Source organism: Blastocatellia bacterium (genome assembly GCA_016713405.1).
Lineage (GTDB): Bacteria > Acidobacteriota > Blastocatellia > Chloracidobacteriales > JADJPF01 > JADJPF01.
Map to the genome: position 1 here is coordinate 57,672 of JADJPF010000006.1, position 230,686 is coordinate 288,357.

Genomic DNA, 230,686 nt, shown 5'->3' on the forward strand with positions numbered 1-230,686 from the left:
AGCCGTTCAGCAATGATGCAGCAATATTCTGCTCCAACAACTACTAGCACTAGATCAACTACTTCAACTACCAATCGAGCAAATACTAAACCTTCTGCTAAAGTTCCTGTAAAACAATTACCAATACTATGGAAGTTTGATAGTGGAGCTAGTGCTTTAGGTATTTTTATAGATGAATCGTTATGCTGGGTAGGAAATGAGCAAGGAAATATTATTGCTTTAGACCATTCTTTAGAAGTTCGAGCAAGATTTAAGCTGCCTGATGGAGTTAAAAGCATAGTTGCTGATGATGATTGGCTTTATGCTGGTTGTGATGACGGAAATGTCTATGATTTAAGTGGAAATTCTCCCCGTTTAGCTTATGAAATAGCTGAAAATATTGATATTTACTGGATTGATATTAAAGACGGCATATTAGCAGTATCAGACTCAGAAGGTCGTATCACCATTATTAATCATGAAGATGAATCACAATGGTCAAAGAAAAGCCGAGGTGATAAGGCTTGGATGGTACGATGTGATGAAATAGGTGTTTATCATGGTCATTCTAAAGGAGTAACAATGTATGATTGGGAAGATGGCCGAGAAATTTGGTCACAACCAACAGATGGTTGGATAGGGTTTGGCTGGCAAGAAGAATCTACAGTTTATGCTGCAACTTCTAATGCTAAAGTTTATAGTTTTACCAAAAAAGGAGAGTTAGAAACTATTTATAAATGTGATAACTTTTTATGCTCTTGTGCTACAGCAGAAAATGGTAAGTATGTTTTTGCTGGTGATTCTCAAGGCAATATTTATTGTTTTAACCAAAAAGGGGATCGTCTTTGGAAACTTAACTCAGGTTGTGGAGCAGCACAATCTATGCAATTTTTCCAGGATAAACTTTATATTGTTACTAATTATAATTTTTTAGCCTGTATTGATGTAAGCGAAGCAGCTATTAATTTAGCTCAAACGGGTGTAGTTCCTGAAGCTAAAGCACCAAATCTAACAACTACAACCGTTATTGAAACAACTATTACTACTAGATTAGAAACAACTAGTGATACAACTAAAGGAATTTTAGTTGAGTGCTTTAAGGAAGCTAGCAATTTACGTGTGCGTGTTATCTCACCAGGCTATAATCAAGACTGGAATTGTCAATTTCCTAAAGACATTAGAGAAGAAAACGCTAAGTACTTAGTTGATGAAGTGCGCGAGTCTGCAAGAGGCGGGTTTTATCGCGTATTAGGCAACATTAAGAAAATCTCTAGCTAAAATGGCTAGCGTAATTAATTAGTTAAATATTACTATTATGTAGTATCTAATTAAAATTCTTATAGGGTTAAGTAGTAGATCAACTACTTAACCCTATACTAACATTAACTCATAACATTTTTAAGATTAATTTATATATATTTTATAAAATACTTTATTATTATTTAGTTTATATTAAGGAAATACTAATGTTCACTAAAAAATTATTATTTAGCCTCACATTATTATTATTTAGTTTCTCACTTTCCTTTGGTCAATCAACTAGTGGAACAATTACTGGCCGGATTACCGACGAACAAGGAGCAGCACTTTTAGGAGCAAATGTAACAGTTTATAGCCCTGATCTTGAGTTAACACGTCAAATTACTACAGACAATCAAGGTTACTATCGTATTACTGGCCTGCCTTTTGGACGTTATCAAGTAAAAGCGGAACAAACTGGCTTTATGACAGAATTAAAAATTAATATTGCTGTTAGCGTAGCCCAAGAGAGCATTGTAGACCTTAGTTTACCTATTGGAGAAGTCACAGAAATATTGACTATTCAATCTGATACTTCTGTAATTGAGCGTAATAATTCAACCTTAAGTGGTTTAGTAAATGAAAAAACTATTCGTAGTCTTCCGCTAAATGGTAGAGATATAAGCCAACTGGTACTACTCCAACCAGGTGTTGTGGCTAGTCGTTCTAGTGTAACATCGGCTAATAACGGACGTGGGACACAATTTTCTGTTTCAGGTTCACGGCCAAATCAAAATTTATTTGTTTTAGACGGCACAACAATTAATGACGCGCTAAACACTACTCCAGGAAATGCTCAAGGGCTACTTTTAGGAGTAGAAACCATCAAAGAATTTCGTGTATTAACAAACACTTATGGGGCTGAATATGGCCGTTCTAGTGGTGGGGTGTTTGTTGCTGCAACTAAATCTGGAAGCAACCAATTTCACGGCTCAATATTTAATTTTTTACGTAATGACACGCTAGATGCACGCAATTTTTTTGATAAAGAAAAACCTGAGTTTCGCCGTAATCAATTTGGGGCTACTGTAGGCGGAGCAATTATTAAAAATAGGACATTTTTCTTTGGTAGTTATGAAGGTCTACGTGAATTTAAGGGCATTAGCCGTGTTTCAATTGTTCCTGATGATCAAGCGCGTTTGGGTGTTTTACCTGGTCAGTCAGTAATTAAGGTTGATAGCCGTAGCCAACCGCTAATTAATCTTTTTCCTAGAGCAAATGGAAACAACCTTGGTGATGGCACAGCAGAATTTACTGGGACAACAAACCGAGTTGCTCGAAATGATTTTTTTACTATTCGTTTTGACCATAATTTATCAAAAAGCGATGTTTTTGACTGCACGCTATTTATTTGACGACTCTGATCAGGTTTTACCAAGAAATTTCCCAGAATTTTTTAATCAAGCTGTAAATCGTAAACAAACCTTTACCATTTCTGAACGAAAGATTTTTTCACCAAATATAGTAAATGAACTACGTTTTGGCTTTAACCGTGCTACTCCAGCCGAGTTAGTACCACAAACTAATTCCTCTGTCCAATTAATTGCAGGCCGACAACTAGGAGAAATAACAGTTTCAGGCTTAACTGAAGTAGGAACGGATCGAACTAATCCAAAGCTATTTTTCCTTAATGATTTTCAGCTTTCCAATGATTTATCTATAGCCTTTGGTAAGCATCTCTTAAAGGTAGGCGGACTTTTTGAACGCTTTCACTACAACGGTAATTCAGAGACTCGAACTCGCGGACAATTACGGTTTAGCTCACTAGAAGATTTACTTAAATTTAAGGTTCAAGACCTACAAGGCGCGTCAACTGAATCTGATTTTATTCGGGGTTTTCGTCAATCATTATTTGCTCTCTATGTTCAAGATGATTTTCGCTTTAACTCTAGGTTAACTTTCAATGTGGGCTTGCGTTATGAAACCGCCACAGACCCAACAGAAGTAAATGATAAAATTTCTAACTTAAATAATATTTTTGATGAAGAAGTTACTTTGTCAAAAACCTTATTTGACAGTCCAAAAGTAAATTTTGCTCCTCGTGTAGGTTTTGCGTTAGACGTTTTTGGTAATGGTAAAACTGCGGTTAGAGGCGGTTTTGGTGTATTTTTTGACCAACCACTTTTTCATATTTACCGAACACCTGTTTTTAGATCACTTCCATTTGTTAATCGAGGTCGCTTAAGAGCAGCAGATTTTTCTACACTTCCAGTAGACCCAAATCTTTTTAAGGGTATTGAAAAGGCTACAGAAGCACTTCCAAGCAGGTTTCGTCCTACTTATTTAATGCAATATAACTTAAATATTCAACAAGAAATCCTACCTCAAACAATACTAACTATTGCTTATGTTGGTTCACGAGGAGTTAATTTAGTAGGTGCAGGCGATATTAACACAGCAATTCCACAAATACTGCCTAATGGACTAGAGTTTTTTGCTGAAGGAAGTCCACGAAGAAATCCAAAGTTTGATGCTGTTAGATCAATTTTACAAGGCTTTAACTCTTATTATAATTCTCTTACAGTTGGATTAAATAGACGTTTTAGCCAAGGTTTGCAGTTACAAGCTTCTTATACTTTAGGAAAATCCATTGATGAGGCTTCTGCTAATGGAGGTCGTCAAACGTTTTCTAATGGTCAAGGTCGTACTTTTGACCCATATAACCGCCAACTAGATCGAGGTCTATCTAATTTTGATATTAGAAATAATTTTGTTCTTAATGCTAGTTATGATTTGCCTTTTGGAAAAAGCTTAACAGGTCTATCCAAACAGCTTTTAGCCAACTGGCAAATTAACACAATTATTTCTCTTTCTTCTGGAGTTGCTTTTACACCTTTTGTTAGTGGTGATCCTGACCGTGATGGAACGGATGAAAACACTTCTAGACCTGATCTTGTTCCTGGAGTTAGCTTAACTCCGATGGGAGGAAGTAGCGTTAATCTTTGGTTTAATCCTGCTGCATTTGCACCACCACAAATAGGTTTTCGTGGAACATTAGGAAGAAATACTTTAAGAGGGCCTAATTTTAAGAGTGTTGAGCTTTCTTTAGTTAAAAACCTTGAAATAAATGAACGTTTCCAAGTGCAATTTCGCGCTGAGGCTTTTAATTTATTTAATCGTGCTAATTTTGACTTACCAAGTAATGCTGAAGATGGTCAAGAGGTTTTTCGCTATATTGCTCCATCGGGTAACAGACCAGCAAGCTTTCAAGCTTCAAATAGTATTGGAAAAATATTTGGGACAATTGGAGAATCACGGGAATTTCAATTTGGATTAAAATTTACTTTTTAATACATAAATTAATATAGCCTAGGGTGTGTGGCCCCATAAGCGCGAGCTTAAGAAATAAGTTATTTATAATTAATAAATAGCTCAAGTCTTAGCTCCGAAGGAGTGTAAGATACATTTCCTAAGGTTTCAACCCTAGGAAATTATAGTTAAGGCTTCTTAAGCCCTGAAAGGGCGTAAGAGTCTTTAAGAAAAGGCTCTTACGCCCCGTTGGGGCTTTATATGATATATTACTTAAACCCAGAGCTTACGCTCTGGGCTACATATCTTTCGCCCCGTTGGGGCTTAAGATTTAACACCTTACTTTTCTATTAGTTGTTCCTAAGTTCGTGCTTATGGGGCTGAAACCCTAGGCTATTAAAAAGCTAAATTCTTTAATTAATTAAAGTTGTAAGGATTTAACTTCTAAATATTCCTCAAAACCAAATTTTCCTAATTCCCTACCATTACCAGATTGTTTATAACCACCAAATGGAGCTTGGGGATTAAAATCACCACCATTAATGTCTACCTGGCCGGTACGCATACGGCGAGCAACCGCTTTAGCTCGCTCTACATTTTGTGACCAAACTGCTCCGCCTAAACCATAAATGGTATCATTGGCAATTCTAACTGCATCATTTTCATCTTCATAAGGAATAATTGATAGAACTGGGCCAAAGATTTCTTCTTGAGCAATAGTCATTTTGTTGTCTACATTAGCAAAAACTGTTGGACGGATAAAGTAGCCTTTTTCTAAGCCTTCAGGTTGCTCTGCTCCACCAGCAACAAGGGTTGCACCTTCTTCAATACCTTTTTTGATATAACTGCGAACACGCTCTTGTTGTGTTTTAGAAACTAGTGGCCCTAGCTCTGCTTGACCTAATGGATCACCAACAATAAATTTTTCGGCTGTCTTTTTAGCAATTGCTACTGCTTCATCATGACGGGATTTTGGAACAAGCATTCTTGTCCAAGCTGAACAGGTTTGACCAGAATTAAAATAGCAATTATTTACACCTGTACGAACGGCTTTTTCAAATTTAGCATCATCCAAAATAACATTTGCAGACTTACCGCCTAATTCTAGGGCAACACGTTTAACTGTTTGTGCAGCAACTTGGCTAACACGTTTTCCAGCACCTGTTGAACCTGTAAAGGAAACCATATCTACATCGGGGTGTGCTGCAATTGCTTCACCAACTACCGGGCCTAGTCCACAAACTAAGTTAAATACGCCAGCAGGCAACCCAACTTCATCAAAAACTTCTGCCATTATAAAAGCTGTTATTGGAGCAACTTCACTAGGTTTAAGAACTACAGTACAACCAGCGGCTAAAGCAGGCGCAACTTTTGCAACTACTTGATGTAAAGGATAATTCCAAGGAGTAATACAACCTACTACGCCAACAGGCTCACGAACTACTAAAGAATTGCCAACCTCTTCTTCAAACTGATATTCACTTAGTAAATCAGCATAATATCCCATATTCATTATTGGCATTCCTACTTGAACCATTGAGGAAAGCTGCAAGGGCATTCCTACTTCTTTAGAAATAATTTCTGCCATTTCATCAGCTTTACTACTTAATTTTTCTACTGCTGCTCTTAAGTAATTCGCTCTTTCTTCTTTTGGGGTATTTGCCCAAAGGTCAAAAGCAGCTTTAGCTGCTGCTACAGCCGCTTGAACATCTTCAACCGTCCCATTAGGAACTTGTGCAATTACTTCCTCAGTAGCAGAATTAGTAACATCCAAAAAGTCTGTTCCTTTAGATGCTACCCATTTACCGTTAATATAAACTTTGTCATAAAGCTTGGCACTTAGTTTTCTTGAAGCTTCCATTACATCCTCCAACTAATAAAAATTAATAATGTTAAGTAAATTAATACAGATATTAAGATTTGTAGTATCCTGCTTATACAACTGCACTGTCAATCTTTCTACTACAATATATTGGATAATAGAAAATTTCTTTTCTGTGAAAAATAGTAGCTTGAAATTTAAGTTTTAGGTTGCAAAATGAGAGCTATTTTAAGAAACAACTTTATGTAAAAACTACCTTAGTAAACAATTATTATATCCTACAAAACTAATAATAAAATAATAGAAAATTAATAGAAAATTAACGAAAATACTACTTATTACCTATAGCTAATGGTTAATACTTCATAGTATACTGCCGCAGAAGTCGTTATTTTACAGCTTTTAGCATTATTACTATCAAAAAATACTAATCAAAAAATACTACGTCATATTTTGATATAAAAATGCATTATAAATGTATAATTTGCAAAACATTTTATAAGGCATTAACTGAAGAATTGTTGTTAATTTTGTTAATTTTATTCTAAATACTCTAACTAATTTTTAACTCGTTATTTTACTTACTGTTACATAAGCATTTTAATCATTTGCTATTGACTATGCCTAATAAAAATTAACTAGTATATCTGTGGGAGATAGTTCTTATGATAAAAAAACTAAAAAGTTGTCTCTTGCTTACTACCATTATTTGCTGTATTTGTGTATCACAAGTTTTTTCTTTAGTGGTTCAAGACACAAATATAAGTGGAGTTGTAAGAAACCAACAAAATGCTGCTGTTGGCAATGCAACAGTTTCCGTTTTTGATGACCAACAAAACTTAATTATAAAAACTGTAACTAATGAACAAGGGTATTTTCAAGTAGATAATCTAAAGTTAGGAAATTATAAACTTGTGATTCAACACCCTAGCTATTCAACTTATAGTGATGGTTTAGCGTTTTCAGAGGAGAAAAAAGACAATTTAGAGATTGTTTTAACTTCTAGTGAACTTTCCGAGGGAGTTTCTATTACAGCAGTTCTTGACTCTAATCAAGAAGCCTTTGATGCCTCACAGCAAACTGAAATAGCTTCTAAAGGTGAATTAAAAACTAGACCTGGGGTACTACTTCAACAACTATTACAAGAAGAAGTAGGTATTAAATCAGTTCAAGGTGGTAGTTTTTATGGGCAAGTTGTAGTAAGAGGTCTTACAGGTCAACGAGTAGCAACATTAGTTGATAATATTCGCTTTAATACTGGTACTTTTACAACTGCCCTTGAGTCAACTATTGGATTAATAGATACTAATACCATTCGTCAAGTAGAATTTGTATATGGCCCAGGTTCAGCCCTTTATGGTAGTGATGCTTTAGGTGGAAGTATTAATGTTGTTAGTGATAATCCAATTTTTTATAAAAATGGTTGGGAGTTTCATGGAAATATAAACTCTTTCTTTAGTAGTGCTAATGCTGCATCAGGAGGAAACTTAAAATTAACTATTGGTAATAGTAAATTAAGTTTATTATTTAGTGGTTTTGGGCAAAGAATAAATGATCTTCGAGCAGGAAAAGGTATTGACTCACATTCAATAGCTACACGTCTTTTTGGACTTTCCTCAGATATACTTAAAACCAATAGATTACAAGATACCGGCTATTTAAACGCTGGAGGCACTACAAAAGCTGTTTATAAAATAGACGATGACCAACAATTATCATTTTTCTATCAACATACAACCCAACGAAACACACGTGTTTATTTTTTAACTAATGGCGGCTCAGGTCTTTTTGAAACTGATTTTAGTCCACAAACTCTTGATTTCTTTTACACTAGATATAAAAGAAATCAAACAGGATTTTTAGATTCTCTTACAGGTACTTTTTCACTTAACCGCCAAAGACAACAATTTGGCGTGCAAGGTGTTATCTCAGCACCAAAGCTTGAAGAATTTAGATTGTCCAGAGTATTAGGCTATAGTTTACAAGCTACTACTCATATTGGTAGCTATCAATTTATAACTTTTGGTGGTGAAATTTATAATGAAACTATAGGAAATAGACGTTTCATTGTTAATCCAGTAACTGACGTAAAAACACGTATTAATGGTACTGTACCAAATGATACTAAATTTTCTAATTATGGAGCATATCTTCAAGATACTGTTGAGCTAATACCAAATAGACTACGTCTTAATGGTGGTGTACGTTATAGCGCATTTTTCTATAAAACAGATAGTGATAAGAATGTCTTGGACGCATCTGGTAGACCTGCTGTACCAAATCTTTCTATCCGTAATGATGATGTCACTTTTAACTTAGAAGGCATAGTTTTCATTAACCAAAAACTAGATTTAATAGGTAATGTTACTAGTGGTTTTCGCTCACCTAATATTATAGATTTAGGTTCAGTTGGGGGTTTACCATCTGGTTTTGAAGTCCTTATAACTGAAGCACAAGCACTAGGCGGTTTTGTTGGCAATACAACTGATGCAACGGCTGTTTCTACAGGTAAGAAAGTAGTTCCTCTTACACCAGAAAACTTATTAAATTATGAGTTAGGAGCAAAATACCAAGATAAGTATCTTAGATTTAGTGCTACAGTATTTACAGGAGTTGTTAAGGATTTTATTAACCAAAGAACTTTAATTTTGCCTCAAGGAGCAGTTGGAAAAACTATTGGAGGCTTACCAATTATTGCACAAGATCCTATTACAGGATCCGTTATCACTCCAGCCAGCCTACGACCAGTTATAGTTAAAGCTAATAGTGCAGATATTCGTCTTTCTGGTGTTGAATTAACTAGCCAAATTAATTTTTCTAGATCTTTAAGTCTATCTGGTAATTTCTCTTATATAAGAGGTACAGACAAAAACCCTGTCCCATTACGTCAAATTACCCCATCTGACATGGTAGTTAAAAAATCAGCAGATATTCCTGAAATTGAAGGCGGTCTGCCTCCAGCAACTGGTTTTATTAGTTTACGTTACCAATCCTTGAAAAAACATTTCTGGGTAGAAGCTTATTCTAATATGGCTTCATTTCAAGATCGCCTTTCTACACAAGATTTAACAGATATTCGTATAGGTGCTACTCGTGGGCCTGGTGATATTGCTTTCTTCTTTTCTAATAGAGCGCGAATTTTAGGGCTTATAGGAAATGGCCCAGATGGTCGGGCAGGAACACCCGATGATGTTTTGTTAGCAACAGGTGAAACATTGCCACAAATTCAAGATAGAGTTTTAGGTCGTGGTGTAATTAGATCATCCTTTTTTACCTCTACTCCGGGCTATGCAACCCTTAATTTAAGAGGCGGTTTTGATCTTAATGAAAATAGCAATGTAACAATAATTCTAGAAAATATCTTGGATAAAAATTATAGAATACACGGGTCTGGGCTAGATGCTCCTGGTATAAACTTAGTTGTTCGTTATACTTGGCGATTTTAGTTATTTAGAATAATGTTAAATAACTTAACTGATTAACCTATAATTTTGAGAATAGAAAGAATTTGGAGAAAATAAAATGAGAAAAGCTTTTGTAGCAGTTTTATTAACTGCACTACTAGCAATCAACATTGTTGTAGTAAAAGCATTTGAGCTTGGGCCTAATTTAGAAGCTAAAGCTGTGAAAAAAATACCTCCTCTTTATCCACCATTAGCTAAACGTAAAAGGGTTGAAGGTAAAGTAACAATACGCTTGGAAATTGGCTCAGAAGGAACTGTTTCAAATGCAGAATTTGTAGAAGGAAATTCCCTATTTAAGCCTTCTTCTTTAGATGCAGCTAAACAATGGACATTTGCTAAATCTATGGCAGGAACTACAGGTCATATTGTTTTTAAGTTTCAACTAGAAGAAAAAGAATGATTTTAAAGGTTCTGTGAAAACTATGGAAATTATGAAAATGTGGGCTAACTTATCACTAAAATACAAAACCATCTTCTCCAGCACAATTTTAGTAGTTTTGTTAATAACAATTGGTATTATTACTTCTTATGGAATAGATTATGTACAAACAGGTTATGAACAAGCCATAAGTAAAGAATATAAACAAGCAGTTACTATCCTACAACTTCAACTAGCAACAACTAGACAACAATATGCCATTGTTAAATCTATAACATTTGGAACAAAAGTTGATAATGAAGAATATGCTCTTTCAGGTAATGAGATTAAAGAAAAGCTACTTACTTTAGAAAATTAAGAGGTTTGGATAGCAATATCCAAACCATTAAAGAAAATTCTGATAAATTTCAAACAACCGCCTTATTAGCTAGCAAAGCTTTAGATGAAAATAAAGCAGAAGAAGCTCTTGATATTTTAGGAGGACAATTAAATGATATAAGTGTCTCACAAACAACATTGCTTACTAGTTTATCAACTCAAGCAATAAAAAATTCTGAAACTAGTATTGAACAGGTAAAATTAAGTGCTAGTAAAACCTCAAGCTTAATTTACTTACTTTTACTTTTTGCCATACTATCTACAATAATTATGGCTATGCTTGCAGTTTATACTTTTGTACAACCTCTTAAGCAAATAGCTAATATAACTGATTCTCTTACAGCCGGAGATTTAAATATTGATCTAAAAAGCAAAGAAGGATATACAGAAATAGCTTTATTACTTAATTCTGTCCATCGATTAGTTGAGCAACTACGTAAATTCTCCTCTTCCATAGAACAAATAGCAAAAGGAAACCTAAATGTTAAAATCGAACCTCGTAGTAATAGAGATACTTTTGGATTAGCATTAAATAATATGGTAAATTCGCTATATTCTATTGTTTCTAGCGTTCGTAGCAGTGCAGAAGAAGTAAAAACTATTAATCTTTCAACGGATCTTATAGGTTCAGGTCAGCAGCTTGAAAAAGATAGTGAAAATGTAGCTAAGTCAGCAGAAAATATGGCTTCAGTCCTTGAAGAACTTTCAACAAATATTCAAGCAATTGCTGAAAATGTAGAAACTCAATCCTCTAGCGTTACTCAAACTGATAGAGCAATTAAAGGTATGGTTGAAAGACTAAAAAATATTGCTAATGATACTCAAGATCTTACAAATTCTGTTAATAAAGCTCATAATGCAGTAAATGAAGGTCGTAATTTTGTACATCAAGCTTCAAAAGGGATGAATGAAATTAATAGTTCCATAAATACAACTTCTAAAACTATTCAAGAACTTAGTGCTAATGTAACAACAATAGGTAAAATTACAGAAGTTATTAATAATATTTCAGATCAAACAAACCTTTTAGCCTTAAATGCTTCTATAGAAGCAGCGCGTGCTGGTTCACATGGTTTAGGTTTTGGTGTTGTTGCTCAAGAAGTTCGTAAACTGTCAGAAAGAACGGCTCAATCTGCTGAAGAAATAGCACAACTAATCAATAGCGTCCAAAAAAGCGTCCAACAAGTTGAAAAACAAATGGGTAAAACTGTCCAATTAGTAGAGGAAGGACTAGATCAATCTTCAAAAGTAGTCAATTCCCTCTCTCAAATTGAAACTGTTGTAAATACTGTATCTAAAACTTCAGTAAATATAGATAATATTACTAAGGAACAATTAGTAGGTGCTGAAGAAGTTTCTAATGCTATCCAAAACTTAACTCTAGTCACCTATGAAATTCAAGCCGCTAGCCAAGAACAAGCTGTTTCAACAGGGGAAATAGTTAAATCTGTAGTGCAATTACGTGACACAATTGAGAGAAATAACAAATTATCTCAACATTTATCTTCAGCAGGTGATTCTGTTCTTTCACAGCTAAATCAATTAGAAGAAGCGGTTAAGGTTTTTCGTTTACCTGATAATAAAAAAGATTTTGTATCACTTCAAACTATATAATACTTTTACCAATTAACTAACTTTTCTTTTGTGCAATAGTCAATTTTTAGTTCTGCTGGTTGTGAAGTGAGCTTTTCTTGAGTAAAGTTATTAATAAAATTGTTGGTAATTTTTTCTAGTATGGCTAAATCCTTTTCTTCTAGTAAATTAACAGCAATCACTATTTGACAAGTGGTTTGCTGTTTTTTTATTTGGGTATAAGGTCTTAGGTCTATATTAAGTTCTTGTTCTAAATTAAGTATCAAACCAAAAATATTACCTTCCAACCAACCAGCACAAAGCTCTAAATCATTGCTGTTTTTAGCTTTCATAGTTAGTAAAAGAATTTTTTCAAAATCTTTTTGTATATCAACTTTAGCAAGTAAGTTTTCCCAAGTTAAATTGCCAAGTTTAATTTTTCAAATATTTGTCTTGCTTGCAGAATTTCTTGTTTTACAACCTTTGCAGTAGAACGAGAAATATTTCTAGCTGTATTTTGATTAGGTTTTATTGAAGTAATTATTGGCAACCAATCTTTAGGCAATGTTACCTGATAATTTCGCCCTGATTCAGTTAAAGCAATTGCTTGTTGCCAATTATGTTTAGAAAGTAGTTCAAAAAAGTTTTCTAATAACTTTTCTAAGCTTAGGTTTTCTTTATTATCTAACTTAGTACAACTCCAGGCTGCCAACACTGTCCAAGAAAAGCTTGGAGGAAATCCCCAAGCATTACCTAAAATAGCTCTTTGCTTTACCCAAGTCTTAACTGCTTTTAATAATTGACGAAATAGTTCTAAATCAATATGTTGGCTAACTATTTCTAGTAAAATTTCTATCTCCAAAACCCCTACTATAGTCTGCCAGCTAGTTGGGTCAAAATATTTTTGTGACGCGCTAGTCAGTGGAGCTAAAAACGGAAATTTTGTGCTATGTGCATAAAGTAAATCTATTTGAATACCATCGATTTCCATCTTAATAATAGGTACTTGAGCATTACCAACTATCCTAGCTTTTTGATAAATACCTGCAAGTTTTTCTTTAACTTGTAGAAGAAAATCTTGACCAGTTATGCTAGTTGGAATAATACAAATTATGTCCACATCACTAGCTTGTGTTTGTACTCCTAAATGAGCAGAGCCAATTAAATAAAGCAAAACTGCATCGCCTAAACATTCTTCACAAGCCTGTTTAATTATTGATAATACAGATTCTTGCCGCTGTTTGTGTTCTAAAGTTAAACTAGGATTTAGTTTCTCAATTAATGTTATCAGACTAGTGTTTTTAGATTCAGTTTGAATATTATTTTGTCCAAGTGTAGCTTCACAAATAACTTCAAAAGGCTGATTACCTTGGCGATGAATTAAAGCAACTCTATCAACTAAAAAGTCTACTTCTTGCCAGGTAGGGAGTTTTTTCATTGCTGTAGCAGGATTATCAAATTGGCCTACGCTTAAATGAGGTGTAAAACCATTAGACTTTTTGCTTTGCTCATCGCATTGAGGAAAAAGTTTAGCTAGAAGTGATTGTAATTTATGTAAAGCATTTGCAGGCTCGCTAACAGGTTCAAGCCAAGCTGTAGAGTTATTGCGATGGCTAAAAGTGCCATACTTAGTTAAAGTTACTTTAAATGGAGATAATTCTTTAAGAGTTTGAGAAATAACTTGTGCGGCTAAAGCAAAATGCTCTACAGGCAAAAATCCATAAATTAAAGTAATATGAGGCATCCAACGGTCAACTTTTTTATCATAAAGCTTGCGAATAGGTTGTATTTTTTCCCAAAGCTCTTTTGGTGGAATAATTACAATTGCACTTTGATAAATTGGAGCAACGCTTCTTAATAACTCAATAGCATTATTTTTTAACTTTGCTAACACTCCAAAATGATCTGAAGCAAAAAGTCTTTCCCCTTTTGCGCTAATTGTTGGTTCATAAGCAAATAAATTAATGTTTTCTGCTTTCCAATTATTCTGTTTGCTACGTAATAATACTCTATCAAATCTTGCTAATCTACCTGATGAACTCATTATTTTAGCTAGTGGGTTAAGTTCTGGATTAAATGTATAACCTAATTCTTTAGGGTGTAATTCTTGCCAAAGATCCTTAAAGCTATAAAAAAGAAAATCTTGTTCATGTTCATCTGCTACTAAATTAAAGTCGCCTGCAATTACCACATCACCCGCCATTGAGTCTAAATAATTTAATAATGTGTCCAACTGTTTAGCGCGAATTTGTTCAGAGTTATTAGTATGGCTACTAGTTAAATGTACTGCGGCCAAATGCAAGGGGTTGTTGTTAACTTGCCAACTAGCTAATAAGACTCTTTTATAGTTAGAAAACCAATGGTCAGTTAAAGTAAAAGGAATACTCGCAAATATAACTAAGCCTTGTGATTGCAAGCTTAGGGCTGTTGGAGGTTCAGAACAATAATATTTTTCTAACCAAGGTTCTTTAAGCAATGCTTGAAAAAGCGTTTGTGTAACTTCTTGAAGTACAATAATATCTGCTTTTAATTCAGCTAAATATTTAATAATAAGTGGGATACGTTCAGCAGTATAAATTTTATCAGCCTCATATAAATCTGCTAAGACATTAAAAGTAACTATTTTTAGTTCTTTTGCTAAAACATTTGGTTGTATTTGTTCAAAGCTTTGCCAAGAATTTAATTGGTAATAATAAGTTGGTTGAGGTGAGAAAGTAGCTAAAGTTTTTTCTATTGTTTGATTAGTGTTTATTATTTCCTGCCAGGCATCTTTTGGAAGTTCTCCACTAGAAAAAAGGTCTATATGCTCGTCGCGGCTCCAAACCATAGTATTTAAGCAGCGAATATAGCGGACTCGATGCCAAGGAATATCACCGTTAGCATCCCAATCTACAAGCTTTTTTTCCCGAATGCCTGAACTAGATAAGCGATCTTGATAACCAATAATAAAAACCGTTGGATCTAATCGCTTATCCCAAATTATTCGGTGATAAATTTCATGACTAGGTAGCATATTTTATTCCCAGCCCCGAAAGGCTGGGTAATTACAAGGTTTAATTACTGCAAGCTTAATTCATAAAGGCGAGAAGATAAAACATCAATTCGATCATTTCCTATAAGTTGGAAGATCCAACGTTCAGAAATTGCTGAACGACCAAATTTTGCTCCTAAAAACGCCCCTGTTAATGCTCCAACAGCATCGGGAGACTCTCCACCTAAAGTAGCAACTTGCATTAAGCCACTTTCTAAAGATTTACTGTTAACTAAAAACCAAAGTGCAGCTTGAAGTGTTGTAGGAGCATAACCAGAAGTGTCTAAATCCTCAAATTTTAATTGATCTACTTTGCTTATTGCTTCTAAAAGTCGCTCATCTTTATCACGAGCAAAATCTTTTACTTTGGATAATGGGTTTGTCTCACCCTTAAGTAATAAACTAACAGTGTAATTAACTATGACTGAACCATGTGTGCAGCGTTCATCCCAATGAGTTATGCGAGAACAAGTTATAGAATCTGCAATTAATTGATCTGGTTTTTGCCAGCGTAACATTCCTAGAGGGATACCATAAATAAGGCTTGCACTACCAGCAACTTGTAAAGTAGTGTCATAGGCCGCGCCTTCGCTAGCTTCCTGCCAACGTTCGCCCTCAAGCATTCTTTCTAAAACATGACGAGTAAAACGACCCATATCTTTTGGATGACTTTTTAACCAACCTACAAAACGATAGGCGATATTATCGGGTTTGAAGGCTCTTTGAGTACAAATTGATTCTAGAACAGAAACCATCATTTGCCCTTCGTCGGTATATTCGCCAGGATCCAGGTTTAATTTTCCTCCTCCTCGTGGGCCATCAATTTGGCCGTATTTCTGTGCAATAGCTTCTCGTGTTTCTCCAATACCAATTGCTGCCATTGCATCCCCAAGAGCTAATCCTAGTAAACAGCCTTCAAATCTACTACGCATTAATATCACTCCTTTCAAATTTTTCTATTTTTTAGTTTCTCGCTATTCTACTTACTAAAACCTTTTGTCTCAAGCAGCTATCACCAAGAAAAACAAATGGCAGCAAGGATTATATTTTCCCTGCTGCCAATCAAAAAGCTACTTCTTCTAAACTTACGCATTATCACCAAAACCGTCGGTATAAAAACCATTTTCGATTTGGTGAATGTCATATAATTTGGCTTCTAAATTGTTGATTGATTTACCACTTGTTATTGATTGTAAGGTAGCCATTCCGCTTTTTGCCATATTATGCCAGTAAATTAATTCTGTGCTACCAATTACATCTAAATTCTTTTCATCTTTATTTTTAGGTAAAACTCTCATTTCATCAGCATAATTATTAGATTTACAAGCGTAAAAAGCCCAAATTTGGTAACGATCTTTATCAAATTGTGTTTGTTCTAACTGATTGCCTGAAGCTTTCAAAATATCATTCATATGTGCATCATAACCAGCTTTTGCTTTGCCTGAAGTATGAGCAGAAGAGTTTGAACCAATTACGTAATTTCCTGCGGCAGATTCTTTAGTGTCAAAGTCTGGGCCTGTACCATAACGAGCATGTCCCATATAAATTGTCATATCACTATTAACTAAACCTTGTTCAAACTTTTTAACTGCTTCTGGTGTGTTTGGATTAACAAGTTGGACAAGACTTTCAATAGTTTTTCCTTTATAGGTAAATTGCTTGTTATAGAATGCTACACCTTCAGGTAAATTTGCTGTGTCATAACCAGCACGTTTTAACAGTTCAGCATCAGCAGATTTGTTTACATCTAATGAGCGATAACCATCTTTGGAAAGCTCTGTGCGGAGTTTACCAAGCTCAGTGTTATGCCAATCTGCTTCATCAAAACCAACAGCAAAAGTTGTTGTTAGAAAACCATCTGAAAATAGGCGTTCATATTCTGGGAATTTTTCTAATTGTTGGCCTGGTGCAGGGCTTAAGCGATCCATTTCACGTAGTGTTGCACGGTCTAAAACTCCAGTAACAGGAAGGTTTTGAGCGCGTTGGAAAGATTTTAATAAGCGAGCAGTTTCGCCACCTAATGCACCATCTACCCCATAAACAGGAGCGTTATAGCCCATATCTTTTAGAGCTTGTTGGACTTTTTTAACTATATCGCCATTATCAGCACGATTAAGTGTTTTGCCACCCATTAAAATTTCTTGAAGTCTTGTATCACCTGCAAAACGAGTATTTTGCAGTGTAGCAGTTTGTCCAGCAGCTGGAGCAGCTTTATCTAAAGCTAGTAATGTTGCTAAATCTATTTGACCTGTAACAGCTAAATTTTGTTCACGTTGAAATTGTTGAATTGCTGAACGTGTACCTAAGCCATAAACGCCATCCGCACCACCTTTAACAACAAAGCCTAAATCAACTAAAGTTTGTTGGACTTGTTTAACGCCTTCGCTTTTCTTTGCTACAACTCCACCTTGTAAAATAGTTTGCAAGCTTGGTTCGCTAGCAAAACGGCTATTTGTTAATTGTGGCACTGTAGGAGCAGCAACGTTATCTGTTGCAAAAATATTTTCCCGTTTTTGGCTTGCTTGCATAGCATTAGCGATTTGATCACGAGCTTGAAAACTATCTAATGTATTAACTGCTCGATTTCCCATTTGTGGAGCGCGTAAAGTGCGATTTTGTGAGCTTACTTGATTTACTTGATTTGTTGGTAAACTTTGAACTTCTTCATTTACTTGAGCATTATTAACTTGATTAATATTATTATTGTCAACTACGTTAGTTAAATTATTTTGTCTATCTATCTTCATATTACTCCCGAATTATTTATTAATTATTAGATTTTTAATTTTTGTAAATTGGTTATACCACTGAATATACATTCACTTTTTTTCTAACGCAAGAAAAATTTTTAATTTTTATAAAAATTTTTTGTCCCATTGGTCTAAGATTAAGCGGTTAGTTTTCATCAACCTATAAGCAATTGAAATTTTATTATTTAACCCGCTAGACTTTTTTAACAAGTCTTTAAGCTTTCTATTAGTTAGCTTGCAGTCATGTAAAACAATAATATAAGATAGTGCCAAAATCGGAAGTCAGGAGAGTTTATTTAATGGCAATTAGTAAAGATCTGTTAGATATGTTAGTTTGTCCTGTTTGTAAAGTTAAAGTGCGACTTAAGACAGATGACAGCGGTTTTAATTGTCAAAAATGCCATCGTACTTATCCAATAATTGACGATATTCCTAAAATGCTTGCTGATGAAGCAGTTATTGAAGAACTTCCTGAAACAAGCCTGAAGTAAGTATATTTAATGAGTATATTAGATAAACCTTTGCACCGTGTTTTATTAATTAGACTAAGATCTATTGGTGATACGGTGTTGATGACTCCTTGCCTAACAGCATTAAAAAATTGGAATCCCTCTTTAGAAATAGATGTTTTATTAGAATCTTTGTCCGCACCTGTTTTAAGTAATCACCCTCAAGTATCTAAGCTATTTGTTTTACCCAAAGTTTCAGGTGAATTAGCAAAAATTCGCGCTCGTTGGCAAATAATTAAAAGCCTTCGCGCCCAATCTTATGATTTAGCTGTAAATTTACATGGAGGAACTACGGGGTTATTTTTAGCAAAATTATCTGGAGCAAAAAAAACTTTGGGCTATAAAGCCAGCAGATATTCATCTTTGCTATCACTTGCAGCACCCAACCCGGAAATCATTTGGCAAAAAGATCAAATTCATTGCGTAGAGCAACAATTAGGCTTACTTAAATGGGCAGGTGTAGAGGTAAATATTCCTTCAGCCTTAAGCCTAGCAACAGATCCGCTAGCTAAACAAACTATAGAAACAAAATTAGTTGGAATTAAAAAACCTTTTTTATTAATTCATCCTGCGGCAGCATTTCAGTCTAAGCAATGGGAAGCTAAAAACTTTGCCGCAGTTATTGAGCATATTTTCAATCGTTACAAAATACCTGCTATTTTGGCTGTAGCTAAAAATGAAGCGCAGGTAGCAGAAAAAATAAAATCTTTTACCAAAGTACCATTAACTAGCTTTGTAGACTTAAACTTATCTGAATTAATGGCTTTAATAGAGCAATCCAGCCTATTTTTAGGAAATGATAGCGGCCCGGCTCATATTGCTGCTGCATTTCAAAAACCTATTGTAGTAATTTTTGGCTCATCAAACTCAAAGGTTTGGCATCCTTGGCTAACAGACTATAAATTACTTAAGGCAGATCTTCCTTGTATTCCCTGTTCTGGCTATAGCTGCTCAGAATTTCCTGAACCAGAATGTATCAAGAAAATTACTGTAGAGAGTGTAATTAATGCGTTAGAAGAACTTTTAGCAAACTCTCTACAATCATTTTTAGTTTAGTTATTAACTTATTGATAAATTACTACTTTATCTGTCTTACTTCTACCAAAAGTTTCTGGATGATACATTTCTTCTGCTTTTGTTGGTGGCACTACAAAAGAACCAATTGTTGTAGCACGTGCAACATAGCTATAAGTATAAACACCGTCCCAAAGTAGCTGTGTAAAAGCTTCTATTCTCTCATCTCTAAAATTTTCGATGTTGATACCAAGTCCCATACCACCAGAACCTTCCAGATCGTCTTAATTCTGCTTCTTCACCTTCTCTAGCCAATTCATTTTTTGGAATACTGCCAGTTGTTGCAAGTGCTGGATTTAAGGCTTCTAGCCCTGCGGGTAGAGGATCGACTAGCGCGACATGATAGCGTCTGCTTTGTGCAACCATACTTAATTTAACTCTTACTCTTGCACCTGCTTTAATTCGCCATGTGCCGTCTTTATCTAAGGTTACATCCGTAGGGTTATCAACTGCTTCATATTTTCTTTCTACAGTAAAACCATATTCTGCTGCCGCTAAATCCAAGCTTTTTGGAGCGTAGCGCATACCAGCACGGTAATAAATACGTCCTACGCCTTCTTTGCTTAAAATCAAGTTTTGTTCTGTATCGCCTAAGTATTTCATTGGAATATTAACTTGATGTTTTTCCGTAGTTCTACCCTTAAATTCATGTTCGCCTGCAAACTTATCCCCTAGCCAAATACGAGCAACAAAATTAGGTGTGACTTTTTCATAAGTTGCAAAATAACGGTCTAAAGCAAGCAATACAAACACATTTTCTTGTGTGCTTTCCCAACGGCCTGCTTTACGATGATCTAGCAAGCCTCTAACTAGCTTAGGTATTAAATCATTATTTGGTTGATCTCTAAGTAAAGCATCTAGCAATATTGCATCTGTTCGATAGTCTGACGCTAAGAGCAAGTAAGCATAATCTTTATAATTTGTTACAAAATGTGCTGTTGCAGCAGTTTCAGTAGCCCTATTGTTAACAAATTGTCTAATTTCTTCTAACTCTTGTTTTGCGCTTGGCTCAGTCGCTAAAACTGACCATAGCCAACCAATGGTTTCTAGCGACAAGTTTTCTAGCTTACGGTTATAAATTATTTCTTTAGCTTTATTTATATCCTTGTCGCCCATTAACTTTCTTACATACAAGGAATAAGCAGTTATTGCATCTCTAGCTTGCTGTGAATAATAATCAGGTATTAAATAGCTTTCTATATTTCTTAAGTAGTTTTGAGCCATTGACAGATTATATTCAGGTACAGCATAGCCTTTTTCTTTTGCTCTTATCATTGCATGTGCTACGTGAACTGTGACATAAGGATCAGACTTTTCACCTTTTCGCCAATAATCAAAGCCTCCATCATTATTTTGCAAGGATTTAAGCTTTGTCATATCAGCAGCAATTCTAGCTTCTATCTCTTCTGCTTTTGGCAAACCTTCAGCCTTAAATGCTCCTAAAACATCTTTTAGCGCGGCAATAGTTAAAACTCTGGATGAAACTTGCTCAGAACATTCATAAGGATAAGAAACTATGTAAAGCACCGCATCGGTTAATTCTTGTAGCTGAGTTGATGAAGTAGAAACCTCTAAACCTCCAAATTGCTTATAAATATCAGCAGGTGCTTTAACAGGCTGAATTATTGCGTCCTCTTCAAAAGTTCCATAAGTTGCAAAAGCTTCTGTAGTTGCAGGAGTCCAAACAGGTAAAGAAACCTGTGCTGCATCTGTCCATTTACCTGACACCGCGCCAATTTGAAAACGAGCTTTGCCAGCCATTTCAGCCGAAACAGGCAGACGAACTTCTACACGTTCATTAGCTGGAACGGTCAAGCGACGGCCTGCGCTACCTGTAATGGTGGCATTTGTAGCCCTCATTGCTACATCAACGCTTAACGGTGTGTCGGTTTGATTTTGTAGCACAATTGGAAACTCAAATTTATCGCCAAAATTAAGAAAACGTGGTGCCGAAGGTCTAACCATTAGCGGCATTCGTGCAGTAAGCGAAGATTCGCCCATACCAAATTTATTTTCCCCTGCTACAGCAATGGCTATAATACGATAGCGCGTCAAGCTATCAGGAAGTTTAACTTTAACTTGTGCATGTCCATTGTTATCAGTAGATAGCGCGGCTTCAAACACTGCTAGCGCGTTAAAATCTTCTCTAACTCTAATAGGTTTTCCATCATTTGGCTGTGGTGCTTTTTTTAGGCATAAAGCTTTCAGAACGAAGTTCTTTTTTAGCTTCTATCCCATTAGCAACACGTGATCGCGCTGGAGCTTCTGCGGCTGGAGGTGGTGGAGGTGGCGGAGGCGTCACTGCACCTATCAGCATCCCCAGCAACACCAGTCATTGACTTCCTACTTTATTTGTTGAAATCTCCATCTCTTGATTGATCCTTCTAATTCTCCTTCTCCACCACCACCTCCAGCGGGAACTTTATTTTGTGCTAGTTCAAGTGCAATATCATCAGCATTAGCTAGCACAATTGAGCTTCTTAAATGTTGGTCAGAGGTTGACGAGCCACGTTGACCATAAAACAAATCTATGGGATTTGGCATTGTATAATTTGATAATGCTAGAATCGCCTCATCCACAAGAAATAAAGCTACTTCGCCATTTTGAACAGGTTTATTAGCTGAATCTAGCAAGTTTAAGTCAATAATGGTTTCGCCACCTGGCTCAATCGCGCTTTTTTGTGGTTTAGCGTTTACGGTTAAAGTTCTACTAATTGGAGGGATGGACAAGTTTAATTGTCCAACTGCAAAAGCTGGTCGTTTAGGTAGCATTGCATCAGGATTGCCATCTGTTGGCTTTGCTCGCTCGGCTTCGCCTACTAAATCAACTTGCAAGTGGACATTTGGTAAATAGCCTTCTTCAATAGGTACTTTGATAATGTAACTTGGTGAATCTATTGTAAATCTTTCACTTTTTACAATTCCTAGTTGACGCAAAGTTAAAAGTCCTTCTGCGGGATAAAAAGGAGCTTGGACAAGGATTTGTGCTGTTTCGCCTACTTTATAATCTTTTTTATCTGGAATTAGCTGGATTTGTTCTTGTTTTAAGTCTCTTTCTGGCAAGGTTTTCCCACCTGAAACCCAAAGCGTCATTTCTGTTTCATTTGGTCGGCCTTTTTCATCGGTAATTTTAGCTGTAAGTTTGTAGCTACCACCTTCTTTTGGTAAAAACTTAACTTCTACAGCGTCGCTAGCAGATTTTATTGACTCAACTTGTGAGTCTACTTCTTTAGACTTGTAGCGACCAAAATCATCATAGTCATATTCAATTCTTGCTAGCCTTAAGTCTATGTTTACATTAGGGATAATTTTGCCGTCTATATCAGTAACAATTGATTTAATGATAAATGGCTCATCTTTACCAACAAAAGTTTTTTCACTTCGCAAGCCTACATAAAGATTAGCAGGATGTACCAGCAAAGTTGAAGACGATGACCAGGCTTGACGGTTAACATCCATCACACTAGCTTGAACATTTAGGCTTGTTGGTTGAGCAGGATTAACTGAGTCAAAATCTATTCTTAAATTGTGTGTTCCATTAGGGCTAGTTTTGCCTTGAAAGCCTTCTGTAACGCTATTTGACTCTTCTGCACCGCCATAATAACGACCAAAGCCATGATGACCATCAGAAATCCACCAAGGAGTCCATTTACCAAAAGTGTAATCACCGCGATTAGGCGGAGTGTAATTTGTTGGTGTTGCAGTAGCTTCCCAATTTACTTCAGCATTATTTAATGTACCTCCAGCATAGTAACTAGCAGTTACAGTTACATTTGCATGTCCACCTATGATATTAGTATTTTCACTAGCAGCAGTTGAAACTTCAAACTCAGGTCGTCTAAATTCCTGCACTTGAAAATTATGTGAGTGTTGCAAGCCTTCATAATTTGTTTTTGGTAAAGCGTCAAAGCTTAAATTAGCATTGCCTAAATTCATAGTTGCAGGTAAATCAAGCGTTAAATTAAAACCGCCTAGAGGGTTAACTTCGGCTATGCCGTTAGTAATTTTGTTACCTTGAGAATCGTTTAAGCTGTAATTTACAGTTTTTATCTCACCAGCTAGTTTTATATCTCCACCTTTTTTATTTTCAAAAAGTCTTACCCATCCCTTTATTGTTACTTTTTCACCTGGTCGATAAGTCTTTCTATCATCAACAACATACCAAGATAAATAGTTTGTTTGTTCTGAGCGTGTCCAAGCTTGAGGATCATAACTAGAAGGAGGTAAAATTGCAGTATCTTTGCCTAATTTTGCTATTAAACAACTAACATCTTTTAAAGAAGGAGAAGCGTTTTCTAGCTTAATTCGAGCAATTCCGTCTGCTCCTGTAGTAGCAGAAATAGTTCTTAAATTAATTTCTACACCTGCTAGCGGTTTACCGGTTTTTAGAGAATTTGCCCAAACCAAAAGTTCTTCATTATCAAAAGTTGCATCAAGCCCAATGTTAGTAAATTGCACCCATTTTCTAATATATTGGCGTAAATAGATCTCTTTTGGCTGTTCTGTAGGCTCAATTAAAACAAAAACCTGTCCTGCTCCCGCTTGAATTGCCGCGCTAAGGTCAATAGCTGTTTCAATTTGTTCACCATCAACTGATTTTAATTTAACAACTTCAGAAGAAATTAAGCGTCCAACAGGCTCTTTATAAGTTTCTTTTTTATAATTGTAATCTTCACTAATTTTACGTCTAATTTGTACAAAACTTGCCCAATCTGTTGGTTGAGCAGCATATAGACTTACTTTTAACTCTTTATGGTTTGTAGTAAATACAGGTAGTTTTGTAGGGCCAAACGGGTCTAAAACTAGAAATTCCCCTCCTAAAGAAGTTAGTTCTTTAGGGCTAGCACCCATATAAAAATTAAGTGTGGTTGGAGTTTCTAAAGCTTGTCCAAAATTATCTTTAACAAAACCTGGCTCTAACTTTAACTTATAGACTCTATTGCCTTTAAATTTTCCTTTGATGTTCATGTTATAAGCATAAAGTTGTATTGTTAAACCTTCTACTTTGGGTGAAAATTCAGCCTTAGTAAGATCTAAGGATTTTGGATCAAGGAAATTGTTAAAACGAACATTTACATAGCGTGTTGGAGGACAAGGATATTTTTGCTCATTACAAGTATTGTCTTCTACTCGCAAAGGTCTATAAGTTGTAAAACTAAAATCTTGTTTGGCAACAGTTTTCAAAGGCCCTTCGACTGATGATGCACCAGCTTCAATACTAACATTTATAGTTGTATTTTTTGGAAGTGGAGCAATTAATTTATCAGCTAGCCCATTGTCTATTTTTAGTGCTACCCAATATTTTTCTTTAGCTGATTTAGTTAAGCTAAAAGTTGGACTAGAAGCTATTTCTTCTTGTGTAGCTAACCTAGTTTTATAAACTACTCCTTTATCAGACTTAACCCTAATACTTTGTAAAATTGCTGTTTTATTTATTTCTTGGTCAAACTCTAAAAAAATTACAGGATTTGTATCTATTCCGCCACCTTCAGGAAACTGGCGTTTTAAGGTTAAAGTAGGTGTCTTGAACTGCCAATTTACAGCCGTTTGCAAGCTTTGACCTGTAGCGGATTTTGTTCCTGCTGGCACTTCAATAGAATATAAAGTTGACATTGGAAAACGAACTTTAGGTTCAAAAACTAGGGTTTTTGTCCCTAACCAACGCCATTGTCCAGCAACTTGAGGACTAAGCTTAACAGGAACATTTTGCGCGGCTTCTGATTGGGAATTTAAGATAACCATTGGCTGGGAAAATGTAATGCTAAGGTTAGCTGCTATTGGTACTTCACCTTTAGGGGAATATCTAAGGACTTCTAAAGATCCAGATGAGGTCACTTCATTAGACTTAATATTTTTATCAGGTGGAAATTTTGTGTTAATTACTTGTCCGGTTTTAGGTGGAGGAAGCGAACTTTCACGTAAGGCAAATTCTGTTTGGTCGGTTGGTCAGTTTTTATAGGTTCTAGTCGGCTTAATATGCTTTCTACATCAGCAGTTGCAAGCTCTTTAGCATCAACTATTGGGACACGCTTTGGAAGTTGTGCTTCACCTTCGCTTAGGCGAAACTGCAATCCTTTTTTATTTTTAGAGGAAACTTCTTTTTTAATAGGGCTTGGTTGTGGCTTTTGTCTTTGTTTATAGTAATACCAATTACCTACAACAGTTATAACGACCAAAAGAAAAATACCTATAGCTTGTTTAGCTTTACCCATAAAACCCACCTTAATTTTATTGGAATGGATATATTTAAAGTATCATCAAATGCTCTTTTAGTCGCCTAAGTTATTAAATTTGTTCCCATTTATCTGGCACTTTTATTTATTTTTTTGTCTATAAAAAAATTAACCCAACAATCTTATGTTGGGTTAATTAAAAAATTAAATAAATTGTTTTATTGCTAAAACTGTTTATTGATGATATTCAACAATTTTTCCAGCAATAGCCGAAGCAGCAACCGTATATGGGCTAGCTAAATACATTTGACCTGGGCCGCTACGACCAGGAAAATTACGATTAATTGCGCTAATAGTTATTTGAGGTTTTAAGGTGCTAATGCCTGGCCCGGCATTTATACAAGCACCGCAGCTAGGTTCAATAATATGTGCGCCTATTTTCTCAAATACATCTACATAGCCTTTGGATAAGCAATATTCCCGTACTTCTTGAGAACCAAATTGTATAAAACAATGGACTTGTGGATGAATTTTTTCACCAGCATTTAGCGCGTCTTGGAAAACTTTTGCATACATGTCCATATCTTCGGCTTTTCCGCCTGTGCAAGAACCGCCATAAGCGATATCAATTTTTACTTCTTCGCCAAGTTCATCAACAAATATTCCATTGCCTGGGTCGCCTGGTAGCGCGATCATTGGACGTAGCGAACTTGCATCAATTTCAATTGTGTGAACATATTCTGCATCTGGGTCAGAATAAAGCCCTTCACAATATTTTTCTGCTTCTTGCTGGCTCATACCACGTTGAGCAACTAGAAATTCTGCTGCCTTTTTATCTGGTGCAATAATTCCAGTAAATGCTCCAACTTCGGCGGCCATATTGGTCATAGTTGCGCGTTCATCAATGTTTAACGCCTCTACAGCCTCGCCACAATACTCAACGATTTTACCTATTGCCTCACCATTTTTAACATAAGGATCACGTAAAATTGCTAACATAAAGTCTTTTGCTGTGATGTTATCGCCTTTTTGCCTTTAACAATTACCTCGCATTGATTCAGGAACTTTGACGCGAACATCTTTTGTAATCCAGGAATTAAAAATGTCTGTTGTGCCAACTCCAAAGGCAACACAGCCAATTGCGCCGGAATGAGGAGTATGCGAATCTGAACCGATAATTAGCTGACCTGGCAAGGCATAAGACTGTAAAATTTTGCTATGACAAATAGCTTCAGAGCCTTTACGATCAGTTAATTCGCCATGTAGAGTGATGCCTTGCTCACGAGCAAAATTTTCCTGTTTAAATTTTAGTTGATTAGCAACATCTAGTAGTCCCATAGCTTTACGCTCTGGAGACATTACATCATCAAGGAAGGTTAAATGGTCACGGAAGAAATAAATTGATTCAGGATCTTTAACTTTTTCTTGTTCGCCAACATATTTTTGGAAAAATATAGCTGACATCGGCGTAACGTATTCGTGCGAAAATCTAATGTCTGTTTGAACAAAACCAGAATCACCTGGTTTTACTGCTTCAACGCCTATTTTATCAGTCGCTAAATCAACAACATAATGACGAGCAAAAATCTTTTCTGCTAAAGTCATTGGACGAGGCTTTGTATTAATTTCTGGAACGTATGCTTTGCCTTGTAAACGAGCAATATTAAAGTTAAATAACCCACCATATTCAATAATTTGGCGAGTAATTTCATCTGTTCCAGCAGTAAACTCGCTTAATTGAATTTCTTCACCACGTTGTAATTTTTCAACCAAAGCAAAGTTTGTAGAGGTAAGTAGCCCAAGGTTTTGACAATTTTGGTTATAAATTCGCTCAATATTTTCGGCAATTACAACTTGGATACCTGCACACATTTCTGCATATGGTGATTGCTCACGACTTGAACCTTTGCCACGACGCTTTCCAGACACACAAGCAACAAAATTCCCTTTTTTGACGCTACCACGAACAAGCGGAAATTCTTCTCCAGCTTTTAAGCCAAGATAAGGAAATTCTCCTAAAGTATCATCAAAGTAGTAACAAATATAAGCCGGTGTGATCTCGTCCGTGCTGATGTTATCACGTAGCTTTATAGAACTATCCCAAGTTAAATCTTCCCCTGCTAGTTGACGTTTGATTAGCTCTGGATCTTCGGTTAAAAAAAGCACACGCCCAGAAAACTTTACTGTTTCCGAGCGTTTTTGCACATCACGAGTCAGTAGGCTGTTAGACATAATAGTTATGCTCCTAAGAAAAAATTAATGCAAATTAGGTAAATAACTATTTTCTATTCTTTTTTGTTTTTTGGTCAACCTTTGCAGGAAGTTTTGCGAGCGCAGTTGTCTCGCTTGTATGTTTTCAAAACATAGCAACTGCGGATGAAAACATCTGCGCTCGTTGTAGGTTAAGTATTTATTGTGCAGTAAAATATTTAGGCTCGTTGCCTGTTTTCCATTTAATGTTGCAGCCAAGACTAGCTCTTTGATTTTCACTAACTTCTTGACCATTTAACGCGGCTTCAATAGCTGCTCTTAAGTCTTTTCCTGTAATAGGAATTTCTGTCTTTGGACGGCTATCATCTAGCTGACCTCTATAAACAAGCTCTCGATTTCCATCAAACAAGTAAAAATCAGGTGTACAAGCAGCTTCATAAGCTTTAGCAACAGCTTGATCGCCATCATAGCAGTAAGGAAAAGTAAAGCCTAATTCTACAGCCATTTCTCTTAAGCTTTCTGGAGAATCATCTGGATAAGTTTCTGCATCATTGGAACTAATAGCAACAATGCCAAGGGCAGAATTTTGATAATCTTTTCCTAGTTTGGCTAGTTCGTGCTGTATGTGTTTTACATAAGGACAATGACGGCAAATAAACATCACTAGCAATGCTTTTTTATCTGCAAATGTTTGTAAAGAAATGCTTTCACCAGAAACAACATCCGTTAAATTAAATTCAGGGGCTTTTGTTCCTAGGTCTAACATTGTGGATAGAGTTCTTACCATTTAGCAATATCTCCTTTTATTTTTAATTTATTCTGAGATTTTACTAGCAACTAGGCTTTTTCCCAATGCTACTAGCCCATTATTTACCTAAGTTAAAAAATTGCTCTGCATTGTTGGTTGTGATTTGAGCAATTTCTATTGGTGATTTACCTAGTAGTTTTGCAATAGAGTTAGATATATGAAGTAAAAAGCTAGGTTCATTTCGGTTATCTTTAGGCTTAGGGTTTAAGTCTCGTGGAGTTAAAAAAGGTGCGTCAGTTTCTAACATTAATTTATCTAACGGGATTTTCTTAACTAAATCTTGGAGGTGTTTTCCTCGTCGCTCATCACAAATCCAACCAGTAATGCCAATATAAAAACCTAGGTCTAAATAAGCTTTTAATTCATGGGCGTTACCAGTAAAACAATGAACTACAACTTTATCTAGTTGATTTTGATAGGAGTTAAGAATTTCTACAAAGCGTTGATGTGCATCTCTTTCATGCAAAAATAGCGGCTTTTTTAGTTCACAAGCTAGCTGAATTTGAGCTTCAAACCATTTATCTTGCACTGGGCGGGGTGAAAAATCCCTATTGTAATCTAAACCACATTCGCCAACAGCTACTACTTCTTTTTTCTGTAATAAACTTCGCAAATTACTTAAAGTTTGTTCATTACATTCTCGTGCATTATGAGGATGAATTCCTGCTGTAGAATAAAGTACACTAGGATATTGACTAGCTAATTTTTGTGCTTTATGGCTAGCAGCAATATTAGTTCCAGTAATTATCATTACTGAAACACCCGAATTAACAGCACGACTAATTAAATCTGCTCGATCTGCGTCAAAAGAGCGATGTACTAAATTAACTCCAATATCTACTAGTTTTATAGCCATTTTTTAAGCAGCCTTTTGTTTTATGATCTTTAAAAACTTTTCTTCTTTTCATTGGAAAGCTTTGTTAAATTAGATTTTATGTAGTTACGAACTTGAATTGATACTTGAGGATCATTAGATAAATCTCGTAAGTCTTTTGCTATCATTCCTTGTAAAAAATTTAGTGCTAAACCTAGGGTAAGATGTCTAGTCCTAAGTAGAGCATAGCGAATATCATAACGACAAGACCATTTACCATTAGTAGCTAATAATTCAATTAGATGCGGTTTTACTGTAGCCTTACGAATAGCTGTACAAATAATTCTTTCTTTTAGGAATGGATTCATTAAAACAGAAGAAACAACTTCCTTGCTACCATCATCTAGCAATAAAGTTAGTAAGCGTTCGCCATTAGTTCTTTTTGCTAAAGTAAGTTTTTCACCTAAAGATAATTGAGTTAATTTGCGACAAAGTTGTTCTTCACCTGCTACTTTGACTTCAGGAGGGACAAAGGGAACAAGCATTATTGAGACAACATCAAAAGTAAATAGTTGTCCAATATATTTTAAGGAAATAGAGGCTGGAGTTTTAGGATTAAGTAGGAGTGATTTTTTTAACCCATAGCTAGAAAGTATGCGATTGTCACCACCTAAGCGATGTATTATCTCTACGCTCAAATCTTTTCTATCTATTAATATTTCTAGCTCTTGTTCAGATAAATTTTCATTGTCTAGCAGAGCATTTAAGACTTCCTCAGCTTTATCAAAAAGCAATGCTTTACGTTCTTCAATATCTGCTTGACGGGCTTTAATTACTCTATGATATAAATCTAGTAAGTCATGATCGCTCATAAAAAACCTCTAATCAATTAATCAGCCACTGCACCAGCTTTCTTGCGTTCTAGTTTTAGCTCTAAGGCTCTAGCTAACGCGCTACGAGGGTTAACAATTCCCCATCCTTGACGCTCAAAAGCGACGTGTGGCAAACGTTGTGCTGTTTTAATTAGTATTTGTTTAATTTCTTGAGGTGTCAATGCTGGATTAGCTTCTAACATTTGCGCAACTATGGAAGAAACTATTGGGGCAGCAAAAGAAGTTCCATCAACGTGTTTATAATGCTGGGAAATTACATTATTAGAACTAATTTTGATTTGTACCAAATGACGAATCAAATAAATATCTAAGGAAATTGCAGCATCTAGCTCAGGGTCTATGCCCTTATGTTCAGCAATTATTTTACGGATATCTTTATCATGAGTTTTTTCTAATTTTTCTAACAGCATTGCTTGTGATGCTGTAGGTGTGCCGGGCAAAATTGGTGCTGCTACCCAAATACCAGGAGCTACAATTTCTGGTTTTTGTAGTCCATCAATTGTTGGCCCATAACTAGAATGATACATATCATCCGTATTTGGATCTAAGGTATTTTTATCATCTAATCCCCCAACAGCAATAACCGAAGGCGAGCTAGCTGGAGGGATTACACCATGATTTTGATGATGACCTGCATTACCAGCAGCAGCAATTACCACAATTCCTTGTCTGACAGCTTCTTCGGCTGTTTGGCAAAGGCTATCGTGAAGGTAAGAAATTTCATAGTCGCCACCACAAGAAATATTTACAACCTTAATATCATATTTGCGACGGTTTTTTATTACCCATTCTAACCCACGAGTAATATCATCATGTTTTATTCTTTGAGAAGTACCAACTTTTACTAAAACCAACCGGGCTTTTGAAGCTATTGCGCGATAAATCCCACCTGATAAATGCCCATTCCCCGCCGCAACAACAGAAGTCATCATCCCATGCCAACTAGAAGCATCTCGTGACATTAATTCTTTAATGCTAGATCGCTGTGCAGCAATATTTTTATAACCAACAATTCTAATTTCTGGACGAGTTAGATCTGGGTGCCAAAAAAAACCAGAATCCAGAAAAGCTATTGTTACACCTTCGCCAGTAAAGCGAGTACTAGCACCAAGTCTTAATGGTGTTGGAAGAATTTTTAATTCCTCTGCTGACTCTTTAGGTAAATAGCTATCTAATTCAGCTTGTCCTGAAATAAATCTCTCTACACATTGATTACAAACAAAATTTTTGCTTGTCCAGCGAGGAATATTAGCTTGTAAAATTGTTTGTACATACTCTCCTAAATCTCCACCATAACGAGAATGTTTGTCATCAACTTCATAAAGACATACTGAACAAATACGTTTTTTCATTTACTTGAAACTCCTTAAGATTTAGCCAATGGTGACATCAACAAATTCTTAATTATGAAATAATTTAGGAAAGTATTGAGGCATTAGAGATAAAAGGTTTTTTATTATACAAAAAAATAAATTATTTCTTGAATTAGGAAAACTAACCAGGTACTATCTCTCTTGATTAAAAGCCATCCAACCATTTATAATTGTAGTGGCTCTAACAACTTTATTTATATAATATTTATAACCTTACTCGTTGTTTTCTTTAACAGTGTTTTTATTAATTGAAAGGATTGATTGTGATTAAAGAGTCTGCTAGATCAAGGAAGCAAATTGAAGCCGCAGAAAACAGCGAACGCGCTGCTAGCGTTTTTATGCAACTGCTTGCACTACTACCAACTGAAGAACAAGACATAATGTTAGCTTTAATAATGGATGAAAAACGCTTGGAAGAGCCAGAAAAATTTCATGAGCTTTTTTTTAATTCATTAAAAGTCTTAGATTTAACACTTAATAGAGAAGAAATTGTAAGACTTTTATTAGAGCTTATTCCTGTAGAAAAGCTAGTTCCTACAATTTATGAAAAATATCGTCCAATGATTGTAGATGCAGCTAATGTAATACTTAGCCATTTAAACCCAGAAAGATTACGTACTAAGTTAGTAGAGCAAATGCTACTACCATTTGAAGCATCTTTACCAGAACGATTGCTTTGCTTAATTGCTAAAATGCCTACAATGCAAAAGTTAGGTCAAATCATTGCACGTAACCGAAACCTTGATCCTAAGTTTCGTAAATTGTTGCAAAAACTAGAAAATGGGATCAAAGATGCTACTTATGAATCAATTTTAGACAAAGTAAATCAAGAGTTAAAACACCAGATCAAGACTTATAAAATCCGTCTTGGAAGTCGTTTTCTAGCAGAAGCAAGCGTTTGTGCAGTTGTGCCATTTACCTGGCATAGCCCTAATGATGGCGCACGCCGTCGAGGAGTTTTTAAGGTCTTAAAACCTTTTGTTAGCCGTTATTGGGCAGAAGAATTAAAAATTTTAGAATCCCTAGCCACTTATTTAGATGAAAATCGTCATCGATATAATTTACCAACAATAGGCTTTCGTGAAATCCTTAATGAAGTAAGAGAATTACTTAAGAAAGAAGTAAAACTGCCTATTGAGCAAGAACGACTAATTCAAGCAAGGGATTTTTATTCTAAAGATCAAGATGTTCGTATCCCTCATTTGTTACCAATGAATACTTCTTCAGTAACAGGGATGGAATTCTTAAATGGTCTAAAAGTCACTCAAGCAGCAAATCGCTATCCTGAACGCCGCCGCCGTATGGCAGAGCTAGTTTTAGATAAATTAATTGTTTCTGTGCTTTTTAATATGCACAATGAATCATTATTTCATGCTGATCCACACGCAGGAAATGTTTTTTATAGTTATGAAGACGATGAATTAGCATTATTAGATTGGGGATTAAGCTGTACTCTAAAACGCTCTAGCCGTCGTGAGATCGTCCAATTAATTCTTGGCTTTATCCTTAATGACCAAAAAAGAGCTATTCAAGCTGCCTGCAATTTAACAGAAGGTAAGCTAAATAAAGGCCAAATAACAATAATTGAGCGTAAAGTTTTAGGTATTTTTACATCTTTACCTAAGTTTCCTTTAGTACGTCTTGAACCATTAACTAAGCTACTAGATGAGCTAATTTTAGAAGGTATTCGCTTCCCTGCTGAACTTTTAATGTTTCGCAAAAGCTTATTTACGCTTATTGGCGTGTTACACGACATTGACCCAACATTTAATATTGACTGGCATTTAACACGCTCATTGTTTGGTCACATTTTGCAAGAAATTCCGTCTAGGCTTACTCATATGCCTTGGTCGCGCGAATTTCCAACCCAAATAACTACTTGGGAATTGCGCGGCGTACTATTTAGACTTTCTCAAATTACATTGCAACTAGGTTTAGAGCTAACTCAACTTCTAGCACAATTTGGTTTAGATAAAGCGGCTGAAGCCCTTTATGAATCAGGATTTCCTTATACACCACAACCTTCAGAAGAAAAAGCTTAGTGAAAGTTACTAAAATTAGGGGAAGGTAAAATATCTTTCCCTAATTAGCTTAACCTACCAAAACTTAAAAACTTTACTAGTTTAGTCAAATGCAGCAAGCTGATAAGTTATCAGACATACTTAAAAAAGTTATTCAAGTTAATCCCTATCCATTAAATTATTGGGAAACAACAGCAATAGTTGAATCTTTAGGCTATACAGATAAATTAGTCCAACAAGATTTAGGTTTTGAAAACTGTCTAGCCCTTGGTCAAGAACTTTATAATCAATTATCTAATCAACCAATTCCAATAACTAAAACATTACAAGGTAGTGGGCAAAAAGTTATTAAAAATGAAATCTTTTGTTTTTTAGAGCAATTTTCCTATAGTTTTGTTTATGCAATTCCTTGGCTGGTAATGTTTATTTTAGAAAATAGTAAATTTGGTAAATTTGAATTTATCTTACCTCCAGATTTAGCCGCGCCTTTAAGTTTAGCTTTAATGGCTAGCTTGATTACTAGTGGTGGATTTATCCAAATAATTGTTAGGAGAGGTCAGCTTTACCTTAATTTAGGAGAAATTGCCCTAGCTAGAAAAATTTGCTTACAATTTCTTTTTCTAGCAATTTCTATAACCATAATACTAGCTTTTATTGGCTTAGTTTTAGGATTCTATCGTAATTTATTTCCAGATAAATATTTAATTATGGCAGCTATTTATTATTTAATACTTAGCTTATTATGGTTACTTTGTGCAATTATTTCTTTAAGAAAACCTGTTTGGCATATTCCTAGTATTTTTATTATTGCAAGCATAATTTTTATCTTACTTAGCTATTTAGGTTTTAACGTTTTGTTTGTCCAATTTGCTAGCATAGGGTTTAGTTTAATTGTCGCTATTGGGTTGGTAATTTTTAAGCTTCCTAGTAATAAAACAAATGAAAAAATGGAAATGCCCCGCGCACCTGTTTTGATTTATTCGCTTGCACCTTATTTTTGTTATGGTCTTTGTTATTTTAGCTTTCTTTTTGCTGATCGCCTTACAGCAGGCTCAACCGTGTCTGTAGCGGCAGGACTAAGTTTTGCGCTAAATTTAGATTATAAAAAAGGAATGGACATAGCACTTTTAATATTTTTAATATTAGTTGCCGTTACTGAGTATTTACACTATAAATTTATGCACTTTTGGTATGACCAAGCCAAAAATTTTGTTATTACTACCAGAGATAATCTTTCTGGGTTACTTATTAAGTACTATCTATTATTACTTTTTGCAATTTTTGTAATGTATTTAATAATGGGCAGTTTAGTAATTTACTGTCTAAATGCTGATATAACAGAAAATATAATGAAAGTTTCAATAATAGGAATAGTTGGATATGCTATTTTTACTGTAGGACTATTAAATAGCATGATTTTATTTAGCCTATCTCGTCCTATTTTGCTATTAAGATCCATAATACCTGGGTTATTGGCTAATTTTGTTCTAGGTTATTTGCTAAGTCATTTTTTTGCTACTCATTATGCGGCAATAGGTTTTTTACTAGGGGCAAGCATTTTTTCCTTACACTCAACCAAAGCTATATTAGCAATTTTGCGCTATCCTGATTACGCTTATTATGCTTCTTAAGCCAATAGTTTAGTCCCCAAAACATAATTATTTAATCTTCTATCTTGCTTTACCTAGTAATTATCTCTATTATAGATTTGTTTTTGATCTGCCCTACCAAGGTTTTATCATGCAAAACACTAAAGTTTTAATTGTTGATGACCATAATCTTTTTCGTAAGGGTTTGAGAAAATTACTAGAAAATATGGAAAATGTAGCTGTTGTTGGTGAGGCTCAAAATGGAGTGGAAGCCATAAAACAAGTATCAAACTTAGCCCCTGACGTGATATTGATGGATATTGCTATGCCGGAAATGAACGGACTAGAAGCTACTAGCGAAATTCATCGCTCTTTTCCAAATATAGCTATTATTTTACTAACAATGTATGATAATGAAGAATACTTAAAACAAGCTCTACAGTATGGTGCTATTGGATATTTGCTAAAAGATATTTCCACAAATGAGCTTTTTTTAGCACTTCAAGCAGCAATTAAGGGAGAACCTCATTTTTCTCCGGCAATTTCTCGCAAAATTATTAATAGATTTACTGATGGACGTAGTGCTAGCTTACTTCCACAAAGCTTATACACTAATTTATCTACACGAGAAATCGAAATTTTAAGACTACTCACAGCCGGTAAATCTAACAAAATAATAGCTGATCGTCTTTGCATTAGCATCAAAACTGTAGAAAAACATCGTAATAATATTATGCAGAAACTAGATATTCATAACATTGTGGATTTAGTAAAATATGCTCTAAAAAATGGTTTAGCACATTTATAAATAATTATTTTACCCAAATTTTATTTGAAAAAACTCTGCTACTACTGCATCATTAAAGGTTATTTTTTATTGAGGTGTTAATTTATGAAAATAGCTGTAGCAATGAGCGGTGGTGTAGATAGTTCTGCGGTAGCAGCAATCTTAAAAAATCAAGGCCATGAAATTGTTGGTCTAGCAATGCAGCTTTGGAACCAACGTCGTATCAATGTAGGTGCGGACGGCGAGCCTTTGCCCTCTCGCTGTTGTTCGCTAGACGATATTTATGATGCTCGTACTGTAGCTAACCGCTTAGGTTTTCCTTTTTATGTAGTAAATTTTGAAGAAAATTTTGAAGAAAATGTTGTCACTCCATTTGTTGAGGCTTATTTAGAAGGTCGTACCCCTAGCCCTTGTGTTAGCTGTAACAGTCATTTGAAATTTGCAAAACTAGTTGAGCTTGCCGAAGCTGCTGGTAGCGAATATGTAGCAACTGGTCATTATGCCCGTGTGGAATACGATAAAACACATAACCGTTTTTTACTTCTCAAAGGCTTAGATGAGCGTAAAGATCAATCTTATTTTCTTTTTGAACTTACTCAAAGCCAGTTGGCTAAAGCTATTTTTCCTTTAGGTGCAATGACTAAGGGAGAAGTTCGAGAAATTGCTCGACAAAATAAGCTTTCTGTAGCTGAAAAAGGCGAAAGCCAAGAAATTTGTTTTGTACCAGATGGAGATTATGCCCGTTTTATTGAAAATTACTTAAAAGAAAACAAAATAGACGCTCCTGCTTTAACACAAAAATTACATCAACTTTCTGCACGTCGTACTAAAGCAGGAAATATTGTTAATAAAAAAGGAAAAATACTAGGTCAACATGATGGGATCCATCATTATACAATCGGCCAACGTCGTGGCCTTGGTATTGCGTGGCCTGAACCACTTTATGTAATTGCTATTAACCCAGAACTTAACCAAGTAGTTGTAGGAACTAAAGACGAGCTACCTGGCTATAGTTTTATTGCGTATAAAACAAATTGGATTATGTTTGATGAGCCTAAAGAGCCTTTTAAGACTCTGGCTAGAATTCGATACCGCCACCAAGAAGCACCTGCTTTTGTTATTCCGTTATCAGATGGACGCGTAAAAGTAGAATTTAGTGAACCACAAAAAGCAATAACACCTGGTCAAGCCGTAGTTTTCTATGATGGTGATTATGTGGTAGGTGGTGGATGGATTGAAAGTATTTAATAAATTAATTTTATGATTGGGATTTGGAAAGCATATTCGATACAGTATTTATATGTAGTAATCTTTGGAACAGTAGCTTTTTTTGGATTGCCAATGCTTATTAGCCCGATTAGATGGGCAAAAGTTTTAGGTTGGGAAATTCCTCTTAAAACAGATTTGGTAGTTTATTTTGGCCGGTGTTTAGGTGGGGTAACTTGTGTAATTACCTATTTTGGCATTAGAGCCATTGAAAATAAAATTACTACACAATATTACTTTGATTTTATTTTATGTAATTTTGTGATGATGGTTTTTATACATATTTATGGCTGGATCAAGCAGATCCAACCATTTAGCGAAACTCTGGAAATTTCATATTGGAGTGGGATGATTATTTTGACTTTATTATTCTATCCAGTTTAATTAATAAAAGTTACGAAATTTATTCTGTAGCTTCTTGGCTTTCAAATTCAGCAGTTTCTGAATATTCTTCTCCTGCCATTTGGCTTTCAAGTTGCGCTTGTGTCGTGTTTGTTTCAGTATTAGCAAAAAACTTAAAAACATTAGTATTTTTTATAAGGCTATTAAAACTATTTTCTATATTTTCTTTACCTGTAGTATCTATAAGTTTTATATCATAGCTATATAATGTAGCTTTATTTTCATTGACTATAAAAGTAAACTTTTCTTCTGCTGCGGCATTAGAAAAACTTGTTTGATAAACCATTTCTATTACAGTTGTACCAGACTTTTTGCTTACATCTACTTTATTTCTAGTAGAATTTTTTACTTTACCAAGTTTTTCTGTAAATTCTGCAAATATTTCTACAAATTCTTCTTCTGTCAATCTTTCTTTTACTTCGCCAGAGGCTTTGTAAAGTTCGCTATACTCTTCCCTATTGTATGAAGCGTGAAATTCATTAACAAAGTTATCTAATGGAGCAATCGTCTTTTCAAATTCTTGGCTTTTTTCTTTGGCTATTTCAAAAAAATTATTGAAAGTGCTTACCGCTATAACGCCAACTGTTGTCCCCCAAACAGCAACACCTACTACTACTTTATTAACACAAGAGCCAAAAATTGCCACAAGGCTAAGTACAATAATTAAAACAACATTTCTGATATTCATAACATTTTCTCCTAAATAATTTTTGATTTAATTTGATTTGTAACTTTTCTATTTTCAAAACTTGTGCCAGGAGAAAATGTTATAAATAACAAATTCTAATTATTTGATTTATTTGTGGATAAAGAAATCCATAAGATTTTAAAAAACTTGTTAGAAGCTTTTTTACGTCGTTTTTGGCATTGGCTATTGATGTCACTTTTGGCAAGATTGCCGTTTTTGGCAAGATTTTTAGTTAAGCGTTAATATTTACATCTACTAATATTGCCGCTATATTCAAATTATTGAAAATCAAATTACAATTAAAAAATTTTTATGTTAGGAAGGGTTTTTATTGTGAAAAAAGTAGTATTTTTTCTAGTTTTATTTATATTCTTATATTTACCTGCTAGCTCATTTGCTCAACAAGTTTTTGTGCCAGAATATTATATTCCTTATCGAGTTTATGACACTCAAGCTAAACAATGGATTGACCTTGAGACAATGCTATCTAATGTAACTAAAGGGGAAGTTCTATTTATTGGTGAGCAACATAATGACAACGATGGGCATAAATTAGAGCTTGCAATTGTTCAAGGTGTAGCGCGTCGCCGGGCTAATAGTCTTATAGCAATGGAAATGTTTGAGCGAGATGCCCAAATTGCTTTAGACGACTATTTAACAGGTAGAATTAATGAAACCGAATTTCTTTCCCGTTCTCGTCCCTGGTCTAACTATATGACAGATTATCGCCCAATAGTTGAATTTGCCCGCCGTCAAAAATGGCAAGTCATTGGTAGCAACGCCCCTCAAAGACTTGCTCGCGCCGTTGCTAATAATGGTTTAACTATTGTAGATAGATTTTCTGAAGTAGATCGCACTTTAGTTGCTCAACAAATTGAATGCCCTAGCGATAGTTATCGCGAGCGATTTACTGAAACTATGACAGCTATGATGGTTCCGGCTGCAAGCGCAGCCAATCCTCAAGCTAACCCTCATGCCAATCCACACGCTGTAGCACCCGATCCAGCGGCAATTAATGAAAGGATTGAGCGATTTTATTTTGCTCAATGTATTAAAGATGAAACTATGGGCGAGTCTGTCGCCAAAATGATTAAAGGCAAAGAGTCTAAGCCCTTTATTATCCACATTAACGGGGCTTTCCACTCTGATTATGGCGAAGGAACAATGTCACGCGCTCGCCGTCGTTTACCTGATAGCAAAATTAGTAATGTTAGTATTGTCCCTGTAAGAAATATTGATCAAATTGTTGTAGATCAATACTTAAAACAAGCTGATTATCTAATTTTTACTGTAAAACCTGTTGAAGAACCTGAAGGTAACTAACCTAATATGTCAGACAGTCAATCACTCTCAGAAGATATTAACAAACAAGCTGCAAATTCCCGTGATGAACGGGAATTGCGGCTTTTTCTAGCTTTAGATAAAGAAAATCGCGGTTTTACAACTCCCCAAGAAATAAAACGCAGCATTAGCCATACAGGAATTTCTTTAAGTGATCTACGATTAAAAGAGTCTATTAAAGCCTTACAAGCTTATTCAGACACAGATAAAATTTCTTACCCTGAATTTTGTCAAATTATCCGACCCAACATTGCTTTAATTGAACAAACCCTACAAGCTAATTTAATTATTCCAGAGTTCTCTGCTACTAGGCGAATAATTGAGCAAATTTTTGAAAACACTAAAACAATTACTGAAGGAACTGTAGCTAGTTATATTCCTCAACTTGCCCGTGTAAACCCTGAGCAGTACGCTGTTTCACTTTGCACAATTGACGGACAACAAGCATATTTTGGCGATTACCAAACAGATTTTTGTATCCAATCTTGCTCTAAACCTATTAATTATTGCCTAGCTTTAGAAGAGCAAGGAGAAAATATAGTTCACAAATATGTAGGACGTGAGCCAAGCGGACGAGGATTTAATGAACTAACGCTAAATTATGAAAATAAGCCACATAACCCAATGATCAATTCTGGTGCGATTATGTGTTGTTCGCTTATCAAACCACAAATAAATATTGCAGATCGTTTTGATTATGTTATGGAGCAATGGAAAGCTATTTGTGGTGGGGCTAAAGTAGGCTTTAGTAATGCAGTTTATCTTTCTGAACGCGCTACAGCAGACCGTAATTTTGCTATAGGCTATTTTATAAGGGAAAACAAAGCTTTTCCTGAAAATACGGACTTAATTGCTACGCTAGAGTTTTATTTTCAATGTTGTTCTATTGAAGTAAATGCCCAGCAAATGTCTGTAGTAGCAGCAACATTAGCTAACGGTGGAGTTTGTCCAATTACCGGAAATAGAATTTTCACTCCTAAAACTGTCCAACATTGTTTGTCTTTGATGTCCTCTTGTGGACTTTATGATTTTTCAGGCGAATTTGCTTTTACAGTCGGACTCCCAGCTAAAAGCGGTGTTTCTGGTGCAATAATGATTGTTGTCCCAAATGTAATGGGTCTTTGCACCTGGTCGCCAAGAGTAGACCGACAAGGCAATAGCGTCCGAGGTTTAGCTTTTTGTAAAAAACTAGTAGAAGTTTTTAATTTTCATAACTATGACAATCTAACAGGTGTATCTGAAAAAATAGATCCGCGTCGCAACCGCCTTGATATAGAGACAGATAGAGTAATCGCTTTAATTTGGGCAGCTAGCAAAGGCGATCTTACTGCGATACAAAGACTTGTTGCTAGAGGCGTAGACATCAACGGTGCTGATTATGATGGTCGTACTCCGCTACACTTAGCCGCTTCAGAAGGTCACGCTCATATTGTTAAATATTTACTTGGCTATGGTGCTAATACTCAATTAAAAGATCGTTGGGGAAATACTGCCATAGACGACGCAGCAAATAACCAACATCAAGAAATCATTTCTCTTTTAAAACAATAAAAGGTCAGAAGTTGACCTTTTATTTTAATTCTATAAACTAAAACTTCTATTACTTTAAGCTACGAAGTGAAACCAGCATATTCTTAAAGTTAGCTGTAGCGTCTATTACTGCCGTAGGTTCATAGCCACAATGTACCATACAATCAGCACATTTTTTGTTTCCGCTTTTACGCCCGTAATTTTCCCATTTTGTATCTTCTATTAATTCTTTGAAAGTTTGTACATAGCCTTCATTAAGTAAATAACAAGGCTTTTGCCAGCCAAACACATTGTAATTAGGGTTGCCCCAAGGGGTGCATTCATAGTCACGCTGGCCTGTTAGAAAATCTATAAAGAAAGAAGAATGATTAAATTGCCAACGTTTGCCGCGTTTGGTAGCAAGTGGAGCAAAAATTTCTCTAAATAAAGCTTTAGTTTGTTCGCGTTTTAAGAAATGATCTTGGTCAGGTGCTAAAGCATAGCTATAGCCAGGTGAAATCATCATCCCATCAATTCCTAAGTCTGCTAGAAAATCAAACATTTCATGTAAATGTTCTGGTATTTCGCCATCAAAAACAGTTGTGTTAGTAGTAACACGAAAACCTGCTTCTTTAGCTAGTTTTATTGCCTTAACTGCTTCATCAAAAACACCTTTACGACAAACTAACTCATCGTGTCGGGCTTTCATTCCATCTAAATGGACGCTAAAAGTTAGGTAAGGTGAAGGCTTAAATTTACTTAAATGACGTTCTAGCAAAAGCGCGTTAGTACAAAGATAAACAAATTTCTTTCTTGCTACTAGCCCTTCGGTTATTTCAGCTATTTGAGGATGAATTAAAGGTTCACCACCAGCAATTGTTACTACAGGTGCGCCACATTCATCAGATACTCTAAAACATTCTTCTGGGGAAAGATTTTTACGTAAAATTTCTTCTGGGTATTGGATTTTGCCACAACCAGCACAAGCCAAATTACAACGAAAAAGTGGTTCTAACATTAACACTAAAGGATATCTTTTTTCTCCTAATATCCTCTTTTTCATTACATACCCACCAACTTTAACGGCTTGGCGCAGTGATATACCCATAAGTAAAGCTCTCCTAAATAACAGCAGAAAAATTTTTTTGATTTATTTTATTTTGTTTAATAAAAGTTCCTTGGCAATTTATCACAAAAATAAATGCTGGGTGAAGAAGTTACGGCGATTTTCCCCATAAAACAAAAATATATATTGGCAGTATTAACAAAAAGTAAAATTTACTTAATCTGTAAATTTTCTAAAAATATTTTATTTCTTTCTCTACAGGTCTAGTTTAGAATAGCGGCTATAGCTTACCTAAAACAATGTGCATCCCAAGATGGCGGAGCAAATCTTATGAATACTCTAGTTGCAAATCCAACTACAAATCTATTACCTATCCCAGGCTCACCCGAAGAGTTAATAGAGTTTCAACGGCTACAAAAAAGAATGCCAATGCTTTTTGACAAAGTGGCAAATAATCGACTTTCTGAACATACTAGCGTAATTGTCCCTTCAATGACTTTACATAGAGAAGAATTACTGAAACTTAAAGGAGCTTCGTTTTATGAAGAACGCCTTTTATATTTATTAATGCTTCTTCGTAGACCTAGAACACGCTTAGTTTTTATCACCTCCCAACGTATTAACCCTTCAGTTATAGACTATTATTTACATCTATTAACAGGTGTTCCGGCGGCTCATGCTCGTCGTCGTCTAGTTTTAGTGGAAACTAGCGATACTTCAAACATTCCACTAACTCAAAAATTACTTAATCGACCAATCTTAATGGAACGTATAAGACGTGCTATTGGAGATAAGGACAACGCCCATCTAGTTTGCTTTAACACTACGCCACTTGAAAGAACCTTAGCTGTACAACTAGGGATTCCTCTTTATGGTTTAGACCCTGGTTTATTGCACCTAGGTACTAAAAGCGGTTGTCGTGAAATTTTTCGTGAAGCAGATATTCCAATGCCAGCAGGTAGGGAAAATTTGCACACACCAGACGACATTACCGAAGCCATAATAGATTTATGGGAAGAACGTCCAGAAATGCGACGAGTAGTAGTAAAACTTAATGATGGTTTTTCAGGTGAAGGAAATGCTATTTTACGCCTTAACCCTATTTTGGATGTTCAAAATGCTTCCCGCACTACACGTAGAGCAGCCATTTCTGCTCATTTAGAAACTTCTTTACAATATGTCGCTCCAATAGAAAATTGGGAATCTTTCTCTGATAAATTTAATTTTATGGGAGGAATTGTAGAAGAATTTATTGAAGGCGAAGAAAAACGCTCTCCTAGCGTCCAATGTCGAGTAAATGCTATTGGTGAACCTCAAGTAATATCTACACATGATCAATTATTAGGTGGTCTTTCTGGTCAAGTTTATTTAGGTTGTACTTTTCCAGCAGATGATGAGTATCGCAAAATGATTCAAGTTTATGGGGAAAAAATTGCTCATGTGCTATCAACAAAAGGAGTTATAGGACGTTTTGCTATAGATTTTGTTGTAGTTAAAAATGGTAATACTTGGGATTGTCATGCAATTGAAATCAATTTGCGTAAAGGTGGCACAACTCACCCATTCTTAATGATGAAGTTTTTAACCGATGGAGGTTATGACCCATCTACAGGATTGTTTATTACTTCTAGTGGACGGCCTAAGTATTATTTAGCATCTGACAATTTAAGTTCACCTCATTACAAAGGAATTACACCTGATGAGCTTATAGATATTGCCGTTTATCATGATTTACATTTTCATGCTGCTACTGAACGTGGAGTAGTATTTCATTTAATTGGTGCAATGAGTCAATTTGGAAAAATAGGTGTAACTTGTATTGGTAATTCTCCAGAAGAAGCACAAGAGCTTTATCAAAGTACATTAAGAGTTTTAGATCAGGAATTAAAAGATAGCAAATGGCGAGATAGACTAGATTATTTATCTATTTGATAATTGATAGTTTGTTAAAAATACCCTCCAAAATATTCTTAAGCCTTGTAAGGGCTTTTGGCAATAGCCCAGTCGTTTACGGCTGGGCTAAGTTTTTTGGATAATTTTTGTATAGTCCCAATTTATTGAAGCTTAGTAGTTAAGCATGTTAAAGTTACACACATTTTAAAAATTATCGAAAACCCAACTAAAAATTATGAGAAAGTACAATCACAAAGAAATAGAACCTAAATGGCAAGATAAATGGGAAGCAGATGAGCTTTACCGTCTTGACCTTAATTCAGATAAACCTAAGTGGTATTTTTTAACTATGTTTCCTTATCCTAGTGGCCGTTTACATATTGGTCACTGGTTTATGTATGCTCCACCTGATGCTAAGGCTCGTTATTTAAGAATGAAAGGGATGAACGTTTTTTTCCCAACAGGCTTTGACTCTTTTGGGCTACCAGCAGAAAACGCAGCTATAAAAAATAAAGTAGATCCGAAAAAATGGACTTATAACAATATGGACTATATGCGGAAAGAGTTCCGCACTATGGGAGCAAGCTATCATCGCTCACATCATGAAGTAGTCACTAGCGACCCTGATTATTACCGTTGGACTCAATGGTTATTCATCCAATTTTTAACAATGGTTTAGCTTATCGTAAAAAAAGCACCTGTTGATTGGTGTCCAACCTGTAACACTTCGCTTGCTCGTGAGCAAGTAAAGGGAGATGAGCGACAATGTGACCGTTGCCAAACTCAAGTAACTAAAAAAGATTTAGACCAATGGCTATTTCGTATCACCAAATATGCTGAAGAATTACTGGATTTCTCCCAAATTCAATGGCCTGAGCGAGTTCAAACACTCCAAACTGAATGGATAGGACGTAGCGAAGGTGCAGAAATTAAGTTTCAAATAGAAAATTCAGACGAGTTTATTACTGTCTTTACAACTCGCCCTGATACGGTTTTTGGTGCAACTACATTAGTTTTAGCACCTGAACATGCTTTAGTTGCTAAACTTACAACTTCAGAGCAAAAAGCAGCCGTTGAAGAATATATTTTTCAAACCAAACGAGCATCAGACATTGAACGCCTTGCAACTACAAGGGAAAAAACAGGTCTTTGGACAGGTGCTTATGCTGTACATCCTTTTACTAAAGAACGTGTTCCTATTTGGATTGCAGATTATGTTTTAATGACTTATGGAACTGGGGCAATAATGTCTGTTCCTGCACATGATGAGCGAGATTTTATTTTTGCTAAAAAATATAATTTACCAATTCCAGTTGTAATTAAGCCTGCTAATTGGGATGGTCAAGCGTTGGCTAGTGCTTATTCTGAAGCAGGCGAAATGGTCAACTCTGGTCAATTTAATGGGATGTCCAATGAGGAAGGCAAAAAAGCTATCACAGATGCTTTAGTAGCGATGAATCAAGGCAAAGCAGCCATTAATTACCGAATACGTGACTGGCTAATTAGCCGTCAACGTTATTGGGGTGCGCCAATTCCAATTATTCATTGCCCAAGTTGTGGAATGCAGCCTGTTCCAGATGAACAATTGCCAGTTATTCTTCCTGATGGTGTAGAGTTTTTGCCTACAGGAGAATCCCCGTTAAAACTAAATGCTGAGTTTAAGAATACAACCTGTCCAAAATGCCAAGGTGCGGCAGAGCGCGACACTGACACAATGGACACATTTGTTGATTCTAGCTGGTATTGGTTTAGATATTTAAACCCAAATATAGCTGATAAATTTATGGATGAGTCTGTAAAACATTGGCTACCAGTAGATGAATATGCTGGAGGAATTGAACATGCAACAATGCACTTGATGTATGCTCGATTTTTTACTAAAGCATTAAATGATATGGGTTTAGTAGACCATAGAGAACCCTTTAAGCGGCTCTTTAACCAAGGTTTAATCCTAGGTGAAGATAACTCAAAAATGAGTAAATCACGTGGTAATGTTATTGACCCTGATGAGCTTGTAAAAGAATATGGAGCCGACACCATACGCACTTACTTAATGTTTATTGGCCCTTGGGAGGCAGGCGGCCCTTGGTCAAGCAAAGGTATTGAAGGCATTGTTCGTTTTTATCGTAAGGTCTGGAACTTAGTCTTAGAACCAGCCCCAACAGCAACAGGCGATGCTTCTGTAACAGAAATAAAGGACTTACAGCGAATACTTCATAAAACTATCCGTAAAGTTGGAAATGACATAGAAAACTTCCAATTTAACACGGCTGTAGCAAGTATGATGGAACTACTTAACTATCTAGCTAAGGCTAAAGAAACAGCTATTAGCAATACTAGCCACTGGCAAGAAGCATTAAGGACATTTGTTTTGTTAATTGCTCCAATTGCTCCACACATTAGCGAAGAGCTTTGGTCAGAACTTGGTGAAGCTTATAGCATCCACAAACAAAGCTGGCCTAAATATGATGCAAGTCTAGCGGCTGATGAGGTTTTTACTTTAATAGTACAAATTAATGGAAAACTTAGAGAACGAATTGAAGGCGTTTCATTAACGGCTAGCGAACAAGAAGCTAAAGATTTAGCTCTATCTCATCCAAATATTGCCCCCAAATAGCTGGTAAAGAGCTAAAAACTATTATTTATGTTCCTAAACGACTTGTTAACATCGTTGTCAAATAATCTACACTTCCAAGGGTTAATTTTTAATTAGCCCTTGGTCATCTATAAATATATGAAAAAATTTATCTTAGCGTTGTCAATTATTATGTCATTATTTGTTATTTCTGCTGATTCTCAAGTCCCATTTAATAATATTAGATTTTCTACTGAAGCTAAATACTTATCAGATATTCCTAAACCAGAAGATGTTATTGGTCATAAAATCGGTGAGTATTTTACCCATTATAGCGAGTTAACCGCTTATTATCGGCGTTTGGCGGAAGTTTCACCAAAATTAAAATTAATTGAATATGGGCAAACAAACGAAAGGCGCAAGCTTCATTTACTTGTAATTAGTAGCCCTGAAAACTTAGCTAATTTAGACAAAATAAAAAAAGATACTGCTCGTTTAAGCGATCCTCGCTAATTATCCGAGTCAGACATGGACAAATTAACAGCAAGTCTTCCTGCAACAGCTTGGCTAAATTACAATGTGCATGGCGATGAATCTTGCTCGGCAGAAACAGCAATGGAAGTTGTTTATCATTTGCTAGCCGACCAAAGCGAAGAAACCGCTAAATTATTAAAAGATTTAATTATTGTTATTGACCCGCTAGTTAACCCTGATGGACGAGAGCGTTATGTAACATTTTATGAGCAGGCTCAAGGAAAACATCCAAAGCTTGATAAAAATTCTTTTGAGCATAACCAACCTTGGCCCGGTGGAAGATTTAATCATTATTTATTTGACTTAAACCGAGATTGGGCTTGGCAAACTCAAATAGAATCAAAATCGCGTGTAAAATTTTATCAAGAATTTTTGCCACAAGTTTTTGTAGATTTTCATGAAATGGGTGTTGATGCTACTTACTTCTTCCCTCCTTCGGCTAAACCGCAAAATGCTAATATTCCAGAGCTTACCAACAACTGGCTAAAGATCTATGGTCAGGGTAATGCTGCAATGTTTGATAAATATGGCTTAAGCTTTTACACTAGCGAAGATTTTGACCTCCATTATCCTAGCTATGGAGATTCTTGGCCTTCGCTAAATGGTGCAATAGGAATGACTTATGAGCAAGCTGGCAGCGGTCGTGCTGGTCTTAGCATAAGGTTAGATAATAGAGAAAAAGTTTTAACCCTACGTGAAAGAGCTTGGCATCATTTTCTTAGCTCAATAGCTACTCTTAAAACTACTTCAGATAACCGCCAAGCAAAATTACGTGATTATTATAAATTCCGCCTTCAGGCAATTGAGGCAGGAAAAAAAGAGTCGATGAAATCCTTTGTTTTGTTGCCTGGCAATGACCCTAGCCGAACAGCTAAACTTGTTAATTTGCTGCTAGCTCAAGGAATTGAAGTAGCTAAAGCTAAATCTAGTTTTAAGATAAAAAAAGCACATGGCTATTTTGGTGAAATTATTGAGGAAAAAGATTTTCCCACAGGTGCTTATATTATTAATCTAAACCAACCAACAGGCTTTTTAGCTCGTGCATTACTTGAACCTGAAGCAGCATTAAAAGACCTTTATTTTTATGATATTACAGGCTGGTCACTTCCATTAGCTTACAATATTGAAACCTATTGGTTAGAAGACTTAATTACTAACAACTTAGAGAGTTTATCTAGCCAAGTTAATTTAAGTGGTCAAGTTATAGGTGGAAAAGCTGGTTATGGTTATGTTTTTAGTTATCAGACTAATGCGGCTGCAAAAACTTTAGCTGAGTTATTAAAAGAAAATTATGAAGCATTTTTAGTATTAAAGCCTGTAACAATTAATGGTCAGGATTTCCCTGTTGGAGCAGTTGTAGTTCCTGTTGAAACAAATAAAGCAACGTTGCATGAAAAAATTGCAGAGTTAGCAAAAATTAACGGTCATGACGTGGTAGCTAGCAACAGCGCACGAACACAAAACGGGATTGATTTAGGTTCAAATCGTGTTCGTCATATTCGTAAGCCTAAAGTTGTAGTAGTAATGGGGCCGGGTGTAAGCGTGACTAATTATGGTTCACTTTGGTATTTGCTAGACGAAGTTTATTCAATTCCCTTTACTGCTGTTTCCACACAACAATTAGGAGGTTTGGACTTACGCGACTATAACACAATTATTTTTCCAGATGATGATTCTTCAGGTAAAAATTACTTAGGGTTAGTTGGAAAAGGGACTATTGAAAAACTTTCTCGTTGGGTACGTGATGGAGGCGTATTTATTGGGCTTAAAGGTGGTGCGGTATTTGCAACAGCTAAAATGTCGGCTATGACTTCTGTCACCTATAGATTATTAGACAAAGCCGAGGAAGAAGAACGAATTGAACGAGAAAAACAACAAGAAAAACAGGATAAAGATGCGGCTCAACAAACAGTTTCTACATTGCCAGCACTTACAGCTAAAACGCCTGAAGAAGAACTAGCAGAAAAGCTTATTCCCTACGAAGAAAAAGAGCGTAAACGGATGATGCAATCTATTCCTGGTACGCTTATGAAATTAAAACTAGATAAAACTCACCCATTAGGAATGGGCTATGAGAAAGATTTAGTAATATTAAATAATTCTAGTCCAACGCTAAGTTTAACAACTAAAGGGGATAATGTAGTTTTTTATCCAAAAGAGCAATTTAAGATTAGTGGTTTTTTAACCCCAGAAAATGAAAAGAAGGTTGCTCTTTCCTCCTATTTACTAAGGGAAAAATCTGGCCGAGGAAGCTTTATTTTGTATGCTGATGACCCTAATTTCCGGTCATTTTGGGAAAGCACTACTAGACTGTTTTTAAATAGTATTTTCTTTGGAAATATTTCAGATCCAAATGTAGAGTAATCATTTATTTTGTTGCATTTAACTTGGCTCTATGAAACCAAGCTAAATGCAACAAATGATTAGCTAAACTATCTTAGACCTGTTGTAACGAGTAAAGTATTATCATTAGTAAAAATAACTTTAGGATAACGGTCTAAGTGTTCAGGATCCCCATACCAAATTTTACTAGTAATTACCTTTCCATTTCTTCCAGCAAAAAACTTAATTGCTCCATTAGGCAGCATTTTCATTGATATAGAGCGTTTTTCTTGTGGTGCTAGTCGATCATTTGGAGCAAAATTTTCCCCATCTATAAAAATGTGTACATTGTCTGTAGATTTATTTTCAACAATAGCAGTAACTTGCAAACCAGTTTTAATTGGTGGATCAGGTTTGTTTATAGGATCTGTTGGTTTGTTAGTTGGCTTATCAATTGGTTTATCTACAGGAATATTTGTTGAATTAAAAGCTCTTCCTATCAGAGCAATATCTTTAGCTCCAAACCAACCATTACCAGAAAGTTCCATACGAAAAGTTTTTGCAACAATAGGAGGTGTTAAAACTTTTCGGTAAGATGGAATAGAATTTCCAATTCCACCAAAAGAAAGTTCTCGCAAATTTATGTTAGTTTCTTTAAGTTCATCAACTACTACCCATTGACCATTAGCTAGTTGAAGTTTTATCACTATACGACTATTTTTTGTTGTGACATCTGTTCCAGCTTGACCTATACGAATTTCTCTAATTTCATAAAGCCCTGATAAATCTCGCTCTATCCAGTCAGATTGATTACGAGAATTACACCAACTACCACCAGTAAAGACATCTCCTTTGCAATTAGGAGCATAACTAGTGCCTGTGCTTGTGTAACCTGCTGTAATACGATCTCCAACTACAACAGGCTTATCTATTGGTTTGTCTGTTGGTTTAGAGGGGTCAGTTTTTCCAGTGCTAGTTACTTTTGTTAAAGAAAAGTCTGAAAAACTAGCTTGGAAAGTGCTGTTGCTATGTTGATGAATTAAAGTTAATCCAGCAGCAATATTAGCAGGAAAATTAGCTGTAATTGTTCCTACTTTTTGCCAATCTCGGCCATTAGCACTTGCCCAACCAGTGAAGTTGTTAGCTCTTCGTTCAAGTTTAAGGTAGAAATCATTAGCAGAAAACGCTATATGAGATCGTCCAACTTCACGACCTTCAGCAAAAGCAAAAATTACTATATGATGCCCACCAATCGCACCATCTAAACCACGTTCAAAACGAATAACAGAAGTTTTACCAACATTTACTGCCAAGCCTGCGCCGTTATAACCATCGCTGCGCCATTGTGAATTTACTCTTACTTGTAAGTTAAAATCACCTGTAACTTGTTTAGTTAAACGAGGAGCATCAAAGTTAAAAGCAGGCCATAAATCATTACCATTTGGAGCGCGAATTATTATTGTATTGCCAGACAAGTTATAACTAGCATCTGCTTTAGGATCAAACCAATCCCAACGTGTGCCAGAAAGGTCTATTGTCCCAGTTTCACCTTTTTTCCCTGTGTCACTGCCTTGATTATTTATTTTGTTTAGCTTGTCTTGTAAAACTTTAATGTGTGCCGCTAAATTAGCATCCGGCAAAATAGCAAGGCTTTGTTGGTATTTATCAATTGCTCCTTTTAAGTCACCAGCATTTTCTAGCTTTTGACCTTCAGCACGAAGTTTTTTAGCTTGGTCTAATTTAGAATTTTCTTTTGTTATCCTATTGAGCTTATTTAAGATGCTATCTCGATAACGTTTTGCATTAACATTATTAGGTTGTAGTTGTATTAGCTCATCAGCATCTCTTAAAGCTTGTTGCAAAACATTAACAGGCGTATCTAGGCTAGGATTTTCTGCTATTGGGCGAACTGTAGAAAGTAGCTCATTAACACGTCTATTTTTAATAAACGCTTCCTCTCGCAGCTTGATATATTTAGCTGTTTCTGGATCTCGATTATTCCAGTAATTATTAAAGTTAACAAAACCTTGGTCAAAATCTCTTAATGCTCCAGCATAATCATATTGTCTAAGCTTATTTTCTCCAGCTTGCAAAATACGGCGAATATTTTCTTTTTCAGCCAACATCTTACGCGACCAGTTTTCTTGATTAGTAAGCTGTTCTTGAGCATATCGATCTAGCTTCATAGTGCTACGGATTTGGTTAATCATATCTATGGCTTTTTGGAAATCTCTCTCTTCATTGGCTTTGCGTACTTCATTAAGTATTGTTTGAATTTTATTGTTGTACTCATTCCAACTTGTAGAAAGTTCTTGCGCCATATCTACAACAGGTTGATATTTAGGATGTAGGTTTTGAGCAATAACTAATGCTGCTTGTGCTTCTGCAAATCTAGCTTCATTAATTAACTGTTGAGTAATGTTAAGTTGTGACATTACTTTGTTTCGTTCTGTTTTTAGCTTTTGCTCATATTGAATAGCTTGAGAATTTTCTGGATCTTGTCTAACAGCTTGTTCCATAACTAGAATAGCTTCATCAAGTTTACCTAATTGAACTAAGTTTTCAGCTTCTTTTATTTTTGCTGATAGATCTATTCCAAGCACTTCAATATCAATAGTTTGTGAAGCAGTCTTACCGCGTAAGTCTGTAACTGTAACTGTAACGCTAAATTTACCTTTTTGACCTGCTCTGACTTTAACAACTTCTCGTCGGTCTTCAACTAGTGGCCCTCGCCAAACATAACTAAATGGAGCAACACCGTTTTTAATTTCTACCTTAATGTCAGTTACTTCATTAGTGTTAAGCTTAGTTTTAGTTGCTAAGAGTTTTACGGTCATAGGAGCAGCCTTTTCGCCAGATTCTAAAACTGTAAAACTAGTTTTTGCTGTCCCAAGAAAAACCCCATCATTATCTTTAGCAACTACAATTGCTTCTGCTGTGCCTGGTTCATGGCGTGAAATGGTTGGAGTTTGAGAAATGTTATTGCCAATTGTTGTGCCAGAATTAACTGCCCAATCCCAGCGCACGCCGTTTGGTTGAGGCTCGCCAATTACCTCAGCTTTTACTGTCACCATTTGATCAGTAATGTAAGTTCCTTTTGGAACAGGCACTAGAGTTTGTTTAACAGGATCCCAAACAGTAGGAGTTGGGCCAGAATAAGTTGCTCCAACTACTTCAGCCTTAACTTGATAAGCTGTTGCTGTGTAATTTGCTTTAATTTCTGCTAGTTCATCGCCTAAAGTAGGAATTTTAGCTATAGCAAGTAATTCAAAAGGCTTAGTCTCTCGTAACTTAAAGCCTATTTCGTTGCTATTATTGCTATATTCCATTCGGTTGCTAGATATTGGACTACTCCAAACATAATTGACTAAATTGCTATCAATTTCAGGAATGGTTGTAATAGTCACCTTGATTTCTTGTCCTACTTTTGCACCACTTGGAGGGTCAAAAACAACTTGAAATTTAGGTGGAACTACATTTATTACTTGTTGTTTAGCTTCGCCAATGGTGGCCCCATTTTTATCTAAAACTTGCGCCCAAATAGCTACTTCCCCAATTCGGTCCAAAAATTATGTCTGTACTACCATTAGCACTTTCTACAGGGCTAAAGTTAAGATTTTGTGAGGCTTGCCAGTAGACACGAAAACCTCCTGGCGTAATATTTAGCTTACGTTTTGTCCCGTAAACAATTTGTCCTTCTAAACCTGTGATTTTAACTTCTAATTTTTCAACTTTGATTTCAATAGAGGCTGAAGCCGTTTGTTTATCGCTACTTGTTACTGTAACAGTTAGTTTTTCTAGCCCAGGTTTAGAGCTAACAAAGTCTATTTTTCCGCCTTTACCGCCATGTTGACCTGTCCATTGATAATTGTAAGGAGGCTTTCCGCCTGTAACATTTGCTGTAATGGTTATAGGTTGTTGACCCGGACGATAAACTTTATTAGTTGCTGTAAGGTTAACAGCTAGTTTGGCTGCAAAATCAGAGCCATCAAGTTTTGGCCCGGTATAAGGAGTTTTAGCAAATTTTGGATCTGGGCCTATTCTAAGCCCTGTTACAATTGCTTTTGCCTCTGCTGAAACAGATTGTGTAAGAGGCTCTAACCAAGGACGATCTTCATTGTCATGTGAACCCCCACCAGAGCCAAAATAATGCACACCAATAATTACTTGTCCTTTAATTAAGTAACCAATACTAGAACCAGCATAAGTTGAACAACCTACGTAACCAGTCATCCAACCGCCATAACCAGCACTAAAAGAGAGTTTTTTCTCTAGTGCGTACCCCTTAAAATCAGCTATTGAAATTGGAACTAATTCTTGTTCCTTGCTAGCAGCTTCTTTTAAGTGTTTAGCTATATCTTCTGTATTTTTAAAGCTATAGCGGTCTGTCCAATAAGCTAAAGCTTCACCCCAAACAGATGCAGTGCTAACATAAGAAGGATCACCTTCAGCACTATATTGCAACCGAGGCCCATTTTTTATTGGCTTACGTTTTAAGCTTAAACTTAAGCCTGTGTTGCCTTCCCAAATTTCGCTCGCGCTACCTTGAAAATAAACAGGTTTAACAATTATTTCTGCAAAACCTTGGTCTAGCTCACGACGATTTTCATCATAAAGTACTATTCCTATTTTCTTTTTACTTACTATAGGTTGATTAGTTTTTTGATCTTTATCCAAATAACCATTGGAATATTGCATTTTAATTTCACTACCTTCTTGACCAGAAGGTTTATCTGAAAGCAATATTCCTCCATACCAATAAACACTTTTTACTTTTCCAGCTAATTCTTTAGGTATTTCTGCTTTAACATCAAAAATATCTGTTGCATTAACTTCTTTTGGAGCAGTAACTAACAAGCGAGTAGGAATTGTGATGTTATGAATTGCCTCGCCTATTTTTTGTTCTTTTTTGTTAATTGTTGCAAATACTTCACACTTAAGAGCAGTTAAACCAGGTTCTTTAGCTTCAAATGAAATGCTAGAACTAGTGCCTTCTCCATGACTCCAAGCATAACGCAAGGAATAATTATAAACAGGCTTTTGATTAATTGTTCCATCAACCGAAGCGGAATAATATTCTGTTTGACCTAGTTTTAAGAGTGCAGCACCATTAATTTTTACTTTTACGCTAGATTGTAGAGCTTTTTCTTTTCCAACCGTTACAGTATGAATAGGAGAGTCTAGCAATTTTTGGCTTCCAGTGCTGCTACTATAAAATTCAACTCTAATTTTATGACTACCTTCTTTTTCTAGTGGTAGAGCAAAGGAAAAACCTTCTCCTAACTTGGTTGTGTCGTTATACCAAACTAACTTAATATTTTTAAGCTGTTTTAATGGAGCATTTAGCTCGGTAGTTAAATTTACTGTAGTGTTTAACTCGCCCTTGCTATCACCAACAATTTTTAACTCAGCGTGTTGTAAACATTTATTGTCCGTAAGTTTTGCCCGTAAAATGGTGATTTCATAAGCAGTTCGGTTTTCCATAAAAGCAATAAACAAGTTATGTTTTTGCTTATCGTTTTCTACCAATACACAACCAGCAAGCTTTTCTTGAAAAGCTATATCATCAGTAAAACTAACCCAACTACTTAAAAGCTTTTCTAAATTGCTTTTAGTTAACTGTTCACCCACAGCAGCTTTAATGTGAATTAGTGCGTCAGCAATATCAATTAATTTATCATTTACACGTCGTGTTATTGCTGTGCCATCTAGCTCATAAGTTGAGTCTGAAAACCAACCATCATTTATTTGAAACTTATTAGTTTTATTTTTTAATGAGCTAATTATACCAGCTAAGTCCTCATTGGTAAGTAAATAGAGGGTTTCCCCTGTGCTAGTAGCTAAAATGGTTTGTAGAGCCGTAAAATTAGAACAAACCGTAGCTAATTGCTTATAAAGTGAATCATCTAGCTTAATAGGAATTTGGTTTGTATCTGGAACAAAGTAGTAAATATTTGTATTTTCTATATGGAAAACACGTAAGCCAGACTTTTCAAATTCTTTAGCAATTTCTACTAACCCAGTATGATTTTCTGCAAAATAACGACCTGCTGTAGAATGTTGTAGTCCACCAATTAAATCTATTCCAATACCGTCGCCACGCGCCTTTAACATAGCACGCATTTTTGTGTCAATTCCTTCGCCAGCTTTAAGAGCGTCTGCATAAAACTTAAAAAATTGACCAACAGTTTCCGCCATAATTGGAGGAAAATATCCAACTACTCTGTCTATAGCATCTCCAACAGCAGACATTCCAGCAATTAAATTTGCAGTTGTAGTTGTGCGAGTTGAATCAGAATTAAGTAAGTTTTGGTAGTTGCTTAAATGTCCATGAAAAACTTTAATTACCCTCCAAGCCGTTTGAATACGCTTTAAGACTTTTTCTGATTGTTCAAAAGTCTTTTTAACTCTATCTATTTTTTGTAAAGAGTTATTTTTCTCAGCTAGGTTTTTTACTAAATTATCTTGGACTTTTTTAAGTTGTGGGGTATGAAAATCTGTTGCTAAAAATAGTCCAAGTGTGTTTTTAGTGTCCTTAATTTCTTTAGATTGATAGTCTTTGATAAAACCATTGATGGCTTTAACTGCATCTAACGCACCATCAAGATAAGCACCTTCAGAAATGCTTTTAATCGCGCTAAGTGTTCCTTGCCCTAGCTCTAAGCGTTTGCTAACTTCTTTAAGCTGTTTTTCATCATAAACAATTTCTGCCAGCTTTGAACCTATATCAACAGCATTTCCAGCACCATCTAAAAACTCTCCTTTTTGGATATTGTAATAAATATCATAAGCCTTAAACGCGCTAGATAAGCCATTTTGAGCTATTTGCATTTTTTGTTGTAAGTCTTTTACTGTATCAAGTTGCTCAGTAATTTCTCTTTTACGCGCCGCGGCTTCTTTACGTAGATTTTCTATTATTTTTTCTTGTTGTGGGTTAAAAGGCAGATTAGCCTTGTCTAGCGTTAAGATAACGCCTTGAGCGTCTTTAGTTTGTTCTAACCAATCAGTATAAAAAGCTTCCTCTTGTTTTAGATTATCAGTTATTGCAGTTAAATAAGTTTCGGAAGCACCATTAACTACAGTAGATTCACGTAAATAGCTAACTATTTCTCGTAAACCTTCTTTTTCTTTTTCTTCCTTAGCAACCTGTTCTGCTACTTCTGCACGTTCCATAGCAAGTTTAGCTGCTAGGTGATTTCGCCTTTCCAAATCTTCAAAAAAATTTAATGGCAAAATTGCTCTTGGGTTGTCCTCCATTATTTTTAGCCATTGAGATGTTTTTGTGTTTAGAGCATAAAATTCCTTTTCTAAACTTCCAATGTCTTGTTGAGTAGTTGGTAAAAATATAGTTTCTAAGTTATTAATTGCTGCTTGTTCTACTACTAATGGAAGAAAAGAGGCAAATACCAACAAAATAATAATTAGGAAAATAAAACAGCGTTTAATTATTTCTGAAAATTTGTTTTTTTTTGCTGCTTCTTTAGAGCTATTTGCAGTGTAAGTTTGCTGATTACGTATTTTGCTAGCTTCAGCCAATTGTTGTTCAGATTTTGCAGTGAGTTGAAGGAAATTAGCTGAAGACTGTTTGGTCTGATTACGAAAACGGGGCTTAGTCCAAAATGATTTTATTGACATTTTAGTCCACCTCCTTTCAAAAAGATGAACCCCTCTACTAACCCACGCAAAATTTATTCCTAGCCAATAAAGTATAATTTAATTCCTCTAATTAATTATTAAATATAGTGCTTACTAAATTATTAAAAATAAAATTTGAGCAATTTTCCTCATTAAAATTATTAAAAATACTCAAAAATTAAATATTGCTAAATTATTGGAAAAATTGAAAAATTTTCTTTTTCTCTTAGCAACAATCTGTTACTAAAAGCCGATATTCTGAGTGAATCATCATTCAGTCATTAAAAATCCAAACAAAGTTTCTGGGGGAAGCAACTGTGAAAGTAAATAACAATACTGGTGTCAATGAAATAGCTAGAGTTAATGAATCAAATAACACTAATCAAACACAAGCAACACAAGCAACACAAACAGATTTAACCCACCAAGCAACAAATAGCACAGATTCACAGCACCTTAACCGTTTATCAGGGCAATTTGTTCAAGCTCGTACAACAATGGAAACACAACGAGTTTCTGATCAAATAAATAGCTCTATTAATCGTATGACTGGAGGTTGGCGCAGCGTTGGAACATTAGGAAGCCGTGCAGAAAATAGACAAACACAAAGTAATTTAGTTGCTCGTCCTGGTAATAAACCTGAAGGTTTTGTTGACCGTCCTGGTCGTCGTCCTGGCACAAATACTTTTACCGCAGTAACACCTCAAGCAATAACAGATGCTATTGCTGCTCGTGCAAATGAGCCTGTTGTTATTACTGGAACCGCTAGCCCCAATTCAGCCGTCAAAGATTTAGCTACTACTACCTCAAAAATTAACATTGACCAAGATATTGATATTGAAAACTTAAACTTAAACCTAGATTTACAACACACTTACCGAGGTGATTTAGTTGTAAAATTAACTTCTCCATCAGGAAAAACTGTCACCATATCAGACCGTCAAGGTGGTTCAGCCGACAATATTAAAGGTAATTTTGACCTTTCACAATTTGCTGGTGAAAAAACTAAAGGTGAATGGACACTTACAATAGAAGATAAAGCTAGAGTTGATGAAGGAGTATTAAAAAACTGGAGTTTAGAAATTAAAGGTAAAGCTCCAAGTGGCCCAGTTGACACTACAAAACCTCCAACCAAACCAACTGGCGATCCTATAGTTGTAGTGCTTGATGGTGGTGTAGATTATCGTCACTCTGATTTAGATGGTTCAATGTGGGTTAACCAACGTGAAATAGCTGGCGATGGAATTGACAATGACAATAACGGTGTAGTTGATGATGTTCATGGCTTTAGCGTAGGCTTTAATAGTGGTGATCCACTTAAAGGAGATGGTGCCGACCATGGAACACATGTAGCGGGTATTATTGCGGCTGAAAACAACGGCGTTGGTAATACAGGTCTTGCAGCAGGTAAAGCAAAAATTATGTCCATTGGTGGACTTTATGATGGTAATGACTTATTAGTTAACTTTGAACGTAGTGTTGATTATATGGTTAATATGAAAAACCGAGGTGAAAATGTTCGTGTAGTCAATGCTAGTTTTGGTGATGAATATCGCAACCCTGCTGATCAAGCTCGCTGGCTAGCTGCTGTTAAAAAATTAGCTGATGCAGATATTTTATTAGTTGCTGCAACTGCAAATGGTAATGGTTCAAATATGAATAATGTTGCAGACTTCCCAGCTAACGTTGATCTACCTAATGTTATTACAGTAGCTTCAATGGATCGTAACAATAACAGATTAGCAAGTTTTTCATCTTTTGGTGACAAAGTTGTAGAGCTAGCCGCAGTAGGTGACAACGTTCTTAGCACCGTTCCAGGTGGTAGACATGAAAGAATGAGTGGTACATCAATGGCTACTCCAATGGTTGCAGCAACAGCAGCATTAATGATTGCTAAAAATCCAAATTTAACAGCACCTCAAATAAGAGAAATTATTTTAGCAACTGTTGATATTGACTCAGATTTAAGAGGCAAAGTTAGCACAGGCGGTAAGTTAAACACTGCTGCCGCAGTTGCTCAAGCATAAAGCTTAAAAGATTATTTGTTCCATGTTATAAAACTAATGCGGGTCTTTAAGTTAGAACTCAAAGACCCGCAATTTTCTTTTTAGACTTAAATTTTACAAATAGTCGATTAAAGAAAAAATTTATAGACGTTCAATTATCGTAGCAATACCTTGACCGCCACCAATACACATTATTATAAGCGCAGTTTGTTTATTGCTACGTTCAAGCTCATCAAGTGCAGTACCAAATAACATTGCTCCAGTTGCTCCTAATGGATGACCAAGTGCAATTGCCCCACCATTAACATTTACTCGCGCAGGATCAACATTTAAGGCTCTCATAGTTTGTAATGTAACAACTGCAAAAGCCTCGTTGATTTCCCATAAGTCTATGTCTGATGCTTTCATACCAGCCATGCGCAATGCTTTTTCGCTAGCTGGAGCAGGTGCAGTAAGCATTATTACAGGCTCGCTTCCTACAGTTGCCATTGCACGAATATAAGCCCTTGGTTTTATATTTTTTTCCTTGATATAACGCTCTGATGCAAGTACAACAGCCCCAGCACCATCAACTATACCACTTGAGTTTCCAGCAGTATGAAAATGTTGGATAGCTTTTACTTGTGGATATCTTTGGAGTGCCATTTGGTTTAGTGTTTCACCATTTGGGCCTACTGCTTTTTGACCAAATTCAATAAATGAAGCGGTTAAGCTAGCAAGTCCTTCGGCTGTAGTTTCTGGTCGGGGAAATTCATCTTGTGTAAGTGCAACTGCACCTGTAAAAGGATCTTTTACAGCAAATAAAGATTTAGCAAAGCGTTTTTCTTCAATGGCTTGTGCTGCATTCTTTTGAGATCTTAGAGCTATTTCATCAAGTTGTTCACGTGAAAACCCTTCAAGAGTAGCGATTAAATCAGCACTAATTCCTTGTGGTACTTGGAAAATACGATTGCGTAAGTGAAGATTGTTACCATCTGCCCCACCACCATCTGATCCCATAGGGACACGTGACATACTTTCTACACCACCAGCAACAACAAGATCCATTGCTCCAGAAGCAACACCCATTGCACCAAAATTAATTGATTGCAACCCAGAACCACAAAAACGATTAAGTATCACTGCTGATATTTTTTCAGGCCATCCGGCTGAAAGCACAGCGTTACGAGATAAATTAGCTCCCTGCTCTCCTGCTTGAGAAACACATCCAACAATTACATCATCAACATCCTCTACATCAAAACTAGCTCTATCACGAAGAGCATTTAACACTTGAGCAAAAAGTTCTTGAGGGTGAATAGCAGAAAGCGCACCTTTACCCGCTCTACCACGTCCTCTAGGTGTGCGTGCCGCGTCAATTACATATGCCTTATTCATAAAAAATATTCCCTTCTAATAATTCTTTCTATTTTATTTAGTTCTACTAGAATTTACCCGCCTACTACTTCAAAATCAACTTGAACATTACCACGAGTTGCGTGTGAATAAGGGCAAATTTTTTCATGTGCTTCTTTGACAAAAGCTTCCAAGTCGGTTTGAGAGAGCGACTTATCTTCAATTTGCATTTTTACAGCTAAACCAAATCCTCCTCCTTCACGTTCACCAATTGTTACATCAGCAGTGATTTTAGCTTTGCTAGCATTTTTTTTATGTTGTTTAGAAACATAATCTAAAGCTCCCCCAAAACAAGCTGAATACCCAGCAGCAAAAAGATGCTCTGGTGTAGTTGTTCCAGCTTTACCCAATCCGCCTAATTCTTTTGGGACTGACAAATCAGCTTTTACCGAACCATCACTAGCTTCTGTGTGTCCGTTGCGACCACCAACAGTAGTTGCTGTTGCTGTAAATAAAGGTTTAATTTTGTCCATAATTTTATTTTCCTTATTGAATACATTGATTAACTAAAAGCTATAAAGTTTTTAACTTTCTTTTTTGAGAAAGTCGAGTAATCTTAGAATGCTAGGGTCGTTTTATGAACAAAAATTACTAAAATTTTCAATTAATAATAAAATATAATTAAATGTTTAATATGTAGAATAATGTATAAGTAGGAGAAAAACATGGAAGAAATAAAATGTTCATTCTGCGGTAAAAGTAGTAGAGAAGTTATCAAAGTAATAGAAGCAAAACCTGCATATATATGTAATGAGTGTATAGATTTATGTAATGAGATACTAGAAAACAAAGTGATAAGTAAATGTAAATGTCCCCTGCTTGAGTATTTAGCTAAGGAACCTGATGCACCTGTTGAAATAAAGGAAAATACAGGGCAATATTACTTAGTCTGTCAGAATAACACAGTTTTTGTATTTAAGCATTGCCCAAATTGTGGTGGGACAGTGTGATTTAACAGCCACATAATTTGCAAACTATGTGACTGTTAAAAATTTAATCTACTAGCAAATGAAAAAGAATTAATCACTTTTCATTTTTTGGTTGCCACCGTAAAACAGGATTACGGGCTGCGGCAACTTCATCAAAACGCCCTACACGTGTAGAGTAAGGTGCGTGTTTTAGCAGTTCTGGATTTTCCTGTGCTTCTTCATTTATTGATTTCATTGCATCAATAAACAAATCTATTTCTTGACGGCCTTCGCTTTCTGTAGGTTCAACCATTAAAGCACCAGGCACAATTAGCGGAAAAGACATTGTAGGTGGATGAAAGCCATAATCTATAAGCCTTTTAGCTATATCACCATTAGTTACACCAAATTTCCTTTGGCGTTTATCTGAAAAAATTACTTCATGCATTAGCTTGCCAGGATAGGGAATCTCATAAGTATCCCGTAAGTGATGTGCTATGTAATTAGCATTTAAGACAGCGGTTTCTGTATTTTCCCGTAGTCCTTCAGACCCTAAAGCTAACATATAGCAAACTGCTCGAAGCACTACACCAAAATTTCCATGAAAAGCTCGAACACGACCTATAGAGCTTGGACGGTTAAAATCAAGTGCAAACCGATCATCAACTTTTATAACAGTAGGTGAAGGAAGATAAGGAGCTAATTCTTTAGTTACGGCTACAGGCCCGGCACCCGGGCCGCCTCCACCGTGTGGAGTAGACATAGTTTTATGTAAATTCATGTGCATTACATCTACGCCCATATCCCCAGGACGAGCAACAGCACAAAGCGCGTTCATATTTGCACCGTCCATATAGACTAGTCCGCCACGCTCATGCATTAATTTACAAATTTTCTCAATGTCTTCTTCAAATAGCCCAACTGTATTTGGATTAGTAAGCATCAGTGCTGCTACTGTGTCATCCATTCGTTTTTCTAGCTCGGCTAAATCCGTCAAACCTTGACTATTAGAACGAACACCTTCAACACTATAGCCACACATTGCCGCCGTTGCTGGATTAGTACCATGTGCTGAGTCTGGAATTAAAACTTTTTTCCGCGCATCGCCACGATCTTTTAGTAAGGCACGAATCATCATAATTCCAGTCATTTCACCATGTGCGCCTGCTGCTGGTTGCAAAGTAACAGCAGCCATTCCAGTAATTTCTGCTAAAAGTTGTTCTGCCAGATAAATAACTTCTAAACAACCTTGAACGGCTAATTCTGGCGCGAGTGGATGAGCAGCAGCAAAACTTTCTAGGCGTGCAACAAATTCATTTATTTTAGGGTTATATTTCATTGTGCAAGAACCTAGAGGAAACATTCCTGTATCCGTGCCATAGTTCCAAGTAGAAAGCCTTGTAAAATGCCGGACAATATCAGGTTCAGCAACTTCTGGCATATATGCTAAATTATCTGTACGTAAGAAATTTGGGTCTATCAATTCACTAATTTCTGTGTCAGGAACATCTATGTTTGGCAATTTATAAGCAACAGAACCCGGACGGGAACGCTCAAAAAGCAAAGGTTCATTTTGACTAACATGAGTACGAACTTTTTTAATACGATTTTTTATTGTAGACATTTTTCCCTTCTCCTATTTTACTTAAGTGCTGCCACTAGTTGATCAATATCTGCTTTGGTATTTTGCTCAGTAACGCAAACTAACAAAGCATGCGTCATATCAGGGTAATAATTAGATAGTGGTAGACCAGCAATTATGTTTTGAGATAGGAGTTTTCCATTATTTCTGTAGCTGGTTTTGGTGTTTTTACTACAAACTCATTAAAGCGTGGTGCTGAAAATAATAAAGAATAGCCATCCAACTCAGAAATAGCTTTAGCAGCATAAGCAGACTTTTGTAGATTTTGCTTTGCAACTTCTTGGAGTCCTTGTTTGCCCATTGTGGCAAGATAAACCGTTGCCATAAGCATAAAAAGACCTTGATTAGTACAAATATTAGAGCTAGCTTTTTCTCGGCGAATATGTTGTTCACGAGTAGCAAGAGTTATAACAAAACCTCGATTGCCATCTGCGTCAAAAGCTTCACCAATAAGGCGGCCTGGCATTTGGCGTTGGTATTGAGCGCGGCTAGCAAAAATACCTAAATATGGGCCTCCATAGCTAGGAGCAATTCCAAATGATTGACCTTCGGCTACAACAATATCTGCTCCACAATCGCCGGGGCTACGTAGTAATCCCCAAGAAATAGGCTCTGTTGTAACGCTAATAAAAAGTGCGCCTGCTTGGTGTGCTTTTTCTGCTACAGCCGCCATATCTTCTATACAGCCAAAAAAGTTTGGTGATTGAACAATTACTGCGGCAACTTCGCTATCAAGATTTATGCTATCTAGCGCAGTTTGTCCGCTAGCACTAAAAGCAACCGTTTCTGAAACTAAACCTGTGCTTTTTAGATAGGTATCTAGCACGGCTCTATATTCTGGATGAACAGCTTGAGAAACCAGGATTTTTTTGCGCCGTGTAATACGATTTGCCATCAATGCAGCCTCAGCCATTGCTGTAGAGCCATCATACATTGAGGCATTAGCTACTTCCATTCCAGTTAATAAGCAAATCATGCTTTGAAATTCAAAGATAGCTTGTAAAGTGCCTTGAGCAATTTCTGGCTGGTATGGAGTGTAAGTGGTATAAAACTCAGAACGAGAAATTAAAGTATCAATTACTATTGGTCGAAAGTGGTTATAAGCACCTGCTCCCAAAAAAGAAATAGTGTTATTTGGATCGGTATTGCGTGCAGCTAATTTCTTGAAGAATTTTATCAACTCAGATTCAGCGTATGCTGGAGGGAGATTAAGCGGTTTTTCTAACCGTAAATGTGCTGGAATACTGGTAAAAAAGTCTTCTATCGATTGCACGCCCATTTCCGCGAGCATTTTTGCTCGTTCCTCAGCGGAATTTGGGATGTAACGCATGGATAGTCCCTTTCTCTAAATTATAATGGCAGCCAATTTTGGAGGTAGTTGGCTGCCTAAGACATCAATGTTTGCTTTCATTAAGAAAATCTTCATATTCAGCAGCAGACATTAGAGCGTCAAGTTCAGAAGCTTTTTCTATTTTGACTACTAACATCCAACCTTCCCCATAAGGGTCATTATTAACTAACTCTGGGGAGTCAGCTAAATTTGAGTTAGTTTTTTCTATTGTGCCGGAAATAGGCATAAAGACTTCGCTAACAGCCTTAACAGATTCAACAGAGCCAAAAGGCTCGTGCTGATTTAACTGCTCACCTGCCTTTGGCAGTTCAACATAAACAATGTCACCTAGTTCTGCTTGAGCAAAATGAGTAATTCCAACAGTACCTTGATCACCTTCTACACGTACCCATTCATGATCTTTTGTATAAAGTAGATTATCTGGATAATTAGCCATCTTTTTTATCTCCGCTAGTAATAGTTATTTACTTCTTTTGTAAAATGGTGTTTCAACTACACGGGCAGCAATTTCACGCCCACGAACTTCTATAGCAAATTCAAACCCAAGATGCGCTTTATCTATAGGTAGATAAGCTAGGCCAATATTTTTCTTTAAGAAAGGTGCTGGGCTACCAGAAGTTACTTGACTAAATTGTTGACCATCAATAATAACTGGATAGCCATCCCGTACAGGGGCGCGATCTAGCACTTCAAAGCCAACTATTTTTCGGCTTAAACCTGTTTGTTTTTGGTTTACTAGTACATCTCGCCCTAAAAAATCACCTTTAGCTAGCTTTAGAATCCAACCTAAATCAGCTTCTAGTACACTAGTAGTATCATCTATGTCATGCCCATAAAGCATCATTTTAGCTTCTAAACGCAGGGTGTTACGAGCAGCTAAACCTGTTGGAAGTAGTCCTAAAGGTTTGCCGACCTCTATAAGTTTATTCCAAATATTTACAGCTTCATCTGGTATACCATAAATTTCAAAACCATCTTCACCAGTATATCCAGTTCTAGTAACTAAAACAGGTACACCATTTAGCTTGCCTTCCCTAAACCAATAATATTTAATGGTACTTAGATCAATATCTACAAGGGGTTGTAATATTTCCACGCTACGAGGGCCTTGTAAGGCAATTTGAAAGTATTTATCGCTAGTATTTTTAACTTCTACATCCATACCTTGGGCATGAGTGTTAATCCAGTCAAAATCCTTTTCTATGTTAGAAGCATTAACACAAAGGAAAAAATACTCTGAATGAAAACGATGTACTAGCAAATCATCTACAAAAGTACCTTGTGGAGTCATTAAACCTGAATAATGAATTTGACCGTCTGCAAGTTTACTAGCATCATTACAAGTTACTAATTGCACTAGTTTTAGAGCGTCAACACCGCGAACTTCTATTTCTCCCATATGGCTAACATCAAATAGCCCAGCCATATTTCTTACATTTAGATGCTCTGGTAATGTACCTGAATATTGAACAGGCATATCCCAACCGGCAAATTCTACCATTTTCGCGCCTAAAGCCCTGTGAGCTTCATTAAGGGGGGTACGCTTGATTTGTATCAAAGGGTATGTCTCCTAAAGGTATAGGATAAATTACAAGATCATAAAAGCTTAAAGAAAGCTCAAGCTAACATAATGGTTTTAGTTGCGTCAAGGCAGGAAAGAAGCCATAAAGTTAAATCCAAAAAGTAATTAAAATAGAGTGAATTAGCAGCAAGTTTTCCTTGATTAAAAAACTATTTAAAGTTATTTCCTAATAAACCGACAAGTTGCAACCTAAAAGAAAACTTATAGCATCCAAAAACCGATTTTTAACCCGCTATTTATTTAAAGTCAAAGAGAAATCATAAGAAAATTTTTTGGAGGAAAACATGATAGATCAATTTGTAAGGAAGATTGCAGGGATATTTTTAGTAGTAGCTATAATGATTAGCTCTATTACACTAGCTTTTGCACTAGATCCAAAAGGGCGGCCTAAAGGCATGGGGCCAACGGCTGCAAGTGGTTTTTATATTTGGCAAGATGACAAAGGATGGCATTTAAGAGCCGTTGCTGGTAGCCAAAAACATAAATTTGAAGGTGAAATTACTTGCGAAGGTGGTTCATTAAACGAAGTTAAACAATATCGTGATGAAGCAGTTAAATGGTTTACTGTAGAAGGAAATAAAGTAAAAATAGAATTAGATTCAGACAAAAACATTGATGGATTAGATTTTCAAGTAAGCGGTGGTAGTCTTACTTTTGATTTACGAGTAGATGATCGTGCTGAAGCTTCAGCCATCAAAGTGGGCGCAAACAGCGAAAATCCTTCTGGCATTCCTTTTACAATACAAGTTAAATAAATCTAGCAATACTGCTTAATTAAAAGGCTATTTTTTTAGGAATCACTATAAAAATAGCCTTTTAATTTTCACAAAGTAAAAAACCCGGGAAAAAGCGTTGACTCTAGCTCTAAAGTCCCGCTATTATTTCGCTTCCTTAGCGGGAAAACACAAGAAATATTCCTCAGTAGCTCAATGGCAGAGCATTCGGCTGTTAACCGAAGGGTTGTAGGTTCGAGTCCTACCTGAGGAGTTAGAAAAAGCTACTCATTATCTGAGTAGCTTTTTTAGTTTTAAAGCTCTAAATCCCAGGCTCTATCATCCCACCAGTCTTTAGATAAAATATGTTCTATTTCATAATCCAAATAGCTTTTATTTATTGGAAAATTTAACTTTTTAGCAAAAAGCTCATCATAATCTCTAAACATAGCCTTAATTTCATCGCTTACACTTGGTGGGTAAATTTCAAAACAAACAAGCTTATTATCTTCGGAAATAGCAACCAATTGACGGGCTAGGACTTTTCCTTTTTTGTTGCGTGCATAAAGAACTTGTTTATTTATGTCCAAAAGTATTGCAACCGCTGAGTAAGTAAACCCTCCTCCTAATTCTAAACAGCTACCAGAATAAACTCCAAGTTTTAAGACTTCTAAAGGATCTTTTTTCTAAATCAATAGTGATAAGTCCATATTTTTCAGATTCTTGGCTAAATTCTATTCCTGTTTGCCATAAATTTATATTTAACTCTTTGTGGTTTTTTAGCCATTTTTGCGATTCAGAATGATTTAGCAAATAATTTTGATCACCATTTAAGTAAGCTCTAAGAAATCTTTTTAGTGGGCGTTGATTTGAATCTGTATAATAACTAACTTTTAGGGCGTATTCTAAATTTTTATCTATAGTTTTTACTTTATAATTATGACTTAATTTATCAAAAATTAAGTTTTCTAATACATCAAGTTGAGTTCTTAGAAGTTGTTGAAAAAATTGTTGTTTATAATATTCAAATTGTTGCTGTTTTATTTGAGATTGACCATTAAGAAAATCTTTTAACTGTTTTGGAATAGAATTAAAAATTTTTTCATTATTTTTAGTTATGTCTTCAATTATCAAAAAAGCTTCTGCCAAAGCTAAATTAGCAAAATCAGTACTCATTATCTGATGCTGCATAAAACTTTTTATTAAGGAAATTCTTATTTCACCATTAAAGCTACCTAATAATTTAGCTACTTTTAATAGTTTTGTAGAAAAATAACTAAAGCATTTTACTATCCATTCCGGCAACCTTTTCATTAAAGAATAAATACTTAATTGTATTAGAAAGCTAGTATTTTTTGAGTAACAAATTTTTTCTAAGTTTTGAAAACTGGAATTAGGAGCATCAGCAAACATTTTCCTACTATTATCAGAACCAAAATAAATAAAGTATTTAATTATTTGAGCAGTAAAGTAGCTAACATTTTGGCTAAAAGGAGGTCGGCATAAACGGTTAAATAATATATAACTGATTGGTAAAGCTTGGTTTAGTGTTTTTATATCATTTTCATTATCATCCCAAGAATAAAAAGCTTTTAAGTAAGTAATAAATTTTTCCTGATATTTTTCACTTATAGCATACAAAATACTAGTAATTTTACTAGATTCTTGTTTAACAAATTGCCAGTTATCATTTATTTCTTTGTGGTTTTCTAAATAGACTATTTCTAAGTAAAATCTTAAGTATTTTATTGCTATTTCTTTAGATAAATTTTTCCACTTAATTTCTATAAACGTTTCAATAAGACCTTGCATTTCACCGCAAGCACGCCAAATAAGCAAAGGAAATGATTGGTAGTAAATTTCTGTTGATTTGATGTAGTTGGATAATTTTTCAATAAAATTACTAGAAATTTTACTAGTATATTGAGGAAATATTAAAAATTTGTAATCTTTTTCATATTTATTTGCTAGCTTAAACCCTGTCAAAACATAATCTAGGCAAAGATTTTTCTTTATAGCTAAAAGCAAGAAAAACAGTCGTTGGACATATTGTTTGCTATAAGTTAATTTATTAAATTCATCAAAAGTTTCTTTTATTTGTTCATTAACATCTATCCAAAGAACGCCTGTTTTAATAAGTAAAGTAGCAAAAGTGCTTTGGTGTTTTTGACGTTGTTTAGCTACTATTTGACACCACTGTAAAACATTCTCAAAATTTTGACTTAAAACTAATAATCTTACTATAACCATCAATAAATTATTCTTTTTATCTAGTCTTAAATCCCAAAAAATGGTTAGGAATTTTAGTATTTGCTTAAGGTCAGCATTTTTATTAAAGGTAAAATATACTTAATAAATAAAGATGGAAATTTATAATTAGTTTCAATTAGTTTTGGATGAGCAATAATATTAGGATCTATTTTAAACCATATATTTTTATCTATTTTTAATAATTTTTCGCTATGATAGTTAATTTTTATTAATTCCTCTAAAACTTCTGTTTTAAACTTCTCTAATTTCCTTAAAATCAGATAAATATTTTTTTCATCAGACAAATAAGGACATAGATTTATTTCTAGTGTTTGCTTAGCTTTAGGAGGTTTATATTTTGTTCCTTTATAAGCTCTAGGATGTGCAGCAGTAGGTTTAATTATAAGTTCTTCAAAATCCAAATTTAAGATCTCTAATTTATTATTTACTTGGCAAGGATCTATTTGTGTTTCTAATAATATTATTAATATTTGTTTTAAGGTTTCTTTATTTATTATTTTAATATTTTGCAGATAATTCCAAGCATAAATAATATTATTTTTATTTGGTAATAATTTAATACTTATTGACTCTATAGGTGACTCTATAGAGTCATAATAGTTAGTTAATTGGTAAATTATTTCTTTACTTAGATTTTCTAAATTAGGTACAAAATTGTATCTAGTGCGACTTACTAGAACAACTAAATCATTACTTTTTCTGATAATTGTAACTATTTTATCCATAAAAATTCTTCTAACAATCTTATAAAGCTAAAGTTTAAGGTCAAAGTTAGTGCAAAAAAACAGTTTTTAAGCTAAACTAGCTGAAGCATTTTTGACTCATAATAATTAACAATAGCGTTTGTTAGAAATACAACCATCTATATATCTTACAAAAGCCAGTAAACTTGGGGGCAATGCTTATGATAAAAAGAAAAAAACTCATAAGTCTTTCTTTATCGGTAATCTCTTTAGCCATAATATTTTATCTAATAAATGTATTTTCTTTTACAGGTACATTTACTTCTGCTAATTCCTTACTTAAAGCTAACGAATTATTAAAAATTGGGTATTTTAATACAACAAAAGCAAATAATAATTTGTTATTTGTACTTTCTATAAGTCCTGCAACGTTACCAAATGCTACTGTTGGTACGTCTTATAGCCAAATTCTAATAGCTAATGATGGCATGCCTCCTTATGCCTATAGTGTAACTAATGGATCATTACCTAATGGATTAAGTTTAGATCCTGTGTCTGGTGAGATTTCAGGTATACCCACTTCCCCAGGTTTATTTAGTTTTACTGTTCAAGCAAATGATGGTCTTTCAGACACTGGAACAGCAAATTATACTATTAATGTTTTAGATGCAGGCTCTTGTCCACGAATAACAATCAATCCTCCAAGCTTACCTGATGGTTCGGTCGGAACATTTTATAGCCAAAGTTTTACAGCTAGTGGTGGACTTGATCCTTATACATTTTCAATAACTTCTGGAGCATTACCAAATGGTCTTACTTTAGACACTGATGGAAACCTTCTTGGAACCCCTCAAGAATCAGGCTTTTTTAGTTTTACTGTTTTAGCAGAAGATTCTAACGTTCCAGCTATTGCTCCTAAGAGAAACTTCAAGAAAACCAGCAAAATAGGGCCTTTAGCTACTGGTGGTTGTCCAGGTTCACAAAACTATAGCCTTTTTATTAATGAAGCTGGTTGTGGAACAATAACTCTATCACCTACTTCTTTACCCAATGCACCTGTTGGAACGTTTTATAATCAAACTATTACAGCAAGTGGTGGAATAGATCCTTATGACTTTTCTATTGTTGATGGGTTGTTACCTAATGGATTAATATTAGATACTAATGGAAACTTATTTGGTACACCTTTTCAGTTAGGCGTTTTTAACTTTACTGTACAAGCACAAGATTCCAATGTAGGAATACCAGCTATTGCCCCTAATGTATCTAAAAAGAAAAACAAAAAGAATAAGAAAACCACAGATATTGGGCCTTTAGCTGCTGGTGGTTGCATTGGAAGACAAAACTACACTTTAGTTGTAACAGGCGATGCTCTTTGCACAGACCCAAGTTTTTCTGCACCGCAAGTTTTTGATCCAGGTGGCTTAAATCCTCGTGCTGTTGTAGCTGCTGATTTTGATGGAAATGAACTACCTGATTTAGCTGTCATCAATAATAGCAATAGCACTGTTGGTTTATTACTTAGTAATGGTATAGGTTCTTTTAGTCCTGTAACTACATTCCCAACAGGTGGCACAGGAGTAAGAGGATTAGCTGTTGGGAACTTTGATAATGATGGTAGACTAGACCTTGTTGTAGCTAACAATAGTTCTAACAACGTTGGAGTTTTAATAAACAATGGTTTTGGTAGTTTTAATTCGCCATTAACGTTTTCATCTGGTGGTATAGGCCCTGTTTCGGTGGCAACAGCAGATTTTAATGGTGATGAAGTAAGTGACATAGTTGTATCTAACATTACAGACAGCACAATCGGTATTTTGATAGCTAATACTGAAGTAGGGGGTTTTGATGATCCAATAGTAATAAGTTCTGGTGGTAGTACTCCTGTCTCAGTAGTTACATTTGATGTTGATGGAGACCAAGATACAGACATCATAGTTGCTAACCGTAATAGTAATAATTTGGCTTTAATAGAAAACAATGGTGAAGGTTTTAATACACCTGTAGTATTTTCTTCTGGTGGTAATGGCCCTAATTCTGTATCCATTGGTAATTTTAACAGCGATTCTTCTCTAGACTTAGCTGTTGCCAATCAAACTAGTAACAATGTCACTGTGTTATTAAATAATAGTGTTGGTAGCTTTAACGTAGCAACAACATTATCTTCTGGTGGTAGTACAGCTACAGCAGTTGCAGCAGGTGATTTTAATGGAGATTTTATTGATGATTTAGCAGTAACAAACTCTGTTTCTAATACTGTTGGAGTGCTGTTTAATACTGGTATGGGTTCATTTAATCCACCTAGTGTATTTACATCTGGCGGCCTTGGCCCCTCATTTCTTGCAACAGAAGATTTTAACTTAGATTCAAAATTAGACATTACTCTTGTCAACACCTTGATTGATAGCAATTTTAATGGCAGTAATGTAGCGATTCTACTTAATCTTTGTGGTCTTAATTGTACTCCTTTTAGCTTTGATCCTCTAAGTTTACCTAATGGTCAGATTGGCTCATTTTACAACCAGATAATTAGTGTGGATGGTGGTTCATCTCCTTATCAATTTAGTATAAATCCAGGTAATTTACCTCCAGGACTAAACTTTACACCGCTTGATCCTAAACAATTTGGATTTGATGGAATTTTGATTTCTGGAACTCCAACAACTAACGGCGTTTTCAATTTCACTTTACAGGCTACAGATAGCAATTTCTGCACCTCAACACAAAAGTATACAATAGTAATTGGTGATAACTGTCCACCTATCAGTATTTCACCGCTAACTTTACCAAATCCATTACTTAATGTTAATTACTCGCAGCAATTAACTGCAACACCAACAGGAAGTTATGCTTTTTCACTTGTTTCTGGAACTCTTCCAACAGGTTTATCATTAAGTAGTAGTGGGCTTATTTCAGGTATACCTATCACTTCGGGAACTTCTATGTTTACAGTCCAGGCTAGTCTTGATGATAGTAGTTGTATTGGTACACGTAGTTATGTATTAAATGTAGGTGCTGGAGCCGGAAGAATAGGATTTTCAGTAAATAGTTTTACAGTAACAGAAGGAAGTATAGCAACAATAACAGTAGTAAGAACAAATGGAGGAGTAGGAACAGTATCAGTAAATTACTCTACTGTAAATGGAACAGCTAGGTCAGGAGTTGATTATGTAAATTCTGCTGGAACAATAACTTTTGGCAATGGTGATATGTCACCTAAGACTTTTACTGTGCAAACACTTCCAGATAATGTTTCAGAAAGTAATAAAACTATTCTGCTTTCTCTTGGCAATCCTACAGGAGGAGCAGAGCTAAATTTAACGACAGCTACATTAAACGTTATAGAAAGAGATGCACCGCGTCCAGGAAGATTTGCTTTTTCTCAAACTGCATACTCAGTGAATGAAACTGGAGGTGCTGTCACCATTAATGTCAACCGCTTGGATGGCGGCAATATTTCTGCTTCTGTTAATTTTTCTACCTCTGCTGGTGCTAATGCTCGTGCTGGTTCTAATTATATGGAAACTAGCGGCACTTTAACCTTTGCTCCTGGTTCAGTTAGCCAATCCTTTAATATTCCTATCTTTAATGATCGTCAGCCGGGCCAAGATAAAATTGTTAATCTTCGTCTCTCTGAAGCTACTAATGGTGCCATTATTAGCGGTGGTACTGCTAGTCTTACCATTATTGAGTCTACTCCTCCTGTTCCTCCTGCTGTCTTGCAAACTGTTAATAGAGTTGAGTTTGACTCTGTTAATATTGGTGAAATGGCTACACGTACTATTACTATTCGTAATGTTGGAGGTCAAGATTTAACCTTTAATAATCCTGATATTAGCGGTAATGATATTACTTTGCTTACTCCTCCTCGTACTACTAGACTTGGTGCTAATGAATCTACTAGCTTTGAAGTTCAATTTAGCCCTAAGCCTGGTAGTTTAGGTGATGTTACTGGAAATATAACTATTAGTAGTAATGCAGGTATAACACGAATTCCAGTTACAGCACGTAGCATAGATATGATTGCCCCTAGTGTTAAGTTTACGGCTCCTATGGGAGGAGAACTGCTTAGAGCAGGAGGACAATTAAGAATCCGCTATGATGCAGAAGATAATGATGCACTAAGTGATTTTACTGTATCTTTTATTGCAACAACTAGCAGTACTTCTAAATCTATTAACCCAAATGCAACTGGTGCAAGTAGTGGAGATATTGGAAGGTTGGATAACACTTTTAGAGAAGTAATCTGGAATATACCGGGTGACTTAAGCTCTTCTACAGTAAGAATAATGATTAGAGCAAGAGATAGAGCAGGAAATATAGTAAATGTAGGAAGTGGACAATTTAGCGTACAACGACCAAGTACACCAACCCCAGTGCTACAAACAATAGTAAGATTTACCCCAGTTCCAGATGGAGTAATAGCTCCACCAATGAATGTAACAGCAGATGCAACAGAGATTAAAGATGGGACAATAACAAGACCACCAGACCCAGTATTGCTTGTAAATGTTACATTTGACCCACCACCAGTTAATCAACTTTTACCACCTCAAAATGTGAGGGTAAAAGCAGGAGAGTTAACAACAAATGGAATAGGTCAAATAGCAAATATAAAGCGTGGAATAATGCCAAAAGCAGAAGGGGATTTAGTATTAGCAGGATTTAATGTTTATAGAGTACCACAACCAGAAGATGGAACAATGCCAAATGTAGATTTAATAGTAGATCCTGAAAATTTAGTAGCAACATTGCCAGCAGATGCAACAGGATTTATGGATATGGTGCCAACAGGAGAAAGTAATAATTTTAGTTACAGCGTAACAAGTTTCTTTGGAAATGGACAAATGAGCGGAGGCTCTCAACCAATGGGGACAAACTTACCAGTAATTAAAAACCCAATATTTACAACAGGAACGGTATTTTTAGAGGCAGCAGGCTCATTTATAAAACCAGGAGCAATGTTAATAATAAATGATACTGATACATTTGTACTGCAATTTGATAATGAGGCAACACGCTTTACAGTACCTAAAAAACAAAGAAGTAATGGAAGAAGTTTAACAATAAAGAGAATAATAACAAAAACAGCGATAGTTAAACTAATAGTTAAAAATACAGATGGAAATACATCTGTAGGGGTAATGTTTAATAGAAAAGGTATAGTACAAAGTAGGAAAGCAGATAGAAGTGATGATAGGCAAATAAAGCCACAAGCAGACACTCCAATGTTAGTAGGGTATAATATCTATAGAACATTACAACCAACAGATGGAAGAATGTTAAGCCCAGAAGAGATAATAAAGCCAGAAAACTTGGTTGGATCAATACCAGGAAATATGAATAGCTTTACAGATACACCATCAACAGGACAAGGAGGAAACTTTAGCTATAGTGTAACAAGCTTCTTTGGAAACGGGCAAATGAGCGGAGGTTCACAACCAGCAAATACAGATTTACCAATAATAAAAAGCCCAAGATTTGATGGAAAGTTATTCTTTATAGATGCAGCTGGTTCATTTATCAAACCAAAAGCAACTTTAATCATTAACGATACAGAAAGCTATCCTTTAGAGTTTGACACAGAAGCTACACGTTTTACTACTAATGATAAAAAGGGTGATCCTTCTAATCTAGCTATTGATAAGTTTATCAAGAAGGGTGACACTGTTCGTCTTATTGTTAGAAATCCTGATGGTAAAATTTCTGTTGGCGTTACTTTTACTAGAAGGTAATAAGCTTTTAATTAAAATAAAAATAGCCAAGTGAATGTTCACTTGGCTATTTTTATTTTAAGCAAAAAACAAAGCCCAAAAACAAGTGTTTTTGGGCTTTAGCTTTACAAAAAGATTTACTAAATTTAGTTAGTTACACCATCTAAACAAGCTTTAGCAACTCTGAATTTCACTACAGTTTTGGCAGGGATAAGCTTCTTTTGTCTATTTTGAGGATTGATACCCATTCTTTCAGAACGGACAGCCTTCAAAAATTTACCAACATTAGGAAGAACAAATCCACCACTGTTCTTGATTTCAGAAACAATCAAGTTAGAAAGTTCATCTAGCATTTCTTGTGCATTTTTACGAGTGACATTAAATTTAGTGGCAAAATGACCAACAAGTTGTTCTTTAGTCATTAATTTAAGTTTTGGAGCAGGGGCTTTGGCATCTTTTGCAGCTTTAGCAGCAGGTGCTTTGGTTGCTTTGCTTTTAGCTGTAGTTTTACTTGCTTTAGTCTCTGCTGCTTTAGTTGTTTTTTGCGGCAGGTTTTGGATCTGAAGTTGCTTTTGATTTGCTTGCCATTGATTTTCTCCATTGCAGGATTTAGATTTTGGATAAGTATTATGGTTTCTGGAATTTACCACAAAACTTATAATAGTAAAATAAATCTTTTAGGCTTGATCTGCCTTTTAATAAAGGGGTTTCCTATAACTACTAGTAAAATAAGTAGTTATATTTTTTTATTTTTATAATATTTTTTTATTTTTATTCATTAAAACCATATTTTTGATCAGATCAAGAAGCGTCAACTAGCCTATACACTAGGCTAAGAATAGTTTTACACTACTAATTGAGGTGAAAAATTATAGTAGCACAAGCTTAATAATCTTACTATATATAGTATCTTTGTAAGATTAAGTTTTATTAACTACATCTATTGCTAAATAAAAAATCAGCAAATAAAAACAATAGCAAAATTTTTATCAAGTTTTTTTTCTTAATTAAAGAAAAGAAGAAATTTTTATAAGAAAAATCAAATATTTTTTCTTGTCCAAAGTGTTAAAATAGGAAAACCAAAAAATAGCTTAAAAGTTCTTAGCAGGTATTAAAATCAATGAATCAGTTAGCACTTCTTATTCCTGAAAATGCAGCTATCAAGAAATTTTCTCGTCCAATCCGAGTTTTAGGTATTGACCTTGGAACAACTAATTCTGCTGTAGCAGAAATTATTTGGGATAGTAGCGAACATAGCCCAATAAATATTCGCTGCTTAGATGTTATACAAAATACACCTGAAGGTGATTATTCACATGTTTTAGTACCATCAATGGTTACATTTTATGAGGGTCAAGTAATTGTAGGCGAAGGAGCTAAACGACTCCGTGCAAGAGCTTCTGAGCTAAACTTAAAACAAAATCAAAATCTTTTTTATGAATGTAAAAATGATATTGGTATTATGAGAACCTATCATATGGCCCCAGAAGGTTTTCGCTCTGCCGCCGAAATTGGAGGACATGTCTTAGATTTTTTACACGCAGCAGCATTAGAAGAAAACGATGCGAATGTTAGTCGGGTAGTAGTAACAGTGCCTGCATCTTTTCAGGCTGCACAACGTCATGACACACTACTTGCAGCAGAACTTGCAAATTTACAATTAACTGGTGGAGATCTTTTAGACGAGCCTATTGCTGCATTTCTTGACTATTTAATCACCTATCGAGAAACTTTTATTAAAGATTCTACAGAAGCCAAAAGCTTAATAGTTTTTGACTTTGGTGGTGGAACTTGTGATGTAGCTATTTTTCGGTTGCAAATGCCAAATCGTAGTCGTAGATTGCAAATCTCTCCGCTAGCAGTTTCCCGCTACCATCGCTTAGGAGGCGGAGATATTGATGCTGCAATTGTCTATGATGTGTTAATCCCTCAATTGATTAAAGAAAACAACTTGTCTCAGTTTGATTTAAGTTTTGAAGATAAGAAAAAATTTTTAGAGCCTGCTCTATTAGGTGTAGCTGAATCACTAAAAATAGGTCTTTGTCAAGAAATTGTTCAATTACAACAATTTGGCAAATATGATTCCTCTAATAAAACTCAAATTCTTAAACAACAACCAGGTCTTTTTACTTTTAAGGTAAAAAATCGAACTCTTAATTTACAATCTCCAAAACTAACAGCTAGCCAATTAGAAGAAATCCTAAAGCCTTTTTAGACCAAGACTTACTTTATGCTCGTGAAACTGAATATAGAATGTCTTGTTCTATATTTGCTCCCTTACAAGATGCTCTAGACCGTAGTAACTTAACGTCTAAACAAGTGGACTACTGTTTACTTGTTGGTGGCAGTAGTTTAATCCCTCAAGTTGTACAGGCTGTAGGGAAATACTTTCCAAAAGCTAAATTAATGACTTATTCAGATAATAATCAGGTACAAACAGCTATTGCCCGTGGAGCGGCTTTTCATGCACTAGTATTAACACTTTATGGTAAGCCATTAATCCAGCCAGTATGTCATGATGCTATTTCTATTCGTGCAGAGTCTGGACTAGTTGAATTAATTCCCAAAGGGGCAGAACTTCCCTATCCATCGGATACAAACTATGCCCGTTGCTATTCGCTAGCAGTACCAGAAACGACATCTTTTTCCTCAGTAGATTTAAGAGTAGAAATTGTTGGAGGGGATGACGAAAGAAAACTATTTAGCCAAATTTGGCAAATTCCTGGCCCAGTTAAAAAAGGTGATCCACTCTGTTTAGAATATCGCTTTGATGAAAACCAAGTTTTAGACTTACGTATGAAACTAGCCAATAGTGATGACTACACAGAGCCTTTTACTGCCAAAATAGAAAACCCTCTTACAAATGTAGTAAATCCTCAAAGCAGACGACTTAAAATTGATGAAATAGAAGAAGATCTTCGCAATAAAAAATACCCTGCTTCACGTGTCCCAGAAAAATTAGTCGAGTTGGCAGAAAACTATGTTGAACTTGGTCAAAGAGAAAAAGCAATTGATTACTTAAAGAAAGCTCTACAAGGAAAACATGGTGTAGACGCTAGTATTTTAAATAAAATGGGAATCTATTTTGGAGAGCTAGGAGATTATGATAGAGAAGAAAAGTTTTATAAAGAAGCTACAGCAGCATCTCCATTTTGGAGTACACCTTGGTTTAACCTAGCACTAGCTCAAAAGAAGCGTAAACGATACTCAGAAGCTATTGAATCACTAGAAAAAGCTTTTTCTATTCGTCGCGAAGGCCCCTACCTTATACTTGCGGCCCAGGTAGCGGATGCTTGTCATAAGGTTTCTGACCGTGATAAATACTTAAAAGAAGCTTTTGATTCTTTTGCCTCTGTAGCTACCCTAGATGATTGGGAATTAGGCTGGATTTTAGCTGGAGCAAGATTAGCAAACAAAACTGAACTTATAGAAGAAATTCAAGCCGAGCAAAAACGACGTAAAGAACGTAGAGAATTAGTAATAGAAAGAGGAGTGTTACCTATTATTACTCCTGGACTACAAAAGGTTTCTGAATGACAACAGTATTAGTAGCTAAATCTGAGCTTACTCCAGCACAACAAAGAGTAATAGAAATGAGTGCCACAGAAAACCGTGTGGTTTTTGGTGTTGTAGGCACAGGTAAAACTCAATTATTGCTTCACCGGGCCCGCTACCTTTCTGATAGTCTAAAAGTGCCTTCTAATCGCTACCATATCTTTGTCCAAAATAATATTATGAAAGGTTACTTACGTTCTGCTCTTTCATTGCTAAATATTCCTGATACCTCACTTTCTGCTTTTAATTCCTGGTGTTTAAGCTTTTACCGCTATCATATAAATACAATAATTCCTCAAAAAGAAGATTCTAGCCCTAATTTTGAGTTAATTCATAAGAATATACTAAGTAAAATTCGATATGATAACAATTCCTCCTTTTTTGATAATATTTTCCAATCTATTTGGGGAATGGTTAAAAATAGCACTATTAATGTACCAATATATGATTTTATTTTAGTTGATGATGGTAGCGAGCTAGATAATGTTTCATTAGATATTATTTGTGCTATTTCTAAACATGTCACTGTAGTTGCAGATGATAAGCATCAAGTAAGAGAAAACGGTTTAACTAGTACAGAAATGCTAATTAAACTACGTCAACGCTATTCCTTACACTTAAATGGTGCTTTTCGATGTTCTCCTTATATTATCAATCTAGCAGCACAATTTATTGATGATGTTGAACTACGTAAAGCTTATTTACAAGAAGCAAAAACACCTGAAAGAGAAAAAGAAAAACCTGTGCTTTATTATGCAGCTAATCCACAAGATGAAAAAAATAAACTAATAGAAGTAATTCGCTCCCGGTTAATAAAGGGAGAAAGCATTGCTATATTACTTTATCATCAAAAACAGCTACCTCATTTTGCTGAACTGCTTAAAGATCCTCGGATAGAAACAAAAGTAATTTTATCAGACATTCGCACTGATGGAAGTCAAAATAAGCAAGATTTTAGTAATGATTGTCCTAAGTTAATTAGCTTTCAAGATGCACAAGGGACGACTTTTGACACAATAATAATTCCACAATTAGTAACAGAAGCTTTTCCAAATATTAGCCAAGTTCAGTTACAAAAAATACTTTTTTCAGCTATTACTAGGGCAACCAAATGGGTATTTCTTAGTACCCTCAATGTTGAGCCTTTACCCTTACTAAAAAGAATAGCTCCATTAAAAGAGGAAGGGTTATTAAATATACAAACCTTTACTCCTCGTCGAATGGTAAAGAAATTTTCGCCTCCTACTATTGCAGTAGGTGAAACAGATGACTTAATAGATTTGTTATAAAAAGCTTAAAATTTATGAAACAACCTAAAGAACCTTTAGATAAAAAACTAGTAAAATGGTTTGGTTATGTACCTATTTGTATTATTAGTGGAGCTATTTTAGCACTTCTAATTAAACTAATTATTTACATAGTATCTTATACAGATACATCAGTTGACATAATTACACAGCTAGATCTTAATTATGAGTTTTTTAAGGCACATATAAAATTAGCTGCTAATTCAACTATACTTTCAGGAGTTATAGTAGGTTTAGCTATAAGTTTAATAACTCCTAAAATTAAACCAGCTTTTTTACGTGTACTTATAAATATTGCCATTGGAGCAATTCTAGCATTAGTCTCAGAACTTGTTTATAAAGCAATAATGCAAGCTAGTTTTAGTAATGCGTTAGATTATTTGAAATTTTTCTATCAACAAATAGTAATAACTGGTATTCTTGTAGGATTATTAATCTCTTCCCTCTCATTGCCTGAAACTAAGAATTAATCTACTAAGGAGTCATTTTATGGATCGAAGAAAATTTATTAAAAGTACTGTACTAGCAGGGGCAGCTAGTATGATAGGTTGTAGTCAAGATAAAGCAGTAGATGATGCAAAAATTTTTGCTCCTCCAGCAGAAAGTATTCCTACAAATACCCTAACAGGAAAGGTAGTTCCAACAGCAGTCTTAGGTAAAACAGGAGTTACTGTACCTATTCTTTCGCATGGTGGTGGTTATGAATTAAACAATGTTATGGTAGCACGTGCTTTTGAACTAGGAATTAATTATTTTGATGTTGCAGATTGTTATCTTAATGGTCAAAGCGAAGTTATTTTAGGTAAAGTTTTAGAAAAACAAGGTAAACGTAAAGATGCTTTTATTGTTACTAAAAACCATCCAAAACAACCCAAAGATTTGTTAGTGATGGTTGATCAAAGATTAGAATCTCTCAGAACAGATTATTTAGACCTTTATTTTATGCACCAATTAGGTGATGGCGAATATCCTAAAGAATGTGTTGACTGGCCTAAGAGCCAAGAATTAAAAGAAGTTGTAGAAACACTAAAAAAACAAAAGAAAATAAAATTCTTTGGATTTTCTTGTCATGCTGGAATTTTACCTCAAGCAATGGAAGCAGCCGCAGAAGGTGGTTTTGTTGATGCAATCATGCTTCGTTATAACTTCCGTACAGTTAATAGTGATGAACTTAACCGAGCAATTGATAAAGCTAAAAAAGCCAATATTGGGTTAATTGCAATGAAAACTCAAGGTGGACGTGTTTCTTTTGAAGATAAAGCTAATCCATTCCAAGAAAAAGGTTTTACTAAAGAACAGTCAACTTTGAAAGCTGTTTGGTCAGATGGAAGAATGGATACAATTGTTTCTGCAATGCCTTCCATTCAACTTGTCCAAACAAATGCAATGGCTGCAATAGAAAACAAAATTAGTGCTGTAGAACGCCAACTTTTAGATGAATATGCTAAAGCTACTAATCACTTAGTTTGTCATGGTTGTGATCATCTTTGCTCTTCACAAGTTAATAGTCCTGTTCGTATCGGCGATACACTACGCTATTTAATGTATCATGACAATTATGGGGAAGCTCAAAGAGCAAGAGATTTATACTCTCAATTACCTCCAATGGCAAGAGAAGCTATTTTTAATACTGACTATAAACAAGCTGAGGCTATTTGCCCTCATAATTTAGAAATTGGTAAAATGATGCTTCAAGCAGCCAAAAAGCTAGCTTAAAAATTTTTGCAAAATCTCCGCTAACTATTTAGATAGTGAGCCTGCAACAAAAGAAAAGCCCCAAATTTGGGGCTTTTCTTTATATAAATTAACAATTTAAGTTTTGTTTTAAGCAGCATCAGTAAGTTTTTCAGCTTTAGTTACTTTTTTACTTTTCTTTGGTGTAACTACTTCAATGAATTTTCCGAAAGTGCCATCAGCACTACGTTCAATTAAATATTTACGACCACGACGGATCATATATGTTTTTTTAGACTTGCTTGCCATTTTGGTGACTCCTTAATTTGGTAAATTATGTAAACATAGATGGATATTTAATTTATTAAGTTGCACCAAATAAGCAAGCAAATTACAAATCATTAAATTACTAGACTTTAGGCTCTATTACCCGCATATATTTTTTATAAAATAGATCTCTTTTGCTTTTACAATAGCAAATAAAAATAGCTTAAAAACTTCTCTTCTTACAATTTGTTACTAACTCCATTTCTAAAACTGCTTCTGTAGCATGTAAATCTGCTTTTACTTCATTTATTTGATCTTCTAAGATAGTTACCTGTTTTTGTAACCGTAAATTCCGCTCTTTAAGGATTGAAATACAGGCCCAAGCGTTATGCCCATTAGGATTACTAGTAAAACTGCCACAATTAGGACAAAGCATTTTTCTTCTCCTAAAAAGTTAATATTCTTTTTTCTTAAAAGGTATAATTTTTAATTTGTTAAATAAATTGCTAATTGTTTCAATACTAGCAGCATTGTTAATATCAAAAAACCAAAATTTTTCTAAATCCCCTCTATTCATACCCATTTGAGACGTACCTTGTGACTTATGTTCTGCTAACAGCCAATTAGAAATAATCTTATAGTTTAAGTTATCTTTATAGCCAAATTTTTGTGTTCTATCAAAAACAAAAATAGGTGCGTCCTTTTTAATTTTTGTTATTGGATAATCTGTAAGTCCTACATAATCCTTTAATAAATCGCTGTCTTTATCCATTAATGATGCACCTAAAACTACAGGCTTCTTTTTTATATCCAGACTTTTTACTACCTCTAAAGTTAAAATTGTTGCCCCTTTATGATGTCCATGTGTATCAATTGTAGGAAGTACAGTAAAAATATAGTCATATTCTCCATTAGTAATAATTTCTGCTAAACGTTTTTTAATTAACTCTATATCCCAAATACCTTGAAATACTTCTTTAACATCTTGAGTATATTTATGATCTTTTTGTTCTAAAAAATAATAATTTCTTAAACCAATAACTTTTCCTGCATTTATCATTTCTTTTTTTCTTATTGTAGGTAAATATTCCCGTCCTATTTTTTCTTCTGTAAGCTCTACACCATAAATTTCTTCTGCTAAAGTAGAGTATTTATAACCACCTTCCCCATTAGTAACAATAGCAATATCAACTTTTCCTTTTAAGTCATGAGTAATTTTATAAATTGTTACGGCAAAAATACTTTCATCATCAGGATGAGCAGTAACAATTAGGGCTTTAATGTTATTTTCTGTTTGTTGGGCAAAGCTTAAGCTTGGAAAAAAACTGATTAATAGAAAAACTACTAGTAGCACCAAAGAAAATTTAATTTTATTTAACATATTTTTAACCTAATACTAATTAATTACGTTACTTATTTGATATATAAATTAGATTTAGCAAGTCAAAGTAAATCAAGATTATTTACTATTTAGCTAGCTTTTTACCAGTAGTTTTTGGATAAGATGCCTTAGAAAAAATATCTTTTAAGACTAATCAAACCAATACTTGTGTTAAAACAGTTGTTGCTAGATAATGTCAAGACTAATCGATAATTTAGCCAAAGAAGTTTATTTATGCTATTAGAAAAAGCTATTAATGCACATAGAGGGAAAGTTATATGGGAAAATATTTCTTATATAACTGCTAATCTTCGCATTAAAGGTAATATTTTGGCTACTCGCTTTAAGTCTCCTGTAATTCGTAATTTAACAGTAAAAATAAATTGTAAACAAGTACATACAGAAATAACCCCTTTTCCTAAAACAGGGTTTAAAGGTGTATTTACTAGCAAATATGTGCAGATAGAAGATTTAGAACAAAATATTAAAGAAAAACAATCTCTTAACCAGCTTTTTAATGGTAAAACCAAATTACCTGTAATTTGGAATGATCTACATGTTTTATATTTTTTTGGTTATGCGTTTTGGAATTATCTAATGACCCCTTATTTATTTCTTTGGCCTGGCTTTAGTCATCAAGAAATAGGTATTTGGCAAGAAAAAAATGGTAGTATCTGGCATAAACTTTTAGTTAATTTTCCTGATAATATTCCTACACATTCAAAACAGCAAGTTTTTTATTTTGATGAATCTGCTTTGCTACAACGCTTAGACTATACAGCAGAAATATTTGGTTCTTTTACAAAAGGCGCACATTATTGTTTTGAACATAAAGAATTTGATGGACTAAGTTTTCCTACTTATCGAAAAGTATTTACTAGGCTGCCTAATAATCAGCCATTAAAACTTTTTGGTGTTATGGAAGGGTGGATAGATAAAATTACAGCAGATTTTGATAATCAACTTATCTTAAAAAATTATAAGTAGGAAAATTACAGAGGATTTACAAAAAAGAAGGGTTATAGCCATAGATAAATGGCAAAGCTATAAAAGACAAGTATTTATTACCGTTTTGGCAAGTGGGCAAAGTGCTTATCCTTAACTAGAGAAAAATCCCTTTGAGAGAAAAGAGCATTTTGGAGCAAAAAACCCTGCTCCAGAAGTCCTTTTTCCCAAAAGTAGTAGCTATTTTAGCCACTACCTTTCTTTAATTCCACTAGCACTTGTTTAGCAACAGCTTTTAGTGTGTCAAAAACGCCTACCCCTTTATAAGCTACTGCCTCAAAAACCGGCTCGCCTTTGCGCATTAGCTCACGCTTCAACTCATCCATTGATATTACATTAGGTAAATCACGTTTATTAAGTTGAAGTACATAAGGTATTTTCATTAAATCATACCCTTGGGCCTAAGGTTATTTTCTAAGTTCCAAAGAGATTCAATATTAGCGTCCATACGTTCCATTTGACTATCAGCCACAAAAACTACTCCATCAACGCCTTTTAGGATTAACTTACGAGAAGCATCATAGAAGACTTGTCCAGGTACAGTATAGAGATGGAAGCGAGTCTTAAAACCTCGTACTGTTCCTAGTTCTAATGGGAGAAAGTCAAAAAAGAGTGTCCGATCAGTTTCGGTTGCCAAACTGATAAGTTTACCTTTAGCCTGTGGTGCAGTAGTATCATAGATATACTGCAAATTGGTAGTTTTGCCACCTAGACCAGGGCCATAATAGACGATTTTACAATTAATTTCCCGAGAAGCGTAGTTTATGAATGTCAAGTTTAGAAACCCTTACTTAAAGATTAGTTTATGGTTTATTGTTATTATGACAGAGCCGCCTTAAGATTATTCACGGAAAAGATTATCAATATCCTCATCCGTAATTTCAGCAAAGGGCGAATCTAGTTCTACACCCTGCTCTTTTTGTTGCTCAACTTTACGTACAATAGACTCAAATACATCTGTTAATTCATTAGAAGCTCTTTTTACACGTAAACGCACTAGTCCTAAACTAGAGCGTTCATCAAAGATTACCACTAAAATAACACGTTGGGCAACAATAGAGATATGTATATTGTCTTTCTCACCTTCGTGTGAAAGTACAGGAAATTCTTTTTCTCCAATCAACCGAGCTAACCCATCTGTAGCAGCAACATTACCCGCTGTTAAAGAAGCTAGAGAAGTAGTATCAATATTACCTATTTCTCCATGTGAAGCTATTTGTTGACCATTCTTATCTACGAGGAAAACCATCTTAGCGTTGGCATCATCACAAAGTTTTGCAATGACGGATTTAATTTGTTGATACTCTGCCTCATACATTACCACAGAATTAGACATTCTAATTTAACCTCAAGATTGAAATGGCAAACAACTTGGCTCAACTTATGAAAAAAAATTATTTGCTAAATTTTTGGTTAGCTTTGGGCTAACTGATTATTTTTGAAAAATTTTATGTTGAAAAACTTTTTCTTAGGTGACGTGAATATATATCACACGCTAAAGCAACCTTTCAAGCCTTTTCTATAAATGCAATCTTGTAATTTCCTGTAAAAGTGTCACCGAAAAGCGGCTAGTTTCTCAAAACCTACCTGTATATAATAACCGTTATATTGGTTATTTGGATAGAGGAAAAAGTCTTATAATTTTAATAATAATCATAACTTGTTAAAATACTTACAAGTCCCATTTAGGAGGCAATAATGGGTTATACAGATAAGTTTGAGGAATGGCGACGTAAAGCACAGGAAAAAGCTAAGGAACTAGAAGAAAAATATAAAATTAAAGATCGCCTTGATGACAGTCTTAAAAATGCTACTGATGCTATGCGTAACAGCGTTGAGACAGTAGAAAACGTTGCTCGCGCTAGTTATGATGCTGTTTCTAACACAGCACAAGCTGCACAGAAAGAAATTGAACGCTTAGATCAAGAACATAAAATTACAGAAAACCTAAAAGATAACCTTAAACAAGCTCGTGAAAGTGCGGAAAATACTTTGCGAGACGGGGCCGAAGTTGCTAGTGAAGTTGTTAAATCCAGTACTGGTACGGCAGAAGAAGTAATTAAAACTGGTACAGAAAAAGCTAGTTCTGTGGCTAGCGATCTAGGTCAAAAAGCTAGTTCTATTGCCGATGAATTAAAAGAAAAAGCTGGTGATAGAGCCAAAGAGTATGGGGAAAAAATTCGTGAAGTTGCTAGTGATTTAGGAGAAAAAGCTAGCTCTGTAGCTGGTGAATATGGAGAAAAAGCTAAAGAAACGGCTAAGGAGTATGGGGAAAAAGCTTGGGAAAAGGCCAAAGATTACCAAGAAAAAGCCAAAGATTATTACCAACACACTAAAGATGCTTATAGCTTTGCTCAGTCTGCTAACCGTGCAGCAGCCTCTATTATGGACACAGTAAATTCAGCAATTAAATGGGCAAAAGAAAACCCTGGCAAAGCTGCATTAACAGGCTTTTCCTTGGTCTTAGGGGCTGGTGTAGGTAGTCAGTTCGCTAAATTTAATGTGATCATACTTGGTCAAAAAGGCCATTGGTTTTTCCGCTCTGCTTTGCTAGCTTATGGCACACGTAAACTATCAGAAAAATACCTTGATTATCTTAGCTCACAAGAAAACTTAATTAAATCTGGTCATTTATCTGAAGCAGAACGTCAACGTGTTGAATTTCAACGAGATGTAACTAAATATGTAGGTGCGCCGCTTTTAGGAACTTTTAATATTGCAGCCGGTGTAGCAATTTGGGCAGAAATCCTTTCTCCAGATCGCATTGTTGGTTTCCCTATTGATATTCTCTTAGGTGGCAACCCTGTTTTAGAAACAGTTTGGCTTTTTTCTAATGGTTTGATCTGCATACATAACGGCTATGAATTTATTATGATGGCTGTTGCAGATGAAAAGGTAGTCCAACAAGTAGTTCGTGATATTAAAGGCTTATTGCCAGGTGAAACCTCTACTACTTAACAAACATGCAAAATTATTAACGAGTAATCTTATAGAGTAATCTACTAGTCTGATTACTCTATATTTTTGCTATAATTCCAAGAATGTTAATAGATTTTAATTTTTTAAGCTCTAAACACGCTATCTTAATTAATTGTATCTAGCTATCTTATCCTAATTGTTGCCAAGATGTTTTTGCTCAAGAGCCTATAATTTTGCTAAAATTGAGCCGCCAAAGTCAACTCCTTGACAAAATTTCGTTTGATCTCTATTAAAAAATTTTATAAAAAAGGAAAAATCCATGAAAGTTTATCTTAAATATACTTTTTGCCTACTATTAGTCTTTGTTTTAGGTTCGTTAACTCTTGTAAGTAATGAAACTTATGCACAAGCTAAATCACGTAAAGCTTCAAGTGCTGGCTCTTCTTGTCTACTATCTTCTTCTAAAGTTTTAGTTTCTCGTAATGGCAAAGATAATGCTGGGGAAGTAGGTGTTTTTAACAACACTTTAGATTCAAATCTAGGTAAAGTTATGGTAGGAAATAACGAAGGCATTGCTCTTGATAGCCGTGGCAATCTTTATCAATGTGGTGATGGAAGTAATGGCCCTGGTGTCCGTATCTTTGCTCGTTTCAGTCAACGTGCAGATAAAACTGGTGTTGAGTTTGATGCAAAACGTGACCGAGAAATCAAAGGCGATAATACAACCTTAAAAAACCCTAAAGGACTTGATATTGATGATGAACACGGACTACTTTTTGTTGCTGAAAATGGTAATGGTACAGTATTAGTATTTAGTGCTGAAGCATCTGGTGATGTTGCTCCTCTAGCAACAATTACTACTTCCGCTAAACCCTGGGATGTTGAATATGATGAAGCATCAGACACTCTTTATGTCGCACTAGTTAATGGTGAAGTAGCTGTCTACAATAGCTTCTATTCTTCAGGCTTTGATACTAATTTAGATCGCACAATTAAACCTGATGGCAGCGTTAATTTACATGGTATTGTTTACGTTCCTGGTAAGGATTTATTGCTACTTTCTGATGTTGGAGATGCAAAAAGCAATAGTGATGGCAAGCTCTTTGTTATCAGACGTGCTTCTAAAGCTAATGGAATTGTTAAAGCTGCTAGAACAATTGAAGGAGATGCAACTAAATTAGGTAATCCTGTAGATATTATTTATGATGGCCGTGACCTTTATGTTGCTGAAAAAGCTAATGATGTGTTGTTAGTTTATAGAAATATTGCTATTGGTGGTAGTGGTAATATTCCAGCTAATGTAACAATCTCTGATACAAAACCAGAAGCTTTAGTTATCTTAAGGTAAATTAATTAGTAATTATTAGTAGTAGCATCAAGCTACTACTACTAATTAACAACCAAATAATTCAATTCTAAATTCTTCTTGAATAATATTTATTTTTGGTTCGCGTCCGCTGCTACGATAAGCTAGCAACCGAATTGCGGGAAGCCCTCCAGAAAAGGTCTTCATTCCATAAGCTGATGACTTAAAAACAGACTTTAGACGAAAATTACTTATATTTGCTGTTCCATAAATTTCTAATCCTTTGCGTATCAACCCGTTAGTAATACAAGGATTGGTAATTTCTATGCGGTTATTATAGATATTTACTTTAATAAATTGTTCCCGTATACAATAATCACGATGAATTAAAGCATTTGTTAAAGCTTCTAAAACAACATTTTTGTTATAGTTAGCACGTCCTTCTATTGGATCACTATTCTTATGTTTACGTAAATTAATACTATCCCATAAATCTACATAACGGCTAATAAAACTTTGGCTTCTTTCATAAAGTGAAGCTAAATTTCCGCTAAATATAACTTTTTCTATTACTGGATCACTTGAACTATCACCAGAGAATCTTTGCAACTGTACACCACTACGAGGGAAAACTTGTGTTAATTGATTGCTATAGCCAAAAAGTAACATTCCGGCCACTGTAGGTATTATTTTGTCAGCGTGTTCTATGGCTAATTGCATATCGCGCATTACTTGAGCCGTTGGATAATTACCGCTTTTATTAAAAAGCTCTCCTTGTAGTTCACGAACATAAGACCAAAGAAAAGCTTCATCTATATGGTCAATTTGAGCATTAAAAAGCGGGATAGACTCATAAGATGTAGGCTTAAAGCGAGCAAAAAGCTGTGTTACTTCTTCGGCACGTGCTTCACGGATAGTAGCACCTTCTCTTAAATAATAGCGATGGTCAAAAGCATAATGTGGAGCGCGTTTATCATTTAATTCTAGGACTATTATTCGTCGGCCATTATCAAAAGCAATTTTATCAATATAGGGCCAGACCTGTGGGGTAATTTGAGTACGACAAATAGTTCTAAGTTCTTCTTCAACCTCTTCTGGATCGTCTAAACCTTCAACATAACGATTATCATTAACACCAAAAATTATTGCTCCACCACCAGAATTAGCTAAAGCTATAATTTCTAAAACTATTTTTTCATTATTAGTAAGTCTAACTTTTAGTTCTAAATAACTATCCTCACCTCCACGAATTAAATTAAGTAAATCTAACTGCTCAAGCCGTGGATAGTCTTCAGTAAAAAGTTTTTCATAAAAAGCCCTTTCGGAAGTAACTTCCCGACGAGAGCGAGGAGACTTAAACTTTTTCCTTGTCATAAAATAAATTTTTATGTCAGATAGCAACCAAATTTCTTAAAGTGTATAAACTTTGCCAAATCTAGTTACTAGTTTTCTAGCAACTCTCCTAATATTTTCATCTACATCAGTAAAAGCATCTCTAAAATCATCTAAGTCGTCATCTTGATAATTACTATTTTGTAGCCAAAGTGTTAGTAGTTCAGCAGCAAATAAACGTAGTAAAGACTTAGAATTGCTAAAAATATTTTTTAAGTTTTCTATAGCACTAGTGCTTAATTCTAATGTATTATTAGTAAGACTAAGCATTAAACCTTTATCCAGTGCTTTTTGATAAGCGGATTTATTACAAATCACATAAAGTTTACTATCATCACCTGGCCAAATTACACCTAATGTTAATTTTGGGTTTGTATTTTCAATAGCTTCCTTAAGCAACTCTTCAAAATTATTATCTATAAGCTCATCTTCTTGTTTCCAGCTACGAGAATATTTATTTCCTTTAACTTTAATTGTTAGAGTAACTTGCTTTGATTTAGTCCATTTTTCATCAATTTTATCTGGTAGAAAAGCTTTTTCATATGTTTTTACTAATTCTTCAACCAAAATCTTATATATGCCCGGGCCCTCGATACAATCTAAATACTGATAAACCCCTGGCAAGCAAAGATCTGGGCGGTTATAATCATCATCAATAATTTCTTCTTCAATAATTTCTTTAATTGCTTTGGGTAAAGCTTCAAACCAACCTACAGATTCTAAATGACTTAGATATTCTTTTGCGGTCTGCATTCGTAGTTTTAGGATTTTAGAATCCTTAAAACGAGAATATCCATCTTCTGGCATAAACCTAACTCGTTTACTTCCAGTATGTTGCCCTTGTTGATTATCTTCAATTGCTTGCCCGTATTTTTCAATAAACGAGGTTGCTAGAGTTTTAATTTCTTTATTTCTATCTTTAAGGGCAGATTGAAAAGCTTTGGCACATTCAAAATCAAACCAACCAAAATCAAACCATAAACGTAAAAGTAGCCCTGCTTGCAAGCGCAAAAGAGATTTTTTATTTTGAAATCGATTAAGTAAATTTGTTAGTGCTTCACCAGAAAAATTTGTGTCTTGATAGCTAGATAAAAATAAGCCTTGATTTAAACCTTTTAAGTAAGCCTCTTTATTACAAACTAAATAAAGTATCTGTTGCTCATTTAGCCAAATAGTCCCTAAAGTTAATTTTGGATTAACTCTTTCTATTACTTCTCTAACTAGATAATCAAAATTTTCATCAATATAGTGACCTCTAGCCATCCATTCATGGGCATATTCTTTACCACCAATAGCAATTGATACTTCTATTAGAGTCCCATCTGGTAGGTCTACCCATTTTTCTGCTACTGATGCTGGCTTAAATAATCCAAAAGAACTTTTTGATAATTCTAAAATTATCTCTCTATGTACTCCTTCGTAATTAGCAGATTCTAAATCTACAATTAAACCAAGCAAATAAAGATCTGGGCGGGATTTTTGATCTTTTTCTATATTTTTTAGTGTCATTTCCTTTGTTTCTGGAGGAAATCCTATAAACCAACCAAGAGATTCCAAATAATTAGTGTATTCTACTGCTATTTTTTTTGCTTGAGTTGATTTTCTTACCATAAAGTCAAAAAAGCCCCCACTTATAAAATTATGAAATATTGAGACTATATTTCTTGGAAAAAGATTGTTGAGTAATTTTTAAATAGATGGGAATAATAACCCAAAACCTACCTTTTAAGCGAAAAACTTTTTCCAGTCTTTATGGAATAAAATTACTCTTCATATTATTTAACATAATAAACACATTAACACAGAATAATTAGCCAATTTGGTAAGTATAAAAATAATTTAGATACTAAAAATTTATGGACGAATCTTCTTTATTACTAACAGAAGAACAATTAAAGCAATTTGAAAATCTAGCTTTGGTTCATACCAAAACCTTACTACGTAGTGCTGTTCGGATGTGTGGTAGCTCAACAGAAGCAGATGATATTGTGCAAGAAACCTTATTAAGAGCTTGGAAATATTGGCATACATTTGAACTAGGAAGCAACTGCCGAGCCTGGCTTTTTCGCATTATGATTAATTTAATTCATCGTCGCCGAGAATCTTTAGCAAACAATTCAGAGCATTTTTCTGTTGATGAGCCTGCTATTTCAAATATTTTGCGTTTTGAACCCAAATTAGATATGGATGAACAAGGAGCTTTAGCCGCTGTTTATCGTCTACCATCAGAATATCGAGATATTATTTTATTAGTTTTGGTAGAAGAGTTTTCCTATAAAGAAACAGCAACAATGTTAAATGTCCCTATGGGAACAGTTATGTCAAGGCTTCATAGAGCGCGTCAAATGGTTAAAAAATTACTTTGTCCAGATACAAAAGAAGATATTGCTACAGCATAAAAATTTTAATTTGTTTATAAAGGGAAATAGTATGATTGAGTTAAGCTGCTATAAAATCAATAATTTGTTATCTGCTTATTTGGAAAATCAACTAGATACAGCTACCACATTAACTGTAGCAAATCATTTGGAAAACTGTCCTAGTTGTGAAAAAGAATTAAATCAGTTAACAAAAATTTCTTCTCTTCTAAAAACTGCTATTCAACAGGCAAATGAAAGCGACCTGACCTTGGCAACAAGAGCAAATGCTATTAATGATCGTGTCAAAGAGCAAATAGCTTTAACAATTGCTCAAACAAAACAACCTACAAATAATGTAATTTCAATCCAAAAACCTATAAAAACATCTTGGATAAAGAAAGTTATTTTATCGCTGGCTGCTAGTATTCTAATTGCAATGCTAAGCGTTTTTTCCCTCACCTATTATGCAACGGCAACAGGGCCTTTATTAATTGGTGCTGCACGTAACCATCAATTTTGTAGTGCTATTGAGCTTTCAAATATTGGACTACATAAAGGCCATTCTAAAACAGAACTTTCTAAGCAATTTAATACTAAATTCCCAGAATTAGACACTTTAGGGATAAAATTTGCAGATTTACATCCTTGTGAAGTTTATCAGACTTCTTTTTTACATTTAATGTATCTTAAAGGAGATAATCAAGTCTCTGTTTATTATGGTTTAGCAAATGCTCTAGATAAATTTAAGGAAACCCAAACTCAAATCAACCCAGAACAACTTTATTTGGAAACTTCTGGTTCATTGCAAGTTGGAGCAGTTAGTACAAAAGAAAATACCCTTTGGTTAATTGCAGGTGAATTATCACAAGAAGAAATAAAGGCTATTAGCTCTAACTTACTTAAAACAAGAGCTTTTGAGGAAAAACAAGCAGAATTATTTCACTAAAACCTTATTTATTAAAAAGAAAATACCCTATTAAAAATAATGCCATTATTAGCGGAACAAGACCAACTACTAATAATATTGGGTTTTCTTTTAATAAATTAAAAGTAGATGTATTAACAATTTTATTTTTTTCTTTATCAGCATTATTTTTATTAACTTCTAAAGCATTATTAAGTTTATTTTCTTGATTAATACTACTTTTTGATTCAGCAATTGAATCTCTAACGGTTGGAAGATTTGTTTCATCTTCAAGTGGAATATTTTTTAATTGTGTTGCTACAGTTTGTTTAATAATTTGTTGGGTGCTAATTTTGCTTATAGACTTCTTAAAAGCATTAGCAAACTCTACTGCACTGCTAATTCGTTTATCTCGATTTTTTTCTAGAGCTAAGGCTAAGACTTGATCTATCTCTATTGGTAAATTTGGGTTAATGCTAGTAATTGGCTTTGGTTCGTTAAATAAATGTCCTGAAATAATATTTTGTACTGAACCAGCAAAAGGTATTTTACCGCTAATCATTTCATAAAGAATAATTCCTAAAGCATAAATATCTGTGCGATGGTCTGCCGCTTCGCCGTCATAAACTTCTGGAGCCATATATTGAGGTGTTCCCATAAACTCACCTGTTTTAGTTAATTTCTGGGAAGCGTCTGTATTGGTGACAAGTTTAGCAAGCCCAAAATCTACTACTTTTATTACTATTTCTTCTCCAATTTCTTTAAGCATAATATTTTCAGGCTTTAAGTCTCGATGGATAATTCCTCGTTGGTGGGCTGCTTCTATTACTTCGCAAATTGGCATAAACCAAGCTAAGGTTTGTTTTAAGGATAAAGCCCCATGTTTACTTAGATATTTTCTTAAGCTTTGACCACTAATATATTCCATTACAATAAAAGCTCCACCATTTGAGGTAGAACCAAAATCATGAATGGTGACAGCATTAGCATGGTCAAGTTTAGCAGCAGTTTTAGCTTCACGAATAAAGCGGGCTACAGCAGTTTCATCAGAAACCGTATCAGCATTCATAACCTTAACAGCAATTGCTCGGCCTAATTGGACGTGTTTTCCAGCGTAAACAGACCCCATGCCACCAGTTCCAATTAGTTTTTCTAAAAGATATTTTTCAGCAATAGTTTTACCTATCCAAGGATATTCTTTAGTTTTTACTCTATCCATAAAATTTAATTAATCTCTTGGTTGAAATGTAGCAGGGGTATTTTGATTGTTTGCTGTTGCTTCCTGATTTTGCAAACGTAAATAAGCCAACATCTTTATTACTACAAACAAAGGCCAAATTAAAATATCAAAAAATATTAGTATAAAGTATGAAAAACCTGAAAAACTTATACTAGAACCATAAAGATTGTTACTAAGAATTTCATTTAAGGCTTCTGTAACTGCATATGGTGTAATAAAACCAGTTAAGCCTAAGAGCAACAAAAAAATAGGAATACGCATTCCTAAACGATGGCTAGCCTTAAATGCTGCCATATTATAAACTTCTTCTGTTATTGCTATTTCTGAAGCAAAAGCCCCACTAGGGTAAGTGTATAAAACTCCTAGCCAACAAAACGCAATACCTACTAATTGGTAAACTCTTCCAATCAAAGAAGTAAACAGATATTTAATACCTCGACTAAATACATTATGATAAGCAGAAAAAATTGTAATACCTTCGCCTCTGTGACGCTTAAGAATTGCTAAATCCAAAGCACCTATGACAAATGAATATAAAATAAAAGGTACTATGTTACAGATAAATATACGTAAGTCTGCATCTTTGATGCCAAAATAATAGCGAACAATATCTTCTTGAAGCAAACAAAGAGGTACTAAACTAACAGCGGTAATACTTATTAATAATAAAAAATTTTGTCTGTAAAATTGAAATGAGTTTTGGATAACCTGCAAAAGCTCCCTAGTACTTAAAGATGCCCTATTAGCATTACCTAAATTAACCATCCAGTCTTGAAAGTGGCTATTTGGCGTTTGTGGAAGTAGATTGGCAACTACCAAACTTTGACAACGAAGGCAAGTTTCTGTAGCCTCATCAAATTGATCAGTTTGATGACAAATTTCACAACGTGTTGACTTAGTTTTAGTTTTGACCTGAAATTTCATAGCTTAACAATAATTAAAAATCTTCCAGAGTCAATTTTATTTATTTTCTTTTAACAAATTATTTTTAGTTGGAGTTTCCAATTGTACTAAATAAATACCTATTAGCACTAGCGCACCCCCGATAAATGTTTGTAAAGAAGGCACTTCTCCAAAAATTAACCAGGCTAGCAACGATGCTCCTAAAGGCTCACCTAAAAAAGCAATAGAAATTAAAGTAGCACTAACATTTTTTAGTAGCAAATTAAAAATTGTATGTCCGCCTAAAGTTGGAACAACGGCTAAACCTAGTAAAATCAAGTAATCTGATGATGTAAAAATATTTGGGCTAGCTCCTGATATTAACGCTACTGGTAAAAGTAGCATAGCACAAACGCTATAAACCAAAGTAGCATAGCTAGAAACGGTCATATCGGCCCGGAGTTTTTTTCCAATAATAATATAGCCTACTATAGTAATTGCACCTGTTAATGCTAACAAATCACCAATCAAAGAGCCTTTTAAGCTAGCTAAATTTAGTAAAGACTCAAGCAAAATAACAACTATACCACTAAAGGCAACTAATATTGCTAGTAAATTACGTAAGGAAAATTTTTCTTTTAGAAAAATTCTACTAGCTAAAGCGGTAAAAATTGGATGACAAGTTACAAGTAAAACCGAGCGAGCAACAGGAATATAAGCAATTGAAAGTGTCCAGGTGCCAAAATGTAGAGCTAAAAACAAACCTGCAAGAATTAAGGCTTTTATTTGGGAGGAATTTATTTTTGCTAACTCTTTTTTTTGTAAAGCTAAAGTAGGTATAGATATAAGCAAAGCAGCTAGTAGCATACGATAACAAGCTACGCCTAATAATGGTAACTGACGTATTTCCAAGGTTTTAACTAATATACCTGAAGAAGAAATACAAATAATTCCAAAAGCTAAAGCTAAATAAATTTGTTTTTTTGACATTTAAGAAAATTAATTTTTCTATTTAAAGTTTTTCTATATTACATAAACAAGCTTTATTTTCAGCAATTTGCACATTAGGTTCTAATGCGTCTAGTGTTAAAGCATTAATAGCATTTCCGCAACTCATTCCCAAACTGCCCCAGTGCATTGGGGCCCAAAGCGTTTCTACTGGTTTATCATTAATCATTAAAGTTTGTATTCTGCCTGTAACAATGGCTCTTGCTTGTGCATAACCTCGTTGGGTTGTTAACTTAACATGGTCGCCTGCTTTTATACCTAATTTTGCAGCTAACTGTTTGCTCATTTCTACAAATGGTTCTGGCACTAATTCTACTAACTTAGGCATTCTACGAGTCATTGCCCCACCGCCCCACATTTCATGAATAAAGCCTGTACATAAAACATAAGGAAATTCTCCTGCGGCTTGCTCAACTGTAGCAGGATTTGATCCACGATGTTTTACTAACGGGTTATTTTGGACTTTATGATAAATATTTATGGTTGGGCTTTCGATAGGTTCATAATAAACCGGAAGCGGCCCATCGACTAAAACAGGTGATTTATCACGAGCAAGCCCGCTTTCTAAGTCTTTATCTGTGTAAGGAGCAGCAAAAAGCCTGGCTCGTCCTTCGGCTAAAAAGCGAAAAGCGTTACGCCCTACTTCTGTTTCTGGGCGAGCTAAAATATTTGTAACATCAGGTATATCAACACCTTGCCAAGATTTTTCGTTTTCATCCCACCAAATTAGCGGTTTAGCATTGTCTCTTGGTTTTCCTTCTAAATCACAAGAAGCCCGATTATAAAGGATACGAATATTGCCCGGCCAAGACCAAGCCCAATTGGGATGTAGCCCTATTTCACTAGGATCATTAGGATCTCGACGTGCTGTACAATTAACTATTTGTCCGTTTTCTTCACCTACTGCACCACAATAAAGCCAGCAACCTGCACTAGTTGACCCATCTGCTTGCAGGGCTTGAACGTGTGGCACTTGATGAGCAGTTTTTAAGCTTACTTCTTTATTAGCAATAGTTATGGTCTTATCTTGCCAAACTTTACCGCTAATTTCCTTTAGCACCTCTAAATAACTAGGCTGCTCTCCATAATCCCAAGTAGCGTTAAGTATTGCTCTATCTTTTGGATCTGTAGAATTAGCATAAAGTAGGCGAACTTGCTTAAAGATTTGATCTAGTATTTCTAAATCCGTGCGAGCATTTCCTGGCGCGTCAACGCATTTATCTCGCCATTGTAACCATCGTCCACTATGAGTAATACAACCAGATTTTTCCAAAAAACTAGCCGCAGGTAAGGCCAAAACATCTGTTGCAACTTTGGAAGTCTTAAAATTTGGATCACGCCAAAAACTAGCTGTTTCAGTCTCAAAAATGTCTACCACAACTAATAAATCTAGCTTGGTTAGACCTTCTAAAGTTACATTGTGATTAGCATTAGATACAGCAGGATTTTGACCTATGTTAATTAACATCTTAATTTTTCCTGCTGCCATAGCTTCAAACATCTTAAAAGCAGAATAATTTACCTTAGTGTTTTGCTTAGGTAGCCAATCATAGCAAAAATCATTTTCTGCTTGTGCTGCATCTCCAAATATTGCTTTAAGATAGCTAATCAAATGCTTAGCGCGAGAAGTCCCATTTTTTTCTATCCAGCTTTTTAATGTTGGTGTGTCGGTTGATGGTGCAGTTAGATAACCTGGTAATTTATCCCAGGCTACTCCTAAATCCGTTGCACCTTGAACATTTGATTCGCCTCTGTTAGCTGCTACACCTCCGCCAGCTTTTCCAATATTTCCTAAAAGTAGCTGAATTATTGGATAACAGCGAATGTGCTGAGTCCCATAAGTATGTTGAGTTGCTCCTAAAGCATAAAGAATTGTTCCTGGACGATTATTTATAAAAGTATCTGCTATTAATTTTTGTTTTTTAACTGAAATTCCTGTAACTTTAGCTGCTTTTTCAAAACTATAATCTGCAAAATGTCTCTTTAAGAGCGAAAAAACTGTGTTTTCATCTGTTAAACTATTAGTTACTCTGGGTTTACCAACACTATCAAGTTGATATGCCCATTTACTAGTATCATAACTAGCTGTAACCTCATCAAAACCAACAAATAAGCCTTCTTCAAATTTATATTCTGGATTTATTAAATAATAGGCATTAGTAAAATCTTTTAGATATTGTGCATCATAATAATTATTAGTAATAATATAATTAATCATTGCTCCTAAAAAAGCAATGTCGCTACCGGGTCGAATTTGAGCATAAATATCTGCTATTGCTGAAGTTCGGGTAAAACGAGGGTCAACATGAATCACTTTTGCACCCTGCATTTTAGCTTCCATAATCCAAGGCATCGCCATAGGATGATTTTCCGCCGTATTATTGCCTTCAATCAAAAAACAGCGAGAATTTTTAAAGTCAATATAATGATTAGTTGAAGCACCTCGACCAAAGCTTGTCCCTAGACTAGGAACCGTGGGGCTATGTCAAAGCCGGGCCTGATGTTCAATATAGCTTGTTCCTAAAAGTAGGGCCATTTTCTTTTCTAAGTAAGTTTCTTCATTAGTACAAACAGCCGAACCAAAAAAAGCTACTGCATCCATTCGGTTAACAGTTATTTTCTCACCTGTTGGAAGCGTTTCTTCACTCTCCCAATTAGCTTCCCGAATTTCATAGATTTTTTTAGCAATTAAAGAAAAAGCAAACTCCCAGCTAACTTCTTCCCATTTATCTGCATAGCTTTTACGGTAAAGAGGTTGTGTTAGCCGATCAGAGATCTATGTAATTCTGCTGCTGCTGCACCTTTACTACAAAGCGCGCCTTGATTAATTGGGTGTTCCGGGTCGCCTTCTAACCCAATTAGCTTTCCATTCTTAACAGATGCAATCATTCCACAACCACAAGAGCAAAAACAACAAATGGTATTAAGTTTTTTGGCATTATCAGTTTTTAACGCTTCTTGCCAATTATCCATAAAATATAGACCTTATCTAAGTTAAACATTTTCCTTCTTTAAGCAATGATAGATGTTAGCCAAACTAACTAGCAAACTGCCAAAGCATTAGTTTGGATAAATTAAACTGAAAACCTAGCAAATTGCTGTACAATTGGTGGGAAAATTTTTTGTTAACCTTTAAAATTTTGGGAGATATAAAAAATTATGTTTAATAAATTACTAATTCTTTCAGCTTCAGCCGGAGCAGGTCATATTCGCGCTGCCCAAGCAATTGAAAAAGCAGCAACCCAACTAAATGCAGCTAAAGAAGTTATACATATAGACACATTAGAATATACTAATAAAGTATTTCGTAATCTCTACTCAAAAGCTTATATTGAAATGGTTAACAAGACCCCTGACTTACTTGGTTGGATTTATGACAAGTTAGATACGCCTTGGGAAAAAGAACGCCGCCGCTTGATGGTAGATAAGCTAAATACACGTCCATTTGTAAAGTTTATTAAAAAATATCAACCAGACGCTATTATTTGTACTCATTTTCTACCAGCAGAAATTGTTTCTTGGATGAAAGCTAAAGAAAAATTAACTTGTCCTCAAGGTATTGTAATTACAGACTTTGACGTTCATGCTCTTTGGCTTTGTCATAACTATGAACACTATTTTGTTGCTATTGATGAAGCATCTGTTCACTTAAATAAATTAGGTATTTGGCCGGATAAAATTTCTATTACTGGTATTCCTATAGATCCAGTTTTTTCTGAACAAAAAGATAAACAAGCCATGAGACTGAAATATGGTCTTGACCCTAACAAAACAACTATACTAATCTCTGCTGGGGGTTTTGGAGTTGGCCCAGTAGAACTACTATTAAAAGCCTTACTACATTCAAAAAATCCCTTACAAATAATTGCTATTTGTGGAAAAAGTGCAGAATTAAAACAACGTGTTGATACTTTAGCAGCAACTCTAGCAAATAATAGCTTAGTTACTATTAAACCTATTGGTTATACTAAAGATATGGATGAGTATATGTCTGCTTCTGATATTCTGCTTGGTAAACCAGGAGGCTTAACAACCTCTGAAGCTTTGGCAAAAGGTCTTGTATTTGTAATTTTTAACCCTATTCCAGGACAAGAAGAAAGAAATTCAGATCATTTACTTGAACAAGGTGTAGCAATTCGCTGTAATAATCTACCTACTTTGGCCTATAAAATAGATTCTTTGCTAGATAATAAGAGCGTTTTACAAATATGCAAAATAATGTAAAAAAATTAGCTCGTCCTCAGGCAGCTATAGATGTAGTAAAAAAAATGTTATCTTTACAAAAAATTTAGATAAATCCATCAAAATGGTAAATTTAAGTTGGAAAAACTAAAGTTTATGGTTAAAATTGGCAACTATAATTTGTTAATCTCTAATAATGAAAATTAGTAAGATTCCTATTACAACCCTTTATAACTCTTACTAATAAAATAATACTTAACTCTTGCCAGGGTGTTGAGGATAAAGCAAAAATAAGCTAAAACTTGTTTTTGTCTAAACCTTTTAGCTTTACCAAAGCTAAAATTTTTAATAATTTTTTCGATATCTTTATGTTAATCAGCTAAAAACATAAATATTAGTGTTGCTTATGTTAAAGCTAGAAGTATTTTTATTTATTTTTGCTGATTAGTTTATGTTAATAACTTTTTATGTTAGTTTAACGAAAAATTTTCATAACTAACATACCGCAGTAAAACTTATATAGTTTTAGAGGAGGATTTGGGATGAAAACCCCCATGCGCTCGAAGATTCATAGGCTTGCTGGTTTTTGTGCAACTCTTAGTTTATTAATGGCTCTTTTTAATATTGCACCTTTAACCAGTAGTGCCAAAATTAGACCTTTCTTTCAAATGACAACAGTTCCTAGCGAACTTATGTTTGGTCTTACTACTACTAATCAATTAGTTAGTTTCAGAAGTAATACACCAGGCACAATACTTAGCACTGTAAACATCACCGGTTTACAACCAAGCGAAGATTTATTAGGAATAGATTTTCGTCCTGCTACTAGTGAACTTTATGGCCTAGGTAGCACAGGTCGTGCTTATGTGATTAATGCTGTTACAGGTGTAGCTAGTACAATTACAACTACACCAACTCCATTAACTGGTGTTTCTTTTGGGTTTGATTTTAACCCAATGCCAGATCGTATTCGCGTAGTCAGTGACTCAAATTTGAATCTGCGATTAAATCCACTAAATGGTAATAGAGCAGATGTACCAACTAATGATGGCCCATTAGCTTATGCAGCAGGTGATGTTAATGCTGGTGCAGATCCTAATGTTGTTGCAGTTGGTTATACAAACGCAGCTTTTGATCCTATTTTTGCTGCTTCTACAATGCTTTTTGATATTGACTCAAATTTAAATATCCTAGCATTCCAAAACCCACCTAATGCTGGAACACTTAATACTATTGGTTCATTAGGTGTTGATACCACTGATATTGCTGGTTTCGATATTTCTGGTGCTAGTGGTGTAGCTTATGCGTCCTTAAATTTAATGGGTACAACAAGTTCTACTTTGTACACAGTAAATTTAACTACTGGTGCAGCTACAATGGTTGGAACAATCGGCACTGGAACTCTTTTATTAGAAAGCGTTACTGTTTCAGACATTCGTAGTGAAGTTATGTTTGGTCTTACCAATAGTAATAGACTAATCACCTTTAACAGTAATGATCCTGGTAGAGTGCTTAAGAATGTATTAATCACAGGTTTACAAACAGGTGAAATGTTAAGAGGTATTGATTTTCGCCCTGTTAACGGCCAATTATATGGCTTAGGTTCTACAGGTAGAACTTACATAATCAATACTGCAACTGGTGTTGCAACCTCAGTAACTAGTACACCAGCAACATTAAGCGGTACAAACTTTGGTGTTGACTTCAACCCAGTTCCAGACCGTATTCGTGTAGTTAGTGATGCTCGTCAAAATATTAGACTAAACCCACTAAATGGTAATAGAGCAGATGCACCAACACCTGATGGTATGTTGACTTATGCTACTGGTGACGTTAACGCCGCTGCTACACCTATGGTTGTTGCTGCTGGTTATACAAATGCTACTTTTGGCCCTGCTCCAGGTACAACAATGTTATTTGACATTGATGCAGGTTTAGATGTTTTAGCATTCCAAAACCCACCAAATTCTGGAACACTTAATACCATTGGTTCATTAGGTGTTGACACTACATCTGCTGCTGGATTTGACATTTCTGGTCGTAGTGGTATTGCTTATGCTTCCTTAAATGTTTCACCTGCTACTACTTCTAGCCTTTATAGTGTTAGCTTAACCACTGGTGCAGCTACCCTTATTGGTACAATTGGCGGTGGTGAAATTGTTAATAGTGTCGCAGTTGGTGAAGAAAGAATATTTGCTCTTGATGCCAACAATAACTTAATGTCTTTTGTTAGCTCAAATCCAAGTCAATTACTTAGCGGCCCAACTCCAATAACTGGCCTGCAAATTGGTGAGTTTGTACAAGGTATGGATTTCCGTCCTGCTACTGCTCAGCTTTATGCTTTAGGTAGCACTGGACGTACCTATATCATTAACCCAATGAATGGTGTTGCTACTCAAGTTGGTACTGCTGTAGTAACTCTTAGTGGTACAAATTTTGGTTTTGATTTTAACCCAGTTCCAGACCGTATTCGTGTAGTTAGTGATGCCCGTCAAGACCTACGATTAAATCCAAACAATGGAACTTTGGTATCAACAGACGGAATTATCACTTATGCTACTGGTGATCTTAATGCTGCTCGTATTCCTGTAGTAACTGCTGTTGGTTACACTAATAGCTTCTCTGGTACAACAACAACAACCCTTTATGACATTGATGCTGCTACCAATACTCCTGGAGTATCATCTATCTTATCAATTCAAAATCCACCAAATAATGGTACTTTAATGACCCAAGGTAACTTAAATGTTACTGTAGGTGGTTCTTTAGCTGGTTTTGATATTGCAGCTAATTCCAATTCAGCATTTGCAGCACTTAGCATTAACAATGGTCTTTACAGCGTTAATCTTAGTTCTGGTTTAGTAGAATCTGGTCGTGTCACCTTTATTGGTAACATTGGAACTAATGTTCCAGTTCGTGATATTGCTATCGTCCCTGCTACTTCTGTTGTTACTGGTTTAGGATTAGAAAATCCATTCTTAATTGCTGCTGATACACTTAATAACCGTATTCAAGTAGCTGTTGATGATTCTGGTAATCAAGCTTTAACAACTTGGAGATCTATTTGTGGCCCAGGTACTGCATTAGGTACATTTAATGGCCCACGTGGTGTAGCTGCTGACTTTACTGGTCTAAATATTTTTGTTGCAGACACACTTAATAACCGTGTCCAACGCTCTACAGATGGTGGCTTAAGCTGGACATTAGTAGCTGGCCCAGGCACTGCTGTTGGTACTGTAAATAGACCTGAAGGAGTTGCTTATAACTCTTCAACTAATACACTCTACATTGCTGATACTGGTAATAACCGTATTCAAGTAGTCACTAATGCAACCACTGCTGCTACTGGTTCTGCTCTAGTATTTGCTGGTGCAACTGCTGGTACTGCTTTAGGTAAATTCAATCAACCTACTTCTGTAGCTGTAGATATTATTGGCCGTGTATATGTTGCTGATACTGCTAATAATCGCCTTCAATTTAATGTTGATGGTTCACTTACTGGTTGGCAAGTATTTGCAGGTGCAACTGCTGGTACTGCTCTTGGCACTGTAAATCAACCTCGTGGTATCTTTGTTGATTCACAAAATCGTGTATATGTTGCTGATACTGCTAACAATCGTGTAATGATGAATGTTGGCGGACTTCCCACTGGTTGGACATTAGTAGCTGGCCCAGGTACTGCACTTGGAACAGTTAATGCTCCTCGTGGTGTAGTTCTTTCCTCTTTAGGCAACCTCTTTATTGGTGACACAGCCAATAACCGCATTCAACGTAGAACTTCTGCTGGTGTATTTAGTGCTGTAGGCGTTCCAGGCCCAGCACCTACTCCAGGCCAATTTAATCAACCAAGTGGTGTAAACTAATCACCAAACTTTTTGGTACTAAAAAAAGCGGGCTGAATAGCCCGCTTTTTTATTTAATTTTAGGAGTTAAATAAATGTTTAAGTTAATAAGTTCAATTTTTTTCTTATTATTATCAGCCTCTTTATTTTCTGTTTTTGCTGTTCCTACTATGAGAGTAGATTACTATCATACAGGTAATATAAAAGAAGAATTATTTAGTTTAGATCGTGTAGTAATTGAGCCTTTGCCCTGGCCTGGTAATCCACAAAAACCTATTGATGATACTAATTTAGGAAAATATTTTTTTGAAGTTATTGACCGTAACACTAATAAAGTTATTTATTCACGTGGCTTTGCTTCAATTTATGGAGAATGGGAAACAACTGACGAAGCTAAAAGTATAAATCGCACTTTTCATGAATCTTTGCGCTTTCCTGCTCCTTCAAATTCAGTTCAAGTAGTACTAAAAAAAACGTGACAGTAACAATGCTTTTCAACAAATTTGGTCTTTACTTATTGAGCCTAAAGATATTTTTATTGATCGAGCTAAAGTTAATCCTCCAGCAACACTTATAGAAATTCTGAAAAATGGTAATCCTGAAAATAAAGTAGATTTGCTTATTTTGGGCGACGGCTACACCTCTAACGAACAAGCCAAGTTTGAGCGTGATGCCCGTCGTATGACAGAAATTCTTTTTGCTACCCCACCTTTTAAGGAGCGTAAACAAGATTTTAATGTTTGGGGACTTTGCCCAGCGTCATCAGAAACAGGAATTTCTCGCCCTTCAACAGGTCTTTACCGTTCTTCTCCGCTTGGTTGTAGCTATGATGCTTTTGGCTCAGAACGCTATATTTTAACCTATGATAACCGTGCGTTTCGTACTATTGCTTCATTTGCACCTTATGATTTTGTTGAGATTTTAGTTAACAACCGTACTTATGGCGGCGGCGGAATTTTTAATCTTTATGGAACGGTTTCAGCCGATAGCACTTGGGCCCCTTATATTTTTGTTCATGAATTTGGACATCATTTTGCAGGTTTAGCCGATGAATATTATACATCTTCTGTTGCTTACAGTTCACCTACAGCTAAGCTTGAACCCTGGGAACCAAACGTAACAGCACTATTAGATCCTGATAATCTAAAATGGAAACACCTTATTGATAAAACTACTCCACTGCCTACACCTTGGGAAAAAGAAGCTTATGAAAAATACTCTATAGAGTATCAAAAAAAACGTAGTCGTATACGACAAGAAAACCGTCCTGAAGAGGAAATGGAAGCATTATTTCAAGAAAATAAAGAAAATGACTTGAAAACTTTATCCAAAGAAAAGTATTTTAGTAAGGTTGGAGCTTTTGAAGGCGCAATGTATGAGGCTAAAGGTTACTATCGCCCAGAAGTTGATTGTATTATGTTTACCCGTAGTGAGGCTTTTTGCACAGTCTGTAAAATTGCTATTGAAAGAGTAATTGATCTTTACAAATAATTAAGAACAACAATTTTTTCTTAATTATTTACTTCTTTGCCACGTCAGTGGCACTTGCTAATAGCCCAGTCATAAATGACTGGGCTTTATGACTGGGCTATTTTTAATGTTCGGTTTTGGGAATAAGATGTTTCAAAACTATAACAATTTTTACTTGTCAAAGATTTTTATCTCCAATTATTTCAATAGCTTACTAATATGGCTTAATACTTGCTTGAAAGCTTTTAGGAGGTTTTTATGAGCATAGCTGTTAAAAATCAAACGCTTCCAACACGTTGCGAAATTTGTCATCAATCAGATTATTTTGATCCAAATCATAATTATTGCCAACGTTGTAGCGAGATGGAAAAAAAAGCTCTTAATTTTACTCCTATTAACCTTACTCAAGAAAATAGCAGTAGTTTATCCTTATTACTTTGCCGAATAGGGTTTCATAAATGGTATAACTCCCGTTGGGAGCGTTGTTGCCTACGTTGTCATACAATACAACACGTTTGGCGAATTATTGACCGTTCTATTGAATGGCGAACAACAAACGAACTATCTAACCAATACACAGAAGAAGAGCTTTTTAAGGCTTTAGAAACTACACCTCTACCCCTAAAAAAATGGCAATGCTGGCATTGTAATCAAGCTGTTATTAGAATTCATCCGCCTGGAATTTTTGAGTCTTGTCTTTATTGTGGAACATCCAATTATGTTTTAAGAGAAAAATAACCAAACTAATCTCCTATAAATAAACTGCTATAATCAAAAATACTTTATCAATTATTAAGATTTAAGGTTATAGAGTTTAATTAATAGGCCAAACTGTTGTCTTATCCAAGACTTGCAACCCTATTCTTGCCATATCACAATCATAGTCCCATTCCCAATCTGCTACTTCAGCACAAGCAATAGTGTCATTATCTCTAACAATTTTTACTTGAGTTCCAACAGGTAAAGGAAAATAAGTTAATATCGCCACGCCTTCATCACTAATATCTTTAGTAAGTGCTAAAATGCTTTCATTCTCTTCATCATCTATAACTTGCAAGCGAATAAATTGTTGGGCTGCAAAACGGGGTTTTTGTCGGTGTTCACAATTATTTATAGGTTTTGCCATTGTAACCATAACTGCCTCCTAAATTTTTAATGTTTGATTTTCTAACTGCTTTGCTTATTCTTTTTGCATATTCTGTTCCAAAAAGATTTATTAAAATAATATTTTTTATAAGCCTTTTATTTACTTTGGATTAGAAATTAAAGCAAAGTTTTTATGCTAATTCTTGAGGATTTCTACACATAAAATTTAATAAGCAAAGATTGAAGAGAGAAATTTTTCTCATTAAGCAATTTCTGTTTATTAATTATTAAAAAGATTTTAGGTCTGGTAATTTATTGAAAAATCAATATGATATTGTTATATTTAGGTTATATTTATAAAAATAAACCCTTGCCTGCATTTATAAACAAAAATGGTCTAAGCCTTGCCTTAAAGATATAAAACTTAAAGGAGAGAGCAATATGAAAGAAATCCTACGTAAATCTGCATTTTTTCCTAGACCAACAATTATTACTCCAGAAGAAGATACAAATCACTACCTTAGACTAGCATCTATTTTTGATGCTACTACAGATCTAGTAGCAACTTTTGACCTTAATGGGAAAATAACTCACCTTAACCGCGCAGGACAAAAATTACTAGGAATTAATCCAATTAATGAAAATTCTCCTTTTCCTCTAATAAATATTTATCCAGAACAACAACGGAATTTAATTTTACTAGAAGCTATACCTATGGCAATGAGTGAAGGCGTTTGGAGTGGAGAAACTACTATCATTTCTTATCATACTCAAATAGAAGTAGCTGTCTCACAAGTAATTATTGCTCATAAAGATAAGGAAGAAAAAATAGAATTTTTTTCTACTATTGTTCGGGATATTTCTGACATAAAACAGGCAGAGAAAACACTAGAGATATTTGCTAAAGTTTTTCAATGTACACAAGAAGCTATTTTAATTTCAGATTCTAATAATATTATTCAAAAAATAAATCCAGCATTTACAACCATTACTGGCTACACAGAAGAAGAAGTAGTAGGAAAAAATCCTCGTTTTCTACAATCTGGCCGTCATGATACTTCTTTTTATAATAATCTTTGGCAATCAATTAATGTTAAAGGAGAATGGCAAGGAGAAATCTGGAACCGTAGAAAAAATGGTGAAATCTACCCAGAATGGCTAACCATTAGCACAATTAAAGATGAAAAAGGACGTGTTACTAATTATGTAGCTATTTTTTCAGATATCACAACTGTTAAGTTAGCAGAACGTCATTTAATTTATATGGCTCATCATGATGCACTAACTGGATTACCTAATAGAATTTTACTTAAAGACCGGCTTAAACAAGCTTTACTAAAAGGAAACCGTAATGAATCTTTAGTTGCAGTAGTTTTTATTGATTTAGATCGCTTTAAGCCTGTAAACGATTTATGGGCATAAAATAGGAGATTTACTTCTTCAAGCTGTAGCAGAACGTCTTAAAGGTTGTGTACGTGAGGAAGATACTGTAGCCAGAATAGGTGGAGATGAATTTATTATAATTTTAGAGGATATTTTCTCTTTAGAAGATGCAGCTAAAGTGGCCCAAAAAGTCGTTAACACTTTATCAACAGCTTTTGCAATTGAAGGAAAAAAGCTATTAATTGGTGCAAGTATTGGAATTAGTATTTTTCCTTTTCATGGACATGACCCAGAAATATTAATTAAAAATGCAGATAAGGCAATGTATGAAATTAAGGAAGCTGGAAAGAATGGTTTTGGCTTTTATAAGTAAATTTATAATTCTTTAGGAGCAACAAAAGTCATATCAAAAGGCTTACCAGCAATACTAAAACTTGGTCGTCCCAAAGCTTGATAAGGAAAGCGTTGTGACCATTCGTTTATCTCCCTACCAGCACGCCCTAAATTAGTTTTAATACTGCCTAAAGTAAAAAGCCATCGCTCATCTAAATGTCTAAAACTAGGTACAGGTAGCCCAATTGCTGGAAATCGACTCTTTTCTTGATCAACGCTTATACTAGCAATTACACCTAATTCATCGCTAACTTGAACTATATTTCTATTCCAAGAAAAGTTAGCCATCTCTTTATTAAGTCCCCAAATTTTACGCCCACCCCACATAGAAGAAATATCATCAACCCAAATATGATGAACATATAAACCTATTCGCCAACCATAACGAGCTACTGAGCCTATAATCATTTCATCATAAGTAAGAGTGCCATATAAATAACGAATAATTGCTACAACTAGGTAATGAGGATTAATCAATGGTTTAAGAGGAATAGGAACATTAGCTGCACCAGGCGACTTAAACATACCTACCCAGGACTCTCCCCCTAGTTGCCAAGGAGGTCGTGGATAAGGAATTTCTGCTAATGAGCCTGTTTGATTTATCATAATTTATTGAAAATAACGTATTTAGTTTTTATAAACAACCTTTTGATTGTGCAATATCTGCTATTTTTCTAGCTTGAAGATTTTGTTCTTTATTTGGTCGCACTTTATCTACGATACAAATACTGCTACTAGTAATTTTTGCTACTGTTAAAAACGATGTGGATTTATTATACTCTTCTGGGTTTTCGATCAGGTCAAAGCGCACTATTAACGCTACAGGAATTATTTGATTACCTTGTTTTTTTTACTCGCCACTCTGCTTTTTTGACCAATATTGCTAAAACCTGCACCCATAACTTCTTGCATTTTTAATTCATACTCTTTGCCTTTTGGATCTACAACATTAATTGTAACCCTCAAATCTCCTTCAATAACTCTAAGTTTATAACCTGCCACACCTGGACAAATCTGCTCAGAATATGATGACTCTTCATCAAATTTTATAGTCTTACATTTATCAGATGCAGTATCAGTGTAAATGCTATCAATTGGTTCTTGTCCAACAATTGGAAGAAACAAAGTTAGTGTAAGGATTAAAGAAAATATAAATTTCATAAAACCTTCTATTTATTCAGACTTAGATCTTGATGAAGTACGACCGGCCCAAAGATCGCCAGTAGCTTTATGATCTGTTTTTACTTGATAATTTTTACCATCAGAAATCACAGTAATTTCACCTTGAAGGTCAGTTCTATAAACTTTAACTTTAGCTTTTTTAAATTTTTCTAATGTGGGTGGTGAGGGATGACCATAATTATTATCTTCACCACAAGAAATAAGCGCGACTTCTGGAGAGACTTTTTCTAAAAATTCATCGCTTGAAGCATATTGTGAACCATGATGAGCGACTTTTAGAACTTGGGCTTTTAGGTCAAAATCCTTTTCTAGCAATCTTTCTTCTGTTTCATCTTCGCTATCACCAGTAAAAATCATACGGAAATCCCCGTAAGTGAGCAACATAATTACAGAATTAGCATTTTCAACACTACCGCTTACTTTTTCTAAAAGTGGTTTGGATGGGCCTAGGATTTTTATTTTAATGCCTGAATCTAACTCAAAATTTTGTCCAGCACGAGCAACCGTTAATTTACCAACTTCTTCTTTTACTGTAGTAAGTAATTTTTCATAAGTCGCTGTAGGATGTTCTTGTCCACTATCAAGAAAAGCTTTTACAGGAACAGCTTTTAACACTTTAGGCATTCCTCCAATATGGTCAGCATGTGGATGAGTTGCAACCATTAAGTCAATTTGTGAAATACCATATTTTTCTAGTGTTTCAATAACTTTATCGCCTGCTTTGACTAGTCCTGCATCAACAAGTATAGCCTTTTTTTCTGGAGTAACAATTAATATGCTGTCACCTTGACCAATATCTAGCATATGAACTTTTAGCTGTTTATCGCCTAAAGTATTTTTACCTGTATCATCATTTTTTGGTTTATCGGTTTTATCTTTAGTTGGCTTGTCTATTGGTTCTATCTTACAAGCAGTAAAGAATTGTGTAGTTAATAGTAGGACTAATGAAAACAGTATTACAAAGATACGAGAGGACAATCTATCTTTCTTTATTATCATAAAGTTACACCATATTTTAGCCCAGTCCTTTAGGGTTGGACTATTATCAGTAGCCCTTAACAGGGCTAAAAAATTTTACTGTATTTACTCCAGAACTATCTTAATTACTTACTAACTGCTAATACATTTTTATTAATGTCAACAACTGAGCAAATTTGTTTACTAGACGCTGTAACTTCTATTGGGTATTTATTTGTATAACAAGCAGTGCAAAATACTGGTTTTGCTGTTTCTTCTCCACAAGCAGCCAACAAGCCTTCAATACTTAAATATCCAAGGCTATCTGCTCCAATAAACTGGCAAATTTCCTTAACACTTTGATGTGCCGCAATTAACTCTTCTCGGCTAGGAGTATCAACGCCATAGTAACAAGGTGCAATGGTTGGAGGGCAACTAATACGCATATGAACTTCTTTTGCGCCAACTTGACGTAGCATTGCAACAATTTTTTGGCTAGTTGTTCCTCGTACAATAGAATCATCAATTAAAACTACTCGTCGTCCTTCTATTAAATCTCGCACAGGATTAAGTTTAACTCTTACTCCAAAATTTCTAATAGATTGTTGAGGCTGTATAAAAGTACGTCCAATATAATGATTACGTACTAGCCCAAATCTAAAAGAAATCCCTGCTTGAGCAGCAAAACCAATTGCTGCTGCTGTACCTGAATCAGGGATTGGAACAACAATATCTGCTGTTACAGGATGTTCTATAGCTAGTTGACGACCCATTTTATGACGGCTTTTATTAACACTTTGACCAAAAACTATGCTATCTGGACGGGAAAAATAAACATGCTCAAAAATACACATTGCCGAAGGTTTTTGAGGAAAAGGAAAAAAACTATTTAGTCCATTTTCATTAATTACAACTATTTCCCCTGGTGCTATATCTCTAATGTGTTCTGCTCCAATTAAGTCAAAAGCACAGGTTTCTGAAGCAATCACATAACTACTAGCTAATTTGCCTAATGATAACGGTCTAAAACCTCTTGGATCACGAATAGCTATTAAGCTATCTGTAGTAAGAAATAGCATTGAATAAGCACCTTCAATAGTTGAAAAAGTATCAACTATTGCTTCATAAAGGTTGCTTGAACGTGAACGAGCAATTCCATGTAAAACTACTTCTGTATCACTAGTTGAAGAAAATATTGCTCCTTGTGCTTCTAATTCTTCTCTTAAACTATTGGCAAAAGGTAAGTTACCATTATGACAAACGGCTAATTGACCACGATGATAATTAATTAGTAGGGGTTGTGCTTCACGAATTGAAACTTCACCTGCTGTTGAGTAGCGAACATGTCCAATACTAGCTTGACCAGGTAAATGACTCATTTGAGTCTCTTTAAATACCTCATTGACATACCCCATGCCTTTTTCAGCACGTAGTAAATTACCATCTGAAGCAACAATACCAGCGGATTCTTGACCACGATGTTGGAGAGCATAAAGCCCTAAGTAGGTCAAATGAGCAGCATCTGGATGATTCCAGATACCAAAAACACCACATTCTTCATGAAGTTTGTCTAACATGTTAGTATCTTGCTTGATTTTACTCTTTGATTCAAGCAAACTTTACCTTTCATATAGTAAAGCAAATTATTGCTATTTACCTGATTATTATAAAGATATATTTTTTTATTGGAGTATTAATATAATGTGTAAGCTGCTAGGTTCAATTAATAAATTACTCGGATTATTACTTATAATAATTATAATTTCTAGCTCTGCAATAATAACTCTTGCACACCCATTAGGAAATTTTACTGTTAATCATTTTGCTAAAATTGAAGTCACCTCAGAAATTATCTCCTTACGCTATGTAGTTGATATGGCTGAAATTCCAGCACTTCAAGAAATACAACTACTTGATACAAATGGAGATCGTACACCTGATCAAAAAGAATTAGAAATTTATTTAGAAAAAATTGCTTTAGAATATAAAGAAAAATTAAGTTTAAGAATAAATCAAACTCCTTTAGAGCTAAAATTAATTCAAAAAAATATCTCCCTTCCTACTGGTGCAGGCGGGCTTTCAACATTACGGGTAGAGTGTGATTTTGAAGCTACACTAAATTCATTAGCAATTAATCAGCCCTATCAACTAGATTTTACAGACACTAATCATCAAGATCGTCAAGGATGGCATGAAATTTTTGTTAAACCAGCGTCAGGAGTAAGTATTTTTAATAGTACTATTTTTGGCAATTCTATAACAGATGAGCTTAAAGCCTACCCTGAAAATATGTTACTTGCTCCTCTTAATGAGCGCAGTGCAACTTTATCTTTTATTAAAGGTCTCAGCCCTGCTAATTCTTCACCTCTTCTTACTCGTGAAGGCCGCCCTAGTGCGCAAACTTCAGACCCTTTAACAGAGCTAATTGCCGTTCCAAAACTAACTTTAGGCACTGCAATTTTAGGCTTATTTATTGCTTTAGCTTTAGGCGGTTTTCATGCTCTTTCTCCAGGTCATGGTAAAACCATTGTTGGAGCATATTTAATTGGTTCACGAGGAACAATTAACCATGCACTTTTCCTTGGTTTAATAGTTACAATTACCCATACATTAGGGGTATTTATCTTAGGCTTAATTACTCTTTTTGCAGCAAAATATATTGTTCCAGAAAAAATCTTTCCTATACTTAGTTTTACTTCAGGAATAATTGTTATTGCTATTGGTTTAAGCTTATTTATAAACCGGCTTTCTGCTGTTTTAGGTCTACAACTTCCAGTTCATTCACATGAAGGAGAAGAAAATAATAAAAGTCTTTCACATTCGCATGATGGGGTAAAACATTCCCATTTACCTATAAATAAAGATGGTTCGGAAATAACTTGGAAAAATTTGCTAGCTCTAGGGGTTTCTGGGGGTCTTCTACCCTGTCCATCTGCTTTAGTCGTCTTACTTGCAGCTATATCCTTAAATCGTATAGGCTATGGTTTATTACTAGTAGTTTCTTTTAGTATTGGTTTAGCTAGTGTTTTAAGTCTTATTGGACTACTTTTTATTTATGCAAAACGTTTTATTGACCGCCCAACATTTTCTAACCAACGCTTAGTAAATGTTTTACCTGTTATTAGTGCTTTTATTATTACTGGTCTTGGTGTAGGTATTTGCTTTCAATCTTTAAGTCAAAATAGCTTAACCAATTTCTCACTCTCGCCTGCTGATATAAAGACTGCTTGGCTTTCATTTGTTCCAATAATCAGCCTAGGTTTTATCTTAGGTCTTAAACATGCGATTGAAGCCGACCATGTTGCGGCTGTATCAGCAATTGTTAGTGAGTATAAAAACTTATTTAAGTCCTCTCTTGTTGGCGTTTTATGGGGTGCTGGTCATACGGTTTCACTTTTATTAGCTGGGTTATTAGTTATTTTACTAAAAGTTGAAATACCAGAAAGAGTTGCTCTTGGACTAGAGTTTGGTGTAGCGATAATGCTTGTAGTTTTAGGAGTAAATTCTATTTACAAACTATTAAATGATAGAAAATCTTTTTCAAGTGAGGAGTTATCAAACTCTACTTCATCGCTAAAGAAAAAATCTACCTTTAATTCACGACCAATAGTAGTAGGTATGATACATGGTTTAGCTGGAAGTGCTGCACTTATGGTTTTAGTTGTTGGAACAACTAAATCAGCATTAGTTGGTTTAGCTTATATTGTAATTTTTGGTATTGGTTCAATAGGTGGAATGCTGCTGATGAGTATACTAATTAGTTTACCAATTCATTTTACTACTAATCGTTTTACTCAAATAAATCTAGTAGTAAGAGCTTTAGCTGGCTTATTTAGCTTTAGTTGTGGGCTATTTATGGCTTATGAAATAGGTTTTGTTGAAGGACTATTTCGCTAAAGCTCTTATCTACAAAATCAGTAAAACCAATGTTTTACAAAGCTAGCTCATTAAGAGTTTTCTTTACTATTTCAGATTGTAATAAATCAAACCTAGGGTTAAGTTCTAGGACACGTTTTAGATAATCTTGAGCAGCTTTTTTATCACCATTAGCTTTAGCAATCATTGCTGCATGGTAGAAAAGTTTTGCATCCTTTGTACCAAGTTTTAGAGCTTCTTTTATTGCAGTTTGAGCCTCAGCTAATTTTCCAGCCTTTAATGCAGTCCAGGCAACTGCATCAGCACCATAGATGTCTTTTCTTACCTCATATTCTTTTAAGGCTAAGCTATAAGCTTCTTCAGCTTTTAGATCATGGTCTGCATAAAAAATAGCAAGTTGTCGATTGTAAATTAAACCATTCAAAGCATTTAACCGTGCTATTTGTTCCACTAATTCATATTGTGAGGAAGCTTCCTTTTCACGTCCTTCTAGCTTATAAAGATCTCCTAGTGCAGCTATAAAAATTGGATCAGGAACTAATTTGACGGCCTTCTCATATTGTTCAATCGCGTTTTTAAGCTCACCTTTTGCTGCAAGAACTTTGCCTAGAGAGCCAACAGCACGAAAGTAATTAGGATATGTTACTAGAGCATCCCTATAGTGTTTTTCAGCTTCTTCATATTTGCCCATTGAAAAGGCTGTTTCTCCCAAATACCAACGTAGCCAAGCAACATTTTCAGTATCGGGATTTGTTTCATCCAACAAAAAAGCTAGTGCTATTGAAATATGTTTTTTAGCATCTTCAAGCTTTCCATATAAAGAAGAAATGCGGGCATACCGAATTTCAATGCTAGGTACATTAAATGGATTTGTGTAGTTACGTTTTCCTGTTTGTTGGTAAATTTTTATAGCTTCTTCATAATCACCTAATTCTAATGTTGAATCTGCATAGAGTTGATAAGCCCCAAGCATTGTTGGATCCATTTTCATTAACAACTTTGCATTATCACGGGCAGCAATAAATTCATGTGTTGTAAATTCAATGTCAGCTAAAGCACTTAATGCAGCTTTATTAAATTCTTTTGGTGCTATAGCTAGGGAAGCTTTTACAGCACGAGAAGCAAGTTCTAGATAATTCATATTTGCGGTTTGTCGCATACGTGTTAGGTATCTGGAAGCTAGCATATTGTAAGCAAAAAAATCATTGGGATTCTTTTTAACTTTATCCTCAAGAAATCTTATTGCTGATTCTATAGCTTCATCCTCTGATGGCAAGGGTGTAGCAGGCGGTAGTACTGGAGTAGAGGTTTCAGATTTAGTTGGAAATCCTCCACAAGCAGCACTAAAAATAAGACAAAATAATAAGATAAATAGAAAATTTTTATTCATAGATAAACCAAAGCCCTGACAAACAAAGTAATCAGGGCTTTTTAGTAAGGAGTTAGAAATTTTTATAATTAGTTTTGAGTGTTATCTACACTTCCTCTAGGCAATGGTTGATGTGGAAGAGCTACCCAAGGAAAATTATCAAGAAATAGTAGGTCATTTTTATCAACATTGTCTGGTCTAGGTTGACTGTTACTGACTAAACTAACAATTGGATCAGTGACATCATCCAAAAGCCGACGACCATTTGGAAAACCAGCCCCTGCATTATTACCACCTTCAGGGCCAGTATTAGGTATTGAAGTATCTATTCGTAAATAATCGCCTTTTTCAACAGCTAATTTTGCAAATAGTCCTATATTAGCATCATTTGTTTGTAAAAGTTTTAGTTGACCAACAATGTCATTAGCAAATGTTGATGAGTTTGGGCCTTTAGTATTGAAATCATCTTTACGATCAAAAGGAACAAATACAATATTTACAGCAGGAATTCCCATACTATCAATTTGAACAAAATCACCTTTTCCTGTAGTTGTAGCATTAGAATTAATAGTAATTTTCTTTCTAATTTGTGTAGCAGCACTTATACCAAGTACATCGCCAGCACGACCTTTTAACAAGCTTATTGGAATACTATAAACAATAGCATTCATATTATAGCCAGCAAAAGTATCTCGGCCACGAGTAAAAAATGATATATCTCCACCAGGAGTTCCAGCTTCAAGAGAGGCTCTATAACGAAGTTCTGAAGGTACATCAAAGAAAAACGCATCATCAGCAAGACCTGCAAAAAATCTAATTCCTGTGTTGGAATCTGCTGTTATATTTCGGTTAGGTGCAACTGTTGCAGTACTACTTGAAAGTGTTGCAGGCGCAGTAAATGTTCTAAGTGTTGATCTGGTATCGGATAAAGTAATTGTGGCTGTTTGTGGGGTGGTGCGGCCTATTTGCTTAGAAAATACCGCATCTAAAAACAAATCTGGAACACCATCACCTGTATTTTCAATATTAAATCTATAGCGTAAGTCCCCATCAAAAATACCAAAGTTTGAGTTTTCGCCTGGTACAATAAAGCCTCTTGATCCAAAAATAAGCTCTAACCTTGTATTATCATTTGGATCAAGAAATACCCAAAAATCTGTAATATCGGCTGTTGCTCTTAGAGATGCAAAAGGTGCGTCACCATGATCGGCAGCATCGATTGACGGCGGGGGAGTCATAAGAGAAATAAGAGCTACTGTCAAAATAAGCACTATAATAGAAGCTTTTTTAATTTGTCTAAACATAACGTTTGTCCTTTCGTTACTCGATTTGTATTGCAAATCGATGTAATCACTTTGCTCTTTTATTGTTATTTCAAAGATTTTAAGTTATCGATTTTTAAATCCATAATACTAATGAAGTACTTGAAAAGCGGGTAATTTATGTGATGAAATCTGTTCTAATTTCATAATACACACTTAAATTTGCTGTAGAGGAAAGTAACCGCGAACATTTAAAAATTTTCCGCGGTTACTTTTTTGTTTAATGAAAGGTTCTGATGTAAAGACACAGAACGATATTTTTATAACTCTTTTAAGAACTAGAGGTTAATTCTGTGTAGTATCTTGCTCACCTGTTTTTAAAGGCATAAACGGTTGAGCTACCCAGGGGAATACATTTAGGAACTTTTTATCATTAGCTTGAATACCATCTGGTAATTCATTTCTATTGTTGATTAAGCTAACAACTACATCTGTTACATCATCAAGTAGACGGCGGCCATTTGGAAAAGCTGCTTCTGCATTGTTACCACCTTCTGGCCCTGTATTGGGTTTAGATAAATCAATACGAATATAATCGCCTTTATCTACTATAAGCCCCTTAAGTAGATTTATACTAGTTTCATCTGTTCCTATAGATCTAAGCGATCCAATTACATTTTGTCCAAGTGCTGAAACATCAGGGCCTATAATGTTGTAACGATCCTTAAGGTTAAAATCTAAAAGCACTACATTTACAACTGGAATTCCAGCAGAATCAACTTGGACTAAGCTACCTTTATAAGAAATTGTACCATCAGTATTTCTAATAGCTTTTTTAGGAATTAGTGTAGATGCGCTTACTCCTACGATATTTCCAGCAGGGCCTTTGACCTCACTTAATGGAATACTAAGAACTATGGTCATAACATTATAGCCAGCAAAAGTATCTCTAGCACGACTAAAGAAGCTTGTATCACGAGAGCCTACAAGCAGTGCGCGTCTAAATTGAACTTCAGCAGGAACATCAAAAAAGAAAGGATCATCAGCTAAACCAGCAAAAAATTTAGTGTTAGAACCTGGATTAACTGTATTAACTCTATTAGGAGGATTAACAGGTTCTCCTAGAGCAATTGTAGTAGGTGCGGTAAATGTTCTTCCGCTTGGAAGTTTAACTGTAGCTGTTTGTGGAGTATCTCGGCCAGTTTGTTTTTAAAAAGTTATATCTAAAAATTTATCAGGTTTTGCATCTCCAGTATTTTCTATATTAAATCTATATACAACAGCAGGATCAAATAATCCTCTACTTTCATTTTCTGATGGAATAATAAAGGGGTTAACCGCCATAATAAGTTCTAATCGTTCGTTATCATTAGGATCTAGAAATACCCAAAAATCAGAAATGTCAGCAAAAGGTTGTGCTTGAGTGCTTATATCCTTACCGCCATCAAGATGATCAGCAGCATCAATAGATGGTGGGGGTGTTAGCAGTAAAATAGAAACCAACAGTGTCGCTATTAATAATGCAGCTTTCCTAGCAAACATATTTTTTCTCCTTAAGCATTTGTTGGTTATGACGTGATTATCAATCAACTTTTCAATTAACCACCCAAATTTTTGTTATTTTTTATTTGGATTATTAGTTATTTAATAATAAGCAGTTTAACTGCTTGCTTCTTAAAATTATTTCTTAAAAATTAATGGTTTATGGTAGTAATATTTTCTTACAATCTACCAACCCATTCAAAAAACAATAAAGTATGCCAAAGCGCTCTGTCAAGGCTGAAACCCAAAATGCTCTAAGAAATATTCCTTTCTTGGTAGGATTTAAGTAGATTTTATTTTATTAAAAATTTTGTCAGTAAAAATTCCAAAGCATAGTTAAGGGATATTTTTTCAATAAAATTAAAGTAATAAGCAATATATAAAACTAAATAATGCTGATGAAAAAAAGTTTTTATCTTTTTAAAAATATGTATTCTTTTTACATATTTTTACCAGAGTTAAAATTTATTGCATCAAAATTATTATCACTACTATTACACCAAGTAAAATTACTCCTATTACTCCTAATAGTACCCAATTGGGCCCACTAGCTGGTTGATTAGGTATTTCTGGAGACTCTTTTATTGGAATAGAAATTTTTTGTGATGCGGCTTTATCCTTAGAAACTATTTTTTGTGATGTAGCTTTGTTGTTAACAGTACTTATGGAAGGTGAAGTAGAAGATTTTTGTGGAGATGATTCTACTTCTTTGCTATCAATAACAGCTTGTTCTTTATTACTTAGTTTATTTGGTACATCAGGTAATTCATTAGTTATTTTTCCTGATGTTACTGATTGGAAATTAGGATCAAATTCTTTTAGTGCATCAGCAAAAGCTTCTAATAGTTCGCCTGCTGATTGATATCTATCTGTAACAGTACGGCTTAAAGCTTTTTTTAGAATAGGGTCAAAAATAGGGGAAACAAAGGGAAAAGTTTTAGAAATAGGAGCAACATCTTGGCTAATTTTAAGGATTAAAAGTTGTTGAGCTTTAGAATGCTCTAAAGGTAATTTACCGCTAAGCATTTGATAAAGCATTACTCCAATACTATAAACATCTGTTGTAGGTTTTAATTTCTGAGCTAAAACTTGTTCTGGTGACATATAATGGGGTGTGCCAAAAATTTCACCTTCAACCGTTAGCATTTGGTCTTTTGTTTTGCTTAAATCAGTGCGTTTGGCAATTCCAAAGTCTGCTAATTTTAAGACTTCTTCCCCTTTGGAATTTCTTGTCATTAAAATATTTTCTGGTTTTAAGTCTCGATGCAATACATTATGTTTATGAGCAAAATCCAAAGCCCCACAAAGTTGAGTTAAAAGTTCTAAAGTTCTGTTAGGTGAACAAGGAGCAGATGTATTTAAGTAACTTTTTAATGTATCTCCAGCAACAAATTCCATTGCTATAAAAAATAAGCCTTCAGTTGCTCCAAATTCTTCAACCCTAACTATATTGGGATGATTAAGTAATTTCCCTAGCTCGCCTTCTCTCTCAAAGCGTTTAATAAATTTCTCATCATTAGCTAGATCTGGAGAAATAACTTTTATAGCTATTATTTCGCTACTATGTAAATCTGTAGCACGAAAGACTGCACCCATTGCCCCAGAACCAATTTTTGTTTCTAATTTGTATCGATTATTGATTTCTCGACCAATTAAACTATCAAAATAACTTTGTTGAGCCGCTTGGCCCATAAAATTTGCTCCTAAAAATTATTAAACTAAATTACTTTAACAAAAATTTTTGGTTCTAAATATAACCTAAAACCCTAAATAATTAATAGCAAAACTCCTTGCTATTCTAGCTTTTCTTACCGTTAATTGATTGATACTATGATAAATAATAAATATCTATATTTGCTTACGTGATAATAATGTATTAGCACTAATTATAGCAAGATTTAAGCTTAAACTTTTTATCAAAAATGCCTTTTAATTTTATCAATTAATTTTACTTAAGCATATAGTTAAGTCTAAATTTTTATATTATTGAAATATTGTTACTTAAAATAGCGATCAATTAAACAAAACAAAAAACAGATTGGTTTTATTTCTAATTTTCAAAACCAAAAAAGCAACTAAAATTAGTTTTTAATAACCTATGTAATTAAAACCATTCTATTTATTTAATATTAGGAGGCTAGCTGTGAGAAAACTTCAAAAAGCTATTTCTGTAATTATACTAGTAACTTTGCTACTTTCTTCATCGCTTTTAGCACAAACTAAGATTGTTGCACCTAAAAACCCCTATAAAATTTCTGATGATGTTAAATTAGGTCAAGAAGCAGCTAGCGAAGCAGAACGTAAATTGCCAATAATCCGTGACCGGCAATTAGAAAGCTATCTAGTTAATGTTGGTCAACGACTAGTTGAAGCCATTCCCCCACAATACCAACAAAATGAATTTCGTTACTCTTTTAAGCTAGTGGATGCAAAGGAAATAAATGCTTTTGCTTTGCCTGGGGGATTTACTTATGTAAATCGTGGTTTAATTGAAGTGGCTAAAACAGAGGGCGAGCTAGCAGGAGTAATGGCACATGAAATTAGCCATGTTGCACTACGTCATGGAACAGCACAGGCAGCTAAAGCACAAAAATATGCTATTGGAGCAACAGCAGGTCAAATCTTAGGAGCAATCGTTGGTGGTGGGCTAGGTAGTGTTATTGCTGGTGGTAGCCAATTAGGTATTGGTGCTTATTTCTTAAAATTTAGCCGTGAATATGAAACCCAATCTGACTTACTTGGTGCGCAAATTATGGCACAGGCTGGTTATGACCCAAGGGATTTAGGAAATATGTTTCGCACTATTGAAAAAGCTTCTGGCGGCAAAGGTGGGCCAGAATGGTTAAGTAGCCACCCAAACCCAGGTAATCGTTATGAAGCTATTAATCGTGAGGCTGAACTCTTAAATGTACGCAAGTCTAACCGTAGTGACCAGGAATTTAGCCGTGTTCAAGCACGATTAAGAGAATTACCAAATGCAACGCCTAGAGATAATAAAAATGATAATGCTGGTAATAATACTGGTAATAATACTGGTAATAACCGTCCAACTTCAGGTGGCACTATAAATAGTCGTGTAGCTTTACCTTCAACACGCTATAAAAGTTATAGTGATAGGTCTTTTGAATTTAAGGTTCCAGAAAATTGGCGAGAGCTAAAAGACCAAAACAGCGTAACTTTTGCTCCAGAAGGTGCTTATGGTGAAGTATCCCAACGCTTTATCTTTACCCATGGAGTTTTAGCAGGTATAACACGTACTAATGGAGAAGTAAATTTTAAGCAAGCTAGCAGTGAGTTTATCCAAGCATTACAACAAAATAATCCAAATTTACGACAACAAGGACAACTACAACGCACTACAGTAAATGGGCGCAGAGGTTTTATTGCTAACTTCACTAATGTTTCAGATGTTACTGGAAAGACCGAAAGTGTAACGATTATTACTGCTCGACTTAATAACGGCGATATGTTTTATTTAATCCCTGTTTCACCTCAAGCAGAATCACGAAATTATCAAAGAGCTTTTCAACAAATAATCTCGTCTATTCAGCTTTCTGATTAATTACTTAAAAAGTAGCTCAAGACTTTGAGCTACTTTTTTAATAATCTTTTTAATTTATGAATAAACAAAAAAAATCTAACAAAACCATTAAAAGCAATAAAAAGCAACAAAGTAAAGCATCTACAACTAGCAAAAAAATTGTTGATGATTTTTTAGGGAAATTTATCAAAATTCCTCCAGGTGAATTTTCTATGGGAACTGAAAACGGTCATTTAGATGAAAAACCTGTCCATAAAGTAATAATCTCTAAAGCTTTTGAAATTTGTGCTACAGAAGTTACACAAGCACAATGGCAAATGATTATGGACAATAACCCTAGCTCATTTAAGGGTGCTAAGTTACCTGTAGAAAATGTTTCTTGGGAAGAAACACAGCAATTTATTGAGTTAATCAATATGCTTAGTCCAACCTACATTTACCGTCTACCTACAGAAGCAGAATGGGAATATGCTGCTAAAGCAGGTAGTAATGAGGATTATGCAGGAGAGCTTGAAAGGCTAGCTTGGTATGAAGCTAATTCTGGTGGAAAAACCCATCCTGTAGGTAGAAAACAGCCTAATGCATGGGGTCTTTATGACGTGCATGGCAATGTTCAGGAATGGTGCCAGGATTGGTATGATAGTTATTCTGGTGAAACAGTAACAGATCCTACAGGCCCTAAAAGTGGCTCAGAAAAGGTTATTAAAGGTGGTGGCTGGCATAGTTTAGCTGCTTCCTGTCGTTGTGCTAGTCGAGTAATTGGATTACCAATAAATCATTACTTTTATGTAGGTTTGCGCCTGGTAAGAACTCCTAAAGAACCTAATTAAAAGTAATAATTTGTAGTTGTTAGAAAAATGTCCTACCAATAAGAAAAGTTTTATCTAACTTGGTTATAATAGTTTATCTAGTTATAATAAACTCCTCTTCTAAAACTTTTCTAGCTGGAGGCAACTACAATTTTATGAATCAATTAGTTAAAGCTTTACTTTTAGCAAGTGGCGGTGTGTTAGCTTACACTTTAGTAAAAAAATACAATACCCCTAGCTTACCAGATTATTATCATAATAAAGCAGCGATTGTTACAGGTGGAGCAAATGGTATTGGTAAAGCTATTGTCTCTCAACTAATTGGCCTAGGGGCCCAAGTCCTAGCAGTTGATTATAACCAAGAAGCTTTAGAAATCTTACAAACAGAACTTCCCACAGTAGAAATTTTAGCTATAGATTTAACAGAAGAAGACGCACCAGAACAAATTTTAGATTATGCCCGTGATTTATTTGGCAATATAGATATTTTATTTAACAATGCTGGCATTATTGTTTTAGGGCCTTTTTGGGATATGTCCTCAACACAAATTCAGCGTCTAATAGATGTTAATTTAGTCGCCCAAATTCGTATGACCCGCACTTTTTTAGATTACTTCTTAGCTCATCGTTCTGGAGTTATTGCTTATACTGGTTCATTAAGTGCGCATGTTTATTCACCTTCTCATAGTGTTTATACTGGAACTAAAGGAGGATTAAATAATTTTGTAGCAGCCCTTAGACGCGAACTACCTATTAATAGCGGAGTACAGCTAACAATTATTCATCCTAATGTAACGGTTACTAATTTAGCAGATAGCAAGCTTTTTGATACAGTAAAACATTTTATTAGCCTAGAAAGTGCTGATGAAGTAGCTTCAGCATTATTAAATGGAATTGTTAGCAGAAAGAAAGAAGTTTATGTTCGCATTAGAGATGAAGCTTATAAATGGATTGAACGCCTTGCACCAGATTATGTTGATGAAAGATTTCGTCAACTCTTAGCCATTGACCCAACTAGAAAAAAATCTGCTCAATTAAAACTTTTGGCAAATGAAACTGAATAATCAAAATTTGGTGAGAATATGCAAGAAATACAAATAGGTACAACTTTGGGCCGCTATACAATTAAATCCCAACTTGGCCGGGGTGGTATGGCTATAGTCTACAGTGCAAGCATAACGAATATTACTATATTGCAATGGAATTAATCCCTGGCCAAACTCTAAGAGAAAAGTTAAATGAAGCTAAATTAGATCCTTATGAAGTGATAGATATTGCTTCTCAAACGGCTGAGGGCTTAGGGGCAGCGCATAATTTAGGTATTATCCATAGAGATGTTAAGCCAGAAAATTTAATGATTCGCCCAGATGGTTATGTTAAGGTGCTAGATTTTGGACTAGCTAAAATTTGTCCAGGTAGCCTTATTGATGAAGCAAAGGGAAAAAGCACACTTGGACGTGTAGGACAACTTAACACCCAAAGAATAATGCAAGGCACAGTTGCTTATATGTCCCCTGAACAAGTTCGAGGTGAAGATGTTGATGTAAGAAGCGATTTATTTTCACTAGGCATTGTTATTTATGAAATGCTAACTGGGCAACTGCCTTTTGAAGCTAAAACCTTAGCAGATAAAATGTTAGCAATTCTTAGACATGAAGTAATCCCACCTAGTCATATTAACAAGGCTTTAACACCAGAATTTGATGTTTTTATTGCTAAAGCTTTGGCTAAACGTAAAGAAGATCGTTTTCAAAATGCTTTAGCCCTGGCTAGAGCATTACGCTTAATTGAACCAGGAAAAAGTACTAATGCTAATACAACTTGGTCACTAGTCCAACCTATAGGCCAACATGCTCAAACCGTTGCAGCAGCAGTAGAAAATATAGAGGAAGATTTTGCAGCTAATCAAGGCTTTGTAGGTCGCGCTAAAGAGCTAGAGCAATTTCAAAACCGCTTTCAACTTGCCTTAAAAGGTAAACCACAGTTAGTTTTAGTTACTGGCGAGTCTGGAATGGGAAAAAGTGTTTTAGTTAGTCAATTTCATACTCAAATTAAAAATAATGCAGCTTTTCTTTCTGGCCGTTTTTATGAAAATATTTGTGGACTGCCATTTGTTACTTTTTTAGATGCTCTTAGCGATTTTTGGACTAGTTCTCTTTTAGATAATCCTACAAATTTATTAGGTAATATCTTTGCTGAACGAACTGAACAAATAGAAGAAGCCTTAAAAAAGCGTGATACCGTTCGTGCTTCTTATATGTTGCTACAAATGCAAGGCGGGGCTGAACAAGCAATGCGAAGTTTTGAAGCTATACGCCGTTGCCTTAAAGCTTTAGCATCACATAAACCTATAGTATTTTTTCTAGATAATTTACAATGGGCTGATGATGCTAGTTTGCTAGCTTTTGCTTATTTGGCTAAAACCCTAGCTAATGTACCTATTTTACTTGTTGCTACAATTCGCACAGGAGAATTAATTGAAGGTAGCACCTTAAAAACCTGGGCCCAACAACTACATCAAAGAGAAAATGTACAAGTTTGTCATTTAATACCTTTTAACCTTCAAGAAGTAGGACATTTTGTTTCTCGACTCTGCCCAGGAATAGAAAATACAGATGAACTAGCAAACGCACTTTATCAAGAAACAGATGGAAATCCTTATTTTGTTAAGGAAATGGTAATGCTTTGGCTAGAAAATGGCACTTTATCTAAACAAAAAAATGGGCAATGGAAATTTTCTGATTTGGAAAATTAGAATTACCAAAATCTATTTCAGATTTAATAGAACTAAAATTAAAACAATTAGACAAACCTATTTTAGATGTACTTAGCCAAGCCTCTGTAATTGGCAATGAATTTGGGTTTATTTTTCTACAAACCGTTACCCAATTAGATGAAGAAGAGCTTATTTATATTTTAGAAACAGCCATTAGACGTAGCCTTATCGATGAAATAGGTGGACAAACTGAAGATCGCTATATTTTCCATCATAATACTATCCAACAAATACTTTATCAAAATCTAAGTAAGCGAAGAAAACGCCAGTTACATGAAAAAGGAGCTGAAGCCCTACAAAAATGTTTTTCAGGGATGATAGAAAAAGTAACGCCACAAATTGCTTATCATTACCGTAATGCTGGAGTAGCAGAAAAAACTTTTGAATATTCTGTTCGTGCTGCTGAACAAGAAAGACAAGCAGGCTCAGCAAGTGAGCAATCCAATTATTTGGAATGGGCTAAAGACGCTTTAGCTGATATGCCAACAGATATTCATTACAGAAAATTTTTACGTCTTCTTAGCACTTATCGACTTGGGTTAGGCTCGCTAGCCTCGTTACGTGGTAGAGCAGATGTAGCCTTAAGCCATTTAGAAGAAGCCTTAATGATTAGTCAAAAAGTAGCAGAGCCACAACTACATGGAAGTGTGCTAAAAGAAATGGGTATGCTACAACTCCTCTTAACTGATTATCCTCAAGCACAAAAACATTTTACAGAAGCAATAGCAATATTTGAGCGTAGTGGCGATACAGTTCAAAGACTAGCAGCTTTATCAGGCTTTACTTTATCTAAGTCCTTTAATCCAAAAGAATTAGAAGGTGCTGCTCGTTGGCTAATGGCCGTTGCTGGCAGTTCATCACAAGCTAAAGGTTTTGCCTACACTGCTTTAGCATTAGCTGATATGCAGGTTGGCCTTCTTGGTCAAGCTATAAAACACTATCAACGCGCTCTAGAACACTTAGAAATTGCTGGTGAAACTTCTCAATACACCAGAACACTTGGTTTACTTGGCACAACTTACGCCCAATGTAGACAATTTGACTTAGCAGAAGATTGTTGTCATCGAGGTTTAGAACAATCTACTAATATTAATTTATTTGCTCAGTTAATTGCCCGTAGCACAATGATTCCTATATTTTTATATCGTAAAGAGTTTTCTTTAGCAGAAGAAACAGCCAATCAAGTCTTACAGTTAAGTAAAAAATCTAGTAATAGATTACATGTTAGTCGCGCTCATGCTGAACTAGCAGAAATATATCAGTATGTTGGAAAATTTACTGAAGCAATTACAAATTATGAACAAGCCATAGAGTTTTTTGCTTCGTTAAATTATCATTACCGTCTAGCAGAAGCTTTAGCTAAAATTAGTCTTTGTTACTTTAGCTCTAATCAAATAGACAAAGCTTTAGAAGCTTGCCGACAAGCAAGAAAAATATCTCGTGAACATCAATTTCGCTATACACTTATGATTGCTTCTAGCACAATGGGAAGATGTTTTGTTGCTCAAAATAGGGTAGCTGAAGCAAAAACTTATTTACGTGAAGCTAGACATGCATTAGAAGAAATGTCAGCTAATTTACCAGAAGATTTTGTAGATGTTTTTTTATCTGATAAATCCGATATATTGGATTTATGCAATCAATATATTAATCGATAAGTTTACTGTTATTAATCCTAAGCAATATACTTAATTATTAAGGAACGGCTTTATGTCTACATTACTAGAAACTTTAAGTAGTTATGTACCTACTTTAGTTGTAGAACAAGCCACACAAGATCCTAATTACTTTACTAAACCAACCAAAAAAAAACTTTCTTGTGTTGTGCTTTTTGCTGATATTTCTGGTTTTACAACCTTAACCGAACGTTTAGCAAAGCGTGGGCCATCTGGCGCAGAAGAACTAACAAACTTACTTAATAATTATTTAGGCAAATTAATAGACCTAATTACAAGCTATGGTGGTGATATTGTTAAATTTGCTGGAGATGCTCTATTAGTTTTATTTACAGAAGAATTTATTAAAGAAGACTTAAATAAATTAACTGAACGTGTAGCAGATTGTTGTTTAAGAGTACAAAAAGAGCTACATAATTACCAAGTAGCTAGTGATGTAGAGTTAGCTATTAAGCTAATTATCAATATAGGCGAAGTTTCTATCCAAACTTTAGGAGGTATTTTTGGGCGTTGGGAACTTTTAGTAACTGGTGATCCACTAGATCAAATAGCTTTAGCTAATTCATTAGCCAAAGCAGGCGAAATTTTACTTTCTTCTCAAGCTTGGGAACTAATTAAAGAAAAAGTGGAAGTCATTAATAAAAATGACAAGATTTTATTAGTCAATTTAAGAACTAACTCATATTTCCCTGAAATAGCCAAAGTACAACCTAAAGCTACGGCAACAACAGCAATAAGAGCTTTTATTCCTGGAGCTATTCGTAGTCGTATTGATAGCGGACAAACAGATTGGCTTGCAGAATTACGTAGAATTACAGTTTTATTTATCAACCTTCCAGATCTTAATCATGAAAGTTTAGAAAAAGCACAAGAAGCTATGTGTGCTTTACAAATTAGCTTGTATCGGTATGAAGGAAGCATTAATAAGATAAGTGTTGATGATAAAGGAGTTTCACTAGTAGCAGCAATGGGACTACCTCCATTAGCTCATGAAGATGACCCAGCAAGGGGTGTACGTGCAGCAATAGCAATGCAGGAGGAATTAAAAAAACTTGGCCTACAAAGTTCTATTGGAATTACTACAGGACAAACCTTTTGCGGTTCTGTTGGAAGTAGCGTTAGGCGGGAATATACAATTATAGGGGATACTGTAAATTTAGCTTCTAGATTAATGCAAGTTGCACAAGGAAGTATTTTAACGGATAAAACCACAGCTAAAGTAGCCTCTAATCGATTAAATTTTACACCACTAGAACCAGTTACAATAAAAGGTAAACAACAACCAATAACAATTTACCAACCTTCACTACTAACAGCTAAAAAATCAAAAACCCCCTCTAACCCTAAAACACCTATTGTAGGACGTATTAACGAAATTGCTTTCCTAAAAGAAAAATTACTTTTGTCAAAACAAACCTGTAAATGTAGTTCTATAATCATTGAAGGAGAAGCGGGAATTGGTAAATCTCGCTTAACAGAGCAGTTAATTACACAAGCACAAGAACTAGAACTTCTTACCTTAACTAGTGAAGGTGATTCAATTGAAAGCTCTACTCCCTATTTTGCTTGGCGAAATGTGGTTAATCAACTTTTTCAACTAGAAAATTTATCTGACGCGGATAAAACAGAACAACAAACTCATATTTTGCGACAATTGCCTAATGATGCTAAGACTTTACAATCTGCGCCTCTTTTAGATGTATTTTTACCCTGGGATTGGGTAGACAATGAATATACAGCAGAATTAATAGGTAAAACTCGTGCTGATGCTGTGCATGAGTTACTAATTAATCTACTAAAGCAGGCTAGCAAAAACCCTTTAATTTTAGTTATGGAAGATGCTCATTGGTTGGATTCTGGCTCTTGGGCGTTGCTGCTGCTAGTATGTCAGCAAATAGAAAATTTAATTACCGTAATAGTAACTAGACCAATTGCAGAGCCAATTCCACTTGAATATAAAGAAATACAGGTTTTGAGCAAGACAGAAAAAATAGTACTTAATAATTTATCTGTTGCTGACACTCTAAGTTTAGTTTGTCATCGCTTAGGAGTAAATTCTTTACCAAAACAAGTAGAAGATTTAATAATTGAAAAAAGTGAAGGTAATCCTTTTTTTAGCGAAGAATTAGCTTATGTAATGCGTGATCTAGGCTTTATTGAAATTATTAATGGAGAATGTCGGCTATCTAATAAATCTAATGAGCTAAAAACTACAAAGCTTCCAAACACTATACAGGGACTAATAACTAGCCGTGTAGATCGTCTTACACCTGCCCAACAACTAACAATTAAAGTAGCAAGTGTGATAGGACGAGTTTTTTCTTTCCGTACCCTTCAAGATATTTATCCAATAAATGAAGATAAAGCACGTATTGCAGAACATTTTAAGGTTTTAGAAGGTCTTGATTTAACACCTTTAGAGCGTCCTGACCCAGATTTAGCTTATATTTTTAAGCATATTATTACCCGTGATGTAGTTTATAACCTAATGTTATTTTCCCAACGCCGTCAACTACATCGAGCCGTAGCTGAATGGTATGAAAAGACTTATGCAAATGATCTAGCTCCTTATTTTTCCTATCTAGCTTATCATTGGTGTAAAGTGGTTGTAGATAGCGCAATTGATCCAAAATTAGTTTGGAAAGCTGTTGATTACCTGCAAAAGGCTGGTAATCAAGCAGTTCAACGTTATGTTAATCAAGAAGCCATTGGATTTTTTGCTGAAGCTTTAGAGCTATTAAAAACTCTTCCAAACAGCATAGAACGCACAGAACGGCAAATAGAATTACAATTAGCTATTGGTGCGCCAATTATTGCTACAAAAGGCTATGCAGCCGTAGAAGTGCTAAATGCTTACACACAAGCACAAGAACTATGTAAAAAGCTTGGCGACAAGGCTAAATTATTTCCAGCATTAAGAGGTTTATGGGCGTTTTATATTGGCCGTGCAGATTATAAAACAGCAGCAAATTTAGCTAAACAACTCCTTGAACTAGCTCAAGAAGAAAAAGACTCAGCAATTTTACTAGAAGCTCATAGAGCAATGGGAAATACAATTTTTTGGTCTGGGGATTTGATTAGCTCTCAACACCATATGCAGGAAGGCATAGAGCTTTATACACCTGATAAACACCACACCTTAGCTTTTCTTTATGGTCAAGATCCAGATGTTGCTAATCGTGGAATGCAGGCCTGGCCGCTTAGTTTAATGGGCTATCCTGAACAAGCTATTAAACGAGGAAAAGAAGCTATTAGTCAAGCTCTAGAACTTTCTCATCCTTATAGCCTGGGCTATGCTTTAATTCATGATTGTTGTTGCCAACAATACCTTTTAAGAGTTGATCAAGCTCTTCAACAATCAGAAAAAGCTATTAAATTATCTCAAGAAAAAGGCTTTCCTAACTGGATGCTAGCTGGGATGGTAGTTCATGGATGGGCTTTAGTACAAAAAGCAGACTTGTCAGGTCTTCAAGAAATAGAGCAAGCTGTAAATTTCTGGCGTTCTTCAGGCTCAGAACTTGTTGTTCCTTACTTTATGACGCTGTTGGCTGAATGTTATAGCAAAACAGATAAGCTTAGCCTTGCATTAGATACCTTAAAAGAAGCTATCAATATTGCAGAAAAAAACAATGATCATTGGTATGATGCTGAAATGTATCGCCTAAAAGGTGAAATTTTACTACTCTTAGACAATGATTTGGCTCAAGCAGAAAACTGTTTTCTTAAAGCCATAAACATTGCAAAACATCAACAAGCTAAACTACTACAACTTCGTGCAAGTATTAGTTTAGCTAAACTATGGCAACTTTCAGAAAACAAAGAAAAAGCCCAAGAAATGCTAAAAGAAATCTATAGTTGGTTTAATGAAGGTTTCCAAATGCCAGATTTACAAGCAGCAAGAAAAATTTTAGCTAAATAACCCTCACTTTTAAGGAGTAGTTCATGGGAGCAGATAATGATAAAAATTTACCAGATGAAATAAACCCTGTAGTTGAAGAAACACCTGTTTTAGAACTAGTAACCCCTCCATCTGATTCTCCCGCTACAGAAGTTGCTGTTGAAGTTGGAGAAATCCCTGATCCAAGCGATACAAAACAAAATAGCTTCACTGAATTCTTACGTTTAATAACCTCTGATGACCAACGTGTAGCTCTAGCTAATCTTTATATAGATTTTGAGCTAATTTTACTACTGCAAAGCAATGTTGATAGCTATGATGAAACTGACCCCTTAGGACGACAAACTCCTGAAAATTCAGCTAAAAAAACTTTATTACTACTTAATACAGTAACACAGGTACTAAATAGCATTACTTTGGTCAAACCCGAAGTTCATTATATAAAAGAAACTCATCGCTTACGCAAAAATACTCCTTTACCAGTTGAACAATATTATAGAAATAAATCTCCAGAAGTAGATTTAATTAAAGCTTATACAAATTTAGAGCAGCTTAAATCTTTACTCAGCAATAGTTTACATGGTAAGCAACTATTTGATACTTTAGACTCAATGTCTGACCGAGTAATACCACAATATAAAGATTTCTTAAAAGGAATTAGAAAACGTGAAGCAACTTTAATTACAGAATTTATAAATGAAGAAAGTAGTCCGTCTGCCAATCGTCAACAAACAGATGATAAAGAAGCTTTGTCAGTATTGAGAAAAAGTATTATTTCTCTAACAAATAGTTTTGCTAAAAAGCAAATTAATGACGAGAAAGTTTCTAATATAGTATTACCTGATTCAATATTTCTGTTAGATTTTATTGAGTATTTAACCCATATATCTAAAGCTTTAGACAGCTTTTTTGAGCAACAGCCATCAGCACGCCTAGAAGATGCCTATTTTCGTCACTTAGAGTTAATTAGGCATACTTTTAAGCATCTTCGCTCAACAATGAGAGAGGAACATTTCCAAGAAAAACCCCAACTACCTTTCTTAAACCTAAAAGGTTTTGTTTATTTTGCAGTCAAAGTAATTAAAGATTTAAATTATTTTAATCCTATATTGCATCGTAAGTATCGCTACTATTTAGAACGTACTGTTATAGATAAGCGGCTTCAAGAGGCTTTTAAGAATATTCCAGAAGATAACCGCCGGGAACGCCGTTATGTTATTCCTTTGCTTTTAGAATTAAGCCGTTTAATTAGAATGGTTTCCAGAGTTAGCCCTAGTAAAGATGATTTAACAGATTATCAACTTACTTTTTACTGGTTTAAGTTAATAGAGATTAACTTTAGACAATTAATTCATTTTCTTAAGTCCTATCCAGTCAATGAACCTCTAGGAACTCGTTTTGATAGCATGTCTTTTACTTTGGAAATGGAAGCAGAGCGCGTTTTTGGTAAACGTGGACATTTAATTAACTTAAATGAAATTAGCTCTTTAGAAGAATATATCAAACGTGTAGAAGATAGTTTAGGTATTCTAAGACATGTTTTACAGGAAAATTACTTAGAGTTAGCACAAACCTATTTACCAAACTTAACTAGAGAAGACCTTTATAAAGATTACCGTGAGCGACTTATTGGAACTATGCTACTACGTGAGCATACCCTGGTGTATTTGGCAAATTTGCTCACGCGCCGAGCGACAATTAAAAGATTATATTGAACGAAAAATTTTACTTGAGTTAAATCCTTTTCTTACTTCACTTATGCGACAAATTCAAGTTTATTTAATGAAATTTCTACCAAAAGTTTTTTATTCTGATAGGGTAGAACTTAAGCGAACAGTTAACGATCTTTTCACTTGTGCCAATATGCTAGCTAATCGTAAAGGTACAATTAGCGATCAACACTTAATTCAATTAAGTGAACGCATTCATGTATTAACTACATTATTTGGCAGCCTTGCAGAAAACATCCGTAAACGTTCTATTTTAGAGAATCGCCCCTTTGATGAAGATTCAGCTAAACGCACCTTAAAGAAATACTTACAAGCAGGCGAAAAATCTTCTTAAGCTATCTCAAAGATAAAAAATAGTAATGGTAAGCTTTGATTAACTCAAAACTTATCATTATTATTTTTAATAATCTACTATTAACGTAAGGAAATTTTATCTAGTAACATCAATAGAAATAAAATAGGCAAATAAATTACAGATGATTGTAAAAGTCGCCTAGCTTGTTGCCATGAACGCTCTTTAGCTGTTAGAAAGCTACAGTAAAGATACCAGGAGCTTAATAATAAAGCTCCTACAAAATAAATTTTTCCTGTTATTCCAATCATTGTTGGTAAAAGGCTAATAGGCAAAAGAACTAAGGCATAAAGTAAGATTTGTCGGCCTGTTGTAAAGCCCTCTGGTTCAACAATTGGCAACATACGGATTCCTGCGCGAGCATAATCTTCTTTATACATCCAAGCAATAGCTAGAAAATGAGGAAATTGCCAGAAAAACATAATTAAAAATAACACTAACCCTGATAGATCAATTTGGTTAGTTACTGCGGCCCAACCAATTAATGGAGGTGTAGCACCTGGAAAAGCTCCTATTACGGTACTTAGAGGCGTGCGACGTTTTAGCGGAGTGTAACAAAAAATATAGCTAAGTATTGTAAATAAACCTATTAGACCTGTGATTAAGTTAACAAAATATGATAAATATAAGACTCCAGCTAAAGCCGTAAGGCTACCAAATAAAACAGCTTTTCTAGCAGTAATTCTACTTGTTGGTAAAGGACGTTGCTTAGTGCGCCACATTTCTGCATCACTTGAGCGTTCCCACCATTGATTAAGTGTTCCTGTTGCAGCACCAATTAATGAAACACCCAAACTTAAATGTAGTAGCAAAAGGCTACGCCAATTCTCTGTTGCCATACCAAAACCAGCAATAGCAATTAATAGTAAGAGTATTAAAATGCGTGGTTTAACTAACTCAAGGTAGGTAGACAACAGCTTAGTGTTTGGTTGTTCATTTGTTTGTGCCGCCAAGGATTCAGATAATACTTCTGCCTTTGTTGGTACAATGCTTGATTCGGTACTCATCCAATAAACCCTAACAATCCTTTGAAAACCTATTGTTTATGTTGTTGTTTTTAACAATAACATTTGTCATTGTTAGTGAAAACGATTGATAGCAGATAAAAATCCATATCTCCTATTTATACTTATAAATAACTAATAACATTAATGCAAAAAATATTACTGCTGGGACAAATAAAAATAATACTGCCAAACCAAGCGAATTAACTGCGCTAGAATTAATTGCTTGTTCTGTTGTAGTTTTGCACATTGCACAATGAGCAAATATAGTAGCGGTATTTAAGTAGAAGAAAATACTTAATAAAAAAATTATTTCCAAACAAAAAGTAATACAAAAAGAACGATCCATAAAACATCCATAAAATGCCAGTACCCAGTAGCAACATCAACTGCTGCTCGTTTTTCAGCCGTAAATCTATAGTATATTGCCCCAAGCAATATATATGATAGGCCAAGCAAACCTCCAAGCAAATGTAATGCGTGAACTCCTGTTAAAATATAGAAAAATGTAGCATGTGGGTTTGTAGCTTCCATATAAACGCCTTTAGCCATAAGTTGCTTCCATGCAACTAGTTGGCTAGTAAAAAAAGCTATTCCTAAGACAGTAGAAATCATTACCCAACGCTTAAATTTTTCTAACAGCTTATTTTTCAAAGCACTACGAGCAATTTCTAATGTAAAACTGCTAATAATTAAGACTAGAGTGCTAGAAACAACTGCTGATGGCATAGAGATAGGTTTCCAAGCCTTACCCATTTCACGAACAATATAAACAAAAATAATCGCGCCAAAAAACATTATAATAGGAATTATGGCAAATAATAAAAAAAGCATTGGACTAGATTTTTTTTCTTTTGGCTGGGTTTTATTCTTGTCGTTACTATCATCTCCGCCACCGCCACCGCCGCGAAAGTTATCTAAATTGTTATTTCCTCCACCGCCAGTAGTAACATCATTAGATTTTTCTTTTATATCAACTGATGTCATAATTACTCCTTAAAAATGCCTAAGAATTATCTAAAGAATTATTAGGCAAATCCTCTGTTTGCATAAAATAATCTTTATTTGCTCCCGGCAGGCTAAAATCATATGCTCCTCGGTAAACAATAGTAGTAGCATTATCTTTGGAGGGTGGAGAGCTACTAGTCCATTCCAGAGTTGTTGCTTTCCAAGGATTTTCCTTAACCTTTTTACCAGCAAAAATACTAGTAATTAAGTTAATTAAAAATAGTAGTTGGACATTAACAGTCACCAACATAGCAATTGTGATAAATTTATGTAAGGGCTGCAACTCGTTTAGATAAAGAAACTCGCTAATTTCGGCATAACGTCTTGGATTTCCAGCTATTCCTAAAAAGTGCATAGGAAGAAATATTGCATAAACTCCTAAAAAAGTAATAAAAAAATGCACTTTTCCTAGATCTTCATTCATTTGTCTGCCCACAATTTGAGGAAACCAAAATGCAGTTGCAGCAAAAATTGCAAAGATAGCCGATGACCCCATAATTAAATGAAAATGTCCTACAACAAAATAAGTGTCATGTAAGTAAATATCCAGGCTACTTTGCCCTAAAAAGATCCCTCCTAAACCTCCAGTTATAAATAAAGAAATAAACCCTAGGGAATATAACATTGGTGTAGTAAGTTGGATTTTTCCACCCCAAATTGTACCAAACCAATTTAAGGTTTTTATAGCTGAAGGCACAGCTATTGTTAAAGTAAGTAAAGAAAATGTCATTGATAAATAAGGGCTTATTCCAGCAATAAACATATGGTGTCCCCAAACTAAAAATCCAAGTAGAGCAATAGCTAGGGTAGCAAAAACCATAGAGCGATAGCCAAAAACAGGTTTGCGGGAAAAAGTCGCTAAAAAATGAGAAACAAAGCCCATAGCAGGCAAAATTGCAATGTAAACTTCAGGATGTCCAAAAAACCAAAATAAATGTTGCCAAAGCAGTGGTAAACCATCGGTTAGACTAATAACTTTACCGTCAATAAGCAGCCCTGAAGGAAGAAAAAAGGCTGTCCCTAAAGTTCTATCAAATAGAAGTAATAAACCTGCTGCTAGTAGCACAGGAAAAGCTAGCAGCGAAACCATAGCCGTAGCCAACCAGCCCCAACAAGTCAACGGCAAGCGCATTAAGCTCATGCCTGTAGTTCGTTTTGTAATAACTGTGATAAGAAAATTTATTGAATTTAATATTGTTGCTAAAGAAAAAATTGACAAACTAACCAACCAAAGATCCATCCCTCTAGCTTGACCTGGTTGACTGCTAACAATACTGCTTAAAGGAGGGTAAGCCGTCCAACCCGTCAAGGGTGCGCCACCTGTAACAAAAAAAGCACTTAGCAAAACACAAAAAGACAAAAATGTTAGCCAAAAAGAAATTAGCCCCAATTTAGGATAAGCCATTTCTTTAGCACCTATTTGCAAAGGCAAAAAGTAATTACCAAAAGCTGCTTGTGGTGCCAGTGTTAGCACAAAAAAAACCATTATTGTACCGTGCATTGTCATTAATGAAAGGTAAAACTCTGGTGTCATTTGACCAGTTTCGTTAAATGCTGTTGGAAGCAGTTTTGACATTATAAACCAAACATCACTAGGCCAAGTTAACCTAAGACGCATTATTACAGAAAAAGTAATAGATACAAAAACTGCTAATAGTGCAAGCAAATAATATTGTAGCCCTATAATTTTATGATCTTGGCTAAATAAATATTTGCGCAAACAAATAATCCTCCTAATTAATTCTTATCATTTTTGGTATTATTTCTTAACCAGACAGCAAAGTCTTCTTTACTAACAACTTTTAGCTTTGCTTTCATTCGGTAATGTCCTAAGCCACAAAGTTCAGCACAAGCAATTTCATATTCCCCTATTTTGGTAGCTTGAAAATGTAATTTCATTAGCATTCCTGGCATAACATCTTGTTTAACTCTTAAGTTAGGAACAAAAAAGCTATGAATTACATCTTGAGATCGTAAATAAAGCCTTATGGACTCTCCAAGAGGAACTACAAGTTCGCTACCTGTTAAAATATCATCATTTCCATCAGGGTCATTTTTATCTAAACCTAAGGGGTTATTATCCTTTTCTATTTGAGTTAAATCAATTCTACCAAATTTGTTATCCGACCCATGATAGCGAAATTGCCATTCAAACTGTTTAGCAACAGCTTCAATTTCTAAGGGATTTTTAGGAGTGGAAGAATAAATTTTATTCCATATATTTTGGCTAGTGGCAGCAAGTGTAATAAATATAACAATAAGCAATGAAGCATAAGCTATTTCTAAGCGAAGATTACCTAAATGATACTTTGCTATAGATGATTTTTTTTCCTGATATTTAAGAATAAAGTAGCCAAGTAGAAGGTGAGACAGTAAAAAAGCAATGCCCGTAATGATTAGGGTTAAGGAAAATTGATTATCTATTTGAGAAAAATTTGAAGCTAAGGCAGGAAAAGACGAGCCAAAGAAAAAAAGAGCAGTAATAGTTATTGCTAAAAGCCAAATCAAAATAGCAATAGCTAAAGCCATACTAAAAGAGCCACCACAAACCAACTAATGCAAGTAAAGGAATTATTGTCCAAATACTTTCCCAAGTTTTTACTTCTGTAACATCTTGATTTTGCGTAAATGTTTTTACTTGTAAAATAAGAATAATTAAGACACCAACAATAGCCAAATAAAGTGTAAAGTTAAAAACCATTCCCACCCAATCATTAGCAGGTGTTTTTATTTGTAGAAGAAAACTATTTATTTGTCTTAATTCTAAAACAGTTTTTGTAAAGAAAAGATTGTTTAAGATTTCCATAAAACTAAAAGCTTAAGTTTATAAAACTAAACTTAATACCACGATAATAAAAGTTATTTCATTAAGTATTAGCATCATTCCTGAAGGCATAAAAGCACGAGTTTTTGACCAGCGCATAAAAAAAACAACGGATAGAGCTAAGCTTACTACTAAAGCTAAATAAGTACCTAGTTTAGCACCCTGAAGCATTATTATTCCACTTGCTAAAATAACAACTCCAGAAATTGAACCAGCAATTAAAGATGCCTTACTTTTTGCCTGTGTAAAGCCAATTACACCACCAGCAATAAGCAAAAACCCATAAACTAATACAAAATAAGTAGCAATTTTTTCCATATACGGTTTAGCTTACACCAAATAGCAATAATTTAACAAACCCTTGGCACCTTGGTTAAAGCGTATTGAGTTAAATTTTATATTTTTTAAGCTTAAACTTTTTCTAAGAGTGGTTAAAAAGTAAATTAGAAATATGTTTAAATTCCTCTTTAAGTTGATTAAGTAAGTCAACTAATTTGGACTGTTCAATTGATTTTTCCACACAAAGCTGTTCAAGTGCAATACAAAATGAAGCAAATTTCATTATACCTAAAGTAGTACTACTACCTTTTAAGCTATGGGTTATTATTTGTAATCTTTCCAGATCTAGAGAGGCTATTGATTGTTCTAGCTCAATTAGTTTTTGTTGGGCTTCTTCTCGATAAGTAAAAAGTATTTCAAGAAATAAGTCAGAATTGTTAGTTTGATCCAAATATTGCTGTAAGTCATTTAAGATAAGATAGTTTAAAGATGGGGCTGTAGGAGACTCAAATTTACTTTTAGCTTGAAGCATTTCATTGTTGAAATTAAATTTTATTGCTAAATCGTCTTTTGTCGTTAAACCAAAATCATAATTGTCCATATTATTAACCTCTTAAGCTTTTTAGTGTTTTATTTCTTGCTTAGTTTCACTAGCATATTCTAAAGCTAGCTTAACTTTTGATTGGGCAATTATTGTTCCTTTATTAACATGTACTAAAAATTTATTTATCTTATTGTATTAATTACTAGTTAATTACTAGTTAAATAAAATATAAGTAACTTTTATTTAACTTTTTACATTATAAGGAAAATAGCCCTGGGGAAAATCTGAACAAATGAGGATTTTTGCCTACTTTAGAAAACTAAACTGTTTAATCTTCTAACAAAAGCTTATGATGATCTGCTATTTAAGATTGTCAGAACTTTTTAGTTGTTTTATGCTAGTCGCTTTCGGTGTTAAAAATAAAACTATTGAGTGCCTAGTGATCATACCTAATAACATCAATCAATAATTTTCAATCTACTACCAAAAAGGAGAATGTAACCCTTGGATTCTATTATTTCTACTAAATTAAAACGACCAGAAAAAGTTGTTTGTGACGAATCAACTTTATCTGAACGTTATGGTAAATTTTTTGCTGAACCTTTTGAAAAAGGTTTTGGTAATGTAATTGGTAATAGCTTAAGAAGATCCTTGCTTTCCTCTATTGAAGGAGGAGCAATTACAGCAGTTCGTATTGAAGGAATAATGCACGAGTTCTCGCCAGTCTCTGGTGTGGTAGAAGATGCGACAGATATAATACTTAACCTTAAGCGAATTCCATTAAAAATGTATAGTGTAAACCCATGCACTTTAACAATTTCTGTTGCTGGCCCTAAAGTAGTCTACTCTAGAGACATTGAAACAGATGGAACTGTTGAAATTTTAAGACCTGATATCTATATTGCAACAGTTTCCGAAGGTGGCTATTTAGAAATTGAATTAAGAGTTAAACGTGGTCGCCGCTATGTTTCTGCTGATCGAAATTACGATCCAGATCTACCAATAGGTTTTATTACTGTAGACTCTGCTCATACTCCTATTGAAAAAGTTAATTTTCAAGTTGAACCTGTAAGACTAGAAGACAGTACTGAGTATGAACGCTTAGTTATAGAAATTTGGACTAATGGAAGCATCACGCCTGATCTATCACTTGGACTAGCAGCCAAGCTAATTAAAGATCATATGAGGATCTTTACTGGCGAAGAAGAAAAATTGCTGCTGAAATTAAAGACGATTTTCCAAGTGAAGCTAAATTGGAAGAAGATCTTGATATGCCAATTGAACATTTAGAGCTTTCTGTAAGAGCTTATAATTGTTTACGTAATGCTGATGTTAAAACACTTCGTGAACTACTTCAAAAATCTGAACGTGAACTACTAATGACCCGCAATTTTGGCCGTAAATCCCTAAATGAAATTAAAGAAATTCTAAGTGCTATGGGTCTACAACTTCGTCAAGATATTTAATAAAGTAACTAAAATTAACCACTTAATAGCCCAAGAACAAAATCTTGGGCTATTTTTATTTTAGGAAAATTTTCCAGATAAATAGCTTGACAATTTATTGTTGGCAGGAGTAAAATTTTGCTACTTGAAAAGGATTTTCATTTTCCCTTACAAATGAGGTTGCAACGGTGAAAGCCACAGACAGATTAATTGGAATTTTAGATTCAGACCAAGAAAACCAACGTCTTGAACTAGTTATAGAAACAGAACAAACACCTAAACTAGCATTAAGGCTATCAACTTACTCTAAAGGTTTAGGCTGGCATACACAAAAAACTATTTATATTGAAAATAATCAAGCTGAAGATTTGCAATTTTTATTAGGTGGTGCGCGTTCGCTACTTAAACAAGCTTTCCGTAACACAGAAAATGCTGTTACAAATGAGCTAGATAGAAAAGATATTGTTGTAGATAAAGAAGTTAATAAGATCAAGCATTTTAATTTTGCAGAAAGAAAATCAGCATAAAATTAGTAAGAATCAAAAAGATAAAAGCCCAGCAATTGCTGGGCTTTTGTTATTTTGTTATGAAGTTAGATATTTTGTATTAGCTTGCACGATGTAACTTAATTTCTTTTTCTCCATCTGATACTGCTACGCTATTTTTACTAGTCATTTTCTCCATATCTTCAACATGATTTTGTTCATCCTGGATAATGGACTCTAACATAAATTTTAAGGTTGGATTTCTATCAGACATTTCCCAAGCAGTCATATAAGCGGCTAAAGCATCTCGTTCAAGTTGTAAGTCTTGCTCTAACATGTCTTGTAAATCTGTGGTTTGATGAATAGTTGCAGGTTCAACGGTTGGAACACCACCTAGAGCAACAATTTTATCTCCAATAATGCTTGCGTGTTTTAAGGCTCCTTTGCTTTGTTCACGGAAAAAATCAGCATAAACAATTCTTTGATGACCGCTGACCAAAAAGCTATGTTGCATATATTGTACAACTCCAGCATACTCCAGGCTTAAAATTTTGTTAAGTTGCTCGATAATTTGTTCATTAGTGTAAGTATTTGACATTTTTTGCCTCTTTTCTATTTTCCTAATTTTTTAAGTTTTTCTTTGCGCCCGGCAGGAGGGCTTGGTTGTTTGCTGAAGAAAGATTAATAAAAAGATTTTCTTTGTCAAGCTAAATATCTGATAAATAAGCACTTAGCATTGAAATTCGTTTTCAGTTTCACCCCTTAAAATTCAAAAGTAAGTTGCCCTTGGCTTTGAAGTTTAATCATATTAGGATGTCCAAAAATTTCTTCGCAAGTTTGTCCAACTTGTTCAAATTTATTTTCATACTTGCGGTCAAGGCAGACAAAAAACCGCCATAAATAGCGGTGTTTATCTGTTAGGGTTTTTATTTCTGCATTTTGAAAATCTTTTAAGGATCTTGGGGCTTGATCATCAATTTTGACTAGGACTGAGGCTTCTTTTAAGGCCATACTAGCCGAAGGACAATAAATTATTACTGAGCCTTCTGTTAGCCCTAGTCGGTCAGTTATTTCTTGTTCTGCTTTAGTTCTAGCTAGATCTTCGTTGTAATAAAACTTTTTCACTAAAACTTTTTGTTCATCTGCTGTAATACCTGTTTTTGATTCATTTTGCTTTAAGGTCAATAAATAGACTCGTTTATAAAGTTGTCTATTTTCAATAGCTGTTACAAGTTTAGTAACAGCACGATTATGAGTTTTAGTTTTTAGAAAGTATAAAAAGCTGTCATCTCTTAGCTCATATAAATCTTCTAATTTGATCTTTTGGTTTTCTAGCGCAAGCTCTAAAGCCTTAGAAATCATTGCTCCAGCTACAGCCTTAGCATGATGATAATAAACTCGCTCGGTTAGAGTGTAACGAATCCTAAGCAAATTTATTAGCTCTGATAGTGCATCATGACGAAACAGACCTCGCTTTTGCAATTCAATAACAAATTGACCATCAATTATAGAAAAATAGCGAAAAATTCTTTCGTCATAACCCTGTGCAACACCACAAAAAAAGGCATCACGTTTTAAGTAGTCCAACAAATCAGCGCAAATTGTTCCAGCAACAATTTGATAATGAAAGGGTGCTGAGAGTTTTTCTTTATCACCAGCTAAAATATCAAAAACATCATAGTAAATACCACTAGACATTAAAGCTGACCGAATAGGTTTACTATCCAGAAAATAGCTTAATCTTTGCTTATTTTTATCATGTCGTTCAAAAATTCGCCGTTCATCCTCAAAAGTATGACCATAAGGAATATGGGTAATATCATGAAGTAGTGCCGCGCTAACAATTACTTTTTCACTATATGAATCAAAAGGAAATTCTCGTCCAGAGCTAATATGATTTTGGGCGATTGCTTCCTAACATTTTTCTAGCTAACCAGGCTGTTCCTAAAGAATGCTCAAAACGACTATGAACCGCTCCAGGATAGACTAGCAACGATGTGCCAAGCTGCTTTATTCCTCTCATTCGCTGCATTTGTGGTGTGTCAATTAAAGCAACTTCTTCCCTACTAAAAAGCATGTCTCCATGAACAGGATCACGAAAAATTTTACTTGCCATCCATCTACCTTTAATTACCTAAGTTTATGAAGTTAAATCCTTCATTGTGTCTTCAAAAGCGTTTAAGACTTCTGTTAGCAGATCTTTAGAAATATTAAGTGCTGGTTCAATTCTTATAACTTTAGAATTAAGCAATGTTCCTGCTACTAAAACACCTCGTCGAAATAATCCAGCAGCAACAGCATAGCCAAATTCATTATCAACAAACTCTAATCCAATTAATAAACCTTTACCTCTAACATCAATTAAGTATTCTTTATAGCGTGATTGAATATCACGAAAACTTTTTAGCAAGAATTCTCCAGACACCGCAGCTTGTCCAGCTAAATCTTCTTCTAAAGTAACATTAATTGCAGAAATTCCAGCAGCACAAGCTAGAGGGTTGCCACCAAAAGTTGATGAATGGATAAAGGGATTTTCTTCTAAAACGCCCCAAATTTCTGGGGTAGAAATAAAGGCTGAAAGCGGCATGACTCCACCACCTAAAGCTTTACCTAAGCACATAATATCTGGAACAACATTCCAGTGATCTACTGCAAACATTTTACCTGTCCGCCCCATTCCAGTTTGCACTTCATCAGCAATTAGCAAGACTTGGAATTTGTCGCAAATTTCTCGTAATCTAGGAAAATAATCATCTGGTGGGACAATTGCGCCTGCTTCACCTTGTACAGGCTCAACAACAACGGCTGCAATGCCCATTCCTACGGCTTCAGCCTTTTGTAGTTCCCATTCAACTTCTTCTGCATCTCCAAAAGGTACAAAGAAAACATCTTGCAGCAATGGTTCAAAAGGTACTCGATAAGCCGCTTTACCCATTAAACTTAAGCTGCCATAGGATTTTCCATGAAAGCCTTTTATACAGCTAATAAAACCTGGTTTTTTTGTATAAAGTCGGGCTAGTTTCATTGCTCCTTCTACAGCATCCGTTCCATTATTAATAAAAAAACTATACTGTAAATCACCAGGAGCAATTTCACCTAATAAATTAGCTAGGGCACCTCGTAGAGGGTCAAAAAGTTCTTGGCTAGAAAGAGGCATTCTTTGAAGTTGTGTAGTAACAGCAGATAGAATTTTAGGATGTTTAATCCCTGCACTATAAATGCCATAGCCGCCCAAGCAATCAATAAAACGTCGTCCCATAATGTCAGTAATAATTGAGCCTTGACCATCCCACTCAATAGCAGCGTAAAGCCCTGATTCCGTCATTGACTTACGATATTCTAAGAACCCTTTATTATAGTAGGAGTTAAAATTGTCTATAGTATCGCGCTCAATTCGTCTTTTCTGGTAATCATTTACATGGTCTAAAGAGATTATTTTTAACCAGCGAGCAGATTCTACAATGGCTTGTTGATAACGAGATTCTTTCTCGTCAGGCTGTTCTGTGACGACCTTAAAGTTTTTCATAAATCACCTTTATTTTATCTTAAGGAAAGTAAATTAATTTTTTGATAAATATTTAAGATAAGCAAGCAAAAAGTAAGACAAAAGCTATGTGTGTGTTAAAGAATATTTATTATGGCAGAGATTTGTTGATAGATAGATGTTAGAACTAAAAATTTTTGAGCTATTTAGGGTTTTACTCATAAATCACCTGGCTTTAATTCTGCGATTTTTTAATTAGTAATCTAGTGTATCGCAGTTTACCAAGGTTTAAATAATTAAATATCAATTGAAGTTAACCAAGTTGCTTTAAAATTAGCCGATTAATTTTACTAAGTCAACACTTGACAGAAAGCTACTAAGAGCCGATGATAAAGAATTAGCGCAAGTAAAATCAATAATAACAAATAATAACTTTAGAGGTGTTTTTGTGATAAAAAAAAGAATGTTTTTGCTGTTTGCAATGCTTATTTTATTGCTAGCTAATAACTTAGTAGCCCAACAACCAGCCATAACCAAAGAAAGACAAAGCATATTAAAAGCTTCTGAAACCATATTAAAAGAAGTAAGTGAGTTACGAGGTTTGCCAGCTAAAAACCCTGCTAAATCTGGCTTTAAGTCTCGTCCTGAACTTCAAGAAATTGTAGTCCGCGACCTAGACGAAGAGCATTCCCCAGAACAGCTAAAATCACAACATCGTTTCCTAGTTCGCCTTGGTTTAGTTCCAAAAGATTACAATTTACGAGAAGAAACCATAAAGCTACTTTGCGAGCAAATAGGCGGGTTTTATGATCCGCGAACAGGAGAATTTTACTTAGTCGATTGGCTAGAACTAGAAGAACAAAAGCCTGTAATAGCTCATGAATTAATGCACGCTGTCCAGGATCAAAATTTTAATCTTCGCCGTTTTGACAAATTTCCTAAAGATAAAGGTGATCAAGAACTAGCAATTCAAGCTTTAATTGAAGGCGAAGCAACAATTGTAATGTTTAACTATTTATTTAAGGCACAAGGGCTAGACATTACTAAAATGCCTGTTCCTATTTCATCTTTACTAGAATTAGGTAATAGTGCTAGCGATAATAATCGCTTTCCTGTGCTAGCAAAAACACCTAGAGCAATAAAAGAAACGCTAGAATTTCCTTATATTTATGGTGCTTCTTTTGTTCAACAAGTAGTAGGCAAAAGCTCATGGCAAAAAATTGCAGACCTCTATAATAGCGAATTAGTAGAAAGCACAGAGCAAATTTTACATCCAGAAAAAGTCTTAAAACGTGAAAGCCCTGTAATCATTAAGTTTCCAGACCTTACCGCACAACTTGGAGAAAACTGGCAAAAGGCAGAAACTAGCGTCCAAGGTGAGTATGGTTATTATCAAATTTTAGTTGAATTCTTAAGTAAAGATCAGGCTAAAACTGCTGCTGCTGGTTGGGGTGGTGATCAATATGGTTTTTATGACCAAACTAAAACAGGTGATAATGTTTTAGTACAATTATCTAATTGGGATACAGAAAAAGACGCTGAAGAATTTTTTAAAGCTTATCAAGAGCGTAGCTTAAAACGCTATCCTAAAGCTAAACTTGTTAGTGATGAAAAAAATCCAAATTTGTTTATTTATTCTTCAGACGAAGGAATGATTTTAATTGAACGCCGTGACCAAGAGATTTTGACAATAGAAGGCATAAGCGAAGCAAAACTAAAAGCCTTAACTGAAAGTATTTGGAAAGGTTTTAATAAAATCTCTCCTGATACAAAACAAGTTGTTGCTGCTAAGTAATAATTCACTAATATTAAATAAAAAAGCCTAGCAGTTGATTGCTAGGCTTTTTTATTTAATGCTTTTCTATAGTCCTGCAATTTTACGAATATCTTTAATTAATAAATATAAATGTAGTGGATCTGTAGGAGAAGAAACAAAATTAAATCTTTCATAAAAGCGTCTTGCATTTTCATCTTTTGCATGAACAATAAATGCTCTAATTCCTATAATATCAGCCGCTTGCAATATTCGCTTCATTGCATCTTTTAATAAACCTGCTCCAACGCCTTTTCCTTGCCAATCAATATTTACGGCTAAACGCGCTAATATTGCTACTGGTACAGGATAACGTGCTAAACCTTTAGTAAGCCTGTCTGGTGCATCATCATAAGCAATTTCTCCTACAACAATTGTGTAGAATCCAACAATAAAATTGTCTGATAAACCTAAATAAGTTTGTGAAGCATTAGCTAATTGATTAGCAAATGCAAAGCGCACAAGAAACCGATTAAGATCTTCCTGCCCACAGTCAAAATTTTCTACCGCATGATCTCGCCGTAGTTTTTCTATATAAAACAAAGTTTCTAAATCTCCTGCTTTTCAAAAACACTTGGCTCATCAAAAAGTTGTTGCAACCTAGGCAATGTCATTACTTCTTTGTCTAAAGCTTCTATAAAGGCTGTCCATTGTTCAGCTTTAAGACCAAAATGTTTTCGGTCAGCTAAGGTTTCTTCTGCACGGGCAAGCGCACTTTCTAAGACAAACTCACTTACAGAACGTTGTAGAAGTGTAGCAGCAGAATAAAGTTTTTGTTTGGCTTCAGGTGTTAAGCGTATATCAAGTTTTTGTGTTTTGGTTGTTTTACTAGACATATAAATCCTTTTTCTTGCTTTAACCAAAATTGACTATAACAGAAATGTCTGACAATGTCAGGACAATTTTTAATTACTTAACCTCTACACAAATATTGGTGGCTGGGAATTTGCGTCCTTCATGATTAATCCAAACTACTAGAGTGTAAATTCCTGGTTTTCCTTCTTTTGAGCTAATTAGACAAGAAAACTTCCCTGTTTCTTTATCAACTTCTATACTTCCCGTTGTTCCATCTGGGTAGCTATAACCATCTGCCGTTTTAGTATGTAGCACAAGACGATCTTTAGGAAAACCATATTGGGTTGTCCTATTAAGAAAATCTATAGTCATTTTTTCTGGGAACGGTTCATAAAAGACATCTATTGTATGAAGTTCAGTTGCTTCAAAAAGTAGTTCTCCTTTAATTACAATATCTTCGCCAAGCTTGATTTTTCGTGCAATTGGCTCAACATCAACATAGTGTGCAACAAATTCTTCTGCTATTTGTAAGCGGTTTTGATTAAAGAAAAATGCTAGTCCAACATGTGTATGTTGTGGTTGCAAAATAGTTCGGCGATGACTGTCATTTGGTGGGTATTCATTAAACATTGCTAAATGAAGTTGCTCAACTATTGATGGAATCCGAGCAGGGTCTAAGCCGCTATTGCTCCATTTTCCAGCAACATTTTCCATAACAGCATCAACTCCGCCTGCATAAGAATAGCGCATATAAGGTTTTAAGCCTGCTTGGTTCCAATGGCTTGTAAACTCATAATCTAGCATTTCTTGGCAATGGCTCGCTGCAACTTTGCTAGCAAAATCATCTAGTTCAACAGGTCTAAGGCCAAAACTAGCTCGCTCTTGATTAATTAAGCTTAAAATATGCTGCTTAAGTTGATTAATTTGATTTGTTGATAAAGTTGGATAAGCAAAAGTTGAATAAACAGGTAGTTGATTAAGACAAGTTAATGCAAACAAAAAGATAAATATAGAGCAAATCTAATATTTTTACGCTTCATAGAAAATTTAACCCTACATTTGCATAATGCTTAAAGCCCGATAAACTAGGCGAATTTGACCTAATCTTACTTCATAGCCGTTTTGCAAATGACCTTCGTTAACTCGCTGACCATTAATAAAAATACCGTTGATACTACCTAAATCTTGGAGGACATGAAAACCTCGTTCATCCCAAAAAATACGTGCATGGCGATTTTCTATAGTTTCATCATCTAAAACAAAATCATTATCCAGAGTTTTACCTATATTTGTTGTAGGTTTATCTAAAATATGAACTGTTTGTTCGGTTCCAGACTCAGTTATTTTAATAAAATGTGGATAAACTGTTGTAGGTGCAGAATGTGTTATAGCCAGCAAACTGTTATAACATCGGCTACATTGAACTGCGCCAGGCTGGTTAATTTCACTACATTTGCTACAAGAGCGCATTTCCCCTAAGTCAATTTGTGGCAATTTGTTACGACAACCACGACAAGTTAAGCCTGCCTTACCTAATTGACCACACTGAGGGCATTTTAGCATTGCTTTTAACTTGTTTGTAGTTGGACGTTTAGGAGAAGTTTTAATAAAACCTAATACTTTATGCTCTACATACCAAAACATTCCACCCATTAATAAGAAAATTGGTAGAAATGACACAATAATAGAAGCATCGCCTAGCATAGATAAAATAAAATTATAAAGACCGTGAACAATGGCAGCAGCCAATAATCCATAAAGAATTATATTTGTTCTTTGACCGCCGCTATTTGGTGCGGCTTTAGCACGGCTAAGGGCAAGACCCCAAAAGGCAGAAAATAAAGCGTGTCCAGCGTTAGCTAGGGGACCTCGAACAGTTAGAATATCTAAGCTCTTAAATTGGCTAACATATAAAACATTTTCTGCTGCTGCAAATCCTAATGCTGCCGCAGCAGAGTAAATTACCCCATCAATAGGCTCGTCAAATTCAGGTAATTTATAGGCAAATACAAGTACAGCCAACAATTTAACTGTTTCCTCTACTGGCCCAACTATCCCAAAAAACATTACAAAATTTGCTAGAAAATTTTCTTGTCCTAAAAATATTGCTACAAAAAGCATTCCTACTGTATTAAGAACTAGTGCTGGTATAGTAGAAAAAATGCCTAATAAAAATGTAATGGCAACTAAAGAAATAGGTTCTCGGTCATACCAATCTTGAACATAAAAAAAAACTAACCAAAAAAGACAGGGCAGCAGAGATAAAATTATTATTGACATAAAACTATAGCCTTAAAATTTTTAGTTGATATTTCCAAATATTTCTAGCTGTTTGCCTAAAAATTGGTTAATGATATCATCTGATTAAATAGCTAACAATCCTTAATTTGTAAGTATTTGTTTTTACAGACTTTTTCTTTTGGTATTTATAGATATAAAGTAAAAAATCTTAGTTTAATAGGTTAAATACTGAAGTAAATAAAAGGTTATTAATTTAATGATTAAATATACTTTGTTTTTTTAATTCTAATATTTGCTAGTTGTATGAATACTCCAACAAAATCTACAGAACAAATTTCTTTCACACTTGAGCATCAAGGCGCAATGCGCGATATGTTTTTAGAAGGAAATATAAAAGGTAATATTGCACTTACAGAATTTAGCAATAAACCCCATCTATATGCAGTTGCTCCATTAGAAGGTTTAAGCGGTGAAATTATGATTTGGGACTCTATCCCTTACATTAGTTTTATTCGCAATAATTCTGTTGTAGTTGAAAAATCATTTGATAAAAAAGCTATTTTTATGGTTTGGGCAGAGGTTTCTGATTGGCAAGAAATAGCTATTACAAATATTAAAAGTTATTCTGAGTTAGAAAAGTTTGTAGCTCAAAGTGCAAAAAGTGCCAATATAGATATAAATAAACCTTTCCCTTTTTTACTCAAAGGTTGTCCATTAAAAGTTAATTGGCATATTAATAATTATGTTTCTGACAACACCCCTGTTAGTCAAGAAAAACATAACCAATCTAAGTTTAAGAGTGTTTTAGAACAAGAAAAAGTAGAAATACTTGGGTTTTACTCTGATAAACACCAAGGAATATTTACTCATCACTCATCTAACACTCATATGCATGTGAGAAATCAGACAGGGGATATTATAGGACATATTGATGATATTACGTTAGGTGATCAAATGTCGCTTTATTTACCAAAATAATAATTTATTTTAGCCTTAAGCTTTTGAATTTATTAAGAATAGGAACAGTTATTGCGTATCTTAAAGTCATAAATAAGCTCTTTTAAGTTTCCAATTAATAAGTTAGAAAGGAGGAACATTATGAAAGTCTTATTAGCAGTAGATGGCTCACCTTGTAGTGATGCTGCTATTGATGAAGTAGCACAACGGCCTTGGCCGGAAGGCACTGAAATTATGGTTTTAAGTGTTGTTCATATAATTTCAGATTGGCCTGATCCAATATTTTTTGGTGTTCGTATGATGGCTTATGAGCAACACAGAAAAGAAGCTAGAGATAATATAGATAAAGCTACAACAAAATTAATAGAAACTTTTGGTAATGAAAATTTCCCCATAATTGGTGAAATTTTAGAAGGCTCTCCTAAGAAATTAATTGTTGAAGAAGCTGAAAATTGGGGAGCAGATTTGATAATTTTAGGTTCACATGGTCGTGGTGCAGTAGGAAAAACTTTTTTAGGTTCAGTATCCTTAGCAGTTATTTCACATGCAAAATGTTCAGTTGAAGTTGTGCGTTTAAAAGCCAATAACTGTAGCGGCATAGTTACTTAACTTTTAATCTTTAACTCAAAAAGAGTTAGTGAATAATATTGCTAACTCTTTCTGTTTTGTAACTCCTACCCAAATATAGGTTTATGTCCAACTAAGTTTGAATCAGGGTAAACTACTTTTTTTAGTTTTTTGATATTTCCCTTTAGCATGGATGTAACAAAGTATTGGGAAAGTTATTCTTGAAAGTAGTAATGATGCCACTTCACCAGCCATTAATGAAAGAGCTAAACCTTGGAAAAAGGTCAAACAAAATTTTTGAAGTACCTACAATAACTACTCATTGGGCGAAACCTAACTGCACCAGCATCAATTGCAGCTTCGCTTAATGGCATACCTTCCTTAAGTCTTAACTCTATAAAATCTACCAAAATAATAGAATTTCTTACTACAATACTGGCTCTAGCAATAAAACCTATCATTAATTTAGCCTGATTCGTACCTAGTTTTTAATAAATAGCGAAAAAAAGTGAAGAACCCACCGCAAGCAGTGGGACATTCAGAGCGTGTCTCATAAAATTTGCTGGACGTGTTGCCTCTTCTAATGAAATTAAAGAAATATTAAGTCAATGTCTGGTTAAATAACCACTTAGTCTAATTGTCCTTAAGCTCTATACTTCTATCAGTTGTAAAGCTATAAATAAGTCTTGTACATTAAGAAAACAGCAACAAAAAATAGCTACTGGTATAAACTAAAAATTCCAAATAATAAGGTAAATTTTATGATTGAAATAAAAGTGCCTGCTTCATCGGCAAACTTAGGAGCAGGTTTTGACTGTTTTGGTTTAGCTTTAGAGCTTTTTCTAACACTAGAAATTAACTTTTCAGAAAGTTGGAAAGTAGAACTCTTTGGTCAAGGAGCAAACACACTTCCAACAACGGAAAAAAACTTAATTCTAAAAGTAGCTCAATTTGTTGCTGATGGCGAGGGGATAACTTTACCTGCACTTCATATAAAAATAGATAATCAAATTCCACTAGCTAGGGGGCTAGGCAGCAGTGCAGCAGCCATTGTTGCAGGTATTAGCCTTGTAGAAGCAATATTAGAAAAAGAATTTGCTACAAGTAAGTTTTTTCATTATGCAAAAGCCTTTGAAAACCATTTTGATAATACTTCTGCTGCTCGTTATGGTGGTTTTACTTTAGCACTTGAAAGTAACCAAGATGATATTTTGATACTTAAACAAGCTTGGCCTGAAAAAATAAAAACTCTGGTGACAATTCCAAATTTTCAATTAAATACTGAAAAAGCCCGCAGTGTGTTGCCTGCAAGTTATTCCCGCAAGGATGCTGTCTTTAACCTACAACATGCACTACTTTTTCAAGCAGCATTAATGCAGGAAAAATATGATTTAATTGGCGAAGCTATTTTGGATTGTTGGCATCAACCCTTCCGCGCTCCCCTTGTACCAGGTCTTGAGCAAGCTTTAAGATTAAAGATTCCTGGGCTTTTGGGAACAGCTTTAAGTGGTTCTGGCCCAACACTTTTAGCATTAATTACAGAAAATTTTGACGAAATAGCTAAAAATCTGGTAAAAATATTTGCCCAACATAATATTGATGCTGAAACAAAACTTTTAAGTGTAGATAAACAAGGAAGGACAATTAAACAATATTAAGAAATTAAATAACTTAATATTGTTTTAAGTATATATGAGTAAAAAAATTCGTGTAGGTATTTTAGGAGCAACTGGAATGGTGGGACAACGTTTTATCCAGTTGCTAGATGGACATCCTCAATTTGAAGTTACTGCCCTGGCTGCGTCTGAGCGTTCAGAATCTCGTAATTTTGCTGATGCTTGCAACTGGAAATTATCTAGCCCAATGCCTAGTTGGGTAAAGACTATGCCGCTACAAGCTTGTCAACCTCCATTAGATTGCGACATTGTTTTTTCTAGCCTTCCATCCTCAATGGCTGGCACAGTAGAAACAGATTTTGCCCGTGCTGGCTATGCAGTTATTAGTAACTCCTCTAATCATCGAATGGCTAGCGATGTCCCGCTTTTGGTTCCAGAAATAAACTCTGAACATATTGGACTAATTGATGTTCAACGAAAAAATGGTCAAAAAGGCTATATTGTCACTAATCCAAATTGTACAACTGTAGCTCTAGTCTTAGCTCTAGCTCCACTCCAGCAAGCTTTTGGCATTGAAGCTGTTATAGTTTCAACTATGCAAGCTTTGTCTGGTGCTGGCTATCCTGGAGTAGCGTCACTAGATATTATTGATAACGTTGTACCTTACATTGATGGTGAAGAAAAGAAAGTTGAAAGCGAACCCCAAAAAATTCTAGGTTTAATGTCCAATAATTCTGTGATACATGCTGATTTTGCTATTAGCGCACAATGTCATAGGGTAAATGTTTCTGATGGTCATACTGAAGCAGTAACTATTAAGTTAAAGAAAAAGACTACAGTTTCAGCATTAATTGAAATTATGGAGAATTTTCAAGGTGAGCCTCAAAAGCTTAAACTCTATAGCGCACCTAGTAAACCAGTAATTGTGTTAAGTGAGCAAAACCGTCCTCAACCTCGCTTAGACCGTGATTTAGAAAAAGGAATGGCAACTATAGTTGGTCGAGTAAGAGAGGATACCATTTTAGATTTTCGATTTACTTTACTTGGACATAATACAATTAGAGGGGCAGCCGGAGCAGCAATTCTTAATGCAGAACTTTTAATTGCTAAAGGTTATATTTAACTTAGTGAAGCTTGGCACAAGGACAAGTGCCAAGCTAAATTTTGCTTCTTTGATAATACCAACTTAAAACTATTCTTCTTAATTTATCTTTTCTTGTTGTTTAATTTTTATATGTTCTATATTACTTACTAGCACTAGAGCTTCTTTAACAATTTCAAACTCATTTCTTAAGATATCTAGAATTTTAGTATTTTGACTAGCAAGATTATTAGTTGCACTCCCATTACCTAGTTCTAATTCAGCACACAGTTTCATCATTTTTCTTGCTCCAAAACTGCCGCTAATAGACTTAAGAGTATGAGCAATTATTTTTAATTTTTTTTCATCGCCTATTTTAATTGCTTCTGACATATCAGCAAATTTTTCTGGAGTTTCGGCTAAAAACCTTAAAATTAACTCATCAATAAAACTAGGATTTTCTGGGTCGTCTAACTCTAAAAGCTTATCTAATGCCTTTGGATCTAATGAATTATCTAGCTCATTTGTTTCTTTAAGGCTTGTGCTTAAAGAAACAATAGTAGGGCATTTCTCTAGTGCAATTTGCAATTCTTTTATGTCAACAGGTTTTGAAATATAGTCATCCATGCCAACAGACAAGCATTTTTCTTTATCTCCCCTAATAGCATTAGCTGTCATTGCAATAATTCTAGGACGCTCATTTTTTGAGAGGTTTTGACAAATTAGTTTTGTAGCTTCAAGTCCATCCATCTCAGGCATTTGAACATCCATCAAAATTACATCATATTTTTGGTGCATTAACGCATCTAAAACCTCTAAACCATTAGCTACTACATTAGCTTTATAACCTAAGCGTTTAAGCATTTGTAGAGCAACTTTTTGATTTATTGTATTGTCTTCTGCAAGTAATATTCGTAAAGAGTTTTTTGTAGATTGAGAAAGCTCTAAGTTTGTTTTTATAGGTTGATTAACTGTTAATTCAATAGGAGTCTGCTCTTGGACATTATATTTAGCAGAAATAGTAAATTGAAAGTTTGCTCCATGCTCAAGTTCACTTTCTACCCAAATTGTTCCACCCAAAAGTTCTGTTAATTGCTTGCTGATAGCTAATCCTAAGCCTGTGCCACCATACTTGCGAGTGATTGAGTTATCTGCCTGGTTAAAAGAGCGAAACAAGGCTTTTTGCTGTTCTTTAGAAATACCTATACCAGTGTCTTTTACAGAAAAATATAATGTGCAAAGATCGGATTCTTTTTCTTTAACCTCTACTTTAACTGACACTAAACCTTTGTCTGTAAATTTTATTGCATTACCAATTAAATTAACTAAAATCTGTCTAACTCTAGTAGCATCACTAATTATTATTTTTGGTACTAAATCATCAATTAAGTATTCTAGTTTTAAGCCTTTTTTAGTTGCTTTATTAACCAACAAATCTACAGACTGTTCAACACATGTTTGCAAATCAAAAGGTTGTAGCTCTAAACTTAATTTACCAGATTCAATCTTAGAAAAATCTAAAATATCATTAATAATAGTTAAAAGTGTATCTCCACTATTATGAATAGTTTCTAAAAAGTCCCTTTGTTCATCTGTTAGTTTAGTTTCTAATAATAAATTTGTTAGACCAATAATAGCATTCATAGGAGTGCGAATTTCATGGCTCATATTTGCTAAAAACTCTGTTTTTGCTACCACGGCTGCTTCAGCCATTTCTTTAGCTTCTTTTAAGGCTTGTTCAATCTTTATACGCTCACTAATATCTCGCATAATAGTAGCAAAATACTCTATTTCCCCACTTTCAGATTTATGAGCTAGAATAAGTTGTGAAACTTCAAATATTCCACCAAGACGATTTTTTACTTTTGTCTCTCCTAACCAAAAACCTTTTTCTAATGCTACTGGTAAAGCATCTGTAAGAATAAAACTTATAGTTTCTTCAGGGTGAACATCCTTAATATGAAAAGCCTCATCATTTTCTATTTGAGGAATACCTAAAAAATTACGGCCTGCTTTATTTACATAACTAACTTGACCATTACCAGAAGCAATTCCAACAAAATCCGTAGTGGCTTCCAAAATATCTATTAATCTGGTCTTGGTTGCAGCTAGTTTTTTCTGCTCTGTAATGTCTGTTATAGTAGAAATAACACCTGTAATTTTATCTTTATCAAGTATTTGAGCAGCAGAAATAGATAACTCTATGTTATTACCAGACTTGTTAAAACATTGTTCTTCTATTTCTAAACTTTCCTTGTTACTGCTAATTAAAACCTCATAAATTTTTTGAAATTTATCTAACTTAGTCCAAGCAAAAAAAGTCTCTTTTGTTTGGTTTAGAGTTTCCTCTTGTGTCCAACCAAATATTTTTTCTGCTTCAGGGTTCCAAATTATGATTTTTCCTTCTAAATCAAAACCAATAATTGCAACAGGTGAAGATTCAATAAGTGTTAGTAATGTCTTATTTGCTCTATCTTTTGCTTTTTCAAGTTGTTGCCTATGTTCTATTTCTATAAGAAGTTTTTCATTAACTCTATTTGTCAGTCTAGACTGTTGCTTTGAAATTTCCATTAAGTAAGTAATTAGAGTTAATAAACAAGCTAGAAAAAGTCCTATAATTAAAGTTACTCTAGGTAGTAGGGATTGACATTTATTAATAAAACTAATAGATGGAATAAGCTCAATATTCCAATTAATCCCATTATATTTTACGGTTGCTTTAGTTTTTAAATGCTCTTTATATGTCTCACTAGTATCTTTACTAGTATAAAGAATTTTATCGGACTCAAAAATATTTATAGCAAAGTCTTTTTTCTTTAAGTTCCTCAATAGGTGGTTAAATAAACTATTTATATCAAATATACCTACTATAAAACCATTAAAAGTATTTTTTGAATATATAGGTAGATAAACATATAAGTCTTTATCAGTATTAGCAACTGTAGGAGCAAAAATTGTTTGATATTCATTTTTAGCTTTTTCTATAGTTAACCAATGATTTTTATCTTGTTTTAAGTCAAGGTTTTGTACTGATTGGTTTGCTGGCACAATATCTTGTATATAAAGCGATGTGTCGACCCATTCAATGGCTTGAAACCCTTTATAATATTTAACATAAAGCTCTGCATCTTTTTCCCAATGTTCCTTTGGCATATCTGGAAAAACTTCACGTCGCTTTGCCATCATAGTTAAAGCTTCAAGACGTTCTTGCATTTGAGCCGTAAGTAAAATTTTTATGCTCTCACCCCTATTTCTTATTAGATCTTTCATATGAGAATATTCTTGTGTCACCAAAGCTTGCCAAAGAAATAAAACTATCCAACCAGTAAAACTAATAGAAATAAGAGAACTTGCATAAGATAAATTATTACTTGAAAGCTTTATATTATATAAAACTAATATAAGTAAGCTGCTAGAAAGAAGAAAAAAATAAATAGATGTATGAATAGCCATTGCTGTAAACCCAGCTATTTCATAAGTTGGTAGCTCTATTAAATATCCTAAAATTACTACTATACTAATAGATAGTATACTACTACTTAGTATTACTGCTATACTATTAGCATATCTAGTTTTTGTAAGCTTATTTCTTAATAAAATTCCCAGTGCTATATTACTTAAAATAAAACAAACTGAAGTAATTGGAGACATGCGGCCAGGATTAGGAGTTTTGACAGTTATATAAGCTTCCATAAATAACTGATCTATTCCAAAGTTAATGCCCAAAATATCTTGCAATAAAGTCAATAAAGTAATAATTAAACCTACAGTAATATTAATTATAGCAATTTTTGTCCAACCATGTATTAAAGCAAATAAAGTAATACTACTAATAATAAAAACTAGTGCTGTGTTATATTGCATTGGAACAAAACTAGGAAAAACCTGTGCTAGACTAAAGCTTTGTGTATGCCAGCTAAACAATATTAAAAAAGCAAACAAAAATAATAATCCAGCTAAAACAGTTATAGCTGTATCAATCTTATAACTTAATAAATTATCACTAGAAGTATTTTTGTTAGTATTTATCATTTAATTATATTTGGCATTTAGTACAATGTAAACTAACTAATGTTATATTCTTAGTGCTTAACCCCCAATGGGGTAACGTAGTCTTTTAATGTTAAGAAGAAACTATGTCGTAATTTTAAACTAGAATTAATATTATACTTAGGACTTACGCCCTAGCCTATATATCTATTGCCCCATTGGGGGCTTAAGATTCAAGGTTTCACTATTTTATTTAAGTTACGATGTAATTAATTAGTATATTCAAATTATGTAGTTTTTTGATTTTATATTAATCTGTTTAGAAAAAACAGCATTTTATTGTTAGGTTATAATAAGTAACAGACATTTAATCACAAGTCAAAATACCAATAACTTATTTATTTTCATAAGATTAATACACTTAAAGTTAGACTTTGAAGAATTTTTATTTTAATTTTTTAATTTATAAATTTAGATTTTAAATTATTGAGTAAATTATTGAGTGAAAATCCCTTGATCCTCAGTTAAGCATCGAGTATAAATCTAACACCTTTATTTTCAGGTCTTTTGCTTTATTTAAAGACAAGTTAGAAACCTTAATATACAGAAATTTATGTTACTTCAAGCTAATCAAAAACTCGGCCCATACACTTTAATACATCAAATAGGCCAAGGGGCTTTTAGTGTGGTTTGGTTAGCAGAACGTCGAGGTGCATTAGCAACTACAGAAGTAGCATTAAAACTTATTCCAATTACCGAACAGTTTGACCTAAAAGACATTGAAGTAGAAGCAAAAATTTGGGTGCAAGCTGGTAAACACCCGAACGTGTTATCACTAATTGAAGCTGACATTTATGATAATCAAATTGTAATTGTTAGTGAATATGCTCCTGACGGCTCTTTGCATGAGTGGTTAGCCAAAAATAGAGAAAGACAGCTACAACCTATAATAAATATGGTTTGTGGCATATTATCAGGACTAGCACATTTACATAATAAAAAAATTATTCACCGAGACTTAAAACCTGCAAATATTTTGCTTCATGGTGAAATCCCCCGCTTAGCTGATTTTGGTATAGCAAGACTTATTAAACCAACTAATCAAACAAATTCTATTGCTGGAACTCCAATTTATATGGCACCTGAAGCGTTTGAAGGCAAATTTATGCCTCAAACTGATATTTGGTCAGTAGGTGTAATTTTTTACCAATTATTAACTAATTTATTTCCCTTCCCTAATAATGACACTCCAATGCTGCTAAAAGCTATTTTTTATCAGCCACCTAATCCACTGCCTCAATTTATTCCAAGTGTCATTCAAGAAATAGTTTTTCGTGCTTTAGAAAAAGACTTTACAAAACGTTATCAAACCGCTAATGAAATGCTGCTAGATTTACAAAAAGCTTCACAAACGCTAAAACAACCTATAAATCCGTCTATAACTACTCGAACTTCTTATAATGCTGAAATTAGCCGAAGTAATCCAAGTTGTTTTATTTTTTTAGTTGATCGTTCTGGTTCAATGGCTAATTCCATTGCAGGTCAAGGTGCAAAAAGAAAAGCTGATGCTGTGGCTGATTGCTTAAATCGGTTGCTACAAAATTTAGTAATTAAATGTTCTAAGTCTGAAGGAATTAAAGATTATTACTATGTTGGAGTAATTGGTTATGGGTCTAACATTGGGTTAGCTTTAGGTGGAGCATTAGCAAGAAAAAATCTTGTTCCTATTAGCGAGATTGCTTTTTCTCCTATTCGCATAGAAGATCGTATTAAAAAAGTTGATGATGGAATGGGTGGAATAATAGAACAACAGGTAAAATTTCCTATCTGGGTTGAGCCTTTTGCTGATGGTGGAACACCAATGGCAGAAGTTTTTAGAGCCACTTATAATGTTTTAGTTGATTGGATTGCTCATCATCCTAACAGTTTTCCACCTGTTGTAATTAATATTACAGATGGAGACTCTAATAGCGATCCAACAAATGAAGCAAAAGCTATAATGAATTTGGCTACAAGTGATGGAAATGTGTTACTTTTTAATTGTCATATTTCTGATAAACAAGTAGCACCAATTTTATTTCCAGAAAGTGAAGCTAATTTAGTTGAGCCATTTGCCAAAAAACTTTTTTGGCTTTCTAGTCTGTTGCCAGCTAAAATAAGAGAATGCTTATAGAGAAGGTTATCCGGTGACAGAAAAATCTCGTGGCTTTGCTTTTAATGCTGATATGGTAGAGTTAATAAGTTTTCTTGATATTGGAACTAGACCTGGTAATCTGCGATAAGTTATTTTAATTTAGGAGTCTACCTGTGACACTTCTAGCTAATAAAACTGAAATAGTAATAAAAAATATTTTTCAACTTTCAAAATCTGGTAACAGCGAAAGTGAATATGAAGATGCCTGTGATTACTCAATAGAAGAAAGACGCTTTGCTATTTCTGATGGGGCAACAGAATCTTCTTTTGCAAATCTTTGGGCTAAAAGCCTAGTGACTGGACTTGTAGCAACGGCCCCTTTTCAATTTTTAGAAACAGAAGCCGATTTACTAGAATGGTTAGAACCGCTTCAAAATACTTGGAGAAAAATGATTGATTGGCAAAACCTTCCATGGTTTGCTGCTGACAAAGCCGAAGCAGGAGCATTTGCTACTCTTTTAGGTGTACAATTTCTTGATCCAGAACTAGTTTCCTTATTGCCAGAAACCAAACCTGTAGATGAAGAAATGCGTTGGCAAGCCGTTGCTATAGGAGATAGTTGCCTGTTTCAAGTTCGCCAAAATCAATTAGCTTCTTCTTTTCCATTAAATAGCTCAAAACAATTTAGTAATAGTCCAATATTACTAGCTAGCAGTGTTAGCAAAAACCAACAAGTTTGGCGTAACTTTCATCATTGTAAAGAAGTTTGTTATGAAAATGACCTTTTCTTTTTGATGACTGATGCTTTAGCTCAATGGTTTTTAACTGAATATGAGCAAGGAAGAAAACCCTGGGTAACGCTTTATCATCTACGAGATGAAGAGGATTTCCAACATTTTATTACTAGACTAAGAAATTCCGGTCAATTACGTAATGATGATGTCACATTATTAACTATTCAACTTGGTAATGGAGATTTAGGTTTAGTAGAAACTATCAATGAAGAACTTGTTGCTGAAACTAAAGAACATACTCCTACATCTACCTTTGTTGTTAAAGACAGCAAAGACACCAAAGACTTTGATACAGCAAAAACAACCCAACTTGATTCAAAACCTACAGATGTTAAAACTCCTCAATTTCGTTCATTAGATCAACCATCTGTGCTAAAACAAATTGGTAAATCAATAATTGGGTTATTGGGTAAAAAAGAAGAGGAAGATAAATAATTTATCTTCTACATTGTTTATTACTAAGCATTAATCGCTAATTAAAAGGGAGGAAAAAATGTATTGGCCTAGCCCTTCTGACTATCAAGACGCAATCCAAAACCCTAATGCTTGTTTTCAATCACCAGAACTACGTGCAGGGCAAGTTGCACTTACCCCTATGGGACTACCTAAAGTTGTCTCTGGTAATTTTGCTAGTGTATATGAAATTACTAGTAATGGACAGCGTTGGGCAGTACGATGTTTTTTACGTCAAGTCTCAGACCAACAACGTCGCTACAACCTACTTAGTCAACATTTAGCAGGCTTTCGTATTCCTAGTTTGGTAGATTTTCAGTATTTACCACAGGGAATTTTGGTAAGGGGCCAATGGTATCCAGTAGTAAAAATGGCATGGGCAGATGGCAAAACTCTTAATAATTTTATTACTGAATCTCTATCAAATCCTCAAGTATTGTTGGAATTAGCAGCTAAATGGCGTGGTTTAATCAATAGTTTAGGAGGAAACCGACTAGCACATGGCGACTTACAACATGGAAATATTATTGTTAGCCCACAAGGTAATTTATCTTTAGTAGACTATGATGGAATGTTTACACCATCTCTTAGAGGTGAAAGAAGCCCTGAACTTGGTCATGAAAATTTTCAACACCCTGAACGAAATGTTAATGATTATGAAGAAAATTTAGATAGTTTTTCTGCTTTAGTTATTTACTTGAGTTTAAGAGCTTTAGCTTATCAACCTGCTCTTTGGCAACAATTTCATAATGGGGAAAATTTAATTTTTACCCGCAAAGATTTTCAAAATCCCCAGCAATCACCGCTTTTTCAACAACTTAAAACTAGTTCTGATGAATCCGTGCGTAGACTTGCTAATAGTCTAGAGTCTTGCTGTTTTACTAATGTAGCTGTTTTACCAGAATTTGAGACTTTAATTGCTAGTTTGCCTTTAACCAATACGGTTCCAGCTATGGGTGCAGCTAGTAGTTCTAACTCAGCTTTTCCACAAGCACCAAGCAGCAATTTGGGGCAATTTGGCTCACCTCTACCAAGTTGGACAACTCCTTCAGGGCATTCTGGACAAGTACCAGCAACTAATCAACAGTTTAATAATGTTGCTAATGGTCAGATGGCTGCCATAGCTTCAGCAATGCCTCCTATAGCACCTGCGCCTCCTATAGTAAAAACTAAAGCTCCTGTTTGGTTAATTTTAGTAGCTATTTTTGCTGGTTTTATTGCTTTTAGCACAACAGCTTTTTCTCTCTATCTTTCCTATCAACATAATCAAGAAATGAGTTATATGGAGACAGACCTGTCTTCATTAAGACAACAACTTACTGAAGAAAAAGAGAAAAATACAAAACTTGTTGAAGAAATGGCTGTAATGGAAAAAGCTTTACAGTCAAAAAAACCATATGTTGATACAAAAAGTACTTTAGGTGATATCTTTGATAAAGCTCTTACACTTAATAGAATTGACAAGCTTGATGCTAAGGTTGATTCCTTAAAGTTTTATGAAGGTGGTTATAATGGAACTGCCCGAGCAGACAGAGTTTATCTAACTAGTTTTTCTCGCAATAGTCGTTTTGTTTTTTGGGAGCTAAATCTTACTCATCCAACACGTGCAGCTAGAGAAGATTTTACTATTGATGTTACCTGGTATAAAGATGGAGCATTTTGGGCAGATGGCCCTTCTAAAACTTATGTTGAGCCAAATTGGGCAACTAGTTTTCATAATAATGGCAAAGGCTGGTCAGAACCCGGTAAGTGGGAAACAGGAGATTATCGAGTAGATTTATTTGTTGATGGAAAAAAAATTGCTACTGGGAATTTTTCTATAGTTGATTAACTTGTAAATTTTATAGCAAGGAAAATGGATGTCTTATATAACAAGAGATAAAAAAGACAAAAAAGAAAAATATGTTTGGGTGGGTATAGAAATTTTACGCATTGCTGATGTAGTTACTTTAAGAGGTTCTATTAGAGAAACAGATCTTTCAGCAATATTAGAAGGTGAATTTAAGAAGCCATTTCTTGAAATAAAACACTTACATTGGACAACCACTGTTTGGGATGAAATTACAGGACAAAACAAAATTGATTTTGTTGCTCACGGTCGAGATGGTGAATGGAAATGGCACACAGGAACATTTTTCTTAAAACAAGAAAAAATTTTAGCTATTGGGCTAATCGAAGATTGTTCCAAATACCTTTCTTTGGATGAAGATTTAGATGATAATAACTGGACTCAATAAAATTTAAGAGGTTTTGATGCCTAAAAGCTTCTAATAAAAAGATTTATCTTTGAGGTTATTTATGTCTGACAATGGAGTTAAAAAATTTATTACCTGGGATCCTAATCGTTCCTTAGGTCTAAATTAGGTAGTTTTTCAACCTAACCAAACACAAGACATAGAAGGTATTATTCCTTCAGGACAAGAACTTGGAGAATATTCAACTTATGTAGCAGCTAAAACAGCACATCCTGATGCACGAATCACTAATGATGCTACTGAAGCAATCAAATATGGCAATATTTAGGGCTACTTAGGTAAATTTAAAGAGGAAGTTAATAATGGAAGAACAAGGATTAAGTAAACTTTCTCCTACAAATCAATTAGATAGTATTCATCATGTAGCAATTCCTGTTCTGGATATAAACATTTCCGTAAAATGGTATAAAGAGAATTTCAATTGTCAAATAATTTATCAAGACGAAACTTGGGCATTTATTGAGTTTGCTAATATAAAATTAGCCTTGGTTACTCCTAATCAACATCCTCCACACATAGCTTTTGTAAGTCAGACAGCAGAAAAATTTGGAACACTTGTAGAACACAGAGATAAAAGTCGCTCAACTTACATTAAAGATCCTTCTGGCAATACAGTAGAAGTAATGGCTGAAGGATAAAAAGGAGTAATTTGTAGTGGTCAAAGGCTGGTTAAAGTTTTTTATATGGATTTTTAAGAAAAATTTTAAGTTTTGGATATTTTGTCTATATTTATTTTTTTCAATAAGTTGTACAGACAACATATCTGCTACCTTACCCCCCTCACCTATAACATCTCCTAGCTTAATAAATGCTAATGCTGTACCTCAACATCTTAAAAACATTTTTCTTGCTCGTTGTGCATCCTGTCATGGTGAAAAAGGTGATGGTGGAGAGGCTGGAACAATTTATCAAGCTCGTAGTCGTAGCCCTAAAAATTGGACAGCCTTTTTGAAAAATCCAAAATCTATAAATAAAAATAGTAAAAAACTTCCTGTAGAAGGTTTAACAGAAGCTGAATATGCTGCTTTTGGAGAATGGCTAGCTAGAATTACTAAAGAAAATCGTTATGATACTGTAGGTAAATAATTTATGACAAAAATAATTTGTTACTGTCTAAGTCTTTTATTGTGTGTTTGCTTATTTGTTAATGTTAGTTTGGCACAAAATAAACCTCTGCCTAGTAAACCAACAATAGAAAATCCTTCTGCTGCTGCATCTTTAAGCACTACTTTTGATCCGCCAAAAGCTTTTAATCATATTCGTAGCCAAGTAAATTTTGGCCCTCATTGGGCTGGCTCTCCTGCAATTAAAGAAGTTCGTAACTATTTAACCCAAGAATTAGCTAGTTATGGTTTAACAGTTCATCAAGATGCTTTTATGGCACAAACCCCTAACCCTAAATTTCCTACAGTAGAAATGGTTAATTTAATTGCAGAAATACCTGGCAAGAAAAAAGATATTGTTATATTAGCTAGTCACTATGATACTAAGTGGTTTCCTGAGGAAGATTTTCTTGGTGCAAATGATGGTGGTTCTAGTACAGGAGTTTTACTTGAACTAGCTCGTGTATTAGCTAAATCTAATCCAGAGTATACATTATGGCTAGTATTCTTTGATGGTGAAGAAGCAATGAATATAGAATGGCAAGGTACAGACCATACTTATGGCTCAACTCATTTACTAAATAAATTGCGTATAGAAAAAAAGCTAAGTAATATTAGAGCTATGGTCTTACTGGATATGATTGGAGATAAAGAACTTAATATTTGTCGTGATGAATCTTCTACAGGCTGGTTAAAAAATATTATTTACTCTACAGCAGAAGAACTTGGTTATCAGAAGTCTTTTCCAAATGAAACTTGTGATATAGAAGATGACCACACACCCTTTTTGCGTGCTGGTGTTGCGGCTGTAGATATTATCGATTTTGACTATGGCCCGGATAATGATTTTTGGCATACTAAAGAAGATTCTTTAGACAAAATAAGCCTAGAAAGTCTTAAGACTGTCGGGGATACTGTATTAAACAGTCTTCCTAAAATATTTAACTATTTAAATAAAACTACTAAGTAATTTAATATAAACACTTTGGAGGGTATTTAGTGAAACAGATAGCAATTATTCCTGGTGACGGTATTGGGGTTGATGTAACACGTGAAGCAGTAAAAGTGCTAGAACAAGCCCAAAAAGTTTATGATTTTAAGCTAAAAATGAATCATTTTGATTGGAGCGCAGATAAATACTTAAGCGAAGGTATAAGCCTCCCTGAAGGCGCGATGGATATGTTTCGCAATGAGTATGATGCTATTTATGTTGGTGCATTTGGTGATCCTCGTGTGCCAGATATGAAACATGCAGCAGATATTCTATTAGGGCTACGTTTTGGGCTAGATTTATATATTAATTTACGCCCTGTTAAACTACTTCATGACAGTTTGACACCATTAAAATCACGTACACAAAAAGATATTAATTTTATTGTTTTTCGAGAAAATACCGAAGGAATGTACGTTAATATTGGTGGTAATTTTAAGAAAGGGACTCCAGACGAAATTGCTATTCAAGAGGATATGAACACACGTAAAGGTGTTGAGCGAATAATTGTTGCAGCTTTTGAATATGCTAAAGAACATGGTCGCAAACGTTTAACAATGGCTGATAAATCTAATGTTTTGCGCTATGGTCATGACCTTTGGCAAAGAGCTTTTTACAGAAATCGCTACTCGCTATCCAGATATTGAAAGCAATACACAATTTGTTGATGCAGTTACTATGTGGATGGTACTTAAGCCAGATCAATATGAAGTGATTGTCACCAATAATATGTTTGGTGATATTATTACTGATTTAGGTGCAGCACTCCAAGGAGGTTTGGGAATGGCGGCTTCAGGTAATATTCACCCAGGAAAAGTTTCTCTTTTTGAACCTGTGCATGGTAGCGCGCCTAAATATGCTGGAAAAAACGTTACAAATCCTATAGGTGCAATTTTAACCGCTGCAATGATGTTAGAGTATGTAGGTCATAACCAGGCAGCTAATGGTATTGAACAAGCTGTTATTAAAGCCTTAGCAGCAGGAAAAATGACTCGTGATTTAGGTGGAAGTCTTAGCACTACAGAAACCGGAGATGTTATTGCTTCTTTATTGGGATAGTCAAATAGCATCATTAGTTATTATTATTTTTTAAGCCATATATTATGTTTTAATATTAGCCCAGTCATTTATGGCTGGGCTAAATGGCTTAACTAATGGGTTCTAATTTAGATTTATGTTTTATATTTTATTTATTGCTTTAGCATTAGCATTATTTTTTGTTTTCCGAGGCACTACACAAAAATATCATTCTTGGGAAGTTATTAAAGAACGATGGTTTCAAGTAGGGCTAGATAATTCTTTACTTTTTAGTAGCGGCACACCCCAACAAGGTAAAGAGCTAATACGTCTTGATGGTAGTTATAATGGTTATTTGATTGCGCTAAGTTTACTTAAAGACCAAAAAAGTAATGTTTTAGTAGAAGTTTCTTACCCTGAAGAAATGAGCAATCGTCTAAAGCTTTATCCTACAACTACTTTTAGTTCTATTAATAAAATATTAACTAGTACTTCTACAGAACAAGAAACTTTAGAACCAATTACTCAAGAAATAAATAGTCGAACATTAAACAAACGTCTTCATCCACAAGTAGTAGAACAACTATCTATTTTAAGACAAGAATATTCTCGTTTAGGGAAATCTTTTGAGCTAACGCCAGAAAAACTACTTTATCGTCAATCTGGTTTACTTCATGACCCTGTGCTACTTTTCCCTATTGTAGATGAAATGGTAATAACAGTTAACTTACTTAGTGAACATTTGGAATATTTGCTTGTACAATAAAACTAAATTAACTACCAAAATAAAAAGGAGATACAAAAGTATCTCCTTTTTTAATTTCACTAATAAAAATTCTTAACTATTTACTAGAAGTTATAACGGGCAACGATTTGGACAATTCTAGAAGTAGCAGCAGTGGTAGAAATACCAAATTGGGCTACACCTAAAATAGTTCCAGGATTGCCTAAGTTAACCCGGTTAAAAAGGTTAAAGAAATCTGCACGAATTAAGAATTTATTTCTTTCTTTAACACTAAAGGCTTTGGTGACAGAAAAATCAAATTGGTTAAAGCCTGGGCCAACAAATGAACCGCGTGGAACATCGCCAGGATTACCATCTAGCAATGACAAGGAAGCAGGCAAGAACAAGGTAGAATCTGGGCCTGTTTGTAGTCGTGGGTTAATACCAGGAGCAGGTGCTTGGCCAGGTTGACCATTAGCAAATCTAGCACGTGCGCTTAAACCAGTTCCTTGAGTATCTAAACCATTATAGAAAATACCAAAGGCATTACCTGTTTGAGCTTGGAAAATACCAGATACTGAAACACCACTAACAAATTGGTTTAATACTTTATTAGAAGACTTAAATGGGAAGTCATAAATAAAGTTCATAACAAATCGGCTACGAACGTCATTACCTGATTCACCGCGTTCTGCTGCTTGACCACCAGCAAAACCAGAAGAGTCACGAGGTAAGGAACGGTTGCCATCACTAGGAACTAATGGATCTGTAGCATTATCAATAGCATGGCTATAAGTATAAGCACCTTGGAATTGACCTGTACCAAATCTACCATCGGTTAAAGTCTTAGTTACTCTAACAGTTAAAGCGTGATATGTAGAAAAAGCATCTGCTAAGTTTACAAAAGCAATGTTAAAGGCTGTATTTAATGAGCCTCTTAAGAAGTTTTGACGTAAACTTTGGCTAATAGGATTATTACTTCCTGTAAGGGCATTAACGCGTCTTACACTAGTTCTATTTCCATCTACAACATTTAAGAGGTTAGTAGCTTTAGCACCAACATAATCAACTTCAACAATTAAATTACGGAAAAGTTCTTGTTGAATACCAAAATTAAAGTTTTGTGAGTAAAGATTTTTAAAATCATCTCTAAAGCTATTATTTGGTCTGCCATCTTTTCCTTTAGTTGGGAAAATTACAGGAACAAGTTCATCACCATTCATTACAATAGGAGTAGAAACAATACTTGGTACACGGGGAACATTTTCAATTAAAGCTTCATTAAAGTCTCTTGTTGCAGGGAAGTCAATAAAGGCAATTTCAAATGGTGGATTACCACGAGCATTAGTAAAGAGATTACCAAATACGCGGTCATAGAAAATACCATAGCCACCACGAATAGAGGTTTTACCCTTCTTAAATGGATCCCAAGCAAAACCAACACGTGGGCCAAAGTTATTATAGTCATTGCTATAAAGAGGGATACTTGGATTTGGGGAATTTTTACCTACAGCACTAAACAAGAAACCACCTTTAGGTTGAACTCCGCTAGGGTCTTGACCAAGTAAACTGGTTAAAAGTCCATTGACTTCATAAGGTACGCCTTTATATTCATAGCGAACACCATAATTCAAGGTAAAGTTTGATAATATTCTCCAAGTATCTTGTACATAGAAATCAATTTCACGGACACGGAAACCACGGAAATTATTATCTGTACGTGCGCCGCTTAAATCAAAAAATTGTGTTTGTTGTTGGAAAGCAACTAAACCATAGAGTGTAGAAGCAAAATTGTTAAATGTACCACCATTACCAGCAGCCGGAATTGGAGTACCGTTAGCATCTGCAATAATTGGGAAGCCAAAAGTAGTTGGAAGTGCAAAACTAACAAATTCTGAACGACCAAAGTTTGTATCACTATTAGAGTAGACAAAACGGCTTTCAATACCAAACTTAAAGGCATGTTTTCCACGATTATAGGAAACGTTATCAGCAATAGTAGTTGTACCTGTAAAACGAGTTTGTGTATCAAACCCACCTAAGCCTGTAATACCACCAAAGCCTAAGTTTAATACTTGACCATTACGAGTACCAAAAGGTTGGAAATTAGTTGGTGCGCCAACAGCTTGGAAAGCAGCACGAACCATATCATCTAACTTAACAGAGTTACCACCACTACCAGGGCCGCTAAATGGAGCATTAACACGGTTGCCACCAAACTTAAATTCATTGATTAAATTTGGGGTAATAACAGAGGTAAAAGCAATAGCAGCAAGTTGAGTACGTTGTAATGTATTACCTTCATCTTCTGTTCCGGGGAAGGTTGGGCCACCTAATGGGCCATCAAAGCGAGTAAATCCATAACGTACAGAAATACGATTTCTATCAGAAAGTTGATAGTCAACACGGGTTGTAACGTCTTGTTGTCGTTGTTCTGCTGTGAAGTTAAAACTAAACGCATCAAGTGTTCCTGGGAATGGGGATCTTAATGGGTCATTACCTAAAGGATAAATTTGATTAAATATTTGTTGAACAACTGGGCTAAAGGTAAAGCCATTAGGATTATTTACACCATTAGGACGAATATCTAAACGACCAAAAGGAGTATTTTCTAAAATACCCATTCTAGCAGTTGCTGAAGGAACAACGCGGACTTGACGAGAACCTATATCAAAGATATCTGCTTCAGAGTTAACAAAGAAGAAAAGTTTATTTTTAATAATTGGGCCGCCAAAAGTACCACCAAATTGATAACGGCTTAATTCGCGCTTTTCTTCCATATCAAAGAAGTTACGTGCGGCTAAAGAATCGTCTCGGTTATAAAGGTATGCTCCTCCATGATACTCATTTGTACCACTACGGGTAGCAACATTGATGATAGCACCTGTATTACGACCAAATTCAGCATTATAGTTATTAGTAATAACACGAAATTCTTGTGTAGCGTCAATGCTAGGTGTAGTAACACCGCCTGGGATACCTGGGACTTCTGTATCATTGTTATCAACACCATCTACTTGGAAGTTGTTATTACGTTCTCGTGAACCATTAACAGAAAAACCACCTAATCCAGAGTTAGCTGGTAGTACGCCTGGGGCAAGTAAAATCAAAGCATTAGGGTCACGTGATAATAATGGTAATTGTAAAATTTTCTTATTATCAATTAGAGTGGATAACTGTTGGTCAGTAGTGTTGATTTGTGTGACAGCATCACCAGCATTAACATCTATTACAATGTTATCTGTGCCTGGTTGTACATTGATATTTGCACTAGTCACAAATGATACAGATACTTGAATATTAGCTGCCGTAGCATTACTAAATCCAGCAGCAGTTACTGTAACATTATAAATGCCTGGGTCAAGGCTAGGTACATTATAAGTACCATCTTCACTAGTAGTAACAGTGCGTTTTATACCTGTTTTAGTATTTTCAACTTCAACTGTTGCACCTGCAACAACCGCTCCTGTCGGGTCTTGAACTACCCCTGCAACACCTCCCGTAGAAGATTGAGCATAAGACAAGCTAGTCATACCCATTAATAGCATTAGTGCAGTTTTACCTGTTAATTTTGATAGCTTTTTAAACATCTCTCCTCCTATAAATTTATCTACTTATAACTTTAGGAATAATTTTTAACTTACTTATTTGTATAACTGTTGCTCTTTATTAAGTCGCCGTGTGACGGCAAAACCTGTTTAAAATTTATTAGAAATTATGATTGATTAATTTTAGTAAGTTTATGAGTTTATCTTACGCAACTAGAATGCCAACCACAATTATTTTTACTAATAGGTATTATTTTATTGTTAATAAATAAGTTAGTTTAACATTACTTACTACTATTAAATTTAGTTCAATGCTTTTCCAAACAAAAAAATGGATTTAAACAATTGAAAAAATGGATTTAAAGGTTTTTAGTAAGGTAAAAAGGCGCATATAGTTTGTTTAATTATTATGCGCCTTATCTAGTGCGTAAAATTATAAGTTAGTTGGCACTATTGAGCAAGCGCAACTACTTTTTCTGCGGCATCTTTCATACCTGTAGCAGTAGTAAAGTTAAGGCCTGAGTTTGCAAGCAGTTCACGTGCTGCTTCAACATTTGTTCCTTCAAGACGAACTACTATTGGAATTTTAATTCCAATGTTTTTAGCTGCTTCAATCACACCAGCAGCAACCATATCACAACGAACAATTCCACCAAAAATATTGATTAATACTGCTTTAACTTTTTCATCTGCAAGTAAAATACGAAAAGCATTTTCTACCCTAGCTTGAGATGCTCCACCGCCTACATCTAAAAAGTTAGCAGGTTCACCGCCTGCAAGCTTGATAATATCCATAGTAGCCATTGCTAGCCCTGCACCATTAACCATACAACCTATTGTGCCATCAAGCTTTATATAGTTTAGGTCAAACTTTGAGGCTTCTATCTCTAATGGTTCTTCTTCGTTAAGATCCCGTAATTCATTAAAAGTTTTATGACGAAATAGCGCGTTATCATCAAAGTTTACTTTTGCATCCAAGGCATAAAGCTCGCTATCTTCAGTTAGCAAAAATGGGTTTATTTCTAATAATGAAGCGTCCATATCAATAAAAGCTTGATAAAGTGCAAGAAAAAACTTAGTAGCATTAGAAATTAATTCTGCTGGAAGTCCTAAACCAAAAGCTAATTTACGCCCTTGAAAGGCTTGCATCCCTACTAATGGGTCAATATATTCCTTTAAGATTGCTTCTGGATTATGTGCTGCAACTTCTTCTATATCCATACCCCCAGCGGCAGAAGCCATAAAAACTACTCTAGAGCTAACACGGTCAACTAATAAGCTTAAGTAAAACTCCTTTTTAATCTTTAAGCCTTCCTCAATCAAAAGTGTTTGTACTTCTCGACCTTCTGGGCCAGTCTGATGTGTAATTAACTGCATACCTAATATTTGACTAGCTAAAGTTTCTACTTGTTCCAAACTATGGCCTAACTTTACACCTCCGCCTTTACCACGTCCGCCAGCGTGAATTTGGGCTTTTACTACGGCTGGAACACCTAATTTTTCAGCAGCAGCGCGAGCATCTGAGGCAGTACGTACCATTTCTCCACGAGGTATTTTTACACCATATTTGGCTAACAATGCTTTTGCTTGGTATTCATGAATCTTCATTAATCAAAAACCCCTTATAAAATTTTAGAAAAAGAATATTTTATTTATTTAAGTTTGACTTCTATTTGGTAGGTGACAACAAGTTTATGTCCAAAAGGCAAAAGTAAGTCAAGCAAGCGGAAATGTCAAGCCTTAAAACTCAATAGCATTTGACAAGTGTTAGTGGATCTTTTTATCTTGCCAAGATACAATGTGCCTACCTATTGGGTTAATATTGCTTAATAATCTATTAAATTTTAAGCATTTTAATGGCTGACAATTTTTTGTAATTTGCTAGACTAATCAAAATATAAATTAATAATTTTATAGGTATTATACTAAACTAAAACTATTTAACTATCCTACATAAGGAGTTTTTGCATGGATGCGACTGAGCGCAAAGAGATAGTAGAGCGTTTTCGTTCTGCCCCAGGAAAATTAGAACGCAGTATTGATGGTTTGGGAGAGTATCAATTAGAGTTTCGTCCTGCGCCAGGAAAATGGAATATCCGAGAAATAGCTATTCATCTTTGTGATAGTGAAATAGTTGCGGCTCATCGCATTCGTAGGGTTTTAGCAGAAAACGATGCTAGGCTAACTAGCTATGACCAAGACCTTTGGGCTAGTAATCTTAAATATGGTAAACGTAATCTAAATAATGGTGTAGAACTATTTAGACTACTACGTAAATCTACCTCAGAATTATTTGAAGACCTAACAGAAGCCGACTGGGAGCGAACAGGTATACATGATGAACATGGCAAAATGACATTACTTGACCTAGTACGTCTTTATGCTGAACATTGTGAAAATCATGTTGCGCAAATTCGCCAAATTCGTCTTGAACTAAGCAAGCAGTAAACTTTAAGGCTATTGATTTATAATAATTTACAAATTGTAGAAATTTAAGTCTATTAGCTACCATCCTATTTTATCATTAATTATTATTACATTATTATTAATATTGATTTCTTAAAATTTATTAACAAGGAAATAAGATGAGTACATTAAAAGGTAAAACATTATTTATTACAGGTGCTAGTCGTGGTATCGGGCTAGCAATAGCACTTAGAGCCGCACAAGATGGGGCAAACATAGTTATTGCTGCAAAAAGTGCAGAAGAACATCCAAAACTACCAGGAACAATTTATAGTGCAGCAAAAGAAATTGAAGCAGCAGGAGGCCAAGCACTTCCCTGTTTGGTTGATATTCGTTTTGAAGATCAAATCCAAGCAGCAGTAGAAAAAGCTTTAGCTCAATTTGGTAGTATTGATATTTTAGTAAATAATGCGAGTGCAATTAGTTTAACTGGTACTTTAGAAACACCTATGAAAAGATTTGACCTAATGCACCAAATCAATGCAAGAGGAACTTTTGCTTGTTCACAAGCTTGTTTACCACATTTATTAAAAGCTGAAAAGCCCCATATCCTTAATATTTCTCCGCCACTTAGCATGGAAGCACGCTGGTTTGCTGGACATGTTGCCTATACAATGGCTAAATTTGGGATGAGTATGTGTGTACTAGGAATGGCTGCTGAGTTTAAAGATCAAGGTGTTGGAATAAATGCACTTTGGCCTAAAACAATTATTGCTACTGCTGCTGTACTAAATTTATTAGGTGGTAGCGAAGTAGCTAGACAGTCTCGAAAGGCTGATATTATGGCAGATGCCGCCCATCATATTCTTACTCGTCCAAGCCGTGAATGCACTGGAAATTTCTTTATTGATGAAGAAGTTTTAACTAGTGCAGGTGTTAGAGATTTTGAAAAATATGCTACAACTCCAGGTGTAGAACCATTGCCAGACTTTTTTGTCTAAATCCAAAATTTTTCTATTTCTAAAAAGGTGTAATTTGTAATGAGAAAGACGGTTTTATTTTTAATTGTAGTTATTCTTGCATTTAGTGTGATTAGATGTAGTAATAACCCTACTCCAAACAATACTTCTTCTGAGCCAACTATTTCTGCTGAGAATGAAAAAGCTTGTAAAGAAGTTATAAATGCTTATGTGCTTGAGTTCCTGCGCCGCAACCCAACAGTTAATACTTACTTAGGCGGTGGTGGACTTGATGCAAGCTTAAAAGAAGTAGATGGAAAACTGCGTGATCACTCAATCGCTGCACTAGAAGCAGAAGATAAATGGTTAAAAGAAACTTTAGAAAAGCTTGAAAAAATTGATGAAAAAACCATTTCTCCTGCTTTAGCAATTGACCGAAATGTAGCTTTAGCACAGACTCGTTTTCTTTTACATCAGCATCAAGAACGCCGTTATCAAGAACGGGCTTTAGACACATATATTGATGAACCTTTTCGCGCTGTTGATTGGCAACTTCAAGGCATGACTCAAACAGGAGAAAAAAGCTATGGAACAGCCGAAGAATGGAAACTCTTAATAAATCGACTTGGAGAAGTTCCAAAATACTTAAAAGTTGCTCAAGAACAATTAGAAGCAGGTGTTAAGGCTAATAACACGCCCGATTATCGTATGCTACGGCGTAATGGAGTTGATACATCAGAATCAAATGCAAAATATTTTGAAGCAGAAATACCTAAAATTGCATCTGAAAGAATTTCTGGGCCAGAGCGAGACGAGTTATTAAAAAAACTTACTGAATCAGCTAAATCCGCAGCAACCGCCTATCGAGAGCTAAAAGATTATGTAGCAAAAACCTTTTTTGATGACTTAAATGCTAAAAATGAGGCAGGTCTAAAAGCTCAATTTCGTGGTGATCGCTTTATGATGGGTGAAAAAGAATATAATTGGGCCATAAAAAATAACTTAAAAATTGACAAATCTGCGGCTGAACTTTATGAAGAAGCCTGGCCCATTGTCCAAGCTACTCGTGATGAAATGATTAAGTTAGCTCGTGAAATAGGTCAACAAAAAAATCTAAAACTTCCCGAAGATGGCCCCGCGGCAGTAAATGCAGTAATTGAAGAGCTTTCAAAAGATTATCCAAAAAGCGATGCAGAAATGGTTAATTGGTACAAAGAAGCAGCCTTTCGCTTAGTTGATTATTCACGTAAAACAGGCATTTTTGATGTACCAAACGACTATAAATTAGAAGTTGTGGAAACTCCTCCCCACTACAATCTTCAATTGATGGTGCGGCTTATTATCCTGCACCGCCTTTTAAGAATAGTGGTGTTGGTCGTTTTTATGTCTCTACAACTAATAATGATGTGGCAAAACTAAAGGCTAATAACCGTGCTTCTATTGCGGATCTCTCAGCACATGAAGGTTTTCCAGGTCATGACTGGAATTATAAAGTTATGACCCAATATAGAGATCGCATTTCTCCAGTTCGTTGGCTAACTGCTGGTGCTGTAGAAGATTCCTCTTCAATGTGGCAAGATTCAATGGCTTCTGAAGGTTGGGGTCTTTATTCTGAAGCTCTTATGGCAGAACCTCAAGCAGACTCACCTAATGGATTTTACACGCTTGAAGAAAAACTTTACCAGTTACAAGGCAAGCTATATCGGGATCTAAGAGTACGTATTGATACTGGTATCCATATAGGAAAAATGAAGTATGATGAGGCAGTAGATTTATTTTCAGAAATAGTTGATTTTCAACCTGGATCATGTCAATCAGCCGAAGCATTAAAAAATGATGCTAAACGTGCTAGTTGTGATTCTTCAGAAAAAGCAATATTTCGCTATTCTAAATGGCCGACTCAAGCTATTACTTACCGGATAGGAAAAGATCAAATTTTCGCGCTACGTGCTGAGGCTAATAAACTTTTAGGTGATAAATTTTCTCCTAAAGCTTTTCATATTCTTTTTATGCAGTATGGAACAATTCCTCCACCTTATTTTCGTGCTGAACTGCTAAAAGAGCTAAAAGAAAAAACCAAATAAGCCTTCCAAAAATTAAAATTGTCCTACCAAGAAAACCTTTTTTTTGGTAGGACAATCCAAGCAAAAAAACTTAAAATAAACTTCTAAGCTAACTAATTAAAAATTAGGTTAAAAATGGCTAAAAATATCCCACAAGATGCTAATTATCAAAATAAAGTTAAAGAAAGTTTTGAAAAACAAACTTTAATGACAACTCTTAAAGCTAGCTTAAAAGAAGTTAGTCCAGGCAAAGTAATAATAGAAATTCCTTATAGCAAAGAATTTACGCAACAAAATGGATTTATTCATGCTGGAGTAATAACTAGTATAGTAGATACAGCTTGTGGTTATGCAGCTTTTAGCCTTTTTCCACCTGATTTTGATGTGTTAACTATAGAGTTTAAGATAAATTTTCTTTCACCTGCAATAGGAACAAAATTTCAAGCACATGGTAGAGTAAATAAAAGCGGTAGAACAATTTCTGTTACTAACGGTGAAGTTTATGCAATTACAGATAAAGAAGAAAAGCTTATTGCAACAATGATGGCAACAATGATGGCAATATCACCAAATCATCAACAAAAGAATTAAAATTTATGAAAAAATTAATGTTGTTGTTTTTATCAATTTTTTCTCTATCCTATAGTGTAAGTGGTAGCTCATTTTTTTATCCTAAATCTAGTTTTCTACCCCATCAACACCCAAAAACAACTGTAGGTAAAATTCTTACATCAATAGAACAGCAAACTTTACAAACAGTTTACTATGATCCATCTTATGTAAAATTACCTTACCCAAATGGAGATGTACCTTTAGAACGTGGAGTTTGTGCAGATGTAATAATTAGAGCGTTTCGCGCTGCCTCAATAGACCTACAACAAGAACTTCACCATGATATGAAAACTAACTTTAAGCTCTATCCTAAAATTTGGGGCTTAAAAAAACCTGATCCTAATATTGATCACCGTCGAGTAGCTAATTTGATGACGTATTTTCAACGTAAAGGCTACGCATTGGCTATTAGCCAAAATCCCAAAGATTACCTACCTGGAGATGTTGTTGCTTGGCGACTTGATAATGGACTTTTACATATTGGCATAGTTAGTGATTTACTTGATTTGTCAGGAAAATCTTACCAAGTTATTCATAACATTGGTGCAGGGACAAAAGCCGAGCCTAGGCTTTTTGAATGGAAGATCATAGGTCATTATCGTTGTTTTAATGTTACTTGAAAATAACTAAGTATTTCTCTATAGCAGAGATCTGTTTACAGACTTAACAACTGAGTGACATAATTGTTTACCCTAAATAAATAAGATAAATAATAATAACAAAATAATAATATTTAACAAGTAGATTATACTAATAATACATTCTACACAAAATAGATGCTTAGGTAAAAACTGTAATGGGAAATGATCGTCAAAAAGCGGAAGAAACATTAGTAATAATAGATGCTTCTCTTACCCAGGCATCATCACCTGAAGAATTTTTATTAGAAACAGAAAACTCTGATTCATCCACATCCAATGCCACCACCCAATTTAATAAAGAATCTTGGGAACCAATAATAGGTACTGAATTTGATGGTAAATATAAAATAGAAGAAAAAATTGGTGAAGGCGGTATGGGATTAGTATATCGCGCTAATCATATATTTATAGATCGCCCTGTAGCTATTAAATTTTTACGTCAAGAATACTTAACTGATACTGCGGCAATAGAAAGGTTTAAGCTAGAGGCCCGTGCCGCAGCACGTATTCAACACCCTAATGTTACGACTATTTTAGATTTTGGTATTAGTGGCGGAACGTTTTATCTAGTAATGGAATACCTAGAAGGATTCTCCTTAAGAAAACAACTAAAAACAAATGGTGCATTAAGCCTTAAAGATACAATTAGAATTATGCTTCAAGTATGTGATGCTTTGGATGCAGCACATAAATCCAACATAATTCATAAAGACCTAAAACCTGACAATATTTATATACATATAAAAGATGGTATAGAACAAGTAAAAGTATTAGATTTTGGTATTGCAGAAATTGTTGGAAGAGTGGTTAATGAAGCAGATCAAACTTTTTTAGCAGGTACACCTCATTATATGTCACCTGAACAATATCAAAATGATCCTGTTAGTCCAGCAACTGATATTTATAGTTTAGGAGTAATTCTTTTTGAAATGCTAACAGGCCAATTACCATTTGATGAATTTTCTCCTGTATCATTAGCACTTAGGCATTTAAGTAGCCCTCCTCCTAAATTAACAAGCATAGACTCTAGCATCCCAATAGAATTTGAAGAAATCGTTAATAAAGCTCTTGCTAAACAACCAGAAAGACGCTATCAAACAGCCCTTGAGTTAGCAGAAGATTTGCAAAAGAGCGAAAAAATTACTACTCAATTTAGTGTAGCCCAAATAGTAACAAGTGAATCTAGTGCTATTTGTTCTAATCCTAAGTGTGGTCAATCTGGCTTAGTTGGAAATCGCCGCTGTCCAACCTGTCAAGCATTAGCTGTTGGTTCATTACTTCGTCACCGTTATTTAATTGATAAAATGGTTGGCAAAGGTGGTTTTGGCACTACTTATCTAGTAAAAGACTTAGATTGTTTTGAAGAACAAAGAATATTAAAAGAACTAACCTTAAGCCTAAAAGATGAAGATCCAATGGATCTTAAAGATATGGCTGAAAGACTATTTCGACGTGAAGCACAAGTTTTATTAAACTTATATCATAGTGGTATCCCCCGCCTTTACGCCTATTTTGCTGAAGAAAATTTTTCTTATTTAGTACAGGATTTTATTCCTGGCCAAACTCTTTCTGAAGAGTTTAAGAAACGTAAAAGCCCTCTTTCTGAAGAAGAGGTAATGCCAATATTAGCTTCTTTAGCAGATATACTAGACTATTTACATAGTCATACACCTCCGGTAATTCACCGAGATATTAAGCCTCATAATTTGATGCGTCATCAAGATGGGCGAATAATGCTTATAGACTTTGGAGCAGTTTGTCAGGCAGCAGCAAGCCCAAATGCTAATCATACTGTTATAGGCTCATTAGGTTATGCACCTCCAGAACAATTTCTAGGTCAAACAACTATACAAAGTGATCTTTATGCTGTTGGGGCATCAGTAATATATCTATTAACAGGTGTTCCACCTAGATTGCTACTATCTAATTCTAATACAGATAAACTAGATAAAGAATTGATGGGCAAAATCTCCCCTCAACTTTTAGCATTATTAAAAGAATTAGTCACCACTCAAGTAGAAGCTAGATTACCTAACACTTTAACCTTAAAAAAGAGGCTAGCATCACTTAACAATACTAATACTGATGTTAGCATTAATAATAAAAATCAAGTTGAAACAGTATTAGTTAATATAAATGACAGCAAAGCTCAAAGTGTTATAAACAACACTCTTCAATCTCCTGCACCTCAAAGGCCATCTTTATCAGGAGCATTTGCTAAAATAACTAGTGGTCTTCCTAGTACACCTAGCTCTAATAATCCATCTTATCCATCTAGTAATACACCTTCTGCTAAAACAGTTTCTTCAAACTCAACAACTTTTCCTAGTTCCTTATCTTCTCCTAGTTCAGCCCCAACTATCAAAATTACAGAGGAGCAATCTGTTGCTAGACCCAATATAAATTCTACAACTAAACCAACTCCATCATCTACACCCTCATTATTTCAAGCTCTTACACCTAAGCCATTACCAGCAATTGTCCCTCAACAACCAAGCTCAAGTTTTCAACAAGTATCTAAACCATTATCAAGCTCACAATCTCTATCAAGTCCAAGTGTTCCACAACAAGCAAAAGTTGAGCCTGCTAATACGCCAGTTATTGATTTTCAGGCAGCAGCGCAACTTTGCTATGAAGTAGAGAGTATGTTAAGAACTATTGATTATGGAACACATTTTGCGGTACTTGGCATTAGCTCTGATGCTACATCAGAACAAGTAATTGCAGCTTATAGAGAGCTAGCTAATAAATTTAACCCTAGTAAATACTTACATTTATCTAGCTACAATCCTAGTTTACAGACTGACTTAAAAAAGATTTTTTCCCGCTTAAAAGAAGCTTTTGAAACTTTGATTGATCCAAATAAACGTAGTCAATATAACCGTATTTTCCGTACTGGTACTTTTGAAAAGCTAAAATAATTTGCAAATCTCTATTATTAAAATAAAAATCTTTGTCTCTTTGCTAAATAGTCTTAATATATCCCTATAAATTTCCCCTTAAATTATTTTCCTTTGGAGTGGTTGTCATGAAATTTTTGGAGATATTAAAACACGATACAAGCAGCACAATGTCCCCTGCTCGAGCCTTTTTAATTTCTATGCTTTATATGATTTCGGCTGATGAACAAATTGAAAGTCAAGAAATTGCACGACTATTAACTATTACTGGTAGCACTAAAACCGGTCCCCTTAGCCTACAAGCAATTAACCAAAAATCTCTCGACTTAGCCTTACATTATCGTAGTCGTAATTCTTTAGATCATTTCTTACTAGAAGTAGCACCTGTTCTTTCCCATCTACAAAAAAAATGTATTTTACTTAATATATTTGAATGTGCTATTTCTGACCAAGAAATTGATATTCCCGAACAAACAGTTTTTGATAAATTTATAGCCGCTTTTGAAATTCCAATGGAAGAACTTTCTCCACACTTGACAACAATTTTACTAAAAAATAATTTCTCTATTTTTAGTAATAATCCATAAACTTTTAGGTAGAATATGACTATTTTAGAAACAACTATAACTAGTGTTACAGTTTATACTAGCTATGCTAGGGTGACTCGTCAGATCAAAACTAAATTAACAAGTGGAAACCATACTTTAGTAATCAATAACCTACCTGACACTTTTTTATCCGACTCTGTACGTGTAAATGGGCAAGGTAGCGAGTTAAAAATTATTGCTGTAGAAGTAAACCAACAAATGTTAAGCGAGTCTCCAGAAGCTAAAATAGCTGAACTAGAGAAAGTTTTAAAAAATTTACAACTAGAAGAACAAAAGTTAAATTCTGAAGCTAAGATAATTAGCGGTAAATTATCCTTACTCAACCAACTACAAACATCTGTTGGAACAACTTTCCCAAGGTCTATAAGCTACAACAAAAACTCAATAGAGAATTTAGATAAAACGCTAAATTATTTAACTCAGGAGTTAGAAAATACTTATAAACAAGAGCTAGAATTTAAAGAAAAACAAAGTGATTTAGCAAAACAAATAGCTATAACCAAATATGAACTAGATAAATTACAAAATAAGGATGTTAAATTACGCTGGGAAATACAAATTTTTGTAGAAATGTCTAGCGAAGCTGAAATCTTCTTAGATATATTTTATTTAGTTAGCGGAGCATCCTGGCAGCCTTTATATGATATTCGATTAATAGAAGATAAGGTTACTTTAAGCTATCTAGCTAGTATTACTCAACAAACTGGCGAAGAATGGAAAGAAGTTAACTTGTCACTTTCCACTGCACAAGTAGCAACAACTAGCACAATTCCAGAATTATCTCCTTGGTACTTAAGGGTTTATTCTCCTCCTGTATATCCTCCACCTCAATCAATGGCTAAATCCGCTGGCCCTTTAGCAGCATTTGGTGGGGCCGTTAGACGACGTTTAGAAGAATCCTCAGAAGATGAAGACCTAGCTTTATCAGACGTATTAGCTGAACCAGCACAAATATCAACAACTACAATAGAAACAAATAGTTCTGGTTCATCTGTTACTTATCGAGTGCCAAAATCTACTGATATTCCTAATGATGGCTCACCACATAAAACAACTATTGCAATAATTCCTCTGGAAACTAATTTAGATTATGTTACTGTCCCTAAATTAGCACACGAAGTATATTTACGAGCAAAAATAAAAAACACTTCTCCATATTTATTTTTAGCAGGTAAAGCAAATATTTTTCATGAAGCACATTTTGTTGGAAATACAGAGATAGAATTAACTGCCCCTAATGAAGAATTTGAATTGCAACTAGGGGTTGATAGCCGAATTAAAGCGGAAAGAAAGCTAACTCAGCGCACTGTAAGCAAAACTTTTCTTGGAGGCAGCAAACGTATTACTTTTACCTACACTAATACTATTACTAATAATATAACTAAGCCAATTAAAATAAGCATTTTTGATCAACTCCCTATAGCTTCACACGAGCAAATAAAGATTAAAAACAGTGAAATTTCTCCAAAACCTACTGAACAAGATGACTTGCAGGTTATAAAATGGGAGTTGGACTTAAAAACAGGAGAGAAAAAAGAATTTTCTCTTACTTTTACAGTAGAACACCCAAGAGAATACACAATAATTGGGTTAAATTAAGTTATTAAAGGATTTGGCTGTGTTATTAAAACTAAACAAATTAGCAATATATGCATGGGGGGTGCTAGGTTATAACTTAGCCGTAATTGTTTGGGGTGCTTATGTTCGTTCTAGCCGTTCGGGTGATGGATGTGGTAGTCATTGGCCTGATTGCAATGGTGAAATAATTCCAACAGCCCCAGAGCTAAAAACCATAATTGAGTTTACCCATAGATTAACTAGTGGTGTAGCATTACTAATGGTAGTAGCACTGCTGATTTGGTCGCACCGGCTTTATCAGAAAAAACATCCTGTCAGACTTGGAGCTAAACTTTCTATGCTCTTTATGCTCTTAGAAGCTGCTGTAGGAGCAGGATTAGTTTTGTTTCGCTTAGTAGCCGATAATGCTTCTATTGCTCGTGCAATGTTTATGTCTGTTCATTTAGTTAATACATTCTTATTATTAGCAGCATTAACATTAACAGCTTGGTGGGCATCAGGTGGCCCGGCAATAAGGTTAAAATCGCGTCCAATGCTTAGTTTAGGTATAACTGCCTGTCTATTATTAATAATGCTTTTAGGTATGAGTGGGGCTGTAGCAGCACTTGGGGACACATTATTTCCTGCTCATTCTTTAGAACAAGCTCTAAAAGCTGACCTTTCACCTACAGCACATCTTTTAATCCGCTTACGTATTTTTCATCCTATAATTGCAGTAATTTCTGTTAGTATCTCTCTTTCTTTAGTTATAGTTGCGATGTTGCAATATCCTAGCATTTGGGCAAAGCGGTTTGGTTGGTCATTTGTTGCTCTATCAATACTGCAAATAAGTTTGGGCATCTTAAATATTGCTCTACTTGCCCCTACTTGGCTTCAATTAGTACACTTACTAGTAGCTGATTTGGTTTGGCTATCTTTAATTTTATTTGGAGCTAATGTTTTGCTTGCAGATTGGCAAGTTAATCCTGTAGAAGAAACAAACTTAAAAACTGTGTCTTTAGCAAGTAATTAAAGTATAGTTACGTAAGAATATAAATTTATACTCTTACGTAACTAATATAGGGGCTTATAGCCTAAATGAAATCTGTCCTTTTACATTAGCTGAACCTGTTCTTAGCTTGTTTGTGTTGAATTTCCATTGCTCAACAGCCTCTAAACAAGCATCATTTACTTTTTCATCACCGCTAATAATTTGGCTATTTATAACATTACCTGCTCGGTCAACTTCAATTTCTACTATAACTTGACCTGTAAAATCATTTTCTATTTTTGGCTCAACAATCGTAGTGGCTGCTTGTCGTAACTCTGTTTCACTACGATTAATAACTATAGTTTTAATAACTACATCACCCATTTCTACTACTGGTTCATTTACTGGATTAGCAGCAACTCGGCCCATAACTATTTTTCCCATCTCAGGCTCTTTAGTTGAACAGTTATTAGAATTACTATTAGCTAATTCATCTTTAGGAATTGGATTAGTATCAATTGCCATTTCACCTTGTACATAATTATTTTTAGGGTTGTAGTTAACCGCAACGGATCCCATAAGCGGATGTTCTGTTGTTTTTTTGCTAGTTAAATAACTAAACATCCCAAAGCTTGCTCCAAAACTTAACACGGCTGAAATAATAGCTGTTGCTGTACGAGCAATTTTCTTTTTTAAGGCTTGAAGGCCAACAGGACAATTTTGAGTAAGGATTGTGCCATCAGAACGACGATAAAACCTAACACATAAACGACCTTCTTTATTTCTAATTAATTCTTCTGCTTGGTCTTGAGCCATATTAGAAAGGTTATAAACATTTAAGCTACATTGTTGGCAAAATCTAACTTGGTCATTACCAGTCATTTCATTCCAATTAGCAGAACAAGGAGCAGCAATAGAATCAGAAAAATTGTTTTTTATATAAATTTTGAAAAAGCTTCAAAACTTAGCCACCTTTAACAAGCTTTATCAATAAAATTTAGCATGCTAGAATGGCACGTTTATTGCGTTGGTTAATAAATAGCAAGTTATTAACCAATATCTGAGGAAGTTAACACAAAAGAAAATAAGAGGAAGTAATTATGCAAATCCAAAAAATTGCAGTTTTAACCAGTGGTGGAGATGCTCCAGGCATGAATGCTGCTATTCGTGCAGTAGTAAGAACAGGCTTAGAAAAAGGTTGGGAAACTTTTGGTATTCGCTATGGTTACACAGGTTTATTGAATGGCAATATTATCCCGCTTGGTATGCGTGATGTAGGTGGAATTATTCAAAGAGGTGGGACAATGTTAGGTAGTTCTCGTTGCCCAGAAATGCGTAATGAAGAAGGAAAGCAAAAAGCTCTGCAAGCATTAAAAGATAATAAAATTGATGCTTTAGTAGTTATAGGCGGAAACGGTTCACAAACTGGAGCTTATTCACTTTCCCAACTAGGTTTTCCTGTTGTGGGAATTGCTTCAACAATTGATAATGATTTGTGTGGCTCAGATATTACTATTGGTACTGATACGGCATTAAATATTGCACTTGAAGCAATTGACCGACTTAAAACTACAGCATCTTCTCATAAAAGAGGGTTTCTTTTAGAAGTGATGGGAAGAAATTGTGGCTATTTAGCACTAATGGCCGGCATTGCTGGTGGTGCTGAAGCTATAGTTATTCCTGAAGCAGAACTTGATCCAGAAACAATTGCTGAACAAATTCATAGTTCTTATGAAAGAGGAAAAGCTCATGCTTTGATAGTCGTAGCTGAAGGAGCAAAAAATAATGCCGAAAGTTTAATAGCCTACTTTAAAGAACATGGAAAAAGGCTTGGTTTTGACTTAAGGCTTACTAAACTAGGACATGTTCAACGTGGTGGCTCACCAGGTGCATTTGATCGCATACTTGCTACTAGACTAGGAGCCGGTGCTGTAGAATACTTAAGTCAAGGTCAACATGGTGTTTTAGTAGGTTGGATAAATGGTAATATATCAGCTACCCCGCTTTCAGAAATTGCTAATAAAACTAAATCTATAGATATGGAGCTATTTAAGTTAGCTCAAATTTTGTCTTTATAGGTTAATTAATTTGGAAGTAAAAAAAGGAAGTAGTAATAAAGTATTGGGGCGTTAAAAAGTACGCTGTCTAAGCGGTCTAGCAATCCTCCATGACCTGGAATTATTGAGGCAGCATCTTTAGCACCTGCACCACGTTTAAGCAGCGACTCAAATAAATCCCCCATCTGACTAATAATATTCATTACTACAGCTAAAATTAGTACATGATGCAAAGGTAGTTGGGGGAAGAAAGTATATTTACTAACTAAAGCTGCCATAATTGCACCAAATAGGCCACCAATAGAGCCTTCAATAGTTTTTCCAGGTGAAATTAATGGCACTAGCTTATTTTTTCCTAAATTTCTACCTACGTAATAAGCCCCGGTATCGCTAGCCACAATAATTAGAAAAAATAAGGAAAGTAGTTGGCTAGATTTAGGATAAGGATTAGCAGTAAATTTTACTGCTAGTAAAAAGCTAGCTAGTAAAACCACATAACACACACCCAACAAGGTAGCAGCAACAGAGCTTAAAACCTTAGCAAAATCTTCTGATGTTTTACTTTCAAAAAGAGAAGTAATCATCATTGTAGTAAGTAAAACAACTATTGTAGGGATAATTATTTTTTCTGGATTATTATTTTGGGTTACAGCATAAACTATTGCACAAGCAGCTAAATAACCTTGGATTTGATGAGGGTTAGAACCAACCTTTTTTGCTAACTGGAAAAATTCCCAAAGAGCTAATGCAAGTACAATAACAGCTAAAGTTAAGAAGTAATAAGGGTTTTGACTCCAAATAGCAAAGCCTAATAAAGAAACTAGCACTAGTCCTGAAACAACCCGTTTCATTTTGCCACCCTTGCGGCAGGCTGCTCAACTGGGGCCAGACCTCCATAACGTCGCTCACGTTTTTGATATTCAATTACTGCTTCAAATAAGTTTGTGCGGCAGAAGTCAGGCCATAAAGTATCAACTACATAAATTTCTGTATAAGCAATTTGCCAAAGAAGAAAATTAGAAATCCGCATTTCCCCGCTAGTACGAATTAGTAGATCTGGGTCAGGAAGTTGTGAAGTATAAAGATAGCGGGAAATTTCTTGTTCAGTAATATCTGAAGCACTGCGCCCATTCTTAAGATAATCTAAATGAAGTCTGCGAAAAGCATCTATAAGCTCATTGCGCCCACCATAATTTAAGGCAATATTTAATACCATTCCTGTATTAGCGGCGGTTTGTTCTTGAGCAAATTTAATTTCTTTTTGGATTGAGCGATCTAGCTCTTCTGTACGTCCAACCGTTACAAAACGAATGTTATTACGTTTAATTTCTGCAAGTTCAGAGCGTAAAAATTCTTTTAGCAAGCTCATTAGCGTAACAACTTCTAAATGAGGGCGTTTCCAATTTTCTACAGAAAAAGCATATAGGGTAAGAGCTTTAAGTTTTAGCCTTGCTGCTGTTTCTACTGTTGCACGTACAGCTTGCACACCTGCACGATGTCCAACTACACGAGGACGACCACGTTTAGCCGCCCAACGACCATTGCCATCCATAATAATAGCTATATGTTGAGGCATTTTTTCTGAGTTTATTTGATTAAGTAGGAACTCATCGCGCGAGCCGCGTTCAATAACACCTTCAAAATCGAACATTTACCTATGTTTCCCTGTTAAGATTGGCCGCAAGATTATATCAAAGCCAAAAGCGAAAGTGCGATGTCAAGTTACTGAAAAAATTTGATTTTTTTGTAATTTTGTAAATTGACAAACTAGTAGTCTACCTTGAGCAAAGTTAAACCACAAGCCGGGGCCGTTGGCCCGGCTTGACTACGATCTTGAGACTGTAAGATTTTAATAATTTTCTCTACCTCTAACTTGCCTCGCCCAACTTCTAGTAGCGTTCCAACAATTGTCCGCACCATATAACGCAAAAATCCATTACCTGAAACTTGAAAAATTAACTTATCCTCTTTTTCTTCTATCTCAATACTAGTAATAGTGCGGATACAAGAATGTGTTTCTGGTGCTGTAGCAAAAGCAGCAAAATTATGTGTCCCAATTAAATTACTAGCTGCTATTTGTAAGTTAAGTAAATTTAATTTATATGGATAATGATAAAAGTAACGATACTTAAAAGGACTAACTATTTCTCCTATCCCAACTTGATAACGATAGCTTTTTCCTTTTGCTGAAAATCTAGCATGAAAATCCTGTGCGACTTCTTCAACACTGCTAACACGAATATCTAAAGGTAAATTACCATTAATTGCACGTTTTAACTTATCACAAGCAATCTGTTTTTCTGTTAAAAAACTAGCTACTTGTCCAAAAGCGTGAACTCCTGCATCAGTACGGCCTGCACCATGTAATATTATTTTCTCGCTTGTTATACGTCTTAATATTTCTGTCAAAATTCCCTGAATAGTAGTTCCATTGGGCTGAATTTGCCAGCCACAATAATTAGTCCCATCATATTGTAAGGTAAGTTTAATATTACGCATTAATTATTAATTTTCTATTTACTTGGATTTATCAGAAGTTTGCCGGCTACCTGGTTTTACTAGTGGTAATCCTTCTTGGCACATTGGGCAATTTTCCGCCGAGTAGGTCGCAACATCTAAAGCGGCTAAAGACACTGGTATAAAGGGAAGTTCAGCCTTACCTGCTGAACGGTCAATAATAGAAGCATTTCCAACAACTTCCCCACCTAATTTTGTTACTACTTCAATTACTTCTCTAGTAGATTTACCTGTAGTAATAACATCTTCAATTACTAAAACTTTTTCACCTGCTTTTATTTCAAAACCTCGTCTTAGCTGCATTTGTCCTGCTTCACGTTCAGTAAAAATTGCTCTTACTGAAAGATTGCGTGCAACTTCATGTCCAATAATTACACCACCTAAAGCAGGAGCAACCACTAAATCTATTTTTTGAGTATAAAAGCGTTTAGCTAAATGCTCTCCCAAACTTTCTGCATCTTTTGGATATTGCAACACCAAGGCACATTGTAAATATTTAGCACTATGTAGCCCTGAACTTAGTAAAAAATGCCCTGATAATAATGCTCCCCGCTCAGTAAATAGCTCTAATACACTTGACTGATCCATTTTAAATAAAAAACCCCTTCTTAAAGTTAATAGTTAAAATTATTTTCTTTATCTTCTGTTTTCTCATCAGTTAGAATGCTTTTGTTTTTAAGAAATTTCAATCAATAACGGTTTTTTTTATGCCCGTCAAGCCATGTGTTTCTGCCTTTATACAAGCTGGTGGTAAAAGTCAAAGAATGGGACAAAATAAAGCCCTACTAAATTTAGCTGGCCGTAAATTAATTGAATACCCTATAAAAAGCCTTTCAAGTATAACTCCTTATGTTTCAATTATTACCAATACTCCTGAGCTATATAGCGATCTAAAAGTAACCTCTTATCCAGACCTGCGCCTTGATTGTGGGCCATTGGGGGGGATTTATTCAGCCTTACATTATTCTACTACTGACTATATACTTACCCTTGCTTGTGATATGCCTCTTGTATCAAGTAAATTACTGCTTTTTTTAATTGAACAAGGAAACAATTATCAAGTTTGTGTACCAATGGACAAAGATAAACAACTACAACCGCTTTGCGCTCTTTACCATAAATCTTGTCAAGAGAATATCTTAGCATTGCTTGATCAAAAAAAGTTTGCTCCTAAAAATTTATTTTCTTTGGTAAAAACAAAAATAGTGTTTTTTAAGGATTTTATTGACTTACCAGGAGCAGAGCATTTTTTTACTAATATCAATACTCCTACTGACTTTGATTTAGTAAGCCATTATTTGTCTTAGATTATTTATTTTTATTGTTTTCCAAGGAAGTGAAGTTTTGTTTGATAAAAGAAAAATTGATATAATGGGCTAGCAAAATTCTTGCTAATAATTTCTAATCAATCTTCCCCAAAATTGGAGACCATAATGCTGAGTAGACAGCAAAAAAAAGTTCTTATTACTGTTGGTAAATTTGTCTTACCTATTGTTACAGCATTTGTAGTATTAATGCTGTCACTTACATTTTACACAATAAAATCTCTTACTAAACCCCAAAAGACTACCTATGCCGTAAGCTTAGAGGATTATAAGTTAATAGGTGTCCCTATAACTAAGCAAGATGTTAGTTGGTCATTAAAAGGCGGAGGCAAAGCAGATGGTTGGCTTTTTCAAGGGCCAAAAGGCGCACCTTTAATTGTTCTAAGTCATAGTTATGGTCAAAATATGGTTGACCAAATTAGTTTAGCTGTCTTGTTATACAGTTCTGGCTATCATGTCTTGCTTTATGACTTAAGAGGACATGGGCAAAGTGCTGTAGAGCAAACTTCTTTAGGTGATGATGAAGTAGACGATTTACTTGCAGGAATAGAGCAGGCAAAAACTCTTAAAGATCCAAATGGTGAGCCATTAGTTGACAAAAATCGTGTAGGACTTTTTGGGGTTAGTCTTGGTGCTTATGCTTCTTTAGTTGCTGCTAGCAAAGATCCTTCAATAAAAGCTGTTGCTGTTGATGCAGTTTATCCAGATGTTAGACGTTATTTAGAACTTAAAATGAAAGATTTTTCTAGCTTAAGTAATCCACTACTATTTTATTTTGCTGAGCTAGGAATGAAAATAACTTTTTCAAAATATGGAACTACTTCAGCACAAAAAGCTGTGCGTAACTTAGCCGAAGTAAATCAACTCTATATAGTTGGTAAGGATGCTAAAGAGTTACAAACAACTACTAAAGAATTATTTAATCAAGCACTTACGCCTAAAGCAGTTGAAGAAGTACCAAAATCCCGTATCAATATACTTTATAAAGGTGATCAAGATGTTTATGATCCGGTAGTACAAACATTCTTTTTAACAGCCCTACCACCAACAGTAGAAGCTGTTGATCCAACGGCTAGAACAGAAAACAAACAATAAGCAGAATTAGAAATTGTTAATTTTTAGGAAAATTTTAATTTATGTTAGCAAGACGTTTTTTCTATTTCTTTTTAGTAGTATTTTTGTTGGCTACAGCCTGTCAAAATGAGACTCAAAATTCAACCAATCCTTCTACAACAAACCCTCAGACAAGCCAAACACCAACAAACACAACAAATAAACCTGATACCGTTTTACTAGATAAAAAAGAAAACATTAAGGTTGGTCTTTTAATACCAGAAATTCTTACTACAGATATTGGTGGAAATAACTTAACCATTGGCTCACGTTTAGATAAACAAGGCCAACTTCTAATGGTCTATGCTCCAAGTTGCCCTGTTTGCCATGCTACTATGCCTCGTATAACTACGCTTTATAGCGGTTTTTTCCGTGAACGTAATATTCCTGTTATTGCATTATCCGTACAACCAAAAGCAGCAACAGAATTTAGTGTTAAAGAGCTAAATATACCTTTTAAGGTAGCTGTAATGCCTGATGTAGATGCACGTTTTGGCTGCCATATTCCTGACATACCAACTACAATTGCTCTTGGTTCAGACGGTAGCATTAAAGGTATTTGGGTAGGACAATTAGGCTCAGAACAAATGACAGAAATAATAAAAATCTTTTGTCCCGATTGTAATATACAAATTAACCAATCTTAAAACTTATAAATTAGCAGGTATTATGCTTAATGGATAATATAGATAATAAAACTCGGAGTCGTCTAGTAACTTGGGAAGATCCTTTTGAAGTAGCAAAAATATCAGCAGAAATGGATGGGCTAGCATTTCTAAAATTAATGATTGAAACTAAAAAAAACCCTCCTATCGCTAGCTCTTTAAGTTTTAAGCTTACTGAAGTAATTGAAGGTAAAGCTGTATTCACATTTGAACCTGCTGAATACCACTATAACCCATTAGGTGTAGTTCATGGAGGCGTAGCAGCAACCGTTTTAGATGCTGCTATGGCTTGTGCTATCCATTCCTTACTGCCAAAAGGAAAATTTTGTACTACACTAGAGATTAAAGTTAATTACCTTCGTGCAATTACATTAAAATCTGGTTTGTTACGTTGTGAAGGTGAAGTAATTCACTTAGGTAAACAAACATCTGTAACACAAGGAAAACTTTTAGATAACGCAGGCAAGCTTTATGCTACTGCTACTGCTACTTTTATGATTTTGAAGACAGATGAAAAATAATTTATTTTTATTAGGAGGCGTATGAGAAAAAAGTTTTTCCTCTTAATTATTTTTTTAATTACCTTCGGGAGTTTTAGTTTAACTATGGCACAAAGTAATATCACAGCACCAATAGCTAAAAAAGTTCCAAAGATTAACAAAATACATGGGGATACATTAACAGATAATTATTACTGGTTAAGAGAAAAAAATAATCCTGAAGTTATTTCTTATTTAGAAGCAGAAAATGCTTATACAGATTCTGTAATGAAGCCTTATAAAGAATTTGAGCAAAATCTTTATAAAGAAATCGTTAGTAGAATTAAAGAAACAGACCTTTCTGTTCCCTACCGTGAAGGGGATTATCTTTATTACAACCGAACAGAAGAAGGTAAACAATATCCAATCCTTTGCCGCAAGCTAGCTGCTGATACAAAGGCTAAAGAAGAAATCCTCTTAGACCTAAATAAATTGGCTGAAGGTCAGAAATTTATGTCTTTAGGTGACTTGGACATTAGCCCAGATGGAAAAAAATTAGCTTACACTACTGATAATAATGGGTTTAGACAATATCAGCTTTTTATCAAAGACCTTGAAACAGGTAAAATTTATCCTGAAACTAGAGAACGTGTTACAACTGTTTTATGGGCAGAAGATAATAAAACTCTATTTTATGTTGTAGAACATCCTCAAACTAAACGTTCCTATCAACTTTATAAACACCTATTAGGTAGTGAAAAAGACGACCTAGTTTTTGAAGAAAAAGATGAACTCTATGGTTTAGGTCTAAGTAAATCTAGCAGTGATGATTATATCTTTTCTGTTTCTAGTAGTTCTACTACTACTGAAGTTCGCTATATACCTAGCAATAAACCTGATAGCAATTTCAAGGTATTCTTAGCACGTGAAGAAGGTCATGAATATTCTTTAGACCACCATAGCGGACAAAATTTTTATGTTCTTACAAATCTAGAAGCCAAGAATTACCGTTTAGTTACTTCTGCAATTGAAAATTCTGATAAAAACAATTGGCAAGAAATAATCCCTCACAAAGAAAAAGTTAAACTTGAAGGAATGCAGTTTTTTGCTAACCACTATATAGTTTATCAACGTGAAGATGGTCTGCAAAAAATTCTTATTTCAAACCTATCTAATAAACAAACTCATTTTATTGAATTTCCTGAGCCAGCTTATTCAGTTTTTGGTAATGCTAACCGTATATTTGACACCAACATTTTTAGGTTTTCTTATCAATCCTTTGTTACTCCTAACTCAGTCTTTGACTATGATATGGACAAGCGCGATCGTAAATTATTAAAACAAGATGAAGTTATTGGAGGTTATGATCCAACACAATATAAATCTGAAAGAATCTTTGTCACTGCAACAGATGGTGCGCGTATCCCTGTTTCAATGGTCTATAAAAAAGATTTGGTAAAAGATGGCTCTCGTCCAATGTTTTTAAGTGCTTATGGTGCTTATGGTGCTACAACTCCTGTTACATTTTCTTCAGCATCTTTAAGTTTAATTGATCGTGGAGTAATCTTTGTCCGTGCGCATGTTCGTGGTGGTAGTGATTTAGGTCAAATCTGGCATGACCAAGGTAAAATGATGCTTAAACGTAATACTTTTACCGATTTTATTAATGTCACAGAATATCTAATTAATGAAAAATATACTAGTAAAGATCGAATAGTAATCCAAGGTGGTAGCGCAGGTGGTTTGCTTATAGGTGCAGTTGTTAATATGCGTCCAGAACTCTTTAAAGCAGCTATAGCTGAAGTGCCTTTTGTTGACGTAATTAACACAATGTTAGATGAAACTTTACCTCTAACCGTAGGTGAATTTTTAGAATGGGGTAATCCTAAAGTGAAAAATGAGTATGATTACTTAAAGTCTTACTGCCCATACACTAACATTGCAGCTAAAGCTTATCCTAATATTTTAGTAAAAACTTCATTAAATGATAGCCAAGTAATGTATTAGGAACCAGCTAAATATGTAGCAAAACTTCGTGTAACTAAAACTGACAACAATTTATTACTTCTAAAAACTAACTTAGCTGGCGCATTATGCGGTGCATCAGGTCGTTATGACAGATTTAAGGAAGTAGCCTTTAACTATACATTTATACTTACTCAATTAGGTATAGCTCAATAAGTACACTGTAACTTAAATATTCTGATATTTTAATCTTAAGCCCCAGCGGGGCGACAGATAGGTAATATAGGGTTGAAACCCTACGTATGATAACATAATATTCCCAAAAGCCCCAGAGGGGCGACAGAGTATTTTCTTAGCATTAAAAGACTATGTCGCCCTTACAGGGCTTAAAGAGACTTAACTATTATGTAATAAGTAATTCTAAACTCTACAACTAGCGGTTATTTTGAAGGATAGAAACAAGATGACCGCTTCCCAAAACTCACCTTAATTTTATTTAGTCTAAGTAGTTTTTTATATGCTATATTTTGCATAATCTAATGGCTAGCGTACTTGTGAACTTTTACTACCCAAGAAGAAAGCTTTTAATTTATGTCTCTTATAAAATCTGAAGATTTTCTTGGAACTAATAGATTTTTAATTCAAAACTTAATAGGCTCAGGGACTTTTGGAGTTGTTTATCAAGTCTATGACCAAATCAATAATAGTGTAGTTGCCTTAAAAAAATTACGTAAAGTTCTTTATGAGCAAAATTCTGAAGCTCTTTATAGATTTAAGCAAGAATTTCGTGCATTAGCTGAAGTTAACCATCCTAATTTAGTTGATCTTTATGAGCTAATTTCTGATGGAAATCAATGTTTTTTTACTATGGAACTAATTGATGGTGTTAGCTTTATTGATTATGTTTATGGAAAAAATAAACATAGTAATCTATCTAATAATTCTTCTCAACAAACTATCTTAGATGCTGCTACAACAACAATTAATAAATCAACTGTATCAAAAAATATACCAAAAATTCATCAAGTAAGCTCTACTAACACTACTAACTCTCCAAGAAAGATTGCTATTACACCTGGCGTAATAGATCGACTAAGAGAAGCCTTAAAACAATTAGCAGCAGGTATTCACGCACTTCATAAAATCGGTAAGCTACATCGAGACTTAAAACCTTCTAATGTCTTAGTTACTGATTCTGGAAGAGTTGTAATTTTAGATTTTGGTCTAGTGATAGAACAAACTCTTGAAAATCTGGAGATTGACCTAGTTGGTACACCAACGCATATGTCCCCAGAACAAGCAGCAGGCTTACCAATTACTACTGCAAGTGATTGGTATAGTTTTGGTGTAATACTTTATCAAGCTTTGACTGGACAATTACCTTTTTCTGGTAAATTATTTGAAATATTAAACAAAAAGCAATTTTTAGACCCTGTTTCCCCTAATCAAATAGTAGAAGGTCTACCAACAGATTTAGCAGACCTATGTTTAGCTCTACTTCAAAGAGACCCACAAAATCGACCCACAGGACTAGAAATAATAGAAAGCTTTAAGGATAAAAATAGCTCGACTTTAACAAAACGTTTTTCACCTGCTACAAATGTATTTGTTGGAAGAAATAGCCATATTAGTTCTTTAACTGCCGCATTTAATCACAGTAAATCTGCTGGCCCAGCAATTGCGTATGTTTATGGTATTTCTGGAATGGGTAAAACCTCTTTAGCACGCTATTTTTTAGCACAAACTAAATCTTTAAACTCCAATGTTTTAATTTTATCCGGTCGTTGTTATGAGCAAGAATCTATGCCCTACAAGGTGTTTGACAGCCTTATAGATTCACTAGCACAATACTTAAAATTTTTATCTGAAAGTTTATTACTTGAGTTATTACCTGATGATTTTTTAGCCTTAACCCGACTTTTTCCAGTATTAAAATCTATTCCAACCATTCGCCAAGAATATAAAAAAGTCCTTAAAATCCCTGATACACAAGAGCTTCGCCGTCGTGCTTTTACAGCCTTACGACAGCTATTAATTAATTTAAGCCAAAAATATTCAGTAGTATTATTTATTGATGATTTGCAATGGGGAGATGGAGATAGTATTGCATTAGTTCAAGAAGTTTTCCGCCCTCCAGATCCTCCATCAATTTTGCTAATTGCTACTTATCGCAGTGAAGAAAAGCATAATGTTTTCTTAAAAGCCCTTTTAGCTCTACCAAAAGAATCAACAGTTAATTCTTGGCATATAGAAGTTGATAAACTTTCCGAAGAAGAATCGCGTGAATTAGCATTAAAATTGTTAGGTGAAAATGAAGAAATTCTTTCTGTGTTTGCAGATTTAATTGCAGAAGAATCGGCTGGAATCCCATTTTTTATTGTTGAACTTGTCCAACATATTCCTATAGGTTCAGCAAATAAACGAGTTACTAAAACTGGAGAATTAATTTCTTCTGGTAAATTAAGATTGACTAAAGAAAATACGGAGGCGGTAAAATCACTAGAAGCAGTTATTCATGAACGTATTTTGCACCTTCCAACCTCAGCCCAACATTTATTAGAAGTAATTGCTATTGCTGGTCGTCCAATTCTTCGCCAATTAGCTAAACAGGTGGCAGGTCTTCAACAAGAAGAACTTTCTGCTATTTCGCTTCTACGCTCACAACATTTAATTAGATTTCGGGAAAATTTTAATGATGAGCTAGAAATTTATCATGACCGTATTAGGGAAGCTATCATCCGTTATTTAACAACTAGTGAAAAGCAACTATATCATCATAAACTAGCTTTAGCCTTAGAAGCTTTTACTAGTATTGATCCAGAAATTTTAGTAGTCCATTTTTTACAATCTAGCGATTTAGAAAAAACTGCTAAATATGCGCTGATTGCTGGAGATAAAGCCCGACAAGCATTAGCCTTTGAACAAGCTGCTCATTTCTACCAAATTTGTATTAATTTATATAATAAAGATACTGCTGTAGAAAGTCTTAAAACTTTACAAGTTAAACTAGCCACCGTTCTTTCCTGTGTTGGACGTGGAGCAGAAGCCGCACAAGTCTTTCTGCTAGCCTCTGAAGAAGCAGAAGTAGAAGAATGGCTAGATTTACAACGTCGTGCAGCAGAACAATTCTTAGTTTCAGGCTTAATTACAGAAGGCTTATCTTTATTTAATACAATACTTAACGCTTTAGGAATGCAACTTCCTACTACACCCCAAGAAGCTTTTAGTTCTATGCTTGCTACACGAACAGAAATTTCTACTCGTGGTTTTAATTTTAGCAAAAGAGCAGAATCAGAACTTTCCACAGAAGAAAAATTATCTATAGATGCTTGTTGGTCAATTGTTATCGGTCTTACGTTTATTGATACAATTCGAGCAGCAGAATTTCAAGCACGACATTTATTATTAGCTTTAGAAAGTGGAGAGATTTATAGAATTTCCCGCGCTCTTGCTATGGAAGTAGGACATCGTGCTGCTGGCGGTAAAGCAGTCTTAAATAATGTATTTGAAATAGTTGAATATCTAGATAAACTATTAACTAAATCTCCTAATATACATACTTTAGGTTTATATAAATTAGTAATAGGTTCTATTTCTTATTTTAATGGTAAGTGGAAAGAAACCTGTCAATTTATGAGAGAGGCCGAAAAAATTTTCCGGGAACAGTGCGCTAATGTTCCTTGGGAAATAGATGCTACTAAGCTTTATCTATTACGAGCTTTATATTACTTAGGAGAGATTAAAGAAATTGCTTATCAGCTACCAAGTTTATTAAAAGAAGTACAGGAAAGAAGCAATCTTTGGGTAGTAGCCTTAATTTATTCCAGATTTTATATTGTCCCACTAGCAGACGATCTACCAAATATTGCAGAAAAACAAGTAAAAGAAGCTATTAACAACTGGTCACAAGAAAGTTTTTATATGCAACATTACTGGAGTTTATTTGCTAATATTGAGATTGCACTTTACAACCAGCAAGCAGTAAAAGCATGGGAAATGGTAGATAAATCTTGGTCTAAATTAACAGAATCTTTGTTATTAAGAGTAGAAGTATTTTTACTAGAAACTTTTTATTTACACGCACGATGTGCTTTAGCCATTGCTTTAGAGAGCGACGAAAAAGACAAGTTTTTTGTTTTAGCAAAACAAGACGCTCAAGAAATAGAAAATCGTCAAGTAGCTTGGGCAATGCCACTTGCCCAACTTATTTACGCTATGATCTCAGTTCAAACCGCAGACAAAGCCACTGCAATTTTACAGTTAGAACAAGCTGAAACTAAGTTAATTGCCGTAGATATGTATCTTTATGCTTATTGTGCTTGTTATCGTCGAGGTCAATTGATGGGTGATAGCAAAGGTGAAAACTTAAAACAAAAAGCTTCTGAATGGTTAAACAACCAAACCATTAAAAATGTAGCCAGCATAGCAGATATGCTAATTCCCGGACATTGGGAATAACAATTAAAGTCTATTTATTTAATTTCTTTTCCAAAATCCCATTTTTGGGATATTTTTATTTTAAAATCGGACAGAAATTACCTTATGGTTAGTATGCAATTCTCTATCAATAAGAAATTCAATAACTTATAAAAAACTTATTTGGCATAATATTTGTCTACTCTAATCACATTTACACAAGGGAATAAATCTTATGTACCAAATTATCCAAGATATTCGTTTTGCTATTCGCCGTTTAAGAAAAACTCCTACATTTGCTTTAATAGCCATAATTTCTTTAGCTTTGGGTATTGGTGCTAATGCGTCTATTTTTAGTTTGGTTAATACTGCACTACTTCGCCCATTACCAGTTGATAAGCCAGAAGAGCTAAGAATTATTTATGGAACAATCCAACAAGGCAAAGTGGATACAATTTTTTCTTACTTAAACTATAAAGATATTAGGGATAGAGGAAAACATGCTATAGATCTGGCGGCTTATAGATTTGTTCCCTTAAGTATGAATCATCAAGGGCAAAATAAAAGACTTTGGGGTTATTTGGTTTCTGGAAATTATTTTGATGTTCTAGGAATAAAACCTAGTCAAGGGCGTTGGTTTAGTTCTGAAGAAGATTTAACACCTGGCACATATCCAGTAATTGTAATAAGTTATAGTTGTTGGCAAACAAAATTTGGTGCAGATCCACAAATTATTGATAAACAAGTTCTTATTAATGGCAATAAATATACTGTAATTGGTGTTGCTCCAAAAGATTTTGTTGGAACAGAAGTTTCTTATAATGCAGAAATTTTTGCTCCTATGATGATGGCTAAACAAATTGAGCCTTTAGGAGATTTGATAGAAAGCCGTACTAATGACAATATTTTTGCTATTGGCCGGCTAAAACTTCCCTCCCAACAAGCTGAATCTGTACTTCAATCAATAATGCAAAGTCTAGCAGAAGAATATCCAAACGATAATCAAGGTCGTGGAATTAAACTAGCAACTCCGGGCCTTTTTATTCCAGAAATTAGAGAGTCTGTTATAGCTTTTTCCTGGATCTTAATGTCTGTTGTGGGAATAGTTGTTTTAATTGCTTGTGTAAATTTAGCAAACTTGTTGTTAGCACGTGCCACAGAAAGACGTAAAGAAATTGCAGTAAGAATAGCTTTAGGTGCAACTCGCTTTCAGCTAATCAAGCAAATGCTAACCGAAAGTCTATTGCTTGGAATAGTTGGCGGAAGCTTAGGTCTAATTTTATCTTTTTGGATTAATGATTTTGTAGCTAAGTTTAAGCTACCTACAGATATTCCTATAGTATTTAATCTAGCAATAGATTGGCGTGTTGTAAGCTTTACTTTTGTTTTATCTATTTTTACAGGTATATTTTTTGGGTTACTTCCAGCTTTACAAGCTTCTAAAACAGATTTAATAGCTGCATTAAAGGATGAGATATCTATAGGGAAGTTTAGTCGCTCCTGGCTACGTAATTTGCTAGTTATTGCTCAAATTGCGCTATCTCTATTACTTTTAGTAAGTTCTGGGTTAATAATTCATGGCTTAGAGAAAGCTCAAACCCTGCGTCCAGGCTTTGAGCCAAGCAATGTTGCCTCTATTTCATTTGACCTTACATTACAAGGTTATGACAAGGAAAAAGGAAAGATTTTTTACTCAAAAGCTCTTGATATGGCAAAATCTATGCCTGCAATAGAATCTGCTACTCTAGTAAATGTTCTACCATTATCAATAGAATTTAATAACACTTCTATTTATATTGAAGGTCAAACAATAGCTAAATCTACTGATTTACCCTTAGCAGTTCCTTATAATGTTTACCCAGATTATTTTCAAACTATGGGAATTTCTTTAAGAGGTCGTGATTTTACAGAAAACGACAAAAATGAGGATTCCCGCTTAGCAATAGTTAATGAAACTTTTGCACATCGCTTTTTTTATGGTCAAGATGCTATAGGTAAACGCTTTAATTTTTCTGGGCCAGAAAATCCTTATTGGACAATAATTGGAGTATGCGCAGATGGAAAATATAATAGTCTTAATGAAGAACAAAAACTGGCTATCTATTTACCAATACTAAGAAATTATACTGCACCAGCTACTTTAATTATTAAAACTAAAAGCAACCCTGAAAACGTTTTAGGTTCTCTAAGAGAAAATATTCAAACTCTAGATCCAACTCTTCCGCTTTATGACGTAAAAACTCTTAAACAACACCTTAATCTTCCTCTATTTCCTGCAAAAATTGCTGCAACTATTCTAGGTAGTTTTGCAATATTAGCTTTAATTCTTGCAGCAATAGGTATTTATGGAACTATGTCTTATGTTGTTTCACAACGTAGCCGCGAAATGGGCATAAGGATAGCTCTTGGCGCAAAGACTTCCGACATATTAAAAATGATTGTTGGTCAGGCTATGAAACTAGTAGCTGTAGGGTTAGGGTTAGGACTAATTGCTGCTTATAGCCTTACTAAATTTCTTTCTAGCCTGCTTTATGGTGTTAGTGCGACTGACCCACTTACTTTTATTATTGTTTTAGTGTTGCTAACCCTGATTGCTTTAGTTGCTTGTTTAATTCCAGCAATAAGAGCAGCAAAAACTGACCCTATGATAGTTCTTCGTCAAAGTTAGATAAAGTTAGAGGAGGTTTTTCTATAAAAATTCCTGTGCTATGATGCAAAAAGCTAATTTAAGAAGTTTTGTTTCTAGTAATATTACGTTATATGCTCATTAACTACTTAAAATCACTTGTTTTTCTTTGTTTATGTTTTTTTGCTCTAACAGCTAGTGTTTTAGCTAATACATCTAGCCAAGTTCAATACAGCAAGTTTTATTCTGCTAGTTTATCAACAGAAGTTGATTTTGCTATTTCACTACCTGAGTCATATAGTAAAAATCCTAGCCGACGTTATCCAATAGTTATTTTTTTACATGGCTTATTTAATGATGAAAAAGACTGGGAAGGGCGAGGAATACAAGCTAAGTTAGATGAACTAAGAAAAGCTAATAAAGTTGGGGAATATATTATTGCTCTACCTTATGGAGCAAATAGTTTTTATCTCAAATGCTAAAACGGGGCTTCGTTATGAAGATGCAATTGTAAAAGATTTTATTCCTTTTGTAGATAAAACCTACCGTACAATTCCTAAACAAAGAATGATAGCAGGTATTTCTATGGGCGGTTATGGAGCATTGTTGATAGCTTTTAAGCATCCAGAACTTTTTATAGGTGTTGCTGCTCATTGTGCAGCACTTTTTGAGGAACTGCCAAAACCTGCTTCCTCGCCAAAAGACACAAGGGCTAAATATCGTTATGAAATAGCAACTCAGCTTTATGGCAACCCACCAGATAATCAGCATTTCCAACAAAATAACCCTCTTTATTTAGCAAAAGCTAATGCTGCTAAGTTAAAAAATTTACAGATTTATTTTGACATAGGACAGCAAGATAGATATGGTTTTGAGCGAGCTAATCAATTATTAGACAGTATTTTAACTGAAGCTAAAATAAAGCATGACTTTCATTTTGTTGTAGGTGAGCATGGATGGTCGTTTTTACTTGCTCGTAGCGAACCAGCTTTTATTTTTTACTGGCAAGTTTTAGGAAGTAAAAATTAATGCTACAAAACTAGTAGTTATGAAATAGCATTCATTTGATCATCAGAAGATTCTAGAAAATTTTTTGATAAATTATATTTATTCCAATTTATTAAACCTTGGCGTAAATACTCTGCTTTAGCTCGAACTGTAATATCTGTTTGAAATTCAAGCTCAAAGCGATGGTCATAAACATAAGCCCTAATACGTACCAGAACAAAAGGTTGTGGAGCAAGCTTATCTTGTAACAGTACAACAACAGGTTTAGCTAAAAGTAGATAAGGAGAGCTATAAGCTGCTTCATAAGCAATTTCTACTGCTTTAACTGGATCTACATCGTGTGGTAAAAATATATCTGTTACTACCTGACAATCAGGTACACCAGAATTAGAATTCCAAGCTTGCCCATTTAATATATCTGTATTAGGAATTGTTACTTTTGTATCATATTGGGTAATTAATTTAGTGCTACGTAGTCCAATATGAACAACTTCGCCATAAGCATCACCTATTTTAACTAAGTCCCCTAACTGAAAAGGTCTATCAATTAAAATTACTAATCCACCAATAATATTTTTATTAAATCCTGCGCACCTAAACCTAAAGCCAACCCAGCAGAAGCCAACACAGCAAATAAAGTTTGTTGCGAAGGAGCAAAAATAGCCACTATCAAAGTACCACCAACAAAAAGAACAGAAAACCGCACAATAGTAGCTGCCATCTTAAAGAAAAATCTTGCTCTTGGCGCACGATTACTTAAAACAGAGGCTAAAGCATCACTAAGCCTAATAATTAGGTAAATTACAGCTATTGTAAGAATTGCATTTAATATAGATATAGGAGATATACTAAATAACATATCCAAAGGGCTTTGTGTATCTTGTAGAAAAAGGAAAAACTGATTACTAATCATAAATACTCCTATTTCCTTAAATTAAATTACGTCGGTAAAGTAATTCTTTAACTACAGGCATTGCATCAGCCGAAACTCTATAACCTGCTCGGTTTGGTTCTAGTTCAACAATTTGCCTATCTATCAACGCATGAATTTGTAATTTACTTTTAGCCACATTAGATTGAAAAATAATGGAATGTTCTTCATAAGTTAAACTTCCATGTTGAAGTATTGCTACTAACGTAAATAAATTTTCTAAATCAAGATCTTCTATTAATGCACTTCTATCAGGTTTGATTATAGCTTTCATTGTTAGTAGTCCTGCTTGTATTGAATCAATATGTCCTAGCCAAATCTTAAATGCTGCACGAAAAATTCCTCCAGATTCTTCTTCTAAACTATTGAAAAATATAGCTTCTGAATTTTCAGAATTAAGATATTTTCTACTTAATCTTTCTAGGAAATTACCTTGTTTTGGAGGTTTATTTATTTTTAATCTTAAACCAGATAAATTATGACGTAACATAATTGCACTTTTCATAACTTTTTTACTAGCCACACCCATATTTATTTGATGTGAAAAGGTTTGTCCTAAATTTATTGTGACATTAAGTAAATCAAACGCAGTTTTATTAATACATAAAATCCATAAAGTAGTTTTAGCTGTTATTGTAATCAGCCGTTGAAGAGCTTTTAATGCTCCATAATGCCCAACTTGACGTAAAAATAAACGCTCTGTCTCCTCTTAAATAATAATTCGTCTATTTTCTAATAGACTTTGCTCTAGTAAGTTAATGTTATTAACTTTAATTAATTGTGATAAAAATAGTTGTAATTCTTCTTCTTTTATAATGCGTCCTTGAAATTCATCTTGAATTATTTCTATGTCACCCTTAAATATTTGTTTTACAGCACAATTAATTAAACTAGTTTTACCACTACCTCGTTCTCCAACAATAACTATAGAAACTGCATTAGCTTTTCCCACATTTTTTTGGCTTCTTCTAAAACACGAATATCTTTTTCTCTACCAACTAAAAACCTAGGATCTTCTACAGCCTCAAAGCGAAAAAGATGTTTATAAAGTGCTGGTAAAGACAAGTTTTGAGTATCAATAGAAAATTCTTTTGGTAAAAATGCTCTTATTTTTACTGTAGACTCCCCAGTTACAGGCTCCCTCATCCAACCTATGGAAATCAGCCAATTTTCAAACACATATTTAGTATAAATTTTTAAGCTTTGTATAAATTTTTTACTATTAAGTAAGGCTTTTTCTTTGACTATAGGTAATAAATGCTTGATATTTTGTTGAGCTAAATAAGTTAATATACCTATTCTATCTTGGCTTAAAAGAATTCTACCTTCTGCATAAAATTCCACTACAGTTTGCAACATTTCCTTATTAACTTGGCTATACCAATCAGTTGCTTCTTGGCGACAAAACTCTAGCAGAGATAAAGCATTTTGTAAGGCTTCTTGGATTACTTCAAAAGAATTTTCTATTTGAGCTATCTGTAAATTAAATGATACAACCTCTCTAGCTTGTTCAACATATTGGGTGATTTTACGATGTTGACTTTCAATATTTGTCAATATAGCAAAAAGCTTTTCTTTTCCTCTGCGCAAAAATGAGTCATGAAATTTATTTTGTGGATAAAGTTGGTTTAATTTTAATTTGCGTGGGGGAAGACTAGAAAACTTCGTTATCACTTCACAAGTAACAGGAAGTATTTGCAAATGGTTTTGTAAAGTAGTCTCAAATTCTTGTAATCGGCTAGCTGTTGGTATTATGTTTGCTGAAGGCAAAGGAAATTTATTATTAAATTCTTTCTGTTCTTTTAACCAATGAATTGCTTGGTCTAGCTCATTTAAGACGCTTGTTCGCTCTTGAAGTGTATTATTTAAAATAGCTTGCAGATAATAAAAAGTTTTTAGCTCGCTACTTTGTATTTTCTGTTCAAGCCTTAAATCTGTTTCTACAGACTCTATCAACTTTGACCAGTAAAATAAATTAGCACTACATTGTTCTTTATACTTAGAATTATTAGATTTATATTTTTTACTTCCAAAAATTAAACTAGTTAAAATATTATCAGTAATTTGCTTAGTTAAATTTTCATAAAGTTTATTAAATTTACTAATAGCTTGCTGACATTCTCTTACTAATTTTGCTGTAATGAATTTTATATCAGTTAGATTCTTAGTAAATACCGTTTTTTGTAAAATAGTATTTGATAATGTGTGATAAGTATTGTCCCAACAGTCTTTTAGCTTTTCTATAAGTTTTGCTAGTGCTTGAAAATAGCGACCTAACAAACTTGCTTGAGCAGGATAAATTCCCTCTAACTTTTCAGCCACACAGCCCTTAAAAGCAAGTGTTTTTTCTTTTTTACTTAATGTTGCTATTTTATGTTTCCAAGTTTTTGTAGAAACTATGCTAATTACTAGCAAAACTTCGTTATTAGTTGTAGTTAAGCTATTAGGTAAGCTATTAATTAGTTCTTGGATTTTTTTCTCATAACTTTCTACCGCAATCAAAGCACGTTTATAAGGACGTTTTTTTTCCCATTCAGCAATAATATTAATAAAAAAATTTTGTTTTGTTTCTTGATAGATATCTAAAAACTGTTCTAAACTAGGCGTTTCTTGGCTTAAATTTGGTAGTTCTTGACTGATTTGTAGCTTTATAATTTTTTCAATATCTCTATAACAATACTCTAGTTCAATTACTAAATCTTTATTAAATTTTTGCAAAAGATCTGTAAATCTATTCCAAGATTCAGCAAAGGAACTTGACATAATCTTAACCTTCTAAAAAATGATTTATAGTTTACTAGCTAATAAGATAAATCAAGATAAACATTCTAATAAAAACTAAGGCTTAATGGCTATATAACTAACCATTAAGCCTTAATTTTTAGAAAATAAATAGCTTAAATTTAAGCTAATTGTGGTTTAAGATTTATCTCTCTTTGGGAATTACGCATTTGTTTTTCTAGCTTTTTAATTTGAATTAAATGGCTAGCATTAAATGGTAGAGAAGGATAATAACAATTGCTTTCATGTGTGCAATAGCAGCCGTCTTTTACTTTTTTACGACGTTCTGCCATAGCTGCTGTATTCCAAAAAGCTTGGAAGTCCCAATTATAATCTCTAAGGTTTCCTACAGAATCTAAATTTTCACAGCTAGAAATTGTACCTTCATCATAAATAACTGCTCCAGCAGTACCGGCCCAGCATCGTAGTTGAGCTTTCTTTTCTACTTCTGTGCGAGCAATTAATTCATGCATATAAATATCAATAGCAGCCTTAAAAATCCCTGCTGACCCTGAATAACTATTTTTTATTGCAGCCGTTCGAGAATCATCATCAATCATATGTGCAAGCTTACGATAGCGATCTAGGTCTATTTCTAGTTCTTTTGGTTTTGCCGAAGGTGGTCGGATATAGTTAACATTGATTTTATCTGGTTTTAGGTCGTGTTTTAAGAAATCATACCATTCAAAAATTCTGTCTTGGTTGCTATTCATAAAGCAGGTACAGGTTTGAATATCCAGATTTGGGAAAGATTGCTTTAATTTTTGTAATTGGCGGGCTGTATCAGTAGCAATTTTCCAGCTACCTGGCTTTTGACGAATTTTGTCATGGTCTTCTTCTACGCCATCAATACCAAGTGCAACAGTGACATTAAGTTTTGGGCATTCGCGCAAAATGCGTTCTACGTCTGGTAAGATACGTTTTTGGATTTGTCCATTGCTCATTAAATAAATTGATTCTAGCTCATTATTTTTATAAAAAGCTTTTGCAACATCTGGTAAGTCTTTACGGGTAAAAGGCTCACCACCTGCAACAACTAATACTGGTAGATTTCCGCCTAAAGTTTCGCTAATTCGCTCAAGTTCATGGGTTTTCATTTGTAGCATTTTTTCTAGGTTTATCATCTAGTTCATCAGTGAAAAACAATGGACACATCGCATATCACAAACGGAAGTAATTAAAACATTTAGCACTACGGGGGCAAAAGGGCGACCTAAAAAAGCCTTTCCATAACGCTTAAGCAATCCTGTAGGGTAGTTCATAAAAATTTAGTCCTTAAAATTACCGATCACCAAGAATAATTTTAGCAATCGTTTGAAGTTGCATATTAGAAGTGCCTTCATAGATTTTACCTATTTTAGCATCTCGAAAATACTTTTCTGCTGGATAGTCTTTAGTATAGCCATATCCACCATAAATCTCTACTGCCATAGAAGTAACACGTTCTGCAACAACAGATGAGTAATATTTAGCCATAGCAGCTTCTTTAATAAATCCAAGCCCAGCGTCTTTTAAGCGTGCAGCGTTATAAACCATAAGTTTAGCTGCTTCTAGTTCTGTAGCCATTTCAGCTAATTGAAATTGAATAGCTTGAAAATCAGCAATAGGTTTACCAAATTGGACTCTTTCCTTAGCATAAGAGGTTGCATATTCTAAAGCTCCTCGTGCCAGCCCGATCATTTGCGCACCAATACCAATTCGACCTTCATTTAATGTTTCAATTGAAACTTTATAACCTTTTCCTACTTCACCTAAAACATTTTCTTTTGGTACTTCACAATCTTCTAAAAGTAACTCACAGGTAGATGAAGCACGAATACCTAATTTATCTTCTTTTTTACCTACAGTAAAACCCTTAAAGCCTCGCTCTACAACAAAGGCTGTAATTCCACGATAGCCCGCAGATGGGTTAGCATTAGCAAAAACAATAAAAATATCTGCTTCATTAGCATTAGTAATCCAAAGTTTACGACCATTTAGAATAAAATGATCTCCCTTATCTTCGGCTCGTGTTCCCATAGCAAAAGCATCTGAGCCAGATCCAGCTTCAGAAAGTGCATAAGCTCCAACAGATTTAGTAGCTAGTTGAGGTAAGTATTTTTCTTTAATTTTATCGCTACCCCAACGTAAAAAGGCATTATTAACTAGGGTATTTTGGACATCAACACAAACACCTAAAGAAGCATCTACACGAGAAAGCTCTTCAACAGCAATAATGGACATAAAAAAAGATCCACTAGCTCCACCATAGTTTTCTGGAATATGGATTCCCATTAAATTAAGATCAAAACATTGCTGAATAATACTTTTATCTAAATGTGCTTCTTCATCCATTTGGCGCACAAGTGGACGTACTTTATTAACAGCAAAGTCTGAAATAGTATCTCTAAGAAGTTGTTCATCTTCGCTAAAAACTGTTAGTGCTGCACCTAAATTTGTTTGTTCAGTCATAAAAATCCCTTCTGAAAGACTTTTTATACTAATATAAGTAAAGATTATAATTTGCAAGAGTCTAGCATAAAGCTACTGTAAGAAAAAACTGAACCAGCGCAACGCTAAGCTTAAGAATCTTCTCTTGCAATCGTTTAATAACAGGTTTATGCTGGACATCTATTCATAGTTTTTAGCTTAAAATTTGCACTCTACCTTAAACTTAAATTTGGATAAGTTTGTTTTTTATGGTGGGTTGATGAGTAGTACAAGGGAAAAAACAGTAGTCGAAGAAGCACTATTGGAAGTAGAGTTGGCTATGAGATACAACTCTCATCAACGTGCTGTTACTGTACTGGAAAATGTACTAAAACAATTCCCTAGTAATACTGATGTACGTTGGAAATTAGCAGAAATCTATTATCAACAAGGCTCACCTCATACTTCTGCTGAACAACTATTTATTATTGCAGATATTTATATTGCAGCTAACCAACTAGACTTTGCCGAATCAACACTTCTAAAAGTTAAACAAGTTTACCCAGCAGCAGAATTTCATACAGATACTAAGCTTGCAACCTTAAGCCAGTACCAAAGCTTAAGTCAAAAACAAAATCAACCTAATCAATCTACTACAGTACAAAACCAGTCAGCTAACTATAATCAACCTTACATAGATCCTTATATGGATCCTTACCAAAATCAAAACCCATATCAAAATGATTATCAATACTCCTACCTAGATCCTTATCCAGGCCAACCTCAGCAATATCAAGTTCCTCCGCCAAATCAGCAATATCAAGCTCCCCAGCCAAATCAACAATATAATTTGTATTATCAAGAAACTCCTTATTCAGAAACTTATCAAGCTACATATCCTGAACCAGCTTATGTTTATGGAACAGAAGAATTAGAACATATAGATACACTTGACCCAATAGAATTAGAGCCTGTTGGGATGTCTCAAACTGTAAATAATGCTTTGCCCTATTTAGCAGGAGATTTGCACTATATTAATTTGTTTGATGTTATACAAACCTTAGAAAAGAATGAAATTACAGGTATTATCCACATTCAAAGCACACAAATTTCAGGAAACCTTTATCTAAATCGAGGTTTACTAGCTGATGTAATTTGTGGTGAACTCAGAGGAAAAGCGGCTTTAAGTGTTTTGCAGAAATAACAGAAGGACAATTTGAGCTAGAAAAATCCCCTGTAGAGTTTCATCAAGCAATTCAAATAGAATCTAATGCTAAATTAATTCTGGAAATCTTCTCTGATGAAGGAGATCAACCCTTAGAAGATGATGAACCCTTAGAAAATAGTGCTGAACAAGGTCTTAACTGGTAGATTAATTAGTTTTTTCCATTAAGGCAGCAAAAAAACCTTCTGTATTATCTCTATATGGAAAAGTACGTATAAACCCTTCTTTAGTAATTAAAAGTTCTGGGACTTCTGCTTTTACTAGTCGAAAGTTTTTATTTTTGCTAAGAAACTTTTCTATAACCTGTTCATTTTCTTCATATTCCAGAGAACAAGTTGAATAAATAAGCCTTCCTTTACTTTTTACTAAATTAGCACAATTACTTATAATTTCTAATTGTAACTTACTTAATTCTTCTAGTTTTTCTGGAAATAGTCGCCATTTTATTTCTGGATTATGTCTTAAAGTACCTGTCCCACTACAAGGAGCATCTACCAACACACGGTCAAATAAAATATTTTGATTGATTGGCACATGCTTAGTTACATCACAACAGATAGAATTAATTATACTTACTCCAAGTTTCTTAGCTGTTTGTTGGATTAATTTAACTCTAGCTAAATGTAAATCTCCTGCAATAATTAAGCCTTGATTTTCCATAAGTGAAGCTATGAGAGTAGTTTTTCCACCTGGAGCAGCACAAGCATCAAAAATTCTCATTCCTTTTTCTGCTGTAACTAAATGAGCAATTAATTGAGAGGCTACATCTTGTAAATAAATTTTTCCTTCTCTAGCTAGCTTAAGTAAAATTTGACTATCACCTTCCATCAAGCAAAAAGCTGCTTCTAATAAACTGCTTGGCTGAATAACTACATTATTTCTCTTAAGTAACTCTAATATTTGACTAGTAGTAATTTTTAAGTTATTTACTCTAAAACATATTGGATTTGGCTTATTGTTGGATTCGGCTATTGATTGAGCAACGCTTAATCCATAATGATTTACCCAATTTTTAATCAACCAAGTAGGATGGGAATGGTTTAATGCAATTTCTTCTATAGGGTCTTGGCAGGAAATTTTTTCTTTTATCTGTAGTCTAGTAAGTTTTCTTAATACTGCATTTACAAGCCGACTAGCAGAAGCTTTGCCGCTAATTTTTGTTAAATTTACACAATCATTTACTACAGCATAATCAGGAATACGGCTTAAAAAGTGGATTTGATAAAAACCTAGACGAAGGATTATTAAAACCTCTTTATCTAGCTTATTTAACTTTAAGCCACCTATTTTTTCTAAAAAATAATCTAAGTAGCGTTCTTGTCTTAAACTGCCTAGAACAATTTCTTGTGTTAATGAGCGATCTAAAGAAGAAAGTTTTGTGGTTAAGTTTGAGACTAAAAGGTTAGTAGCAAAAGCTTGCTCAGTCATTACCCGCCAAAGTATTTGAAAAGCAACTTGGCGGGCAGAGCTAAGCTTGGCACAATGATTAAGGTTTTTCATCAGCAGTTAATAAATATTAAAATTAATACGTACAAATTAATTACTAGGACTATCAGAAGCCTTATTATTTTTTACTTCTTCTTTGCTAGAATCATCAGAATAAAATTTTAACCATTTAACATCAACAACAGGAGCTTTTCTTTCTTTCTTTTGGTCTTTTAACCAAAGACCTCGTTTATTCCAACCCTTACCACCAACATTTTTTTGATGGCAATAAGTACAATCTTTAGCATCAAAACCTAGGGCTTTTGTTTCTTTTAGAAATGGGGGGTATGCAAAAGTTTTATTATCATTAAGTAAAGTAACAGCTAAAATAACCATTGTTATAATTGCTAACAGCTTGATTTTCATAAAAGTTGCTCCATGTTTATTAAAACTTTTTGGTCAATTATAGTATTAAGATATTATTTAACAAAAAAAGTTTTCTTGATTTTCTTGATTTTGAAAGAACATGATAAAAAAATTTATTCCCTTATTATTAATGCTTTTACTTGGTTTAGCCTGTGGCCCTGTTTTTCAAGTAAAACCTAGGTCAACGGTTAATCTTCCTGAGATAAATAATAAAACTGCTAACAGTAATTTAATACTAGAAGCAGCAATTTTGTCAGAAGATAAGACAGTAGAAATCTTTGATGCTAATCTTTTTCTAGCAGGAATTATCCCGCTAGAAGTTAAACTAACAAATCAAAATCAAATACCTGTAAATTTTTCAGAAAAAGATTTTGCTATCTTGGACTCTAAAGGTCGTTCATTTAGTTGTATTAAGGACAAAGATGTTATAAATAAGTTGCTAGATTACTATAAAATCAAGGCTTATAACCCTTATAGCCATGAAAAATTAAAAGAAAAATTTTTTACTCATAGCCTGTCATTAAAAGAAAGTTTTAGCTTAGATGAAACACGCCAAGGGTTACTTTACTTTAAAATGGGTAAGGAAAAAATTGTAGGTCAAGGCTTAAAACTTAGTTTTAAGAATAAGAAAATAACTCAAGATAATTTACTTTTAACTCTAAACTAAAGATTGAGATTGTTTCTTAAAAACAACCTCAATCTATTAAAAAATTTAGCCTTTAACAATTTTAGTTGACTTTGGAGGAGCAAAATTATCTATTAACCCTTTTACATCAAAACTAGTATTCTTCTTTAAGTTGCTTAACTTTATAGTAGTAATATCATCATTACCTTCTACTAGGTTCTCTTGAATAGGTAGCCAGGAGCTTTGAGAAATCCAAATATCTATGCTTTTATAAGGGCCCCCCGCCTTTGGTGTAAGATGAAGTAGTGAAGCGTCTTCGCCTTGGATTTTTTCATCTTTAACAAACTTTACATCATAATTTGCTCTAATTGCAGAAACTGAGCCAAAAGTTATTGCTAGAGAACCAAAGGATTGGGAGCTTTTTGTACTTTTCAATGAAGTAACTAACATTTGCTCAATAGAAGGTTGGTAAAACTTTAGCTGATCTCCTGTAATAACGACTGTCTTTTTTGTAGGATTGCTAATATCTATTCTTAATTTTACTGCCCCATTTTTGCCAGGTAGATAGTAAAGTTGACCTGTTTCTACTGGATCATCTATTCCTATTTGAGTATTTTTCTTTTGTTGCCAAATATTTGCTACTAAAGAGTTTAGACTTTTTCCAACTACCTCCATTTGTGCTAAAACGGCTTCGGCACCTTTTACATTTGCTGATGCACTAGGAGAAATTCCTATCATAGAAAAAGTTAATAATAAACATATTAAAAAGGATAAAACTATTTTTCTCATTTATACTATCTCCACAAACTAATTATTTATAATTAATATAGCCTACTCAAACCAAACACGATAACCATTGATTTGATTGTCTTTGTCTTGGTTTTTTGTATTGTTTTCAACGCTATCAATCTCCACACGTTTAATTGTCATCTTGCGTTGGTAGCGTTTTGCTAGTACATCTGATAGTAGATCACTTAATCTAGTATGTTGACTAGCAACCTGTGTTATTTCATTAGTTGAAATATAAGTGCGTTGGGTTTGCACGGTGTTTTTTATTGGATCATTAGAATGCCGTTCATCTAAAAATCTATTTGGAGTAAAAAAGATAAAGGCAAGAATAACAACACAAAGTATGTCATACTGCCAACTACCTCGCTCATAAGACCATAGGATAATACTTTTAATAACACTGAATATTTTCATAACTTTAACTAATTCACTATTTGCCCATCCCGCATATTTACAACACGTTGAGCAACAGCCGAGGCTTCTGGGCTATGTGTAATCATTATAATAGTTTGACCAAATTTGCTATTTAGCTCTTGCAGCATTTTCAACACAATTTGGGAATTTTCACTATCTAAATTTCCTGTTGGTTCATCAGCTAGCACAATTGCAGGATGTCCAACTAAAGCACGAGCAATAGCAACTCTTTGTTGTTCTCCGCCTGAGAGTTCAAGCGGTTTATGATGGAGCCGACTTTCTAAATTTAGCAACCGTAAGATTTCTGTACGACGGGCAAAATCATTTTTATGATTCCCGTTCATTCTAATTTTTTCAGCTAAACTAATATTACCTTCAGCACTTAAAGTAGGGAAAAGGTTAAATTTTTGGAAAACAAAACCAATTTTACGCCGTCTTACTTCTGTTCGGTCGCCATCGCTCATTTTTGCTAGATCTTCGCCATCAATTATAACGCTACCTGAAGTAGGCTTTAACATCCCACCCAAAATATGTAGCATTGTTGATTTACCACAACCTGAAGGCCCCATTATGGCAACAAATTCCCCTTCATTTACATTTAAGTTAACACCTCTTAAGGCATTTACTGGGACTTTGCCAATTACATAAGTCATTTTTAAATCTATAGTTTGAAGTATTGTTTTCATCTTTTTTATTCGTAACTTAGAGCTTTAACAGGGTCTTGATTAGCAACTCGTAGGGCTGGATAAAGCGCGCCTATTACACCACTACTTAGCCCAACTATTGCAGCATAGAGTAACCACTCTGGCTCTAAATCTATGATTAATGAAGTGTTTTTTATTATTAACCATCTGCCAGTTAACGCAACTGCGTAACCTAGTAAAACACCTAGTACACTAATTAATAAAGCTTCCTTTTCAATCTCAGCAATAATAAAGAATTTTGAAGCTCCTAAGCTTTTTAAGATACCTATTTCTCTAGTTCTTTCTGTAATTGTTGTATACATAGCCAGCATAATTACTAGTACACTAATAACTAATGCTACTACTACTACAGCTTTAACAAAGATGTTAATAGCGGGTAAACCCTTTTCATAAAGCCCTTGTATTTCACGAGTAAAAAGTATTTTATTACCTGGCAAAGCGGCTAAGATATTTTCAGCTACTTTTTCTTCAGTATCTGTAGCTAGACATTTAACATAAACCAGGCTGCAACGCTCTTTTGAACCTAAAAGCTCTTGCATAACAGAAAGTTTAATTTTTATTCTTGCACCAATTTCTGGTTGATAAACTCCTGCAATGCGAAAACTACGTCCAAAAAGGTCTATTTTATCGCCTAGTTTAACTTTTCTATCTCGACAATAAATCGGATCTACTAACACTTCATCATCTGCAACTAAGGGCTGTCCTTCAGTAACTTTTAGAGAAGTAACTTTTTGATAACTCTCCATCTCAATACCTTCTACCATTTCCATACCAAAACTTTGGTTAGAGGGTTTTAAGTATTGCCCTACTGGGCTAACAGCCGAAACTCCTGAAACTTCTGCTATTTTAGTGCTGTATTGTACTGGTAGAGATAATACTGAGCTAGTACCAGGGCCATAATTATTAGGACGTGTAAAAAGAATTTCTGCTCCAACATTAGAATTACGCCGCCCTTGTTCTTGCAAAACACCATGGGAGAGACCTACCATTAAAATTACTAGTACAATCCCCAGTGCTACACCTACAACACTAATTAATGTTCTTACAGGTCGTTGACGTAAATTAGCAGTAACTAAACTTTTACTCATTAAACCCTCTAGGAAAAGATATTTTGCTATCTTTAAGATCCATTGTTTTTGTCAACTTTTGAACGTTAGTAAATCAAAAACCTTGCAAGGTAAAAAATAAATTTTTGCAAATTTTAATAGATTTAAGAAGCGTCTAAGTCTTTTTCTGGTAGTTTTTGCGTATTTTCCAAAAAGAATGCTTTTTTATCTATAGGATTATTTTCTTTAGTATCATCAAAATTTAGCTCTAATATATAGTTATCTCTAGCCCTAATTATTTCTACAGCTTGAGGAAAGCTAGTTTTACCAATTGCTTTATATTTCTTATAACTAACCTCAGAAACCAATGCACCTTGACCATTAAAAATCTGCATATGTGCTAAAGGTAAGTTGCTTTGAGTCCGATCAAACCAAAATTGTTTTACAAGCTTTAACTCTGTTTCATTTATTTTTTCAAGTAAGTATAAAACTTGATAGGTTCTTAAGACTGTTTTTGGAGTTTGTCCAACAACATTATCAACTTCTTGGCGAGTTAAATCAGAAACAAAATATTGAAAGCTATCATTAGCTTCTATTGGCTTAACTAAAATTGCTTCTGTAATATGTTGTGGTCGAATACGAGCAATTGAGCTTATTTGTTGTTGCTGTTGCTGTTTTTTTTCATTGGGATCAGGTGATATATTGTCTACTTGCTCATTATAATTACGGTCATTGCTACCTACTAAAAAGCGTCGATACTCATCAGGAAAATAAACAGCAATACGAAACTTTTCACCATCAGAGGTCATATCAGCAATATTTTGCTTTGTAATAGGTACACGAACAAGCAAACGGATTTGTTCAGGCCGTTGAAGTACAACTAGAGCATCAGCCGGACGATATGGCTCGATTTTTCCTTCTGTAGAAAGTTTTAAGTCAGTTAGCTTAAGAGAAGCATTTCCAGTAACTGAGTTTACTTCTGTTAAAGTATTTATTTTTTCAATTAATGTTGCTGCTGGCAAGCGGTCATAAGTTTTAAGCAAAGTAGCAGCACTTTTGGTTGTTTTTGCACTAATACAACCACTAGCAAATAGGGCCAGCAAAAGAAAAAATATAAGATTTTTGTTGGGCTTTATCTGAGGCCAGGCAGGCCAATAACGCATATTTTAACCTATAGTAGCAGTAAAAATTTATCCAGCGGATACAAATATGCAAGATTAACAAAAGCCTTCTTAGCTTGTCAAACTAGTTTTCAAGTTATATCTATAAAGTAAAATTGCCTGCAACTAATTAAAATTACAGGCAATTAATTATAGATTTAATTATTATCTGGTTAACTACTATTTGTTTAAGTGAGTTTCAAACCAGTTAAGTACAGTGCCATACCAAAGCTCGCTATTTTGTGGCTTTAAGATCCAGTGGCCCTCATCAGGGAAATAAAGTAAGCGAGATGGGACATCCATTCTTTGTAGAGCGGTAAAAAGCTGTATTCCTTCTCCAACAGGTACACGATAATCCAATTCACCATGAATAACTAAAGTAGGAGTCTTAAAGTTTTTTACAAAATTACTTGGAGAATATTTTTCATAAAGATCTCGATTAGTCCAAGGTGTTCCCTTAAATTCCCAGTCTGTAAACCAAAGTTCTTCGGTTGCTCCATACATACTAACTAAATTATAAACCCCAACATGAGAAACTAAAGCTTTGAAACGGTTAGTATGCCCAAGTATCCAATTAACCATATAACCACCAAAAGACCCTCCAGCAGCACCAATCCGGTTTTGATCAACAAAACCTAAAGAAATTGTCTGATCTACCGCGCTCATTATATCTTGATAACATTTACCGCCCCAATCCCCACTAATTTCATCTGTAAACTTTTGTCCATAACCAATACTTCCACGTGGATTAGGCATTAGAACTACATAGCCAGCCGAGGTATAAATATTTGCATTCCAGCGATAGCCAAAATTATGTTCCCAAGCACCTTGTGGGCCACCATGAATTAAAACTACCATAGGATATTTTTTTCCAGGTTGAAACCCAATCGGCTTAAGTAAAATAGAATGTACTTTTGCACCATCCGCAGGGCTAGTGCTATAAATATCTTCACCTTCAACTAGTTGGCGTTTAGAAAGTAGTTCCTTATTATGGTCAGTAAGTTGTTTTTCTGCTAAATTTTCTGTTCTAAGTAGAAAAACTTCACTAGGCTGTGTCATAGAACTACGAGAAAAAACTAGTCTATTTCCTTCTGAGCTAATAGAAAGTTCGCCATTACAAGTTTTATCAACTATTTTCTTGATTTCTAAAGTAGTTACATCAATTGTATAGATTGGAATATAGCCATTGTCTATAGCTGTAAAGTAGATTTTTTTGCTGTCTGGTGCCCAAACCATTTCTTCTATTGAACGGTCTAAGCTTTCGCTAATGCTACGAGTCTTGCCACTAGCACGGTCATAGAGCATAAGTCTTGAACGATCAGCTTCAAAACCTGCTCTTTCTTGTGAACGATAAGCAATAAAGCGTCCATCAGGAGAATAACTTGGGCTAACATCTGAACCTAAAGACGTAGAAATTTTCTTTGCCTCTCCACCTTTTATAGAAACAATAAATAGCTCATTGTTTGTACTAATAGCTTCTACTTTATCGGTATTACGAGAAAAACAAACTTCTTTGCCATCAGGAGAAAAAGCATAATTATCCGGGCCCACCTAAAGAAAATGGTGGGGTGTCAAAGTCACCTGGTGTTAAATCCTCTGCTGCACCACCACTAGAAGAAACAATAAATAAATGGCTACGTTTGCCTTCCTTCCAGCTATTCCAATGACGGTAAAGCAACCGATCAGCAATTTTAGCTTTTACTTTGCTATTTTCTGCTTCCTCTAATTTTTTCTTATTACATTCATCTGTTTTACATTCTGGATAAATTTCTGAAGTAAAAAGTAGATGTTTAGAATCTGGCTACCAAACTAAATCTGCTGCTTCTGTAGAAATAGTGGTCAATTTTTGATTAGTTTTAGTTTCAACATTATAAGTCCAAATTTGACTTGCTCCATCACGTGATGAAATAAAGGCTAGCTGTTTACCATCTGCTGACCAACGTGGACGACCTTCTTTACCTGCACTTTCTGCCAACACTTCCACGCTTCCATCAGCAACCGTAGTTAAATGAATTTGGCTAGTTCGCTTATTAGTATCTCGATCATAAGTTGTTACTACATAAGCAACTGTCTTACCATCTGGAGAAACTTGAGGATCTCCTACCCGCTTAAACTTAAATAAATCATTTACTTTTAAGCCTGTTGGAGCTTGCGCACTTGCAACTAAGGCTAAAGCTAGCATTAAAGCTAGTACAGAAAACAATCTTTTCATATGCTCTCCTTACGTATAATAAATATAGTATTGCAATAGATATTAATTAGATAAAATCTTATGATTTGTAATTATTTGTAATTAAATACAGCATAACTTAAGTAATATAGCAATTTTATATTCTTAACTCTTAAGCCCCAGAGGGGCGAAAGATATGTAGCGTAGGGCGCAAGCCCCATATGCGCGAACTTAAGAAATAAGTTATTTATAATGAATAAATAACACAAATCTTAGCTCTGAAGGAGCGTAAGATATATTTCCTAGGGCTTGCGCCTTAGGCTACAATTATTTCGCCCTTTCAGGGCTTAAGATTCAAAAATATAAGTTTACTTTGTTTACAGTGTATTAAATGCCAAATCTATACTTAAATTCTTTTTTAAGACAACCATATTCTGTATTAAGCTCTGTAACAAACTTTTGGCTGTTAGCAATATCTTCCGCTTTTTCTAATATATTACACAAACTAGCCATTTTTACTGCCCCAACATTACCACAAGCACTTTTTAACTTATGAGCCTCTTTTTTTAAGTTAGTAATATCATTATTTTGAAGTAGAGTGTTAATAACTACTAGACTTTCATTAGTAGTTTTAAGGAATAATTTAATAATTCTACTAAAAAACGCTGTATCTTCTTGAGAAACAGCCGCTAATTGAACAAACATATTTAAGTCTAAAGTAACTAGCTCATTATTATCTATATTTTCTGGTTGTTTTTTTTCTTCTTCAATAGGAGGGATCTTAAAATCACTTAACAACCATTTACTTAAAACATCAGCTATTTGTTGTGGATTAAAAGGCTTAGTAACAACTTCGTCCATTCCTACGGCTAAACAACGCATTCTATCTTCTGGCATAACTCCTGCGGTCAAAGCTATTACTGGAGTACGCTTAGCATATTTACCATTTCTTTCTTCATTTCTAATAATAGTAGTAGTCTCAAAGCCGTCCATAATAGGCATTTGGCAATCCATAAAAATCAAATCATAACTATGTACTAGTAATTTACCTAGGGCTTTTAATCCATTACTTGCTACATCAACACTACAACCAAGTTTATTAAGTATTGAAACTGCTACAGACTGATTAACCAAGTTGTCTTCTACAAGCAAAATTTTAGCTTGAAAGTCACTACCTAAAGTGTAAGTTGCTTCTTCAATTTGTGAATATTCTGTAAATTTCTTTTTAAGTGAAGAACGCAGTACAAAGCGTAAACAATCATAAAACTGCATTTGAGTAATAGGTTTGTAAAGATAAGCTTCAATATCTATGTTTCCAACATCTTTTTTTAGACTACTTGATAAAGCAGATGAAAGCATTACCAACTTTAAGTTTGCAATAGAAGGATCTGATTTAATTACTCTTGCTAGATCTAGCCCTGAAAGATCTGGAAGTTTTGTATCAATTATTGCTACTTCATAAGGATCTGATTGTTTAACAGCCTGGCGTATTAATTGCAACGCATTAGCACCATTAGGAATATATTCTATTCTTAATTTCCAATCTAACGCATGTTTTTCTATCATTTCCCAATGTAATCTATTACTACTAATTATAAGTAAGCGTAAGTCTTGTAGAAATACCTTAAAGGCTTTATCTGCTTCACTTTGGCTAATAAATTGTTGTTTAGTCAATTTAATTGTAAACCAAAAAGTGCTACCTTCTTTTAATTGGCTGTTAACACCAATTTCACCTCCCATAATTTCAACTAATTGTTTACAAATAGCTAATCCTAAACCTGTACCGCCATATTCACGAGTTGTTGAGCTATCAGCTTGAACAAATGGATGGAATAAATTATCACAAATCTCTTTTGTAATTCCTATTCCGGTATCAATAACTTCAAAACGTAGTGTTACTTCCTGCGTTTTTATTTCATCAATACTTACTTTTATTATTACTCCTCCTTGCTCAGTAAATTTAACTGCATTTCCAACTAAATTCATTAAAATTTGTCTTAGTCGGTTTGTATCGCCTACTAAATCAGTAATAACATCTGGAGCTATCTGGTAACTAATACTAATACCTTTACTAATAACTTTACTGGTAAATATCTTTATAACTTCTTCAAGTAAAACTTCTAAATTAAAACTGCTTTCTTCTAGCTCTAATTTACCAGCTTCTATTTTAGATAAGTCCAATATATTATTGACTATAGTTATTAAAGTATCCCCACAGCTATTAATTGCTTTTAGATATTCATACTGGCTTTCCGTTAATTCTGTATCCATTAAAAGATAAGCCATACCAATAATTCCATTTAGTGGGGTACGAATCTCATGACTCATATTAGCAAGAAATTGAGCTTTTAGCTGAGCAGATTCTAAGGCATTATCACGAGCTATTTTTAACAATTCTTCTGTTTGTTTAAGTTCTGTAATATCTTTTGCTAAAACCAATCTTGCTTTTTTTCCTTCAAAAATTACTTCATCTGACCTAACTTCTACATCAAAATAGTTCCATCTTTTTTGCAATGCTTCCAATACCAAACATTACTTTCTGACTTCTTTTCTTCTTCAACATAACTAATAAATCTAGCTATTTCTTCTACAGGTCTAATATCTTTAACCGTTAATTTATCAAATTCCTCTTTTGTATAACCATAATGCTCTATAGCTGCTTTATTTACAGCTAAAAAAGATAAACTTTCTGAATCATAAACCCAAGAAGGACAAGGATTATTTTCAAATAATACTCTATATTGTTTTTCACGATTACGCAGGCTATTTTCTATATTTTTACGATCTGTTATATCTTCAATAGTACCATCATAGTAAAGAACTTCCCCACTTGATGATTTAATCATTTTTGCATTTTCTCGAATAAATTTTTTCTCTCCAATACGTGTTGTCCATTCTGATTCTAATCCTATAATTTGTCCATTTTTTTCTAATTCTTTCTTAAACTGGTTTCTAGAATAATTTGCATCTATACCTTCTATTTCTAAATTACGCTCAACTAATTCTTCTAAAGAGCTACACCCTAACATTTGCACTACTACTGGATTTGCATCAATAACGTTGCCCTCTGGAGTAGTTCTATAAATACCTATTGGTGCAGTATTAAACAATTCTCTATAACGTCTTTCACTGTCTTTTCATCCTTCTTCAATACGTTTTCTTTCTGTTATATCACGAGCTATGCCATATACAGATATAGGCTTTTTATTTTCCCATTCTAACCAAGAATTAACTTCAAAAATTACTTTATTACCACTCTTTGCTATTAATTCCAATTCATGCGCTGGAACATTTTCTCCTTTTAATCTACGTACTATTCTTTCTTTTATTCTTCCTAATATGCTGGCTTCTAGCACTTGACTAATATTCATTTCTAACATTTCTTCACGGCTATAACCAAGTAAAGTTTCTGCTTGAGAGTTAATAGAAGTAAAATTACCTTCCAAATCATGGCTATAAATTATATCTGTAGCCTTTTCAAAAAGATCTCTATAACGTCTTTCACTACGAATTAAAGCAAGCTCTACTTTCTTATGATCAGTAATATCAAACATTACACCACTAATTTTTGCTACCTGACCATTTTCTTTTAGCACTGTCATTATGTTTCTAAGCCAAACAATATTGCCATTTTTAGCAATCATTCGATATTCAATTTCTTGATCTTGCCCAACATTTGTTGCTTGTTTCCAAAAATCTTTTACCTTCTTCTCATCATTTGAGTAAATATATTTTTCTCTAAAATCCTTTTCTTCTAACCATTCAGTAGTTTGATAACCTAAAATTTCTTCAGCCTTTTTACTAATAAAAATAAATTCTAATGTATCAACATCTACTTCCCAAACTATTCCATTAATTGAATTTAAGAGTATTTGCAAATCTTCTTGAGAGCTTTTAAGCTTTTTTAGAGTGTCTAAGAGTTTTAAGTTACTTGTTTCTTTTTCTTCTAACGCATGCCCTAGTTCTATTTCTCTTGAATAACATTTTAGGCTTAACACCTCAAACTTTTCTAATGCATGCATTCTAGTCTGAAAAACCAAAAAAGAAAGAATACTAGCTGAACCTATCACAGGAGCATAATATAACCAATCATTTTGTAGTGTAACTAACATTAAAATTAACCAACCACTTAAAATCAAAACTACAACTGTTAAAAACCATCTTAATGATAAAATAAAACATCCTATAGTAAGAATAATCAAAGATAATCCTATAGTTTCTTTACTAGAAGAATATAAATAAAAAGACGTAAAACTATAAGACGCTGCCAAAAAAGCTAGTAAGGCTCCCACAGAATTAGCTTCATTAGAAGAAATAAAAGCTTTACGTACAGCTATATTTACTAGCAAACAAGCCATCCCAACAGCAGTAGCAGCAATGGTTAAGATTAAAGAAACACTTTGAGGTAAGATAAAAATATTAAATATAGCAATAATAAAATACAACGTAGCAATACCTATAGAAATCACATTTAACCCGTTATAAACTGTTTCTGCTAATGCTCCCTTTAATTTTTGATTAGGTATTTCATCCTGGTGATTATCTAAAAAGGAATTGCTAGATAAAAAAGCAGGTTGTTTTGGTTTTAATAAATGTTTAATTTTTTCCATGCAAGTATTATTAATAAAGTATTTCTAATTTTAGTATTACCGATATTAATGTTTAGCTATAATAGCTAAAATAATAAAATATTCTGTAATTAATAGTATAAATTAGAAAAACAGGAAATAGTAATTTATTGTCACCTAGTACATTACACGTAATTTATATGATATTTATATAAAATTTAATTAAAAGATTAGGCATATTATCTTAATTAGTGTATATTTTTGTTGGGAAGTTCTTTCACAAAATTTTACTTGCATTTATACCGAGTTTGGACCATATTTTGTGGAAGAACTATCTTAATAAATTCTTTATTTATTAAGATGTTTTTTAATAAATTCTATTACATCTTGACTAATAAAATCTTTCTCAGACTGTACTAAAAACCAAGGTTTTTTTAAATCCATTAAGTTTTTTAATGAAATATTTTGCCAATTGATTGCTACTTTTTCTATATCTATTTCTTGGTTAAATCTATCTACTACAATATAAGCATCTGCTAGGTCTAAAAACTCCTGTGCAGAGATCTTAAAATCTTCCTTTGTAGGATCTAAAACCTGTAAATATAAATCTGGCACAATAAATTTACGTAAGCTGTTACTTTCAATAATTACATAATCATTAGTTGCAATTTCTGTTTTTAATTTACTAAGAGCATTAACTAATTCACCTTGTCTAGTACGTAACCATAGAGCGCGTTTTGCACCTGCAAGCAGAAATCTTGGTGTATCGGCTCGCATACTTTTTTCTGTTTCTTCTGTAAGTAAAAATTCATGTTCAGGAACTTCACAACCGCAATCTTTACCATTACTTGCACAAATTTTATGGCCTGTTTGAGTGATTTTTATTGCCGTCCAATTAAGTTCTACTAAAGCTTTAACAATTCCTGCTACAACAGAAGTTTTGCCAATATTACGGCTATGTCCACCAACTAAAATTAGTTTCATAAATAATAAAATAGTAATAAAACTAGGGAGCCAAAATATATTTAACTCCCTAGTTTTCAAATAGTTAAAGTTTTAATTTATCTACTACATTTTGACACAAACAGATTTTGTTTCTGTACAAAGTTCTAGAGCTTCTTTACCCATTTCACGGCCCCAACCCGATTGTTTATAGCCTCCAAATGGCATTGCAGCATCAAAAATGTTATAGCAATTAATCCAAACAGTACCAGCACGAAGTTTAGAAGCCAGACTATGAGCTTTGCTAATATCACTAGTCCAAATTCCTGCCGCCAGGCCATAAACCGTATCATTAGCAGCAGGAGCAATATCATCTGATTGCTTAAATGGCATTGCAGTAACTACTGGGCCAAAGATTTCTTCTTGTACCACTTTCATATTTTGGTCTACATTTGTTAAAACAGTTGGTTTAACAAAGTAACCTTGTTCACCTAATTTTTGTCCACCTGCAAGGGCTGTTGCTCCAGAACTTAAGCCTGATTGCATATAAGAACAAACACGGCTTAATTGCTCATCAGAAACCAGCGGACCCATTTGTGTATCAGGGTCAAAACCTGGGCCAACCTTAATGTTATTTGCTATATCTGCTACACCACTTACAACTTTATCAAATACACTTTCTTCAATATAAAGCCGTGAGCCTGCACAACAACATTGTCCATGATTAAAGAAAATTGCATTAGCAGCACCAGCTATTGCTAAATCCAGGTCTGCATCCTTAAAAACAATATTAGGAGATTTTCCACCTAATTCTAAGGTAACTTTCTTTAAGTTACCTGCCGCAGCTTGTAAAATTAATTTTCCAACTTCTGTTGAACCAGTAAAAGCAACCTTGTCAACATCTGGATGTGCTGCAAGTGCTGCTCCAGCAGTTTCACCATATCCAGCAACAACATTTACTACACCTTCTGGAAAACCTGCTTCTTGAACTAGTTCTGCTAGCCTTAATGCTGTTAGTGGGGTTTGTTCTGCTGGTTTTAATACTACAGTACAGCCTGTTGCAAGTGCTGGGCCTAACTTCCAAGCAGCCATTAACAATGGGAAGTTCCAAGGAATAATTTGACCAACTACGCCCACAGGTTCACGTGTAGTATAGGCTAAATACTTAGTGCCAGGTGTATAAGGAACAGAAATAGGTATTGTAGTACCTTCAACTTTAGTTGCCCAACCTGCCATATAACGAAATAGGTCTATGGCTAATGGTACATCTGCACCTCGTGCAATAGTAAGCGGTTTACCATTATCTAATGATTCTAGCTGAGCAAATTCTTCAATGTGTTTTTCCAAAAGATCCGCCAATCGCCAAATCAATTTTCCACGTTCGGAAGGAGTTATCCTAGACCAAGGGCCTTCTTCAAAAGCCTTGCGAGCAGCCTTAACAGCTAAATCTATATCTTCTTTGCGTCCCTCTGCTACATGTGCCATTATTTGACCTGTTGCAGGATTATAAACAGGGAAAGTTGCCCCATTAATTGCTTCTACCCAATCTTTACCTATTAGCATTTTTACTGGTTTAGCAATAAAATTGCTAACCGCTTGCTCCATTTTGACAGCAGCACTACTCATAAAAGTATTTTCCTTTCCTTAAATGAAATATTTAGTTTTACGGGATGTTTTAAGAATAATTACTTGTATCTGTTAAGAAATAAAGCCATTTCCGCAAAGATTTTGCCTTTGCAATTTGAAGAGCTACTTAATTTTATCAATAATTCTATTAAATAACTCTGGTGTTGGAGCAGAGATTGTTATTTCCTGATTGTTAGGGTCAAGAAATGTTATTTTTTCTGAATGAAGCATTAAACGAGGATATTTTGTAGCTTCTGTTTTATCTCCATATTGTAAATCCCCTACAATTGGGTGTCCTAAACTATAAAGATGTACCCGAATTTGATGACGACGGCCTGTTTTTGGATAAATATTTACTAAAGTATATTGTTTATAACGTTTTTTTACCTGACAAATAGTTAAACTTTTCTTTCCTTGACGAAAATCTACTGCCATTCGTCCCGAACCATATTCCCTAATGGGTTTATCTATAATTTCTTCATCAGACTTTAGAACTCCATAAACCAAAGCCAGATATTGCTTTGTAACTTCACCTTTAAAAAATAAATCATTTAAGTATTTATGACTAGTGGCAGTTTTAGCAAAAACCATTACACCGCTGACTTGTTTATCAAGTCTATGGACAACATAAAGTTTTTGCCCTGCTATTTCTTCAACCATTTTTAGTAACACAACTTCATTTTTTTCATTTCGCCCAGCAATAGAATTGACATCTATAGGCTTATTAACAGCAATAAAATTTTCATCTTGAAATAGGATTTCTACCATTGTATTTTCTATATATCTATTCCGCCTATTTGCTCCCTAGGCTTTCCGCTAGACTTAAGAAGCGATGAGCGTTCTTGTTGAACTTCTTGTTGTTTACTACCACTATGCCAGTTTAACCATTCGCTAGGAGCATCAAAGGTTTGACCTCCATGAGTGGTTAAGCGTTTTCTAACTCGACACATTACCGGAGTATTTACCCCTACACCAGTTACAATTACTTGTCCTTTAGTCAATGCTGGCAATTCTTCTAGCATTTTTCGTCCAACATTTTCCACTGTTGAAGCAATAGTATTTTGGTCAATTGGGTTAACAATTCGCATAATAAATTGTGTTTGACATTGACTTAAGACATCTTGGTCAAGCTTTCCAGGTCGTTGAGTAATTAAACCTATTCCAACACCAAATTTGCGACCTTCAGAAAGAATTTGTTTTAGAACATTAGTAGATACTACAGTAGTATTAGCAGGGGCAAATCTATGAGCCTCTTCAAGTAATACAAAAACAGGAAAATTTAATTGGTCATCAACATTTGGGCTAACATTTTTCTGATTTACCCAAGCTACACGAGCATCATTTATTCTACGTAGCAGTGTGCCTACAATTACTTGTTGTTCTTGCTGATCTATTTCATTAAGTTGTAATACTGTGCATTGACCAGGAGAAAAAAGGTCTTTTAAGGTATTATGCTCAATATTTGAAAAGATTTTGCTCTGTCCAAAACGAAAATCTAGCTTCCATAAAATGGCTTCAATAGTTCCAGCATTTGAACTACCCCCGCGCGAATTTCCTTCATCATCATCAAATTTCATAGCTAAAATTGCATCATAAAGATCCTGATAGCCATAAATTTGATTTTTGCCAAATTTTCTTTCTACCTCATAAAACCCTCGGTTTAGATAGTAGTTTTGCTTATCTGTTAATTCTGGCAATAAATAGCGTACATCTGCTAGTTTAAGCGTATTAAAGCGTACTCTTACTTTATCAGGTAGAAAAATTTTTACTTGAGGTTTATAGCCTAATTGTTGAAATTCTGGTAAAGCTTCAATCTCTCTTAAAGTGCTATATTCGCCATGCGGGTCAACAATTAAAATTGCTGCTCGGTTGTTAGGTTTTAATAATTCTTCAATTAAAACACTTGCTGTATAGCTTTTACCTGCTCCAGTGCTAGCTAAAACTGCTAAATGTGTAGCTACAACATCTTTTACTGAAAGCACTACAGGCACTTCACCTGCTGGACGAGTCAATAAACTACCTAAATGAGCAGCCCCTAAATCCCCTACTTTATAAGGACTAAGTATTTTTGTCAGCGTTTCATTGGAAGCAACATAAACAGGCTGTCCGGGACGTGGTGGAATACGAGGATTAACAAAATCTCCTATGTTTTCATCATAGTAGCCAATTGTTGAAACCGTTACTTGATAGAGTTCTGCACTTGTTTCTAGCCCAATTAATTCAGCTACTTGTTGTGGTGGGGTGTTTGGGTCAGCTAAAAAATCATCTGGAAGGTTACGAACTAGTTCACGATTTGTAATATTACCAATGATAGATTGTCCTTCTACTTGGTAATAAACAAATTCCCCTATTCGTGTTTGGTCATTATCTATAGTTATAAAAAGATATTCCTGTGGTTTTTCCCCTGGGCCTTTTACTGTACCAACTAAAAAGTCTGTCATAATAATTTATAAGTCATTAATTAAGAATATTCTTAGGTATAACGCAACCATTTAAGTAATTCTGGCACGGTTGGACGTTTGCCATACATTAAAATTCCTACACGATAAATTTTTGCTGCTAGCCAAGAACATCCAACTATAGTTATTAACATAAGCCCTAAAGATAGAATAATTTGCCAAACTGGGGGAGTCTGCACTGCAATTCTTAAAAACATTAATACTGGGCCAAAAAATGGAACTAGTGATAATACTATTGATGCTGTACCGTTAGGATCTCTAATTATTAATGAAGAAAAAACTGTGGCAATTATTAACAACATCGTAATAGGCATTTGCACGCTTTGAGCGTCCTGGTCATTAGAAACTATTGACCCCGCCAAAGCAAATAGTGTTGCATAAAGAAAATAGCCTAAGACAAAATATAAGACAAAATAGATCAGTAAAGTTTTTGGTACATCAGGAAGGCTTGCACCTGTTGCTATTGACATAGTAGCTAAAGCCATTGGAAGTACAGTAGCAAAAATACTCCATACAGTAAACTGCAATAGTCCTACCAAACCTATACCTATAATTTTTCCAAACATTAATTCTAGTGGAGAAATAGAAGAAATAATCACTTCAACTATACGACTTTGCTTTTCCTCAACAATTCCTCGCAATACTGTCATTCCATAAATAAGCATAGTGGTATATAAAATTACCATCATAATTAAACCTAATACCATTGTCTGGCCGCTATCATCTTTTGTTCCACTTTCAACCAGCTTTTTGGTTTTAATATCAATAGGTTTACTTAGCTCATTTATTTGATTAGGATCCATTCCTGCTTGACTTAATCGTCTTTCTATAATGGATCCGCTTGTAGCATCTTCTAATTGTCGGATAGTCCCAAAATCAGAAACGTTTTCAGCAAAAAAATCTGCTGAGTAGTCTTTATCTGTTTTTTTTAGTAGTAAATAACCATTTATATCACCATCTTTTATTTCTTTAGTAAGCTTTTCTTGTATTTCAGGAAGTTCTTTTTCATTAGCAACTCCTAGGGTTTTTACTACATATTTGCTTTTGCCTATAGGGTCTTTTTTATTACTTAAGCGTTTTTCAATTGAAGTTAAAAGTTCAGTATCATTATCTAAGCTAACAACTGTAACTTTTCGGTCACTAGTATCTAGTTTTGCAACAAGTAATGGTGCAAGTATAAGCACAGCCATAAGTATTGGCCCAAGCAATGTGCCAATGATAAACCATTTAGAAACAACTCGTTCTAAAAACTCTCTCTTGATGACCAAAAAGATTTTATTCATTTTTCCCTACTTTTCTAATAAAAATTTCATTAAGAGAAGGTTCCATAAGTTCAAAACGATTAATATAAACACCACTATTAACCATTTGTTGAAGTAGTTTTTGTGGTTCTGCCCCTTCAACTAGCTCAATCTCAACATGACTAGCATATTGAGCAATCTTTTTTATTAGCTCATTACCTGTTAAGACCTGATTTTCACCTTCATAGCTAAGAGCAATTTTATTACTAGCAAAACCACGTTTAATGCTTTTTAAGTTTCCAGCTAAAACTTTTTGAGATTTATTAATTAAACAAATATCATCACATAATTTTTCTACTTGTTCCATTACGTGAGTAGAAAGTATAACAGTAGTTCCACTATTTTTTAATTCATGTATAACTTCAATTAATAAACTAGCATTAACAGGATCTAACCCAGAAAAAGGTTCATCTAAAATAATTAGTTCAGGTTTATGTAAAACGGTAGCAATAAATTGGATTTTTTGCTGCATTCCTTTAGAAAGTTCTTCAGTTTTTTTATCTAGCCATGCAGCAATTTGCAAGCGTTCTGCCCAATCAGTAATTCTTTTATCTAATTCGTTACTTGGAACATTTTTTAATCCTGCTAAAAATAGCAGTTGCTCGCGTACTTTCATTTTTTTATATAGTCCGCGTTCTTCTGGCAAATAACCTATGCGCTCCTGCATTTTTGGATTCATTTTTTGTCCAAAAACTTTTACTTCTCCATTATCTGGAAAAGTAATACTTACAATCATTCTAATTGTAGTGGTTTTGCCTGCTCCATTTGGCCCTAAAAGGCCAAAAACAGACCCTTTGGACACTTCTAAGGATAGATTATTAACCGCCGTAAAATCACCGTATGATTTAGTTACAGCATTTATTTCTATTGCTTCTGACAATATTCACGCTCCAAATCAATTTTATTTAATCTTTTTTCTTTTGATTTATTATGTTTGAAGGTCTAACGGCTATTTGTGATAAAGGGTTTACTCTTACTAAAGCATTTTTTATTTGTTCGTCTTCTTGCCAAACATCTTGAGAAACATTCATTTGTAAGTATTCTAAAAACCGATTAAATTCTTTCTGCATTTCATCCATTTTTTCCCGCATATTTAAGATAATACCCACACCTGCTAAGTTTACTCCTAGGTCTCTAGTTAATTTTAAGATTAGTTCTAATCTCTCTAAATCTTCTTCTGTATAAAAGCGAGTATTTCCATCTGAACGCGAAGGAGTTAAAAGCCCTTCACGCTCATAAAGTCTTAATGTTTGTGCATGAATATCATAGGTTTCTGCTACAACGCTTATGGTATAACCTTTAGTTTTTGGTTTCTTTTTTGTTGTTGTCATATAACTACTTTATTCTAGCCCCATTTCCATACGGGGGTTTTCTGGATTAAGCCGAGCATACTCTTTTAAGATTGTTTTTGTATCTTCGCTAATAATT

The 230,686-nt window shown here is 34.5% G+C and carries 183 protein-coding genes, 1 tRNA gene and 14 pseudogenes (2 of these 198 only partly in view); 91 read left to right on the forward strand and 107 right to left on the reverse strand.

The genetic code is table 11. The annotated features are described in order from the left end of the window. The 3 genes and pseudogenes from IPK14_09210 to IPK14_09220 all read left to right on the forward strand — a co-directional run. A pseudogene (locus tag IPK14_09210) lies at window positions 1-1,257 on the forward strand (WGR domain-containing protein) (it extends 242 nt beyond the left edge of the window). Between the two features lie 188 nt (window positions 1,258-1,445). Continuing rightward, the gene (locus IPK14_09215) at window positions 1,446-2,633 is read left to right on the forward strand and encodes a TonB-dependent receptor (GenBank protein MBK7993588.1); all 1,188 of its coding nucleotides are present in this window, start codon (window positions 1,446-1,448) and stop codon (window positions 2,631-2,633) included. After that, complete coding sequence (locus IPK14_09220) at window positions 2,611-4,569, forward strand: TonB-dependent receptor (GenBank protein MBK7993589.1); 1,959 nt, start codon at window positions 2,611-2,613, stop codon at window positions 4,567-4,569. The genes IPK14_09215 and IPK14_09220 overlap by 23 nt, the downstream gene beginning before the upstream one ends. Window positions 4,570-4,948: 379 nt before the next feature. On the opposite strand, the gene IPK14_09225 is transcribed toward IPK14_09220, so the two are convergent. Next, window positions 4,949-6,388, reverse strand: a complete 1,440-nt coding sequence (locus IPK14_09225; protein MBK7993590.1) for an aldehyde dehydrogenase family protein — start codon at window positions 6,386-6,388, stop codon at window positions 4,949-4,951. A 626-nt stretch (window positions 6,389-7,014) separates the two neighbouring features. On the opposite strand from IPK14_09225, the gene IPK14_09230 reads away from it, so the two are divergent. From IPK14_09230 to IPK14_09245, 4 genes are all read left to right on the forward strand, one after another. Continuing rightward, window positions 7,015-9,795, forward strand: a complete 2,781-nt coding sequence (locus tag IPK14_09230) for a TonB-dependent receptor (GenBank protein MBK7993591.1) — start codon at window positions 7,015-7,017, stop codon at window positions 9,793-9,795. Between the two features lie 76 nt (window positions 9,796-9,871). Then, the gene (locus tag IPK14_09235) at window positions 9,872-10,213 is read left to right on the forward strand and encodes a TonB family protein (GenBank protein ID MBK7993592.1); all 342 of its coding nucleotides are present in this window, start codon (window positions 9,872-9,874) and stop codon (window positions 10,211-10,213) included. A 37-nt stretch (window positions 10,214-10,250) separates the two neighbouring features. Beyond that, window positions 10,251-10,550, forward strand: coding sequence for a hypothetical protein (locus tag IPK14_09240; protein ID MBK7993593.1), 300 nt, complete (start codon window positions 10,251-10,253; stop codon window positions 10,548-10,550). A gap of 5 nt (window positions 10,551-10,555) precedes the next feature. Further along, complete coding sequence (locus tag IPK14_09245) at window positions 10,556-12,184, forward strand: HAMP domain-containing protein (protein ID MBK7993594.1); 1,629 nt, start codon at window positions 10,556-10,558, stop codon at window positions 12,182-12,184. Window positions 12,185-12,189: 5 nt separating this feature from the next. On the opposite strand, the gene IPK14_09250 is transcribed toward IPK14_09245, so the two are convergent. From IPK14_09250 to IPK14_09265, 4 genes are all read right to left on the reverse strand, one after another. Continuing rightward, window positions 12,190-12,495, reverse strand: coding sequence for a hypothetical protein (locus IPK14_09250; protein MBK7993595.1), 306 nt, complete (start codon window positions 12,493-12,495; stop codon window positions 12,190-12,192). 65 nt (window positions 12,496-12,560) lie between these two features. Continuing rightward, window positions 12,561-15,155 carry a DUF504 domain-containing protein gene (locus tag IPK14_09255; protein ID MBK7993596.1) on the reverse strand — a complete coding sequence of 865 codons (2,595 nt, stop codon included), beginning with the start codon at window positions 15,153-15,155 and terminating at the stop codon, window positions 12,561-12,563. A gap of 44 nt (window positions 15,156-15,199) precedes the next feature. Next, window positions 15,200-16,105, reverse strand: coding sequence for an ADP-ribosylglycohydrolase family protein (locus IPK14_09260; GenBank protein ID MBK7993597.1), 906 nt, complete (start codon window positions 16,103-16,105; stop codon window positions 15,200-15,202). A gap of 153 nt (window positions 16,106-16,258) precedes the next feature. Continuing rightward, on the reverse strand, window positions 16,259-17,920 hold the full coding sequence (locus tag IPK14_09265; protein MBK7993598.1) for a peptidoglycan-binding protein: 1,662 nt from the start codon (window positions 17,918-17,920) through the stop codon (window positions 16,259-16,261). Window positions 17,921-18,222: 302 nt separating this feature from the next. On the opposite strand from IPK14_09265, the gene IPK14_09270 reads away from it, so the two are divergent. Continuing rightward, window positions 18,223-18,414: a Trm112 family protein gene (locus IPK14_09270; GenBank protein ID MBK7993599.1), complete on the forward strand. Its 192-nt coding sequence runs from the start codon at window positions 18,223-18,225 to the stop codon at window positions 18,412-18,414. Window positions 18,415-18,423: 9 nt separating this feature from the next. Next, window positions 18,424-19,488, forward strand: coding sequence for a putative lipopolysaccharide heptosyltransferase III (gene rfaQ, locus IPK14_09275; protein MBK7993600.1), 1,065 nt, complete (start codon window positions 18,424-18,426; stop codon window positions 19,486-19,488). 8 nt (window positions 19,489-19,496) lie between these two features. Here the strand turns inward: rfaQ and IPK14_09280 are convergent, their stop codons facing one another. The 10 genes and pseudogenes from IPK14_09280 to IPK14_09325 all read right to left on the reverse strand — a co-directional run bounded on the left by IPK14_09280 (window position 19,497) and on the right by IPK14_09325 (window position 31,667). Further along, window positions 19,497-19,706 (reverse strand): hypothetical protein, encoded by a 210-nt coding sequence (locus tag IPK14_09280; protein ID MBK7993601.1) that lies wholly within the window; start codon window positions 19,704-19,706, stop codon window positions 19,497-19,499. After that, window positions 19,675-21,630: a hypothetical protein gene (locus IPK14_09285; GenBank protein MBK7993602.1), complete on the reverse strand. Its 1,956-nt coding sequence runs from the start codon at window positions 21,628-21,630 to the stop codon at window positions 19,675-19,677. Before IPK14_09285 ends, IPK14_09280 begins: the two co-directional genes overlap by 32 nt. Window positions 21,631-21,673: 43 nt before the next feature. Then, window positions 21,674-21,823 carry a hypothetical protein gene (locus IPK14_09290; protein MBK7993603.1) on the reverse strand — a complete coding sequence of 50 codons (150 nt, stop codon included), beginning with the start codon at window positions 21,821-21,823 and terminating at the stop codon, window positions 21,674-21,676. 26 nt (window positions 21,824-21,849) lie between these two features. Further along, the gene (locus tag IPK14_09295) at window positions 21,850-25,341 is read right to left on the reverse strand and encodes an Ig-like domain-containing protein (GenBank protein MBK7993604.1); all 3,492 of its coding nucleotides are present in this window, start codon (window positions 25,339-25,341) and stop codon (window positions 21,850-21,852) included. Between the two features lie 44 nt (window positions 25,342-25,385). Continuing rightward, entirely contained in the window at window positions 25,386-25,718 is a 333-nt protein-coding gene (locus tag IPK14_09300; GenBank protein MBK7993605.1) for a hypothetical protein, read from the reverse strand. 195 nt (window positions 25,719-25,913) lie between these two features. Then, window positions 25,914-27,911 (reverse strand): annotated as a pseudogene (locus tag IPK14_09305) (3-isopropylmalate dehydratase). A gap of 178 nt (window positions 27,912-28,089) precedes the next feature. After that, window positions 28,090-28,677, reverse strand: a complete 588-nt coding sequence (locus IPK14_09310; GenBank protein ID MBK7993606.1) for a thioredoxin family protein — start codon at window positions 28,675-28,677, stop codon at window positions 28,090-28,092. 79 nt (window positions 28,678-28,756) lie between these two features. After that, window positions 28,757-29,554: a YchF/TatD family DNA exonuclease gene (locus IPK14_09315; GenBank protein ID MBK7993607.1), complete on the reverse strand. Its 798-nt coding sequence runs from the start codon at window positions 29,552-29,554 to the stop codon at window positions 28,757-28,759. A 29-nt stretch (window positions 29,555-29,583) separates the two neighbouring features. Further along, a complete protein-coding gene (locus IPK14_09320; GenBank protein MBK7993608.1) occupies window positions 29,584-30,384 on the reverse strand; it encodes a hypothetical protein in 801 nt (266 codons plus the stop codon). 17 nt (window positions 30,385-30,401) lie between these two features. After that, window positions 30,402-31,667 carry a S8 family serine peptidase gene (locus tag IPK14_09325; GenBank protein MBK7993609.1) on the reverse strand — a complete coding sequence of 422 codons (1,266 nt, stop codon included), beginning with the start codon at window positions 31,665-31,667 and terminating at the stop codon, window positions 30,402-30,404. Between the two features lie 374 nt (window positions 31,668-32,041). On the opposite strand from IPK14_09325, the gene IPK14_09330 reads away from it, so the two are divergent. From IPK14_09330 to IPK14_09350, 5 genes are all read left to right on the forward strand, one after another. Beyond that, complete coding sequence (locus tag IPK14_09330) at window positions 32,042-33,820, forward strand: hypothetical protein (GenBank protein ID MBK7993610.1); 1,779 nt, start codon at window positions 32,042-32,044, stop codon at window positions 33,818-33,820. Between the two features lie 89 nt (window positions 33,821-33,909). Continuing rightward, window positions 33,910-35,430: a hypothetical protein gene (locus tag IPK14_09335; GenBank protein MBK7993611.1), complete on the forward strand. Its 1,521-nt coding sequence runs from the start codon at window positions 33,910-33,912 to the stop codon at window positions 35,428-35,430. Window positions 35,431-35,539: 109 nt separating this feature from the next. Continuing rightward, window positions 35,540-36,196: a response regulator transcription factor gene (locus tag IPK14_09340; protein ID MBK7993612.1), complete on the forward strand. Its 657-nt coding sequence runs from the start codon at window positions 35,540-35,542 to the stop codon at window positions 36,194-36,196. An 84-nt stretch (window positions 36,197-36,280) separates the two neighbouring features. Continuing rightward, window positions 36,281-37,423 (forward strand): tRNA 2-thiouridine(34) synthase MnmA, encoded by a 1,143-nt coding sequence (gene mnmA, locus IPK14_09345; protein ID MBK7993613.1) that lies wholly within the window; start codon window positions 36,281-36,283, stop codon window positions 37,421-37,423. A gap of 12 nt (window positions 37,424-37,435) precedes the next feature. Continuing rightward, entirely contained in the window at window positions 37,436-37,825 is a 390-nt protein-coding gene (locus IPK14_09350; GenBank protein ID MBK7993614.1) for a hypothetical protein, read from the forward strand. A 19-nt stretch (window positions 37,826-37,844) separates the two neighbouring features. Here IPK14_09350 and IPK14_09355 read toward each other — a convergent pair whose 3' ends face one another. Continuing rightward, complete coding sequence (locus tag IPK14_09355) at window positions 37,845-38,531, reverse strand: hypothetical protein (GenBank protein MBK7993615.1); 687 nt, start codon at window positions 38,529-38,531, stop codon at window positions 37,845-37,847. Between the two features lie 333 nt (window positions 38,532-38,864). Between IPK14_09355 and IPK14_09360 the strand changes: the two genes are divergently transcribed. Both IPK14_09360 and glsA read left to right on the forward strand, forming a co-directional pair. After that, window positions 38,865-39,854 (forward strand): ChaN family lipoprotein, encoded by a 990-nt coding sequence (locus IPK14_09360; protein MBK7993616.1) that lies wholly within the window; start codon window positions 38,865-38,867, stop codon window positions 39,852-39,854. Between the two features lie 6 nt (window positions 39,855-39,860). Next, window positions 39,861-41,423 carry a glutaminase A gene (gene glsA / locus IPK14_09365; GenBank protein ID MBK7993617.1) on the forward strand — a complete coding sequence of 521 codons (1,563 nt, stop codon included), beginning with the start codon at window positions 39,861-39,863 and terminating at the stop codon, window positions 41,421-41,423. A 49-nt stretch (window positions 41,424-41,472) separates the two neighbouring features. On the opposite strand, the gene hpnH is transcribed toward glsA, so the two are convergent. Further along, window positions 41,473-42,489, reverse strand: coding sequence for an adenosyl-hopene transferase HpnH (hpnH, locus tag IPK14_09370; protein MBK7993618.1), 1,017 nt, complete (start codon window positions 42,487-42,489; stop codon window positions 41,473-41,475). Window positions 42,490-42,777: 288 nt separating this feature from the next. Here hpnH and IPK14_09375 point away from each other — a divergent pair, with 288 nt between their 5' ends. From IPK14_09375 to IPK14_09390, 4 genes and pseudogenes are all read left to right on the forward strand, one after another. After that, window positions 42,778-44,379, forward strand: a complete 1,602-nt coding sequence (locus tag IPK14_09375) for an ATP-grasp domain-containing protein (GenBank protein ID MBK7993619.1) — start codon at window positions 42,778-42,780, stop codon at window positions 44,377-44,379. A 193-nt stretch (window positions 44,380-44,572) separates the two neighbouring features. Further along, window positions 44,573-47,022, forward strand: a pseudogene (locus IPK14_09380) (leucine--tRNA ligase). A gap of 52 nt (window positions 47,023-47,074) precedes the next feature. Then, the gene (locus IPK14_09385; protein ID MBK7993620.1) at window positions 47,075-47,428 is read left to right on the forward strand and encodes a hypothetical protein; all 354 of its coding nucleotides are present in this window, start codon (window positions 47,075-47,077) and stop codon (window positions 47,426-47,428) included. 15 nt (window positions 47,429-47,443) lie between these two features. Further along, window positions 47,444-49,813, forward strand: coding sequence for a hypothetical protein (locus tag IPK14_09390; GenBank protein ID MBK7993621.1), 2,370 nt, complete (start codon window positions 47,444-47,446; stop codon window positions 49,811-49,813). 68 nt (window positions 49,814-49,881) lie between these two features. Here the strand turns inward: IPK14_09390 and IPK14_09395 are convergent, their stop codons facing one another. Both IPK14_09395 and IPK14_09400 read right to left on the reverse strand, forming a co-directional pair. Then, window positions 49,882-53,337 (reverse strand): DUF1349 domain-containing protein, encoded by a 3,456-nt coding sequence (locus tag IPK14_09395; protein ID MBK7993622.1) that lies wholly within the window; start codon window positions 53,335-53,337, stop codon window positions 49,882-49,884. After that, window positions 53,291-57,406 carry a PKD domain-containing protein gene (locus IPK14_09400; GenBank protein MBK7993623.1) on the reverse strand — a complete coding sequence of 1,372 codons (4,116 nt, stop codon included), beginning with the start codon at window positions 57,404-57,406 and terminating at the stop codon, window positions 53,291-53,293. The genes IPK14_09395 and IPK14_09400 overlap by 47 nt, the downstream gene beginning before the upstream one ends. 545 nt (window positions 57,407-57,951) lie before the next feature. Here IPK14_09400 and IPK14_09405 point away from each other — a divergent pair. Beyond that, window positions 57,952-59,433 (forward strand): S8 family serine peptidase, encoded by a 1,482-nt coding sequence (locus IPK14_09405; GenBank protein ID MBK7993624.1) that lies wholly within the window; start codon window positions 57,952-57,954, stop codon window positions 59,431-59,433. Window positions 59,434-59,553: 120 nt separating this feature from the next. Here the strand turns inward: IPK14_09405 and IPK14_09410 are convergent, their stop codons facing one another. Next, window positions 59,554-60,789, reverse strand: coding sequence for an acetyl-CoA C-acetyltransferase (locus tag IPK14_09410; GenBank protein ID MBK7993625.1), 1,236 nt, complete (start codon window positions 60,787-60,789; stop codon window positions 59,554-59,556). Between the two features lie 53 nt (window positions 60,790-60,842). Then, window positions 60,843-61,280 carry an Ohr family peroxiredoxin gene (locus tag IPK14_09415; protein ID MBK7993626.1) on the reverse strand — a complete coding sequence of 146 codons (438 nt, stop codon included), beginning with the start codon at window positions 61,278-61,280 and terminating at the stop codon, window positions 60,843-60,845. A 192-nt stretch (window positions 61,281-61,472) separates the two neighbouring features. On the opposite strand from IPK14_09415, the gene IPK14_09420 reads away from it, so the two are divergent. Continuing rightward, on the forward strand, window positions 61,473-61,757 hold the full coding sequence (locus tag IPK14_09420; GenBank protein ID MBK7993627.1) for a hypothetical protein: 285 nt from the start codon (window positions 61,473-61,475) through the stop codon (window positions 61,755-61,757). A gap of 73 nt (window positions 61,758-61,830) precedes the next feature. On the opposite strand, the gene gcvPB is transcribed toward IPK14_09420, so the two are convergent. The 4 genes and pseudogenes from gcvPB to gcvT form a co-directional block, all read right to left on the reverse strand. Beyond that, complete coding sequence (gene gcvPB, locus IPK14_09425; GenBank protein ID MBK7993628.1) at window positions 61,831-63,339, reverse strand: aminomethyl-transferring glycine dehydrogenase subunit GcvPB; 1,509 nt, start codon at window positions 63,337-63,339, stop codon at window positions 61,831-61,833. A 17-nt stretch (window positions 63,340-63,356) separates the two neighbouring features. Further along, window positions 63,357-64,687, reverse strand: a pseudogene (gene gcvPA / locus IPK14_09430) (aminomethyl-transferring glycine dehydrogenase subunit GcvPA). Between the two features lie 64 nt (window positions 64,688-64,751). Then, window positions 64,752-65,144: a glycine cleavage system protein GcvH gene (gcvH, locus tag IPK14_09435; protein ID MBK7993629.1), complete on the reverse strand. Its 393-nt coding sequence runs from the start codon at window positions 65,142-65,144 to the stop codon at window positions 64,752-64,754. A gap of 24 nt (window positions 65,145-65,168) precedes the next feature. Then, window positions 65,169-66,257, reverse strand: coding sequence for a glycine cleavage system aminomethyltransferase GcvT (gene gcvT, locus IPK14_09440; protein ID MBK7993630.1), 1,089 nt, complete (start codon window positions 66,255-66,257; stop codon window positions 65,169-65,171). Between the two features lie 317 nt (window positions 66,258-66,574). On the opposite strand from gcvT, the gene IPK14_09445 reads away from it, so the two are divergent. Both IPK14_09445 and IPK14_09450 read left to right on the forward strand, forming a co-directional pair. Then, the gene (locus tag IPK14_09445; protein ID MBK7993631.1) at window positions 66,575-67,045 is read left to right on the forward strand and encodes a hypothetical protein; all 471 of its coding nucleotides are present in this window, start codon (window positions 66,575-66,577) and stop codon (window positions 67,043-67,045) included. A gap of 160 nt (window positions 67,046-67,205) precedes the next feature. Then, window positions 67,206-67,277 (forward strand) — tRNA-Asn (locus IPK14_09450). Window positions 67,278-67,317: 40 nt separating this feature from the next. Here IPK14_09450 and IPK14_09455 read toward each other — a convergent pair. The 3 genes from IPK14_09455 to IPK14_09465 are packed head-to-tail and all read right to left on the reverse strand — an operon-like array spanning window position 67,318 to window position 69,999. Beyond that, entirely contained in the window at window positions 67,318-67,593 is a 276-nt protein-coding gene (locus IPK14_09455; protein MBK7993632.1) for a hypothetical protein, read from the reverse strand. Between the two features lie 49 nt (window positions 67,594-67,642). Beyond that, window positions 67,643-69,253: a hypothetical protein gene (locus tag IPK14_09460; GenBank protein MBK7993633.1), complete on the reverse strand. Its 1,611-nt coding sequence runs from the start codon at window positions 69,251-69,253 to the stop codon at window positions 67,643-67,645. Window positions 69,254-69,306: 53 nt separating this feature from the next. Further along, complete coding sequence (locus tag IPK14_09465; protein ID MBK7993634.1) at window positions 69,307-69,999, reverse strand: hypothetical protein; 693 nt, start codon at window positions 69,997-69,999, stop codon at window positions 69,307-69,309. Window positions 70,000-70,178: 179 nt separating this feature from the next. On the opposite strand from IPK14_09465, the gene IPK14_09470 reads away from it, so the two are divergent. After that, complete coding sequence (locus tag IPK14_09470) at window positions 70,179-75,692, forward strand: VCBS repeat-containing protein (protein MBK7993635.1); 5,514 nt, start codon at window positions 70,179-70,181, stop codon at window positions 75,690-75,692. Between the two features lie 125 nt (window positions 75,693-75,817). On the opposite strand, the gene IPK14_09475 is transcribed toward IPK14_09470, so the two are convergent. After that, complete coding sequence (locus IPK14_09475; GenBank protein MBK7993636.1) at window positions 75,818-76,093, reverse strand: HU family DNA-binding protein; 276 nt, start codon at window positions 76,091-76,093, stop codon at window positions 75,818-75,820. A gap of 698 nt (window positions 76,094-76,791) precedes the next feature. On the opposite strand from IPK14_09475, the gene IPK14_09480 reads away from it, so the two are divergent. The 5 genes from IPK14_09480 to IPK14_09500 are packed head-to-tail and all read left to right on the forward strand — an operon-like array spanning window position 76,792 to window position 82,249. Continuing rightward, complete coding sequence (locus IPK14_09480) at window positions 76,792-77,886, forward strand: Hsp70 family protein (protein ID MBK7993637.1); 1,095 nt, start codon at window positions 76,792-76,794, stop codon at window positions 77,884-77,886. 38 nt (window positions 77,887-77,924) lie between these two features. Then, the gene (locus tag IPK14_09485) at window positions 77,925-79,208 is read left to right on the forward strand and encodes a tetratricopeptide repeat protein (GenBank protein MBK7993638.1); all 1,284 of its coding nucleotides are present in this window, start codon (window positions 77,925-77,927) and stop codon (window positions 79,206-79,208) included. Further along, window positions 79,205-80,515: a hypothetical protein gene (locus IPK14_09490; protein MBK7993639.1), complete on the forward strand. Its 1,311-nt coding sequence runs from the start codon at window positions 79,205-79,207 to the stop codon at window positions 80,513-80,515. Before IPK14_09485 ends, IPK14_09490 begins: the two co-directional genes overlap by 4 nt. Window positions 80,516-80,529: 14 nt before the next feature. After that, complete coding sequence (locus IPK14_09495; protein ID MBK7993640.1) at window positions 80,530-81,003, forward strand: hypothetical protein; 474 nt, start codon at window positions 80,530-80,532, stop codon at window positions 81,001-81,003. Between the two features lie 19 nt (window positions 81,004-81,022). Continuing rightward, window positions 81,023-82,249, forward strand: coding sequence for an aldo/keto reductase (locus IPK14_09500; GenBank protein ID MBK7993641.1), 1,227 nt, complete (start codon window positions 81,023-81,025; stop codon window positions 82,247-82,249). Between the two features lie 108 nt (window positions 82,250-82,357). Here the strand turns inward: IPK14_09500 and IPK14_09505 are convergent, their stop codons facing one another. The 3 genes from IPK14_09505 to IPK14_09515 form a co-directional block, all read right to left on the reverse strand. After that, window positions 82,358-82,516: a hypothetical protein gene (locus IPK14_09505; protein MBK7993642.1), complete on the reverse strand. Its 159-nt coding sequence runs from the start codon at window positions 82,514-82,516 to the stop codon at window positions 82,358-82,360. A 181-nt stretch (window positions 82,517-82,697) separates the two neighbouring features. Then, window positions 82,698-82,910 carry a hypothetical protein gene (locus tag IPK14_09510; GenBank protein MBK7993643.1) on the reverse strand — a complete coding sequence of 71 codons (213 nt, stop codon included), beginning with the start codon at window positions 82,908-82,910 and terminating at the stop codon, window positions 82,698-82,700. Window positions 82,911-82,928: 18 nt separating this feature from the next. Next, window positions 82,929-83,855, reverse strand: a complete 927-nt coding sequence (locus tag IPK14_09515; protein MBK7993644.1) for a PIG-L family deacetylase — start codon at window positions 83,853-83,855, stop codon at window positions 82,929-82,931. 234 nt (window positions 83,856-84,089) lie between these two features. Between IPK14_09515 and IPK14_09520 the strand changes: the two genes are divergently transcribed. Next, complete coding sequence (locus tag IPK14_09520; GenBank protein ID MBK7993645.1) at window positions 84,090-84,842, forward strand: hypothetical protein; 753 nt, start codon at window positions 84,090-84,092, stop codon at window positions 84,840-84,842. 203 nt (window positions 84,843-85,045) lie between these two features. Here the strand turns inward: IPK14_09520 and IPK14_09525 are convergent. Together IPK14_09525 and IPK14_09530 are read right to left on the reverse strand one after the other, a co-directional pair. Continuing rightward, window positions 85,046-85,635, reverse strand: a pseudogene (locus tag IPK14_09525) (GTPase domain-containing protein). A 66-nt stretch (window positions 85,636-85,701) separates the two neighbouring features. Then, window positions 85,702-86,196 (reverse strand): roadblock/LC7 domain-containing protein, encoded by a 495-nt coding sequence (locus tag IPK14_09530; protein ID MBK7993646.1) that lies wholly within the window; start codon window positions 86,194-86,196, stop codon window positions 85,702-85,704. A 362-nt stretch (window positions 86,197-86,558) separates the two neighbouring features. Between IPK14_09530 and IPK14_09535 the strand changes: the two genes are divergently transcribed. Beyond that, entirely contained in the window at window positions 86,559-87,818 is a 1,260-nt protein-coding gene (locus IPK14_09535) for a hypothetical protein (GenBank protein MBK7993647.1), read from the forward strand. 280 nt (window positions 87,819-88,098) lie between these two features. Next, on the forward strand, window positions 88,099-89,127 hold the full coding sequence (locus tag IPK14_09540; GenBank protein ID MBK7993648.1) for a hypothetical protein: 1,029 nt from the start codon (window positions 88,099-88,101) through the stop codon (window positions 89,125-89,127). A gap of 45 nt (window positions 89,128-89,172) precedes the next feature. Here the strand turns inward: IPK14_09540 and IPK14_09545 are convergent, their stop codons facing one another. Together IPK14_09545 and IPK14_09550 are read right to left on the reverse strand one after the other, a co-directional pair. Continuing rightward, on the reverse strand, window positions 89,173-90,459 hold the full coding sequence (locus tag IPK14_09545; protein MBK7993649.1) for a putative DNA binding domain-containing protein: 1,287 nt from the start codon (window positions 90,457-90,459) through the stop codon (window positions 89,173-89,175). Window positions 90,460-90,495: 36 nt separating this feature from the next. Then, complete coding sequence (locus IPK14_09550; GenBank protein ID MBK7993650.1) at window positions 90,496-92,088, reverse strand: hypothetical protein; 1,593 nt, start codon at window positions 92,086-92,088, stop codon at window positions 90,496-90,498. Between the two features lie 245 nt (window positions 92,089-92,333). On the opposite strand from IPK14_09550, the gene IPK14_09555 reads away from it, so the two are divergent. Next, window positions 92,334-92,876, forward strand: coding sequence for a sigma-70 family RNA polymerase sigma factor (locus IPK14_09555; protein MBK7993651.1), 543 nt, complete (start codon window positions 92,334-92,336; stop codon window positions 92,874-92,876). Window positions 92,877-92,907: 31 nt separating this feature from the next. Beyond that, window positions 92,908-93,783, forward strand: a complete 876-nt coding sequence (locus IPK14_09560; protein ID MBK7993652.1) for a zf-HC2 domain-containing protein — start codon at window positions 92,908-92,910, stop codon at window positions 93,781-93,783. Between the two features lie 4 nt (window positions 93,784-93,787). Here the strand turns inward: IPK14_09560 and IPK14_09565 are convergent, their stop codons facing one another. The 6 genes and pseudogenes from IPK14_09565 to IPK14_09590 form a co-directional block, all read right to left on the reverse strand. Next, window positions 93,788-94,960: a serine/threonine protein kinase gene (locus tag IPK14_09565; protein ID MBK7993653.1), complete on the reverse strand. Its 1,173-nt coding sequence runs from the start codon at window positions 94,958-94,960 to the stop codon at window positions 93,788-93,790. A 9-nt stretch (window positions 94,961-94,969) separates the two neighbouring features. Continuing rightward, complete coding sequence (locus IPK14_09570) at window positions 94,970-95,905, reverse strand: hypothetical protein (protein MBK7993654.1); 936 nt, start codon at window positions 95,903-95,905, stop codon at window positions 94,970-94,972. 36 nt (window positions 95,906-95,941) lie between these two features. Next, window positions 95,942-96,853: an EamA family transporter gene (locus IPK14_09575; GenBank protein MBK7993655.1), complete on the reverse strand. Its 912-nt coding sequence runs from the start codon at window positions 96,851-96,853 to the stop codon at window positions 95,942-95,944. Between the two features lie 22 nt (window positions 96,854-96,875). Then, window positions 96,876-99,305: pseudogene (locus IPK14_09580) on the reverse strand (molybdopterin-dependent oxidoreductase). A gap of 51 nt (window positions 99,306-99,356) precedes the next feature. Then, a complete protein-coding gene (locus IPK14_09585) occupies window positions 99,357-99,647 on the reverse strand; it encodes a molybdopterin-dependent oxidoreductase (GenBank protein MBK7993656.1) in 291 nt (96 codons plus the stop codon). Then, a complete protein-coding gene (locus IPK14_09590; protein ID MBK7993657.1) occupies window positions 99,632-99,844 on the reverse strand; it encodes a hypothetical protein in 213 nt (70 codons plus the stop codon). The genes IPK14_09585 and IPK14_09590 overlap by 16 nt, the downstream gene beginning before the upstream one ends. 186 nt (window positions 99,845-100,030) lie before the next feature. On the opposite strand from IPK14_09590, the pseudogene IPK14_09595 reads away from it, so the two are divergent. From IPK14_09595 to IPK14_09610, 4 genes and pseudogenes are all read left to right on the forward strand, one after another. Beyond that, a pseudogene (locus tag IPK14_09595) lies at window positions 100,031-101,163 on the forward strand (glycosyltransferase). 432 nt (window positions 101,164-101,595) lie between these two features. After that, window positions 101,596-104,916 carry a DUF4394 domain-containing protein gene (locus IPK14_09600; protein ID MBK7993658.1) on the forward strand — a complete coding sequence of 1,107 codons (3,321 nt, stop codon included), beginning with the start codon at window positions 101,596-101,598 and terminating at the stop codon, window positions 104,914-104,916. A gap of 74 nt (window positions 104,917-104,990) precedes the next feature. After that, window positions 104,991-106,386: pseudogene (locus IPK14_09605) on the forward strand (IgA Peptidase M64). A gap of 237 nt (window positions 106,387-106,623) precedes the next feature. Further along, window positions 106,624-107,103: a hypothetical protein gene (locus IPK14_09610; protein MBK7993659.1), complete on the forward strand. Its 480-nt coding sequence runs from the start codon at window positions 106,624-106,626 to the stop codon at window positions 107,101-107,103. Window positions 107,104-107,179: 76 nt separating this feature from the next. On the opposite strand, the gene IPK14_09615 is transcribed toward IPK14_09610, so the two are convergent. Further along, entirely contained in the window at window positions 107,180-107,500 is a 321-nt protein-coding gene (locus IPK14_09615; GenBank protein MBK7993660.1) for a PilZ domain-containing protein, read from the reverse strand. A gap of 392 nt (window positions 107,501-107,892) precedes the next feature. Between IPK14_09615 and IPK14_09620 the strand changes: the two genes are divergently transcribed. Together IPK14_09620 and IPK14_09625 are read left to right on the forward strand one after the other, a co-directional pair. Next, window positions 107,893-108,873 (forward strand): PAS domain S-box protein, encoded by a 981-nt coding sequence (locus IPK14_09620; protein MBK7993661.1) that lies wholly within the window; start codon window positions 107,893-107,895, stop codon window positions 108,871-108,873. Then, window positions 108,860-109,207 carry a GGDEF domain-containing protein gene (locus IPK14_09625; GenBank protein ID MBK7993662.1) on the forward strand — a complete coding sequence of 116 codons (348 nt, stop codon included), beginning with the start codon at window positions 108,860-108,862 and terminating at the stop codon, window positions 109,205-109,207. Before IPK14_09620 ends, IPK14_09625 begins: the two co-directional genes overlap by 14 nt. A 2-nt stretch (window positions 109,208-109,209) precedes the next feature. On the opposite strand, the gene IPK14_09630 is transcribed toward IPK14_09625, so the two are convergent. From IPK14_09630 to IPK14_09650, 5 genes are all read right to left on the reverse strand, one after another. Next, window positions 109,210-109,833 (reverse strand): acetoacetate decarboxylase family protein, encoded by a 624-nt coding sequence (locus IPK14_09630; GenBank protein ID MBK7993663.1) that lies wholly within the window; start codon window positions 109,831-109,833, stop codon window positions 109,210-109,212. Between the two features lie 28 nt (window positions 109,834-109,861). Continuing rightward, window positions 109,862-110,038, reverse strand: coding sequence for a hypothetical protein (locus IPK14_09635; GenBank protein ID MBK7993664.1), 177 nt, complete (start codon window positions 110,036-110,038; stop codon window positions 109,862-109,864). A gap of 17 nt (window positions 110,039-110,055) precedes the next feature. After that, a complete protein-coding gene (locus IPK14_09640; protein ID MBK7993665.1) occupies window positions 110,056-110,388 on the reverse strand; it encodes a hypothetical protein in 333 nt (110 codons plus the stop codon). A gap of 12 nt (window positions 110,389-110,400) precedes the next feature. After that, a complete protein-coding gene (locus IPK14_09645) occupies window positions 110,401-111,408 on the reverse strand; it encodes an MBL fold metallo-hydrolase (GenBank protein ID MBK7993666.1) in 1,008 nt (335 codons plus the stop codon). A 104-nt stretch (window positions 111,409-111,512) separates the two neighbouring features. Next, window positions 111,513-112,943: an amidophosphoribosyltransferase gene (locus IPK14_09650; protein MBK7993667.1), complete on the reverse strand. Its 1,431-nt coding sequence runs from the start codon at window positions 112,941-112,943 to the stop codon at window positions 111,513-111,515. 124 nt (window positions 112,944-113,067) lie between these two features. Here IPK14_09650 and IPK14_09655 point away from each other — a divergent pair, with 124 nt between their 5' ends. Then, on the forward strand, window positions 113,068-115,263 hold the full coding sequence (locus IPK14_09655) for a sulfite exporter TauE/SafE family protein (GenBank protein ID MBK7993668.1): 2,196 nt from the start codon (window positions 113,068-113,070) through the stop codon (window positions 115,261-115,263). 34 nt (window positions 115,264-115,297) lie between these two features. Here the strand turns inward: IPK14_09655 and IPK14_09660 are convergent, their stop codons facing one another. The 3 genes from IPK14_09660 to IPK14_09670 form a co-directional block, all read right to left on the reverse strand. Further along, window positions 115,298-116,632, reverse strand: a complete 1,335-nt coding sequence (locus IPK14_09660; GenBank protein ID MBK7993669.1) for a tetratricopeptide repeat protein — start codon at window positions 116,630-116,632, stop codon at window positions 115,298-115,300. Window positions 116,633-116,700: 68 nt separating this feature from the next. Beyond that, a complete protein-coding gene (locus tag IPK14_09665) occupies window positions 116,701-117,915 on the reverse strand; it encodes a DUF4331 family protein (GenBank protein ID MBK7993670.1) in 1,215 nt (404 codons plus the stop codon). A 303-nt stretch (window positions 117,916-118,218) separates the two neighbouring features. Then, on the reverse strand, window positions 118,219-119,004 hold the full coding sequence (locus IPK14_09670) for a DUF4331 family protein (protein ID MBK7993671.1): 786 nt from the start codon (window positions 119,002-119,004) through the stop codon (window positions 118,219-118,221). Here IPK14_09670 and IPK14_09675 point away from each other — a divergent pair. Beyond that, entirely contained in the window at window positions 118,940-119,086 is a 147-nt protein-coding gene (locus IPK14_09675) for a hypothetical protein (protein MBK7993672.1), read from the forward strand. The genes IPK14_09670 and IPK14_09675 overlap by 65 nt on opposite strands. Here the strand turns inward: IPK14_09675 and IPK14_09680 are convergent. Both IPK14_09680 and IPK14_09685 read right to left on the reverse strand, forming a co-directional pair. Further along, window positions 119,083-119,415, reverse strand: a complete 333-nt coding sequence (locus tag IPK14_09680) for a DUF4331 family protein (protein MBK7993673.1) — start codon at window positions 119,413-119,415, stop codon at window positions 119,083-119,085. The two genes, IPK14_09675 and IPK14_09680, sit on opposite strands and share 4 nt — an antisense overlap. 465 nt (window positions 119,416-119,880) lie before the next feature. Continuing rightward, window positions 119,881-121,107, reverse strand: coding sequence for a protein kinase (locus tag IPK14_09685; GenBank protein ID MBK7993674.1), 1,227 nt, complete (start codon window positions 121,105-121,107; stop codon window positions 119,881-119,883). 451 nt (window positions 121,108-121,558) lie between these two features. On the opposite strand from IPK14_09685, the gene IPK14_09690 reads away from it, so the two are divergent. From IPK14_09690 to IPK14_09725, 8 genes are all read left to right on the forward strand, one after another. Further along, the gene (locus IPK14_09690) at window positions 121,559-122,977 is read left to right on the forward strand and encodes a M48 family metalloprotease (protein ID MBK7993675.1); all 1,419 of its coding nucleotides are present in this window, start codon (window positions 121,559-121,561) and stop codon (window positions 122,975-122,977) included. Window positions 122,978-123,033: 56 nt separating this feature from the next. Continuing rightward, a complete protein-coding gene (locus IPK14_09695) occupies window positions 123,034-123,786 on the forward strand; it encodes a formylglycine-generating enzyme family protein (protein MBK7993676.1) in 753 nt (250 codons plus the stop codon). Between the two features lie 134 nt (window positions 123,787-123,920). Beyond that, a complete protein-coding gene (locus IPK14_09700; GenBank protein ID MBK7993677.1) occupies window positions 123,921-124,829 on the forward strand; it encodes an SDR family oxidoreductase in 909 nt (302 codons plus the stop codon). 134 nt (window positions 124,830-124,963) lie between these two features. Next, the gene (locus IPK14_09705; GenBank protein ID MBK7993678.1) at window positions 124,964-126,520 is read left to right on the forward strand and encodes a serine/threonine-protein kinase PknK; all 1,557 of its coding nucleotides are present in this window, start codon (window positions 124,964-124,966) and stop codon (window positions 126,518-126,520) included. Window positions 126,521-126,855: 335 nt separating this feature from the next. Continuing rightward, window positions 126,856-128,199: a tetratricopeptide repeat protein gene (locus tag IPK14_09710; GenBank protein ID MBK7993679.1), complete on the forward strand. Its 1,344-nt coding sequence runs from the start codon at window positions 126,856-126,858 to the stop codon at window positions 128,197-128,199. A gap of 52 nt (window positions 128,200-128,251) precedes the next feature. Further along, window positions 128,252-132,136 carry an AAA family ATPase gene (locus IPK14_09715; GenBank protein ID MBK7993680.1) on the forward strand — a complete coding sequence of 1,295 codons (3,885 nt, stop codon included), beginning with the start codon at window positions 128,252-128,254 and terminating at the stop codon, window positions 132,134-132,136. A gap of 23 nt (window positions 132,137-132,159) precedes the next feature. Beyond that, on the forward strand, window positions 132,160-133,830 hold the full coding sequence (locus IPK14_09720) for a hypothetical protein (protein MBK7993681.1): 1,671 nt from the start codon (window positions 132,160-132,162) through the stop codon (window positions 133,828-133,830). Continuing rightward, the gene (locus tag IPK14_09725) at window positions 133,763-134,179 is read left to right on the forward strand and encodes a hypothetical protein (protein ID MBK7993682.1); all 417 of its coding nucleotides are present in this window, start codon (window positions 133,763-133,765) and stop codon (window positions 134,177-134,179) included. The genes IPK14_09720 and IPK14_09725 overlap by 68 nt, the downstream gene beginning before the upstream one ends. Window positions 134,180-134,259: 80 nt before the next feature. Here the strand turns inward: IPK14_09725 and cyoE are convergent, their stop codons facing one another. From cyoE to IPK14_09765, 8 genes are all read right to left on the reverse strand, one after another. Next, the gene (gene cyoE, locus IPK14_09730; GenBank protein ID MBK7993683.1) at window positions 134,260-135,204 is read right to left on the reverse strand and encodes a protoheme IX farnesyltransferase; all 945 of its coding nucleotides are present in this window, start codon (window positions 135,202-135,204) and stop codon (window positions 134,260-134,262) included. 112 nt (window positions 135,205-135,316) lie between these two features. Further along, window positions 135,317-135,550, reverse strand: coding sequence for a hypothetical protein (locus IPK14_09735; protein ID MBK7993684.1), 234 nt, complete (start codon window positions 135,548-135,550; stop codon window positions 135,317-135,319). Further along, window positions 135,511-136,188, reverse strand: coding sequence for a cytochrome c oxidase subunit 3 (locus tag IPK14_09740; GenBank protein ID MBK7993685.1), 678 nt, complete (start codon window positions 136,186-136,188; stop codon window positions 135,511-135,513). The genes IPK14_09735 and IPK14_09740 overlap by 40 nt, the downstream gene beginning before the upstream one ends. A gap of 19 nt (window positions 136,189-136,207) precedes the next feature. Beyond that, entirely contained in the window at window positions 136,208-137,947 is a 1,740-nt protein-coding gene (locus IPK14_09745; GenBank protein ID MBK7993686.1) for a cbb3-type cytochrome c oxidase subunit I, read from the reverse strand. Then, on the reverse strand, window positions 137,947-138,738 hold the full coding sequence (coxB, locus tag IPK14_09750; protein MBK7993687.1) for a cytochrome c oxidase subunit II: 792 nt from the start codon (window positions 138,736-138,738) through the stop codon (window positions 137,947-137,949). The genes IPK14_09745 and coxB overlap by 1 nt, the downstream gene beginning before the upstream one ends. Before the next feature lies 1 nt (window position 138,739). After that, a complete protein-coding gene (locus IPK14_09755) occupies window positions 138,740-139,015 on the reverse strand; it encodes a hypothetical protein (GenBank protein ID MBK7993688.1) in 276 nt (91 codons plus the stop codon). A gap of 18 nt (window positions 139,016-139,033) precedes the next feature. Further along, window positions 139,034-139,351, reverse strand: a complete 318-nt coding sequence (locus IPK14_09760; GenBank protein MBK7993689.1) for a TMEM14 family protein — start codon at window positions 139,349-139,351, stop codon at window positions 139,034-139,036. A 103-nt stretch (window positions 139,352-139,454) separates the two neighbouring features. Next, window positions 139,455-139,913 (reverse strand): Hpt domain-containing protein, encoded by a 459-nt coding sequence (locus IPK14_09765; protein MBK7993690.1) that lies wholly within the window; start codon window positions 139,911-139,913, stop codon window positions 139,455-139,457. Window positions 139,914-140,360: 447 nt separating this feature from the next. Here IPK14_09765 and rpoA point away from each other — a divergent pair, with 447 nt between their 5' ends. The 3 genes from rpoA (at window position 140,361) to IPK14_09780 (ending at window position 141,828) form a co-directional block, all read left to right on the forward strand. Next, window positions 140,361-141,146 (forward strand): DNA-directed RNA polymerase subunit alpha, encoded by a 786-nt coding sequence (gene rpoA / locus IPK14_09770; GenBank protein ID MBK7993691.1) that lies wholly within the window; start codon window positions 140,361-140,363, stop codon window positions 141,144-141,146. Further along, a complete protein-coding gene (locus IPK14_09775) occupies window positions 141,128-141,322 on the forward strand; it encodes a hypothetical protein (GenBank protein MBK7993692.1) in 195 nt (64 codons plus the stop codon). Before rpoA ends, IPK14_09775 begins: the two co-directional genes overlap by 19 nt. 167 nt (window positions 141,323-141,489) lie before the next feature. Then, window positions 141,490-141,828 carry a hypothetical protein gene (locus IPK14_09780; protein MBK7993693.1) on the forward strand — a complete coding sequence of 113 codons (339 nt, stop codon included), beginning with the start codon at window positions 141,490-141,492 and terminating at the stop codon, window positions 141,826-141,828. A gap of 79 nt (window positions 141,829-141,907) precedes the next feature. Here IPK14_09780 and IPK14_09785 read toward each other — a convergent pair whose 3' ends face one another. The 4 genes from IPK14_09785 to IPK14_09800 all read right to left on the reverse strand — a co-directional run bounded on the left by IPK14_09785 (window position 141,908) and on the right by IPK14_09800 (window position 145,312). Beyond that, the gene (locus IPK14_09785; protein ID MBK7993694.1) at window positions 141,908-142,384 is read right to left on the reverse strand and encodes a ferritin; all 477 of its coding nucleotides are present in this window, start codon (window positions 142,382-142,384) and stop codon (window positions 141,908-141,910) included. A 164-nt stretch (window positions 142,385-142,548) separates the two neighbouring features. After that, window positions 142,549-143,484 (reverse strand): hypothetical protein, encoded by a 936-nt coding sequence (locus IPK14_09790; GenBank protein ID MBK7993695.1) that lies wholly within the window; start codon window positions 143,482-143,484, stop codon window positions 142,549-142,551. A 190-nt stretch (window positions 143,485-143,674) separates the two neighbouring features. Further along, a complete protein-coding gene (locus tag IPK14_09795) occupies window positions 143,675-143,902 on the reverse strand; it encodes a hypothetical protein (GenBank protein MBK7993696.1) in 228 nt (75 codons plus the stop codon). A gap of 24 nt (window positions 143,903-143,926) precedes the next feature. After that, window positions 143,927-145,312 carry a putrescine aminotransferase gene (locus IPK14_09800; GenBank protein ID MBK7993697.1) on the reverse strand — a complete coding sequence of 462 codons (1,386 nt, stop codon included), beginning with the start codon at window positions 145,310-145,312 and terminating at the stop codon, window positions 143,927-143,929. A gap of 406 nt (window positions 145,313-145,718) precedes the next feature. Here IPK14_09800 and IPK14_09805 point away from each other — a divergent pair, with 406 nt between their 5' ends. After that, window positions 145,719-147,065 (forward strand): hypothetical protein, encoded by a 1,347-nt coding sequence (locus IPK14_09805; GenBank protein MBK7993698.1) that lies wholly within the window; start codon window positions 145,719-145,721, stop codon window positions 147,063-147,065. Window positions 147,066-147,131: 66 nt separating this feature from the next. Here the strand turns inward: IPK14_09805 and IPK14_09810 are convergent, their stop codons facing one another. The 4 genes from IPK14_09810 to IPK14_09825 form a co-directional block, all read right to left on the reverse strand. Then, the gene (locus tag IPK14_09810; GenBank protein MBK7993699.1) at window positions 147,132-147,626 is read right to left on the reverse strand and encodes a GNAT family N-acetyltransferase; all 495 of its coding nucleotides are present in this window, start codon (window positions 147,624-147,626) and stop codon (window positions 147,132-147,134) included. 5 nt (window positions 147,627-147,631) lie between these two features. After that, the gene (locus IPK14_09815) at window positions 147,632-147,919 is read right to left on the reverse strand and encodes a DUF1778 domain-containing protein (GenBank protein ID MBK7993700.1); all 288 of its coding nucleotides are present in this window, start codon (window positions 147,917-147,919) and stop codon (window positions 147,632-147,634) included. 73 nt (window positions 147,920-147,992) lie between these two features. Then, window positions 147,993-148,877 (reverse strand): CAP domain-containing protein, encoded by an 885-nt coding sequence (locus IPK14_09820; GenBank protein ID MBK7993701.1) that lies wholly within the window; start codon window positions 148,875-148,877, stop codon window positions 147,993-147,995. A gap of 54 nt (window positions 148,878-148,931) precedes the next feature. Then, window positions 148,932-150,158, reverse strand: coding sequence for a PrsW family intramembrane metalloprotease (locus IPK14_09825; GenBank protein MBK7993702.1), 1,227 nt, complete (start codon window positions 150,156-150,158; stop codon window positions 148,932-148,934). Window positions 150,159-150,422: 264 nt separating this feature from the next. Between IPK14_09825 and IPK14_09830 the strand changes: the two genes are divergently transcribed. Then, the gene (locus IPK14_09830; protein MBK7993703.1) at window positions 150,423-151,097 is read left to right on the forward strand and encodes an acetolactate decarboxylase; all 675 of its coding nucleotides are present in this window, start codon (window positions 150,423-150,425) and stop codon (window positions 151,095-151,097) included. Window positions 151,098-151,217: 120 nt separating this feature from the next. After that, window positions 151,218-151,685 carry a universal stress protein gene (locus IPK14_09835; GenBank protein MBK7993704.1) on the forward strand — a complete coding sequence of 156 codons (468 nt, stop codon included), beginning with the start codon at window positions 151,218-151,220 and terminating at the stop codon, window positions 151,683-151,685. 102 nt (window positions 151,686-151,787) lie between these two features. On the opposite strand, the pseudogene IPK14_09840 reads toward IPK14_09835, so the two are convergent. Continuing rightward, a pseudogene (locus tag IPK14_09840) lies at window positions 151,788-152,104 on the reverse strand (efflux RND transporter permease subunit). Window positions 152,105-152,404: 300 nt separating this feature from the next. Between IPK14_09840 and IPK14_09845 the strand changes: the two are divergent. Then, a complete protein-coding gene (locus IPK14_09845) occupies window positions 152,405-153,301 on the forward strand; it encodes a homoserine kinase (GenBank protein MBK7993705.1) in 897 nt (298 codons plus the stop codon). A gap of 34 nt (window positions 153,302-153,335) precedes the next feature. Then, window positions 153,336-154,382: an aspartate-semialdehyde dehydrogenase gene (gene asd / locus IPK14_09850; GenBank protein MBK7993706.1), complete on the forward strand. Its 1,047-nt coding sequence runs from the start codon at window positions 153,336-153,338 to the stop codon at window positions 154,380-154,382. Window positions 154,383-154,460: 78 nt separating this feature from the next. On the opposite strand, the gene IPK14_09855 is transcribed toward asd, so the two are convergent. Next, window positions 154,461-158,372 carry a PAS domain S-box protein gene (locus IPK14_09855; protein ID MBK7993707.1) on the reverse strand — a complete coding sequence of 1,304 codons (3,912 nt, stop codon included), beginning with the start codon at window positions 158,370-158,372 and terminating at the stop codon, window positions 154,461-154,463. 571 nt (window positions 158,373-158,943) lie between these two features. Between IPK14_09855 and IPK14_09860 the strand changes: the two are divergent. From IPK14_09860 to IPK14_09905, 10 genes and pseudogenes are all read left to right on the forward strand, one after another. After that, window positions 158,944-159,699, forward strand: a pseudogene (locus IPK14_09860) (serine/threonine protein kinase). A 69-nt stretch (window positions 159,700-159,768) separates the two neighbouring features. After that, window positions 159,769-160,612, forward strand: a pseudogene (locus IPK14_09865) (VWA domain-containing protein). A 25-nt stretch (window positions 160,613-160,637) separates the two neighbouring features. Next, on the forward strand, window positions 160,638-161,693 hold the full coding sequence (locus IPK14_09870) for a hypothetical protein (GenBank protein ID MBK7993708.1): 1,056 nt from the start codon (window positions 160,638-160,640) through the stop codon (window positions 161,691-161,693). Window positions 161,694-161,751: 58 nt separating this feature from the next. After that, window positions 161,752-163,542: a hypothetical protein gene (locus IPK14_09875; GenBank protein MBK7993709.1), complete on the forward strand. Its 1,791-nt coding sequence runs from the start codon at window positions 161,752-161,754 to the stop codon at window positions 163,540-163,542. 28 nt (window positions 163,543-163,570) lie between these two features. Beyond that, window positions 163,571-163,948 carry a hypothetical protein gene (locus IPK14_09880; GenBank protein ID MBK7993710.1) on the forward strand — a complete coding sequence of 126 codons (378 nt, stop codon included), beginning with the start codon at window positions 163,571-163,573 and terminating at the stop codon, window positions 163,946-163,948. A 320-nt stretch (window positions 163,949-164,268) separates the two neighbouring features. Further along, the gene (locus IPK14_09885; GenBank protein MBK7993711.1) at window positions 164,269-164,604 is read left to right on the forward strand and encodes a VOC family protein; all 336 of its coding nucleotides are present in this window, start codon (window positions 164,269-164,271) and stop codon (window positions 164,602-164,604) included. A gap of 16 nt (window positions 164,605-164,620) precedes the next feature. Then, window positions 164,621-165,052: a hypothetical protein gene (locus IPK14_09890; GenBank protein ID MBK7993712.1), complete on the forward strand. Its 432-nt coding sequence runs from the start codon at window positions 164,621-164,623 to the stop codon at window positions 165,050-165,052. 3 nt (window positions 165,053-165,055) lie between these two features. Then, window positions 165,056-166,039, forward strand: coding sequence for a M28 family peptidase (locus IPK14_09895; GenBank protein ID MBK7993713.1), 984 nt, complete (start codon window positions 165,056-165,058; stop codon window positions 166,037-166,039). A 29-nt stretch (window positions 166,040-166,068) separates the two neighbouring features. After that, window positions 166,069-167,119 (forward strand): annotated as a pseudogene (locus IPK14_09900) (3-isopropylmalate dehydrogenase). A 115-nt stretch (window positions 167,120-167,234) separates the two neighbouring features. Then, on the forward strand, window positions 167,235-167,843 hold the full coding sequence (locus IPK14_09905; protein ID MBK7993714.1) for a hypothetical protein: 609 nt from the start codon (window positions 167,235-167,237) through the stop codon (window positions 167,841-167,843). An 83-nt stretch (window positions 167,844-167,926) separates the two neighbouring features. On the opposite strand, the gene IPK14_09910 is transcribed toward IPK14_09905, so the two are convergent. Both IPK14_09910 and sucC read right to left on the reverse strand, forming a co-directional pair. Further along, window positions 167,927-171,391 carry a TonB-dependent receptor gene (locus IPK14_09910; protein ID MBK7993715.1) on the reverse strand — a complete coding sequence of 1,155 codons (3,465 nt, stop codon included), beginning with the start codon at window positions 171,389-171,391 and terminating at the stop codon, window positions 167,927-167,929. 408 nt (window positions 171,392-171,799) lie between these two features. Continuing rightward, a complete protein-coding gene (gene sucC / locus IPK14_09915; GenBank protein MBK7993716.1) occupies window positions 171,800-172,957 on the reverse strand; it encodes an ADP-forming succinate--CoA ligase subunit beta in 1,158 nt (385 codons plus the stop codon). A gap of 360 nt (window positions 172,958-173,317) precedes the next feature. Here sucC and IPK14_09920 point away from each other — a divergent pair, with 360 nt between their 5' ends. The 10 genes from IPK14_09920 to IPK14_09965 all read left to right on the forward strand — a co-directional run bounded on the left by IPK14_09920 (window position 173,318) and on the right by IPK14_09965 (window position 184,128). After that, window positions 173,318-173,797, forward strand: a complete 480-nt coding sequence (locus IPK14_09920; protein ID MBK7993717.1) for a DinB family protein — start codon at window positions 173,318-173,320, stop codon at window positions 173,795-173,797. Window positions 173,798-173,934: 137 nt separating this feature from the next. Further along, a complete protein-coding gene (locus IPK14_09925; protein ID MBK7993718.1) occupies window positions 173,935-174,756 on the forward strand; it encodes an NAD(P)-dependent oxidoreductase in 822 nt (273 codons plus the stop codon). A gap of 39 nt (window positions 174,757-174,795) precedes the next feature. Continuing rightward, window positions 174,796-176,133: a DUF885 family protein gene (locus IPK14_09930; protein MBK7993719.1), complete on the forward strand. Its 1,338-nt coding sequence runs from the start codon at window positions 174,796-174,798 to the stop codon at window positions 176,131-176,133. Next, window positions 176,121-176,798, forward strand: coding sequence for a DUF885 family protein (locus IPK14_09935; GenBank protein ID MBK7993720.1), 678 nt, complete (start codon window positions 176,121-176,123; stop codon window positions 176,796-176,798). The genes IPK14_09930 and IPK14_09935 overlap by 13 nt, the downstream gene beginning before the upstream one ends. Before the next feature lie 114 nt (window positions 176,799-176,912). Further along, complete coding sequence (locus tag IPK14_09940; GenBank protein MBK7993721.1) at window positions 176,913-177,368, forward strand: PaaI family thioesterase; 456 nt, start codon at window positions 176,913-176,915, stop codon at window positions 177,366-177,368. 5 nt (window positions 177,369-177,373) lie between these two features. Next, a complete protein-coding gene (locus IPK14_09945) occupies window positions 177,374-178,009 on the forward strand; it encodes a DUF1287 domain-containing protein (protein ID MBK7993722.1) in 636 nt (211 codons plus the stop codon). Window positions 178,010-178,185: 176 nt separating this feature from the next. Continuing rightward, complete coding sequence (locus IPK14_09950; protein ID MBK7993723.1) at window positions 178,186-180,951, forward strand: protein kinase; 2,766 nt, start codon at window positions 178,186-178,188, stop codon at window positions 180,949-180,951. Between the two features lie 107 nt (window positions 180,952-181,058). Continuing rightward, window positions 181,059-181,517 (forward strand): TerB family tellurite resistance protein, encoded by a 459-nt coding sequence (locus IPK14_09955; protein ID MBK7993724.1) that lies wholly within the window; start codon window positions 181,059-181,061, stop codon window positions 181,515-181,517. 15 nt (window positions 181,518-181,532) lie between these two features. After that, complete coding sequence (locus IPK14_09960; GenBank protein ID MBK7993725.1) at window positions 181,533-183,137, forward strand: mucoidy inhibitor MuiA family protein; 1,605 nt, start codon at window positions 181,533-181,535, stop codon at window positions 183,135-183,137. A 19-nt stretch (window positions 183,138-183,156) separates the two neighbouring features. Then, window positions 183,157-184,128: a COX15/CtaA family protein gene (locus IPK14_09965; GenBank protein ID MBK7993726.1), complete on the forward strand. Its 972-nt coding sequence runs from the start codon at window positions 183,157-183,159 to the stop codon at window positions 184,126-184,128. Window positions 184,129-184,182: 54 nt separating this feature from the next. Here the strand turns inward: IPK14_09965 and IPK14_09970 are convergent, their stop codons facing one another. Beyond that, a complete protein-coding gene (locus IPK14_09970) occupies window positions 184,183-184,968 on the reverse strand; it encodes an energy transducer TonB (GenBank protein MBK7993727.1) in 786 nt (261 codons plus the stop codon). Window positions 184,969-185,192: 224 nt separating this feature from the next. Between IPK14_09970 and pfkA the strand changes: the two genes are divergently transcribed. Then, window positions 185,193-186,164, forward strand: coding sequence for a 6-phosphofructokinase (gene pfkA / locus IPK14_09975; protein MBK7993728.1), 972 nt, complete (start codon window positions 185,193-185,195; stop codon window positions 186,162-186,164). 5 nt (window positions 186,165-186,169) lie between these two features. Here the strand turns inward: pfkA and IPK14_09980 are convergent, their stop codons facing one another. From IPK14_09980 to IPK14_09995, 4 genes are all read right to left on the reverse strand, one after another. Continuing rightward, window positions 186,170-186,994, reverse strand: a complete 825-nt coding sequence (locus IPK14_09980) for a phosphatidate cytidylyltransferase (protein MBK7993729.1) — start codon at window positions 186,992-186,994, stop codon at window positions 186,170-186,172. Then, on the reverse strand, window positions 186,991-187,794 hold the full coding sequence (locus IPK14_09985; GenBank protein ID MBK7993730.1) for an isoprenyl transferase: 804 nt from the start codon (window positions 187,792-187,794) through the stop codon (window positions 186,991-186,993). The genes IPK14_09980 and IPK14_09985 overlap by 4 nt, the downstream gene beginning before the upstream one ends. A 116-nt stretch (window positions 187,795-187,910) precedes the next feature. Then, window positions 187,911-188,642: a tRNA pseudouridine(38-40) synthase TruA gene (gene truA, locus IPK14_09990; protein MBK7993731.1), complete on the reverse strand. Its 732-nt coding sequence runs from the start codon at window positions 188,640-188,642 to the stop codon at window positions 187,911-187,913. An 18-nt stretch (window positions 188,643-188,660) separates the two neighbouring features. Then, on the reverse strand, window positions 188,661-189,248 hold the full coding sequence (locus IPK14_09995) for an orotate phosphoribosyltransferase (protein ID MBK7993732.1): 588 nt from the start codon (window positions 189,246-189,248) through the stop codon (window positions 188,661-188,663). Window positions 189,249-189,367: 119 nt separating this feature from the next. Between IPK14_09995 and IPK14_10000 the strand changes: the two genes are divergently transcribed. The 9 genes and pseudogenes from IPK14_10000 (at window position 189,368) to IPK14_10040 (ending at window position 202,278) form a co-directional block, all read left to right on the forward strand. Further along, entirely contained in the window at window positions 189,368-189,967 is a 600-nt protein-coding gene (locus IPK14_10000) for a molybdenum cofactor guanylyltransferase (protein ID MBK7993733.1), read from the forward strand. 126 nt (window positions 189,968-190,093) lie between these two features. Continuing rightward, window positions 190,094-191,080, forward strand: coding sequence for an alpha/beta fold hydrolase (locus IPK14_10005; GenBank protein ID MBK7993734.1), 987 nt, complete (start codon window positions 190,094-190,096; stop codon window positions 191,078-191,080). A gap of 41 nt (window positions 191,081-191,121) precedes the next feature. Then, window positions 191,122-191,745, forward strand: coding sequence for a TlpA family protein disulfide reductase (locus IPK14_10010; GenBank protein MBK7993735.1), 624 nt, complete (start codon window positions 191,122-191,124; stop codon window positions 191,743-191,745). A 29-nt stretch (window positions 191,746-191,774) separates the two neighbouring features. Then, complete coding sequence (locus IPK14_10015; protein MBK7993736.1) at window positions 191,775-192,284, forward strand: PaaI family thioesterase; 510 nt, start codon at window positions 191,775-191,777, stop codon at window positions 192,282-192,284. A 21-nt stretch (window positions 192,285-192,305) separates the two neighbouring features. Beyond that, window positions 192,306-194,423 (forward strand): annotated as a pseudogene (locus IPK14_10020) (S9 family peptidase). A 375-nt stretch (window positions 194,424-194,798) separates the two neighbouring features. Then, complete coding sequence (locus tag IPK14_10025) at window positions 194,799-198,665, forward strand: protein kinase (GenBank protein MBK7993737.1); 3,867 nt, start codon at window positions 194,799-194,801, stop codon at window positions 198,663-198,665. Between the two features lie 193 nt (window positions 198,666-198,858). Further along, complete coding sequence (locus IPK14_10030; GenBank protein ID MBK7993738.1) at window positions 198,859-201,291, forward strand: ABC transporter permease; 2,433 nt, start codon at window positions 198,859-198,861, stop codon at window positions 201,289-201,291. Between the two features lie 92 nt (window positions 201,292-201,383). Beyond that, on the forward strand, window positions 201,384-201,731 hold the full coding sequence (locus IPK14_10035; protein ID MBK7993739.1) for a hypothetical protein: 348 nt from the start codon (window positions 201,384-201,386) through the stop codon (window positions 201,729-201,731). Then, window positions 201,700-202,278, forward strand: a complete 579-nt coding sequence (locus tag IPK14_10040; GenBank protein ID MBK7993740.1) for an alpha/beta hydrolase — start codon at window positions 201,700-201,702, stop codon at window positions 202,276-202,278. Before IPK14_10035 ends, IPK14_10040 begins: the two co-directional genes overlap by 32 nt. A 17-nt stretch (window positions 202,279-202,295) precedes the next feature. Here the strand turns inward: IPK14_10040 and IPK14_10045 are convergent, their stop codons facing one another. The 8 genes from IPK14_10045 to IPK14_10080 all read right to left on the reverse strand — a co-directional run bounded on the left by IPK14_10045 (window position 202,296) and on the right by IPK14_10080 (window position 208,420). Continuing rightward, window positions 202,296-202,892, reverse strand: coding sequence for a mechanosensitive ion channel (locus IPK14_10045; protein ID MBK7993741.1), 597 nt, complete (start codon window positions 202,890-202,892; stop codon window positions 202,296-202,298). After that, entirely contained in the window at window positions 202,814-203,170 is a 357-nt protein-coding gene (locus IPK14_10050; GenBank protein ID MBK7993742.1) for a hypothetical protein, read from the reverse strand. Before IPK14_10050 ends, IPK14_10045 begins: the two co-directional genes overlap by 79 nt. Window positions 203,171-203,186: 16 nt before the next feature. Then, window positions 203,187-203,693, reverse strand: coding sequence for a hypothetical protein (locus IPK14_10055; GenBank protein MBK7993743.1), 507 nt, complete (start codon window positions 203,691-203,693; stop codon window positions 203,187-203,189). A 204-nt stretch (window positions 203,694-203,897) separates the two neighbouring features. Continuing rightward, window positions 203,898-204,140, reverse strand: coding sequence for a hypothetical protein (locus IPK14_10060; protein MBK7993744.1), 243 nt, complete (start codon window positions 204,138-204,140; stop codon window positions 203,898-203,900). After that, complete coding sequence (locus IPK14_10065) at window positions 204,113-205,951, reverse strand: hypothetical protein (GenBank protein MBK7993745.1); 1,839 nt, start codon at window positions 205,949-205,951, stop codon at window positions 204,113-204,115. Before IPK14_10065 ends, IPK14_10060 begins: the two co-directional genes overlap by 28 nt. Window positions 205,952-206,091: 140 nt before the next feature. Then, window positions 206,092-207,066 carry a radical SAM protein gene (locus IPK14_10070; GenBank protein ID MBK7993746.1) on the reverse strand — a complete coding sequence of 325 codons (975 nt, stop codon included), beginning with the start codon at window positions 207,064-207,066 and terminating at the stop codon, window positions 206,092-206,094. A gap of 27 nt (window positions 207,067-207,093) precedes the next feature. Beyond that, complete coding sequence (locus tag IPK14_10075) at window positions 207,094-207,231, reverse strand: hypothetical protein (GenBank protein MBK7993747.1); 138 nt, start codon at window positions 207,229-207,231, stop codon at window positions 207,094-207,096. A gap of 19 nt (window positions 207,232-207,250) precedes the next feature. Then, complete coding sequence (locus IPK14_10080) at window positions 207,251-208,420, reverse strand: acyl-CoA dehydrogenase (GenBank protein ID MBK7993748.1); 1,170 nt, start codon at window positions 208,418-208,420, stop codon at window positions 207,251-207,253. 238 nt (window positions 208,421-208,658) lie between these two features. Between IPK14_10080 and IPK14_10085 the strand changes: the two genes are divergently transcribed. Next, on the forward strand, window positions 208,659-209,582 hold the full coding sequence (locus tag IPK14_10085; protein MBK7993749.1) for a hypothetical protein: 924 nt from the start codon (window positions 208,659-208,661) through the stop codon (window positions 209,580-209,582). A 168-nt stretch (window positions 209,583-209,750) separates the two neighbouring features. Here IPK14_10085 and rsmB read toward each other — a convergent pair whose 3' ends face one another. Together rsmB and IPK14_10095 are read right to left on the reverse strand one after the other, a co-directional pair. Continuing rightward, a complete protein-coding gene (gene rsmB, locus IPK14_10090) occupies window positions 209,751-211,103 on the reverse strand; it encodes a 16S rRNA (cytosine(967)-C(5))-methyltransferase RsmB (GenBank protein ID MBK7993750.1) in 1,353 nt (450 codons plus the stop codon). Between the two features lie 36 nt (window positions 211,104-211,139). Then, entirely contained in the window at window positions 211,140-211,454 is a 315-nt protein-coding gene (locus tag IPK14_10095; protein MBK7993751.1) for a hypothetical protein, read from the reverse strand. 100 nt (window positions 211,455-211,554) lie between these two features. On the opposite strand from IPK14_10095, the gene IPK14_10100 reads away from it, so the two are divergent. Then, on the forward strand, window positions 211,555-212,121 hold the full coding sequence (locus tag IPK14_10100) for a hypothetical protein (GenBank protein MBK7993752.1): 567 nt from the start codon (window positions 211,555-211,557) through the stop codon (window positions 212,119-212,121). 45 nt (window positions 212,122-212,166) lie between these two features. Here IPK14_10100 and IPK14_10105 read toward each other — a convergent pair whose 3' ends face one another. The 19 genes and pseudogenes from IPK14_10105 to dnaJ form a co-directional block, all read right to left on the reverse strand. Then, on the reverse strand, window positions 212,167-212,868 hold the full coding sequence (locus IPK14_10105; GenBank protein MBK7993753.1) for an outer membrane lipoprotein carrier protein LolA: 702 nt from the start codon (window positions 212,866-212,868) through the stop codon (window positions 212,167-212,169). A gap of 42 nt (window positions 212,869-212,910) precedes the next feature. Further along, entirely contained in the window at window positions 212,911-213,282 is a 372-nt protein-coding gene (locus IPK14_10110; protein MBK7993754.1) for a hypothetical protein, read from the reverse strand. A gap of 8 nt (window positions 213,283-213,290) precedes the next feature. Next, complete coding sequence (locus tag IPK14_10115) at window positions 213,291-213,968, reverse strand: ABC transporter ATP-binding protein (GenBank protein ID MBK7993755.1); 678 nt, start codon at window positions 213,966-213,968, stop codon at window positions 213,291-213,293. A gap of 5 nt (window positions 213,969-213,973) precedes the next feature. Next, window positions 213,974-215,074, reverse strand: coding sequence for an ABC transporter permease (locus IPK14_10120; GenBank protein MBK7993756.1), 1,101 nt, complete (start codon window positions 215,072-215,074; stop codon window positions 213,974-213,976). A gap of 122 nt (window positions 215,075-215,196) precedes the next feature. Then, entirely contained in the window at window positions 215,197-216,195 is a 999-nt protein-coding gene (locus tag IPK14_10125) for a hypothetical protein (GenBank protein MBK7993757.1), read from the reverse strand. 177 nt (window positions 216,196-216,372) lie between these two features. Further along, complete coding sequence (locus tag IPK14_10130; protein MBK7993758.1) at window positions 216,373-217,743, reverse strand: S9 family peptidase; 1,371 nt, start codon at window positions 217,741-217,743, stop codon at window positions 216,373-216,375. Then, complete coding sequence (locus tag IPK14_10135) at window positions 217,730-217,870, reverse strand: hypothetical protein (protein ID MBK7993759.1); 141 nt, start codon at window positions 217,868-217,870, stop codon at window positions 217,730-217,732. The genes IPK14_10130 and IPK14_10135 overlap by 14 nt, the downstream gene beginning before the upstream one ends. Window positions 217,871-217,993: 123 nt before the next feature. Further along, a complete protein-coding gene (locus IPK14_10140; GenBank protein ID MBK7993760.1) occupies window positions 217,994-218,404 on the reverse strand; it encodes a PD40 domain-containing protein in 411 nt (136 codons plus the stop codon). A 345-nt stretch (window positions 218,405-218,749) separates the two neighbouring features. Next, window positions 218,750-220,876: a response regulator gene (locus IPK14_10145; GenBank protein ID MBK7993761.1), complete on the reverse strand. Its 2,127-nt coding sequence runs from the start codon at window positions 220,874-220,876 to the stop codon at window positions 218,750-218,752. Beyond that, window positions 220,846-221,472 carry a PAS domain-containing protein gene (locus IPK14_10150; GenBank protein MBK7993762.1) on the reverse strand — a complete coding sequence of 209 codons (627 nt, stop codon included), beginning with the start codon at window positions 221,470-221,472 and terminating at the stop codon, window positions 220,846-220,848. Before IPK14_10150 ends, IPK14_10145 begins: the two co-directional genes overlap by 31 nt. Window positions 221,473-221,499: 27 nt before the next feature. After that, window positions 221,500-222,972: a PAS domain-containing protein gene (locus IPK14_10155; GenBank protein MBK7993763.1), complete on the reverse strand. Its 1,473-nt coding sequence runs from the start codon at window positions 222,970-222,972 to the stop codon at window positions 221,500-221,502. Window positions 222,973-223,278: 306 nt separating this feature from the next. Continuing rightward, the gene (locus tag IPK14_10160; protein ID MBK7993764.1) at window positions 223,279-223,914 is read right to left on the reverse strand and encodes a hypothetical protein; all 636 of its coding nucleotides are present in this window, start codon (window positions 223,912-223,914) and stop codon (window positions 223,279-223,281) included. A gap of 84 nt (window positions 223,915-223,998) precedes the next feature. Further along, the gene (locus IPK14_10165; protein ID MBK7993765.1) at window positions 223,999-225,498 is read right to left on the reverse strand and encodes an aldehyde dehydrogenase family protein; all 1,500 of its coding nucleotides are present in this window, start codon (window positions 225,496-225,498) and stop codon (window positions 223,999-224,001) included. A 123-nt stretch (window positions 225,499-225,621) separates the two neighbouring features. After that, window positions 225,622-226,266, reverse strand: a complete 645-nt coding sequence (locus IPK14_10170; protein ID MBK7993766.1) for an RluA family pseudouridine synthase — start codon at window positions 226,264-226,266, stop codon at window positions 225,622-225,624. 8 nt (window positions 226,267-226,274) lie between these two features. Further along, complete coding sequence (locus tag IPK14_10175; GenBank protein MBK7993767.1) at window positions 226,275-227,939, reverse strand: ATP-binding protein; 1,665 nt, start codon at window positions 227,937-227,939, stop codon at window positions 226,275-226,277. A gap of 32 nt (window positions 227,940-227,971) precedes the next feature. Then, the gene (locus IPK14_10180; protein ID MBK7993768.1) at window positions 227,972-229,240 is read right to left on the reverse strand and encodes an ABC transporter permease; all 1,269 of its coding nucleotides are present in this window, start codon (window positions 229,238-229,240) and stop codon (window positions 227,972-227,974) included. Further along, the gene (locus IPK14_10185; GenBank protein ID MBK7993769.1) at window positions 229,233-230,138 is read right to left on the reverse strand and encodes an ATP-binding cassette domain-containing protein; all 906 of its coding nucleotides are present in this window, start codon (window positions 230,136-230,138) and stop codon (window positions 229,233-229,235) included. Before IPK14_10185 ends, IPK14_10180 begins: the two co-directional genes overlap by 8 nt. Window positions 230,139-230,163: 25 nt before the next feature. Next, entirely contained in the window at window positions 230,164-230,589 is a 426-nt protein-coding gene (locus IPK14_10190; protein MBK7993770.1) for a helix-turn-helix transcriptional regulator, read from the reverse strand. A gap of 9 nt (window positions 230,590-230,598) precedes the next feature. Then, a pseudogene (gene dnaJ, locus IPK14_10195) lies at window positions 230,599-230,686 on the reverse strand (molecular chaperone DnaJ); it runs 1,063 nt beyond the window's last position.

Coding starts and splice junctions, on each gene's coding strand:
- IPK14_10165 (MBK7993765.1), bottom strand. CDS start 225,498: ATGAGTAGTGCTGCTGTCAAAATGGAGCAAGCGGTTAGCAATTTTATT.
- IPK14_10180 (MBK7993768.1), bottom strand. CDS start 229,240: ATGAATAAAATCTTTTTGGTCATCAAGAGAGAGTTTTTAGAACGAGTT.
- IPK14_10030 (MBK7993738.1), top strand. CDS start 198,859: ATGTACCAAATTATCCAAGATATTCGTTTTGCTATTCGCCGTTTAAGA.
- IPK14_09695 (MBK7993676.1), top strand. CDS start 123,034: ATGAATAAACAAAAAAAATCTAACAAAACCATTAAAAGCAATAAAAAG.
- gcvPB (MBK7993628.1), bottom strand. CDS start 63,339: ATGTCTACAATAAAAAATCGTATTAAAAAAGTTCGTACTCATGTTAGT.
- IPK14_09590 (MBK7993657.1), bottom strand. CDS start 99,844: ATGGATAATTGGCAAGAAGCGTTAAAAACTGATAATGCCAAAAAACTT.
- IPK14_09630 (MBK7993663.1), bottom strand. CDS start 109,833: ATGATAAATCAAACAGGCTCATTAGCAGAAATTCCTTATCCACGACCT.
- IPK14_09510 (MBK7993643.1), bottom strand. CDS start 82,910: ATGCTTTGTCCTAATTGTGGCAGTTTTACTAGTAATCCTAATGGGCAT.
- glsA (MBK7993617.1), top strand. CDS start 39,861: ATGTCAGACAGTCAATCACTCTCAGAAGATATTAACAAACAAGCTGCA.
- cyoE (MBK7993683.1), bottom strand. CDS start 135,204: ATGAGTACCGAATCAAGCATTGTACCAACAAAGGCAGAAGTATTATCT.
- IPK14_09920 (MBK7993717.1), top strand. CDS start 173,318: ATGGATGCGACTGAGCGCAAAGAGATAGTAGAGCGTTTTCGTTCTGCC.
- IPK14_10040 (MBK7993740.1), top strand. CDS start 201,700: ATGGAGCAAATAGTTTTTATCTCAAATGCTAAAACGGGGCTTCGTTAT.
- IPK14_10115 (MBK7993755.1), bottom strand. CDS start 213,968: ATGAAAACAATACTTCAAACTATAGATTTAAAAATGACTTATGTAATT.
- IPK14_09650 (MBK7993667.1), bottom strand. CDS start 112,943: ATGTTAGACAAACTTCATGAAGAATGTGGTGTTTTTGGTATCTGGAAT.
- IPK14_10155 (MBK7993763.1), bottom strand. CDS start 222,972: ATGGAAAAAATTAAACATTTATTAAAACCAAAACAACCTGCTTTTTTA.
- IPK14_09970 (MBK7993727.1), bottom strand. CDS start 184,968: ATGACTGGTAATGACCAAGTTAGATTTTGCCAACAATGTAGCTTAAAT.
- IPK14_09565 (MBK7993653.1), bottom strand. CDS start 94,960: ATGGATAGAGTAAAAACTAAAGAATATCCTTGGATAGGTAAAACTATT.
- IPK14_09315 (MBK7993607.1), bottom strand. CDS start 29,554: ATGGCTATAAAACTAGTAGATATTGGAGTTAATTTAGTACATCGCTCT.
- IPK14_09445 (MBK7993631.1), top strand. CDS start 66,575: ATGATAGATCAATTTGTAAGGAAGATTGCAGGGATATTTTTAGTAGTA.
- IPK14_10000 (MBK7993733.1), top strand. CDS start 189,368: ATGCCCGTCAAGCCATGTGTTTCTGCCTTTATACAAGCTGGTGGTAAA.
- IPK14_10055 (MBK7993743.1), bottom strand. CDS start 203,693: ATGAAAAGTGCAATTATGTTACGTCATAATTTATCTGGTTTAAGATTA.
- IPK14_09240 (MBK7993593.1), top strand. CDS start 10,251: ATGTGGGCTAACTTATCACTAAAATACAAAACCATCTTCTCCAGCACA.
- IPK14_09995 (MBK7993732.1), bottom strand. CDS start 189,248: ATGGATCAGTCAAGTGTATTAGAGCTATTTACTGAGCGGGGAGCATTA.
- IPK14_10075 (MBK7993747.1), bottom strand. CDS start 207,231: ATGAACTACCCTACAGGATTGCTTAAGCGTTATGGAAAGGCTTTTTTA.
- IPK14_09790 (MBK7993695.1), bottom strand. CDS start 143,484: ATGTCTAGTGGTATTTACTATGATGTTTTTGATATTTTAGCTGGTGAT.
- IPK14_09925 (MBK7993718.1), top strand. CDS start 173,935: ATGAGTACATTAAAAGGTAAAACATTATTTATTACAGGTGCTAGTCGT.
- IPK14_09660 (MBK7993669.1), bottom strand. CDS start 116,632: ATGAATAAAAATTTTCTATTTATCTTATTATTTTGTCTTATTTTTAGT.
- sucC (MBK7993716.1), bottom strand. CDS start 172,957: ATGAAGATTCATGAATACCAAGCAAAAGCATTGTTAGCCAAATATGGT.
- IPK14_10015 (MBK7993736.1), top strand. CDS start 191,775: ATGGATAATATAGATAATAAAACTCGGAGTCGTCTAGTAACTTGGGAA.
- IPK14_09765 (MBK7993690.1), bottom strand. CDS start 139,913: ATGGACAATTATGATTTTGGTTTAACGACAAAAGACGATTTAGCAATA.
- IPK14_09400 (MBK7993623.1), bottom strand. CDS start 57,406: ATGTCAATAAAATCATTTTGGACTAAGCCCCGTTTTCGTAATCAGACC.
- IPK14_09490 (MBK7993639.1), top strand. CDS start 79,205: ATGACAACAGTATTAGTAGCTAAATCTGAGCTTACTCCAGCACAACAA.
- IPK14_09230 (MBK7993591.1), top strand. CDS start 7,015: ATGATAAAAAAACTAAAAAGTTGTCTCTTGCTTACTACCATTATTTGC.
- IPK14_09505 (MBK7993642.1), bottom strand. CDS start 82,516: ATGGCAAGCAAGTCTAAAAAAACATATATGATCCGTCGTGGTCGTAAA.
- IPK14_09910 (MBK7993715.1), bottom strand. CDS start 171,391: ATGTTTAAAAAGCTATCAAAATTAACAGGTAAAACTGCACTAATGCTA.
- IPK14_09960 (MBK7993725.1), top strand. CDS start 181,533: ATGACTATTTTAGAAACAACTATAACTAGTGTTACAGTTTATACTAGC.
- IPK14_09615 (MBK7993660.1), bottom strand. CDS start 107,500: ATGGTTACAATGGCAAAACCTATAAATAATTGTGAACACCGACAAAAA.
- IPK14_09485 (MBK7993638.1), top strand. CDS start 77,925: ATGTCTTGTTCTATATTTGCTCCCTTACAAGATGCTCTAGACCGTAGT.
- IPK14_09680 (MBK7993673.1), bottom strand. CDS start 119,415: ATGTTTGCTAGGAAAGCTGCATTATTAATAGCGACACTGTTGGTTTCT.
- IPK14_09235 (MBK7993592.1), top strand. CDS start 9,872: ATGAGAAAAGCTTTTGTAGCAGTTTTATTAACTGCACTACTAGCAATC.
- IPK14_09560 (MBK7993652.1), top strand. CDS start 92,908: ATGATTGAGTTAAGCTGCTATAAAATCAATAATTTGTTATCTGCTTAT.
- IPK14_09405 (MBK7993624.1), top strand. CDS start 57,952: ATGACTGGAGGTTGGCGCAGCGTTGGAACATTAGGAAGCCGTGCAGAA.
- IPK14_09310 (MBK7993606.1), bottom strand. CDS start 28,677: ATGGTAAGAACTCTATCCACAATGTTAGACCTAGGAACAAAAGCCCCT.
- IPK14_10065 (MBK7993745.1), bottom strand. CDS start 205,951: ATGTCAAGTTCCTTTGCTGAATCTTGGAATAGATTTACAGATCTTTTG.
- IPK14_09265 (MBK7993598.1), bottom strand. CDS start 17,920: ATGAAGATAGATAGACAAAATAATTTAACTAACGTAGTTGACAATAAT.
- IPK14_09520 (MBK7993645.1), top strand. CDS start 84,090: ATGCTATTAGAAAAAGCTATTAATGCACATAGAGGGAAAGTTATATGG.
- IPK14_09710 (MBK7993679.1), top strand. CDS start 126,856: ATGATAGAAAAAGTAACGCCACAAATTGCTTATCATTACCGTAATGCT.
- IPK14_09225 (MBK7993590.1), bottom strand. CDS start 6,388: ATGGAAGCTTCAAGAAAACTAAGTGCCAAGCTTTATGACAAAGTTTAT.
- IPK14_10110 (MBK7993754.1), bottom strand. CDS start 213,282: ATGAAAATATTCAGTGTTATTAAAAGTATTATCCTATGGTCTTATGAG.
- IPK14_09610 (MBK7993659.1), top strand. CDS start 106,624: ATGAGCATAGCTGTTAAAAATCAAACGCTTCCAACACGTTGCGAAATT.
- IPK14_09600 (MBK7993658.1), top strand. CDS start 101,596: ATGAAAACCCCCATGCGCTCGAAGATTCATAGGCTTGCTGGTTTTTGT.
- IPK14_09385 (MBK7993620.1), top strand. CDS start 47,075: ATGAAAAAATTTATCTTAGCGTTGTCAATTATTATGTCATTATTTGTT.
- IPK14_09540 (MBK7993648.1), top strand. CDS start 88,099: ATGAAAGTTTATCTTAAATATACTTTTTGCCTACTATTAGTCTTTGTT.
- IPK14_09985 (MBK7993730.1), bottom strand. CDS start 187,794: ATGTTCGATTTTGAAGGTGTTATTGAACGCGGCTCGCGCGATGAGTTC.
- IPK14_09335 (MBK7993611.1), top strand. CDS start 33,910: ATGCAGCAAGCTGATAAGTTATCAGACATACTTAAAAAAGTTATTCAA.
- gcvH (MBK7993629.1), bottom strand. CDS start 65,144: ATGGCTAATTATCCAGATAATCTACTTTATACAAAAGATCATGAATGG.
- IPK14_10125 (MBK7993757.1), bottom strand. CDS start 216,195: ATGCGTTATTGGCCTGCCTGGCCTCAGATAAAGCCCAACAAAAATCTT.
- IPK14_09930 (MBK7993719.1), top strand. CDS start 174,796: ATGAGAAAGACGGTTTTATTTTTAATTGTAGTTATTCTTGCATTTAGT.
- IPK14_09775 (MBK7993692.1), top strand. CDS start 141,128: ATGCCAATTGAACATTTAGAGCTTTCTGTAAGAGCTTATAATTGTTTA.
- hpnH (MBK7993618.1), bottom strand. CDS start 42,489: ATGGGTATATCACTGCGCCAAGCCGTTAAAGTTGGTGGGTATGTAATG.
- IPK14_09465 (MBK7993634.1), bottom strand. CDS start 69,999: ATGGATAAAATAGTTACAATTATCAGAAAAAGTAATGATTTAGTTGTT.
- IPK14_09460 (MBK7993633.1), bottom strand. CDS start 69,253: ATGGTTATAGTAAGATTATTAGTTTTAAGTCAAAATTTTGAGAATGTT.
- IPK14_09410 (MBK7993625.1), bottom strand. CDS start 60,789: ATGAATAAGGCATATGTAATTGACGCGGCACGCACACCTAGAGGACGT.
- IPK14_09570 (MBK7993654.1), bottom strand. CDS start 95,905: ATGAAATTTCAGGTCAAAACTAAAACTAAGTCAACACGTTGTGAAATT.
- IPK14_10005 (MBK7993734.1), top strand. CDS start 190,094: ATGCTGAGTAGACAGCAAAAAAAAGTTCTTATTACTGTTGGTAAATTT.
- IPK14_09895 (MBK7993713.1), top strand. CDS start 165,056: ATGACAAAAATAATTTGTTACTGTCTAAGTCTTTTATTGTGTGTTTGC.
- IPK14_09885 (MBK7993711.1), top strand. CDS start 164,269: ATGGAAGAACAAGGATTAAGTAAACTTTCTCCTACAAATCAATTAGAT.
- IPK14_09545 (MBK7993649.1), bottom strand. CDS start 90,459: ATGACAAGGAAAAAGTTTAAGTCTCCTCGCTCTCGTCGGGAAGTTACT.
- IPK14_09880 (MBK7993710.1), top strand. CDS start 163,571: ATGTCTTATATAACAAGAGATAAAAAAGACAAAAAAGAAAAATATGTT.
- IPK14_09350 (MBK7993614.1), top strand. CDS start 37,436: ATGATTGGGATTTGGAAAGCATATTCGATACAGTATTTATATGTAGTA.
- IPK14_09355 (MBK7993615.1), bottom strand. CDS start 38,531: ATGAATATCAGAAATGTTGTTTTAATTATTGTACTTAGCCTTGTGGCA.
- IPK14_10035 (MBK7993739.1), top strand. CDS start 201,384: ATGCTCATTAACTACTTAAAATCACTTGTTTTTCTTTGTTTATGTTTT.
- IPK14_09390 (MBK7993621.1), top strand. CDS start 47,444: ATGGACAAATTAACAGCAAGTCTTCCTGCAACAGCTTGGCTAAATTAC.
- IPK14_09340 (MBK7993612.1), top strand. CDS start 35,540: ATGCAAAACACTAAAGTTTTAATTGTTGATGACCATAATCTTTTTCGT.
- IPK14_09620 (MBK7993661.1), top strand. CDS start 107,893: ATGAAAGAAATCCTACGTAAATCTGCATTTTTTCCTAGACCAACAATT.
- IPK14_09940 (MBK7993721.1), top strand. CDS start 176,913: ATGGCTAAAAATATCCCACAAGATGCTAATTATCAAAATAAAGTTAAA.
- IPK14_09705 (MBK7993678.1), top strand. CDS start 124,964: ATGGAATTAATCCCTGGCCAAACTCTAAGAGAAAAGTTAAATGAAGCT.
- IPK14_10190 (MBK7993770.1), bottom strand. CDS start 230,589: ATGACAACAACAAAAAAGAAACCAAAAACTAAAGGTTATACCATAAGC.
- IPK14_10080 (MBK7993748.1), bottom strand. CDS start 208,420: ATGACTGAACAAACAAATTTAGGTGCAGCACTAACAGTTTTTAGCGAA.
- IPK14_09755 (MBK7993688.1), bottom strand. CDS start 139,015: ATGGAAATCTTAAACAATCTTTTCTTTACAAAAACTGTTTTAGAATTA.
- IPK14_09255 (MBK7993596.1), bottom strand. CDS start 15,155: ATGCTACCTAGTCATGAAATTTATCACCGAATAATTTGGGATAAGCGA.
- IPK14_09290 (MBK7993603.1), bottom strand. CDS start 21,823: ATGCTGATAGGTGCAGTGACGCCTCCGCCACCTCCACCACCTCCAGCC.
- IPK14_09415 (MBK7993626.1), bottom strand. CDS start 61,280: ATGGACAAAATTAAACCTTTATTTACAGCAACAGCAACTACTGTTGGT.
- IPK14_09515 (MBK7993644.1), bottom strand. CDS start 83,855: ATGTTAAATAAAATTAAATTTTCTTTGGTGCTACTAGTAGTTTTTCTA.
- IPK14_09375 (MBK7993619.1), top strand. CDS start 42,778: ATGAATACTCTAGTTGCAAATCCAACTACAAATCTATTACCTATCCCA.
- IPK14_09760 (MBK7993689.1), bottom strand. CDS start 139,351: ATGGAAAAAATTGCTACTTATTTTGTATTAGTTTATGGGTTTTTGCTT.
- IPK14_09215 (MBK7993588.1), top strand. CDS start 1,446: ATGTTCACTAAAAAATTATTATTTAGCCTCACATTATTATTATTTAGT.
- IPK14_10070 (MBK7993746.1), bottom strand. CDS start 207,066: ATGAAAACCCATGAACTTGAGCGAATTAGCGAAACTTTAGGCGGAAAT.
- IPK14_09735 (MBK7993684.1), bottom strand. CDS start 135,550: ATGGATCGTTCTTTTTGTATTACTTTTTGTTTGGAAATAATTTTTTTA.
- IPK14_09905 (MBK7993714.1), top strand. CDS start 167,235: ATGTTTTATATTTTATTTATTGCTTTAGCATTAGCATTATTTTTTGTT.
- IPK14_09835 (MBK7993704.1), top strand. CDS start 151,218: ATGAAAGTCTTATTAGCAGTAGATGGCTCACCTTGTAGTGATGCTGCT.
- IPK14_10025 (MBK7993737.1), top strand. CDS start 194,799: ATGTCTCTTATAAAATCTGAAGATTTTCTTGGAACTAATAGATTTTTA.
- IPK14_09550 (MBK7993650.1), bottom strand. CDS start 92,088: ATGGTAAGAAAATCAACTCAAGCAAAAAAAATAGCAGTAGAATACACT.
- IPK14_09830 (MBK7993703.1), top strand. CDS start 150,423: ATGAATACTCCAACAAAATCTACAGAACAAATTTCTTTCACACTTGAG.
- IPK14_09825 (MBK7993702.1), bottom strand. CDS start 150,158: ATGTCAATAATAATTTTATCTCTGCTGCCCTGTCTTTTTTGGTTAGTT.
- IPK14_09665 (MBK7993670.1), bottom strand. CDS start 117,915: ATGTTTAGACAAATTAAAAAAGCTTCTATTATAGTGCTTATTTTGACA.
- IPK14_10175 (MBK7993767.1), bottom strand. CDS start 227,939: ATGACAGACTTTTTAGTTGGTACAGTAAAAGGCCCAGGGGAAAAACCA.
- IPK14_09320 (MBK7993608.1), bottom strand. CDS start 30,384: ATGAGCGATCATGACTTACTAGATTTATATCATAGAGTAATTAAAGCC.
- IPK14_10050 (MBK7993742.1), bottom strand. CDS start 203,170: ATGATTAGTAATCAGTTTTTCCTTTTTCTACAAGATACACAAAGCCCT.
- IPK14_10120 (MBK7993756.1), bottom strand. CDS start 215,074: ATGAGTAAAAGTTTAGTTACTGCTAATTTACGTCAACGACCTGTAAGA.
- coxB (MBK7993687.1), bottom strand. CDS start 138,738: ATGGCTTTAGCTATTGCTATTTTGATTTGGCTTTTAGCAATAACTATT.
- IPK14_09685 (MBK7993674.1), bottom strand. CDS start 121,107: ATGGGCCAAGCGGCTCAACAAAGTTATTTTGATAGTTTAATTGGTCGA.
- IPK14_09795 (MBK7993696.1), bottom strand. CDS start 143,902: ATGGCAAGTAAAATTTTTCGTGATCCTGTTCATGGAGACATGCTTTTT.
- IPK14_09980 (MBK7993729.1), bottom strand. CDS start 186,994: ATGAAACGGGTTGTTTCAGGACTAGTGCTAGTTTCTTTATTAGGCTTT.
- IPK14_09955 (MBK7993724.1), top strand. CDS start 181,059: ATGAAATTTTTGGAGATATTAAAACACGATACAAGCAGCACAATGTCC.
- IPK14_10170 (MBK7993766.1), bottom strand. CDS start 226,266: ATGGTAGAAATCCTATTTCAAGATGAAAATTTTATTGCTGTTAATAAG.
- IPK14_10160 (MBK7993764.1), bottom strand. CDS start 223,914: ATGAAACTAATTTTAGTTGGTGGACATAGCCGTAATATTGGCAAAACT.
- IPK14_09715 (MBK7993680.1), top strand. CDS start 128,252: ATGTCTACATTACTAGAAACTTTAAGTAGTTATGTACCTACTTTAGTT.
- IPK14_09420 (MBK7993627.1), top strand. CDS start 61,473: ATGGAAGAAATAAAATGTTCATTCTGCGGTAAAAGTAGTAGAGAAGTT.
- IPK14_09530 (MBK7993646.1), bottom strand. CDS start 86,196: ATGTCTAATTCTGTGGTAATGTATGAGGCAGAGTATCAACAAATTAAA.
- IPK14_09645 (MBK7993666.1), bottom strand. CDS start 111,408: ATGATAATAAAGAAAGATAGATTGTCCTCTCGTATCTTTGTAATACTG.
- IPK14_09950 (MBK7993723.1), top strand. CDS start 178,186: ATGGGAAATGATCGTCAAAAAGCGGAAGAAACATTAGTAATAATAGAT.
- IPK14_09575 (MBK7993655.1), bottom strand. CDS start 96,853: ATGTCAAAAAAACAAATTTATTTAGCTTTAGCTTTTGGAATTATTTGT.
- truA (MBK7993731.1), bottom strand. CDS start 188,642: ATGCGTAATATTAAACTTACCTTACAATATGATGGGACTAATTATTGT.
- IPK14_10105 (MBK7993753.1), bottom strand. CDS start 212,868: ATGAGAAAAATAGTTTTATCCTTTTTAATATGTTTATTATTAACTTTT.
- IPK14_09470 (MBK7993635.1), top strand. CDS start 70,179: ATGATAAAAAGAAAAAAACTCATAAGTCTTTCTTTATCGGTAATCTCT.
- IPK14_09800 (MBK7993697.1), bottom strand. CDS start 145,312: ATGAAAAACTTTAAGGTCGTCACAGAACAGCCTGACGAGAAAGAATCT.
- IPK14_09250 (MBK7993595.1), bottom strand. CDS start 12,495: ATGAAAGCTAAAAACAGCAATGATTTAGAGCTTTGTGCTGGTTGGTTG.
- IPK14_09740 (MBK7993685.1), bottom strand. CDS start 136,188: ATGACATCAGTTGATATAAAAGAAAAATCTAATGATGTTACTACTGGC.
- IPK14_09555 (MBK7993651.1), top strand. CDS start 92,334: ATGGACGAATCTTCTTTATTACTAACAGAAGAACAATTAAAGCAATTT.
- IPK14_09260 (MBK7993597.1), bottom strand. CDS start 16,105: ATGCGTAGTAGATTTGAAGGCTGTTTACTAGGATTAGCTCTTGGGGAT.
- IPK14_10085 (MBK7993749.1), top strand. CDS start 208,659: ATGAGTAGTACAAGGGAAAAAACAGTAGTCGAAGAAGCACTATTGGAA.
- IPK14_09280 (MBK7993601.1), bottom strand. CDS start 19,706: ATGGGACTTGGTATCAACATCGAAAATTTTAGAGATGAGAGAATAGAA.
- IPK14_09475 (MBK7993636.1), bottom strand. CDS start 76,093: ATGACTAAAGAACAACTTGTTGGTCATTTTGCCACTAAATTTAATGTC.
- IPK14_09945 (MBK7993722.1), top strand. CDS start 177,374: ATGAAAAAATTAATGTTGTTGTTTTTATCAATTTTTTCTCTATCCTAT.
- mnmA (MBK7993613.1), top strand. CDS start 36,281: ATGAAAATAGCTGTAGCAATGAGCGGTGGTGTAGATAGTTCTGCGGTA.
- IPK14_10140 (MBK7993760.1), bottom strand. CDS start 218,404: ATGAAAAGATTGTTTTCTGTACTAGCTTTAATGCTAGCTTTAGCCTTA.
- IPK14_09480 (MBK7993637.1), top strand. CDS start 76,792: ATGAATCAGTTAGCACTTCTTATTCCTGAAAATGCAGCTATCAAGAAA.
- IPK14_10100 (MBK7993752.1), top strand. CDS start 211,555: ATGATAAAAAAATTTATTCCCTTATTATTAATGCTTTTACTTGGTTTA.
- IPK14_09495 (MBK7993640.1), top strand. CDS start 80,530: ATGAAACAACCTAAAGAACCTTTAGATAAAAAACTAGTAAAATGGTTT.
- IPK14_09640 (MBK7993665.1), bottom strand. CDS start 110,388: ATGAAATTTATATTTTCTTTAATCCTTACACTAACTTTGTTTCTTCCA.
- rsmB (MBK7993750.1), bottom strand. CDS start 211,103: ATGAAAAACCTTAATCATTGTGCCAAGCTTAGCTCTGCCCGCCAAGTT.
- IPK14_09535 (MBK7993647.1), top strand. CDS start 86,559: ATGGGTTATACAGATAAGTTTGAGGAATGGCGACGTAAAGCACAGGAA.
- asd (MBK7993706.1), top strand. CDS start 153,336: ATGAGTAAAAAAATTCGTGTAGGTATTTTAGGAGCAACTGGAATGGTG.
- IPK14_09815 (MBK7993700.1), bottom strand. CDS start 147,919: ATGTCTAGTAAAACAACCAAAACACAAAAACTTGATATACGCTTAACA.
- IPK14_09855 (MBK7993707.1), bottom strand. CDS start 158,372: ATGATAAATACTAACAAAAATACTTCTAGTGATAATTTATTAAGTTAT.
- IPK14_09300 (MBK7993605.1), bottom strand. CDS start 25,718: ATGGGTAAAGCTAAACAAGCTATAGGTATTTTTCTTTTGGTCGTTATA.
- IPK14_09655 (MBK7993668.1), top strand. CDS start 113,068: ATGTGTAAGCTGCTAGGTTCAATTAATAAATTACTCGGATTATTACTT.
- IPK14_09845 (MBK7993705.1), top strand. CDS start 152,405: ATGATTGAAATAAAAGTGCCTGCTTCATCGGCAAACTTAGGAGCAGGT.
- IPK14_09785 (MBK7993694.1), bottom strand. CDS start 142,384: ATGTCAAATACTTACACTAATGAACAAATTATCGAGCAACTTAACAAA.
- IPK14_09270 (MBK7993599.1), top strand. CDS start 18,223: ATGGCAATTAGTAAAGATCTGTTAGATATGTTAGTTTGTCCTGTTTGT.
- IPK14_10010 (MBK7993735.1), top strand. CDS start 191,122: ATGTTAGCAAGACGTTTTTTCTATTTCTTTTTAGTAGTATTTTTGTTG.
- IPK14_09500 (MBK7993641.1), top strand. CDS start 81,023: ATGGATCGAAGAAAATTTATTAAAAGTACTGTACTAGCAGGGGCAGCT.
- rfaQ (MBK7993600.1), top strand. CDS start 18,424: ATGAGTATATTAGATAAACCTTTGCACCGTGTTTTATTAATTAGACTA.
- IPK14_09875 (MBK7993709.1), top strand. CDS start 161,752: ATGTATTGGCCTAGCCCTTCTGACTATCAAGACGCAATCCAAAACCCT.
- IPK14_09700 (MBK7993677.1), top strand. CDS start 123,921: ATGAATCAATTAGTTAAAGCTTTACTTTTAGCAAGTGGCGGTGTGTTA.
- IPK14_09720 (MBK7993681.1), top strand. CDS start 132,160: ATGGGAGCAGATAATGATAAAAATTTACCAGATGAAATAAACCCTGTA.
- IPK14_10095 (MBK7993751.1), bottom strand. CDS start 211,454: ATGAAAATCAAGCTGTTAGCAATTATAACAATGGTTATTTTAGCTGTT.